219 protein-coding genes, 1 tRNA gene, 3 pseudogenes and 1 riboswitch (1 of these 224 only partly in view) are annotated in these 230,686 nt (G+C 69.1%); of the genes and pseudogenes, 145 read left to right on the top strand and 78 right to left on the bottom strand.

Going from position 1 to position 230,686, the window contains the following annotated elements; genetic code table 11:
- Positions 1-67: 67 nt before the first annotated feature.
- The 6 genes from M3330_RS20925 to M3330_RS20950 form a co-directional block, all read right to left on the bottom strand.
- Positions 68-1,078: a MerR family transcriptional regulator gene (locus M3330_RS20925; RefSeq protein ID WP_255026216.1), complete on the bottom strand. Its 1,011-nt coding sequence runs from the start codon at positions 1,076-1,078 to the stop codon at positions 68-70.
- Between the two features lie 4 nt (positions 1,079-1,082).
- Positions 1,083-1,766, bottom strand: a complete 684-nt coding sequence (locus M3330_RS20930) for a HEAT repeat domain-containing protein (RefSeq protein ID WP_052040080.1) — start codon at positions 1,764-1,766, stop codon at positions 1,083-1,085.
- A gap of 162 nt (positions 1,767-1,928) precedes the next feature.
- Positions 1,929-3,590: a cytochrome bc complex cytochrome b subunit gene (locus M3330_RS20935; RefSeq protein ID WP_024101297.1), complete on the bottom strand. Its 1,662-nt coding sequence runs from the start codon at positions 3,588-3,590 to the stop codon at positions 1,929-1,931.
- Positions 3,587-4,714, bottom strand: coding sequence for a ubiquinol-cytochrome c reductase iron-sulfur subunit (locus M3330_RS20940; protein WP_006550010.1), 1,128 nt, complete (start codon positions 4,712-4,714; stop codon positions 3,587-3,589). Before M3330_RS20940 ends, M3330_RS20935 begins: the two co-directional genes overlap by 4 nt.
- Positions 4,711-5,547, bottom strand: coding sequence for a c-type cytochrome (locus tag M3330_RS20945; RefSeq protein ID WP_255028968.1), 837 nt, complete (start codon positions 5,545-5,547; stop codon positions 4,711-4,713). Before M3330_RS20945 ends, M3330_RS20940 begins: the two co-directional genes overlap by 4 nt.
- 100 nt (positions 5,548-5,647) lie before the next feature.
- Positions 5,648-6,262, bottom strand: coding sequence for a heme-copper oxidase subunit III (locus M3330_RS20950; RefSeq protein WP_006550008.1), 615 nt, complete (start codon positions 6,260-6,262; stop codon positions 5,648-5,650).
- Between the two features lie 174 nt (positions 6,263-6,436).
- On the opposite strand from M3330_RS20950, the gene M3330_RS20955 reads away from it, so the two are divergent.
- Both M3330_RS20955 and trpD read left to right on the top strand, forming a co-directional pair.
- On the top strand, positions 6,437-6,892 hold the full coding sequence (locus M3330_RS20955; RefSeq protein WP_006550007.1) for a hypothetical protein: 456 nt from the start codon (positions 6,437-6,439) through the stop codon (positions 6,890-6,892).
- Positions 6,893-6,955: 63 nt separating this feature from the next.
- Positions 6,956-8,035, top strand: coding sequence for an anthranilate phosphoribosyltransferase (gene trpD / locus M3330_RS20960; RefSeq protein ID WP_019289774.1), 1,080 nt, complete (start codon positions 6,956-6,958; stop codon positions 8,033-8,035).
- Positions 8,036-8,118: 83 nt separating this feature from the next.
- Here the strand turns inward: trpD and M3330_RS20965 are convergent, their stop codons facing one another.
- Positions 8,119-8,394 carry an Lrp/AsnC family transcriptional regulator gene (locus M3330_RS20965; RefSeq protein WP_006550005.1) on the bottom strand — a complete coding sequence of 92 codons (276 nt, stop codon included), beginning with the start codon at positions 8,392-8,394 and terminating at the stop codon, positions 8,119-8,121.
- Between the two features lie 32 nt (positions 8,395-8,426).
- On the bottom strand, positions 8,427-10,175 hold the full coding sequence (locus M3330_RS20970; RefSeq protein ID WP_033097588.1) for a DEDD exonuclease domain-containing protein: 1,749 nt from the start codon (positions 10,173-10,175) through the stop codon (positions 8,427-8,429).
- A 449-nt stretch (positions 10,176-10,624) separates the two neighbouring features.
- A riboswitch (cyclic di-AMP (ydaO/yuaA leader) is annotated at positions 10,625-10,789 on the top strand.
- A 15-nt stretch (positions 10,790-10,804) separates the two neighbouring features.
- Between M3330_RS20970 and M3330_RS20975 the strand changes: the two genes are divergently transcribed.
- The 12 genes from M3330_RS20975 (at position 10,805) to M3330_RS21030 (ending at position 21,898) form a co-directional block, all read left to right on the top strand.
- A complete protein-coding gene (locus M3330_RS20975) occupies positions 10,805-11,386 on the top strand; it encodes a C40 family peptidase (RefSeq protein ID WP_255026218.1) in 582 nt (193 codons plus the stop codon).
- 297 nt (positions 11,387-11,683) lie between these two features.
- Entirely contained in the window at positions 11,684-12,727 is a 1,044-nt protein-coding gene (locus tag M3330_RS20980; RefSeq protein WP_006554173.1) for an NlpC/P60 family protein, read from the top strand.
- Between the two features lie 76 nt (positions 12,728-12,803).
- Positions 12,804-14,144 (top strand): hypothetical protein, encoded by a 1,341-nt coding sequence (locus tag M3330_RS20985; protein ID WP_064851996.1) that lies wholly within the window; start codon positions 12,804-12,806, stop codon positions 14,142-14,144.
- A gap of 89 nt (positions 14,145-14,233) precedes the next feature.
- A complete protein-coding gene (locus M3330_RS20990) occupies positions 14,234-15,403 on the top strand; it encodes a glycosyltransferase family 4 protein (RefSeq protein ID WP_248690299.1) in 1,170 nt (389 codons plus the stop codon).
- Between the two features lie 39 nt (positions 15,404-15,442).
- A complete protein-coding gene (locus M3330_RS20995) occupies positions 15,443-15,832 on the top strand; it encodes a hypothetical protein (RefSeq protein ID WP_024101289.1) in 390 nt (129 codons plus the stop codon).
- A 113-nt stretch (positions 15,833-15,945) separates the two neighbouring features.
- On the top strand, positions 15,946-16,383 hold the full coding sequence (locus tag M3330_RS21000) for an SRPBCC family protein (RefSeq protein ID WP_006554169.1): 438 nt from the start codon (positions 15,946-15,948) through the stop codon (positions 16,381-16,383).
- A 23-nt stretch (positions 16,384-16,406) separates the two neighbouring features.
- Entirely contained in the window at positions 16,407-17,615 is a 1,209-nt protein-coding gene (locus tag M3330_RS21005) for an ArsA family ATPase (RefSeq protein ID WP_255026219.1), read from the top strand.
- Positions 17,603-18,025, top strand: a complete 423-nt coding sequence (locus M3330_RS21010) for a hypothetical protein (protein ID WP_255026220.1) — start codon at positions 17,603-17,605, stop codon at positions 18,023-18,025. Before M3330_RS21005 ends, M3330_RS21010 begins: the two co-directional genes overlap by 13 nt.
- Positions 18,022-18,999 (top strand): ROK family glucokinase, encoded by a 978-nt coding sequence (locus M3330_RS21015; RefSeq protein ID WP_255026221.1) that lies wholly within the window; start codon positions 18,022-18,024, stop codon positions 18,997-18,999. Before M3330_RS21010 ends, M3330_RS21015 begins: the two co-directional genes overlap by 4 nt.
- Positions 19,000-19,176: 177 nt before the next feature.
- On the top strand, positions 19,177-19,962 hold the full coding sequence (locus M3330_RS21020; protein ID WP_006554165.1) for a 1-acyl-sn-glycerol-3-phosphate acyltransferase: 786 nt from the start codon (positions 19,177-19,179) through the stop codon (positions 19,960-19,962).
- 4 nt (positions 19,963-19,966) lie between these two features.
- The gene (locus M3330_RS21025; RefSeq protein ID WP_006554164.1) at positions 19,967-20,458 is read left to right on the top strand and encodes a polyadenylate-specific 3'-exoribonuclease AS; all 492 of its coding nucleotides are present in this window, start codon (positions 19,967-19,969) and stop codon (positions 20,456-20,458) included.
- 54 nt (positions 20,459-20,512) lie between these two features.
- The gene (locus tag M3330_RS21030; protein ID WP_006554163.1) at positions 20,513-21,898 is read left to right on the top strand and encodes a class II 3-deoxy-7-phosphoheptulonate synthase; all 1,386 of its coding nucleotides are present in this window, start codon (positions 20,513-20,515) and stop codon (positions 21,896-21,898) included.
- A 94-nt stretch (positions 21,899-21,992) separates the two neighbouring features.
- Here the strand turns inward: M3330_RS21030 and pknB are convergent, their stop codons facing one another.
- The gene (gene pknB / locus M3330_RS21035) at positions 21,993-24,035 is read right to left on the bottom strand and encodes a Stk1 family PASTA domain-containing Ser/Thr kinase (protein WP_019289767.1); all 2,043 of its coding nucleotides are present in this window, start codon (positions 24,033-24,035) and stop codon (positions 21,993-21,995) included.
- Between the two features lie 182 nt (positions 24,036-24,217).
- Here pknB and M3330_RS21040 point away from each other — a divergent pair, with 182 nt between their 5' ends.
- A complete protein-coding gene (locus M3330_RS21040; protein WP_024101284.1) occupies positions 24,218-24,589 on the top strand; it encodes an Rv2175c family DNA-binding protein in 372 nt (123 codons plus the stop codon).
- Positions 24,590-24,604: 15 nt separating this feature from the next.
- Here the strand turns inward: M3330_RS21040 and M3330_RS21045 are convergent, their stop codons facing one another.
- The 4 genes from M3330_RS21045 to M3330_RS21060 form a co-directional block, all read right to left on the bottom strand.
- On the bottom strand, positions 24,605-25,543 hold the full coding sequence (locus tag M3330_RS21045; RefSeq protein WP_255026224.1) for a phytoene/squalene synthase family protein: 939 nt from the start codon (positions 25,541-25,543) through the stop codon (positions 24,605-24,607).
- Complete coding sequence (locus tag M3330_RS21050) at positions 25,536-27,122, bottom strand: alpha-(1->6)-mannopyranosyltransferase A (protein ID WP_019289764.1); 1,587 nt, start codon at positions 27,120-27,122, stop codon at positions 25,536-25,538. Before M3330_RS21050 ends, M3330_RS21045 begins: the two co-directional genes overlap by 8 nt.
- A gap of 100 nt (positions 27,123-27,222) precedes the next feature.
- Positions 27,223-28,755 (bottom strand): phytoene desaturase family protein, encoded by a 1,533-nt coding sequence (gene crtI, locus M3330_RS21055; protein WP_064852001.1) that lies wholly within the window; start codon positions 28,753-28,755, stop codon positions 27,223-27,225.
- A 5-nt stretch (positions 28,756-28,760) separates the two neighbouring features.
- A complete protein-coding gene (locus M3330_RS21060; RefSeq protein ID WP_255026225.1) occupies positions 28,761-29,807 on the bottom strand; it encodes a polyprenyl synthetase family protein in 1,047 nt (348 codons plus the stop codon).
- A 219-nt stretch (positions 29,808-30,026) separates the two neighbouring features.
- On the opposite strand from M3330_RS21060, the gene metF reads away from it, so the two are divergent.
- Complete coding sequence (metF, locus tag M3330_RS21065; protein WP_170318569.1) at positions 30,027-30,971, top strand: methylenetetrahydrofolate reductase [NAD(P)H]; 945 nt, start codon at positions 30,027-30,029, stop codon at positions 30,969-30,971.
- A 24-nt stretch (positions 30,972-30,995) separates the two neighbouring features.
- Here the strand turns inward: metF and M3330_RS21070 are convergent, their stop codons facing one another.
- The 5 genes from M3330_RS21070 to M3330_RS21090 are packed head-to-tail and all read right to left on the bottom strand — an operon-like array spanning position 30,996 to position 36,016.
- Positions 30,996-32,213: a glycosyltransferase family 2 protein gene (locus M3330_RS21070; protein WP_019289761.1), complete on the bottom strand. Its 1,218-nt coding sequence runs from the start codon at positions 32,211-32,213 to the stop codon at positions 30,996-30,998.
- The gene (locus tag M3330_RS21075) at positions 32,183-32,905 is read right to left on the bottom strand and encodes a DUF3153 domain-containing protein (protein ID WP_006554154.1); all 723 of its coding nucleotides are present in this window, start codon (positions 32,903-32,905) and stop codon (positions 32,183-32,185) included. The genes M3330_RS21070 and M3330_RS21075 overlap by 31 nt, the downstream gene beginning before the upstream one ends.
- The gene (locus M3330_RS21080; RefSeq protein ID WP_255026226.1) at positions 32,902-33,780 is read right to left on the bottom strand and encodes a carotenoid biosynthesis protein; all 879 of its coding nucleotides are present in this window, start codon (positions 33,778-33,780) and stop codon (positions 32,902-32,904) included. Before M3330_RS21080 ends, M3330_RS21075 begins: the two co-directional genes overlap by 4 nt.
- Positions 33,777-35,372 carry an NAD(P)/FAD-dependent oxidoreductase gene (locus M3330_RS21085; protein WP_255026228.1) on the bottom strand — a complete coding sequence of 532 codons (1,596 nt, stop codon included), beginning with the start codon at positions 35,370-35,372 and terminating at the stop codon, positions 33,777-33,779. The genes M3330_RS21080 and M3330_RS21085 overlap by 4 nt, the downstream gene beginning before the upstream one ends.
- Positions 35,369-36,016: a GNAT family N-acetyltransferase gene (locus M3330_RS21090; protein WP_024101276.1), complete on the bottom strand. Its 648-nt coding sequence runs from the start codon at positions 36,014-36,016 to the stop codon at positions 35,369-35,371. Before M3330_RS21090 ends, M3330_RS21085 begins: the two co-directional genes overlap by 4 nt.
- A 323-nt stretch (positions 36,017-36,339) precedes the next feature.
- On the opposite strand from M3330_RS21090, the gene M3330_RS21095 reads away from it, so the two are divergent.
- The 24 genes from M3330_RS21095 (at position 36,340) to M3330_RS21210 (ending at position 64,304) form a co-directional block, all read left to right on the top strand.
- A complete protein-coding gene (locus tag M3330_RS21095) occupies positions 36,340-36,825 on the top strand; it encodes an SAV_6107 family HEPN domain-containing protein (RefSeq protein ID WP_071935188.1) in 486 nt (161 codons plus the stop codon).
- 173 nt (positions 36,826-36,998) lie between these two features.
- Positions 36,999-37,418, top strand: coding sequence for a DUF3040 domain-containing protein (locus M3330_RS21100; RefSeq protein WP_024101274.1), 420 nt, complete (start codon positions 36,999-37,001; stop codon positions 37,416-37,418).
- Between the two features lie 448 nt (positions 37,419-37,866).
- Positions 37,867-38,298 carry a division/cell wall cluster transcriptional repressor MraZ gene (gene mraZ, locus M3330_RS21105; protein ID WP_006554148.1) on the top strand — a complete coding sequence of 144 codons (432 nt, stop codon included), beginning with the start codon at positions 37,867-37,869 and terminating at the stop codon, positions 38,296-38,298.
- A gap of 384 nt (positions 38,299-38,682) precedes the next feature.
- Entirely contained in the window at positions 38,683-39,630 is a 948-nt protein-coding gene (gene rsmH / locus M3330_RS21110; RefSeq protein WP_232238118.1) for a 16S rRNA (cytosine(1402)-N(4))-methyltransferase RsmH, read from the top strand.
- 3 nt (positions 39,631-39,633) lie between these two features.
- Positions 39,634-40,482 carry a hypothetical protein gene (locus M3330_RS21115; protein WP_255026230.1) on the top strand — a complete coding sequence of 283 codons (849 nt, stop codon included), beginning with the start codon at positions 39,634-39,636 and terminating at the stop codon, positions 40,480-40,482.
- Between the two features lie 71 nt (positions 40,483-40,553).
- Positions 40,554-42,386 carry a penicillin-binding protein 2 gene (locus M3330_RS21120; protein ID WP_006554145.1) on the top strand — a complete coding sequence of 611 codons (1,833 nt, stop codon included), beginning with the start codon at positions 40,554-40,556 and terminating at the stop codon, positions 42,384-42,386.
- A 206-nt stretch (positions 42,387-42,592) separates the two neighbouring features.
- Positions 42,593-44,218, top strand: coding sequence for a UDP-N-acetylmuramoyl-L-alanyl-D-glutamate--2,6-diaminopimelate ligase (locus M3330_RS21125; protein ID WP_006554144.1), 1,626 nt, complete (start codon positions 42,593-42,595; stop codon positions 44,216-44,218).
- Complete coding sequence (murF, locus tag M3330_RS21130; protein WP_006554143.1) at positions 44,215-45,756, top strand: UDP-N-acetylmuramoyl-tripeptide--D-alanyl-D-alanine ligase; 1,542 nt, start codon at positions 44,215-44,217, stop codon at positions 45,754-45,756. The genes M3330_RS21125 and murF overlap by 4 nt, the downstream gene beginning before the upstream one ends.
- The gene (mraY, locus tag M3330_RS21135) at positions 45,753-46,832 is read left to right on the top strand and encodes a phospho-N-acetylmuramoyl-pentapeptide-transferase (RefSeq protein ID WP_006554142.1); all 1,080 of its coding nucleotides are present in this window, start codon (positions 45,753-45,755) and stop codon (positions 46,830-46,832) included. The genes murF and mraY overlap by 4 nt, the downstream gene beginning before the upstream one ends.
- A 2-nt stretch (positions 46,833-46,834) precedes the next feature.
- Positions 46,835-48,325: a UDP-N-acetylmuramoyl-L-alanine--D-glutamate ligase gene (gene murD, locus M3330_RS21140; protein WP_024101270.1), complete on the top strand. Its 1,491-nt coding sequence runs from the start codon at positions 46,835-46,837 to the stop codon at positions 48,323-48,325.
- An 80-nt stretch (positions 48,326-48,405) separates the two neighbouring features.
- Positions 48,406-49,902, top strand: a complete 1,497-nt coding sequence (ftsW, locus tag M3330_RS21145; RefSeq protein WP_255028970.1) for a putative lipid II flippase FtsW — start codon at positions 48,406-48,408, stop codon at positions 49,900-49,902.
- The gene (murG, locus tag M3330_RS21150) at positions 49,899-51,053 is read left to right on the top strand and encodes an undecaprenyldiphospho-muramoylpentapeptide beta-N-acetylglucosaminyltransferase (RefSeq protein ID WP_033097602.1); all 1,155 of its coding nucleotides are present in this window, start codon (positions 49,899-49,901) and stop codon (positions 51,051-51,053) included. The genes ftsW and murG overlap by 4 nt, the downstream gene beginning before the upstream one ends.
- Positions 51,050-52,618: a UDP-N-acetylmuramate--L-alanine ligase gene (murC, locus tag M3330_RS21155; RefSeq protein ID WP_255026233.1), complete on the top strand. Its 1,569-nt coding sequence runs from the start codon at positions 51,050-51,052 to the stop codon at positions 52,616-52,618. The genes murG and murC overlap by 4 nt, the downstream gene beginning before the upstream one ends.
- Positions 52,619-52,728: 110 nt before the next feature.
- Positions 52,729-53,388, top strand: coding sequence for a cell division protein FtsQ/DivIB (locus M3330_RS21160; RefSeq protein ID WP_033097684.1), 660 nt, complete (start codon positions 52,729-52,731; stop codon positions 53,386-53,388).
- A gap of 245 nt (positions 53,389-53,633) precedes the next feature.
- Complete coding sequence (gene ftsZ, locus M3330_RS21165) at positions 53,634-54,866, top strand: cell division protein FtsZ (protein WP_006554136.1); 1,233 nt, start codon at positions 53,634-53,636, stop codon at positions 54,864-54,866.
- Positions 54,863-55,609, top strand: a complete 747-nt coding sequence (pgeF, locus tag M3330_RS21170; RefSeq protein WP_016691805.1) for a peptidoglycan editing factor PgeF — start codon at positions 54,863-54,865, stop codon at positions 55,607-55,609. The genes ftsZ and pgeF overlap by 4 nt, the downstream gene beginning before the upstream one ends.
- Entirely contained in the window at positions 55,606-56,337 is a 732-nt protein-coding gene (locus M3330_RS21175; RefSeq protein ID WP_024101264.1) for a YggS family pyridoxal phosphate-dependent enzyme, read from the top strand. The genes pgeF and M3330_RS21175 overlap by 4 nt, the downstream gene beginning before the upstream one ends.
- A gap of 32 nt (positions 56,338-56,369) precedes the next feature.
- A complete protein-coding gene (locus M3330_RS21180) occupies positions 56,370-57,032 on the top strand; it encodes a cell division protein SepF (RefSeq protein WP_006554133.1) in 663 nt (220 codons plus the stop codon).
- A 156-nt stretch (positions 57,033-57,188) separates the two neighbouring features.
- Positions 57,189-57,479, top strand: a complete 291-nt coding sequence (locus M3330_RS21185; protein WP_006554132.1) for a YggT family protein — start codon at positions 57,189-57,191, stop codon at positions 57,477-57,479.
- Positions 57,480-57,630: 151 nt separating this feature from the next.
- Entirely contained in the window at positions 57,631-58,485 is an 855-nt protein-coding gene (locus M3330_RS21190; RefSeq protein ID WP_006554131.1) for a DivIVA domain-containing protein, read from the top strand.
- Positions 58,486-58,548: 63 nt separating this feature from the next.
- On the top strand, positions 58,549-58,821 hold the full coding sequence (locus tag M3330_RS21195) for a hypothetical protein (RefSeq protein ID WP_006554130.1): 273 nt from the start codon (positions 58,549-58,551) through the stop codon (positions 58,819-58,821).
- Between the two features lie 260 nt (positions 58,822-59,081).
- Positions 59,082-62,240, top strand: coding sequence for an isoleucine--tRNA ligase (gene ileS / locus M3330_RS21200; protein WP_255026235.1), 3,159 nt, complete (start codon positions 59,082-59,084; stop codon positions 62,238-62,240).
- Positions 62,241-62,364: 124 nt separating this feature from the next.
- The gene (locus M3330_RS21205) at positions 62,365-63,675 is read left to right on the top strand and encodes a DNA polymerase IV (RefSeq protein WP_255028971.1); all 1,311 of its coding nucleotides are present in this window, start codon (positions 62,365-62,367) and stop codon (positions 63,673-63,675) included.
- 122 nt (positions 63,676-63,797) lie between these two features.
- The gene (locus M3330_RS21210; RefSeq protein WP_024101260.1) at positions 63,798-64,304 is read left to right on the top strand and encodes a hypothetical protein; all 507 of its coding nucleotides are present in this window, start codon (positions 63,798-63,800) and stop codon (positions 64,302-64,304) included.
- A gap of 78 nt (positions 64,305-64,382) precedes the next feature.
- Here M3330_RS21210 and M3330_RS21215 read toward each other — a convergent pair whose 3' ends face one another.
- Entirely contained in the window at positions 64,383-65,339 is a 957-nt protein-coding gene (locus M3330_RS21215; protein WP_255026237.1) for a hypothetical protein, read from the bottom strand.
- A 66-nt stretch (positions 65,340-65,405) separates the two neighbouring features.
- Here M3330_RS21215 and lspA point away from each other — a divergent pair, with 66 nt between their 5' ends.
- The 5 genes from lspA to dnaE all read left to right on the top strand — a co-directional run bounded on the left by lspA (position 65,406) and on the right by dnaE (position 72,234).
- Positions 65,406-66,020: a signal peptidase II gene (gene lspA / locus M3330_RS21220; protein ID WP_033097611.1), complete on the top strand. Its 615-nt coding sequence runs from the start codon at positions 65,406-65,408 to the stop codon at positions 66,018-66,020.
- A 14-nt stretch (positions 66,021-66,034) separates the two neighbouring features.
- Positions 66,035-66,943: an RluA family pseudouridine synthase gene (locus tag M3330_RS21225; protein ID WP_170318568.1), complete on the top strand. Its 909-nt coding sequence runs from the start codon at positions 66,035-66,037 to the stop codon at positions 66,941-66,943.
- A gap of 3 nt (positions 66,944-66,946) precedes the next feature.
- Complete coding sequence (locus M3330_RS21230) at positions 66,947-67,594, top strand: hypothetical protein (RefSeq protein ID WP_255026238.1); 648 nt, start codon at positions 66,947-66,949, stop codon at positions 67,592-67,594.
- A gap of 165 nt (positions 67,595-67,759) precedes the next feature.
- Positions 67,760-68,659 (top strand): EamA family transporter RarD, encoded by a 900-nt coding sequence (rarD, locus tag M3330_RS21235; RefSeq protein WP_255028972.1) that lies wholly within the window; start codon positions 67,760-67,762, stop codon positions 68,657-68,659.
- Between the two features lie 38 nt (positions 68,660-68,697).
- A complete protein-coding gene (dnaE, locus tag M3330_RS21240) occupies positions 68,698-72,234 on the top strand; it encodes a DNA polymerase III subunit alpha (protein ID WP_071935181.1) in 3,537 nt (1,178 codons plus the stop codon).
- Positions 72,235-72,300: 66 nt separating this feature from the next.
- Here the strand turns inward: dnaE and M3330_RS21245 are convergent, their stop codons facing one another.
- Positions 72,301-72,528 carry a hypothetical protein gene (locus M3330_RS21245; RefSeq protein ID WP_254582996.1) on the bottom strand — a complete coding sequence of 76 codons (228 nt, stop codon included), beginning with the start codon at positions 72,526-72,528 and terminating at the stop codon, positions 72,301-72,303.
- Positions 72,529-72,666: 138 nt separating this feature from the next.
- Here M3330_RS21245 and M3330_RS21250 point away from each other — a divergent pair, with 138 nt between their 5' ends.
- Together M3330_RS21250 and ilvA are read left to right on the top strand one after the other, a co-directional pair.
- Positions 72,667-73,110 carry a nitroreductase family deazaflavin-dependent oxidoreductase gene (locus M3330_RS21250; RefSeq protein WP_024101255.1) on the top strand — a complete coding sequence of 148 codons (444 nt, stop codon included), beginning with the start codon at positions 72,667-72,669 and terminating at the stop codon, positions 73,108-73,110.
- Between the two features lie 119 nt (positions 73,111-73,229).
- Positions 73,230-74,555 carry a threonine ammonia-lyase IlvA gene (ilvA, locus tag M3330_RS21255; RefSeq protein ID WP_255026239.1) on the top strand — a complete coding sequence of 442 codons (1,326 nt, stop codon included), beginning with the start codon at positions 73,230-73,232 and terminating at the stop codon, positions 74,553-74,555.
- A gap of 35 nt (positions 74,556-74,590) precedes the next feature.
- On the opposite strand, the gene M3330_RS21260 is transcribed toward ilvA, so the two are convergent.
- Positions 74,591-74,866 carry a hypothetical protein gene (locus M3330_RS21260; RefSeq protein ID WP_019289739.1) on the bottom strand — a complete coding sequence of 92 codons (276 nt, stop codon included), beginning with the start codon at positions 74,864-74,866 and terminating at the stop codon, positions 74,591-74,593.
- Positions 74,867-74,953: 87 nt separating this feature from the next.
- Positions 74,954-76,702 (bottom strand): malto-oligosyltrehalose trehalohydrolase, encoded by a 1,749-nt coding sequence (treZ, locus tag M3330_RS21265; protein WP_255026241.1) that lies wholly within the window; start codon positions 76,700-76,702, stop codon positions 74,954-74,956.
- Between the two features lie 110 nt (positions 76,703-76,812).
- On the opposite strand from treZ, the gene M3330_RS21270 reads away from it, so the two are divergent.
- The gene (locus M3330_RS21270; RefSeq protein WP_024101252.1) at positions 76,813-77,484 is read left to right on the top strand and encodes a TetR/AcrR family transcriptional regulator; all 672 of its coding nucleotides are present in this window, start codon (positions 76,813-76,815) and stop codon (positions 77,482-77,484) included.
- A 10-nt stretch (positions 77,485-77,494) separates the two neighbouring features.
- Here M3330_RS21270 and M3330_RS21275 read toward each other — a convergent pair whose 3' ends face one another.
- A complete protein-coding gene (locus tag M3330_RS21275) occupies positions 77,495-77,908 on the bottom strand; it encodes a YchJ family protein (protein WP_033097615.1) in 414 nt (137 codons plus the stop codon).
- A 122-nt stretch (positions 77,909-78,030) separates the two neighbouring features.
- On the opposite strand from M3330_RS21275, the gene M3330_RS21280 reads away from it, so the two are divergent.
- Complete coding sequence (locus tag M3330_RS21280) at positions 78,031-78,516, top strand: TIGR00725 family protein (protein ID WP_006554113.1); 486 nt, start codon at positions 78,031-78,033, stop codon at positions 78,514-78,516.
- 117 nt (positions 78,517-78,633) lie between these two features.
- Here M3330_RS21280 and M3330_RS21285 read toward each other — a convergent pair whose 3' ends face one another.
- Positions 78,634-79,098 carry a hypothetical protein gene (locus tag M3330_RS21285; protein ID WP_255026243.1) on the bottom strand — a complete coding sequence of 155 codons (465 nt, stop codon included), beginning with the start codon at positions 79,096-79,098 and terminating at the stop codon, positions 78,634-78,636.
- Positions 79,099-79,463: 365 nt separating this feature from the next.
- On the opposite strand from M3330_RS21285, the gene M3330_RS21290 reads away from it, so the two are divergent.
- Positions 79,464-79,673, top strand: a complete 210-nt coding sequence (locus tag M3330_RS21290; RefSeq protein ID WP_071935177.1) for a helix-turn-helix transcriptional regulator — start codon at positions 79,464-79,466, stop codon at positions 79,671-79,673.
- Between the two features lie 8 nt (positions 79,674-79,681).
- Complete coding sequence (locus M3330_RS21295) at positions 79,682-80,194, top strand: DUF2029 domain-containing protein (RefSeq protein WP_006554110.1); 513 nt, start codon at positions 79,682-79,684, stop codon at positions 80,192-80,194.
- Here the strand turns inward: M3330_RS21295 and treY are convergent.
- The 3 genes from treY to M3330_RS21310 all read right to left on the bottom strand — a co-directional run bounded on the left by treY (position 80,191) and on the right by M3330_RS21310 (position 87,025).
- Positions 80,191-82,497 (bottom strand): malto-oligosyltrehalose synthase, encoded by a 2,307-nt coding sequence (gene treY, locus M3330_RS21300; RefSeq protein WP_255028973.1) that lies wholly within the window; start codon positions 82,495-82,497, stop codon positions 80,191-80,193. The genes M3330_RS21295 and treY overlap by 4 nt on opposite strands.
- Positions 82,498-82,580: 83 nt before the next feature.
- Entirely contained in the window at positions 82,581-84,887 is a 2,307-nt protein-coding gene (gene glgX / locus M3330_RS21305; protein WP_255026244.1) for a glycogen debranching protein GlgX, read from the bottom strand.
- A gap of 47 nt (positions 84,888-84,934) precedes the next feature.
- Complete coding sequence (locus M3330_RS21310) at positions 84,935-87,025, bottom strand: acyltransferase family protein (protein WP_255026245.1); 2,091 nt, start codon at positions 87,023-87,025, stop codon at positions 84,935-84,937.
- Between the two features lie 149 nt (positions 87,026-87,174).
- Between M3330_RS21310 and M3330_RS21315 the strand changes: the two genes are divergently transcribed.
- Complete coding sequence (locus M3330_RS21315; RefSeq protein ID WP_071935173.1) at positions 87,175-88,464, top strand: adenosylmethionine--8-amino-7-oxononanoate transaminase; 1,290 nt, start codon at positions 87,175-87,177, stop codon at positions 88,462-88,464.
- A 9-nt stretch (positions 88,465-88,473) separates the two neighbouring features.
- On the opposite strand, the gene M3330_RS21320 is transcribed toward M3330_RS21315, so the two are convergent.
- Entirely contained in the window at positions 88,474-88,983 is a 510-nt protein-coding gene (locus M3330_RS21320) for an alpha/beta fold hydrolase (RefSeq protein WP_071935172.1), read from the bottom strand.
- A 99-nt stretch (positions 88,984-89,082) separates the two neighbouring features.
- Here M3330_RS21320 and M3330_RS21325 point away from each other — a divergent pair, with 99 nt between their 5' ends.
- From M3330_RS21325 to M3330_RS21350, 6 genes and pseudogenes are all read left to right on the top strand, one after another.
- Entirely contained in the window at positions 89,083-90,222 is a 1,140-nt protein-coding gene (locus tag M3330_RS21325) for an 8-amino-7-oxononanoate synthase (protein WP_071935171.1), read from the top strand.
- Positions 90,219-90,932 carry a dethiobiotin synthase gene (bioD, locus tag M3330_RS21330; RefSeq protein WP_255026246.1) on the top strand — a complete coding sequence of 238 codons (714 nt, stop codon included), beginning with the start codon at positions 90,219-90,221 and terminating at the stop codon, positions 90,930-90,932. Before M3330_RS21325 ends, bioD begins: the two co-directional genes overlap by 4 nt.
- Positions 90,933-91,036: 104 nt before the next feature.
- On the top strand, positions 91,037-91,324 hold the full coding sequence (locus M3330_RS21335; RefSeq protein WP_024101240.1) for a hypothetical protein: 288 nt from the start codon (positions 91,037-91,039) through the stop codon (positions 91,322-91,324).
- Positions 91,321-92,157 (top strand): hypothetical protein, encoded by an 837-nt coding sequence (locus tag M3330_RS21340; RefSeq protein WP_071935169.1) that lies wholly within the window; start codon positions 91,321-91,323, stop codon positions 92,155-92,157. Before M3330_RS21335 ends, M3330_RS21340 begins: the two co-directional genes overlap by 4 nt.
- A gap of 45 nt (positions 92,158-92,202) precedes the next feature.
- Positions 92,203-94,119: a fumarate reductase/succinate dehydrogenase flavoprotein subunit gene (locus M3330_RS21345; protein WP_071935168.1), complete on the top strand. Its 1,917-nt coding sequence runs from the start codon at positions 92,203-92,205 to the stop codon at positions 94,117-94,119.
- A gap of 1 nt (position 94,120) precedes the next feature.
- Positions 94,121-94,868 (top strand): annotated as a pseudogene (locus tag M3330_RS21350) (succinate dehydrogenase/fumarate reductase iron-sulfur subunit).
- A 37-nt stretch (positions 94,869-94,905) separates the two neighbouring features.
- Here M3330_RS21350 and M3330_RS21355 read toward each other — a convergent pair.
- The gene (locus M3330_RS21355; RefSeq protein ID WP_071935166.1) at positions 94,906-95,901 is read right to left on the bottom strand and encodes an iron-siderophore ABC transporter substrate-binding protein; all 996 of its coding nucleotides are present in this window, start codon (positions 95,899-95,901) and stop codon (positions 94,906-94,908) included.
- A 112-nt stretch (positions 95,902-96,013) separates the two neighbouring features.
- On the opposite strand from M3330_RS21355, the gene M3330_RS21360 reads away from it, so the two are divergent.
- On the top strand, positions 96,014-97,618 hold the full coding sequence (locus tag M3330_RS21360) for an MFS transporter (protein WP_198040658.1): 1,605 nt from the start codon (positions 96,014-96,016) through the stop codon (positions 97,616-97,618).
- Positions 97,619-97,654: 36 nt separating this feature from the next.
- Here M3330_RS21360 and M3330_RS21365 read toward each other — a convergent pair whose 3' ends face one another.
- Genes M3330_RS21365 through M3330_RS21390 form a run of 6 tightly spaced genes read right to left on the bottom strand, consistent with a single transcriptional unit; the run spans position 97,655 to position 105,528 of the window.
- Positions 97,655-98,812 (bottom strand): VWA domain-containing protein, encoded by a 1,158-nt coding sequence (locus M3330_RS21365; protein ID WP_071935165.1) that lies wholly within the window; start codon positions 98,810-98,812, stop codon positions 97,655-97,657.
- On the bottom strand, positions 98,809-101,010 hold the full coding sequence (locus M3330_RS21370; protein ID WP_033097628.1) for a DUF5682 family protein: 2,202 nt from the start codon (positions 101,008-101,010) through the stop codon (positions 98,809-98,811). The genes M3330_RS21365 and M3330_RS21370 overlap by 4 nt, the downstream gene beginning before the upstream one ends.
- Positions 101,007-102,125 carry an AAA family ATPase gene (locus M3330_RS21375; protein ID WP_255028976.1) on the bottom strand — a complete coding sequence of 373 codons (1,119 nt, stop codon included), beginning with the start codon at positions 102,123-102,125 and terminating at the stop codon, positions 101,007-101,009. The genes M3330_RS21370 and M3330_RS21375 overlap by 4 nt, the downstream gene beginning before the upstream one ends.
- Positions 102,126-102,172: 47 nt before the next feature.
- Entirely contained in the window at positions 102,173-103,573 is a 1,401-nt protein-coding gene (locus tag M3330_RS21380; protein WP_071935164.1) for a DUF5691 domain-containing protein, read from the bottom strand.
- Entirely contained in the window at positions 103,570-104,859 is a 1,290-nt protein-coding gene (locus M3330_RS21385) for an SWIM zinc finger family protein (protein ID WP_255026248.1), read from the bottom strand. The genes M3330_RS21380 and M3330_RS21385 overlap by 4 nt, the downstream gene beginning before the upstream one ends.
- A gap of 42 nt (positions 104,860-104,901) precedes the next feature.
- A complete protein-coding gene (locus M3330_RS21390) occupies positions 104,902-105,528 on the bottom strand; it encodes a TetR/AcrR family transcriptional regulator C-terminal domain-containing protein (protein ID WP_006554093.1) in 627 nt (208 codons plus the stop codon).
- A gap of 161 nt (positions 105,529-105,689) precedes the next feature.
- Between M3330_RS21390 and bioB the strand changes: the two genes are divergently transcribed.
- From bioB to M3330_RS21405, 3 genes are all read left to right on the top strand, one after another.
- Complete coding sequence (bioB, locus tag M3330_RS21395; protein WP_019289721.1) at positions 105,690-106,703, top strand: biotin synthase BioB; 1,014 nt, start codon at positions 105,690-105,692, stop codon at positions 106,701-106,703.
- A complete protein-coding gene (locus M3330_RS21400) occupies positions 106,703-106,903 on the top strand; it encodes a hypothetical protein (RefSeq protein WP_024101231.1) in 201 nt (66 codons plus the stop codon). Before bioB ends, M3330_RS21400 begins: the two co-directional genes overlap by 1 nt.
- 89 nt (positions 106,904-106,992) lie before the next feature.
- Positions 106,993-107,526, top strand: a complete 534-nt coding sequence (locus M3330_RS21405) for a GNAT family N-acetyltransferase (protein WP_255026251.1) — start codon at positions 106,993-106,995, stop codon at positions 107,524-107,526.
- A gap of 61 nt (positions 107,527-107,587) precedes the next feature.
- Here M3330_RS21405 and M3330_RS21410 read toward each other — a convergent pair whose 3' ends face one another.
- From M3330_RS21410 to M3330_RS21420, 3 genes are read right to left on the bottom strand one after another with little or no spacing between them, the layout of a single operon-like run.
- Positions 107,588-108,154: a DUF488 family protein gene (locus tag M3330_RS21410; protein WP_217579697.1), complete on the bottom strand. Its 567-nt coding sequence runs from the start codon at positions 108,152-108,154 to the stop codon at positions 107,588-107,590.
- Positions 108,155-108,170: 16 nt separating this feature from the next.
- The gene (locus M3330_RS21415) at positions 108,171-108,818 is read right to left on the bottom strand and encodes a maleylpyruvate isomerase family mycothiol-dependent enzyme (protein ID WP_255026252.1); all 648 of its coding nucleotides are present in this window, start codon (positions 108,816-108,818) and stop codon (positions 108,171-108,173) included.
- 45 nt (positions 108,819-108,863) lie between these two features.
- On the bottom strand, positions 108,864-109,763 hold the full coding sequence (locus M3330_RS21420) for an SDR family NAD(P)-dependent oxidoreductase (RefSeq protein WP_255026253.1): 900 nt from the start codon (positions 109,761-109,763) through the stop codon (positions 108,864-108,866).
- 111 nt (positions 109,764-109,874) lie between these two features.
- On the opposite strand from M3330_RS21420, the gene M3330_RS21425 reads away from it, so the two are divergent.
- A complete protein-coding gene (locus M3330_RS21425) occupies positions 109,875-110,504 on the top strand; it encodes a TetR/AcrR family transcriptional regulator (RefSeq protein WP_255026254.1) in 630 nt (209 codons plus the stop codon).
- Between the two features lie 62 nt (positions 110,505-110,566).
- A complete protein-coding gene (locus M3330_RS21430) occupies positions 110,567-110,707 on the top strand; it encodes a hypothetical protein (RefSeq protein ID WP_006554085.1) in 141 nt (46 codons plus the stop codon).
- Between the two features lie 15 nt (positions 110,708-110,722).
- Here M3330_RS21430 and M3330_RS21435 read toward each other — a convergent pair whose 3' ends face one another.
- Complete coding sequence (locus tag M3330_RS21435; RefSeq protein ID WP_071935159.1) at positions 110,723-111,433, bottom strand: NUDIX domain-containing protein; 711 nt, start codon at positions 111,431-111,433, stop codon at positions 110,723-110,725.
- Between the two features lie 82 nt (positions 111,434-111,515).
- On the opposite strand from M3330_RS21435, the gene nadA reads away from it, so the two are divergent.
- From nadA to M3330_RS21455, 4 genes are all read left to right on the top strand, one after another.
- Positions 111,516-112,547, top strand: a complete 1,032-nt coding sequence (gene nadA / locus M3330_RS21440; protein WP_255026259.1) for a quinolinate synthase NadA — start codon at positions 111,516-111,518, stop codon at positions 112,545-112,547.
- Positions 112,544-114,115, top strand: coding sequence for an L-aspartate oxidase (locus M3330_RS21445; RefSeq protein ID WP_255026261.1), 1,572 nt, complete (start codon positions 112,544-112,546; stop codon positions 114,113-114,115). The genes nadA and M3330_RS21445 overlap by 4 nt, the downstream gene beginning before the upstream one ends.
- Before the next feature lies 1 nt (position 114,116).
- Complete coding sequence (gene nadC / locus M3330_RS21450) at positions 114,117-114,983, top strand: carboxylating nicotinate-nucleotide diphosphorylase (protein ID WP_033097634.1); 867 nt, start codon at positions 114,117-114,119, stop codon at positions 114,981-114,983.
- 199 nt (positions 114,984-115,182) lie between these two features.
- Positions 115,183-116,625, top strand: a complete 1,443-nt coding sequence (locus M3330_RS21455; RefSeq protein WP_033097635.1) for a wax ester/triacylglycerol synthase family O-acyltransferase — start codon at positions 115,183-115,185, stop codon at positions 116,623-116,625.
- A gap of 52 nt (positions 116,626-116,677) precedes the next feature.
- On the opposite strand, the gene M3330_RS21460 is transcribed toward M3330_RS21455, so the two are convergent.
- The 4 genes from M3330_RS21460 to M3330_RS21475 all read right to left on the bottom strand — a co-directional run bounded on the left by M3330_RS21460 (position 116,678) and on the right by M3330_RS21475 (position 120,641).
- Positions 116,678-117,796 carry an alpha/beta fold hydrolase gene (locus M3330_RS21460; protein WP_255026265.1) on the bottom strand — a complete coding sequence of 373 codons (1,119 nt, stop codon included), beginning with the start codon at positions 117,794-117,796 and terminating at the stop codon, positions 116,678-116,680.
- A 65-nt stretch (positions 117,797-117,861) separates the two neighbouring features.
- Positions 117,862-118,281, bottom strand: a complete 420-nt coding sequence (locus M3330_RS21465) for a hypothetical protein (RefSeq protein ID WP_006554079.1) — start codon at positions 118,279-118,281, stop codon at positions 117,862-117,864.
- 110 nt (positions 118,282-118,391) lie between these two features.
- The gene (locus tag M3330_RS21470) at positions 118,392-120,146 is read right to left on the bottom strand and encodes an alpha/beta hydrolase (RefSeq protein WP_230826261.1); all 1,755 of its coding nucleotides are present in this window, start codon (positions 120,144-120,146) and stop codon (positions 118,392-118,394) included.
- 111 nt (positions 120,147-120,257) lie between these two features.
- Entirely contained in the window at positions 120,258-120,641 is a 384-nt protein-coding gene (locus M3330_RS21475) for a helix-turn-helix domain-containing protein (protein WP_006554077.1), read from the bottom strand.
- Between the two features lie 121 nt (positions 120,642-120,762).
- Here M3330_RS21475 and hisD point away from each other — a divergent pair, with 121 nt between their 5' ends.
- The 7 genes from hisD to M3330_RS21510 are packed head-to-tail and all read left to right on the top strand — an operon-like array spanning position 120,763 to position 126,035.
- Complete coding sequence (gene hisD, locus M3330_RS21480; protein WP_006554076.1) at positions 120,763-122,085, top strand: histidinol dehydrogenase; 1,323 nt, start codon at positions 120,763-120,765, stop codon at positions 122,083-122,085.
- Positions 122,082-123,209: a histidinol-phosphate transaminase gene (locus M3330_RS21485; RefSeq protein WP_006554075.1), complete on the top strand. Its 1,128-nt coding sequence runs from the start codon at positions 122,082-122,084 to the stop codon at positions 123,207-123,209. The genes hisD and M3330_RS21485 overlap by 4 nt, the downstream gene beginning before the upstream one ends.
- The gene (hisB, locus tag M3330_RS21490; RefSeq protein WP_006554074.1) at positions 123,206-123,820 is read left to right on the top strand and encodes an imidazoleglycerol-phosphate dehydratase HisB; all 615 of its coding nucleotides are present in this window, start codon (positions 123,206-123,208) and stop codon (positions 123,818-123,820) included. The genes M3330_RS21485 and hisB overlap by 4 nt, the downstream gene beginning before the upstream one ends.
- A 3-nt stretch (positions 123,821-123,823) precedes the next feature.
- Positions 123,824-123,979: a hypothetical protein gene (locus M3330_RS21495; protein ID WP_016696019.1), complete on the top strand. Its 156-nt coding sequence runs from the start codon at positions 123,824-123,826 to the stop codon at positions 123,977-123,979.
- A 1-nt stretch (position 123,980) separates the two neighbouring features.
- Positions 123,981-125,138: an MFS transporter gene (locus M3330_RS21500; RefSeq protein WP_255026267.1), complete on the top strand. Its 1,158-nt coding sequence runs from the start codon at positions 123,981-123,983 to the stop codon at positions 125,136-125,138.
- A gap of 10 nt (positions 125,139-125,148) precedes the next feature.
- A complete protein-coding gene (gene hisH / locus M3330_RS21505) occupies positions 125,149-125,784 on the top strand; it encodes an imidazole glycerol phosphate synthase subunit HisH (protein ID WP_006554072.1) in 636 nt (211 codons plus the stop codon).
- A 56-nt stretch (positions 125,785-125,840) separates the two neighbouring features.
- The gene (locus M3330_RS21510; protein WP_019289707.1) at positions 125,841-126,035 is read left to right on the top strand and encodes a hypothetical protein; all 195 of its coding nucleotides are present in this window, start codon (positions 125,841-125,843) and stop codon (positions 126,033-126,035) included.
- Positions 126,036-126,147: 112 nt separating this feature from the next.
- Here M3330_RS21510 and M3330_RS21515 read toward each other — a convergent pair whose 3' ends face one another.
- Positions 126,148-127,134, bottom strand: a complete 987-nt coding sequence (locus M3330_RS21515; RefSeq protein ID WP_064852370.1) for a YafY family protein — start codon at positions 127,132-127,134, stop codon at positions 126,148-126,150.
- Positions 127,135-127,196: 62 nt separating this feature from the next.
- Here M3330_RS21515 and M3330_RS21520 point away from each other — a divergent pair, with 62 nt between their 5' ends.
- The 7 genes from M3330_RS21520 (at position 127,197) to M3330_RS21550 (ending at position 132,962) form a co-directional block, all read left to right on the top strand.
- Positions 127,197-129,476 (top strand): excinuclease ABC subunit UvrA, encoded by a 2,280-nt coding sequence (locus M3330_RS21520; RefSeq protein WP_255026272.1) that lies wholly within the window; start codon positions 127,197-127,199, stop codon positions 129,474-129,476.
- 72 nt (positions 129,477-129,548) lie between these two features.
- Positions 129,549-130,283 (top strand): bifunctional 1-(5-phosphoribosyl)-5-((5-phosphoribosylamino)methylideneamino)imidazole-4-carboxamide isomerase/phosphoribosylanthranilate isomerase PriA, encoded by a 735-nt coding sequence (priA, locus tag M3330_RS21525; RefSeq protein ID WP_006554069.1) that lies wholly within the window; start codon positions 129,549-129,551, stop codon positions 130,281-130,283.
- 3 nt (positions 130,284-130,286) lie between these two features.
- Complete coding sequence (locus M3330_RS21530) at positions 130,287-131,129, top strand: inositol monophosphatase (protein ID WP_033097643.1); 843 nt, start codon at positions 130,287-130,289, stop codon at positions 131,127-131,129.
- Positions 131,126-131,899: an imidazole glycerol phosphate synthase subunit HisF gene (hisF, locus tag M3330_RS21535; protein WP_006554068.1), complete on the top strand. Its 774-nt coding sequence runs from the start codon at positions 131,126-131,128 to the stop codon at positions 131,897-131,899. The genes M3330_RS21530 and hisF overlap by 4 nt, the downstream gene beginning before the upstream one ends.
- Entirely contained in the window at positions 131,896-132,261 is a 366-nt protein-coding gene (hisI, locus tag M3330_RS21540) for a phosphoribosyl-AMP cyclohydrolase (protein WP_006554067.1), read from the top strand. Before hisF ends, hisI begins: the two co-directional genes overlap by 4 nt.
- Positions 132,262-132,288: 27 nt before the next feature.
- Complete coding sequence (locus M3330_RS21545; protein WP_255026274.1) at positions 132,289-132,726, top strand: cutinase family protein; 438 nt, start codon at positions 132,289-132,291, stop codon at positions 132,724-132,726.
- A gap of 56 nt (positions 132,727-132,782) precedes the next feature.
- Positions 132,783-132,962: a 4-oxalocrotonate tautomerase family protein gene (locus M3330_RS21550; RefSeq protein ID WP_016935788.1), complete on the top strand. Its 180-nt coding sequence runs from the start codon at positions 132,783-132,785 to the stop codon at positions 132,960-132,962.
- A 267-nt stretch (positions 132,963-133,229) separates the two neighbouring features.
- Here the strand turns inward: M3330_RS21550 and M3330_RS21555 are convergent, their stop codons facing one another.
- Positions 133,230-133,715, bottom strand: a complete 486-nt coding sequence (locus tag M3330_RS21555) for a MarR family winged helix-turn-helix transcriptional regulator (RefSeq protein WP_255026275.1) — start codon at positions 133,713-133,715, stop codon at positions 133,230-133,232.
- 110 nt (positions 133,716-133,825) lie between these two features.
- On the opposite strand from M3330_RS21555, the gene M3330_RS21560 reads away from it, so the two are divergent.
- The 10 genes from M3330_RS21560 (at position 133,826) to M3330_RS21605 (ending at position 144,381) form a co-directional block, all read left to right on the top strand.
- Complete coding sequence (locus tag M3330_RS21560) at positions 133,826-134,614, top strand: dioxygenase (protein ID WP_006554064.1); 789 nt, start codon at positions 133,826-133,828, stop codon at positions 134,612-134,614.
- A gap of 44 nt (positions 134,615-134,658) precedes the next feature.
- Complete coding sequence (locus M3330_RS21565) at positions 134,659-136,242, top strand: anthranilate synthase component I (RefSeq protein ID WP_255026277.1); 1,584 nt, start codon at positions 134,659-134,661, stop codon at positions 136,240-136,242.
- Complete coding sequence (locus M3330_RS21570; RefSeq protein WP_006554062.1) at positions 136,239-136,904, top strand: TIGR02234 family membrane protein; 666 nt, start codon at positions 136,239-136,241, stop codon at positions 136,902-136,904. Before M3330_RS21565 ends, M3330_RS21570 begins: the two co-directional genes overlap by 4 nt.
- A gap of 91 nt (positions 136,905-136,995) precedes the next feature.
- Complete coding sequence (gene trpC / locus M3330_RS21575) at positions 136,996-137,805, top strand: indole-3-glycerol phosphate synthase TrpC (RefSeq protein ID WP_016696041.1); 810 nt, start codon at positions 136,996-136,998, stop codon at positions 137,803-137,805.
- A gap of 112 nt (positions 137,806-137,917) precedes the next feature.
- Positions 137,918-139,180 carry a tryptophan synthase subunit beta gene (trpB, locus tag M3330_RS21580; protein WP_255026280.1) on the top strand — a complete coding sequence of 421 codons (1,263 nt, stop codon included), beginning with the start codon at positions 137,918-137,920 and terminating at the stop codon, positions 139,178-139,180.
- Positions 139,177-139,980, top strand: coding sequence for a tryptophan synthase subunit alpha (trpA, locus tag M3330_RS21585; RefSeq protein WP_006554059.1), 804 nt, complete (start codon positions 139,177-139,179; stop codon positions 139,978-139,980). The genes trpB and trpA overlap by 4 nt, the downstream gene beginning before the upstream one ends.
- Complete coding sequence (gene lgt / locus M3330_RS21590) at positions 139,977-141,014, top strand: prolipoprotein diacylglyceryl transferase (RefSeq protein ID WP_039585217.1); 1,038 nt, start codon at positions 139,977-139,979, stop codon at positions 141,012-141,014. Before trpA ends, lgt begins: the two co-directional genes overlap by 4 nt.
- Positions 141,011-141,961, top strand: a complete 951-nt coding sequence (locus tag M3330_RS21595) for a TM2 domain-containing protein (protein ID WP_255026284.1) — start codon at positions 141,011-141,013, stop codon at positions 141,959-141,961. Before lgt ends, M3330_RS21595 begins: the two co-directional genes overlap by 4 nt.
- Before the next feature lie 117 nt (positions 141,962-142,078).
- Positions 142,079-143,500, top strand: a complete 1,422-nt coding sequence (gene pyk / locus M3330_RS21600; RefSeq protein ID WP_006554056.1) for a pyruvate kinase — start codon at positions 142,079-142,081, stop codon at positions 143,498-143,500.
- Entirely contained in the window at positions 143,497-144,381 is an 885-nt protein-coding gene (locus tag M3330_RS21605; protein WP_006554055.1) for an acyl-CoA thioesterase II, read from the top strand. The genes pyk and M3330_RS21605 overlap by 4 nt, the downstream gene beginning before the upstream one ends.
- Here the strand turns inward: M3330_RS21605 and M3330_RS21610 are convergent.
- Both M3330_RS21610 and M3330_RS21615 read right to left on the bottom strand, forming a co-directional pair.
- Entirely contained in the window at positions 144,348-144,845 is a 498-nt protein-coding gene (locus tag M3330_RS21610) for a MarR family winged helix-turn-helix transcriptional regulator (RefSeq protein WP_006554054.1), read from the bottom strand. The genes M3330_RS21605 and M3330_RS21610 overlap by 34 nt on opposite strands.
- Positions 144,842-145,459 (bottom strand): DJ-1/PfpI family protein, encoded by a 618-nt coding sequence (locus tag M3330_RS21615; protein WP_019289699.1) that lies wholly within the window; start codon positions 145,457-145,459, stop codon positions 144,842-144,844. The genes M3330_RS21610 and M3330_RS21615 overlap by 4 nt, the downstream gene beginning before the upstream one ends.
- A 351-nt stretch (positions 145,460-145,810) precedes the next feature.
- Between M3330_RS21615 and M3330_RS21620 the strand changes: the two genes are divergently transcribed.
- The 4 genes from M3330_RS21620 to M3330_RS21635 all read left to right on the top strand — a co-directional run bounded on the left by M3330_RS21620 (position 145,811) and on the right by M3330_RS21635 (position 149,438).
- Positions 145,811-146,839: an isopenicillin N synthase family oxygenase gene (locus M3330_RS21620; RefSeq protein ID WP_039585253.1), complete on the top strand. Its 1,029-nt coding sequence runs from the start codon at positions 145,811-145,813 to the stop codon at positions 146,837-146,839.
- 61 nt (positions 146,840-146,900) lie between these two features.
- Positions 146,901-147,737, top strand: coding sequence for a MetQ/NlpA family ABC transporter substrate-binding protein (locus M3330_RS21625; protein ID WP_039585220.1), 837 nt, complete (start codon positions 146,901-146,903; stop codon positions 147,735-147,737).
- A complete protein-coding gene (locus M3330_RS21630) occupies positions 147,737-148,756 on the top strand; it encodes a methionine ABC transporter ATP-binding protein (protein WP_006554050.1) in 1,020 nt (339 codons plus the stop codon). The genes M3330_RS21625 and M3330_RS21630 overlap by 1 nt, the downstream gene beginning before the upstream one ends.
- Positions 148,757-148,769: 13 nt before the next feature.
- Entirely contained in the window at positions 148,770-149,438 is a 669-nt protein-coding gene (locus M3330_RS21635) for a methionine ABC transporter permease (RefSeq protein ID WP_006554049.1), read from the top strand.
- A gap of 36 nt (positions 149,439-149,474) precedes the next feature.
- On the opposite strand, the gene M3330_RS21640 is transcribed toward M3330_RS21635, so the two are convergent.
- Positions 149,475-150,506 carry an iron-siderophore ABC transporter substrate-binding protein gene (locus tag M3330_RS21640; protein ID WP_006554048.1) on the bottom strand — a complete coding sequence of 344 codons (1,032 nt, stop codon included), beginning with the start codon at positions 150,504-150,506 and terminating at the stop codon, positions 149,475-149,477.
- Between the two features lie 334 nt (positions 150,507-150,840).
- Between M3330_RS21640 and M3330_RS21645 the strand changes: the two genes are divergently transcribed.
- From M3330_RS21645 to M3330_RS21725, 17 genes are all read left to right on the top strand, one after another.
- On the top strand, positions 150,841-151,089 hold the full coding sequence (locus M3330_RS21645) for a hypothetical protein (protein WP_230810512.1): 249 nt from the start codon (positions 150,841-150,843) through the stop codon (positions 151,087-151,089).
- Between the two features lie 80 nt (positions 151,090-151,169).
- The gene (locus tag M3330_RS21650) at positions 151,170-151,574 is read left to right on the top strand and encodes a response regulator transcription factor (protein ID WP_082937676.1); all 405 of its coding nucleotides are present in this window, start codon (positions 151,170-151,172) and stop codon (positions 151,572-151,574) included.
- Between the two features lie 259 nt (positions 151,575-151,833).
- Positions 151,834-152,193, top strand: coding sequence for an NADH-quinone oxidoreductase subunit A (locus M3330_RS21655; RefSeq protein ID WP_016935086.1), 360 nt, complete (start codon positions 151,834-151,836; stop codon positions 152,191-152,193).
- A gap of 101 nt (positions 152,194-152,294) precedes the next feature.
- Positions 152,295-152,849 (top strand): NADH-quinone oxidoreductase subunit B family protein, encoded by a 555-nt coding sequence (locus M3330_RS21660; protein ID WP_006554043.1) that lies wholly within the window; start codon positions 152,295-152,297, stop codon positions 152,847-152,849.
- Entirely contained in the window at positions 152,846-153,562 is a 717-nt protein-coding gene (locus tag M3330_RS21665; RefSeq protein WP_006554042.1) for an NADH-quinone oxidoreductase subunit C, read from the top strand. The genes M3330_RS21660 and M3330_RS21665 overlap by 4 nt, the downstream gene beginning before the upstream one ends.
- On the top strand, positions 153,559-154,863 hold the full coding sequence (locus M3330_RS21670; protein ID WP_006554041.1) for an NADH-quinone oxidoreductase subunit D: 1,305 nt from the start codon (positions 153,559-153,561) through the stop codon (positions 154,861-154,863). The genes M3330_RS21665 and M3330_RS21670 overlap by 4 nt, the downstream gene beginning before the upstream one ends.
- The gene (nuoF, locus tag M3330_RS21675; RefSeq protein ID WP_255026300.1) at positions 154,860-157,046 is read left to right on the top strand and encodes an NADH-quinone oxidoreductase subunit NuoF; all 2,187 of its coding nucleotides are present in this window, start codon (positions 154,860-154,862) and stop codon (positions 157,044-157,046) included. The genes M3330_RS21670 and nuoF overlap by 4 nt, the downstream gene beginning before the upstream one ends.
- Positions 157,043-159,514: an NADH-quinone oxidoreductase subunit G gene (locus tag M3330_RS21680; RefSeq protein ID WP_064852366.1), complete on the top strand. Its 2,472-nt coding sequence runs from the start codon at positions 157,043-157,045 to the stop codon at positions 159,512-159,514. Before nuoF ends, M3330_RS21680 begins: the two co-directional genes overlap by 4 nt.
- A complete protein-coding gene (gene nuoH / locus M3330_RS21685; RefSeq protein WP_006554038.1) occupies positions 159,511-160,812 on the top strand; it encodes an NADH-quinone oxidoreductase subunit NuoH in 1,302 nt (433 codons plus the stop codon). The genes M3330_RS21680 and nuoH overlap by 4 nt, the downstream gene beginning before the upstream one ends.
- A complete protein-coding gene (gene nuoI, locus M3330_RS21690) occupies positions 160,812-161,357 on the top strand; it encodes an NADH-quinone oxidoreductase subunit NuoI (RefSeq protein WP_006554037.1) in 546 nt (181 codons plus the stop codon). The genes nuoH and nuoI overlap by 1 nt, the downstream gene beginning before the upstream one ends.
- Entirely contained in the window at positions 161,354-162,145 is a 792-nt protein-coding gene (locus tag M3330_RS21695) for an NADH-quinone oxidoreductase subunit J (protein ID WP_006554036.1), read from the top strand. Before nuoI ends, M3330_RS21695 begins: the two co-directional genes overlap by 4 nt.
- A complete protein-coding gene (nuoK, locus tag M3330_RS21700; RefSeq protein ID WP_006554035.1) occupies positions 162,142-162,441 on the top strand; it encodes an NADH-quinone oxidoreductase subunit NuoK in 300 nt (99 codons plus the stop codon). Before M3330_RS21695 ends, nuoK begins: the two co-directional genes overlap by 4 nt.
- Before the next feature lie 57 nt (positions 162,442-162,498).
- The gene (nuoL, locus tag M3330_RS21705; protein ID WP_255026304.1) at positions 162,499-164,391 is read left to right on the top strand and encodes an NADH-quinone oxidoreductase subunit L; all 1,893 of its coding nucleotides are present in this window, start codon (positions 162,499-162,501) and stop codon (positions 164,389-164,391) included.
- 13 nt (positions 164,392-164,404) lie between these two features.
- Positions 164,405-166,096: an NADH-quinone oxidoreductase subunit M gene (locus tag M3330_RS21710; protein WP_255026305.1), complete on the top strand. Its 1,692-nt coding sequence runs from the start codon at positions 164,405-164,407 to the stop codon at positions 166,094-166,096.
- Positions 166,093-167,697: an NADH-quinone oxidoreductase subunit NuoN gene (nuoN, locus tag M3330_RS21715; protein WP_255026306.1), complete on the top strand. Its 1,605-nt coding sequence runs from the start codon at positions 166,093-166,095 to the stop codon at positions 167,695-167,697. The genes M3330_RS21710 and nuoN overlap by 4 nt, the downstream gene beginning before the upstream one ends.
- A gap of 66 nt (positions 167,698-167,763) precedes the next feature.
- Positions 167,764-168,285, top strand: coding sequence for a peptide-methionine (S)-S-oxide reductase MsrA (msrA, locus tag M3330_RS21720; protein ID WP_006554031.1), 522 nt, complete (start codon positions 167,764-167,766; stop codon positions 168,283-168,285).
- 85 nt (positions 168,286-168,370) lie between these two features.
- A complete protein-coding gene (locus M3330_RS21725) occupies positions 168,371-168,511 on the top strand; it encodes a hypothetical protein (protein WP_255026307.1) in 141 nt (46 codons plus the stop codon).
- A gap of 93 nt (positions 168,512-168,604) precedes the next feature.
- Here the strand turns inward: M3330_RS21725 and M3330_RS21730 are convergent, their stop codons facing one another.
- The 3 genes from M3330_RS21730 to M3330_RS21740 form a co-directional block, all read right to left on the bottom strand.
- Positions 168,605-169,480, bottom strand: coding sequence for a cyclopropane mycolic acid synthase family methyltransferase (locus tag M3330_RS21730; protein ID WP_255026308.1), 876 nt, complete (start codon positions 169,478-169,480; stop codon positions 168,605-168,607).
- 179 nt (positions 169,481-169,659) lie between these two features.
- Positions 169,660-171,072, bottom strand: coding sequence for a wax ester/triacylglycerol synthase family O-acyltransferase (locus tag M3330_RS21735; RefSeq protein ID WP_255026309.1), 1,413 nt, complete (start codon positions 171,070-171,072; stop codon positions 169,660-169,662).
- 363 nt (positions 171,073-171,435) lie between these two features.
- Entirely contained in the window at positions 171,436-171,975 is a 540-nt protein-coding gene (locus M3330_RS21740) for a potassium channel family protein (protein WP_006554027.1), read from the bottom strand.
- Positions 171,976-172,104: 129 nt separating this feature from the next.
- On the opposite strand from M3330_RS21740, the gene ppsA reads away from it, so the two are divergent.
- Positions 172,105-174,390: a phosphoenolpyruvate synthase gene (gene ppsA, locus M3330_RS21745; protein WP_255026311.1), complete on the top strand. Its 2,286-nt coding sequence runs from the start codon at positions 172,105-172,107 to the stop codon at positions 174,388-174,390.
- A 37-nt stretch (positions 174,391-174,427) separates the two neighbouring features.
- Here the strand turns inward: ppsA and M3330_RS21750 are convergent.
- Positions 174,428-175,235: pseudogene (locus M3330_RS21750) on the bottom strand (universal stress protein).
- 237 nt (positions 175,236-175,472) lie between these two features.
- Between M3330_RS21750 and M3330_RS21755 the strand changes: the two are divergent.
- Positions 175,473-176,012, top strand: coding sequence for a flavodoxin domain-containing protein (locus tag M3330_RS21755; protein ID WP_255026313.1), 540 nt, complete (start codon positions 175,473-175,475; stop codon positions 176,010-176,012).
- Positions 176,013-176,204: 192 nt separating this feature from the next.
- On the top strand, positions 176,205-176,555 hold the full coding sequence (locus M3330_RS21760) for a hypothetical protein (RefSeq protein ID WP_051121666.1): 351 nt from the start codon (positions 176,205-176,207) through the stop codon (positions 176,553-176,555).
- 466 nt (positions 176,556-177,021) lie between these two features.
- Here M3330_RS21760 and M3330_RS21765 read toward each other — a convergent pair whose 3' ends face one another.
- The gene (locus tag M3330_RS21765) at positions 177,022-177,594 is read right to left on the bottom strand and encodes a hypothetical protein (protein WP_064852356.1); all 573 of its coding nucleotides are present in this window, start codon (positions 177,592-177,594) and stop codon (positions 177,022-177,024) included.
- A 137-nt stretch (positions 177,595-177,731) separates the two neighbouring features.
- Between M3330_RS21765 and M3330_RS21770 the strand changes: the two genes are divergently transcribed.
- On the top strand, positions 177,732-178,604 hold the full coding sequence (locus tag M3330_RS21770) for a hypothetical protein (protein ID WP_255026318.1): 873 nt from the start codon (positions 177,732-177,734) through the stop codon (positions 178,602-178,604).
- Positions 178,605-178,616: 12 nt separating this feature from the next.
- Here the strand turns inward: M3330_RS21770 and lexA are convergent, their stop codons facing one another.
- The 3 genes from lexA to M3330_RS21785 form a co-directional block, all read right to left on the bottom strand.
- Complete coding sequence (gene lexA, locus M3330_RS21775) at positions 178,617-179,279, bottom strand: transcriptional repressor LexA (protein WP_255026320.1); 663 nt, start codon at positions 179,277-179,279, stop codon at positions 178,617-178,619.
- 14 nt (positions 179,280-179,293) lie between these two features.
- Positions 179,294-179,827: a hypothetical protein gene (locus M3330_RS21780; RefSeq protein ID WP_019289675.1), complete on the bottom strand. Its 534-nt coding sequence runs from the start codon at positions 179,825-179,827 to the stop codon at positions 179,294-179,296.
- A gap of 79 nt (positions 179,828-179,906) precedes the next feature.
- Positions 179,907-179,983 (bottom strand) — tRNA-Leu (locus tag M3330_RS21785).
- Between the two features lie 107 nt (positions 179,984-180,090).
- On the opposite strand from M3330_RS21785, the gene M3330_RS21790 reads away from it, so the two are divergent.
- Both M3330_RS21790 and M3330_RS21795 read left to right on the top strand, forming a co-directional pair.
- Positions 180,091-180,705 (top strand): ANTAR domain-containing response regulator, encoded by a 615-nt coding sequence (locus M3330_RS21790; RefSeq protein ID WP_006554018.1) that lies wholly within the window; start codon positions 180,091-180,093, stop codon positions 180,703-180,705.
- Positions 180,706-180,890: 185 nt separating this feature from the next.
- Positions 180,891-182,222, top strand: coding sequence for an ABC transporter substrate-binding protein (locus tag M3330_RS21795; protein ID WP_019289674.1), 1,332 nt, complete (start codon positions 180,891-180,893; stop codon positions 182,220-182,222).
- A gap of 40 nt (positions 182,223-182,262) precedes the next feature.
- Here the strand turns inward: M3330_RS21795 and M3330_RS21800 are convergent, their stop codons facing one another.
- From M3330_RS21800 to M3330_RS21815, 4 genes are read right to left on the bottom strand one after another with little or no spacing between them, the layout of a single operon-like run.
- Positions 182,263-183,087 carry an ABC transporter ATP-binding protein gene (locus tag M3330_RS21800; protein WP_006554016.1) on the bottom strand — a complete coding sequence of 275 codons (825 nt, stop codon included), beginning with the start codon at positions 183,085-183,087 and terminating at the stop codon, positions 182,263-182,265.
- Positions 183,084-184,118, bottom strand: a complete 1,035-nt coding sequence (locus M3330_RS21805; protein WP_255026322.1) for an ABC transporter ATP-binding protein — start codon at positions 184,116-184,118, stop codon at positions 183,084-183,086. Before M3330_RS21805 ends, M3330_RS21800 begins: the two co-directional genes overlap by 4 nt.
- Positions 184,111-185,100: a branched-chain amino acid ABC transporter permease gene (locus tag M3330_RS21810; RefSeq protein ID WP_006554014.1), complete on the bottom strand. Its 990-nt coding sequence runs from the start codon at positions 185,098-185,100 to the stop codon at positions 184,111-184,113. The genes M3330_RS21805 and M3330_RS21810 overlap by 8 nt, the downstream gene beginning before the upstream one ends.
- Positions 185,101-185,103: 3 nt before the next feature.
- Complete coding sequence (locus tag M3330_RS21815) at positions 185,104-186,474, bottom strand: branched-chain amino acid ABC transporter permease (RefSeq protein ID WP_019289672.1); 1,371 nt, start codon at positions 186,472-186,474, stop codon at positions 185,104-185,106.
- Between the two features lie 255 nt (positions 186,475-186,729).
- Between M3330_RS21815 and polA the strand changes: the two genes are divergently transcribed.
- A complete protein-coding gene (gene polA, locus M3330_RS21820) occupies positions 186,730-189,453 on the top strand; it encodes a DNA polymerase I (RefSeq protein ID WP_255026326.1) in 2,724 nt (907 codons plus the stop codon).
- A 112-nt stretch (positions 189,454-189,565) separates the two neighbouring features.
- On the opposite strand, the gene trxA is transcribed toward polA, so the two are convergent.
- The 3 genes from trxA to M3330_RS21835 all read right to left on the bottom strand — a co-directional run bounded on the left by trxA (position 189,566) and on the right by M3330_RS21835 (position 191,860).
- Positions 189,566-189,937: a thioredoxin gene (trxA, locus tag M3330_RS21825; protein ID WP_006554011.1), complete on the bottom strand. Its 372-nt coding sequence runs from the start codon at positions 189,935-189,937 to the stop codon at positions 189,566-189,568.
- Between the two features lie 163 nt (positions 189,938-190,100).
- Positions 190,101-191,108, bottom strand: coding sequence for a GlxA family transcriptional regulator (locus tag M3330_RS21830; RefSeq protein ID WP_170318564.1), 1,008 nt, complete (start codon positions 191,106-191,108; stop codon positions 190,101-190,103).
- Positions 191,109-191,341: 233 nt separating this feature from the next.
- Positions 191,342-191,860 carry a 2'-5' RNA ligase family protein gene (locus M3330_RS21835; RefSeq protein ID WP_033097659.1) on the bottom strand — a complete coding sequence of 173 codons (519 nt, stop codon included), beginning with the start codon at positions 191,858-191,860 and terminating at the stop codon, positions 191,342-191,344.
- Between the two features lie 19 nt (positions 191,861-191,879).
- Between M3330_RS21835 and M3330_RS21840 the strand changes: the two genes are divergently transcribed.
- From M3330_RS21840 to M3330_RS21855, 4 genes are all read left to right on the top strand, one after another.
- Positions 191,880-192,965: an isocitrate/isopropylmalate dehydrogenase family protein gene (locus tag M3330_RS21840; protein ID WP_255026330.1), complete on the top strand. Its 1,086-nt coding sequence runs from the start codon at positions 191,880-191,882 to the stop codon at positions 192,963-192,965.
- Between the two features lie 108 nt (positions 192,966-193,073).
- On the top strand, positions 193,074-193,946 hold the full coding sequence (locus tag M3330_RS21845) for an ABC transporter substrate-binding protein (protein ID WP_170318567.1): 873 nt from the start codon (positions 193,074-193,076) through the stop codon (positions 193,944-193,946).
- An 11-nt stretch (positions 193,947-193,957) separates the two neighbouring features.
- Positions 193,958-194,944 (top strand): amino acid ABC transporter permease, encoded by a 987-nt coding sequence (locus M3330_RS21850; RefSeq protein WP_019289664.1) that lies wholly within the window; start codon positions 193,958-193,960, stop codon positions 194,942-194,944.
- Positions 194,941-195,714, top strand: a complete 774-nt coding sequence (locus tag M3330_RS21855; RefSeq protein ID WP_019289663.1) for an amino acid ABC transporter ATP-binding protein — start codon at positions 194,941-194,943, stop codon at positions 195,712-195,714. The genes M3330_RS21850 and M3330_RS21855 overlap by 4 nt, the downstream gene beginning before the upstream one ends.
- 7 nt (positions 195,715-195,721) lie before the next feature.
- On the opposite strand, the gene M3330_RS21860 is transcribed toward M3330_RS21855, so the two are convergent.
- Positions 195,722-196,630 (bottom strand): class I SAM-dependent methyltransferase, encoded by a 909-nt coding sequence (locus M3330_RS21860; RefSeq protein WP_112320049.1) that lies wholly within the window; start codon positions 196,628-196,630, stop codon positions 195,722-195,724.
- A 219-nt stretch (positions 196,631-196,849) separates the two neighbouring features.
- On the opposite strand from M3330_RS21860, the gene rpsA reads away from it, so the two are divergent.
- Complete coding sequence (gene rpsA, locus M3330_RS21865; protein WP_006554003.1) at positions 196,850-198,310, top strand: 30S ribosomal protein S1; 1,461 nt, start codon at positions 196,850-196,852, stop codon at positions 198,308-198,310.
- A gap of 174 nt (positions 198,311-198,484) precedes the next feature.
- On the opposite strand, the gene M3330_RS21870 is transcribed toward rpsA, so the two are convergent.
- Positions 198,485-198,697 (bottom strand): hypothetical protein, encoded by a 213-nt coding sequence (locus M3330_RS21870; RefSeq protein WP_016934979.1) that lies wholly within the window; start codon positions 198,695-198,697, stop codon positions 198,485-198,487.
- 294 nt (positions 198,698-198,991) lie between these two features.
- On the opposite strand from M3330_RS21870, the gene M3330_RS21875 reads away from it, so the two are divergent.
- The 7 genes and pseudogenes from M3330_RS21875 (at position 198,992) to M3330_RS21905 (ending at position 204,991) form a co-directional block, all read left to right on the top strand.
- Complete coding sequence (locus M3330_RS21875; protein ID WP_255026337.1) at positions 198,992-199,897, top strand: MFS transporter; 906 nt, start codon at positions 198,992-198,994, stop codon at positions 199,895-199,897.
- Entirely contained in the window at positions 199,855-200,304 is a 450-nt protein-coding gene (locus tag M3330_RS21880) for a hypothetical protein (RefSeq protein ID WP_255026339.1), read from the top strand. Before M3330_RS21875 ends, M3330_RS21880 begins: the two co-directional genes overlap by 43 nt.
- A gap of 81 nt (positions 200,305-200,385) precedes the next feature.
- Positions 200,386-200,820: pseudogene (locus tag M3330_RS21885) on the top strand (winged helix-turn-helix domain-containing protein); the annotation flags it as partial.
- Between the two features lie 161 nt (positions 200,821-200,981).
- Positions 200,982-202,199, top strand: a complete 1,218-nt coding sequence (gene coaE, locus M3330_RS21890; protein ID WP_255026341.1) for a dephospho-CoA kinase — start codon at positions 200,982-200,984, stop codon at positions 202,197-202,199.
- A 97-nt stretch (positions 202,200-202,296) separates the two neighbouring features.
- The gene (locus M3330_RS21895; protein WP_019289657.1) at positions 202,297-203,439 is read left to right on the top strand and encodes an LLM class flavin-dependent oxidoreductase; all 1,143 of its coding nucleotides are present in this window, start codon (positions 202,297-202,299) and stop codon (positions 203,437-203,439) included.
- Complete coding sequence (locus tag M3330_RS21900; protein ID WP_024101166.1) at positions 203,436-204,098, top strand: FMN reductase; 663 nt, start codon at positions 203,436-203,438, stop codon at positions 204,096-204,098. Before M3330_RS21895 ends, M3330_RS21900 begins: the two co-directional genes overlap by 4 nt.
- 239 nt (positions 204,099-204,337) lie before the next feature.
- Entirely contained in the window at positions 204,338-204,991 is a 654-nt protein-coding gene (locus tag M3330_RS21905) for a TetR/AcrR family transcriptional regulator (protein ID WP_255026342.1), read from the top strand.
- Between the two features lie 26 nt (positions 204,992-205,017).
- Here the strand turns inward: M3330_RS21905 and M3330_RS21910 are convergent, their stop codons facing one another.
- The 3 genes from M3330_RS21910 to M3330_RS21920 are packed head-to-tail and all read right to left on the bottom strand — an operon-like array spanning position 205,018 to position 205,704.
- Complete coding sequence (locus M3330_RS21910; protein WP_019289654.1) at positions 205,018-205,194, bottom strand: hypothetical protein; 177 nt, start codon at positions 205,192-205,194, stop codon at positions 205,018-205,020.
- Entirely contained in the window at positions 205,184-205,408 is a 225-nt protein-coding gene (locus tag M3330_RS21915; protein WP_255026343.1) for a sigma factor-like helix-turn-helix DNA-binding protein, read from the bottom strand. The genes M3330_RS21910 and M3330_RS21915 overlap by 11 nt, the downstream gene beginning before the upstream one ends.
- On the bottom strand, positions 205,336-205,704 hold the full coding sequence (locus M3330_RS21920) for an RNA polymerase sigma factor (protein ID WP_255026344.1): 369 nt from the start codon (positions 205,702-205,704) through the stop codon (positions 205,336-205,338). Before M3330_RS21920 ends, M3330_RS21915 begins: the two co-directional genes overlap by 73 nt.
- A 424-nt stretch (positions 205,705-206,128) precedes the next feature.
- Here M3330_RS21920 and M3330_RS21925 point away from each other — a divergent pair, with 424 nt between their 5' ends.
- On the top strand, positions 206,129-206,539 hold the full coding sequence (locus M3330_RS21925; RefSeq protein WP_255026346.1) for a response regulator transcription factor: 411 nt from the start codon (positions 206,129-206,131) through the stop codon (positions 206,537-206,539).
- Between the two features lie 3 nt (positions 206,540-206,542).
- Here M3330_RS21925 and M3330_RS21930 read toward each other — a convergent pair whose 3' ends face one another.
- From M3330_RS21930 to M3330_RS21940, 3 genes are all read right to left on the bottom strand, one after another.
- Positions 206,543-206,674, bottom strand: coding sequence for a putative transporter small subunit (locus M3330_RS21930; RefSeq protein WP_006553992.1), 132 nt, complete (start codon positions 206,672-206,674; stop codon positions 206,543-206,545).
- Positions 206,671-208,443, bottom strand: coding sequence for a sodium:solute symporter family protein (locus tag M3330_RS21935; RefSeq protein ID WP_033097703.1), 1,773 nt, complete (start codon positions 208,441-208,443; stop codon positions 206,671-206,673). Before M3330_RS21935 ends, M3330_RS21930 begins: the two co-directional genes overlap by 4 nt.
- Before the next feature lie 462 nt (positions 208,444-208,905).
- Positions 208,906-209,424, bottom strand: coding sequence for a DUF402 domain-containing protein (locus M3330_RS21940; RefSeq protein WP_033097704.1), 519 nt, complete (start codon positions 209,422-209,424; stop codon positions 208,906-208,908).
- A 69-nt stretch (positions 209,425-209,493) separates the two neighbouring features.
- Between M3330_RS21940 and uvrB the strand changes: the two genes are divergently transcribed.
- From uvrB to M3330_RS21955, 3 genes are all read left to right on the top strand, one after another.
- Positions 209,494-211,653, top strand: coding sequence for an excinuclease ABC subunit UvrB (gene uvrB, locus M3330_RS21945; RefSeq protein ID WP_019289647.1), 2,160 nt, complete (start codon positions 209,494-209,496; stop codon positions 211,651-211,653).
- A gap of 46 nt (positions 211,654-211,699) precedes the next feature.
- On the top strand, positions 211,700-212,572 hold the full coding sequence (locus M3330_RS21950; protein WP_039584007.1) for a hypothetical protein: 873 nt from the start codon (positions 211,700-211,702) through the stop codon (positions 212,570-212,572).
- 156 nt (positions 212,573-212,728) lie between these two features.
- A complete protein-coding gene (locus M3330_RS21955) occupies positions 212,729-213,181 on the top strand; it encodes a universal stress protein (protein ID WP_006553987.1) in 453 nt (150 codons plus the stop codon).
- Positions 213,182-213,185: 4 nt separating this feature from the next.
- Here the strand turns inward: M3330_RS21955 and M3330_RS21960 are convergent, their stop codons facing one another.
- From M3330_RS21960 to M3330_RS21975, 4 genes are all read right to left on the bottom strand, one after another.
- Positions 213,186-213,638 (bottom strand): DUF732 domain-containing protein, encoded by a 453-nt coding sequence (locus M3330_RS21960; protein ID WP_255026348.1) that lies wholly within the window; start codon positions 213,636-213,638, stop codon positions 213,186-213,188.
- Positions 213,639-213,716: 78 nt separating this feature from the next.
- A complete protein-coding gene (locus tag M3330_RS21965; protein ID WP_255028979.1) occupies positions 213,717-215,978 on the bottom strand; it encodes an ATP-binding domain-containing protein in 2,262 nt (753 codons plus the stop codon).
- Positions 215,979-216,212: 234 nt separating this feature from the next.
- On the bottom strand, positions 216,213-217,244 hold the full coding sequence (locus tag M3330_RS21970) for a DoxX family protein (RefSeq protein WP_039584012.1): 1,032 nt from the start codon (positions 217,242-217,244) through the stop codon (positions 216,213-216,215).
- Between the two features lie 162 nt (positions 217,245-217,406).
- Positions 217,407-219,101: an alkaline phosphatase D family protein gene (locus M3330_RS21975; protein WP_255026349.1), complete on the bottom strand. Its 1,695-nt coding sequence runs from the start codon at positions 219,099-219,101 to the stop codon at positions 217,407-217,409.
- A gap of 193 nt (positions 219,102-219,294) precedes the next feature.
- Between M3330_RS21975 and M3330_RS21980 the strand changes: the two genes are divergently transcribed.
- The gene (locus tag M3330_RS21980) at positions 219,295-219,546 is read left to right on the top strand and encodes a hypothetical protein (RefSeq protein WP_024101154.1); all 252 of its coding nucleotides are present in this window, start codon (positions 219,295-219,297) and stop codon (positions 219,544-219,546) included.
- A gap of 97 nt (positions 219,547-219,643) precedes the next feature.
- Here M3330_RS21980 and M3330_RS21985 read toward each other — a convergent pair whose 3' ends face one another.
- A complete protein-coding gene (locus M3330_RS21985; RefSeq protein WP_255026350.1) occupies positions 219,644-220,333 on the bottom strand; it encodes an MBL fold metallo-hydrolase in 690 nt (229 codons plus the stop codon).
- Positions 220,334-220,464: 131 nt separating this feature from the next.
- Between M3330_RS21985 and uvrA the strand changes: the two genes are divergently transcribed.
- On the top strand, positions 220,465-223,458 hold the full coding sequence (gene uvrA, locus M3330_RS21990) for an excinuclease ABC subunit UvrA (protein ID WP_006553981.1): 2,994 nt from the start codon (positions 220,465-220,467) through the stop codon (positions 223,456-223,458).
- A gap of 96 nt (positions 223,459-223,554) precedes the next feature.
- Here uvrA and M3330_RS21995 read toward each other — a convergent pair whose 3' ends face one another.
- Positions 223,555-223,920 (bottom strand): DUF1844 domain-containing protein, encoded by a 366-nt coding sequence (locus M3330_RS21995; protein WP_016692782.1) that lies wholly within the window; start codon positions 223,918-223,920, stop codon positions 223,555-223,557.
- A gap of 386 nt (positions 223,921-224,306) precedes the next feature.
- Between M3330_RS21995 and infC the strand changes: the two genes are divergently transcribed.
- From infC to pheT, 6 genes are all read left to right on the top strand, one after another.
- A complete protein-coding gene (gene infC, locus M3330_RS22000) occupies positions 224,307-224,975 on the top strand; it encodes a translation initiation factor IF-3 (protein WP_255028989.1) in 669 nt (222 codons plus the stop codon).
- A 71-nt stretch (positions 224,976-225,046) separates the two neighbouring features.
- Positions 225,047-225,241 (top strand): 50S ribosomal protein L35, encoded by a 195-nt coding sequence (gene rpmI, locus M3330_RS22005; RefSeq protein WP_006553978.1) that lies wholly within the window; start codon positions 225,047-225,049, stop codon positions 225,239-225,241.
- Positions 225,242-225,308: 67 nt separating this feature from the next.
- Entirely contained in the window at positions 225,309-225,689 is a 381-nt protein-coding gene (gene rplT, locus M3330_RS22010; RefSeq protein ID WP_006553977.1) for a 50S ribosomal protein L20, read from the top strand.
- A 38-nt stretch (positions 225,690-225,727) separates the two neighbouring features.
- Positions 225,728-226,540 carry an RNA methyltransferase gene (locus M3330_RS22015; RefSeq protein ID WP_006553976.1) on the top strand — a complete coding sequence of 271 codons (813 nt, stop codon included), beginning with the start codon at positions 225,728-225,730 and terminating at the stop codon, positions 226,538-226,540.
- Between the two features lie 84 nt (positions 226,541-226,624).
- A complete protein-coding gene (pheS, locus tag M3330_RS22020; protein WP_024101130.1) occupies positions 226,625-227,695 on the top strand; it encodes a phenylalanine--tRNA ligase subunit alpha in 1,071 nt (356 codons plus the stop codon).
- 59 nt (positions 227,696-227,754) lie between these two features.
- Positions 227,755-230,241 carry a phenylalanine--tRNA ligase subunit beta gene (gene pheT / locus M3330_RS22025; protein WP_094980406.1) on the top strand — a complete coding sequence of 829 codons (2,487 nt, stop codon included), beginning with the start codon at positions 227,755-227,757 and terminating at the stop codon, positions 230,239-230,241.
- On the opposite strand, the gene M3330_RS22030 is transcribed toward pheT, so the two are convergent.
- Entirely contained in the window at positions 230,230-230,637 is a 408-nt protein-coding gene (locus M3330_RS22030) for an AsnC family protein (protein WP_175427974.1), read from the bottom strand. The two genes, pheT and M3330_RS22030, sit on opposite strands and share 12 nt — an antisense overlap.
- On the opposite strand from M3330_RS22030, the gene M3330_RS22035 reads away from it, so the two are divergent.
- Positions 230,615-230,686: the beginning of a hypothetical protein gene (locus tag M3330_RS22035; RefSeq protein WP_200886467.1), read on the top strand. Its footprint extends 189 nt past the window's final position; 72 of the gene's 261 nt are visible here — the first part of the coding sequence; its start codon is at positions 230,615-230,617; its stop codon lies beyond the right edge, outside the window. The genes M3330_RS22030 and M3330_RS22035 overlap by 23 nt on opposite strands.

Raw genomic sequence — 230,686 nt, forward strand, 5'->3', positions numbered from 1 at the left:
GGCGCCTGCGTCGTTTCCGTCGTCGTTTCCGTCGTCGTTTCCGTCGTCGTTCTCGAGGTTCAGTTCTTCAGGGAGCCCGACGCGTGGTGAGGACGACCCTCGCGGTCGCTGCAACCGTACGATTCGGATCGTCGGTCAGAGCCTCGAGCGCGTCGTCGGCGGCCGACCCGGGGATCTCCGCGAGTGCCTGCGTGAGACGTAGCCGGACACCGGCATCGTCCGAGCCGCCGAGCGCGTGCTGCAGCAACCGCACGATCTCGGCGGACGACAGCGGCCGATCTGCGAGCAGGCCGAGTACCTCGGCGGCCTCGACGTCCGACCGGCCCTCCACGATCATCTCTACGAGCACGGGGACGGCCACGTCCACCCCTCGCGCCCCGAGCGTCAGAGCCGCCGTGGAACGTGCTTTGGGATCGGTGTCGTCGAGGGCCCCCTCCAGGAGCCTCGTCGATTCGGGCACACGGAGTTCCGTGAGTGTCGCGATCGCCCGTCGCCGCACCGGCACCTCGTCGGAGTGAAGGCCCTCCGCGAGTGCCGGCAGCGCAGCGTCGAATGCCTCCGCTGCTCGGGCGAGCGACCAGCGCAGCGCGCCGGCGACGAACGGATCCTCCTCTGACAGCGCCGCCCGGACCAGCGCTGCGACCGGCAGCGTCGTGTCCTCGTCCTGGGACAGGATCGCCTGCTGGCGGCGGGAGCCGGAATCGGATTCGAACGCGCGCAACAGCGCGACGAGGCGCAGGACGTCGTCCCAGCCGCTGGGGGAGGCCGAGTCGACGCCTTCGAGACGAGCGAGGAGTTCGGTCTCGGCGGCGATCCGTTCGCGCGTGTGCCGGATCAGCTCCTGCACCAGATCCGCCGGAGCGAAATCCGGTTCCCCCAGCGCACGTCCGACCTCGTTCAGAGACAGGCCGAGACTCCGGAGACTCTCCACGTGGAAGAGCCTCCTGAGGTCGTCCTCGGTGTACTCGCGGTAGCCGCCCGAGGTACGGCCAGTCGGCGTGACCAGCCCCAGGCGGTCGTAGTGCCGCAGCATGCGGCTGCTGACACCGGAGCGCCGCGAGACCTCACCGATCAGCACCGGCTCACTCCCGGATACCGTCCGCGCCGAGTGCGGCGACGCGTTTCGCCGACTCCACAGAGAGGACGAACGCGCTGTCGGGGTCGACGCGGATCCGTTCGGTGGCCTCCGCGTGAGCGCGGACGCGCGGGTCGGGGCTGTTCATCGCCGTGTCCAGGACCGGCGCCGCGGCCTCGTCGAGTGCCGCGAGAGCGCGACCGAGGCTCAGTTGTAGGTCGCGGTCGCCGCGGCCCAGTTCGGCGCCGAGAGCCGCAGCGAGGCCGCTTTCCGAGCCCGGTGGCACGAGAGCGACCGCCGCGCGCCACGCGCTGCGTGCCACCTCGTCGTGCTCGTCGTGGAGCATCCCCGAAACCTTCGGCCATGCGACGGGATCGCCGATCTTCGACAACGTGTGCAGGGCCTGACTGCGTGCCTGTGAGACATCCGAACCGAGCTCGGCGAGCAGACGCGGCACGGTCACCCCGGCCGGCAGACGGCACAGCGCCCAGGTCAGCATGTCGCGGACGAAGAAGTCCGGCTCCACCGCGCACCGGTCGACGAGAGCGGTCACCGTTTCGGGATCGGGTGCGGTACCCGACTCGAGTGCGGCGCGCAGACGCACGGAGGCGTCGTCGGCGGACAGGGCCTCGACGAGGCGGGTGGACAGGGCCTCGACGAGGCGGGTGGACGGGTCCTGATGTGTGCGCATGGGAGGCACCTCCTTCACGACCCATTCGAGCGCTTGTCACAGTGTCAAGGTCAAGACGTACGCTCCGGACGATATCCGGTGGGGGATGGGAGAACCCCCGAACGACGAACGGGGCCCCGGACCGTGATGGTCCGGGGCCCCGTTACGAGCCGCTGATGCGGATCAGTGCTGCGACTTGTCGGGCAGCTGGGCTGCGCCGTCTCCGTTGCCGTGGACGCGCTCCTGGTACTCGCGGAGCGTGTTCCGCAGCTCGAGCTCGGCCTCGTGGTGGGCGGCCTCGAGAGCGGCGGCCTCGTCGGCCGGGTCCGGGCTCCACCAGCTGCCGGAGCCGGGCTTGCCGGCGGTGCCGAGCTTGTTCATCCGCTTCGGAACCGGGGCGGCCTGGTACTCCAGCGGAATCGGGTGGCCGTGCTCGTCCACCGGGCCGAGCGGCTGGTGGATCTCGATGTACTCGCCGGTCGGCAGGCGACGGACGATGCCCGTCTCGATGCCGTGCTCGAGCACCTGACGGTCGCTGCGCTGCAGACCCAGGCAGAACCGGTACGCGATGTAGTAGGCGAGCGGCGGGAGCAGGACGAGACCGATGCGGCCCATCCAGGTCGTCGCGTTGATCGAGATGTCGAACTTGTACGCGATGATGTCGTTGACACACATGATCGTGGCGACGGCGTAGAACGCCAGGGCCATGAACCCGATGCCGGTGCGGACCGGCACGTCGCGCGGACGCTGCAGCAGGTTGTGGTGTGCGTCGTCCTTCGTGAACTTCTTCTCGATCCACGGGTAGACCGTGAGCACGACGAACACCAGGCCCATGATCAGCGCGATCCAGAACGGCTGCGGGATCGTGTACCGGCCGAACAGGTACAGCTCCCAGGCGGGCCAGATACGGGCCATGCCGTCCGTCCACATCATGTAGATGTCGGGCTGCGAGCCGGCGGACACCTGCGACGGGTTGTACGGGCCGATGTTCCAGACCGGGTTGATCTGCAGCAGGCCGGACATCAGGGCGAGCACCGCGAAGGTCATCGCGAAGAACGCACCCGACTTGACGGCGAAGACCGGGAGGATACGAACGCCGACGACGTTCTGCTCCGTGCGGCCGGGGCCGGGGAACTGCGTGTGCTTCTGGTACCAGACCAGCGCGAGGTGCGCGGCGATCAGGGCCAGGATGATGCCCGGGACGAGCAGCACGTGCAGGACGTAGAAGCGCGGGATGATCAGCTCACCCGGGAAGTCGCCACCGAAGATCGCCCAGTGCATCCACGAACCGATGATCGGGATCGAGAGCGTGATGCCCGAGAACGCGGCGCGGAGGCCGGTGCCCGAGAGCAGGTCGTCGGGGAGGGAGTAACCGAAGAAGCCTTCGAACATCGCCAGGATGAGCAGCAGCGAGCCGATCACCCAGTTGGCCTCACGCGGACGCCGGAACGCACCGGTGAAGAACACGCGCAGCAGGTGGACGACGATCGACGCTGCGAACATCAGTGCTGCCCAGTGGTGGATCTGTCGCACGAACAGACCACCGCGGACCTCGAAGGAGAGGTTCAGGGTCGTCTCGTAGGCGCGGGACATACCCACACCGCGCAGCGGCGTGTAGACGCCCTCGTAGATGACGTGCGCCATCGAGGGGTCGAAGAACAGGGTGAGGAAGATACCCGAGATCAACAGGATGACGAAGCTGTAGAGCGCGATCTCACCCAGGAGGAAGGACCAGTGGGTGGGGAACACCTTGTTGATCTGGCGGCGGATGCCCGCGGACAGGTGGTAGCGAGAATCGAGATTCTCGCCGATCTGTGCGGCGCGGGACGGGGTTGCAGTACTCACGGGCGACGCTCCCAGAATGCCGGGCCGAGTGCCTCGATAAAGTCACCGTTGGCGACCAGGAAGCCCTCTTCGTTCACTGTAATCGGAAGCTGCGGCAGTGCGCGAGCAGCGGGACCGAAAATCGGCTTGCCGTACTCCAGCGCATCGAACTGCGACTGGTGGCACGGGCACAGGATGCGGTGCGTCTGCTGCTCGTAGAGCGAGGTCGGGCAGCCGAGGTGCGTGCAGATCTTCGAGTACGCGAAGTAGTCGCCGTAGTTGAAGCTCTCCTGGCCCTTGCGCTTGACGACACGCTCGGTGTCCTCGGTGCGCAGGCGGATGAGCATGACGGCGTTGCGGATGCCGCGCAGGCTCTGCAGCAGAGCGTGGTCGTCACCGCGATCGGACTCGCGGAACGGGAACACCGTCTCCATACCGCCGGCGTCGAGGTCCTCCGGGCGCACCAGGACGATGTCCTGGGGGCGGCCGGTGTCGCGACGCAGGTAGATGGTCTCGCCGGGGTAGCGCGGAGTCCAGCCCGACACCCACAGCGACGACTGGTCACCCTCGGCCCACGGATTCTTGATCAGGCCGCCGAGCGGCATGATCAGACCGAGGCCGAGCGCGCCACCACCGAAGATCGCGGTGCGCTTGATCAGCTTACGGCGCGGCAGGGTGGACGTCTCGAGCGAGTCGGAGAGCTCGGCGACGATCGTCTTGCGATCGACCTCGGGCGAGCCGCCGTCGTGCCGATCCTGGATCGACACCTCCTCGGGGATGAACTTCTTGGTGAACTGCACCGCGCCCACGCCGATGCCGAGGATGGACAGACCCAGGGTCAGTCCGAGCATCGGGGTGTAGAGGCTGTACCAGCCGTAGTTCTCGTCGCCGATGCCCTGGTACTCCCATGGCCAGAACAGGTAGATCGCGATGAACGCGACACCCGCGATGCCCGCGAGGGCGAACCAGAAAGCGACGTTGCGCTCGGCCCGCTTCTCGGCACGCGTGCCTTCGACGGGCCAGCGATCCTTGCGGAACGCGACGTCGACGCCGTCGAGGTTCGTGCCGAGCGTGACGAGATCGTCCCGGCTCATCCGGTCGAGATCTTCGACCGTGTGCTTGTTCGGCGTTTCGCCGCCACTCATGACCTTGCTCCGATCCACAGTGCAGCGCCGACGACGGCGACCATGCCGACGACCCACATGGTCGGCCCTTCGGCACCGGGGCCGAAGCCGCCGAGCCCGTAGCCACCCGGGTCTCTCGTCTCACTGGCGGACTTGATGTACGCGATGATGTCCTTCTTCTCCTCGACCGTCAGCTGACGATCGGAGAACTTCGGCATGTTCTGGGGGCCGGTGAGCATCGCGGTGTAGATCTGCTGCTCGTTGGCCGGATCCAGGTTCGGTGCGAACTTGCCGGACGAGAGCGCGCCGCCGCGTCCGGTGAAGTTGTGGCAGGACGCGCAGTTCTGGCGGAAGAGCTCCGAACCGCGTCCGATGTCGTTGCCGCGCAGTGACGACTGGGCGATCTCGCCGTTCTCGTCGCGGATGACCGTCGGGCCTCCACCGTTGGCCTGGATGTACGCGCCGAGCGCGTCGGTCTGCGCAGCGTCGAACTTCGGGTCCTTGCGGAGGGCCTGGGCCTCGTTGCGCATCATCGGCATGCGGCCCGAGGAGACCTGGAAGTAGACGGCGGCCTCGCCGACACCGATGAGGCTGGGACCGCGGTCCTGGACGCCCTGAAGATTGACACCGTGGCAGGTCACGCAGGAGGTCTCGTAGAGCTGCTGACCCTCGCGGATCAGAGCGCTCTGGTCGTCCTGCGCTGTAGCCACCTGCGGGGAAGGTGTCAGTGCGGAGGCGATGAAGCCTGCGCTGAGGAGACCGAGCGCAAGGACCAACGCTCCGGTGACGCGCCGGCGCATCTTGCGCTGGCGGCGGGACTTCGCAGCATCGGCTGCAGAGGATCGACCGGGCATGTCACCCTCGGAGGCGAGAGGTGGGGATGAACTCATCTGTATCCCTTTTTTTATGTCGGGACGGACTGGACGTCAGGGGGCTGCCTGGGCGTTCAGCTGGCTAACGGATGAAATAAATCGTGGCAAACAGCGCGATCCAAACGATGTCGACGAAGTGCCAGTAATACGAAACGACGATGGCCGCAGTGGCCTGCGCAGGCGTGAACTTGCTGACCTTCGTGCGGAACAGCAGGAAAACGAATGCGATGAGGCCGCCGATGACGTGCAGGCCGTGGAAACCGGTGGTCATGTAGAACACCGAGCCGTACACGCTGCCGGGGATGGTCGTGCCGTCCTTCACCAGGGTGATGTACTCGTAGCCCTGACCGAGCACGAAGAAGGTGCCCATGCCGAGGGTGATGATGTACCACCGTCGCAGGCCGAAGACGTCGCCGCGCTCGGCGGCGAAGACGCCCAGCTGGCAGGTGAAGGAAGAAGCGATCAGCACCATGGTGATCGGTACCGCCAACCACAGGTTCAAGTGGGTGGGCGGGGGCGGCCACATGCCCTCCGGGGCCTGTGCCCGTGCCACGAAGTACATGGCGAAGAGCCCTGCGAAAAACATGAGCTCACTGGACAACCACACGATGGTGCCGACGCTGACCAGGTTGGGCCGGTTCAACGAGTGCACGCGCTGTGTGATTGCAGATCCTGAAGTCCCTACTGCGCTCGTCACGCTGGCTAGTATGACCCGTCGTAGTACGTCTTGGGCAATCGGGGCCGAAATCGGCGCGTCCGTGCAGGTCCCGGACCTGTATTTCTCCAGGTGGGCACTCGGTGGCGGGTGCTCGGAGGGGTGTCACACGGGACATTTCGGAGGGTCGCGGAGGTCACGTGCGATCGTGGTGACATGAGTACCGGAAAGGGTGTTCGGGGGTGGCTGCGGTCCCTGATCGGTCGGCGCAGCGAACCGCTCGACGCGAACCGGCCCGACCTGGTCGTGGTCGTCTCGTCCTTCGACGACGCGGAGGCGTGTTCGACGGCGCTCGAGCGTGCCGCCGAGGCGACACCTGTGTGGCAGGCCGAGGACGAGGCGGTTCTGCGGCACCACCTCGCCCTGCCCGCCGACAGGGTGGACCGGGCGGCGGAACTGGCCGGGCAGGACGGCTACGTCGTGGCCGGGACCGGCGACGGGAACGTCCCAGCCGCGGCCGTCGCGGGCGCCTCGGTGATCCTGCAGCGCGTGCAGGTCCTCGATGCACTGCACTGTGCGCAGGAGAAGTCGCGCATGGCCTCGCTTGCCCAGCGGCTCGGTGGAACGGCCCTGGGATGGGACGCTCTGCAACCGCAGGATTCCGCTGGCTAAGCTGACCGGTCGGAGGGCACGCCGGTGCCCGGTGAGGAGCGAGATGCGGCGAGGGCAGGTGCGATGAACGCGACGCGAGACGCGGACGAGGTGACGCAGAACTGGCCCTCCGTCCTGGGAGTGCTCACGGCCGGGCAGAACCTGTCCGCCGCGGAGGCGCGATGGGCGATGAGCGAGATCTTCTCCGACAACGCCACTCCCGCTCAGATCGCGGCCTTCGGTGTCGCTCTGAAGATGAAGGGCGAGACACCCGAGGAGGTGCGGGCACTCGCCGACACGATGCTCGACTACGCCCGGTTGGTCCCGGTCGACGGTGACGTGGTCGACGTCGTGGGCACCGGTGGCGACCGGGCGAACACCGTCAACATCTCCACGATGGCCTCGCTGGTCGTCGCCGCAGCGGGTATTCGCGTGGTCAAACACGGCAACCGCGCCGCCTCGTCCAAGAGCGGCGGCGCCGACGTGCTCGAAGCGCTCGGAGTGCACATCGATCTCGGACCCGACGAGGTGGCCCGCTCGGTCGCCGAGGCCGGGATCGGATTCTGCTTCGCGCCGGTCTACCACCCGGCGCTGCGTTTCGCGGCCGCACCGCGCAAGCAGATCGGCATCCCGACGGTCTTCAACGTCCTCGGCCCGCTCACCAATCCGGCCCGCCCGAGCGCCGGCCTGATCGGGTGCGCCTTCGAACCGCTCGTCCCGACCGTCGCCGGTGTGCTCGCGCAGCGCGGCAATTCGGCGCTCGTCGTCCGAGGCGACGACGGTCTCGACGAACTGACCACCTCCACGACCTCGCGCGTGCACGTCGTCCACGGCGGCGAGGTCCGGGTCGTGACGCTCGATCCGCGCGATCTCGGTATCGAACGGGTTCCGCTCGAGGCACTCCGCGGAGGCGACGCCACGGAGAACGCGGCGATCGCGCGGGCGATGCTGGCGGGGGAGACAGGGCCGGTGCGCGATGCCGTGCTCCTCAACGCCGCCGGGGCAATCGCGGCTTTCCGGGGCGTCGACGGCGTTCTCGAGGATGCCCTCACGGCCGGGCTCGAGACGGCGGCAGAGGCGATCGACAGCGGCCGGGCCACGGCCGTCCTGGAGCAGTGGGCCGAGGTCACCACGCGGCTGGGTGCCGGTTCCGGACACAAATGACCGGAGAAGAATAAGGACACACGAACGACGGGCCCGCACTGCATCGGTGCGGGCCCGGCGGTCGTCGGTGGTGCTGCGGGGTGTCAGTTCCCGATCGAGAAACCGGCCTCGACGTCGGCGCTCGAGTACGACTGGAATGCGATGTGGGTGACGGTCTTCGTCACGCCGTCGATCTTGTTGATGCCCCGGGTGACGACCTCCGCGATCTTCTCGTGGTCGCGGACCCGGACCACGGCCACGAGGTCGACGTCGCCCGCGCAGGAGTACACCGTGTCGACACCGTCGAGGTCGGCCACCGCTTGCGCGGTCTCGGGGATACGGTTCGCCTCGGCATCGATCAGGACGATCGCGTTGATCATGGGGTCTCCTTCAACCTTCCTCGGGGATTGCATCAGCCTAAGCGGTGCGGGTCGTCGGCGGAGAGGAGCCTGCGGACCGCGCGGGCGTCGCGGGCGAGCTCGGCCCACGTGCTCCACCGGCCGGCACCCCGTGTCGGTTCGCACCAGCCCTCGCTCGCCCGGACGATGCGGATGCCCTCGCCGTCGAGCCAACGTGCGACCAGACCGATCTCCTCCGGGGACGCGCCCCGGAGCGGGCCGGGTGACGGCCGCACCGTCTCGGCCGCGGCGACGATCGCCTCGACGACGGGCATCGGGCGCACACCGCGCGGTGCCACTCCGGCGGACGCGAGACGACCGGCGCGCACGACGGCGAACTCCCACCCGCCCTCGGCCCGCGGTCGCGCGGCGACGAGTTCGTCGACGGCCGCCAGCGCCGCGAGGCGTTGCGTGCGCCGCAGCGCGACGAGGGCGGCGGCGAGGCGGTCGCGGAGGCGGGCGGCGTTCTCGAACAGCTGGTCGCGCACGAGGGCGTCGAGTCGCTGCTGCGCCGATTCGACGGCGTCGTCGGCGGTTCCGCGGACGACCGCGCGCGCACGCTCGACCTGGGCTGCGTAGGCGGAGGCGTCCTGGACCCCGAAGGCGGCTGCGGCGCAGCCCCCGACCGCGACGGGCGGGCAGCGGTCGCCGTGGCGGGCCGTACGGCCGATCCTGCGCGTGCACGTGCGCAGACCGCACATCTCCGCGAGCAGTGCCGCGACATCCGCGGCGTCGGCGCGCACCGAGAACGGGCCGACCGAGTCGGGTCCGGGGGTGCGGCTCACGGCGAGGCGCGGGAACGCCTCGTCGGTGAGGATGATCCACCAACCGCGCATCGGATATTTCGACCGGCGGTTGTAGGGAGGGGTGTGGGCCGCGATCAACCGGAGTTCGCGGACGCCGGCCTCGAGCCCGTGGGCGCATTCGACGTGATCGATGCGTGTGGTGAGCGCGACCATCTCGCGCAACCGCGGTCGCGTCTCGGAGCCCGTGAAATAGGTACGGACACGCCGGTGCAGGTCGACCGCCGTGCCGACGTACAGCACCTCGTCCGACGGGCCGCGGAACATGTAGACACCCGGTTTGCGCGGCAGATGCGCGGCGAGTGCGCGTTTGGCCCTCTGCTCGGCGGTGACCACCGGCATATAGTCGCGCAGTTCGGTGAGGCTGTGGACGCCCTGGTTGCCGACCCGTTCGATGAGGGCGTGCAGGACGTCCACGGTGGCGCGTGCGTCGTCCAGGGCGCGGTGGGTGGGCACGGTGGAGACCCGGAACAGTTCGGCCAGCGCGGACAGCTTCACCGACGGCGCTTCGTCGCGTCCGAGGACGCGGCGGGCCAGCTTGACGGTGCACAGCACCTGGAAGCGGGGCCACGCGAGTTCGCACTGCGCCGTGGCCGCCTCGAGGAAGCCGACGTCGAATCCGGCGTTGTGTGCGACGAGCACCGCTCCGGACGCGAATTCCAGGAAGGCGGGCAGCACCTCCTCGACCTTGGGCGCCGCATAGACCATCGCGGTGGTGATGCCGGTGAGCTGCACGATGTACGGGGGGATGGGTCGCCCCGGATCGACGAGGGTCGCGAACTCGCCGAGCACCTCGCCCCCGCGGATCTTCACCGCGCCGATCTCTGTGATGGCGTCCTCGGCTGCCTTCCCGCCGGTCGTCTCGAGGTCGACGACGACGAAGGTGGTCTCGCGCAGCGGAGTGTCGAGCTCGTCGAAACCGAGTTGCACGCCGAGGGCGGATGGTTGCGGCGAGGTCATGCGGCAGAGCCTAGGAAGCGTCACCGACACGCCGTCGAGCGGGCTTCGGAGCGGGGTTCGGAGCACGGGGAGACGAGGATCACACTGCGTTCTTTTCGGCTCGATGAAGGGTAAACGGAGGCCGGAGAACAGACCGATCGGCCTCCGGGAACGACAATCCGGCGAATCGGGCGCATCGCCTCGTCGACGGTCGATGAGTCAGCGTGCCCTGACCTGGTTCTTCCGGAAGGAACTCGGGTGAAACGGGCGCCGGGCCTCTCCCGAGCGGAGGCGCGCCGGACAGTGGCCGTTACCGCGCCGTTATCGGACCGTTGCCCCGCGACGGCATTCCTCCAGGGGTGGGCCGAGAAGGTCGGGTCGCACGGCAAGGCGGTCGACTTCACCGATGCCGTTTCGTAATCTTTTCGAGACCGAGCGGAGAGTTTCCGCCCCACCCCCGGGTCGGAGCCGCACGGTTACCGCCTAATCGCTTCTCCCGTCTGCGGGAGCGGTGAGCCGGGGACCCACACGTAGTACTCGGGGTGAATCCCCTCCGCTGCTCGCGGGGAGGGGTAGGGCTGATCTTCCGGCCCGAACCCGTCAGCTAACTCGGTCGGCGGGTGAACGGAAGAAACGGAGAACGTCCCCTCGTGGTTTCGAACAACAGCACGCGCACCGTCCGGCGCGCACTCGTCGCCGGTGCCATTGCTCTCGGAGCAGTCACCGTCTCGGCCGGCCCGGCGATGGCCGAGCCGATCAACATTCCCGGTGTCGGAACGTTCGACCTCCCGGCCGGTGTGACCGTGCCGCCGGAGATCGCCAACATCGTTCCGCCGGCCCCCGAGGCCGCCCCCGCGCCTCAGTCCGGTTCCTTCACCGCCCCCTTCAGCTCTGTCGGCCAGCGCGCTGCCGACGCCGCGCAGTCGAAGATCGGTGCCCCCTACGTCTACGGCGCTGCCGGCCCGAGCTCCTTCGACTGCTCGGGTCTCGTGCAGTGGGCCTACAGGCAGGCCGGTCTGAGCGTCCCGCGCACCAGCTACGAGCAGGCCTCCGCCGGTGCCCCGGTGGACGTCGCGGCTCTGCAGCCCGGGGACGTCGTGTCGTTCTACGGCGGCAGCCACACCGGCATCTACATCGGCGGCGGCAACATCGTGCACGCCTCCACCTCGAGCCAGCCGGTCAAGATCGCACCGCTGAACTCGATGCCCGTCGACGGCGCCCGTCGCTTCTGATCGACGGCGCCCGTCGCTTCTGATCGGTCGGCGCCCGTCGCTTCCGATCGGGCTGAGCACCCCCGCTCCAGCGCCGACGCACTGCCCGAGGAGGGTGGGTCCGGTACGTACCGGACCCACCCTCCTCGTGTGTCTGCACGTCCTTTCCGATGCAGGAACTGCTTGCACAAACGGCCGCTGCGTGGGAGGGCTACTCGCAGGTAGACACAAACCTATGCAATTCCGTAACCTGATCGAGACCTTTGGGAAAGGATGCGAGCCCACGTGGTTTCCGACAGGACGAAGCACCTCGTACGAGTGCAGGACAGGCGACGGACCGGCCGTCCGGCGCTCGTCGTAGCCCTCGTGATGATGGTCCTCGGTTTCACCCTGGCGCCGGCGACGGCGCAACCCGCAGGGGAGAGCCCGGCAGCACGCCTCGAGCACCTCGCGGATCTGTCGCGTCGCAGCGAACAGGCCACCGAGGCGTTGCACGCCGCCGGGGCGGATCTCGAAGCGAAGGTCGCTGCGCAGCACGAGGCCGAGGTGCGTGCCGGCCAGGCCGACGACGCGCTCGGCGCCGCTCGCGCCGAGATCGCCCGCTTCAAGCCCACCGTCGACAAGCTCGCGCGGGCCAACTACCGCGGTGCGCGCACCAACCGGCTGTTCGCCGTCATGGTGAGCGACTCGCCCCAGCAGATGCTCGACCAGATGGTCCTGCTCGACGTCCTGGGCGAGCAGACCTCGCGTGAGGTCGAGGGCTTCCGGGCGGCCACCGCCGCTGCGGCCGAGGCGGCCGTCGCCGCGCAGCATGCCGCCGACGAGGCGCGTGCCGCCGCCGAGCAGGCCCAGACCCTCCGCGACGAACTCCAGCGGCGACAGGCCGAACTCGAGGAGCAGATCGAAGGGGTCCTGAACGCCTTCGAGGCGCTGAGCGACGCGGAAAAGGCCGAACTCGCCGGCACTCCCTTCCCTCCGGGCCTCGACGCCGAGAAGATCCTGCAGCACCTCGTCCCCGGCAGCAACGGCGCCGCGCTCCGCGCCGCCCTGTCGCGGATCGGCTCGCCGTACGTGTGGGGCGCGACCGGCCCCGACCAGTTCGACTGCTCGGGACTCATGGTGTGGGCGTACAACCAGGTCGGCAAATCACTGCCCCGGTCGAGTCAGGCCCAGGCGCAGGGCGGCATCCCCGTCTCCCGCGACAATCTGCAGCCCGGCGACCTCGTGATCTTCTACGACGACGCCTCCCACGTCGGCATGTACGTCGGCGATGGCAACATGGTGCACGCGTCGACCTTCGGTGTGCCGGTGAAGGTGCAGTCGATCGATCGCTTCCCGTTCCACAGCGCCCGGCGGTACTGACCGGGTAGAGGCGGGATCGCAGCCGGTGGGCGAGGGCGTACGGGACCACCCTCGGACACCGACCTAGACTGACGCGGTGCCCGCGCGATCGTCCTTCACCGCCGGTACCCGCAAGTGGGAACGTCTCGGCCTGGCCGGACTCGTGGTCGCGCTGGTCACGGCAGGACTGCTGCTGGCCGTCGACCCGGTGGACACCGACGACGCCGACAGCCGGGTACGGGCCGAACTGCAGGTCGTGCTCGACGACTGGGCGCACGCCGTCCGGACCGGCGACGACGGGTCCCTCGCGGAGTTGATCGACGACGCGTCTCCGGAACTCCTCGACGCCGAACGGGGGCGGATCGCGGCGATATCCGCCGTTCCCCTCGCCGATCTCGGCTACGAACTCGCCTCCGAACCCGCGCTGCCCCTGCCGCCCGAGACGATCGCCCGGTTCGCGGCCGACGAGGTACGGGCGCACCGCGTCCACCTGCGGTACGCCGTGGACGGAATCGACGACATACCCACCCGGCGACCGGTGACCGTGCTGTTCGTCCACCGGCCGCAGGGCTGGCGGATCGCCGACGACGCACCCGATCTCGCCGGGGCGCAGACCGTCACCTGGCGAGGGCCCTGGGACCACGGCAGCCTCCACCTCGCGACCGCGCAGACCGAGGGTGGTCGCTCGCTCGTGATCGGACACCCGGACAACGCCGCCTTCGTCGACGGCCTGGCAGGCGACCTGCCGTCGGTGGTCGAGGCTGTCGACGACCTTTGGGGCGATTCCTGGCCGCGACGCGCACTGGTGGTCGTGACGTCCTCACACGAAGAGTTCTCGCACCTCGTCGGGCCACGACACGACGGCGACGACATCGCGGCCGTCGCGGTCTCCGACGATGTCGACCACGAGCGCGGGATCGCCACCGGGCAGCGCATCGTCTTCAACCCGGCCGCGAGCGACCGGCTGGACGACACCTCCCGCCGGATCGTGCTCGCGCACGAGACGGTGCACGTCGCCGCACGCGCCGGCACCGTGGACGGCTCCCCGATGTGGGTCCTCGAGGGCTTCGCCGACTACGTCGGCCACCGCACGGCCGCGGAGGGCCTCGCCACCGGGCCGGTCGACGTGCAGCGGATCGCGCCGACGCTGACCCGGCAGGTACGGGCGTCGGGTGCACCGACGTCGCTGCCCGCCGACGGCGACTTCATCGGCGACCGGTCGACGCTCGCCTACGAGAGCTCCTGGTCGATCGCCGCGTACACCGCGGACCAGTTCGGACACGACACGCTCGTCTCCCTCTACCGCGCTCTCGCCGCGGGTCCCGTCACCGACGAACACCTCGACGACGTGCTCACAGACCTGCTCGGCGTCGACACCGCCGGCTTCGTGGGCGGTTGGGGTCGCTGGCTCGGAGAGCGCATCCGCGACATCCGCTGACCGGGACGGTCCGGGCCGGGCCCATCGGCACCGTCCGGAGCTCGGGACCCGTCGGCGCCTTCCCGTCGCGCTGCTTCTACGGTGGTCCCATGTCGCGGACCCTGCTGGTGACGAACGATTTCCCGCCCCGACCGGGGGGCATCCAGTCCTATCTGCACGCCTTCGCGAACCAGCTGCCGTCCGACGACCTGGTCGTCTACGCGCCGCGGTGGCGCGGCGACAGCCATGTGAAGTTCGACGCACGAGTCCCCTTCGAGGTCGTCCGTCATCCCACGACACTGATGCTGCCGACACCCGACGTCGCGCGACGGGCCACGCGGCTGCTCACCGAACACGACTGCGACACCGTCTGGTTCGGAGCGGCTGCACCGTTGGCGCTGCTGGCGCCCGTGCTGCGCCGCGCCGGCGCTCATCGCATCGTCGCCAGCACCCACGGCCACGAGGTGGGATGGTCGATGCTTCCCGCCGCCCGGCAGGCGCTGCGGCAGATCGGCGAGCACACCGACACCGTCACCTACGTCAGTCGTTACACGAGGGGGCGGTTCGCCTCGGCATTCGGCCCCGAAGCGGGTCTCGAACACCTGCCGTCCGGGGTGGACACCGACGTCTTCCGGCCGGATCCGGCGGCCCGCGCCGAACTGCGGGCACGTTACGGTCTCGGCGACCGGCCCACCGTGCTGTGTCTGTCGCGCCTGGTGCCGCGCAAGGGACAGGACATGCTCATCCGTGCGCTGCCCGCGATCCGGAAGCGGATCGACGGTGCCGTCCTCGTCATCGTCGGCGGCGGACCGTACGAGTCGCGCCTGCGGGAGCTCGCGCGCCGCACGGATGTCGAGGAGCACGTCGTATTCACCGGCACCGTGCCGTCGGCCGAGCTCGCCGCGCACCACACCATCGCTGACGTGTTCGCGATGCCGTGCCGGACCCGCGGCGGCGGTCTCGACGTCGAGGGCCTGGGCATCGTGTACCTCGAGGCGTCCGCGACCGGGGTGCCCGTCGTGGCAGGCCGGTCGGGTGGTGCCCCGGAAACGGTGCGCGACGGTCGCACCGGCTACGTCGTCGACGGCACCTCCGTCACAGCCGTCGCGACCGCGGTGTCCGGTGTCCTCGCCGATCCCGATCGTGCCGCCGCGATGGGCGCGGCCGGTCGAGAGTGGGTCTCCAGCGATTGGAGATGGGACGTCCTGGGCGCAAGATTGCGCGGTTATCTCGACGCCTCGGCGCCCCCGAACGAGACGGTGACGCCGTCGGCGGGGTGACCGGACGGGTCGCCGACGCGATATGTGAAGCTGTTCTGCGTGAGCAGCATTCAGGTGGCGGACCAGACCTTCGTAGCGGCGCCTCCGGAGCGCATCGCCGAGGAGGTCGCGGCCCTCGATCGGTGGCGTGCATGGTGGCCCGATCTCGTACTGACCGTGCGGGAGGACCGAGCCGAGAAGGGCATCCGGTGGACGGTGTCGGGTCCGCTCGACGGAACGATGGAGGTGTGGATCGAGCCGGTTCTCGACGGCGCGGTGATCCACTACTTCCTGCACTGCGAGCCGGCCGGTGTCGCGCCCGAGCGGGTGGCGGGTCTCGACCTCGCGGGAATGAACCGTACGCGCCGGGTCCAAGGGAAGGTGATGACCTTCGAGGTCAAGCAGCGTCTCGAGGCCGGTCGTCCGGCAGGTGAACCGCCGCGACACTGAAGCCACCGAAGGAGCGTCGTCCCGATACCGTTGTTCCCACGGTGTGTGATAGACCCTCGGGGCGGGACTGATCGGTGCACACCCGAGGGACCGAGAAAGGGAGCCGTCACCACATGGCCGAGAAGACGAAGAGGTCGATCACCATCGACGCGCCGGCCGAGCGTGTCATGGAGGTCATCGCAGATTTCGATGCCTATCCGACGTGGGTGTCGGCGGCGAAGACCGTGGAGGTCGTGGAACATCGTCCCGACGGCCGCGCCGAACGCGTGCGCTTCGTCCTCGACGCCGGCATCGTGAAGGACACCTACGTCCTGCGGTACAAGTGGGCGTCCGACAACCGTGCCGTGAGCTGGGAGCTCGAGAGCGGTGAGATCCAGAAGGCCCAGTCCGGTTCGTACGTGCTGACCGAGGCTCCCGGCGGCACCACGGTCGTCGACTACCAGCTCACCGTGGATCTCACGATCCCGATGATCGGTCTGTTCAAGCGCAAGGCGGAGAAGGTCATCACCGACACCGCGTTGAAGGAACTCAAGAAGCAGGTGGAGGGCTGAACGTCCGGCACGCCCCGGCCCGCGTGCGATGGTTCCTCGGAAAGGGCGGCGCCGGGAAGACGACCCTTGCCGCGGCCGAGGCGCTCGCGACCGCCCGTGCGGGAGAACCCGTGCTCGTCGTGTCCATCGACCGGGCGCACTCTCTCGGCGACGTGCTCGACCTGCCTCCGGCCTCGAACCGGGACGCCGGCGCGACGGACATCCGCACCGTCGAGGACAACCTCGGCATGGTCGAGATCGACTCGCTGCAGCTGCTCCGCACGCGCTACGCGGTCCTCGCCTCGATGGCGGCGCTCGCCGGGACGCACGAGCACGCAGACCAGTTCGACCTGCCCGAGCCCGACGAACTGACTGGGCTTCCCGGCGTCGAGGAACTGCTCGTGCTCGCCGAGGTCGCGCGACTCGCGGACAGCGGACGGTGGGCTCTCGTCGTCGTCGACGCCCCGGCCTCCGCCGACGCCGTGCGCACCCTCACCGCGCCGCGCACGGTCTCCGATTCGCTGGAACGGATCTGGCCTCAGCACAGCCGGGTCGCGGCGGGCACCGGTCCGGACCCCCGCGCGGGTGTCTTCGTCGCGCTGTTCGATCGGTTGCTGTCGGGGATCACCGCGGTACGCGACCTGCTCGACGATCGCGGACGCAGCGCCGCGGTGATCGTGGCGACGCCCGACCGCGCCGGTCGTGCCGAGCTCGCACGGGTGCGATCGTGGCTCGCCCTGTCCGGCATTCGCGTCGACGCGGTCGTCGTCAACGGCGTCGTCCCCGCGGTGGGCGGTTCGGGTGCGGCTGCACGGCTGCTGGCCGATCAACGGGCCGCGCACGAGGCGATCGTCGCCGAGATCGGGGCGGCCGTCACCGACGTTCCCGTGATCGTGTGCGAGCGCCGTGCTGCGGAGCCGGTAGGGTTGGCAGCTCTGGAGGAGCTCGCCACGGCGCTCCGCCGCGATGCACTCGTTCCCTCGTCGGAGACCGGCGAGCCGGTCCGGGTGCAGCAAGAATCGGGAACGGGGGTGGAGTCGGTGTACGCGATGCGCATGTACCTGCCGCTCGCCGATCCCGCGTCCCTGACACTCGGACGGATCGGCGACGACCTCGTCGTCGGCGCCGACGGCATGCGACGCCGGGTGCGACTCGCCTCGGGGCTGCGGCGGTGCACCGTCTCCGATGCCGAGTTCGACGGAACCGATCTGGTGGTGCGATTCGTACCGGATCCGGCGGTGTGGCCGCTGTGAGGGACGACCACGAAGCCCTGATCTCCGAGTTGTTGTTGCTCGCCGACGCCGTGCTCGACCGCGTCGAGGGCACGGTGCAGCAGTTCGTCGCCGCGACCGGCGACGTGTCGGCTCATACCGCCCCCGATACCGCGACCGGTTCGACGGCACCGGGTGACGCCGAGGCCGCGACCACCCCGAACGGGTGCGCGTGGTGCCCGCTCTGTGCCGCCGCAGCCCTGGTTCGCGGCGAGAACCACGAACTGGTCAGCAGGCTGGCGTCGAAACTGGCGGCGTTGATCGCGTTGCTGCGGAAGTTCCTCGCGCAGTTCCTGCCCTCGACCGGTGGCGTCCCGCCCGAGCCGACCCCCGATCCGCCGACACGGGATCGTCCGGCCTTCGAGCCGATCTCCGTCAACCTCCGCACGTGAACACGCACGACCCCGGGCTCACGGTCGGGATCGACATCGGGGGCACGAGCATCCGCGCGGCAGCCGTCGACCGTAACGGCGACGTCGTCGACAGTGTGCGCACGCAGACGCCGTCCTCCGCGGTCGCCCTCGAGAACGCGCTGCACCGGCTCGTCGGGCATCTGCGTGAGCGCAACGACATCGGCGCGGTCGGGCTGGGGGTCGCGGGTTTCCTCACCGAGGACCGCACCACCGTGCGGTTCGCACCGCATCTGCCCTGGCGCGATACGCCGCTCGCCGAGACGCTCACCGAACGCTTCGGGTTGCCGGTCGTCCTCGAACACGACGCCAATGCCGCGGCCTGGGCCGAGTACCGCTTCGGCGCCGCCGCGGGCAGCACGATCGCGGTGATGGTCGCGCTCGGAACGGGCATCGGCGCGGCCCTGCTGCTCGACGGCAGGATCTATCGCGGTGCCTACGGTGTGGCGCCCGAACTCGGTCACCTGCAGGTCGTGCCCGACGGGCGGCCCTGCCCGTGCGGCAAGCAGGGATGTTGGGAGAGGTATTGCAGCGGAACGGGTCTCGTGGACACGATCGTCGAGATGCTCGCGGCCGAACCCGGACGGTCCGTTCTCGCGGGCGAGATCGCCTCGGATCCCGGATCGCTCACCGGCCGGCGGGTCGCCGGTGCGGCCCACGACGGCGACCCCGTCGCTCTCGCGGCCTTCGACGATTTCGCCCGCAGGCTCGCGCTCGGACTGGCGCTCGTCGCCGACGTCTACGACCCCGAGCTCGTCGTCATCGGGGGAGGAGTCTCCGGTTCCGCGCCGTTGTTCCTCGACGCCGCGCGCGAGCACTACGCGGCCGTGACCACCGGCGCCGGCCATCGTCCTCTCGCGCGCGTCCGGGTCGCGCAGCTCGGCGACGCCGCCGGGCTCATCGGTGCCGCCGATCTCGCCCGATCCGCGATCGAAACCTCACGACCGCCGCTGTAGTCGAATTCCACTGGGGGTGAGATTCGCCGGAGGTGAGATTATCGTCACGTCGACGTTGAAAGGGTGGGGTCGAGCACTGGGGCGATGTGCGAGGGGCAGTCGCGTCGTCGTAGAGTCGACCGGCGGGCGGTGCTGCACCGATCCGTGTGGGGGATGATCGGATTCGGGAAGGATGCCATGTGGTACTGGCTGTTCAAGTACGCCCTCCTGGGGCCGCTGCTGTGGCTCATAGGACGTCCGAAGTTCGAAGGCGGCGAGAACATTCCGGCGCACGGACCGGCGATCCTGGCCAGTAACCACCGGGCCGTCCTCGACTCGTTCTACCTTCCCCTCCTCGTACGTCGGCGCATCACCTTCCTCGCGAAGAGTGAGTACTTCACCGGCACCGGACTCAAGGGCGCCTTCCAGCGCTGGTTCTTCTCGTCCGTCGGGCAGGTCCCCATCGACCGCACCGGCGCCGACGCCGCGCAGGATGCGCTCAACGCCGGGGTCCGGGTGCTCGGCCAGGGCAAGCTGCTCGGCATCTATCCCGAGGGCACCCGCTCACCCGACGGACGCCTCTACAAGGGCAAGACCGGCCTCGCGCGACTGGCGCTGGAGACCGGCGTCCCCGTGATCCCCGTCGCCATGATCGGCACCGACCGGATGAACCCCATCGGGTCGAAGATGTGGCGACCGGCGAAGATCACCGTCCGGATCGGTGAGCCCATCGACTTCTCCCGGTTCGAGGGCATGGGCGGAAACAGGTTCGTGGAGCGCACCGTCACCGACGAGGTCATGTACTCGCTCATGCAGCTGTCGGGCCAGGAGTACGTCGACATCTACGCCGCCTCCCTCAAGAACAAGGGCTCGGCGGACGAGTCGGGGGTCGGGGACACGGGCGCGTCGACGAACGGCAGTGCCGCGACCCCGCCGCAGGACGGTCCCGTCGCGGACCGCGTTCCCGACACGCGCGCCGGGTGAGCAGGTGCGCTACTTCTACGACTGCGAGTTCATCGAGGACGGACGCACGATCGAACTCGTCTCGATCGGTGTCGCCTGCGAGGACGGCCGCGAGTTCTACGCGGTGTCGACCGAGTTCGACCCGACCCGGGCCGGAGCCTGGGTGCGCCGCAACGTCCTCCCGAAGCTCCCGCCCCCGGCGCACCCCGCCTGGAAGTCGCGATCGAGGATCCGCGACGACTTGCTGAAGTTCCTCGTGCCACGACCGGGCATCCGGCCCGAACTGTGGGCGTGGATCGGAGCCTACGACCACGTCGTGCTCGTCCAGCTGTGGGGCACCATGCCCGAACTCCCGGACGTCCTGCCCCGCTTCACCCGCGAGCTCCGGCAGTATTGGGAGGACTCGGGCTCACCGCCCCTGCCCCCGGCGCCGGACGACAACCACGACGCCCTCGCCGACGCCCGCCACAACCTCGCAAAGTTCGAAGCGATCGAGGTTGCTCGCCGGTCGCGGTGACGCGGGTAACGGGGTGCTGCGCCGCTTCCGGCCGTCACGCCATATCCTGGACGGGTGAACTGGACTGTCGACGTGCCGATCGACCGCTTGCCCGAACTTCCCCCGTTGCCCGAGGAGCTGCGTGCCAACCTCGACGCGGCGCTTGCAAAGCCGGCGCTGCAGCAGCCCAGCTGGCCCGAGGAACAGGCCGCGGCGATGCGCACCGTGCTCGAGAGCGTGCCTCCCATCACCGTGCCCCGCGAGGTCGAGGAGCTGCAGAACCAGCTCGCCGCCGTCGCTCGGGGTGAGGCCTTCCTCCTCCAGGGTGGCGACTGCGCCGAGACGTTCGCGGACAACACCGAGCCGCACATCAAGGGCAACATCCGCACGCTGCTGCAGATGGCGGTGGTGCTGACCTACGGTGCGTCGACGCCGGTCGTGAAGGTCGCGCGGATCGCCGGCCAGTACGCCAAGCCGCGTTCGTCCGACACCGACGCGCTCGGTCTGCCGTCCTACCGCGGCGACATGGTCAACTCGCTGGTCGCCGATGCCGAGGTGCGCAGGCACGATCCGTCGCGCCTCGTGCGCGCCTACGCGAACGCGAGCGCCGCGATGAACCTCGTGCGTGCCGTCACCGCCGCCGGTGAGGCCGACCTGCACCGCGTGCACGACTGGAACCGGGCCTTCGTCTCGGCCTCGCCCGCCGGTGCCCGCTACGAGGCGCTCGCCTCCGAGATCGATCGTGGTCTGCGGTTCATGGACGCTTGCGGTGTCATCGACCCGAATCTGCGCGCGGCGACGATCTATGCCAGCCACGAGGCTCTCGTCCTCGACTACGAGCGCGCGATGCTGCGCCTCGACAACTCGGGCGACAAGCCGCGCCTGTACGACCTGTCGGCCCACTTCCTGTGGATCGGTGATCGCACCCGCCAGCTCGACGGCGCGCACATCGCGTTCGCGGAACTGCTGTCGAACCCGATCGGTCTGAAGATCGGTCCGTCGACCACCCCGGAGATGGCCGTCGAGTACGTCGAGCGCCTGGATCCGCACAACACGCCGGGCCGACTGACCCTGATCTCCCGGATGGGTCACTCGAAGGTCCGCGATCTGCTGCCCGGCATCATCGAGCGCGTCGAGGCCTCCGGTCACAAGGTGATCTGGCAGTGCGACCCGATGCACGGCAACACCCACGAGGCGTCCACCGGCTACAAGACCCGTCACTTCGACCGCATCGTCGACGAGGTGCAGGGCTTCTTCGAGGTGCATCGCGCGCTGGGCACGCATCCGGGTGGCATCCACGTCGAGCTCACCGGTGAGGACGTCACCGAGTGCCTCGGCGGTGCCCAGGACATCTCCGATCTCGACCTGCACGGTCGCTACGAGACGGCGTGCGATCCGCGGCTGAACACGCAGCAGTCGATCGAACTCGCGTTCCTGGTCGCGGAGATGCTCCGCGGTTGATCGCAGCGGAGATGCTCCGCGGTTGATCGCAGTGGAGATGCTCCGCGGTTGATCGCAGCGGAGATGCTCCGCGGGTAGGGGACAGGCGGTCGGATCAGGGCAGTGCGGTCAGCGTGACCGTGCTGCCCTGTTCTGCTCTCCGCCCCGCCCCGGGATTCTGGCCGATCACGACCGAGCGGTCGGAGTCGCCGAGTTGCCGCACCTCGACCTCGAATCCGAGGCGGGTGAGTTCGTCGCGGGCCGAGCCCACCGAGCGTCCCAACATCGACGGCACCTTCACTGCATTGGATACAAGGAGGGTGACGGTTCCGCCGGCGCTGACGTCTTCGCCCTCCTCCGGGTCGGTGCCGATGACCCGCCCCTCGTCGACATCGGCGTCGAAGACCTCACGGATGTCCCCGACGGTCAGGCCTGCCTCGTCGAGGATGCGACGCGCCTCGTCGACGGGGCGCCCGGTCAGATCGGGCAGGGTCACGGGCGGCGATCCCTTGCTGATCACAAGCGCGACCTCGGACCCCACGGGCAGGACGGTGCCGGGCGCGGGGTCGAGCGCGGCCACTCCGCCCTCGGGCACCGTGGTGCTGAACGCGGTACCGCCCTCGACCGGTTCGAAGGTGCGGCTCCGCAGTTCGTCCTCGACGACGGATCTCTCACCGGCGCCGGGAATGGACGGGACGGTCGGTCTGCCGAGCGACACGAGCAACGCGATCGTGTCGCCGTCGGGCACGCGTGAGCCCGCGGTGGGGTCGGTGCCGAGGACGGTGTCGACGGGAACGTCGTCGGAGTATTCGCCCCGGATCTCGCTGGACAATCCGGCCGTCTCGATCGCGGACACGGCCGCCGCCTTGTCGAGTCCCAGCACGGTCGGGACGTCGCTGAGCCGGCCGGCGCCGAGCCACCACCCGGCGATCCCCATGAACAACGCGAGCACGATGATCGCGGCGATCCAACCGGCGGCGGACCGGCGCTGACGGCGGCGGTCGACGGCGTAGTCGGGCCGGGGCGCCACCGGTTCGGTATCGGGACGCGGATGGGTGCGGGTCGCGACCCGGGTCGGGTGCGGGCGCGTGGCCGGTGCATTCGGGCCGGGCGTGGCCGGCACGGCGGTCTGCACGGTCGTCGGAGCATGCGAGTTCGCGGCCGAGCCGGTAAGCACCGTCGTCGGCGGAGCAGGATCGGCAGGCCCGGAAGCGGCGCCGTCGATGGTGCGGGTCGGTGCCGCGGCATCGGGATCCACCACGGGTGGCGTCCGCACCGCGGATCGTCTCGGAGCCGGAACCCGGTAGCGGGGGAGATCGAGCGTGTCGCATATCTCGCCGAGCGCGACGGCCATCACCTGCGCGTCGGCGTAGCGTTCCGTCGGTTCGCGTTCGGTGGCCCGGCGGACGAAGGCGTCCAGTTCGGGAGGAACCCCGTCGATGGCCGAACTCGGATCCGGCACGTCCTTCTCCACGCGCTGGTATGCCACCGACAGGGACGTGTCGCCGGTGAAGGGAGTGCGGCCGGTGAGCATCTCGTACACGAGCACACCGGCGGAGTAGACGTCGCTACGCGCGTCGGCGCTGCCGACGGTCACCTGCTCCGGAGACAGGTACGCCGCGGTGCCGAGGATCACGCTGCGCGAGGTGGTGGTCGCGGCGGCGACCGCCCGGACGAGCCCGAAGTCGGCGATCTTCACCTCACCGTTGCCGGAGATGAGGATGTTCTCGGGCTTGATGTCGCGGTGCACGAGACCCGCCCGGTGGGCGACGGCCAGGGCTCCGAGGACCGGTGCGGCCACGGCGGCCGCGGCGTGCGGCGGCATCGGCCCGCGTTCGCGCAGCAGCTCGCGCAGGGTGCCGCCCTCGACGAGCTCCATCACGAGGAAGACGTGATCGCCGTCCTGGCCCTGGTCGTAGACCGCGACGAGCCCGGGATGCGTCAATCGCGCGACGGATCTGGCCTCGAACTCGAACCGTGCCAGGAATTGGGGATCGGCCGCGAACTGCGGATCCATGATCTTCACGGCGACGGGACGGTCGAGACGCATGTCGGTGCCGCGGTAGACGGTCGACATGCCGCCCCGCGCGATCTGCGATTCGATGCGATAACGCCGGTCGAGCACGACGCCGACCAGTCGGTCGCCTCCAGCGGTCACCCGGTGTACCCCCGTGTCTCGTGCGTGATGGTGGGACGCCGGTACCCGGGCCTTCGAGGTATCGACGTGACGAAGCTCCGGCTCCGCGTGTGCGGAGCGATTTCGTCCCCGTCGATCGTAGCCAGCTCCCGTGGACGGTAGCCGCGTAGCTGCCTGCGCGGCCGCAGCGATAACGTGGTGGGGTGAGTGCAATCCCTTACTGCGACGACGTTCTCGACCGCTCCGTGCCCGTGGTGCAGCTCGTCGACGTGGCCAAGAGCCTCGGCGTCGCCACCTCCCGCGTACACCAGATGGTGCGCGACCGGCAGCTGCTGGCGTTCAAGCGCGACCGCGTGCCGGTCCTGCCCGAGGCCTTTCTCGACGAGGAAGGAAACGTTCTCAAGGGTCTTCCGGGCCTGATCGCGGTGCTGCACGACGGCGGTTACGAGGACGACGAGATCCTGCGGTGGCTCTTCGCCGAGGACGATTCTCTTCCCGGCGGATGCCCTGTGGCCGCGATGCACACGCAGTCCGCGCGCGAGGTCGTGCGGCGGGCGCAGGCGCTCGCCTTCTGAGTCTCCGGGGCGTCGCTACCGCTTCCGGAGCAGTGAGCCGGCGACGTACTCGGTGATCATGACCGCGGCGCGCGTGCGGCGCGGAACCGTCGCGCGCCGGTCGAGCACCCGGAACCCGCTGCGTTCGACCTCGTCGAGAATCCGCCCGTAGAGCGTGAAGGCTGCGCGGATACCCGGCCGGATCCGGTCGGGGAGTACCTCCAGCCCAGGTTCGGCTTTGCGATATTCGGCGCGGGTCAGCGCGACCGCGTGGGCGAGTGCCCGCCGGACCCTCGGGTCCATCGCGTCGGTGCGCCGGCATTCCTGCAGCAGGTCGATGTCGACCCCGAAGGCCGACCACAGTTCGAGCGGGATGTAGAGACGTCCGCGTTCGAGGTCCTCGCCCACGTCGCGGATGAAGTTGGTGAGCTGGAACGCCGACCCGAGCGCGGCTGCGGCGGGCGGGGCGGCCGGATCGTCGACGTCGAGGATCGGCAGCAGTTCGAGACCGATCACCGCCGCCGAGCCGTACATGTACTCGCGCAGTTCCTCCATGGTCCCGTAGCGGGGCCGGAACTCGGGCGTGCCGGGCACGTCCATGCGCATGGATCGGATGAACGCCTCGAAATAGTCGATCGGGATGCGGTACTGCCCGATCGTGTCGGCAAGCGCGCGGACCACGAGACCGGTGTGGTCGAGCGGGCCGGGAGCGCCCGCGAGTGCGGCGTGCAGACGGCTGTGCGCGTCGTCGACACCACGGATCGCGGCCTCCGGGTCGTCCACGGCGGTGACGTCGACGATGTCGTCGACGTGTCGGGCGAAGCCGTAGAGCGCGTGCACGGCGTGTCGTCGCGAGGCGGGCAGCAGCCGGGTCGCGAGGTTGTAGGTGCGTCCGTGTTCGGCGGTGAGCTCGGCGCAGTAGGCGTAGGCCCGGGTGAGATCGTCGGCCGCGATCCCCGTGGGGCGCTCAGGCACGGTCGTCCAGGGCAGCGCCGGCGGGTGATGCCGGTCGAGGTCGTAACCGCAGGCGCAGCGGGTCGTAGGTGACCAGCGAACGGGCCGCGACGATCGAGGCGAACACCGCGAGCGCGACGTGCGCGATGTTGTACATCCCGATCGACCCGTCGGGGTTGAAGATCAACATCAGCCATGTCGACAGTGCGACGAGCACCATGAGCACCCGGGGCGACATCGCGAAGGCGGCGGCGACGGCGAGCGGCCAGGAGTAGTACCAGGGCAGCGCGGCGGGCGACAGCAGGGTCACCGCAGTCAGCGCCACGACGATCCCGAAGATCGCGTCGCGCTCGGTGCGGCGGAAGCGCCACCACGCCCACACGAGGATCACCACCAGCGCGATCGCGCAGAGCATGCGTGTGATGTCGAGGACCGATCCGAGCCGCCACGGAGTGACCCAGGTGACGGCGTGCGCCATCATCGTCGGCAGCGACAGCCAGTTGATGATCTTCGACGAGCCGGACAGGGCGGTGAGCCAGCCGATGCCGACACCGGCGAGCAACGAGGTGCCACCGAAGACCGCGGCGAAGACCCCCAGTCCCAGGCCGACGGCCTTGGCGAACAGGCGCACGGGCGCTGCCGGTTCGCGTCCCTCGGCAAGCGCACGATCGCGTTCGTGGATCATCCACACCCACACCAGGAAGGGCAGTGCCAATCCTGCGGTGGCCTTGATCGCGGCGCCGAGGGAGACCAGGGCGATGCCGCCGAGGTGCCGGCCCTCGAGCACGAACACGATGCCGGCGATCATGAGACCGACCATCAGCAGCTCGTTGTGCACACCGCCGACGAGGTGGATCAGTACGAGCGGGTTCAGCACTGCGAGCCACAGGGCAATCGCGGGATTTCCGCCCATGCGACGGGCGAGTTTCGGCACGGCCCACGCCATGAGTGCCAGGCCGGGAAGCATGGTCAGGCGCCACAGCCAGGTGCCCGTCACCACGTTGTCGTCGGTGATGGACGTGATGCCCGCACCGAGCAGCAGGTGGACGGGCCCGTAGGGCGTGGTCGTCGTTGTCCACACATTGCTGACGTTGTCGAGCAGGACGCCCGGATTGACGACCGGGCCCACCTCGTACGGGTCGAAACCGTCGCGCAGCAGTGCGCCCTGCGCGAGGTAGGAGTAGGCGTCGCGGCTGAACATCGGTGTCGCGACCAACAGGGGAGCGGTCCACGCGGGCAGCACCGTCCACAGATCGCGCACCGTGACGTGGCCGGCGAGGGTCGCCCGGCCGACGCGCACCCACGCTGCGATCATGAGGAGCACACCGACCCACAGGATGATCCGCGAGAGCAACTGGCCGTGGCCGAACCGCAGCCACGACAGATAGATGTCCTCGAGCAGCGGGTCGATCCGCCGGACACTGCCCGATCCGAAACTGCCGAAGGTCATGAGTACCGCGCCCCACGCGCCGAGCAGCGCGGCATGGCCGGCGGGACTCCTCAGGAATGCGTGCTTCGGACGCTCACCCTTCGGTGCGGCCGTCCCCTCCGGCGCGGGCGAGGTCTGCGGCTCGGCGTCGGGCGAGGCAGGGGACGACATCGGTACGGTTCCTCCCCCGTGGACGTGTGGATGCGCGGCGCGCAGATAGCTGGCGAACGAGGACAGTTTAGTGGAGACGCGGAGCGTGGTGCGCCCGGTGTCACCGCCTTCGCGGAACACCGAGCCGTTCGGCGGCGAGCCTTCCGGACAACAGCACGGTGGGGACACCGACGCCCGGCACCGTCGCCGACCCCGCGAGCACCACGCCGGGAACGGCCGGATCGAGGTTGCGGCGCCGGAACGGTCCCGTCTGCCGGAAGACGTGAGCGCTCGAGAACGGGCTGCCCGCCTGCATGCCACGAGCGTGCCAGGTGGCCGGCGTGTCGATGTGGTCGACGCGGAAACCGTCCGTGATGCCGCCGTATCCGCGGCGGTCGAGGACGTCGAGCAGTTCGTTGCGATAGGGCACCGCGAGCTCGGCCCAGGCGAGCGGAGCGCTGTCGAGGTTCGGGCATGGCGCCAGCACCGACAACGGTTCGTGCTCGACGCCCTCACGGGTGAATCGCAGGCCGGGATCGGACAGTGCCGGTCGCGTGATGAGCAGCGAGGGGTCCGACATCGGCCGGCCGCGTCCGCGGCTGCGGGTGATCTCCGCGAAGGTGCGGTCCCACTCCCCGCCGAAATCGATCACGTGGTGGTGTTGCGCCGCCCAGCCACGGGTCACCCCGGTGGGGACCGACCCGTGCAGCACGACGGCCGACGGCGCGGCCAGCGTGCGGCGGCACCGTCGGCGCGGCAGCAATCCGTCGACCACCGGGGTGTCGGGGGTCAGGACGGCCGCGTCGCACGGGAAGCGCTGTCCGTCGCGGGTGCGGACACCGTCGACCCGACCGGCGGAGAGGTCGAGCGAGGTCACCTCCCGGCCGAGTTCGAGCCGTCCGCCGGCCTCGACGAACGCCGCGGCCATCGCGCGGGCGACCGACCGCATGCCGCCGTCCACCGCGTACACGCCCAGCGACGTGTCCATGTGGGCGATGGCCCCGTAGACGGCGAGGGCCCGTGCCGGAGCGACCCCCGCGTACAGCGCCTGGAAGGTGAAGACGCGGCGCAGGCGCGGGTCGGTGACCCTGCGGTTCACCTGCGCGCCGAGCCTGCCGAACCCGCCCAGTCGGAGCAGACGCGCCAGATCGCGCAGCGCCGCCGGGGACGAGACCAGGTCGAGCGGCGAGTCGAAACTCGCGTCCATGAAGCGGTCGAACTCGGCGTCGAAGATGTCGGCGAGCCACGCGCGCAACCCCAGATAGCGGCGTGCCTCGTCGGGACCGCACACCCGTGAGATCTCCGCGACCATGGCGTCGGGGTCGGAGTGCACGTCGATCGAGGTGCCGTCGGCGAACCGCGCGTGATAGGCGGGGGACAGTCGCCGGGTGCGCAGGGCCGGCCGGACGGAGTTGCGGTCGGTGCCCACCGCGGCGAGCGCGTCGTCGATCAACTCGGGCATCGTCAGCACGGTGGCGCCGTTGTCGATCTCGTAGCCCGGGCCGTGATAGCTGCCGACCCGGCCGCCGACGTCGTCGGCGCGTTCGAGCACCGTGACGTCCTTACCGGCGCCGCGCAGGTACAGTGCCGCCGACAGACCGGCGAGACCGGCACCGACCACGACGACCCGGTCGGCGCCGGGAACGGTCCGCACCGCCGTCACGCCACCCGTCGCGTCGCCGCGACCGCCGACTCGCGCAGAAGGGCCTTGCCCTCCTCGGTGGCGCCGGACGCCTCGAGCGCCTCGAACGCGCTGTCGGTCAGTTCCGAGATGCGGTCCTCGATTCGGGCGACCGCGCCGAGATCGACGAGCAGCGAGCGGAGGTGCTCGACCTGCGCGTCGGACAGATCGGTCCCGATCGAGGTGCGCAGCAGCTCGGCCGCGGCCGGATCGGAGGCATCGGCCGTCTCCAGTGCCAGCGCGTACAGGACGGTCCTCTTGCCCGAGCGCAGGTCGTCGCCCGAAGGCTTGCCGGTGACCTCGGGGTCGCCGAAGACACCGAGCAGGTCGTCGCGCAGCTGGAACGCCAGGCCGATGTCGGTGCCGAAGCGGCGGTATGCGGCGATGAGGTCGTCGTCGGCGCCGGCGAGGGCAGCGCCGATGTGCAGGGGGCGTTCGATCGTGTACGCCGCGGTCTTGAACCGGTTGACCCGCGTAGCGGCCTCCACCGATTCGTCCGCCGCCACTTCGTTGGCGATGTCGAGGTACTGCCCGCCGAGCACTTCGGTGCGCATCGCGGTCCAGGCCGGGACCACGCGCGCGACGGTCGCGGGGTCGAGCCCCGCCGAGTGCAGCATGTCGTCGGCCCAGACCAGGGCGAGGTCGCCGAGCAGGATCGCGACCGACTCGCCGAACTGCTCCGGCCTGCCGTGCCAGCCGGCCTTCCGGTGCTGCTCGGTGAACTCGACGTGCACGGTGGGGAATCCGCGGCGCATGGTGGAGGCATCGATGATGTCGTCGTGGACGAGCGCCGCGGCCTGCACGAGCTCGAGCGCGGAGCACGCCTGCAGGACGGCCTCGGCGTCCGGCCCGGTCGGGTCACCACCGGCGCCGAGCCAGCCCGTCCAGGCGAAACGCGGACGCACCCGCTTGCCGCCGCGCAGCACGAATGCCTCGAGCGTGTCGACGGCCTGCCGGTATCCATTGCCCACCGAGTCGATCAGGTCGGAGCGTGAGGTGAAGAACTGCCGGAGGGAGTCCTCCACCCGATGGGGGAGCTGCTCGGCAGACAGGTGAACGGCGCCGGTAGACAGGACGAAACCTCCAGGTCGATGGGTGACGGCACCTCGGAGGCGGGTGAGCCGGAGGTGCCGCGACCAGCCTATCCGCACAGTCGGGTCGTCGCCGGTAGCGACCGCCCCGGGGGCGCCACCTATGCTGGACCGGTGACAAGCGACTTCGTCAGGGCAACCGAGGACGGCGGGATTTCTCGGACCCCGTCGATCGTGGACCGTCTCGGGTCCGCGCGTTCGGGCCGCATTCCGTTCTCCGTCGAGTTCTCCCCGCCTCGCGACGCCGAGGCCGAGGGACGACTGTGGCGCGCCGTGCGGACGTTCGAACGTCTCGGCCCGGCCTTCGTATCGATGACCTACGGCGCCGGGGGCTCCACCCGCGACCGTACGGTCCGGGTCACCGGACGCCTCGCCGAGGAGACCACCCTCCTGCCGGTCGCGCACCTCACGGCCGTCGGGCACAGCATCGACGAACTGCGCGCGATGGTCGGCGCCTACGCCGACCGCGGCATCACCAACATCCTCGCGCTGCGCGGTGACCCGCCGGGCAACCCGCTCGGCGAGTGGGAAAAGCACCCCGAAGGTCTCGAATACGCCGACGAGCTCGTGCGTCTGGTGCGCGAGCTCGGCGACTTCCACGTGGGCGTCGCGTCGTTCCCCGAAGGACACCACCGGTCCCCGGACCTCGATCACGACACCCGCTATCTCGTGCAGAAGCTCCGTGCGGGTGCCGAGTACTCGATCACCCAGATGTTCTTCGACGTCGAGCACTACCTGAGGCTGCGCGACCGGGTCGTGGCCTGCGACGCCGAGCAGGGGCTCAAGCCGATCATCCCCGAGATCATGCCCATCACGTCGCTGCGCTCGGCGCGGCGCAGCCTCGAACTGTCGGGTTCGCATCTGCCGCCCGTTCTCGAGGAGCGGCTGCGGCGCGCGGCAGGCGACGGTCCGGAGGAGAACCGCGCCGCGGTGCGCGAGGTGGGCATCGAGGTGGCGACGGAGATGTGCGAGCGGCTGATCTCCGAGGGTGCGCCGTGCCTGCACTTCATCACGCTCAACTTCGCCCGCGCGACCGGCGAGGTGCTCGACCGCCTCGGCTACGAACTCGAAGCTCCCGCCGCGGTGCAGCCGGCCTGACATCCGGCCCGCGCCGGTTCGGGGTCAGGGCAGGACGCGGGCCTTCCACGCCGCGCGTCCGCTGCGCCGTGCCCGGATCGACGACGCCGTGAGCGCACCGACCGCCAGGACCGATGCCGGGTGCGCCGCGGCGTCCAGCAGATCGTCGACGGGACGGTCCGGAGCGTCCGGGTGTCGGCGTCCTCCCCGCTCGGTGACGCGCGCGAGAAGGCGTGACGTCACGCCCGCGGTGGCACCGGCCACGCCCCAGCGTCGCGTCCGTCCCCCGCCGAGAAGCGCCGCGGCCGGGGGCACGAAGTAGGCGAGGAGATACAGCGCGACCACCGCGGCCGCCCCCACCGGGGATCCGAACGCCGACCACAACCAGCGGGTGTAACCGCCGATCAGCGGGCGGGCTCCGTCGTACATCCGGCACGACGCCAGTCCGCCCGCGGCCGCGACCGTCGTAGGCAGTCCGGCGCGACGCAGCGTCCGGGCCAGATCCAGATCCTCCGTGGGACTCGCCGCGACCGCGGCGTGCCCGCCGATCGCCGCGTAGGCGCGCGCGTCGAAGACGAGGAACTGTCCGCACGCGACCGCCATCGACGGCCGGTGGGTGCGGTGCGAGACCGCGACGGGGAGCAACGAGAACCACGACCAGAACAGCAGGGGCTGCACGAGCCGTTCGAGCGCCGATCCGGTGAGCTGGTACGGGAACGGTGAGACGAGCGCGGCGTCCTGGTGGCGCAGCAGAGCGACGGCGGCGGCGAGCGCGTCGGGTGCGAGCCGGACGTCCGCGTCGACGAACACGACGATGCCGCTGTCGGTAGTCGATCCGGCGTGGGCGACGGCTGCGGCGCACGCGGCCGCCTTCCCGGTCCATCCTTCGGGCGGTGGCTGTGTCGATCGGACGACGGTGATGCGCTCGTCGCCCTCGGCCGCGGCCGTGGCCAGGTCGGCGGTGCCGTCGGACGAGTCGTCGTCGAGGATCACCACGCGCAGGGCGTGCAGTCCTGTCTGTGCCCGCAGGTCGGACACGATCGCGGCGATGCGGGGCGCCTCGTCGCGGGCGGGGACGACGACGGTGACCTGCTCGTCGACCACCGGTCCCGGCACGAGACGAGGGAGCGAGACCCGGTTCGCGACGGCAACGGCCGCGCCGTAGGAGGCGACGAGAGCGCCACCGGCGACGAGTCGCGTGAGACCGGGGGACGGGTCGCGCGGAAGGCGGGTCAGGACCGCGTCCCGTTCGCCGACGACCACTGCGGCGCGGGATTGCGGGTGAACCAGGCCGCGCCGGCGATGATCAGCGTGACACCGAAGGCGCCGCCGGCCATGATTCCGGCCCAGCCCGCGAAACCGCGCGTGTTGGGATCGGCGTAGCGCACCTCCGCGCGGAGGGTGCTCACCTCGCCGGCCGGAATCTTCCAGGTCACGACCGAATCCGACTCGCGGGTGCCGTTGGTGGTCGCCACCCGGGCGGGGAACGCGATGGTGAACTGCACGTCGGTGCCCTGGGTGGGAGCGGACTCGAGATCCACACGTCCGTTCAGTGCCACCAGATCGCCCGAGCGCTGCAGGTTGAGCTGGAACATGCCGGCGCTCTGATCGGACATCGTGGCGAGCTGCTGGACGTCGCCGAAGGTGAGGTCGTTGAAGAAGACCTGGCTCCCGACGTAGCCGTCCTGCGAGTACTCCTGCACCCGCACCTTCCCGGCCAGGGCCGAGGGAGCGGTGAGTTCGGGGCCGGGATCGTTCTCGTCGGCGGGGATGGTCGCGGCGACGATCTGCCCCGACACACGGTCGTCGGAGGAGATCCCCATCGTCGCCTGCACGCGCAGGCAGCCGGTGAGGAGCGGGAGGCCGAGGAGCACGAGCCCCACGACCGCGACGACACGACGGCGGACGGACAGGATGGACGACTGCACGGAGAACATGGTGCCAGGCACGGTCATCCTCGTCGGTTCTTCGGGTCGCTCGCGGCGAGTCGTGCCTCGTCCCGCCCGGGAGCGGACACGCTTGCGCGCCACGACCGGACGAGTGAGACCAGCAGGGGAAGACCCAGTACCCCCATGACGACCAGCCCGTAGACCGCGGAGTAGCCGAGTTCGGGAGCGTCGAGGAATACGCTGTGGGCGAGGGCCGAACCGAGCCACGTCCACAGGAACAGCGCAATCGGCACGGCGTCGTGCCGGGGCGCGTCGGCACGGTCCGAGCGGGAGTCGACGAGCACGAGTACGGTCGCCATGATCGCGGCGACGAGGAGCCAGCCCGCGTAGTTGGTGAGCGGGATGTGCTCGATCCCGGGCAGGCCGCCGGCGTTGCACCACGACCAGTGCCCGTCCGCCACCATCTGGGGGTCGAGATAGAGATCCCAGCCCAGCATGCCGACGGTGACCGCCGCGACCCTGCCGGGACCGTTGCGGACGAGGCGGGAGGCCACGCACCAGACGGGGTACAGGCCCGCCGACCACGCCAGCGGCACCACCAGCGGGACGTCGAGTGCGGCCGGCCCGAGCCTGTCGGTGACGTAGCTGTAGCAGCCATAGGGATAGCCGGTCATCGTGCCGACCACCTCGGACAGATACCCGATGCCCGCCGAGCTGACGAACAGGACGACGGCGAAGGTGATGCCGCGGTTCAACGCGGCGTGGACGAGGCAGGCGGCGGTGAGCAGCGTGACGACCGCGACGGTCGCGGCGTCCCGGGCGCCGCCCTCGGTGAGGGGATAGGCGATCTGGGCGAGGACCGCGGCGACGGCCGGGACGATCGGAAGGACCGTCCGCCACCGGGCCGGTCGGGGCGGTGCGGGGACGCGGGTGTCGGTCACCGCGACACCCAGCCCTTCACGCGGTCCACGAGACTGCCCTTGGCGTCGGCGAGGGCGACCCGGGCGGCGTTGCGGCCGCTCGCACCGGAGACTCCACCACCGGGATGGGTCGAGGCGCCGGTGAGATAGAGGCCGGGCGCGTCGGGCACCCGGTAGCCGGACAGCTCCGGCAGCGGACGCCACAGGAACATCTGGTCCAGCGACATCTCCACGTGCATGACGTTCCCGCCGAGCAGGCCGAGTTCGCTCTCGATGTCCGCGGGGGTCTGCACGTGGCAGTGCTCCACGCTCGCGGTGAAGCCGGGAGAGCGCGTCTCCATCTCGGCGAGGATGCGGTCGGTCTCGGCGCCGGCGATGTCCGCCCAGCGACGTCCGCCGCGCAGCGCGTACGGATGCCACTGGGACCACAGCGTGATCTGGTGCTTGCCGTCGGGTGCGATCGTCGGGTCGAGGGCGGAGAAGCTCATCGCGAGGACGGTGGGTCGCGGGGGCAGGTCTCCCGCCATCGCGGCACCGTGCGCGGCGCGCAGGTGGGCGCGGTCGTCGACGAGCAGTTGCAGACCGGAGGTCGTCGATTCGGGCTCGTCGCAGCCGCGGTAGCGGGGCAGCGAGTCGGTGCCGAGGCGCAGGACCATGCCGATGCCCGGACCGACCCGCATGCTGCGACGCCAGCCCTCGAGCCGGTCGCGGTCGTATCCGCCGCGGTCGAGCAGATCCAGCGTGGTCAGCACGTGGCATCCGGCGACGACCCTGCGGGCTTGCACCGAGCGTCCCGATTCGGTGCGCACGGTCCACAGATCGCCGGTCCAGCGGATCTCGGTGGCGGCGTCGCCGCAGGTCACCGTGCCGCCATCGGACCGCAGCCGCGACAGCAGGGCCTGGGTGAGCGCACCGCTTCCGCCGATCGCGCGACCCGGGGGAAGGGTGTGCATGAGGGCGGCGAAGCCCACCATCGCCGCGGTGCCGGGTTCGGACATGGGCGGGCCGGACTGCGCGCCGAACCAGGCGAGGGCCGCCTTGAGGGGTTCGTCGTCGAAGTACTCGTCGAGCAGGCTGTCGCCGGTGGTGAGGAACCGGCGGGACAGGGCGCTGCCCCCCTCACCCGCGTCGAGTCCCCAGAACGAGGACAGCAGGTGCCGGCCGGTCGGGGGACGGGTGAACGACGTCATCACCGCCGCGCTGCGCGGGCCCCAGTCCTGCACGAAGCGGCGGTACGCGTCGGCCTCGCGGCGTCCGCAGGCGGCCTCGACGGAGGCGCAGGTCCGGTCGAGATCGCGGTGGAAGACGATGCCGGGACGGTCGGAGTCCGCCGGGGGCGGCGCGTACGCCCACGGGTCGCAGTCGATGTAGCGCAGGCCGTGGGCGGCGAGATCGAGTTCCTCGACGATCCCGGAGTGGCGCACCATGATGTGCGCCGAGGAGCCGCGGTCGACGGCATATCCGGGGAAACGTTCGACGGTGGAGACGGCGCCGCCCGGCACGGTGTCGCGTTCGAGAACCTCCACCGACCATCCGTCGCGGGCGAGATAACACGCGGAGACCAGGGCGTTGTGGCCCGAGCCGACGACGACGACGTCGAGTGTGGCGTTCATGGGGTACCGCTTCCGTCCGGATCGCCGATCGTGTGATGGTGGTGCGGAACGAGGTCCGGCTCGAGGGGCAGGCTCCTGCCGAGGACCGCGAACGGGCGGGCGTCGCCGGTGAAGACGAACCGGCGGACGACGTCCTGGAATCCGAACCGACGGTACAGCCGCCACGCCCGGTTGTCCTCGCCCGGCACCTCGGGTGTCGACAGCAGTACGGCCGCTTCCGTGCGTTCCCGCAGCAGCGCCGACAGGAGCAGTTCACCGATGCGGCGTCCCTGCATGTCGGGTCGGACGTGCAGTTCGGTGAGCTCGAAGTAGTCGGAGAGAACGCGATCGATCTCCTCGGGGGACCGTCCGGAATGGCGCATGCCGGCGCGCACCTGCTGGTGCCACCACTGGCGGGTGTCGCCCCGGTAGCCGTACGCGATCCCGACGACGGTGTCCGGATCCTCGGGGAGGCTCGCGGCGAACGCCTGCCAACCCGCGCGGGCCGAATGCTCGGACCACATGGGCGCGCGGTGGTACTCCGTGCCTCGGGGATATCGCATCGCCGCGACGTAGACGGTCAGCAGCGAGGGCAGGTGCGCACGGAAGTCCGCGGGGGAGAGCTCGGTGAGGATCGGGGCGTCCTGGCAGGGATCGGTGGTCATGCGTGACTCGTTCGGGTGGCTCGCGGTGCGTCGGAGGTGCTCGGGTCTCGCTGATCGTTCGGGATGACGTGGCCGCTTTCTCTTGACGGGTTGTCGGTGGGTCCAGCTATATTGAATACGTCGAACGCATGTTCGACATCGGTGATCCGGGGATGTTCGAGGGAAGCGAACATCCCCGGATCACCCTGGGGTCTCCCGCTCGGCGTCCGTGTCGGGCCTCACTCGAGGACAGTGATCTCCGTTCCTCGGCGTTTCGGCGGGAATGCCACCGGATACCGCTCGTTGTAGCGAGTGGTGAGACCACGCCGAGGAGGTGCGTGAACATGGCCAACGGTCAGGTCGCGAGTCGAGGCCCGCGCCGAACGTCTCCCACGCTCGGGCCGTCCGCATGCATCGACCATGCCACCTCGGCGCGCGCGGCGACGCTGCTGCGCAAGGCCGACGATCTGCTTTCCGGTGCCGCCGGTGCCGGCGATCCGGGCGAGCGGTTCCGCCTCGCCTACCTGGCGGCGCTGCGCGGTGCCGGTGCGGTGGTCGCGGCCGCGGAGCTGCGCTCCGGGATCCGGTCCCGCCGACCCGCGACGCGCAACGCATGGGCACTCATGGCGCGCGCCGACGAGTCCTTCGCCGTCTGGGCCGACTACTTCGCCGATCGCTCCGCCACCCGCACCGCGGTCGAGGCGGGGGTCGCGCAGGCGGTGGGAGCCGACGAATCCGGTGCCTTCTACGACGAGGTGGGCCACTTCCTGCACGATGTGGAGGGCTATCTCGACGCCGAAGCAGAGCCGGAGGTCGGTGTCGGTGGGTGACTTTCGCCCCTTCACGAGGGCCTTCGCCGACGACGGGATCGAACTCACGTGTGGAGTTTGTGGTCCACAGCGACATCTGCTCGTATTATTGACTCAGGCGGCCGTACGGACGGCCCCCCACCGGATTCGCCCCACGGATCCGGTGGCCACCGTTTAGTGCCGGGGGAGGTACCGTGCCACTCTCCGAGCACGAGCAGCGCATGCTCGATCAGATCGAGAGCGCGCTCTATGCTGAGGATCCCAAGTTCGCCTCGACCGTGCGTGGCAGCCGGTTGGGGATGGCGTCGAACCGGCGGCGGCTACAGGCCGGCGCTTTGTTCGTGTTGGGCCTGACGCTGCTGATCGCCGGCGTTGCCCTGCCGCTCAAGCCGGGCGGCTTCCCGATCATCAGTCTGCTCGGGTTCCTCGTGATGTTCGCCGCCGGAGTCTTGTTGCTCCTCGGCGGTCGTCGGCCGTCGACTCCCGGGGCGACGGGCGGTAGTTCCGGTTCCGGAAAGTCCGGTCGAAGTTCCCGCGGCGGCAAGAAGTCCTCGGGTGGTGGCTTCACCAACCGCATGGAAGAGCGGTTCCGGAGGCGTTTCGAGCAGGACTGACCTCCTCGACCATCAGGTGTACCGACGACGGCGCGACCCACGGGTCGTGCCGTCGTCGTTCGTCTGCAGACCTTTCACCGACCCGGCGTCGTCCGCCTCTCCGCCCCTCTGTCCCTCCACCACCGCGCCCCACTCGCGCAATCTCCGTCTCCCCACCGCCTCCCACCTCGGCTCCGGCCGCAGTGTTTTCCCTGGTCGCCGATTGCTCGGCCCTCGCTCCGCCGGTGGGGCGGATCGTCGGGGCGCCGACAGCGGTGGATCCGTCGTCGTCACGCGAGCGCGTGTCCCCATTTTCCGCCACCTGCTCTGAGCTGGGAATGTGACGACAACACGCGCGGCCGGGCGGCAGTAATCCGTTTCCGGTGGGGCAAAGTGGGGTAATGTGGGGCGCGGCGGGACAAGGTGTCCTGTCGCGCGAAGCATCCGTCCGGCAGCGGGGAGGCGCCGAGTGTTCCTCGGTACCTACACCCCGAAGTTGGACGACAAGGGCCGGCTGACACTGCCGGCGAAGTACCGAGACGAGCTGGCGGGAGGGTTGATGATCACGAAGGGGCAGGATCACAGCCTCACCGTGTTCCCTCGCGACGAGTTCGCCGCTCTGGCAGAACGCGCTGCGAGTGCCTCACGGAGCAACCCTCAGGCACGTGCGTTCCTGCGGAGTCTCGCGTCGGGAACGGAGGAGCAGCGACCCGACTCACAAGGCCGGATCACGCTGTCGTCAGCCCACCGCAAGTACGCCGGTCTCACCAAGGACTGCGTGGTGATCGGTTCGGTCAGGTACCTCGAGATCTGGGACGCGACGGCATGGGAGACCTACCTCGCCGAGCACGAAGAAGACTTCTCGGAAGCGAGAGACGAAGCACTACGCGACATCTTGTAACCACGGCTCGGGTTGCGCGGCGAGTGCCGCGAGGCCTCTGCCCGATGTGCCGGCCCTGACGCACTTCCCCAGCGCCAGGTACGGACCGGAGGGCCCTGACGCACTTCCCCGGCGTCAGGTCTCTTCGGACTCGGACAGAGACCTCGAGGCATTCGCCGTCTTCCGTATCCACCCCCCATGGCGGCGAGCACGGTATCGAGACGAGCGACAGGCAGGCACGAGGCATACCACCGTCCACCCGACGAGTACCCGACAGACCGTAAGCGGCCCGAGCAGGATTCCGGAGGACACATGGTGGACGGCGAGCACGAATCCGTCGATGGTACGGATGAGGCCACCGGTGCCGATGTGACATCTGCGGCGGAATTCGGCCACGTGCCCGTCATGCTCCAGCGCGCCGTCGACCTTCTCGGTCCGGCCATCGAGAGCGTCGGTCCCGACGGCGAGGGCGCGGTCTACGTCGACGCGACACTCGGTCTCGGGGGGCACTCCGAACACTTCCTGACGATCTACCCGAGGCTGCGGCTCGTCGGCCTCGACCGTGATACCGACGCACTGGCGATCGCCCGCGAGCGACTCGCACGGTTCTCCGACCGCACAGACTTCGTCCACACCCGCTACGACGGGATCGCCGACGCGCTCGAGAGCGTCGGCCTCGACCGGTACGGCTCGGTCCACGCCGCCCTGTTCGATCTCGGCGTGTCCTCGATGCAGCTCGACGAGGCGGAGCGCGGTTTCGCCTATTCCAAGGACGCCCCGCTCGACATGCGGATGGATGCCACCACCGGCATCACCGCGGCCGATGTCCTCAACACCTACAGTCACGGCGACCTCGCTCGCATCCTGAGCACCTACGGCGAGGAGCGCTTCGCCGGCAGGATCGCCTCCGAGATCGTGCGGACCCGGGCCAAGACTCCCTTCCGGACGAGTGGCGAACTCGTCGAACTGCTGTACCGCACGATCCCGGCGGCGACCCGCCGTACCGGTGGTCACCCGGCCAAGCGCACCTTCCAGGCGTTGCGGGTCGAGGTCAACGCGGAGCTCGACTCGTTGCGCACCGCGATCCCCGACGCTCTCGACGCTCTCGCGGTGGGCGGCCGGATCGTCTTCATGTCCTACCAGTCGCTCGAGGACAAGGTCGTCAAGCAGGAACTGACACCGCGTGCGAAGTCCCGCAGTCCCGAAGGGCTTCCGGTCGAACTGCCCGGGATGGGACCGGAACTGCGCATCCTCACCCGCGGTGCGGAGCGGGCAACGGACGACGAGATCGAGGCCAACCCACGTTCGGCGCCCGTCCGCCTGCGTGCTGCAGAACGAATCGCCAGGAGGTAACCGATGACCGTACAGGTGGCACCCCCGCAGCGCCGGAACCCGGGGCGATCGACCGCAGCGCAGCGTGCCTATCAGCGACGGTCGCAGCGCGCAGCGCAGCTCGGGGTCGAACAGGTGCAGACCCGCGGGCGCACGACGGGTGCCGGACGTGTCCGCACCCGGATCCCGTTCGTCGCCACCATCATCGGGCTCCTGGGCGTGGGCATGGCCGTGACGCTGTTGCTGACCACCCGGGCGACCGAAGACTCCTACGAGCTCAGCGCGGCGCGGTCCCTCAACGAGGAGCTCGCCCAGAAGCGGGCGGTGCTCCAGCGCGACGTCGCCACGGCCGAGTCGGCTCCCGCGCTCGCGGTCGCCGCGGCGGAACTGGGGATGATCCCCACCGGGCAGATCGCGCGGATCGTCGTCGCTCCGGACGGTTCGGTGCAGGTGGTGGGCGATCCGGTTCCGGCCCAGGGTGCCCCGCCGGTCCCGCTGGATCCGCCCGCCCGAGAGGACGCCCGCGTCCAGACCCCGCTGGCCGGCAGCGCTGGGGCGGAGACCCCGCGGCCGCTCGGTGACGTGAGCGAGGAACCCCGGCCGCGCACCGACACCGAGGGCACGCGTCGGGCCGCGCCATCGGCCGACGGCCGCCCGGTGGGCGAGGAACCGGCACCGGCTCCCGTGCCGGTACCCGCGGCGGAAGCTCCCGCGGCCGCCACGCCGGATGTCGAGGGTGCCGCACCTGTACCGCCCGCGGCAGGACAATCGGTACCCGTGAGCGAACTGCCGCAATCCGAAGCGCCCCGTGAGGCGACGCCCGAAGCACCAGTCCAGGCCGTGCCGACGGAACCCGAGGGCGGGCCTCGGTGAACAACCGCTCCACCCCTCGGCGTGCACCGCAGCGACGTTCCACCCCGGCGACGCGCGGCGGCCGCGCTCGAATGCCCGCGCCGCGCGATCGCAAGCAGCGCGACCGGACGAGTTTCGCGTTCCGCAACAAGTGGGGCCGGATCGGCATGTTCGGCATTCTGGGCGTAGCCGTCGCCCAGTTGTTGTCCGTGCAGCTCGTCCAGGCCCCCACACTGTCCGCCGAAGCCGCCAGTCAGCGCACCACCCGACTCGTCGAACCCGCGACCCGCGGCACCATCGCCGATCGCAACGGGGAACCGCTCGCGTACACCATGGAAGCGAAGGCACTGACCTTCCAACCCGTGCGGGTGCGCAAGGAACTCGAGGAGGAACGCGCGAAGGACCCGTCCCGGCCCGAGGTCTCCGAGTATCTCGAGGGCGTCGCGTCGGCGGTCCACGAGGCGCTCGGCGCTGCGGCGCCGGAGAAGGACGTGCTCGAGATGCTCGAGAGCGACGAGACCTTCGTCTACCTCGCCCGCGGCGTCGATCCGGGGGTCGCGGCGGAGATCGTCGACGAGTACGACAAGGTCGGCACCGAGCGTCAGGACATCCGTCTGTATCCGGGCGGATCGCTCGCCGCCAATCTCGTCGGGGCGACCGGCTGGGACGGACACGGCCTGATCGGGCTCGAAGCGTCGATGGACGCCGTGCTGGCGGGTACCGACGGTTCGTCCACCTACGACCGTGGATCCGACGGCGCCGTCATCCCGGGCAGCTGGCGCGACCGTCAGCCCGCCGTCGACGGTTCCTCCGTCGAGCTCACGATCGACAACGACCTGCAGTACCACGTGCAGCAGGAGGTCCAGCGCGCGAAGGACCTGTCCGGGGCGAAGAACGCCTCCGCTGTGGTGCTCGACGCGCACACCGGCGAAGTGCTCGCCATGTCGAACGACAGCACCTTCGACCCGTCGATCGGTGTCGCGAACAACCCGCCCGACGCCGAACAGGGCAACCTCGCGGTCAGTTCGCCGTTCGAACCCGGGTCCGTGAACAAGATCATCACCGCGGCCGCGGCGATCGAGGACGGTCTGACCCGCCCCGACGAGGTCCTGCAGGTCCCCGGCACGATCACCATGGCCGGCGCGACCGTCAAGGACGCCTGGGATCACGGGGTCGTGCCGTACACCACGACGGGTGTGTTCGGGAAGTCGTCGAACGTCGGCACGCTCATGCTCGCCGAGCGGATCGGTGAGGACCGCTTCGCCGAGATGCTGCGACTGTTCGGTCTCGGCCAGCGCACCGATGTCGGCCTGCCCGGCGAATCCGCGGGTCTGCTGCCTAGCCGTGAGCAGTGGTCGGGTGGCACCTTCGCGAACCTGCCCATCGGCCAGGGTCTGTCGATGACCCTGCTGCAGATGACCGCGATCTACCAGACCATCGCGAACGACGGGGAACGTGTCCCGCCGCGGGTCGTGCGCGCGACCATCGCGCCGGACGGCACGCGCACCGAGACGCCCCGTCCCGATCCGGTGCGGGTGGTGAGCCCGCAGACCGCCGCGACGGTGCGCGACATGTTCCGTTCCGTCGTCCAGTCCGATACCGGCAACCAGCAGGGCACCGGTGCGGGCGCCGCCATCGAGGGCTATCAGATCTCGGGCAAGACGGGTACCGCCCAGCAGATCGACCAGAACTGCAAGTGTTACTCGAACTCCGACTACTGGATCACCTTCGCCGGCATCGCTCCGTCCGACGATCCGCGCTATGTCGTGGGCATCATGCTCGACGCCCCGACCCGCAGCTCCGACGGCAGCGGGGGCCAATCGGCCGCGCCGCTGTTCCGCAACATCGCGTCGTGGTTGCTGCAGCGCGACGGCGTGCCGCTGTCGGCCGAACCGGAGAGCAAGTTGATCCTCCAGGTCGACTGACGAGGTGACCGTGGCGCCTCGGTAGGCTGACAGGTCGGTAACGTGACACGACGGTCGTCGCCGAGAGCGGATCGGGAACGAACCCGGAAACATCCGTCGGAGTGCCTGCAGACGAGCTGCAGCGAAGCGAGAGGAAACTGGTGCCTGTGCCATCGAGTCCGGATCCGGCTCCTCCGGAGGAGGGGCGGAGACCCGAGCACCCACCGATGACGCAGATCTCGGTTCTCGCCGACGCCATCGGGGCGCGCGTCGAGATCGTCAATGCAGCCGCCGGAGAGGATGCGGCCCGCGCGGCCGCGATCACCGGCATCGACCTGCGCGCCCAGGGCATCCGCCCCGGCGACGTCTTCGCCGCGCTGCCCGGCGCGCGCGCCCACGGCGCCTCCTACGCGGGCACCGCGCTCGAACGCGGAGCGGTCGCCGTGCTGACCGACGAGGCCGGTCGCGACCTCGTCGCCGAGGCCACCTCCGATTCGGTCGCGGTCCTCGTCCATCCCGAACCGCGTGTCGCGCTGGGGGCGGCGTCGGCCACCGTCTACGGACACCCCTCCCGGAGCATGCAGGTCATCGGCATCACGGGCACGTCCGGTAAGACCACGACGTCCTATCTCGTCGAGGCAGGCCTCGTCGCGGCCGGACGCGTCGTCGGCCTCGTCGGGACCGTGGAGACCCGGATCGAAGGCATTCGCGTGCCGAGCACCCTCACGACACCCGAGGCGCCGCAGCTGCACGCCCTGTTCGCCGTCATGCGCGAACGCGGTGTCGACACGGTCGTGATGGAGGTTTCCAGCCATGCCCTCGCACTCGGTCGCGTGGACGCCACCGAGTTCGCCGTCGGCGGGTTCACCAACCTGTCCCAGGACCATCTCGACTTCCACAAGGACCTCGACGACTACTTCGGCGCGAAGGCCCGGCTGTTCGCCGAGGACTCGCCGGTCCGGGCCCGCCGCGCGGTGGTGTGCACCGACGACGTGTGGGGACGTCGCATGGCCGAGGTCGCGCGCGCGGGCCGCGACGACGCGACCGCAGTCCGCACGGTCACCACAGGTGGCGACGGTGACGCTGCCGGCGCCGCGGCCGATTGGACGGTCACCGACGAGGTCCCCGAAGAGACGGGAGTGCAGCAGTTCACCCTGACCGGTCCGGACGGGATCGCCCGCCGCGCCACCGTCGGCCTGCCGGGCCGCTACAACGTCACCAACGCCGCTCTCGCTGTAGCGCTTTGCGCCGAGGTGGGCGCCGACATCGACGCCGCGATCCGCGGTATCGCCGATGTCGCGGTGCCCGGCCGGGTCGAACGGGTCGAGCGCGGTCAGGACTTCCTCGCCGTCGTCGACTACGCCCACAAGCCCGCGGCGCTCGAAGCGGTCATCGGAACCCTGCGCGCCGCGACCGAGGGACGCATCGCCGTCGTCGTCGGTGCGGGCGGCGACCGCGACCGGACGAAGCGGCCGATCATGGGCGAGGTCGCGGCGCGGGCCGCCGATCTGGTGGTCGTGACCGACGACAACCCACGAACCGAGAGCCCCGCCGCCATCCGCGCGGCCGTCCTCGACGGTGCACACTCCGTCCCGGCGGCCGAACGCGGCGAGATCCTCGAGATCGGCGATCGCGCCGCGGCGATCGACGCCGCGGTCGCGTGGGCCCGCCCGGGCGACGTCGTCCTCGTCGCCGGCAAGGGCCACGAGACGGGGCAGGAGATCGACGGAGTGAAGCACCCCTTCGACGACCGCGAGGTTCTCGGCGCAGCTCTCGACAAGTACCGGACCGCAGGACCCGACGGTGACCATCCGCCTGCTGCGGGCGGTTCGCATCACGGAGGCAAGGCATGATCCCGATGACACTGGCTCGGATCGCGGAGGTCGTCGGGGGCACCCTGCACGACGTCGACGATCCGTCCGCCGAGGTGACCGGTTCCGTCGAGTTCGACTCGCGACGGATCGGTCCCGGTGGCCTGTTCCTGGCGTTGCCCGGTGCGCGCTCGGACGGCCACGATCACGCCGCGGCCGCCGTCGCCGCCGGTGCGGTGGCGGTCCTGGCCGCACGGCCGGTGGGTGTGCCCGCGATCGTCGTGCCGCCGATTCCGCCGACCGAGACCAACGCCCTCGCGCTCGAACACGACAGCGACGGATCCGGCGCGGCCGTGCTCGCCGGCCTCGCGAAGCTCGCCCGCACCGTGGTGGACACGCTCACCGGCGCCGGCCTCACCGTTGTCGGTGTCACCGGTTCGGCGGGCAAGACGTCCACGAAGGACATGATCGCCGCCGTGCTCGCACCGCTCGGTGAGGTCGTCGCCCCGCCCGGCTCGTTCAACAACGAACTCGGCCACCCCTGGACCGCGCTGCGCGCCACCGAATCCACCCGGTTCCTCGTCCTCGAGAAGTCGGCGCGGGGCCCCGGGCACATCGCGACCCTGACCCGCATCGCCCCGCCGCGGATCGGTGTCGTGCTCAACGTCGGTACCGCACACCTCGGCGAGTTCGGCTCGCAGGAGGTCATCGCCGAGACGAAGGGCGAACTCGTCGAGGCGCTGCCCAGCGCCGCCGAGGGGGGAGTGGCGATCCTCAACGCCGACGACACCCTCGTGTCGAAGATGGCGACCCGCACCACCGGTCGTGTGGTGACCGTCGGGACCGGGTCCGGTGCCGCCTATCGCGCCGAGGACATCCACCTCGACGACCAGGCGCGTGCCTCCTTCACCGCCGTCGTCCCCGGCGCCGACGGACAGGAGCGGCGCGTGCCCGTGCGGCTCGCCGTGCACGGCGAACACCAGATCGGCAACGCCCTGTCGGCGATCGCCGTCGCCGTGGAGTGCGGTGCGACGGTCGAGCAGGCCGCCGAGGCGCTCGCGACGGCGGGTCCCGTCTCGGCGCACCGCATGGCGGTGCAGACCCGATCCGACGGGGTGACCGTCATCGACGACGCCTACAACGCCAATCCCGATTCCATGCGCGCAGCCGTGAAGGCCCTGGTCACCATGGCGCGGTCCGGTCCGGATCGCCGGCGCACCTTCGCGGTGCTGGGGGAGATGGCCGAGCTCGGGGACGACGCCGTCGTCGCCCACGACGCCATCGGACGCCTCGCCGTGCGCCTCGACGTCACCCGCATCATCGCCGTCGGTGCCACGCGGCCGGTCCGGGGTCTGTTCCAGGGCGCCGTGATGGAAGGATCGTGGGGTGAGGAAGCGAGCCACGTACCCGATGCCGACGCCGCGATCGCGTTGTTGCGCGACGAACTGCAACCGGGCGACATCGTGCTCGTGAAGGCATCGCAGTCCGTGGGACTGTGGACCGTCGCCGAGGCCGTCCTCGCGGACGACCCCGGTGCCGGAGACAACGACGCTGCTGTGGGGACGGAGGACGCCCGGTGAGACAGATCCTGTTCGCGGCGGGCATCGCGCTCGCAGTCTCGATCCTGCTCACCCCCCTCCTGATCAAGATGTTCTCCCGGCAGGGCTTCGGGCAGGAGATCCGGGTCGAGGGCCCGCAGAGCCACCAGTCCAAGCGCGGCACCCCCACCATGGGCGGCGTCGCGATCCTCGCCGGTCTGTGGGCCGGTTACTGGGGGTCGCATCTCATCGGTACGGGATACGACGCGGAAGGTCCCACGGCCTCGGGTCTGCTCGTGCTCGGCCTGACGACGGCGCTCGGCGGCGTCGGCTTCCTCGACGACTTCATCAAGATCCGCAAGCAGCGCAATCTCGGTCTGAACAAGACGGCCAAGCTCGTCGGCCAGCTGGTCGTCGCGGTGGGCTTCGGCATCCTCGCGCTGCAGTTCCGCAATGCGGACGGTCTCACCCCGGCCAGCACCGATCTGTCCTACGTGCGCGACATCGCCACGGTCTCGATGGGCTCGATCGTGTTCATCCTGTTCGTCTATCTGCTGGTCAGCGCGTGGTCGAACGCGGTGAACCTCACCGACGGCCTCGACGGTCTCGCTGCGGGTTCGATGGCGCTGGTGCTCGGCGCCTACGTCATCATCACCTTCTGGCAGTACCGCAACGCGTGCGCCGTGGAGCCGACCGCCGGGTGCTACGACGTCCGTGATCCGCTCGATCTCGCGTTGCTGTGCGCCGCCGGCGCCGCCGCCTGCATCGGCTTCCTGTGGTGGAACGCCGCACCGGCCAAGATCTTCATGGGCGACACGGGCTCGCTCGCCCTCGGCGGCATGCTGGCCGGTCTGTCCATCACGACCCGCACCGAGCTGCTCATGGTGGTCATCGGCGCGCTGTTCGTCGCGGAGGCCGCCTCGGTGGTCATCCAGGTCGCGGTCTTCCGGTCCAGCCGCAGGCGGGTGTTCCGGATGGCACCCTTCCACCATCACTTCGAACTCGGCGGATGGGCCGAGACCACGGTGATCATCCGGTTCTGGTTGCTCGCCGCCATCGCCTCGGCGATCGGTCTGGCCCTCTTCTACAGCGAATACCTCGCGGCGATCGGGGACTGACCGTGAACGACGAACTCGAACGGCTCAGAGGACGGGCGGTGCTCGTCGCCGGGGCAGGGGTGTCCGGCCGCGCGACGATCGAACCCCTTACCGATCTCGGCGCCCACGTCACCGTCACCGACCGCAACGAGCGGGCACTGGCCGAGTGCGCGGCGCTCGGTGCCCGGACGGTCGACCTCGACAGTCTCGTCGACGACCCCGCTGCGCTGCGCGAGTTCGCCCTGGTGGTCACGAGTCCCGGATTCCCGCCCGACGCCCCGCTGCTCTCGCGCGCGGCCGGCGCGGCGATCCCCATCTGGGGCGACATCGAACTGTCCTGGCGCATCGACCGCGCCGAGGTCTACGGACCGGCCCGTCGGTGGCTGGCCGTCACCGGGACGAACGGCAAGACCACTACGACCATGATGCTGCACGCGATCCTCGAGGCCTCCGGCCTCGGCAGCGTCGCGTGCGGCAACATCGGTCTTCCCGTGCTCGACGCCCTGCGCCGCGACGAACCGCGGGCCGACGTACTCGCCGTCGAGTTGTCGTCCTTCCAGCTGCACTGGGCGCCCTCGGTTCGGCCCGAGGCCGGCGTCGTGCTCAACATCGCCGAGGACCATCTCGACTGGCACGGCGGCATCGAGAACTACATCGAGGCCAAACTCGGTGCGCTCACCGGCGCCGTCGGGGTCATCGGTCTCGACGACCCGATCGCCGGTGGTCTCGGCGACCGGTCCCGTGCCGTGGTCACCGTGGGCTTCACCCTGGGCTATCCCCAGGAAGGCGAACTCGGGATCAGCGGCGAACTGCTCGTCGACCGGGCGTTCGCCGATTCCGCCGTGCTCGCCCGGGTGGACGACGTGACGCCGCCCGGCCCTGCCGGACTGTCCGACGCACTCGCGGCCGCAGCCCTCGCCCGGGCCATCGACGTGCCCGCCTCGGCGGTGCACGACGGCCTGCGACGGCACCGCGTCGGTCCGCACCGCGCCGCGCCGGTCGGGCAGGTCGACGGCGTCGAGTACATCGACGATTCGAAGGCGACCAATCCGCACGCGGCCCGTAGTTCGCTGCTCGCCCGCGACCGCGTGGTGTGGATCGCCGGTGGTCTGCTCAAGGGCGCCCGCGTGGACGACCTGGTCGCCGAGGTTGCGCCGCGACTGTCCGGAGCCGTGCTGCTCGGCCGCGACGCCGGCGACATCGCCGACGCGCTGGCGCGACACGCCCCGCAGGTCCCGGTCGTCGTCGTGGACACGGGCGACGATGAAGCGATGACCGATGCGACGAGCGAGACCGACACGTCTTCGGTGAGGAGGGCCGTGGCACCGGGCGCCGACGGTCCTGCCGCGATGCGCGTGGTGGTCCGGGAAGCGGCCGCACTCGCCTCGCCGGGGGAGACGGTGCTGCTCGCGCCGGCCGCGGCATCGCTCGACATGTTCGCCGATTACGCCGAACGCGGCCGTAGCTTCGCGTCCGCGGTCGAGGAACTCCGCGGGGGCGGGACGCAACCGTGACCCCTCGGGCAGGAGCGACCCGAACAGGGGCGACCACCGACGAACCGGTGGTCGGAGTACGCGGTCGGTTCGGGGCCTGGATGGCGCGACCGCTCGCGTCCTTCCATCTCGTGGTGACGATCGCCGTCCTGCTCACCGTGCTCGGCCTCGTCATGGTGCTGTCGTCGTCGAGCGTCGGCGCGGTGGCCGCGGCGGGATCGGCCTACGGACTGTTCACCTCCCAGGCGATCTTCGCCGTCCTGGGCATGGTGATCTTCTACATCGCGCTGCAGATCCCGGTCCGGGTGATGCGACGCTTCGCCTTCCCGGCGTTCGCGTTCTCGGTCGTGCTGCTCGTGCTCGTGCTCATACCGGGCATCGGTACGGTCTCGCAGGGCACCCGGGGGTGGTTCGTCATCGCCGGTATCTCGTTGCAGCCGGCGGAGATCGCCAAGATCACCCTTGCCGTGTGGGGTGCGCACCTGCTCGCCTCCCGGCGCGGGGAGAACTCGACGCTGCGCGAGATGCTCGTCCCGCTCGTCCCGGCCGCCCTGCTCGTGACCGGCCTGATCGTGCTCCAGCCCGACCTCGGCACCACCGTCTCGATCGTGATCATCGTGATCGCCCTGTTGTGGTTCGCGGGACTGCCGCTCAAGGTGTTCCTCGGGATCGTCGGCACGGCCGCCACACTCGCGGTGATCCTGGCCTTGACGGCCGGCTATCGCTCGCAGCGTGTGCGGGCCTTCTTCAACCCCGGCGACGACCCGCAGGGTGCCGGTTACCAGGCGCGACAGGCGAAGTTCTCGCTCGCGGACGGCGGCCTGTGGGGTCGCGGGCTCGGTCAGAGCCGCGCGAAGTGGAGTTATCTGCCCAACGCCCACAACGACTTCATCTTCGCGATCATCGGTGAGGAACTGGGCTTCCTCGGTGGAGTGGCCGTCATCGGCCTGTTCGGTCTGTTCGCCTATGTCGGACTGCGGATCGCGATGCGTTCGGCCGACCCCTTCCTGCGCCTGTTCACTGCGACGGCGACGACGTGGATCATCGGCCAGGCCTTCATCAACATCGGCTACGTCGTGGGACTGCTGCCCGTGACCGGCCTGCAGTTGCCGCTCGTGTCGGCCGGTGGTACCTCGACGGCCACCACCCTGCTGATGTTCGGCCTGATCGCCAACGCAGCCAGACACGAACCCGAGGCCATCGCCGCGCTGCACGCGGGTCAGGACGGCCGGTTCGCGCGGCTGCTGCGCCTGCGCAAGCCGGAGGCCTACCGGGCCGGTCGCTCCTCGGCGGCGCGTACGGTCGCAGCACGACAGCCGCGAGCGCGGGCCGCGGCGCCCGAGCGCAGTGCCCGCCCCGCGTCGAAAGGTGGGGGATCGCGCAAGCGTCTGCCCCCCGCACCGAACGAGCGGCAACGGGGAGCCGCGACGGACCGCCGGACATCGGCGGGCCGGCCGGAACCCCGGGAGGGGACCGGCCGGGCCCGGCGTGCACAACCTGCACAACCTGCACGCGAACCGGCTCGCGGCCGGCAGCAGACGAACCGCACGACACGCGGATCGAACGGACGAAGCGGAGAGAGAGGGAACCGTAGGTGAGTGGGGAGAGGCCGGCACTGTCGGTGGTGGTGGCCGGAGGCGGCACGGCCGGTCATATCGAACCGGCACTCGCGGTGGCCGACGCCGTTCGCGCACTCGTGCCCGACGCGCGGATCACCGCGATCGGCACCGAACGGGGACTCGAGACGACGCTGGTGCCGCGCCGCGGATATCCCCTCGAACTCATCCCACCGGTGCCGCTGCCCCGCAAGCCGACGGTGGACCTGCTGAGACTTCCCGGCCGGGTCGTCTCGTCGGTGCGCCGTACCAGGCAGATCCTCGACGAGGTCGGCGCCGACGTCGTCGTCGGTTTCGGCGGGTACGTGGCGTTGCCCGCCTATCTCGCGGCCGGAGCCGGTCCGCTGCGTCGACGCCGGCGCATCCCGGTCGTCGTCCACGAGGCCAATGCCAGTGCGGGCATCGCCAATCGCATCGGTGCCCTGCGGGCCGAGCGCGTGCTCGCCGCCGTCCCGCGCTCGGGAATCGTCCGGCGCGGTGACGCGCAGATCGTGGGGATCCCGGTCCGCTCGTCGATCACCGGTCTCGACCGCGCCGGGCTGCGCGCGGAGGCACGCCGGCACTTCGGTCTGCCCGACGACGTACCCGTGCTGCTCGTCTTCGGTGGGTCGCAGGGTGCACGCTCGCTGAACGAGGCCGTGTCCGGCGCGTCCTCGGCACTCGCGGAGGCCGGCATCGCGGTGCTGCACGCGCACGGACCGAAGAACACCGTGGACATCCCCGCCCATGTCGGTCACGCCCGCGCCCCGTACGTCACCGTGCCCTATCTCGAACGGATGGACCTCGCGTACTCCGCCGCCGATGCGGTGGTCTGCCGGTCCGGGGCCATGACGGTCGCGGAGGTCTCGGCGGTGGGTCTGCCCGCCGTGTACGTGCCGCTCCCGCACGGGAATGGTGAGCAGGAACTCAACGCCCGCCCCGTCGTCGAGGCCGGCGGTGGCAGGATCGTCGCCGACGGCGACCTGACTTCGGACTATGTCGCCACGGAAGTGGTGTCGCTGCTCGGCGACGAGCGGAGACTCGTGGAGATGGGGCGCAGCGCCGCGGCCGCTGGTCACCGCAGCGCCGCAGACGAGATGGCGCGCATAGTGCTCGAGGTTGCCGGAGTGGAACCGAACAGGAGTGAACGATGAGTGCGCAGTTACCCGCCGAACTCGAGCGGGTGCACATGGTCGGTATCGGCGGTGCCGGGATGTCGGGCATCGCCCGGATCCTGCTCGCCCGTGGGGGACAGGTATCGGGTTCCGACGCGAAGGAGAGCCGCGGTGTGCTCGCGCTGCGGGCCCGCGGCGCGCAGGTCCGCATCGGCCACGCCGCCGAGGCTCTCGACCTGCTGGAGGGTGGTCCTACCGCCCTGGTCACAACGTTCGCGGCTATCCCGAAGGACAATCCCGAACTGGTCGCCGCCCGCGAGCGGGGCATCCCGATCCTGTTGCGACCCGCGGTCCTCGCCTCGCTGATGCGAGGGAACCGCACCTTCCTGGTCTCCGGCACCCACGGCAAGACCTCCACGACGTCGATGCTCGTCGTCGCGCTGCAGCACTGCGGCCTCGATCCGTCCTTCGCGGTGGGCGGTGAACTCAACGAATCCGGGACCAACGCCCACCACGGCAGCGGGGACGTCTTCGTCGCCGAAGCCGACGAGAGCGACGGCTCGCTGCTGCAGTACGACCCGAACACCGTGATCGTCACGAACATCGAGGCCGATCACCTCGACTACTTCGGCACGCCGGAGGCGTACACGGCGGTCTTCGACGAGTTCGTCGCCCGCATCGCCCCCGGCGGCCTGCTCGTCGTCTGCCTCGACGACCCCGGCTCGGCGGCCCTCGCCGAGCGCGTCGTCGCCCTCGGCCGCGACGACCTGCGGGTGCAGGGTTACGGCACCGCCGACGTCATCGGCACCGGGGGCGACCACCGCGGCGTTCCCGTCGGGGTGCGGCTGCTCGGCTGGGAGGCCAAGGATGTCGGCGGCGTCGCCGAGTTCCACCTCGCGGGTGAGGATTCGACGCGCACCGTGCGACTGTCCGTCCCCGGCCGGCACATGGCGCTCAATGCTCTCGCCGCGCTGCTCGCCGCGCTCGAAGCCGGAGCGCAGGTCGACGAGGCGCTGGAAGGCCTCGCCGGTTTCGGTGGTGTGCACCGGCGGTTCCAGTACACCGGCCGCGAACACGGTGTGCGGGTGTTCGACGACTACGCCCACCATCCCACCGAGGTCCGCGCGGTCCTTGCGGCCGCGGCCGAACTCGTGGCGGGAGAGCCGCTGCGCTACACCGAGACGGGCACCGAACGGCCCCGCGTGATCGTCGTCTTCCAGCCGCATCTCTACTCGCGCACCGAGGCGTTCGCCACCGAGTTCGGGCAGGCTCTCGACCTCGCCGACGAGGTTGTGGTGCTCGACGTCTACGGCGCCCGGGAGGAACCGATCCCGGGTGTGAGCGGTGCGCTGGTCGCGCGGGCGGTGAGCAAGCCTGTGCACTACCAGCCGAATCTGTCCGCGGTGCCGCGGCAGGTCGCGCGTCTGACCCGGCCGGGTGATGTCGTGATCACGATGGGTGCCGGTGACGTCACGATGCTGGGCCGGCAGATCCTCGACGCGCTCCACAGCAAACCGGGTCGCTTCCGTCCGGCCGGGGCGGCTGCCGAGCCCGGCGGATTCCGCGCACCCGGCGGTTCCGGACCGGGACCGATCAGCTCGTGACGCCCGCCGCCGTTTCGTCGCGCCGCCGTCGCGGACGACCGTCACGCGAACCGCGTGAGCCCGATGAAGCCCGCGAACGCAGCACTGCCCGCCGCCCGTCCGGGCGGTCGGTGCGCCTGCGGACGGTACTGCTAGGGGCGGCTGTCGTCGCGGTGTTCCTCGGCGCCATCGCGGTGGCGTGGCTGTCGCCGTTGCTGTCCGTGCGGGTGATCGAGGTGGACGGGATCGAGGTCGTCACCTACGACGAGGTGGTCGACGCGCTCGCGGTCGCCGAGGGCACGCCGCTGCTCCGGGTCGACACGGCCGCGGCGGCCCAGCGGGTCGCGACGATTCCGCGTGCGGCGTCGGCCCGGGTCCAGCGGGTCTATCCCTCCACCGTCCGGGTGACAGTGACCGAGCGCGAGGCGATGGTCTTCTTCGACGCCCCCGACGGCACCCACTCTGTCGACATCGAGGGAGTGGACTTCGCGGTCGAGCCGCCTCCGATGTTCACTCCCCGTCTCGTCACTCCGACGCCGGGCACCGGCGATCCCGCGACCCGCGCCGCCGTTGAGGTGCTCGACAAGTTACCGCCCGACCTGCGCGTGCAGGTGGAGACGGTCGAAGCGCCCTCCCCGTCCGACATCTCGATCGTCCTCACCGACGGGCGTGTCGTGGTGTGGGGTGGAACCGATCGTTCCGAGCGGAAGGCGGCGGTCGTCGGCCCGCTGCTGACACAGCCGGGGGAGCGATTCGACGTGGCGAGTCCCGACCTGCCGACGGTGAGGTGAGGGATCGACGAAATTCGTCCGGCGTGTCCGGCGCGTCTACTGGCTAATCTCGGTACCCGTGCCATAGCGTTTCGGACAGTCGCGTTACTTGACATAACCTTCAAGCTGTGGTTGAGGGTTTGTCGGGGCAGCGCGCTGCGGAGCCGTCCGCCCGACCGGCGGACGTGACCGACATCGAGTCAGACCCAGACCCAGCACCACCCGGACACCATGCACCACCCGGAACTTCAGGAAGGCGAGAGCACATGACGCCCCCGCACAACTACCTCGCCGTAATCAAGGTCGTCGGTATCGGCGGTGGCGGCGTGAACGCGGTCAACCGCATGATCGAGCAGGGACTCAAGGGAGTCGAGTTCATTGCCGTCAACACCGACGCGCAAGCCCTGCTCATGTCGGATGCCGACGTCAAGCTCGACGTCGGCCGCGAACTGACCCGCGGACTCGGCGCCGGCGCAGACCCGGAGGTCGGCCGCAAGGCCGCCGAGGATCACAAGGACGAGATCGAAGAAGTACTCAAGGGCGCCGACATGGTCTTCGTGACCGCAGGCGAGGGTGGTGGAACCGGTACCGGCGGCGCTCCCGTCGTCGCGAGCATCGCCCGCAAGCTCGGCGCGCTCACCGTCGGTGTCGTCACGCGTCCGTTCTCGTTCGAGGGCAAGCGCCGCGGCAGTCAGGCCGACACCGGCATCCAGACGCTGCGCGAGTCCTGCGACACGCTCATCGTCATCCCCAACGACCGGCTCCTCCAGCTCGGCGACGCCGCCGTCAGTCTCATGGACGCCTTCCGCTCCGCCGACGAGGTGCTCCTCAACGGTGTCCAGGGCATCACCGACCTCATCACCACACCGGGTCTGATCAACGTCGACTTCGCCGACGTGAAGGGCGTCATGTCGGGTGCCGGCTCCGCGTTGATGGGCATCGGCTCGTCGCGCGGCGAGGGGCGTGCGATCAAGGCCGCGGAGGCCGCGATCAACTCGCCGCTGCTCGAGGCGTCGATGGAAGGCGCGCGCGGCGTGCTGCTGTCGATCGCCGGCGGATCCGATCTCGGCCTGTTCGAGATCAACGAGGCTGCCTCGCTCGTGCAGGAGGCCGCGCACATCGACGCCAACATCATCTTCGGCACGGTCATCGACGACTCGCTCGGCGACGAGGTCCGCGTGACCGTCATCGCCGCGGGCTTCGAGGGCGGAACGCCTGCCCGCCGTCCCGTCGAGGTCGGCCAGCAGCAGGGGCAGGCGCAACAGCAGCCTCCGCAGCAGCAGCAGCAGCAGCCGGCCGGTCGGCCCGGTGCGATCGGCGTCGCGCGCGCCGGCGAACTCGGCCGTCCCGAGCGCGAGACCGTCGAAACCACCCCCGTGCGCGAGCAGCCCCCCGTCGGCAGCCAGCCGCCGGCCGGAGGCGGCAACGCACCCCGCAGCGTGGACATCGACGACGACGGTGACGACGACGTCGACGTGCCGATCTTCATGCGCCGTTGACGGCTCCGCACCGCCTGCTGCGCGCCCGCCGGGTCGTGACCACACGAGCCGGCGGGGTGTCCGCAGCTCCGTACGACAGTTTCAACCTCGCCGATCACGTCGGTGACGACCCGGCCGCAGTCGCTGCCAACCGGCGGCGGCTCGCGTCCGTCATCGGGTTGCCGCCCGAGCGGTTCGTCTGGATGGAACAGATCCACAGCCGCAACGTCACCGTGGTCGACGGGCCGGTGTCCGAACCCGTTCCCGCCACCGATGCGCTCGTCACCCGCGAGACCGGGCTCGCGCTCGTGACCCTCAGCGCCGACTGCGTGTCGATCCTGCTGTCCGACGAGGTGGCCGGGGTGATCGCCGCGGTGCACGCCGGCCGGGTGGGGGCGCGCATCGGGATCCTCCCGCGCGTGCTCGACGTCATGGTCGATCTCGGCGCCCGCCCCGATCGCATCGGTGCGCTGCTCGGACCGGCCGCGAGTGGCCGGCAGTACGAGGTGCCCGCGGCGATGAGGGCCGATGTCGAGGCACACCTGCCCGGTAGCGCGACCCGCACGAACCGCGGTACTCCCGGACTCGACCTGCGTGCCGGACTGCGCCGCCAGCTCGCCGATCACGGCGTGACCGCCGTGGTGGAGGATCCGCGCTGCACGATCGAGGACACCTCGCTGTTCAGCCACCGGCGTTCGGCACCCACGGGGCGGTTCGCCTCGGTCGTCTGGCTCGAGGAGGCCGGCGAGGAGGGAACGGCGTGAGCCCCACCTCCGAGGAGCGGCGCGACGAACTCGCCGGACGTCTCGCCACCGTACGCGAGCGGCTCGACGCCGCGGCGCGCGCCGCCGGACGCGATCCGTCGGACGTCGCGTTGCTGACGGTCACCAAGTTCTTTCCCGCCTCCGACGCCGTGCTCCTCCACGAGCTGGGATGCGAACGCTTCGGCGAGTCCCGCGAGCAGGAGGCGAGCGCGAAGATCGCCGTGTTCCGGGAGAGCGTCGACGCGCCGGTCGAGTGGCACATGATCGGTCGGGTGCAGCGCAACAAGGCCCGTGCCGTCGCCCGTTGGGCGCACACGGTGCACTCGGTCGACAGTCTCCGTCTCGTGCAGGCCTTCGAGAAGGGGGCGCGGGCCGCCCTCGACACCGGCGAACGCACCGGACCGCTGCGGGCACTGCTGCAGGTCAGCCTCGATGGCGACCGGGAGCGCGGCGGCGTGGTCGCCGAGGATCTTCCCGCCCTCGCCGAGGCGGTCGCCGCGTCCGAGGTCCTCGAACTCGGAGGCCTGATGGGAGTGCCGCCGCTCGGGTGGGAGCCCGAACGGGCATTCGAGCAGCTTCACGCCATGCATGCACGGTTGCTGCAGGACCACCCGGCGGCGGTGGAGCTGTCCGCGGGCATGTCGGGTGACCTCGAGCACGCGGTTCGATGGGGTTCGACGTGCGTGCGTGTCGGAACGGCGGTCTTGGGGTATCGACCGTTAGCCTGAATGACATCCGCCGCGCGAGGGAAAGGCGATCGATGAGCACACTCCACAAGTTCAAGGCGTACTTCGGGATGGTGCCGCTCGAGGATTACGAGGACGAGTACCTCGACGATCCGGCGAGTGGCCGCCGCGACCGTGATCGCGACTACGGCGAGGCCACTTATGGCGGCTACGCGCCGTCGCATCGCGACGAGTACGCCCCGTCGCACCGCGAGGAACCGGTTCGCGAGTTCGAGCACGACGAGTTCGACCGGTACGAGCCGGCACCGCGTCCGCGGGTCGAACCCATCACCGCTCGCAGTCCCCGTCCGGCGCCCACCCCGGCCCGCGCGGTTCCCAGCCGTGCACCACTGACGGCGGAGAGCCGGCTCGAGCGCGCCGAGCCCCGGCGTGGTGCGCTCTTCGACGAGGGAGGTCCGTTGTCCAAGATCACCACGTTGCGCCCCCGCGACTACAGCGAGGCGCGCACGATCGGTGAGCGTTTCCGCGACGGAACGCCGGTCATCATGGACCTCGTCGAGATGAGCAACGCCGACGCCAAGCGACTCGTCGACTTCGCGGCCGGGCTCGCCTTCGCGCTGCGCGGTTCGTTCGACAAGGTGGCCACGAAGGTCTTCCTGCTCTCGCCCGCCGACATCGACGTCTCCGCCGAGGAACGGCGGCGTATCGCCGAGACCGGCTTCTACAACCAGCAGTAGTCGACGCGCGCTGCGCGGGCGTGCACACGGCACGTCCGTCGTGGCATGCCCGTCGCCGTCCCTCGAGTGTTCCGACACGCCCGGCCATGATGCAGATCACTGCAGGCCGGGCGTTTCGGTTTTGATCGACCCGTCATCGTCGGGCATTGTGGGCAGGTGGCCGTTTTCGAGGTGCTGTGGTTCCTGCTGTTCATCTTCTGGCTTCTGCTGATCGGGCGGATCATCGTCGAGTTCATCAGAACCTTCGCGCGGGAGTGGAAGCCGTCCGGCTTCGTGGTCGTCGTTCTCGAGGCGATCTTCACGGTCACGGATCCGCCGGTGAAGCTGCTGCGGAGACTGATTCCGCCGCTCAATCTCGGTGGTGTACGGCTCGATCTGTCCATCATGGTCTTGCTGTTCATCGTGTATTTCCTCATGGCATTCCTGCCCAGGGGCGGCGCAGCATGATGCCTGCGTCGGACGTCGGGTCGAGCCGTCCCGGAGCTGCCGTGTGCCACAATGGAGTGCCATATACAGTGGGTTTTGATACGCGTAACGCACTGTCGATTACTCAGAACGCCTGCTTGACCGCTTACTCGACGCGTGAAGGGATCCTTCCATGCCGCTGACACCAGCTGATGTGCACAATGTCGCGTTCAGCAAGCCTCCGATCGGGAAGCGTGGTTACAACGAGGACGAGGTCGACGCCTTCCTCGATCTCGTCGAGCAGGAGTTGACGAACCTCATCGAGGAGAACGCCGACCTGCGTCAGCGGGTCGCCGAACTCGACCAGGAGCTTGCCGAAGCCAAGAAGGCGCCGCGCAGCGCGTCGTCGTCCGCGCCGGCGGCCCCGTCCAAACCCGAACCCGCGCGTGTCGTCGAGACACCCAAGCCGGAACCCGCCCCGGCGCCGGCTCCGGCACCCGTCCCGGTCGCCGCTGCGCCGTCGAGCGGCGACGCGAGCATGCAGGCCGCCAAGGTCCTCGGGCTCGCGCAGGAGATGGCCGACCGCCTCACCGGCGACGCCAAGGCCGAGGCCGAGGAGCTCGTGCGCAACGCTCGGACCAACTCCGAGCAGCTCGTCTCCGACGCCCGCACCCGCAGCGAGGCGATGATCGCCGACGCGCGGCAGAAGTCCGACGCGATGCTCGCCGATGCCCGCACCCGTTCGGAGACCCAGCTGCGTCAGGCCAAGGAGAAGGCCGACGCGCTGCAGGCGGACGCGGAGAAGAAGCACACCGAGATCATGGCCACGATCAACCAGCAGCGTTCGGTGCTGGAGGAGCGCATCGAGCGGCTCAAGACGTTCGAGCGTGAATACCGGGTGCGCCTGAAGTCCTATCTGGAGTCGCAGCTCGAAGAGCTCGAGCAGCGCGGTTCCGCCGTTCCGGTGGACGGTGGACAGGAAGTGTTCAACCAGTCCAACTCGTCGTCGTCGTTCGGATCGTCGTCCTTCGCGAAGGGCAACAGCTGACCGACGGTCTCTCCGGCTGGTGCTGTACGGCCTGGTGCTGTACCTCGGTAGAGGAGGAGCGTCGTGCTCGTCGTCACGCTGGTACTCGCAGCTGTCGGATTCGGTCTTCTCGTCATCGCGTTGATGACCGGTTCGGTGCTCTGGGCATGGGGTTGTATCGCGGTGTGCGTCGTGGGAGCGGTGCTCCTGCTGGCGAGCACGCTCGGCGGACGGAGTTCGGCCGAAGGTGAGTGGGCCGATCCCCGTTCCGTCGGGCAGGCCGGAGCCTCGGGCGGACGTCCCGGTCGGCGTGCATCGCGCCGGCGTCGCGGCGACCGGAATTCTTCGGATCGCTGAAGCGTCCTACAATATGCATCACCGAGCGTGAAGCTCGATCCCGCGATCGCGGGCGGCGTCGATCCGGCCATCACCGGGGAGCCTCCGGAAGAACGGCGACCTTGCCGGTCGCCCAGTAGAACCGGACGGGTGGGCCCGTCACAGCCCGAACGAGTGGCCGTCCCCCGGGACGAGCAAGCGGGGTGGTACCGCGGTGGCCGTGCACGCGCACGGCGATCGTCCCCGTGCCGAGACGTATCCAGGCACGGAGGAGCCACGCTGTGACCGAGAACCACGCTGCACCGGATCCCACCGCAGCAACCGCCGGCAGTACTGCCGGATATCCGCGCGTCGACTACGACCTGCCGCGCGATTCGGGTGTCGACTTCCCGGCGCTCGAAGAGCGTGTGCTCGCGCAGTGGGCCTCCAACGGCACCTTCGAGGCCTCGCTGCGCAACCGCGACGGCGCCGACGAGTTCGTCTTCTACGACGGCCCGCCCTTCGCGAACGGACTCCCGCACTACGGGCACCTGCTCACCGGCTACGTCAAGGACGTCGTCCCGCGTTTCCAGACCATGCTCGGCAAGAAGGTCGACCGTCGCTTCGGCTGGGACTGCCACGGCCTGCCCGCCGAGCTCGAGGCGGAGAAGCAGCTCGGCATCAAGGACAAGTCCGAGATCGACTCGATGGGCGTGGCCGAGTTCAACGCCTACTGCAAGCAGTCGGTGCTGCGCTATACCGGTGAGTGGCGCGACTACGTCACCCGCCAGGCACGCTGGGTCGACTTCGACAACGACTACAAGACCCTCGACCTCGACTTCATGGAGTCGGTCATGTGGGCGTTCAAGTCGCTGTACGAGAAGGGCCTGATCTACCAGGGCTTCCGCGTGCTGCCCTACAGTTGGTACGAGCAGACGCCGCTGTCGAACCAGGAGACCCGTCTCGACGACGCCTACAAGATGCGTCAGGATCCGGCGGTCACCGTCGACATGGTGCTGCGCGCCCCCGGCTCCGAACTCGACGGCGCGTGCGCGCTCATCTGGACCACCACGCCGTGGACCCTGCCGTCCAACCTCGCGATCGCGGTGCACCCCGAGATCGAGTATGTCGCCGTGCGCGGGGCCGACGACAAGACCTACCTGCTCGCGCAGGATCGTCTCGGCCACTACGCCCGCGAACTCGGCGAGGAGCCCGAGGTGCTCGGCCGTTACCGCGGCACCGACCTCGTCGGTCTCGCCTACGAGCCGCCCTTCGACTTCTTCACCGGCCGCGAGAACGCCCACCGGGTGATCGCCGCCGACTACGTCACCACCGAGTCCGGCACCGGAATCGTCCACCTCGCACCGGCTTTCGGTGAAGAGGACATGGAGTACTGCCAGCGCAACGGCATCGAGCTCGTACAGCCGCTCGATCCGGGCGGCAAGTTCACCTCGATGGTGCCGCCGTACGAGGGTCTGCAGGTCTTCGACGCCAACCCGGCCATCATCAAGGACCTCAAGGCCGCCGGAAAGCTTGTGCGGCACGAGACCATCGAGCACTCCTACCCGCACTCGTGGCGGTCGGGTCAGCCGTTGATCTACATGGCGGTGCCGTCGTGGTTCGTCGCCGTCACCCGTTTCCGCGACCGCATGGTCGAGCTCAACCAGCAGATCACGTGGGTGCCCGAGCACATCCGCGACGGTCAGTTCGGCAAGTGGCTCGAAGGTGCCCGCGACTGGAACATCAGCCGTAACCGCTACTGGGGCAGCCCGATCCCGGTGTGGATCTCGGACGACCCGGAGTACCCGCGTGTCGACGTCTACGGTTCGCTCGACGAACTCGAACGCGACTTCGGCGTGCGGCCCACCGACCTGCACCGGCCGATGATCGACGAACTCACCCGGCCGAATCCCGACGACCCGACCGGGAAGTCGACCATGCGTCGCGTCCCCGAGGTCCTCGACTGCTGGTTCGAGTCCGGCTCGATGCCGTTCGCCCAGGTGCACTATCCCTTCGAGAACCGCGACTGGTTCGACACGCACTACCCGGGCGACTTCATCGTCGAGTACAACGGCCAGACCCGCGGCTGGTTCTACACGCTTCACGTCCTGGCCACCGCGTTGTTCGACCGTCCCGCCTTCAAATGCGTTGCCGCCCACGGCATCGTTCTCGGCGACGACGGCCTGAAGATGAGCAAGTCGAAGGGCAACTATCCCGACGTCAACGAGGTCTTCGCCCGCGACGGTTCCGACGCGATGCGCTGGTTCCTCATGTCCTCGCCGATCCTGCGCGGCGGCAACCTCGTCGTCACCGAACAGGGTATTCGCGAGGGCGTGCGGCAGGCGCTGCTGCCGCTGTGGAACGCGTGGAGCTTCCTCCAGCTGTACGCGTCGAAGCCGGGCACCTGGCGGACCGATTCGACGAACGTGCTCGACCGGTACATCCTCGCCAAGCTCGCGCAGACCCGCGACGTCATCACCGAGGCACTCGAGACCGTCGACATCGCCGGGGCGTGCGACGAACTGCGCACCTTCTGCGACGCGCTGACCAACTGGTACGTGCGCCGCTCGCGGAACCGGTTCTGGGACGAGGACACCGACGCGATCGACACCCTCCACACGGTGCTCGAGGTCGTCACGCGCCTGGCCGCGCCGCTGCTGCCGATGGCGTCCGAGGTGATCTGGCGGGGTCTGACCGGTGGTCGGTCGGTGCACCTGGCGGACTGGCCGGCGGCCGGCGACCTGCCCTCGGATCCCGCGCTCGTCGCGGCGATGGACGAGGTGCGCGGGGTGTGCTCGACCGTGCTGTCGCTGCGCAAGGCCCAGAAGCTGCGCGTGCGACTCCCGCTGCCCGAGGTGACGGTCGCGACGCCGGGTTCGTCGCATCTCGATCCGTTCGTCGACCTCATCAAGGACGAGGTCAACGTCAAGCGGGTCGTGACCACCGACGACGTCGAGGCCCACGGCCGGTTCGAGGTGGTCGTCAACGCGCGTGCCGCCGGTCCCCGTCTCGGCAAGGACGTGCAGACGGTCATCAAGGCCGTCAAGGCGGGAGACTGGACGCAGGCGGAGGACGGCACGGTCACCGCGGCCGGCATCGCCCTGCTGCCCGAGGAGTACACCAGCCGTCTCGTCGCGGCCGAGCCGGAATCCACCGCCGCGCTGCCGGGTGGCAACGGCCTGGTGGTCCTCGACACGACCGTCACCGAGGAACTCGAGGCCGAGGGCTGGGCCAAGGACCGCATCCGCGAATTCCAGGACGCGCGCCGCAACCTCGGCCTGGAGGTCTCCGACCGCATCTCGGTGCGGTTCGAGGTTCCCGCCGAACGCGCCGAATGGGCCGACCGCCACCGGGATCTGATCGCCGGCGAGATCCTCGCCACGACCTTCGAGCTCGGCGCCCCCGAAGGCGAGGCGATCGAACTCGGCGAAGGAACCCGCGCGTCCATCGTCAGGGCGTGACCGGGCCGGTGCTTCCGGAAGGACCGAGCGTCCTTCCGGAAGCACCGACCTGCGGCCTCCCACCGGACGTGTGGGTGCGGCGCACTAGTCTCGACACGTGCCCGCTTCCGTGAGTCGGCGCTGGGTGTTGCACCTGGATCTCGACGCGTTCTTCGCGTCCGCCGAGCAGTTGACCCGGCCGACCCTGCGGGGCCGGCCGGTCCTCGTCGGTGGGCTCGGTGCCCGCGGGGTGGTGGCCGGCGCGAGCTACGAGGCCCGCGTCTACGGTGCGCGCTCTGCCATGCCGATGAGCCGGGCACGGCGCCTCGTCGGACCGGCGGCGGTCGTGCTGCCTCCGCGCGGAATCCTCTACCGCGAACTGAGCGGACTCGTCTTCGACACCCTGCGCGCCCGGATCCCGATCCTCGAGACCCTCTCTCTCGACGAGGCGTTCGCCGAACCTCTCGAACTCGCCGGCGCCGACGCCGACGAGGTCGAACGCTTCTGTTCCGAGTTACGCGAACACGTCAGGGAGAAAACAGGTCTCGTCGCCTCCATCGGGGCCGGATCGGGTAAGCAGATCGCGAAGATCGGGTCCGGTCTCGCGAAACCGGACGGGCTGCTCGTCGTCCGGCCCGAAGGCGAACTCCCGTTGCTGCACAGCCTGCCGGTGCGCAAGCTGTGGGGGATCGGTCCGGTGGCCGAGGACCGGTTGCGGCGACTCGGCATCGAGACCATCGGAGATCTCGCGGCGCTGCCCGTCGCCGAGGCGGCGTCGATCCTCGGCGGCACCATCGGGCCGGGACTGCACCGGCTCGCCAACGGATTCGACGACCGGCCCGTCGCGGAGCGCGCCGAGGCGAAACAGGTCAGCGCCGAGACCACCTTTCCCACGGACATCGTCGCGATGCCCGGACTGCGGCGGGCGATCGCCGCGTCGGCGACCGCCGCGCACACACGCCTGCGCAAGGACGGGCGTGCCGCCCGCACGGTGGTGCTCAAGCTGCGCAAGGCCGACATGTCGGTGCTCACCCGGTCGTCGACCCTGCCCTACGCCACCGAGGACGTGCAGGTGCTCACCGCCGCCGCCCAGCGCCTCGCGCTCGATCCCCTCGAGATCGGCCCCGTCCGGCTCGTCGGGGTGGGTTATGCGGGTCTGTCCGCGATCGCGCAGGACACCCTGTTCCCCGAACTCGACCGGACGACGACCGAGGAGATCGGACCGGCCGAGGAGGGCGACGAGGAGCGCGTCGTGGCGAGCGGGCCGACCACCCGGTGGACGCCGGGCGCCGACGTCTGCCATCCCGAATTCGGGCACGGATGGGTGCAGGGCGCGGGCCACGGCGTGGTCACCGTCCGCTTCGAGACACGCAGCACGGGTCCGGGACCAGCGCGGACGCTCGACGAGAACGATCCCGACCTCACCGTCGCCGACCCGCTCGCGAGCCTGAACTGAAACATGTTCCCGGCGCCCTCATGGTCTTCTTACTACCGCCGGGTACTCTTGCGGGCGATCCGCTGCCGGATGACCGAGCACGACGAACACATCGTGCACGACCGAACGAGAAGGACGAGAAGTTGAAGCTTCGCAAGATCACCGTCGCCACCGTGGCGCTCGCCGCCGCCCTCACGATGTCCGCCTGCAGCTCGGACGACGGCGGTAGCTCCTCCGAGACGACCGCGAAGACCAGCACGACCACGACCGCCGCGGCTCCGGCCGTCGACTACCCGCCGGTGCCCACCGTCGAGGAGCTCAACGCCGACCTCGCGCGCGCCTTCGACCTGAGCGTCCCGGCCGCCGAGAAGACCGACCTGGTCCAGGGCGCCGAGGAGGATCCGGAGCTGATCAACATGGTCGCCCAGGCGGCCAACGACGCCGGCGTGCAGGTCAACGTCGTCGACGTGACCGACAACGAGAACGGCACGATCACCGCCGGTGTCGAGATGGCGCTCGCGGGCAGCGACCAGCCGTCCTTCGGAACGGTCGACTTCGTCGCCGAGGACGACACCTGGAAGGTGTCGAAGGACTATGCGTGCTCCATCGTCATCAACATGGCGCAGCTGCAGTCCCCGGCCTGCGCATGATGTAGTACTCGTCCCGAACGAACCGACGGCCGGCGCGGATCATCCGCGCCGGCCGTCGGCGTTCGTCCATCTTCCGGACTACCGATCCGGGGTGTTCCAGCCCACGCGGTCGACCTGCGACTGCGACAGGCGTGTTCCGCCGTCCGGCTCGACGTAGGTCTGATCGCCCCGCACCGTCAGTTCTCCGCCGACGGGCAGGGGGAGCGACGCGTCGATCGTCATCGACCCCTCACCGGCCATCGTGTACTGCTCGATGTCGAGACGGCCCTGTCCGTTCGGCAGCACCCAGGTGGACTCGCGCGGTGTCTGTTCGACCCTCACGTCGACCGTGATGCGGTCGTCCTCCCGCTCGACGAGCGTCGCCGTCCCGACCTGGTCGAGGGTGATGCCCGCGCTCATCACCTGCTGGTGGATCTCCCACACCGCGCCCACCCCGACGGCTTCCTCCGGGAACGAGACGATGCGATAGACGGCCTGGTAGAAGGCCTGCTCGATCGCCGACCGTGCGATATTCGCCGCATCGGGAGTGGGCTCGAGGCGCAGCGCACTGATCGCGCCGGTGGGGCCGATCGTCAGTCCGGCTCCGGAACCCTCGGCATCGGACAGTGCCGATCCGAGCGTCTCGTCCGGCGACGTCGCCGATCCGACGGTGATGTCGACCACGGTGCTCGGGTCCTCGTCGGAGACCGCCCGCTCGACCGTCGCCGAGAGCGGAAGGGTCAGCTCGGGAGTGGAGAAGTCCTGCTGCGGGTCGTCGCCGACGCGCTGGAAGACCTCGGACCGGGTGGTGAGGACGACGCCCTGCTGCACCCCGGCCTCCGGTACGAGCCGCACCACCGATCGGGGTTCGGCACCGGGGTCGAGCACTGTCGTGGTCACCGCCGACACCGGCACCGTCACCTCCGTCGATGTCGCCGCCGTGACGGCGGGCGCGCCGTCCGAAGGACTACCGCAACCGGCGACGAGAGCGGAGAGGGACAGCACAGCCGCGAGGGCACACGGCCCCGAGCGGGGGAATCTGGACAGCGCAGGCACGCCACCCAGGGTAGCCACGACGGGAGGGGGAACCGCCGCGGTCGTCCGGTAGGGGATGATGGAGCGGTGACGAACGAAGCTTCCCGACCCGACCGCGACGCGGAGACGCCGGTTCCCGGTCGTGCCGACGAGCCGTCCCCCTCCGTCGGCCGGCGCATGCTGCGGCCGCTGCTGCTCGTGGCGCTCGTCGTCTACGTCGCGGATCTGGTGACGAAGGTGCTCGCCGTCCACTACATCGACCCAGCCGATCCGATCTCGATCGTCGGCGACACGGTCACCCTGACACTCGTCCGCAATCCCGGTGCCGCGTTCTCCATGGCCACGGGCATGACCTGGTTGCTCACGCTGGTCGCGATCGCCGTCGTCGTCGGCGTCGTGAAGATCGGCCGGACCCTGAGATCGAGGTGGTGGGCGCTCGGCCTCGCCCTCGTCCTCGGGGGAGCGCTCGGCAATCTCACCGACCGTCTGTTCCGCTCGCCCGGACCGCTGCAGGGCCACGTCGTCGACTTCGTGTCGGTCGGATGGTGGCCGGTGTTCAACGTCGCCGACTCGGCCATCGTGTGCGGAGCGATCCTGCTCGTGGCCTTGACCGTCTTCGGCGTCGAACCCGACGGTGGTGCCTCGAAGGGCCGGGACGCAGCGCCGGGTGCGGACGAAACGAGAAAGGAATCACACCAGTGAGGGAAACCCGCGCGATGCCCGTACCCGACGGGCTCGACGGGATGCGTGTCGATGCAGGCCTCGCGCGCCTGCTCGGTCTGTCCCGGACCGTGGTCGCCATGCTCACCGAGGAGGGCGCCGTCGTGGTCGACGGCGCGGCGGTGGGCAAGTCCGACCGACTGTCCGCAGGCTCCTGGCTCGAGGTGGAACTGCCCGAGCCGCCCCGCCCCCTGACCATCGAGGCCCAGCCCGTCGAGGGCATGGAGATTCTCTACGCCGACGACGACATCGTCGCGGTCGACAAGCCCGTGGGTGTCGCCGCCCACGCGAGCGTCGGCTGGACCGGACCGACTGTGATCGGCGGCCTCGCCGCCGCCGGCTACCGGATCTCCACGTCCGGCGCCCACGAACGCCAGGGCATCGTGCACCGGCTCGACGTGGGCACCTCCGGCGTCATGGTGGTCGCGACGTCCGAACGCGCCTACACCGTCCTCAAGCGCGCCTTCAAGGAACGCACGGTCGACAAGCGGTACCACGCGCTCGTCCAGGGGCATCCCGACCCGAGCAGCGGCACCATCGACGCACCGATCGGCCGCCACCGCAGCAGCGACTGGAAGTTCACGGTCACCGCCGACGGCAAACCCAGCGTGACGCACTACGACACGATCGAGGCGTTCCAGGCCGCGAGCCTGCTCGACATCCATCTCGAGACCGGTCGGACCCATCAGATCCGGGTGCACTTCTCGGCACTGCGTCACCCCTGCTGCGGCGACCTCACCTACGGAGCCGACCCACGTCTCGCGGCGCGTCTCGGTCTCGAACGGCAGTGGCTGCACGCGTGCACCCTCGGGTTCTCGCACCCGACGCGCGGGCACTGGGTCGAGATCACCAGCAAGTACCCTCCGGATCTCGAACACGCGCTCGCCGTGTTGCGCAACGCCTGACCGATGGGACGTGTCCTGCCCTGGGCGTCGGTCGTCGTTCTCGTCGTCGCGGTGCTCGTCGCCGGGTGGACCTCACCGCCGCGGACGGCCCCCGTGGGGAGCGACACCCTCGGCCCCGACAACGGGGAAGCGGTCGCCGACTATCTGGCACGGGCCGCGGACAGTTTGAGCGAGGCGGCAACGGACGGAGACCTCGAGCACTGGGGACTGGTGTCCTTCACCGACGCCGTCGGCATCGACCGGGTAGTCGAACGCACCGACGAGGTGCGCGTGGCGCAGGTGCTGTTCCGCGTCCCGATCGACCGCGTCCAGACACCACTGGTGCCGGTCGCGGTGCCGGAGAACCCGGAGGCGGTGCGTCGTGCCCCCTCGGTCGCCGCGGGCCGGCTGAGCCTGGTGGAGTTCGGGACCGAACGCGCCGCGCGGGTCGGGGCGGTCTCCGCGCAGCGGCTCGCCGACGGCTGCGACTGCGTCGTCGCGGCGGTGCTCCGGGGTACTCCCTCACAGTTCCGGGCCGTCGCCGACGCCCCGGACGTGCGGGCCGTGGAGGCCCTGCCCGCAGACGCGATCGCGGGACGCTTCGCGGTGACCCCGCTGCTGCCCACCCACGTCGAGACGGTCGTGCCCGGCCCGGACGACGGGGAAGTGTGACGGTGCGGTGGATCCCGTCTCGGAACGACAGTGTCTCGGAACGACAGTGTCTCGGAACGACAGTGTCTCGGAACGACAGTGTCTCGGAACGACAGCGCACCGGCGGCGCCGTAGGGTGAGCCGGTGAGCGACTCGGAGGGTCGGAACGACTCGGAGCAGCGGAACATCGTGCGCACCGGGGTGCTGTGCGGTCTGGGTGCCTACGGATTGTCGGGACTGTTCCCCGTCTACTTCGGTCTGCTCGAACCCGCCGGCGCCGTCGAGATCCTCGCGCACCGCGTGCTGTGGACCCTCGTGCTCATGCTGATCGTGCTGGGCGTCATGGGACGCCTCGGCACCCTGCGCGGCCTGTCGGCCCGCACCTGGGGCCTGGTCGCCGCGGCGTCCACCGCGATCGCGGTCAACTGGGGCGTCTACATCTACGGCGTCGTCTCGGGCCGGGTCGTGGAGACCGCACTCGGCTACTTCATCAACCCGCTCGTCAGCGTGGTATTCGGTGTCCTGTTCTTCCGGGAACGATTGCGGCCGGCGCAGATCGCGGCGCTGGTGCTCGCGGTGTGCGCGGTGGTGGTCATCACCGTCGACTACGGCAGACCACCGATCATCGCCTTGACCCTGGCGCTGTCCTTCGCGTCCTACGGGGTGATCAAGAAGATCGTGCCGCTCGATCCGCGCACGTCCCTGACAGGGGAGGGGATCGTCGCGGCCCCGTTCGCGCTCGGGTACGTGATCTTCCTCGCGGTGACCGGCACCGGCACCTTCCTCGGGCACGGCGTGGATCACACGGCTCTGCTCGTATCGGCGGGGCTGGTGACCGCAGTGCCGCTGCTGCTCTTCGGCGCGGCCGCACAACGGGTCCCGCTCGCGACACTCGGCATGCTGCAGTACCTCACGCCGAGCCTGCAGATGACGTGGGGTGTGGTGGTGCTCGGGGAGGACATGCCTGCCTCGCGGTGGATCGGTTTCGTCCTGATCTGGATCGCCCTGGCGGTGTACAGCACGGACGCGCTCGTGCGGGCCCGTCGTCAGCGTGCCGTGGTCACTGCGGAGCCTCGCGCGGCTTAGACTCGTCTCTGCCCACAGACATCCCGGGAGAGGCACGCGTGGCTGACTCGTTCGTTCATCTGCACACCCACACCGAGTACTCGATGCTCGACGGTGCCGCGAAGGTCGGACCGTTGTTCAAGGAGGCCGAACGGCTGGGGATGCCGGCCGTGGGCATGACCGACCACGGAAACATGTACGGCGCCAGCGAGTTCTACAACGTCGCCAAGAAGTTCGGCATCAAGCCGATCATCGGCATCGAGGCGTACGTCGCGCCGGAGTCGCGCTTCTCCACCAAGCGTGTGCAGTGGGGTGATCCCGGCCAGAAGTCCGACGACGTCTCCGGCTCGGGTGCCTACACCCACATGACGATGGTCGCCGAGAACTCGACGGGCCTGCGGAACCTGTTCAAGCTGTCCTCCCTCGCATCGATCGAGGGTCAGCTCGGCAAGTGGGCCCGTATGGACGAAGAGCTCATCGCCCACCATCACGAGGGCATCATCGCCACGACCGGCTGCCCGTCGGGCGAGATCCAGACGCGCCTGCGCCTCGGCCACGAGCGCGAAGCGCTCGAAGCCGCCGCGAAGTGGCAGGAGATCTGGGGCAAGGACAACTTCTTCCTCGAGCTGATGGACCACGGCCTGTCCATCGAGCGCCGTGTGCGCGAGGGTCTGATCGAGATCGGCCGCAAGCTCGACATCCCGCCGCTGGTGACCAACGACTGCCACTACGTCACCAAGGATGCGGCCGCGAACCACGAGGCGCTGCTGTGCATCCAGACCGGTAAGACCCTCTCCGATCCCACCCGGTTCAAGTTCGACGGCGACGGCTATTACCTCAAGTCGGCGCAGGAGATGCGCGAGCAGTGGGACCGCGAGGTGCCGGGTGCGTGCGACAACACGCTGCTCATCGCCGAGCGCGTGCAGTCCTACGAGGACGTGTGGACCCACCGCGACCGGATGCCGATCTTCCCGGTGCCGGAAGGGGAGACGCAGGCGAGCTGGTTGCACAAGGAGGTCATGCGCGGCCTCGACCGTCGCTTCCCCGCCGGCCCGCCCCGCGAGTACGTCGAGCGCGCCGAGTACGAGATCAGCGTCATCAACCAGATGGGCTTCCCCGCCTACTTCCTCGTCGTCGGCGACCTCATCAACCACGCCCGCGAGGTCGGCATCCGCGTCGGCCCCGGCCGTGGTTCGGCCGCCGGTTCGCTCGTCGCCTACGCGATGGGCATCACCAACATCGACCCGATCCCGCACGGTCTGCTGTTCGAGCGGTTCCTCAACCCCGAGCGCGTGTCGATGCCCGATATCGATATCGACTTCGACGATCGTCGCCGCGGTGAGATGGTGCGCTACGCCACCGAGCGGTGGGGCAACGACAAGGTCGCCCAGGTCATCACGTTCGGCACCATCAAGACGAAGGCCGCGATCAAGGACTCCGCGCGAGTGCAATTCGGCCAGCCCGGATTCGCGATCGCCGACCAGATCACCAAGGCACTTCCGCCGCCGATCATGGCGAAGGACATCCCGGTCTCGGGTATCACCGATCCGAGTCACGAGCGGTACAAGGAAGCCGCCGAGGTTCGTCAGCTGATCGAGTCCAACCCGGACATCAAGAAGATCTACGACACTGCGCTCGGGCTCGAGGGCCTGATCCGCAACGCCGGCGTCCACGCCTGCGCGGTGATCATGTCGTCCGAGCCGCTCATGGACGCGATCCCGCTGTGGAAGCGCGCGCAGGACGGCGCGATCATCACCGGCTGGGATTATCCGTCCTGCGAGGCCATCGGCCTGCTGAAGATGGACTTCCTCGGTCTGCGCAACCTCACCGTCATCGGCGACGCGATCGAGAACATCAAGGTCAACCGCGGGATCGATCTCGACCTCGACACCCTCCCGCTGGAGGATCCGGCGACCTACGAACTGCTCGCGCGTGGCGACACGCTCGGCGTGTTCCAGCTCGACGGCAGCGCCATGCGCGACCTGCTGCGCCGCATGCAGCCCACCGGCTTCGAGGACATCGTCGCGGTGCTCGCGCTGTACCGCCCCGGCCCGATGGGCATGAACGCGCACAACGACTACGCCGACCGCAAGAACGGGCGGCAAGAGGTCAAGCCGATCCACCCCGAGCTCGAGGAACCGCTGAAGGAGATCCTCGCCGATACCTACGGCCTGATCGTCTACCAGGAGCAGATCATGCAGATCGCTCAGAAGGTGGCCGGTTACTCGCTCGGACAGGCAGACCTGCTGCGTCGCGCGATGGGTAAGAAGAAGAAGGAGATCCTCGACGAGGCCTACGACGGCTTCGCGCAGGGCATGAAGGACAACGGCTTCTCGCAGGCGGCGATCACCGCGCTGTGGGACACCGTTCTGCCCTTCGCCGGTTACGCGTTCAACAAGTCGCACGCCGCCGGCTACGGCCTGGTCTCGTTCTGGACCGCCTACCTCAAGGCGAACTACCCGGCCGAGTACATGGCCGGTCTGCTCACCTCCGTCGGCGACGACAAGGACAAGGCCGCGGTCTATCTGTCCGACTGCCGCAAGATGGGCATCACGGTGCTGCCGCCGGACGTCAACGAGTCGCACACCAACTTCATGTCGGTGGGTGAGGACATCCGGTTCGGCCTCGGCGCCGTCCGCAACGTCGGCACGAACGTGGTCGCCTCGATCATCAAGGGGCGGGAGGAGAAGGGCCGCTACACCGACTTCTCCGACTATCTCAACAAGATCGACACCGTCGCGTGTTCGAAGAAGGTCACCGAATCCCTCATCAAGGCAGGTGCATTCGATTCGCTCGGACACCCGCGCAAGGGATTGATGCTCGTCCACGCCGACGCGATCGACGCGGTGATGAGCACGAAGAAGGCCGAGGCCATCGGCCAGTTCGACCTGTTCGGCGGCGACGACGCCGACGAGTCCGTCGCCGCGGTGTTCAACATCCGCATCCCCGAGGAGGAATGGGACACCAAGCACCGCCTCGCCCTCGAACGGGAGATGCTCGGCCTGTACGTCTCCGGGCACCCGCTCAACGGCGTCGAGCACGTCCTCGCGTCCCAGGCCGACACCCAGATCCCCGCGATCCTCGAAGGCGCGCTCAAGGACGGCAGCCAGGTCACCGTCGGCGGCATCCTCGCCTCGGTGAACCGGCGCATCAACAAGAACGGTCTCGCCTGGGCGTCCGCGCAGCTCGAGGACCTCACCGGTGGCATCGAGGTGCTGTTCTTCCCGCAGTCCTACGCCGTCTACGGCATGGACGTCGTGGAGGACTCGGTGGTGCTGGTCAAGGCCCGGGTGTCGATCCGTGACGACCGGATCTCCCTGATCGCCAACGATCTCGCCGTCCCCGACCTGTCGCAGATCGGGGTCGCGAAGCCGGTCTCGGTGTCGATGCCCACCCGGTTGTGCACCCCCGACAAGGTCGGTGCCCTCAAGAATGTGCTCACGCGCCATCCCGGTTCGTCCGACGTGCACGTGCGGCTCGTCACCGGCAGCAAGGTCACCGTCCTCAAGCTCGACGACAGCCTGCGGGTCGAAGCGTCGTCGGCGCTCATGGGCGACCTCAAGGCCCTGCTCGGGCCGGGCTGCCTGGCCACCTAGCGGTCCGCCGCGCGGCGCAAGCCCTTCGGTGAGCGTCGCGCGGGAAGCCGGGGTCGGCCGGTGCGTCTAGGAACGGAGTGCGTGCTGCTGGGCCTTGCGGACCCACCACACGACGACGGTGACCGCAGCGGCACCGATGACGGCGCTCTGGGCGCTGGTGGTGACGACGAGGACCACGAGCAGGGTCAGGAGACCGGCCGCGAGTGCTTCGAGCTTGTACAGGGGCCAGATCGTGCCGGCGATGTCCACACCGTCGGTGCGCTCACGGTGTATCCGGGGGTCGAGCACGGACATCGCGGTGCACCTCCTGTAGACCGAGCGACTGTAGGCCGGGCGGAATTCTTTCTTCAGGATAGGCGCAGGGAAGAGTTCGGGCCACCGAACTCGACGATCGGGCGGCGACTGCTACAACGATTGTGTTGACTGGTCGGTATGCCACTGCACGGAGAATACGAACCGAGTCCCGTCGAATGGAGCGCCAAGCAGGTCGAGGAGTACGAGTCGTCGGGCGGAACCCGCGGCACCACCCTCCAGGGTCGACCGGTCATCATCCTGACCACGGTCGGCGCCAAGTCCGGCAAGCTCCGCAAGATCCCTCTCATGCGGGTCGAGCACGAGGGTAGGTACGCCGCTGTCGCCTCGCTCGGCGGTGCACCGAAGCATCCCGTTTGGTACCACAACATCGTCGCGAACCCGCACGTCGAGGTCAGGGACCGCACCGAGGTGTGGGACATGACCGCCCGCGAGGTCCACGGCGAGGAGAAGGCGCAGTGGTGGGAACGTGCCGTCGAGGCGTTCCCGCCCTACGCGGAGTACCAAGAGAAGACCGACCGCGAGATCCCCGTCTTCGTTCTCGAACCGGTCGAAGGCTCGTAGACCGAGCACGCTCGGACGGACTGTGCTGCTACCCCCTCGATGCGGATCCCGCCGTGGTGGTCGAATCGGGGGAGTGGCAGCATTGACGGGTGACCTCCACTTCGCGAACAGCAGAACCGATGACCGTGACCGCCGTGCCCTGCGCGGCCGACATCGATGCGGCTGCCGAGCGAATTTCGGAGGCGGTCGACCCAACGCCACTCGAGCGCAGCCCTCGACTCTCGGCGCTCGTAGGCGCCAACGTCTACCTCAAGCGGGAGGACCTCACCCGGGTGCGGTCCTTCAAGCTCCGTGGGGCGTACAACGCCATGGCGCAGCTCGACGCGGCCGAGCGCGCCGCGGGCGTCGTCACGGCCAGCGCCGGTAATCACGCGCAGGGTGTCGCCTACGCGTGCCGGGTGATGGGAATCCAGGGCCGGATCTACGTGCCCACCCGCACTCCCAAGCAGAAGCGCGATCGGATCCGTGTCCACGGCGGCGACAGCGTCGAACTCATCGGTGTCGGCGACACCTTCGACGCCGCGGCCGCAGCGGCAGCCGACGATGCGATCCGCACCGGTGCGACGATGATCCCGCCCTTCGACGACGCCCGCACCGCTGCCGGGCAGGGCACCATCGCGCGCGAGGTCCTCGAACAGCTCGACGGCGATCTCGACGTCGTGCTCGTCCCCGTGGGCGGGGGCGGCCTCATCGCCGGTGTCGCCGCCTATCTGCGCGAGCGGTCCCCACGCACGTCGATCGTCGGCGTCGAGCCGGCGGGTGCAGCGTCGATGACCGCCGCGCTGGTCGCGGGCGGTCCCGTCACGCTGCCGGAGGTCGAGCCGTTCGTCGACGGCGCTGCGGTCAAGCGGATCGGCGACGTCCCCTACGCCGTGGTCTCCGAACTCGGTGCCGAGGTCGTGTCCCATTCGAGCCTGCCGCTCGTGGCTACGCTGCGCCGGGAGGGGCTCGGCCGGGCCCCGTTCGGGATGACCCAGATCGACGAGGGCGCGCTGTGCACCACGATGCTCGATCTGTACCAGAACGAGGGCATCATCGCCGAGCCCGCCGGCGCCCTGTCGGTCGCTGCCCTCGAGTCGATCTCGGTGCAGCCCGGAGCGAACGTGGTGTGCCTGGTGTCGGGCGGCAACAATGACGTCTCACGCTACGGCGAGATCATCGAGCGGTCGCTCGTCCACCGCGGGCTCAAACACTATTTCCTCGTGGACTTCCCCCAGGAGCCCGGCGCACTGCGGCGGTTCCTGGACGAAGTCCTCGGACCGGACGACGACATCACCCTGTTCGAGTACGTCAAGCGCAACAACCGGGAGACCGGCGCTGCCCTCGTCGGTATCGAACTGGGTGCCGCGGAAGACCTTTCGGCTCTGCTCAATCGCATGGACGCGTCGCCGATCGACGCGCAGCGACTCGAGCCGGGGTCGCCGGCCTACCGTTATCTGACGTAACCGGGTGGCCCGGTCACGTCACGGTTGGTGTGCGGTCACCAGCGATTGCACACCAGCCATGGGCCCCACCAATAGCAGTCGGGCCGCCAGTAGTGGTTCCGGTGATGGTCGCGGTCGTACTTCTTGTCGTGATGGTTGTAGTTCTTGTCGTGATCGTGGTGGTCGTACTTTCCGTGGTCGTCGTGTCCTCCGCTGACATTCACGATCCCGGGTGCTGTGTCGACGGTGGGGGTCGCCGATGCGACTCCGGCGGGAGCGAGGACGAGGGCGGTGCTGAGGAATACACTCGCCAGAATCTTCTTGGGTTGCATGGTGATTCACCTCGAGAATTCGACGGTACTTGAGACGGTACTCGCCCACTCGTGGCATAATCAACGACTTTTTTCGCCTGACGAACGTTATCGGCGGGGCATCTCGGGAGCCTCCAGGATCGCGAAGGACCAGCCCGGGATCAACACTGCGGACTCGGTGCGGTTGACCACCGGTTCGTCCCACCAGAGCAGTGGTTTCCCGCCGACCGGCACGGTGACGGGGTCGGGTCCGAGATTGCACGCCACGCGCAGCGCCCCGCGGTGCACGACGAGCCATTTCTCGTCCTCGTCGTACGTCACGTGCACGTGCTCGAGCCAGGGATCGGTGAGCTCGGCACGGTCCCGCCGGAGCGCGATGAGCGCGCGGTAGCACTCCAGCAACCGGGCGTGCCCGCCCTCGTCGCGTTCGTCCCAGCGCAGCTTCGAGCCGATGAAGGTCTCCGGAGCCTGCGGGTCGGGTACGTCGGCGGCGTCCCAGCCGTGTTCGGCGAACTCGCGCCGGCGACCCTCGACCACGGCCGCGGCGAGTTCCGGTTCGGGATGCGACGTGAAGTACCGGAAGGGTGTGCTCGCACCCCACTCCTCGCCCATGAACAACATCGGCGTGAACGGGGACGTGAGCACGAGCGCCGCCTTGAGGGCGAGCTGACCGGGCTCGAGATAGGCACCCGGCCGGTCGCCGAGCGCCCGGTTGCCGACCTGATCGTGCGTGCAGGTGTAGGCGACCAGACCGCTCGCCGGCGTGCGCCGGGTGTCGAGCGGGCGCCCGTGGACCCGGCCGCGGAAGCTCGAATACGTCCCGGCGTGGAAGAAGCCGTGCCCGAGCGTGTACGCGAGGCAGTCCAGCGAACCGAAGTCGCCGTAGTAGCCCTGCCGTTCACCGGACACCGCCGCGTGGATCGCGTGGTGGACGTCGTCGGCCCACTGCGCGTGCAGTCCGTATCCACCGCCGGGCCGGGGAGTGATCAGCTTCGGATCGTTGAGGTCCGATTCGGCGATCAACGACAGGGGGCGGCCGAGATGGGCGGACAGGCGGAACGTCTCGACCGACAGTTCCTCGAGGAGGTGTGTGGCGGTGTGGTCGATCAGCGCGTGCACGGCGTCGAGCCGGAGGGCGTCGACGTGGAAGTCGCGGAACCAGCGCAGCGCATTGTCGAGGATGTACCGGCGCACCTCCCCGGATCCGGGACCGTCGAGGTTGATGTTGTCGCCCCAGATTCCCGGGGCCGCGGAGAGATAGGGACCGAAGCGGCCCAGATAGTTCCCCGACGGACCGAGATGGTTGTAGACGACGTCGAGTGCCACCGCCAGTCCGCGCGCGTGGGCGGCGTCGACGAAACGCTGCAGGGCATCGGGGCCACCGTAGGGTTCGTGCACCGCGTACCAGAGCACGCCGTCGTAGCCCCATCCGTGGGTGCCGTTGAACGCGTTGAGCGGCATGAGTTCGACGAACTCGACACCGAGGTCCACGAGTTCGTCGAGACGGTCGATCGCCGAGTCGAGTGTGCCCTCGGGGGTGAAGGTCCCCACGTGCATCTCGTAGACGATGCTTCCTGTCAGTTGCCGGCCGGTCCAGCCGTGGTCGGTCCACTTCGTCTCGTCGAGCACGTGGAGCTGCGACGGCTCGTGCACGCCCTCCGGCTGCCGCGGAGATCGCGGGTCGGGAAGGACCGTCCCGGTGTCGTCGTCGAGCACGAAACCGTATCGGGTGTCGGGAGCGACGTCGACGGTGGTGCGCCACCAGCCGTCGTCGCCGCGTTGCATGTCGTGGAACCGTCCGTCGGCGAACAGTCGGACGGACGACGGGATCGGAGCCCAGACCTCGAAGGTGTGCACTCGACCAGCATGCCGTGTCGGAGGCGTCGGTGCAGGGGATGGCGCCACCGGCGTCCCACCCTGCCGCGCGTCAATTTTGTTGCAGCTGCAATGCACTCGATACTGGGGGAGTGAACCCGAATCCCGAGCGAGCCCGCCGACGGTACACCTCACCGTTGCGGGAGGAAGCGGCCCGCCGAACCCGCGAGACGATCCGCGACGCCGCGGCGCGGCTGTTCGTTCGCGACGGCTACGTCAGCACCACCGTCAAGAACATCGCGGACGAAGCGGGTGTGGCGGTGCGGACGGTGTTCACCGCCTTCCCCGGCGGCAAGGCGGAGATCTTCCGCGAGGCGCTCGATCACGCGGTGGCCGGCGACGGCGATCCGCGCGCGGTCGCGGCGGCGGATCCGGAATCGTCCCACGGCAGCGGCGCGGTCTCGCACGTCGACCTCGTGGTCGAGCAGGTGGTCCGCTACGGCACCGCGATGCTCGAACGCGCGGGCGGGCTGCTCATGACCTCCGTGGAATCATCGGGGGCGGACCCCGACATGCGTCGTTTCGCCGCGGACGACGCGAAGGCGACGGCCGAGAACGCCCGCACCCTCGCGGAAGGACTCGAACACGCCGGCTGGCTGCGCGAGGACGTCACCGTCGAGCACGCGGCCGATGTCCTGTTCACCCTGAGTTCCCCGCAGGTGCACGCGCTGCTGAGACGGGATCGCGGATGGGACGTCGACCAGTACCGTCAGTGGCTCTCGGGGACGCTGCGCGCGACGCTGTTGCGACGAACGGCGCCGTGACGGAGTCGGTTCAGTCGTCGCCGCAGTCGTCGAGGTAGAGCCACTCGCCGTCCTCCCGCACGAACCGGCTGTGCTCGCGCATCGAGTCGGGCACCCCGTCCGCCGTCCAGTGCGCGCGGAAGTCCACCGTGCCGGTCGTATGCAGGAATCCGCCTCCGGTGATGTGCAGGACCTCGAGCCCGGTCCAGCGCTGACCGGGGTCGAACTCGATCGAGCGCGGACGTGTGGACGGGTGCCAGGTGCGCAGCAGGTGCGCCGCATCGCGCGTCGCGAATGCCGTGTACCGCGAACGCATCAGCCGTTCGGCGGTGGGCGCGCTCGCACCGGCCAGCAGCGGCCCGCAGCATTCGGACAGGGGAACGCCGCGACCGCACGGGCACGGGGAATCCGGGCGGGTGTCGGTGCTGCGGTCGGCTCTGCTCATGGCCACAGTCTCCCCCGATGGGCTCGATCGCCCGGCCTCGGGGCGGTCAGAGCGGGAGCGGACGATGCCGGGCGTGAATGATGTTCTCGGACCGCGCGCTCCGGAGCGCTCCGTGATGCAGAATGCCGGACATGAATGCGCAGCGCTATGTCGGGGTCGTGGGGCCGGGTGAAGCCACGCCCGAACAGCGACGCCTCGCCCGCCAGGTCGGGGGACTCCTCGCCGGACGCCGGGCCGTCGTGGTCACCGGCGGTCTCGGTGGGGTGATGGCGGCAGCCTGCCGTGGCGCTGTGGAAGCCGGTGGGACGACCCTCGGCCTGCTGCCCGGAGACGACCGTGCCGAGGGCAATCCCTATCTGACGGTGGCCGTTCCCACGGGCCTCGGAGAGATGCGCAACGCGCTGCTCGTGCGCAGCAGCGACGCGTTGATCGCGGTGGGTGGAAGCTGGGGCACCATGAGCGAGATCGCGCTCGCGGTCCGCATCGGTGTTCCGGTCATCGCGATCGGCGGTTGGCGGATGCCCGCCGCCGGAGTGCTCGATGTCGAATCGCCCGCCGAGGCCGTCGAGTGCCTGCACGCACTGTTGTGGCGCAAGGACCCGATGTGAGCCGACCGTGACGACGCAGTGGGCACGACGCAGTAGGCACGACACCGTAGACGCGACGATGCCCGCCGATCCGGATCGGCGGGCATCGTCTGTTGTGGGCTCCTGTGGAGCAGGAATCTACGAGCCGGAGTTGGTGAGCTCGTAACGGCGGCGGTACTCCTCCTTGGACGTCTCGCTGATGTCGACGTCGGTGGCGCGGGCGCGCAGGGCGCCGACGGTGGCCTCCTCACGCGGGATGTGCTCGAAGGGATCCCAGTCGAAGAACTTCGCGGCGTTGGCGAAGGTGATCTTGTCGATCTCCTCGTCGGTGCACTCGCACGCGTCGAGTTCCTCCTCGAGCATCTCGGGGGAGTTCGGCCACGTCGAGTCGGAGTGCGGGTAGTCGCATTCCCACGCGATGGTGTCGACGCTGAGCCGGCGACGGTTGTTCAGTCCGCTCGGTTCAGTGATGTAGCAGGCGAGGAAGTTCTTGCGCCACACGTCCGTCGGGCTCATGCCGGCCGGCAGGAAGCTGGTGCCGGTCCGGGACTGGTTGACGACGTGGTCGTCGATGCTGATCATCACCATGTCTTCGGTCTTCATCGAATCCTCTCCCTGACTGCGCAAAGTCCTGTCGGCGACGGCGCTCGCGATGAGAACTAGATTTCCGTATTAGAGAACATAAATCAAGGACTGCTGCGTATCGGGTGGATTCCGTAAGTGACGATCCCGAATCCACCCCTCGTCGGGATCGGATCCTGCTCGGAAATCCCGGCATTGTGGCATGATTCGCCGAAGGCCGGAGCGGTGTCGGAACCTTCGACCGCGAGAATGTAATTCTCTATTTCCTGATCGACTACGTCGAGGGGTGATCGCATGTCCAGCTCGACGGGTGTGCCGGAGCGGTTCGACGATCGAGAATGACAAGAATGCTTGACATGAAATGACAAGCAGAGTTTACTTTTGGTGTGACCGACACACCGAGGAGCAACCGGGTCCGCGAATTCCGCAAGAAAGCGGGACTCACCCAGGCCGCGCTCGGCGACGCGGTCGGCGTCAGCAGACAGAGCATCGTCTCGACGGAGAAGGGTGACTACGCGCCCAGCGTGTACCTCGCCCTGCGTCTCGCCCTCAGACTCGACAGCACGGTCGAGGAACTGTTCCCGCTCACCATCTAGGAGCCCTCATGACGGTCTTCGTGAAAACCGCGCGCTTCATCGGCGATCTGGACGACGAATTCTACCGCGACGAACGTCAGCGAGACGTCTGGAACGAAGCATCGGCGGTGGGATTCCAGTTGTCCCTGTGGATCGCGCTGGTGGCGGCGGCGCTGCTCCCGTGGCTCGCCGGCCGGCCCGGGGCGTGGACGGCACTGGGCATCCTCGTGGCCTGGTTCGTCGTGTCGATCGTGACCCAGTTGTACGCGCGCCAACGCGACGTCGACCTGTACGCCACCGCGAAACTGTGGCGACCCCGCAGTGCCGCCGCCGCCGCGCTCTATCTCGTCGGCGTCGCCGGCATCTTCCTCCGCCTGCGTTACGAGAGCCATCCTTTCGAGAACGACGCCGCGACCTGGGCGGGGCGGGTCGTCGGCGCGGCGGTCGTCATCGTCCTCGCAGGACTGGTTCTCGCCTGGAGTCGGCGACGCACCCAGCGCCGGCTCGACGCGGAGGAAGCGCTCGACGCGCTCGAGGACTAACGCGCGCGGACGAGTGCTGCGACCGGCTGGGAGTCGAGCAGACCGGCGACCCGCACCCGACCGGTGAAGGAGCGTCCGGTCAGGGCATCCGACCAGTCGCCGTCCGGCAGGTCGACGGTCGTGTCCTTCCACCCCGAACGCGACAGCGCCACGGTGCGGCGGGAGGCCACCGCGAGGACATCGAGGTCGTCCGGCGCCGGACCGCGGCCGAACGCGAGCAGGTGCTCGGCGGCCGGGCCGGTGGCGAGGACCGGAACGTACGCCCCGCCGACGAAGCTCGCGGGTCGTTCGCGGCGCAACCGGAGCGCGGTGCGCACGATCGTGAACTTCGCCGGCGCCGAATCAGGGGCGTCGAGCAGCCGCCGTCGGACGTCGAACTCCACCGGCCGCCGGTTGTCCGGATCGACGAGCGAGTCGTCCCACAGTTCGGTGCCCTGATAGACGTCGGGGACGCCGGGGCCGAGCAGTTGCAACAGTTTCTGGCCGCACGAGACGGCCGCGACGTGCGGTTCGATCTCGGTCACGAAAGCGGTGAGCTCACCCGCGACCGGTCCGTCGATCACCGCGTCCAGCCAGTTGCCCACCGCGGTCTCGAATTCCTCGTCGACCTCGGTCCACGTGGTGCGGGTTCCGTTCTCGCGCAGCGCCTTCTGCGCGTACGCATGTACCCGTTCGCGCAGCTCGTCGGTCACCACTCCGTCGAGCGGCCAGACTCCGAACAGGGTCTGCCACAGGAACAGTCCGATCGCCGGATCCGGTGCGGGCGCCGACTCGTTCCACTGCCCGAGCCGACGGGACCACACGTCGGCGACCTGCGAGAGCACACCGATCCGCGCCCGGACGTCCTCGCTGCGTTTGGTGTCGTGGGTCGACAGGGTGGTCATCGCCCGCGGCCAGTGCCGTGCCCGCTGGGTCCACGCGAGGTGGAACTCGGCCGGGGTGGCCGAGAAACGGCCGGGTTGCCCGCCCACCTCCTGCAGCGAGATCAGCCGCGCCGCCCGATAGAACAGGCAGTCCTCGACCGCCTTGGCCGTCGCGGCACCGCACACCTGGCCGAAGCGGGACGCGGCCTCACCGCCGAGGGCCATCGCCCGGGCGAACACCGCGAGCGCAGGATCGAGCGCGGGTTGCGTCCGCGCGAGGTCGCCGACGATACGCGGCACCAGGGTCGCGAGCGGCGCGTAGTCGGCGCGGTAGACGGGAAGCTGTGCGGCGACGGCCATCACGGCCTCGCGCAGGGACGCGTCATCGCAGCCGGTGTCGCCGGTCTCGCGTCGGATCGCCCGCACGAGGCGGCGCACCTCCGGGGCGAGCCCGCTGCCGAGCACCGATCGTTTGAGGTCGTGTTCGCGGGCGTGCAGCCACGGCGCGTCGCCTTCGGCGCCGGTGAACCTGCGCGACAGGGCGTTCAGCTCCGACTCGCCGGACGGATCGACGAACACCGTCGACAGTTCGCCGAGTGCGTCGTAGCCGGTGGTGCCGTCCACCGGCAGCGTCGCATCCAGCGGTTCGGCATCGCCGAGGATCTTCTCGATCACGAGCCACCGCTCGGGGCCGATCACCTCGCGCAAGCGCGCGAGATAACCGGACGGATCGGCGAGACCGTCCGGATGGTCGACGCGGATCCCGTCGACCAGATCGTCGGCGATCCACGAGGCGACCTGCTCGTGCGTCGCGTCGAACACCGCGGGATCCTCCACCCGCACCGCGGCGAGATCGTCGACGGTGAAGAAGCGGCGGTATCCGATCAACCCCGAGTTCCACGCCACGAGCCGGTAGGCCTGCCGCGCGTGGACCTCCTCACCGGTGCCCTCGTCGGTCCCGGGAGCGATCGGGAATCGCTTGTCGTAGTAGGCGAGCATCGGCTCGTCGCCGGAGCGGTCGACGGTCAGCTCCTGCACCGCGTCGTCCGATCCGAGCACCGGCAGAGCGATCCGACCGTCCACACCGTTGTCACCAGCGAGGTCGAGATCGAAGAACGACGCGTAGCGCGATCCGGAGCCGTGCTTCAGGACGTCCCACCACCACGCGTTCTGACGTGGGTCGGCCACCCCGACATGGTTGGGGACGATGTCGACGACCAGCCCCATGCCCCGTGCGCGTGCCTCCCGCGACAACCGTTCCAGACCCTCGCGTCCCCCGAGCGACTCGGAGACCGTGCCGGGATCGACCACGTCGTATCCGTGGGTGGACCCGATCGTCGCGCTGAGGACGGGGGAGAGGTAGACGTGCGAGACACCCAGGGCGTCGAGGTAGTCGAGCAGGGCGACGGCGTCGGCGAAGGTGCACTCGTCGCCGCGCATCTGGAGTCGGTAGGTGGACAACACCGGCGCAGTATTCCCCGCGCCGGCGCCGTTCACACCTGCCGACTCCGTATCGCCGGGGGTCACCGGGTCTTCCGGAGCACCAGAACCGAGCGTGCCTGCACCCGGACCGGCTTACCGGCGACGACCGTCTCCTCGCGCAGACCGTCGGGAACGTCGGTGTCGAGCGCGACCGTCCATTCCTCGGCGTGCGGGCCGTCGGGGGTGACGAACTCGATCGGTTCGTGATGGGCGTTGAAGCACATCAGGAACGAGTCGTCGACGACGCGCTGCCCCCGCTGATCGGGTTCGGGGATGCCCTCGCCGTTGAGGAAGACCGCGAGCGACTTGCCGAAACCGCTGTCCCAGTCCTCTGGCATCATCTCGTCGCCGGCCGGTGTGAGCCACGCGATGTCGCGGGACTGATCACCGCTGCGGATGGGTCGGCCCTCGAAGAACCTGCGACGCCGGAAGACAGGGTGGTCGGTGCGCAGCGCGATCACGTTGCGGGTGAACGCGACCAGGTCGGCGTTGGACTCGGCGAGCGACCAGTCCACCCACGAGAGTTCGTTGTCCTGGCAGTACACGTTGTTGTTGCCCTGCTGGGTGCGACCGAACTCGTCGCCGTGGGCGAGCATCGGCGTGCCCTGCGACAGGATCAGCGTCGCGAGCATGTTGCGCTGCTGGCGCCCGCGCAGCGCGAGGACCTCGGGATCGTCCGTGGGGCCTTCCACACCGCAGTTCCACGACCGGTTGTGCGACTCACCGTCGCGATTGCCCTCGCCGTTGGCATCATTGTGTTTCTCGTTGTACGACACCAGATCCGCGAGGGTGAACCCGTCGTGGGCGGTGACGAAGTTGACCGACGCGCCGGGACGGCGGCCGGTGTCCTCGTACAGATCCGACGAGCCGGTCAGGCGCGACGCGAACTCGCCGAGGGTGGCCGGTTCGCCGCGCCAGTAGTCGCGGACCGTGTCGCGGTACTTGCCGTTCCACTCCGTCCACTGACCGGGGAAGTTGCCCACCTGGTAACCGCCCTCACCGATATCCCACGGCTCGGCGATGAGCTTGACCTGCGAGACCACCGGATCCTGCTGGACGAGATCGAAGAAGGCCGACAGCCGGTCGACGTCGTGCAGCTCGCGCGCCAGGGTCGACGCGAGATCGAACCGGAAGCCGTCGACGTGCATCTCGGTCACCCAGTAGCGCAGCGAGTCCATGATCAGCTGCAGGGTGTGCGGGTGACGGGCGTTGAGGCTGTTGCCCGTTCCCGTGTAGTCCATGTAGTAGGCCTTGTCGTCGTCGACGAGGCGGTAGTAGGCGGCGTTGTCGATGCCGCGGAAGCAGATGGTGGGACCGAGATGGTTCCCCTCGGCGGTGTGGTTGTAGACCACGTCGAGGATCACCTCGATGCCCGCCTCGTGGAAGGCCCGCACCATCGCCTTGAACTCGGCGACCACGGCGCTCGGCTTGGTCGACGACGAGTACTCGGCGTGCGGCGCGAAGAACCCGAAGGTGTTGTACCCCCAGTAGTTCCGCAGCCCCTGGTCGAGCAGCACCTGGTCGTGCATGAACTGGTGCACGGGCATCAGTTCGATCGCGGTGACGCCGAGATCGAGGAGATGGTCGATGATCGCCGGGTGCGCGAGACCGGCGTAGGTGCCCCGCATGTGTTCGGGGACGTCCGGATGCGTGGCCGTCATGCCTTTGACGTGGGCCTCGTAGATGACCGTCTCGTTGTAGGGGCGGCGGGGATGACGATCCGTCGCCCAATCGAAGAACGGGTTGATCACCACGGTCGTCATGGTGTGGCCCAGCGAATCCAGGCCGGGAAGCTCCGCGGCGGCGTCCGAGGTCTGCCCCGTCGCGATCGCCTCGGGCTCGGCGTCGTCGGTGGACACGGCGTCGCCGGTGTCGGTGTCCTCGGCGTCGCCGGTGTCGGTGTCCTCGGTGTCGTCCGTGCTCTCGTCCGAGGCGCTGTCGGCCACGGGCTCGGCACCGGGCAGCGGGTACGAGAACAGCGACGGGTCGCCGTCGAACGACCCGTCGAACGCCTTCCCGTACGGGTCGAGGAGCAGCTTGCTCGGATCGCACCGGTGACCGTTCTCCGGATCGAACGGACCGTGCACGCGGTAGCCGTAACGCTGGCCGGGGGAGACCGTCGGAAGGTAGGCGTGCCAGACGTAACCGTCCACCTCCTCGAGCGGGATGCGGGTCTCGGTCCCGTCACGGGAGATCAGGCACAGCTCGACCTTCTCGGCGATCTCGGAGAACAGTGCAAAGTTCGTGCCCGCCCCGTCGTAGGTCGCGCCGAGGGGATAGGGGGATCCCGGCCACACTTCCAGGGGCTCGGGCATCTCGTCGCGGGCGCTCGCTTCGGTGGTCTCCATGCCCGCCAACAGTAGTCTTCCGGCGGTCCCGGCACCGGGTGAGCGCGTCACCACCAGCCGGTGGCGGGACCGAGTTGTCGGCCGAGCTCGGGCGTCAGCGTCCGGACGTAGGTCGTGGTGAGGTGGTTCTCGTCACGATAGATGAGGATATTTCCCTCCACCGCCCGGCACAGATCCTGCCGGCAGAACTTGTCGGACAGGTCGAGCAGCGACACGGTGGGCAGGTGCGCGGATGCGGCGACGGCTGGGTCGATCGGGTCCAGCGCCTCCTCGCGCGGCACCCCGCACGTCTCCGCGGTGCCGCCCCCCGCAAGGCAGTCGGCGGCCCGATAGGCGAGATCGCCGCGGAACAGCCACGGGTTGTCGCGGATCGCCACCACCGGGATGCCGTAGTCGGCGAGCGTCTCCCACAGATCGACGTACCAGAACGGAACGAAGTCGCCCGGCCCTTCGCCTTGGTCCTTGGTGCGCGTCGACGTGGTGAACACGTAGTCGGGCGGATCCGCGCGCAGTTCGGCGAGCACGGCGGTCGACCATGTGTCGCACTCGACCGTCGGGGACTCCTCGACGAGCGGGGCGAGGGGATCGGAGAGCGGGCACCCGACCTTGAGATAGGTGTCGAGGCGGAAACCGTGTTCGATGCCGAGCGCGTCGAGCGCGGCGAGCCAATGCTCTGAGTGCGACCCCCCGACGATCACCATGCGGCGGGTCGCGAGCGGGTCGCCGTAGGTACAGGTCAACGGTGCGCGATTGGTGTGCTGGGCGATGCAGTTGTCGAGCGTCGCGGGAGGCAGGTCGCGATGGGCGACGAGCAGCGGCGGTTGCACCGGTTGCGGCTCGGTGGAGACGGCGGGATCGAACACCGCAGCGCCGGGGTACAGCTCCGTCGGCAGGGCGGCGACGCCCTCGAGGGCCTCCGTCGAACGGTCGACGTGGGTGTGCCAGAGGTTCGCGGCCCCGACGAGGGTGACGGCCAGGACCGTCACGAGACCCACGAGCGCGGTGCGGGACGGCCGAGGGGGTTCGACGCGGCGGATGGGGTCCTCGAACCACCGGGTCGACGCCTCGGCGAGCAGCAGCGACAGGGCGATCACGACGAGCCCGCCCACCAGGCCGACCGACGGGTGCCCGAGCACGATCAGGTAACCGATGAGGATCGGCCAGTGCCACAGGTACAGCGCGTAGGCGATCGCCCCGAGGCGCACCATGGGCGCGGATGCCAGCAGTCGCGCCGACGGCGTGTCGTGCTCGGAGCCGGAGCCGGAGCCGGAGCGGATACCCGCGACGACGAGCGCCATGGCCGCACCGACGGGGACGAGCGCCCACAGCCCGGGGAAGAGGGAGTTGCCGTCGAGGACGAAGCCGCACGCGAGCAGCACCGCGAGTCCGAGCGCACCGAGCACGATCCGCAGCGCGCGCGGAACCCGCAGCCACGGCGACAGGCACATCAGCAGTCCGCCGAGAGTCAGCTCCCAGGCACGGGCGGCGCTGTCGTAGTACAGCCACGACTGCGGCCGGTCGGCGAGCACCGCGTACGCCAGCGACGCCGCGGTGAGGGCGGCCAGCAGCACCGTCAGGGGCAGGCGGACCGGCACCGACATCCGCCGCAACAGCCACGCGAAGCCGAACACCACCACGAGCGCCGCGATGTAGAACTGGCCCTGCACGGCGATCGACCACAGATGCTGGAGCGGGCTGACCATCGGATCCGCGGCCAGATAGTCGCTCGCCGTGCGGGCGAGATACCAGTTCTGGAAGAACAGCAGCGACGCCCCGGTCTGGTCGGCCACCTCGAGCCACTGCGTGAACGGCCGCAGCACCACCGTGGCGGCCGCGACAGCGGTGAGCACGACGACGAGCGGAGGCAGCAGACGCCGGCCGATCCGCCGCAGGACGGGACGCGGATCGAGCGGGGCCGAGGAGTCGGCGGTCCTCAGGAGCGTGCCCACGAAGAAGAAGCCGGAGAGCGCCAGGAAGACGTCGACACCACCGGAGACGCGACCGAACCAGACGTGGAAGATCACCACGAGCGCGATCGCGAGACCGCGCAATCCGTCGATGTCGGCACGACGCGCGGGGCGCCTGCCTGCTGTCCGCGCGCCACTCTCGAGTTCCGGTCCCGAGGTGTGGACGGACATGTGACGGATACCCCCGGTGTCTTACGTGTTCGGCTGTGCTGCGAACCGGGCGACGAACGCACCGGCCGATTGCCGTGAGCGTCGTTCACGGCAACTCGGGCAGACTACGCGGCTGCGGGCGGCGACCTCCAACCGCCTACAGTCTGGGCGTGGGCAACTCTCCTCTCCCGGTCGAGCGGATCCGCACCCTCGACGCTCGGCACCTCTGGCACCCCTACGGCGCGTTTCCGGCGACCACCGAATCGTTGGTGGTCGACCGTGCCCACGGTACCCGGATCGTCCTCGCCGACGGTCGTGAGCTGGTCGACGGCATGAGTTCGTGGTGGGCCGCGGTGCACGGATACGGGCATCCCGTCCTCGACGCGGCCGTCCGCGATCAGCTCGACCGGATGAGCCACGTGATGTTCGGCGGCCTCACCCACGAGCCCGCCGCGCGGCTCGCGGAACTGCTCGTCGACATCACCCCCGCCGGTCTCGACACCGTCTTCCTCGCCGACTCGGGCTCGGTGTCGGTGGAGGTGGCCGTGAAGATGGCGGTGCAGTACCAGCGTGCCGTCGGCAGACCGGGACGGCGTCGCCTGCTCACCTGGCGCGGCGGCTACCACGGCGACACCTTCGCCCCGATGAGCGTGTGCGATCCGGAGGGCGGCATGCACGCACTGTGGACCGACATGCTCGCGCGGCAGGTCTTCGCCCCCGCCCCGCCGGCCCGTTTCGATCCCGACTACGTCGCGCACTTCGAGGCGGTCCTGCTCGAGCACGTCGACGAGCTCGCCGCGATCGTGGTCGAGCCGGTCGTCCAGGGCGCCGGCGGCATGCGCTTCCACGACCCGCGGTATCTGCGCGAGCTGCGCAGGATGTGCGACGAGCACGGACTGGTACTGATCTTCGACGAGATCGCGACCGGTTTCGGGCGCACAGGCGAACTCTTCGCCGCCGACCACGCGCAAGTGAGCCCGGACGTGATGTGCGTGGGCAAGGCACTCACCGGCGGATACATGACCCTCGCAGCGACATTGTGCACGCGGGCCGTCGCCGAAGCGATCAGCGCGGGGGAGGGTGGCGGTGTGATGCACGGCCCGACCTTCATGGGCAACCCGCTCGCGTGCGCCGTCGCCGTCGCGGCGGTCGAACTGCTGCTCTCCCGCGACTGGCGGGCCGAGGTGGCGGCGGTGAACGCGGGACTGACGGAGGGACTCGCGCCGGCACGCGAGTTGCCGGGGGTCGCGGACGTCCGCGTCCTCGGAGGCATCGGCGTGATCGAACTCACCGATCCGGTGGACATGCGCGCGACGACCGACGCCGCCGTGGCGGCCGGGGTGTGGCTGCGGCCGTTCCGCAATCTCGTCTACGCGATGCCGCCCTACATCTGCTCGGCCGACGATCTCGCGGCGATCACCTCGGGGATGATCGCCGCCGTCAGCGCGAATGCTCGGTGACCGAAGGGGTCAGCGGACGGCGGTGAGGAACCCCGCGATCGCGTCGGCCACCGGCGTCGGGGTGGTGACCTGCGCGAAGTACTCGTGCCCCGCGAACTCGACCAGCCGGGTGTCGGGCATGACGCGCAGGGCTTCGGTGGCCACGAGGTGGTGCTGTGCGGTCCGCGAGCCCTGCAGGAAGAGGGTCGGGGTCGTGACCGAGGCGTACCTCGTGACGTCCGGCCCGTGACCGTCGATGTAGGAGTGCCCGACGAGCGAGGCGTCCGGTCCGGCGGCGTCGAGGACCGCGGCGATGTCGGCGATCTCGGTGTCGATCGAGTACGCGTCGGCGTCGCCGCTGAGGCCGCGCCCGCGCCGGTCCACGAGATGGACGGTGAAGCGGTCCGCCAGGGCGGATGCCATACGCGACCATTCGTCCCCGGTCGCGATGCTGCTGTGCACGACGACGAGACCCGGACCCTGCCCGAGCTTGCGGAATCCGATCGTCGTTCCGTCCCGGGATTCGATGTGGACGACCACCTCCCATGCCGTTCGTCGGGGTCTGCCGAACCGTCCGAGCCTACGACCCGAGCCGACCGACGTGACGACTTGAACGGTGTTCAAGTATGGTCACCGCTCATGACCGCACATCCCGCCCTGGCGTGGCTCGACGACACCGCAGCGGCGCGACGCGCAGCGGGCCTGCACCGCGACCCCGTCGTCCGAACCCCCGGCTCGACCGTCGTCGACCTCGCCTCCAACGACTATCTCGGCCTGACCCGCCATCCCGAGGTCCTCGCGGGAGCGACCGCTGCCCTGCGGCGGTGGGGAGCCGGCGCCACCGGATCGCGGCTGGTCACCGGCACCACCGCCGAACACGAACTCCTCGAACGCGAACTCGCCGACTTCGTCGGGGCCGACAGCGGCCTGGTGTTCTCGAGCGGATACGCCGCGAACCTCGGTGCCGTCGCCGCCCTCGGTGGCAAGGACGCACTGATCGTCTCCGACGCCGGCGGTCACGCCTCGCTCGTCGATGCGTGCCGGCTGTCCCGCTCGAGGATCGTCGTCACCCCGCACAACGACGTCGATGCAGTCGTGCACGCCCTCGCGACCCGCACCGAGGCCCGCGCGCTCGTCCTGACCGACTCGGTGTTCAGCACCGACGGCGACCTTGCGCCGCTGCGGGCACTGCATCGCGTCTGCCGAGCGCACGGCGCGTTGCTCCTCGTCGACGAGGCCCACGGAGTGGGAGTCCGCGGCGCGGGGGGCCGCGGACTCGTCCACGAAGTGGGCCTCGCCGGCGAGCCCGATGTGGTCGTCACCGCGACGCTGTCGAAATCCCTTGCCTCCCAGGGCGGAGCCGTCCTCGCCGACGGGCGTGTGCGGGAACATCTCGTGGACACCGCGCGCACCTTCATCTTCGACACCGGACTCGCCCCGGCCGCCGTCGGTGCCGCCCGGGGTGCGCTGAAGGTGCTGCGCACCGAACCCGCCCGTGCCGCTGCCGTGCTCGAGCAGGCCGCGCACCTGGCTCGTCTCACGGGCGTCGAGGCGCCGCTGTCCGCCGTGGTGTCGGTGATCCTCGGCGACCCGCACGTTGCCGCCGACGCCGCGGCGCGGTGCCGCGACCGCGGCGTGCACGTCGGCTGCTTCCGGCCACCCTCGGTTCCGGCCGGTACCTCGCGGCTGCGCCTGACGGCACGCGCGAACCTCACCGACGACGAACGCGCCCTCGTCGACGAGGTGCTCACCGACGTCCTCGCGGGCGCCCGGGCGTGAGCATCCTCGTCGTCACCGGCACGTCGACCGATGTGGGCAAGACCGTCGCGACCGCGGCACTCGCCGCGAACGCCGTGGCCGCGGGACTGCGGGTCGCGGTGTGCAAACCCGCCCAGACGGGCGTGACGGACGACGGGCCGGGCGACCTGCAGGAGATCCGGCGACTGGCCGGGGACCGTGTCCGGCTCGTCGAACTCGCGCGGTATCCCGATCCGCTCGCACCGGATACCGCCGCGCGGCGCAGCGGACGCCCGATGCTCACCCTCGAGGAGATCGTCGACACCGTCCGGATTCTCGACACCGAGTACGACCTCACCCTGGTCGAGGGGGCGGGAGGTCTGCTCGTACGGCTCGGCGCGGGCGGTTTCACCCTCGCTGACGTCGCGGCCGCGCTCGGAGCGCCGGCGGTGATCGTCGCCGCCGCGGGACTGGGCACGCTCAACCACACCGCGCTCACCGTGGCCGCGCTCCGCTCTTCAGGGGTGGAGTGTCCGGGAGTGATCATCGGATCCTGGCCTACTGCACCGGATCTGGCGGAGCGGTGCAACCTCGACGACCTCCCCGACGTCACAGGCGTCCCCGTCGTGGGCAGGATCCCGGCCGGCAGCGGCGCCCTCGACGCCCGCGTCTTCGCCACCCGTGCCTCTCGGTGGTCGGATCTGCCGCTCCCGACGAAACGGCGTGCGGGCGGATCTTCCGCTTTACTGTGATGGATGCCACATTGCAACTGGCCTGTTCCCATCGTGTCGGCCGGCGCGACATGCCGATACCCGCTACGGAAGGGACATGTCGACCGCTCGGCCCGGAGGTACGGATGTCCATCAGCGAATTGCAGGAACTTCAGCGCACCGCCGCCCACCTGCGCCAATGCCTCGGATCCCTACGATCGCGCTACGGGGACGCAGCCCCGGTGAAGAGGCTGTCGAACGACGTCGAACGTCTCGACATCGACATACGCGACTTCGCCGAACATCCTCCGCGCGAGGTCGTCAACAGCCTCGGTCAACGCATCCCGATTCCCGATACGCCGTACGACGACTCGTTGTTCCGCGGAACGGATACGGACGACGAAGGTCTCGGCGGGCTGCACGGCTCGCGGTGAGCACCTCCGAGGCGACGCCGGCGGCGCGCGGTGAGCCGGCCACCGGCGTCCGATCCGAGGGCCGCGCACGGATCACCGCGCGGACGCTGCGGACCGACCGCTGGTGGCAGACACCCGCACTCACCGTCCTCGGTCTCGGTGTGTTCGTGGTGTATGCGACGATCCGTTCGTTCGTGCGCAGCGCCTACTACGTCGAGGACTACCACTACCTCACGCCGTTCTACTCGCCGTGCGTGAGCGCGTCCTGCGTGGACGGCGCCCGCCATTTCGGCACGTGGGTCGGCGAACTCCCGATGTGGATCCCGCTCGCCTTCCTGTCGTTGCCGTTCCTCCTCGGCTTCCGGCTGACCTGCTACTACTACCGCAAGGCCTACTACCGATCGTTCTGGTTGTCGCCGCCCGCGTGTGCGGTCGCCGAACCGCACCGGCACTACACCGGGGAGACGCGGTTCCCGCTGATCCTGCAGAACTCGCACCGCTACTTCTTCTACGCCGGCTTCGTGGTGTCGCTGATCAACACCTACGACGTCGTCCTGTCCTTCCGCGGTCCGAGCGGGTTCGGTATCGGACTCGGCAACCTGATCCTGCTGATCAACGTCGTGCTGCTCTGGGGCTACACGTTGTCATGCCACTCTTGCCGGCACGTCACCGGAGGCCGGCTGCGGCACTTCTCGAAACACCCCGTGCGCTACCGGATCTGGACGTTCGTCACGAAACTCAACACCAGGCACATGCAGTTCGCGTGGATCACGCTGGCAACCCTGATCCTCACGGACTTCTACATCATGCTCGTGGCGAGCGACACCATCGCCGATCTGCGGTTCATCGGCTGACGCGCACGGCACGACACCGGCCGCACCGGAGGAGGGGGAACACGGATGGTGGATGTCGAACGGCACAAGGTCGACGTCGTCGTGATCGGAGCAGGCGGCGCCGGGCTACGCGCGGTGATCGAGACGCGGCAACGCGGCTTCTCCGTCGCCGTGGTGTGCAAGTCGCTGTTCGGCAAGGCCCACACCGTGATGGCCGAGGGCGGATGTGCCGCCGCGATGGGCAATGCCAACCCCCGCGACTCCTGGCAGGTGCACTTCCAGGACACGATGCGCGGCGGCAAGTTCCTCAACAACTGGCGGATGGCCGAACTGCACGCCCGCGAGGCCCCCGACCGCGTGTGGGAGCTGGAGACCTACGGAGCGCTGTTCGACCGCACCCCCGACGGACGGATCAGCCAGCGCAACTTCGGCGGCCACACCTATCCGCGACTCGCCCACGTCGGCGACCGCACCGGACTCGAACTCATCCGCACGATGCAGCAGAAGATCGTGTCGCTGCAGCAGGAGGACCACGCCGAGCACGGCGACTACGAGGCCCGGGTGCGGGTCCTCGCCGAATGCACCATCACCGAATTGCTGAAGGACGACGAGGGACGCATCGCCGGTGCGTTCGGATACTGGCGCGAGACCGGGCGTTTCGTGTTGTTCGAGGCGCCCGCGGTCGTCATCGCCACCGGTGGTATCGGCAAGTCGTGGAAGGTCACGTCGAACTCGTGGGAGTACACGGGCGACGGTCACGCCCTCGCCCTGCGTGCCGGCGCCACCCTGATCAACATGGAGTTCGTCCAGTTCCACCCGACAGGGATGATCTGGCCGCCGAGCGTGAAGGGCATCCTCGTCACCGAGGGTGTGCGAGGCGACGGCGGAGTGCTGAAGAACTCCGAGGGGGAGCGGTTCATGTTCTCCTATATCCCGCCGGTGTTCAAAGGCCAGTACGCGGAGACCGAGGAAGAGGCCGACCGCTGGTACGAGGACCAGGAGAACAATCGCCGCACGCCCGACCTGCTCCCGCGCGACGAGGTCGCCCGCGCCATCAACTCCGAGGTCAAGGACGGCCGGGGGACTCCGCACGGCGGAGTCTTCCTCGACATCGCCTCGCGGATGCCGGCCGACGAGATCATGCGCCGCCTGCCGTCGATGCATCACCAGTTCAAGGAACTCGCCGACGTCGACATCACCGCCGAGGCCATGGAGGTCGGCCCGACCTGCCACTACGTGATGGGCGGCATCGAGGTCGACCCCGACACCGCCGCTGCGGCAGTCCCGGGGCTGTTCGCCGCCGGGGAATGTTCCGGTGGCATGCACGGATCGAACCGGCTGGGCGGGAATTCGCTGTCCGATCTGCTGGTCTTCGGTCGCCGGGCAGGTCTCGGCGCCGCCGACTACGTGCAGAGCCTCACCTCGCGGCCGATCGTCGGCGACGCCGACATCGACGCCGCCGCCCGTGCGGCGCTCTCGCCCTTCGATCCGGCCGACACCGATCGCGCCGAGAACCCGTACACCCTGCACACCGACCTGCAGCAGGTCATGCAGGATCTCGTGGGCATCATCCGGCGCGCGGACGAGATCGAACGTGCCCTGCGCGAACTCGACACCCTGCGCACACGGATCCGCAACGTCGCGGTGGAGGGCCACCGCCAGTTCAACCCGGGCTGGCATCTCGCCCTGGACCTGCGGAACATGCTCCTCGTGTGCGAGTGCGTCGCGCGGGCCGCGTTGCAGCGCACCGAGAGCCGCGGGGGACATACCCGCGACGACCACCCGTCGATGGACTCCGAATGGCGTCGCACTCTGCTCGCCTGTCGCCTGGACGGCGGCGACCCGTTCGTCCCCGACGTGACGGTCACCGCCGAACGGCAGCAACCGATGCGTCCCGACCTGCTGGAGCTGTTCGACATCGACGAACTCGGGAAGTACTACACCGACGAGGAACTCGCGGATCATCCCGGACGGAGGGGTTGAGATGGGATACCAGGCGGCGTTCAGGATCTGGCGGGGCGACGCCGACGGCGGGGAACTGCGGGACTACACCGTCGAGGTCAACGAAGGGGAGGTCGTCCTCGACATCCTGCACCGTCTGCAGGCCACCCAGGCACCGGATCTCGCCGTGCGCTGGAACTGCAAGGCGGGCAAGTGCGGATCGTGTTCGGCGGAAGTCGACGGTCGCCCGCGCCTGACGTGCATGACCCGCATGTCGCTGTTCGATCCCGACGCGACGATCACCGTGACCCCGATGCGCACCTTCCCGATCATCCGAGATCTCGTCACCGATGTCTCGTTCAACTACCGCAAGGCACGCGAGATACCGGCTTTCGCGCCGCCTCCTGATCTGGCGCCGGGGGGGGTACCGGATGCAGCAGGTCGACGTGCAGCGCTCCCAGGAGTTCCGCAAGTGCATCGAATGCTATCTGTGCCAGAACGTCTGCCATGTGGTGCGCGACCACGAGGAGAACAAGGAGGTCTTCGCCGGTCCCCGCTATCTCATGCGCATCGCGGAACTCGAGATGCACCCGCTCGACGTCGCCGACCGGCGCGACGTCGCGCAGGACGAGCACGGCCTGGGTATGTGCAACATCACCAAGTGCTGCACCGAGGTGTGCCCGGAGAACATCCACATCACCGACAACGCGCTGATCCCGATGAAGGAACGCGTCGCCGGCCGCCGCTACGACCCGATCGTGTGGCTCGGCAACAAGCTGTTCCGGCGCTGAGCAGGGAGCAGGGACCGGGCCGGACGCAGGGACCGGCTCAGTTCACGCGTTCGGCGACCAGCGGAACCAGCTCGTCGAGCGCGAACGGCACCGACAGCACCGAGTTCGTCGAGAACGCCGCGGAGATGTCGGAATCGCTGTCGAGCACGAGGAACCGGCCGTCGCGCACCGCCGGGATCTGCTGGAAGACCGGATTGTCGGTCACCTCGGCGGCCGGCACGTAGATCGGCAGCACGATCAGCAGGTCGGAGTCGAGCATGTCCAGGTTCTCGTCGGAGACGGTGATGAAGAAATCGTCCGTCGCCGCGGCCTGCACCTGCGGATTGTTCACGAAGCCGAGCTCGGTCATGAAGTCGACGCGCGAGTCGCCGACGACGTAGGCGCCCCACCCCTCCGACGTGTAGGAGGCGACGGTGACGGTCTTGCCCGCGAACTCGGGATTGTCGGCGGCGGCCTGTTCGAAGTCCGCATCGATCTGCGACAGCAGTTCGGCACCCTTGTCCGGGACACCGAGCGCCGCTGCCACGGTGGTCACCTGGTCGTCGAGCGACGTGAGGTAGGCGTCGCTGCCTTCCGGGCCGGCGACGGTCGGGGCGATCCCCGACAGCGTCTCGTAGCGGGCCGGTTCACCGGAACTCTTGGTGTCGAGGATCAGATCGGGCTCCTGCGCCGCGAGCATCTCGAAGGACGGCTCGATCGTGCCGATGAGCTCCGGCGGCGAGTCGTACAGCCCCTGCGCCCACGGCCCCACGCCGTCGCCGCCGAAGGCGAGCCAGTCGCTCGCCGCCACCGGCTGAACGCCGAGTGCCAGTGCAGTTTCGGCGTCGCCCCAGCCCAGAGCCGCGACGCGTTCGGGGGCGGACTCGATGGTGACCTCCCCGAACTTCGTGTCGACCGTGACGGGGAAGGCGCCGTCGGCCGGTGCCGAACCGGAGTCGGACTCCGTGTCGGACGATCCACACGCGGTCAGCGCGATCGCGGTGGCCGTGAACAGAGCGGCGGAACGGAGCAACGCAGCGGATCGGCGTGTCATGACGGGCCTCGAGTCTGTCGAACAACAAGTGAGGCGATCCTAACCCGGCGGGGTGACCGAAGGTGAAAACCCGCCGGAAACCGCGCAGGGCAGCCGCTCGAGCGCGCACTATGTGTCCGTGACCCCACCTGACGACGGTCGGCCGGCACGGGCGAAACCGGTGCTGGCCTCCTTGATCCTCGTCGCCGCCGTGGCGAACTTGAACCTCGCCGTCGCGAACGTGGCACTGCCCGACATCGGGAAGGCGTTCGACGCGAGCCAGACCCAGCTCAACCTCGTCGCAGTCGGCTATTCCGTCGGTCTCGCCGCGTCCGTGCTCTACCTCGGTGCCGTCGGCGACCGTTACGGACGCAAGACGATGCTGCTGCTCGGCATGGCGTTGTCGGTTCCCGCATCGGCGGTCGCCGGGTTCGCGCCGAACACCGAGGTGCTGTTCGCGGCGCGGGTGCTCGGCGGTGTCTCCGCCGGTCTGGCGTTCCCCACCACCTTGGCCCTGATCACTGCACTGTGGTCGGGCGCAGCCCGCACGCGCGCGATCGCGTTGTGGTCGTCGATCGGTGGTGGCCTGACCGCGCTCGGCCCGCTCGTCGCCGGCACCCTGCTCGAACAGTTCTTCTGGGGTTCGGTCTTCCTGGTGACGATTCCGCTCGCGCTGATCGCTTTCGCCCTGACCTGGATGTTCGTGCCCAGCCACGTCAATGAGTCGACCGATCCGGTCGATCATCTCGGCGGTGTGGTCTCGATCGTCTTGGTCGGCTCGCTCGTCCTCGGCATCAACTTCGTGCCCGTCGACGGGATGGAGACCATCGCGGTGTCCGCTCTCGTGATCGCTCTCGTCGCGGTGATCCTCTTCGTCATGCGCCAGCTGCGCGCGGCGAATCCTCTGTTCGACCTGCGGGTCGCCCGGCGTCGCGTGTTCTGGGTCGCGGCCGTCGCGGGCATCATCGTGTTCGGCACCCTGATGGGCACGATGTACATCAGTCAGCAGTACCTGCAGAACGTGCTCGGCTACTCGACTCTCGCAGCTGGATCGGCGGCGCTGCCCGCCGCTTTCGTGATGGTGCTGGTGGCGCCGCAGTCGGCGAAACTCGTCGGGTCGCGCGGCTCCCGCTTCACGCTGCTGTCCGGTTACGTGGCGATCGTGGCCGGACTCGTCGTCGCACTGATGCTCTGGGACGAGGACGCGCACTACTGGGTGATCGCCCTCGGATACATGTGCCTCGGAGCCGGTGTCGGTCTCGCCGGTACCCCGGCCTCGCATTCGCTCACCGGCTCGGTGCCGGTCGCCCGTGCCGGGATGGCCTCCGGCACGGCCGATCTGCAACGCGATCTCGGTGGCGCGATCGTCCAGTCGATCCTCGGCGCCCTGCTCACCGCCGGATACTCGGCCTCCCTCGCCGCGACGATCGCGGCGAGTCCTCAGGCCACGGCCGTCGACGAGCAGACCGAGACCGCACTGGAGAAGTCGTTCGCGGGTGCCGTCGGGATCGCCGAGCACTATCCGCAGTACGCGCAGCAGATCATCGAGGCCGCGCGGTCGGCCTTCCTCGACGGCGACACCCGCGCCTACACGGCCGCGATCGCGATCGTGCTGGTCGGAGCGGCGCTGGTGGCCCTTGCGTTCCCCTCACGCTCGGCCGAGATCGCGCTGCTCGAACGGTACGCCGAGGAGGACGGTGACGCGGCGGTCGACTCGTCGGAAAAACCGGCCCACTGAACCCGGATCCTCACGCAGTCCGGGTCGGTCAGGCGGTCAGAACGACTGCGACCAGCGTCCGACGTCACCCCGCTCGAGCGCGACGGCGAGCAGTTCCGGGAAACGGTCGGGCGTGCACGCGAAGGCAGGAACTCCGAGTTCGGCGAGTGCCGCCGCGTTGTCGCGGTCGAAGGACGGCGCCCCGTCGTCGGACAGAGCCAGCAACACCACGACCTGCACACCCGCGGCGAGCATCTCCCGGATGCGCGAGAGCATCTCGGCGCGGATGCCGCCCTCGTACAGATCCGAGATGAGCACGAACAGCGAATCGGCCGGGCGCGTGATCAGCGACCTGCCGTAGGCGATCGCCCGATTGATGTCGGTGCCGCCGCCGAGCTGGGTGCCGAACAGCACGTCCACCGGGTCGGCGAGCTTGTCGGTCAGGTCCACCACCGCGGTGTCGAAGACGACCAACGAGGTGCGCAGTGCCCGCATCGACGCCAGGACCGCCGCGAACACCGACGCGTACACCACGCTCGACGCCATCGACCCGGACTGGTCCACCGCGAGCACCACGTCGCGTTTCACCGCCTGGGAGCGGCGCCCGTAGCCCACCAGCTTCTCGGGCACCACCGTGCGATGCTCCGGCAGGTAGTGGGCCAGGTTCGCGCGGATCGTGCGATCCCAGTCGATGTCGCGGAGTTTCGGGTTCGACGTCCGCGACGACCGGTCGAGCGCACCCGTGACGGCGGCACGGGTGTGCTGCGCGATGCGAGCCTCGATCTCGCGCACGACCTTCTCGACGACCGTCCGTGCCGTCGCCTTGGTGGTCTCCGGCATCACGCGGTTCAGGCTCAGCAACGTGCCCACGAGATGCACGTCCGGTTCGACGGCCTCGAGCATCTCGGGTTCGAGGAGCAGCCGGGTCAACCCGAGCCGATCCACCGCGTCGCGCTGCATCACCTGGACGACGGATGTCGGGAAGTAGGTGCGGATGTCGCCGAGCCAGCGCGCCACCCGGGGCGCGGACGCGCCGAGACCTGCGGTGCGCGGTGCGGTGCCGTCGCCGGGCGCGGTGTCGTACAGCGCGGCGAGCGCGGCGTCCATGGCGTTGTCGTCGGCCGAGGACAGGGAGCCCGTCGAGTCCTCGGCGGCCTCGCCGAGTGCGAGCCGCCAGCGGCGCAGACGTTCGGTGTCTCCGGATTCGGTTGTCATGCCGACACTCCCAGGATCGACGCGGTGGCGGTCAAAGCGATCCGGCCGCGATCCACGGCGGGCGGTGCCTCCGTGCGGCGGGTGCGTTCGCCCCGCACCGTCTGCCCGAGCAGGCGTCGCTCACCGAAGGCGAACGACCCGAAGGTGCGCCGGAGGACGGGCAGGACGTCGACGAAATCGTCGTCGGTGAGACCGCTGATCCACTCGTCGACGAGATCGAACAGTGCGCTGTCGTGGACGAGCAGGAGTCCGCCCCCGCCGAGGAACCCGTCGATCCAGCGCGCCTTCGCGGGTGCCGATGACCCCACCGACAACGCTCGCGCGACCCGCACGGACGCCTCGTACTCGCCGAGTCGGCCGGTGTCGCGCAGCATCCGGGTGGTGCGGCCGACGAGCAGACCGTCGATGTCGTCACGCTCGCTCACCGACGTCAGTGTGTCGAGCCATCGGACGGTCGCGGTCGGGTCCTCACGCAGCGCGAGAGCGAGATGCACGTCGTCGATCGCGGTGCGCAGTGCATCGGCGGCGTCGTGGTCGAGACCGGTGACCGCCGCCGGGAGACCGGCGCACACACGCGCGAGCAGGGCGTCGCAGACATGTTCCAGGGAGGACAGATCGGTGCCCCGCACATCGCCGTAACGGACGGTGCGCACGAGGGTCGGCAGGGCGCTCATCAGATGCAGCACATCGTGATCGAGTGCAGCCGCCGCGTCGATCGCCGTCACCAGCGACGGGATCGTGGTCCGCAGGTCGGCGAGCAACGCCCGTTCGAGCAGTTCGGTGAGGTCGGCGAGCGCGATCCCGGAACGAGTGGCACGGTCGGCCACCGTGGCGCCCGCTGCGGATTCCACCGTCGTGCCCCACCGCGACGCCTCGACGATCGCCACCGACAACTCCGGTTCCCACCGCAGCGTCCAGGTCTCGCGGAAGGTGCCGGTCGAGCGCACCTCGCTCTCCGCCGGTCTACCCCAGTCGATACCGAGCAGCGCCAGGCGGTGCAGCAGTCGCGACCGGGCGACGTCGATCTCTCGGCGCAGGTCCAGATCGAGATGCCTGGCTTCGGCGGACCGCTTGAGACGCAACGACTTCGCATTCCGCTGCAGGTCGGTGTCGAGCGGGACGGTGGGGGTGTCCTCGGAGACGGAACCGAGTGCCTCACCGACGACGAGCCGGCGGGAGACGAGACCGAGCAGGACGTCGTCGCCGTCGCACAGCACCGACCGCGTCGCCTCGACGACCTCGTCGAGTCCGGCCACCGCGCGACCGCGCAACGCCGCGAGCGTGTCAGCGAGACGTGTCGCCTCGATGATGTGGGCGCTCGAGACGGGTAGATCCTCCTCGCGCAGGACACGGGCCACGCGGGTGAACCAGCGTGCGGTCGTGTCCGCGGGCTGTGTGAACAGGTGGTGGTACCAGCCGGGTGAGGTGATGCCGGCGCCGTAGCCCGACGACAGCGACAACCGGGAGTGGCTCCACGGCACCCACGTGAGGGTGGTCTTGACCTTGGGCATGCCCTTGAGCAGGCGCGCGTCGGGCGCTGCCGGTCCGAGCCGGCCGGTCAGCGCGGGTGCGTGCATCGCTCCGCACACCACGGCGATCGCGCGGGCCCCGGCCTTGACCGTCGCGCGCAGCACCTGCCGCATGTGCGCCTCGCGTCGCGCGGTGTGGTCGTCGATCCCGACGTCCTCGCGCAGCGCGCGCATCGCGTCCGTGATCTCGTCGAAGGCCTGTGCGGTGCCGTGCTCTACCACCGCGTCCCACCACTGCTCGAAGTCGGAGTATCCGCCGGCGCGGGCGAGTATGCCGAGCAGGTTGTCGGTGGCGCGGTCGCCGACCTCGCGCTCCGCGCCGAGCGACATCGACGCCGGAAGGTCGCAGAACCGCACGTCGGCATCGTGCAGGTACGCCCAGCGCAGGGCCTGCCATTCGGGGGAGAAGGCCGCGAACGGCCAGAACGCCGCCCGCGCCGGTTCGTCGCGTGCGTAGGCCAGCAATGCCACCGGCGGCACCATGTCGTCGGCCACGGTGAGCGGGAGCACCGGATCGGCGTCCGACGGACCCTCGATGAGGACGGTGTCGGGTTCGAACTCCGCGAGTGCCTGCAGGACCGCACGCGCCGAACCCGGCCCGTGGTGCCGGATCCCGAAGACCCGGATCTCCGCGGGCGCATCCGCGCGGTCGAAGAGAGCGTCGGTCACCCGGTGATCTCCCGGCACGCCCGGTAGAAGTCGGTCCAGTCGCCGCGTTCTCGGACGACGGCCTCGAGATATTCGTTCCAGACCACCCGATCGGAGACAGGGTCCTTGACCACCGACCCCAGGATTCCGGCCGCAACGTCGGAGGGCCGAAGCACCCCGTCACCGAAGTGCGCCGACAACGCCAGGCCGCCCGTGACTACCGAGATCGCCTCGGCGGTGGACAGCGTGCCCGACGGGGACTTCAGCTTGGTCCGGCCGTCGGTGGTGACGCCGCTGCGCAACTCCCGGAATACCGTGACGACGCGGCGGATCTCCTCCGCGGCCGCAGGCACGGTGGGCAGTTCGAGTGCGGCGCCGAGTTGTTCGACGCGGCGGGTGACGATCGCGACCTCGTCCTCCTCGCTCGCCGGCAACGGCAACACGACGGTGTTGAACCGTCGACGCAGCGCGGACGACAGGTCGTTGACCCCGCGGTCGCGATCGTTGGCGGTGGCGATGACGTTGAACCCCTTCGTCGCCTGTACCTCGATGCCGAGTTCGGGGACGGGAAGCGTCTTCTCCGACAGGACGGTGATCAGCGCGTCCTGCACGTCAGCGGGGATGCGGGTGAGTTCCTCGATCCGTGCCACGGCGCCGTCGCGCATCGCGGTCATGACCGGGGAGGCGACCAGCGCGTCGGCGCTCGGCCCTTCGGCGAGCAACCGCGCGTAGTTCCAGCCGTACCGCACCGACTCCTCGGTCGTACCCGCCGTTCCCTGCACGAGCCGGGTCGACGAACCGCTGATCGCGGCGGCGAGATGCTCCGACACCCAGGTCTTCGCGGTACCCGGCACACCGAGCAGCAACAGTGCCCGGTCGGTCGCCAGGGTCGCCACGGCAACCTCGATCAACCGGCGCGGACCGACGTACTTCGGGGTGATCACGGTGCCGTCGGGCAGTTCGCCGCCGAGCAGATAGGTCACCACCGCCCACGGGGACAGTTGCCACGACGGCGGTCGCGGCCGGTCGTCGAGTCGCGCGAGCGCCGCGAGTTCGTGCGCGTACTGCTGCTCGGCGTGTGGGCGCAGCAGGTCGGTGCCGGACCCGGCGGTCTCGGACGTGCCCGTCTCGGGCATCGCGGCCTCGTCGGTGCCGACAACTGCAGGGGTCGACTCGAAGTCGGTCAACTCAGCTCCTCGTGGATCGTTTTGCGGAGGGTCAGGGTGTCGGCTGCGCTCGCGAACAGGTGCAGGCGACCGAGATCGTCGGTGCGGTTCGCGGCGTCGGCCAGCAGATCGGCCAGCTCGAACGGTGCCCGGTGGGCGAGCAGCGTCAGGACGTCGCGCACCAGACGGGTGGTCGTCAGCTTCGTGTACAGCGCGGTGAGCACCTTCTCGGCGACATCGCGCGGCCACGGCGCCGGGAGCGCGGCGAGCAACGCGTCGTCGAGAACCGCGGGCGGCGACGCCTCGCGCAGGTGCGTGAGCAGGATGTCGCGAGGTACGACCCGGGCGACCGATGTGTCGGCGGTGCCGTCGCGTCGCAGCAACGCCGCGGCCCATCCGCTGTCGCGTTGCCGGACCGCCGCGCGGCCCCACGCGTCCGTCAGTGCCGTGCGGAGGGCGTCGTCGACGTCGAACTCCGGCAGCACCCCGTCTCCGACGTGCTCGCGCCACACCGACAGCGGAGCGGCCGCGACTGCCGCCACCAGCAGATCGCGGGCCGGACCGTCGGAGAGACCGTCGCGGAGTGCGCTCTCGTCCGGCCGTTCGGGGACGGCGAGGGTGACGGTCGAGCCGTCGACGAGCAGCCATTGCCGCACTCGTTCGGCCATGCGTCGCGCGAACGCGGAGTCGGGGAGGCGGGGAAGAAGGTCGAGCGCGACGGCGCGAACCTTGCGGCTACGGTCGTCGAGGGCGCGCTCGAGCAGGTCTTCGTCGTGCGGGCCGAGACCGACCGCGAGCAGGGCGACGAGCTCGGCCCGCTGGGCGGCGGTCTGCGCACCCCATGACGCCGCGAGTGTGGCTGTCGCCGCGGCCGGATCGTGCGCGCGGAGCACCTCGAACCATCGGCGTCGCCGGGCGGGCGGACCGACGTGCCAGGGCGTGTCGTCGAGCGGGTCGGGTGGCAGCAGATCGGCCCATTCCGGGTGGCGCGCGGCCACCCAGCGCCCGCGGGCGCCGGTGAGAGCGATCAGCCGGTCGCGGTGCACCGCGTCGGTGGTCGCGACGATCAACAGGTCGACCACGATGTCGTGCGACGCGCGGAGCCGGGCCGCCACCTCGAACCATTCGTCGAGTAGCGGGGAGCGGACGGCGAGCAGCGCGCGCAGGCGTTCGGCAGCCGCGCCGGGCAGGACGGGACGGTCGTCGTCCGGGGCCGGTGACGGCAGCTCGCGGATCACCGGCACGGTCGCGGCGGTGAGGAAGGTCGCCTCCAGGGCGGCAGCGGCGAGCAGTGTCGCGGCGGGGTCTCCGGCGAGTTCGCCCGCGGCACCGGCCGTGTGCAGCGCGCCGAACTCCGGAGCGGAGCGTGCCGTTCCGAGAAGTGCTGCGGCCGTCAGCGATTCGGGCAAGGCGGTCACCAGGTCATCACCTGTCCTCCGGTGAACAGTGAGACGGGAGTGAGAGCGGTTCCGTCCCAGTCGCCGCAGACCGTCACGGGACGGCCTCCCGCGACGGCGTGCAGCCGCCAGCGGCTGTCGTCGTCACCGGCCAGCGGCAGTGCCCGTCCGGACGGGTCGACGACGTACCAGCCGTCCTCGCTGTCGGTGGGAGTGACCGCGTCGAGCAGGACGGGCCAGGTGCGCAACCACGGATCTGCTCCGCGCATGCGGGCGTACTCGCCCAGCGCAGCGTCGAGTCCGGTGGCGGGCAGGGTCGTGAACGGCTCCGTCTCCCCGTGCTGCCGGCCGAGTACGGCTCGCAGTGGGGCCGCGCCGGGGTAGAAGTGCAGATCGGCGTCGACCAGCGAACCGGGGAAGGGGAGGGGCGTGGCGAAACGCGCTGTGCCGTGAGCGAAGTCGAGCAGGATCGCCCAGCGTCCGCTCGACCTCCCCCGAAGCCACGTCTTGCGGGCGAACATCCGGCTCTCCTCGGTGACGCGCACGGCGAGGACCTGCCAGCGGTCGCGCACAGCCGGTTCGGCGCGGACCTCCTCGCTGCGGGTGCCGAAACCGAGATGGGTCTGCAGCGCACGCAGGAGCGGCCTCGGCAGCTCGTCGCGCTGCCGGTACGCCACGGCCATGAGGTGCAGGCGCGCATACTCTTCGAGCAGCCTGGCGGGCCAATCGGTTTCGTCGTTCACGACGGCGGCCAGAGCGCGCAGTGCCGACGCCGCGCCGGGAGCCTGGGCATCCACCATGCGGGCAGCGATCGCCTCGTAGATGTCGTAGCCGTGATCCACCGCCCCGAGGCCGTGCCGGATGCGGTCGGTGAGCCAGCGGTCGAGGTCGTCGAGTCCTGCCGCGACCCGCTCGGCGCGACGCCGGGCGGTCGCAGGGTCGGGCGCCTTGACCGGCTCGTCCGCCGGTGCGGGAAGTGTGGTGGACGCGATGCGGGCGGCGCGCCATCCGGTCACGAAGTCGGGCGCCTGCGCGGCCGGCACGGCACCCTCGGACCAGCGCACGAGCAGTGACAGGGCGTGCTTGCAGGGCAGCTTCCGGCTCGGGCACGTGCACGTGTAGGCGGGAGCGCTCGGGTCGATCGCCGTGCGGTACGGCGTGGTGCCGCGTCCGCGGCACAGTCCCCACAGGGCGGTGGTGTCGTGACCGGTCTCGAGCCATGCGGAGGCGACGCCGCGCGCAGCCGTCATCGAGGACGGATCGGGCGCGACGGCGTTGATCTGCTGGAGGGTCCAGGGGGCGGTCACGAGCGTCGAAGGTAGGAGACGGGTCCGACAGGAACGGCGGGATCAGGATGTCGCACGGGTCTCCAGACGTGCGCGGATGCCGTCGACGAACAACCGCAGACCGAATTCGAACCGGACGGCGGGGTCGCCGTCGAGCAGGTCGTCGTCGGCCTCGGCCGGCTGTTCGGTGGCGACATCGGGGGAGAGAGGTGCGCGCGTGAGCGCACCGAGTTGCTCGAGTTGCGCGCGGGACTGCTCGTCGACGGTGTGGCCGAGCACGTAGTGCAGCAGCGCGTAGCCGGTCAGTTCTGCGTACGCCCGGGACAGACCCGCGCGTTCGGCGGTGGCCACGAAGGCGTCGCGGGCCCGGGAAGTGGTCAGCCGGGAGGCGTAGCTCGAGGCGACGAGTTCGGCGCCGTCGCGATGGGCGAGCAGCGCGGCGCGGAAACGGTGCGCCAGCTCGGAGAGGGCGTCGTCCCAGGCATCGCTCGCGGGCGGCTCGTCGACACCATCGAGGATGCGGTCCGCCATGGCGCCGAGCAGGGTCTGCTTGTTCGGGAAGTGCCAGTACAACGCACCGGGCTGGACGCCGAGCGACGACGCGAGCTTGCGCATCGTCAGGTCGCCGAGCCCGTACTCGTCGAGGATCGCCATGGCGCCGTCGAGGACGTCGCCGCGTCGCAACTGCACTGCTCTTCTGCTCCCGCTTCTCCCACTGCCCGCGGCGGTACCGCGCCACCGGGGATCCGAACCGAACGATTCGTGCCTTTGACACTATCGGACGCTTCGCCCTAACCTGAACGCTGTTCAATTGAACGATGTTCAAGTTCTCGCCACCCCAGGAGACGGCAGTGACCCAGGCGCCCGCCCGCACCGACATCCTCGACATCGCTCGCGACCAGGTGCTCCGTCGCGGCATCGGTTTCGACCGCGACCAGACCCTCGAGGTCCTGCAGCTGCCGGACGATCGCATCGACGACCTGCTGGCGGTCGCCCACGACGTGCGCATGGCGTGGTGCGGACCGGAGGTCGAGGTCGAGGGGATCATCAGCCTCAAGACCGGTGGCTGCCCCGAGGACTGCCATTTCTGCTCGCAGTCCGGCCTGTTCGCCTCCCCGGTGCGGGCCGCCCGGCTCGACATCCCGTCGCTCGTCGAGGCCGCGAAGCAGACCGCCAAGACCGGAGCGACCGAGTTCTGCATCGTCGCGGCCGTGCGCGGACCCGACGAACGCCTCCTCGCGCAGGTCGCGGCCGGTATCGAGGCGATCCGCAACGAGGTCGACATCCAGATCGCGTGCTCGCTCGGCATGCTCACCCAGGAACAGGTCGACCGACTCGTCGCGATGGGTGTGCACCGCTACAACCACAACCTCGAGACCGCCCGCTCGCACTTCCCGAATGTCGTCACCACCCACACCTGGGAGGAGCGCTTCGAGACGCTGCGCATGGTCCGCGAGGCGGGTATGGAGGTGTGCTGCGGAGGCATCCTCGGAATGGGTGAAACCGTCGAGCAGCGAGCCGAATTCGCAGCCGACCTCGCGGCGCTCGAACCCGACGAGGTGCCGCTGAACTTCCTCAATCCGCGCCCCGGCACCCCTTTCGGCGATCTCGAGGTGCTGCCCGCCACCGAGGCGCTCAAGGCGGTGGCGGCCTTCCGATTGGCGTTGCCGCGCACCATCCTCCGGTTCGCCGGTGGCCGCGAGATCACGCTCGGCGACCTCGGCGCGCAGAAGGGGATCCTCGGCGGGATCAACGCCGTCATCGTCGGCAACTACCTCACCACGCTCGGCCGACCGGCAGAGACCGACCTCGATCTGCTCGGCGAACTCAAGATGCCGATCAAGGCCCTCGGCGAGACGATCTGATGTTCGATCCGTTCACCGGCGAAGCGATCGTCGACGGGACGGTCCGAACCCATTCCGCAGCAGTGCAACTCGGACTCGAACCGCCACGCTTCTGCGCGCAGTGCGGTCGGCGGATGATCGTCCAGATCGCGCCGGACGGGTGGTGGGCACGGTGCTCGCGCCACGGGACCGTCGACTCGGTGATGAGCGAACAACGCTGACCTACCGTGGCGCGTCTCGGATCGTGCCGGGCCGACTGCGCGACCGATTCGCGAAAGTTACGGCGACCGAACGATGTAACTTCGTGTGCATGCTGAATACTCGACTGCTGCCGTTACGCAACGACCGAGCACAGCTGCGGGCGATGATCGGCGACGACGCGGCCGCCTACGCCGCCGGGACGGCAGATCCACTCGTGCGCCGGTACGCGCACCTGCCCGAACCGGCGTATACGGAAGCGTCCGTCGCAGCGTTGATAGACGGCGAGATTCGGCACGGGCTGGAGCGCGGAGATCCGGCCGTACTGACGATCGCCGATCCGGAGACCGATCGCTTTGCCGGCAGCCTGGTGTTGTTCGACATCGTCGACGAGGAGGCAGAAGTCGGATTCTGGTTGCATCCGCACGGTCGTGGGAAAGGGCTCGCTGCCGATGCACTCGAACTTGCGGCCGAGCTCGCGCGGCGCAGCGGATTACTTCGCCTGACCGCGCGCACCCTCCCCGAGAACGAAGCATCACAGCGCGTGCTCGAGCGGTGTGGTTACATCCGCGGTGACCGAACCCGGACCGTCACTCCGTCGGGGGCGGAAGCCCTCGCCGTGCACTACTCACGGGATCTCGGATGATGCGTGTTGTCGCTGTCTCCCGGGCGGGGCGAGCACGCGGGCCTCTGCGAGGCTCGGAACGCTACGGGAGCTCACGTTCTTCGGCAGGATAGGTCACGATCCCGTCGGAACCCACCGACGGCGTCGCGCCCCACTGTCCCAGTTCGTGCTGTCGCGGCTTCGCGTTGTTGACGAGATGCACGACGGTCCATCCCCGTGCGGCGAGGGTGTTCGCGATCAACAGTCGGTGACAGCGCCACGGCATCGGCTCGCCGCACATGATCGCGACGTGCCGATGCTCGGCCAGTTCGGTAAGGCGCTCCAATCCGGCCTCGAAGTCGTCGGTGAGGGTGTAATCGGCGTAGTTCTTGAAACTCGCGTTCTTCCAGCCCGCGTTGACGGCCGGATCGATGCCCTTCTGCTTGGGGCGCCTGCCACCGAGTTCGGTGAGGTGCAGATAGCCGATCCCGGCGCTGTCGAGCCAGGACGGCATCTCGTCGGCGTCGAACTGCGGGCTGCGGCGCGAACCGGGCATCTTCCGCACGTCGACGACGAGTTCGATGTCGGCCGAGGTCAGCGTGTCGAGCAGGACGGACTGCGGACACGTCCAGTGGCCGATGGTCCACAGGACGCGGGAGTCGGCACTCATGGCACCCATCGTCCCATCACGCGTGCGCGACCCGCCGGCGTAGTTCCTCGGCGCCGTCGCCCTCCAATCGGGACAACCCAGCGCGACGGCCGGCGAGCAGCAGCAGGATCGCGGAGATCGGTCCCCGCACCTCGGGTCCGGAACCGGAGGACCACTCGGTATCGGTTGCGCTGAAACGGAATCCGTCGAGCGGGACGTCGGCGAAGACCCGGGCTTTCCCGGTGCCGCGGGTGGACCACAACCGACTGGCCCCCGCCGCCGCGGCATCCGGTGGCATCGGCAGGTCGCGCTGCAGGGGTATCGCGATGTCCTGGCCGTGGACGAGCAGATCGATCATCGTCTCGAGCGGGGTGATGCCCACATTGTGCCGGCGGGAGCCGATCATTCCCCGGAGATCGGCGATCAACTCGGCCGTCGGCTGTCGGGCGCGGTGCCGGGAGGACTCACGGATGATCGTGTTCACGCCACCGGGATGACGCAGCGCCATCCGAACGAGGTCGACCACGGTGAGCTGCTGTAGCGTGAGGTGGGCCGCGACGTCGCGCACGGTCCAGCCCTCGCACAGCGACGGCCGGCTCCACTCGTCCTCGGTCAGTTGTTCCAGCAGGTCGGAGGTGCGTGCGCGCTGCTCGTCGATGGTGTTCCAGATGTCGTCGACGTTCATGGGATCACCCGACCTGTGCTCCGCCCGACACACGATCCACCTATTCTAGATTGCGGATCGTGCCCCACCCGAGGATTCCGGTGCCGGTACGGCGTCTTCCGCGGCACGGCTCACCGACTCCCACTCGAGCCAGGTGTCGACCTTCTCCCTGGTGGCGGCAACGGCCGCATCCAGGACGGCATTGCCCAGGACGATGCGTCGAGGCGGTCGGTCGGCATCGACGACCTCGAGCAGTGCCCGCGCGGCCAGGGCGGGGTGGCTGTCGATGCTCGTGGACGCGCTCTGCTCCTCGATCTCGGCTCGCAGCGAATCGTAGTCCGATCGCGGAGTGCTCACCGTCATGGTGGTATAGAGGTCGGTCCAGTAGCCGCCCGGCTCGACGATCGTCACGTCGATGCCGAAATGCGCGGCCTCGACGGCCAGGGCTTCACTGAGTCCTTCGAGGGCGAACTTGCTCGCGCTGTACAGCCCTGTGCCGGGCCCGCTCAGTACGCCCCCGATGCTCGAGATCTGCACGAGATGCCCGCGTCCTCGGCTCCGGAAGGCCGCCATGGCGGCCTGGCTGACCCACATCGCTCCGAAGAAGTTCGTCTCGAACTGTGCACGCGCCTGCTCCTCGGTGAACTCCTCGACGAATCCGTAGGCCATGGTGCCCGCGTTGTCGACGACGATGTCGAGGCCTCCGAAATGCTCGCGGGCGGTGTCGAAAGCGGCGAACACCGCCGTGCGGTCGGTGACGTCGGCCGGGAGTCGGAGGAGACGTTCCGGATCCCGGGGGAGATCGGCCGATTCGATCGATCGGGAGACGGCCACGACGTTGTCGCCTCTCGACAGCGCCGCACGGGCGAACTCCCTGCCCAGACCGCGGCTCGCGCCGGTGATCAACCAGGTGCGGGGACGGACGCCGGGAGTGGCGGGGGACGCGGTCGTCGATTGGGTCTTCAATGCATACCTCCCGGGTGAGACGAGACGGTCCGTCTCTTTCATTCGAGGATGACCCTGCGGAGGGCGCCTGTCAAGACGTAACGTCTCGTCTCGATGAGATATCGTCGTCCCATGCCTCCACGCCCCGAAACCGGACACTCCCGGCGGAACCCCGCCTCGCGGAAAGCGATCCTCGATGCCGCTTTCGGCCTGGTCGCCGAGGTCGGCTACTCGAAACTCGGTATCGAGGCGATCGCCGCCCGGGCCGGCGTGGGGAAGCAGACGATCTATCGCTGGTGGCCGTCGAAAGGAGCCGTCCTCCTCGACGCGTATCTGGCACACACGCAGGGCGATGCCGGAGACGAGGCCGCGCTGCCCGACACCGGCGACCTCCGCGCGGACCTCGTCGCGGTGCTGCAGGCCACCGTGGCGGAGCTGCGTGATCCGACGTTCGCCATCCCGCTGCGAGCGTTGACCGTGGCGGTACTCGAAGACCCCGAACTCGCAGCGGAATACGAACACCGCCTCGACGCGCCGATGCGGGAGATGAAGAAGGCCAGGCTCCGGGCCGCGCAGAGTGCGGGGCAACTGCCGGACGACCTCGATCTCGATGTCGCCGTGGACATGTTGTTCGCGCCTGTCGCTCAGAAGTGGTCGACCGCCGGCGAGCCCCCGTCGGACGACTATGTCCGCACACTGGTCGAGACCGTTCTCTCCGGCCTGACGCGTCCGTCCGAGGGCGACCGGTCCGCCGATCTGTAACGTACGACTCCTCCTGCCCGACACACACGTCGGAATCACATGACGATCAGGGGAGGGGCAGCATGGGTTCGGTCGATGTTCTGGAATGGATCCGCGAAGGTTATCTGGCGGGCGACCCGCTGCGCTCGGCGCTGTTCGTCGGGTCGGCCTTCCTGACGATGCCGCTGCAGTTGCTCGAGGTCATCATGGGACGGCCTTTCTGATCTCCGCCGGGAGGTTCACACCGGCGGTCGCAGGGCGGCGAATTCGTCCGTCACGCGCAGCCTGGAATCGGTGAAGCGGTAGAGCGCCGGGGGGCGACCTCCCGCTTTGCCGGACGGTGCGGTGTTGCCGGTGCGGGTGAGCACGTTCCGGCGCGCCAGCACCCGTTGGAGATTGGTGGCATCCACCTCGTAACCCAATGCAGCGCAATAGATGTCGCGCAGCGTGGACATCGAGAACTCCGCAGGTGCGAGGCCGAATGCGATGTTCGTGTACGACAGCTTCGCGGCAAGGCGCGCATGGGCGTTCGCCACCATCACCCCGTGGTCGAAGGACATCGCGGGAAGGTCCGAGACCGGATGCCAGGCCGTATCGGACGGCAGCTGGGGATCCGAGGTGAGGGGGATCAGACCGAGATAGGTCGACGCGATCGTGCGCGGTCCCGGCACCCGATCCGGGTCGGAGAAGACCGACAGCTGTTCGAGGTGCGCGACCTCGCGGACGTCGACCTTCTCCGCCAGTTGCCGCCTCGCCGACGTCGTGAGGTCCTCGTCGTTGCGTAGTTGGCCGCCGGGGAGCGACCACGTGCCGACCTGCGGATCGAGGGCCCGCTGCCACAGCAGCACCCCGAGTTCGGGCTCCTCGCGGAGGGCTCCCGAGGCGTCCGGGAAGCGGCGAACCTGGAACACGGCGATGAGCACTTCGTGACGGGTGTTACCATGTGTCATGTTTTCGATCCTAAGTCGAAAACCTCGAATACGGCAATTCCGGTAGAACCCGCCGGGATGACACCCTCGAAGGAGCTAGGCCATGACCACGACCGAGTGGGCGGGAACCGCCACCATCGTCGACGGCCCCGGCGGATACACGGGCGTCGAGGCGACGCCGGAGTGGGCCGAGGAGGTCCGCCGGTTGGCCCGTGAGCGCAACGCCACGCTGCTCGCGCACAACTACCAGCTTCCCGCGATCCAGGACGTCGCCGACCACGTCGGCGACTCGCTCGCGCTCTCGCGTATCGCCGCCGAGGCCGAGGAGGACACCATCGTCTTCTGCGGCGTGCACTTCATGGCCGAGACCGCGAAGATCCTCAGCCCGAACAAGACGGTGCTCATCCCCGACGAGCGCGCCGGCTGCTCGCTCGCCGACTCGATCACCGCCGACCAGCTGCGCGAGTGGAAGGCCGACCACCCCGACGCCGTGGTCGTCTCGTACGTCAACACCACCGCCGAGGTCAAAGGCCTGACCGACATCTGCTGCACGTCCTCGAACGCCGTCGACGTCGTCGCGTCCATCGACCCCGACCGCGAGGTGCTGTTCCTGCCCGACCAGTTCCTCGGCGCCCACGTCAAGCGCGTCACCGGCCGCGAGAACATGCACATCTGGGCCGGGGAGTGCCACGTGCACGCGGGCATCAACGGCGACGAGCTCGCCGCGCAGGCCAAGGCGCACCCCGACGCCGACCTGTTCGTCCACCCCGAGTGCGGCTGCGCCACCTCGGCGCTCTACCTCGCCGGGGAGGGCTTCGTGCCCGACGACAAGGTCAGGATCCTGTCCACCGGCGGCATGATCGACGCCGCGCGGGAGACCGGCGCGAAGCAGGTCCTCGTCGCCACCGAGGTCGGCATGCTGCACCAGCTCCGCAAGGCCGCGCCCGGCATCGACTTCCAGGCGGTCAACGACCGCGCGTCGTGCCCCTACATGAAGATGATCACCCCCGCCGCGCTGCTGCGCTGCCTGCAGGAGGGACGCGACGAGGTCCACGTCGCAGCCGACGTCGCCGAGCGGGCCCGCCTGTCGGTGCAGCGCATGATCGCCATCGGTAACCCGGGCAGCGGCGAGTGACCACCGCCATCACGGTCGCGTGGGAGGACTACGCCGACCTGGTGGTCGTCGGGGGTGGCGTCGCCGGTCTCACGGCCGCGCGCGCCGCCTCGCGGCGCGGCGCGCGGGTGCTCACGGTGAGCAAGGGCGGTCCCACCGACACGGCTACCCAGTACGCCCAGGGCGGTATCGCCGTGGTGGCGCCGGTGGGCGACAGCGTCGACGCCCACGTCGCCGACACCCTCGCCGCAGGCGGGGGACTGTGCGACGAGGACGCGGTGCGCTCGATCGTCACCGCCGGCCCCGATGCCGTCACCGCTCTGCGCGATCTCGGCGCGGTGTTCGACACCGCCGGAGACGGCGACATCGCCCGCACCCGCGAGGGTGGGCACAGCACCCGCCGCATCATTCACGCCGGTGGCGACGCGACCGGCGCCGAAGTTCAGCGCGCCCTCGGCGAGGCGGGCTTGCCCGTCCTGTTCGGCGCCGCTGCCGCCCGGGTCCTCACCGACGCGCGGGGTGTCACCGGACTGCTCGTCCTCGACGAGCGCGGGTACGGCGTCGTCCACGCCCCGGCCGTGTTGCTCGCGACCGGTGGCCTCGGGCAGCTGTACGCGTGCAGCACGAATCCGCCCGGCGCCACGGCCGACGGCATCGCGCTGGCCCTGGCCGCCGGCGCCGGTGTCGCCGACCTCGAATTCGTCCAGTTCCACCCGACCGTGCTGTTCGCGGAAGGCGGCACCGGACGTCGGCCGCTCATCAGCGAAGCAGTGCGCGGGGAGGGAGCACGATTGGTCGACTCCCGCGGCCGATCGATCACCGAGGGTGTGCATCCGCTCGGCGACCTCGCACCCCGCGACGTCGTCTCGCGGGCCATCGCCGAGCGACTCACTACACTCGGTGAGGATCACGTGTACCTCGACGCCCGTCACCTCGACGGCTTTGCCACGCGTTTTCCGACCATCACGGCGATGTGCGCCGACGCCGGTCTCGATCCGGCCCGTGATCTGCTTCCGGTCGCTCCCGCCGCGCACTATTCGTGCGGCGGTGTCGTCACCGATGTGCACGGCCGCACCCGCATTCCCGGTCTGTACGCGGCCGGTGAGGTGGCACGTACCGGCCTGCACGGCGCGAACCGGCTCGCCTCCAACAGCCTTCTCGAAGGGCTCGTCCTCGGCGAGCGCGCGGGGATGGCCGCGGCGATCGAACGGGCCGGAACGCGTGTCGAGACCGACGGCATTCCCGCCGTCGCCTCGGCCGTCTGTGATCGGACGGTGCTGCAGCAGCTCATGACCCGGCACGCGCTGGTCGTGCGCGACGCGAACGGACTGGCCGCTGCCGCAGTCGAACTCGACAGGATGAGCGTCGCTGCAAGCTGTACCGACGCCGATCGGCTCGAGGACTCGGCCCTCACCGTCACCGCTCGGGCCCTGCTGCTCGCGGCGCAGCGCCGCACCGAATCGCGGGGATGCCACACCCGCAGCGACCGTCCGGACACCGACCCGGCGCAGGCTCGCAGCCTCGAACTGCGTATCGACGATGACGGCGAGTTGTCCTTCACCACACCGGAACTGACAGGAGTCAACTGAGATGACCACCGCCCTGCCCGACGGACTCGACCTCGCCGAGACCCGCGAGCTGGTCCGGAAGGCGCTCGACGAGGATCTACGCTACGGACCGGACGTCACCACCGACGCCACCGTGCCCGCCGACGCTGTCGCCACCGCCTCGGTGGTCGCGCGGCAGGCCGGCACCCTCGCCGGTCTGGACGTCGGTCTGCTCGTCCTCGACGAGGTCATCGGTGCCGATCATTACGGCGTGCTCGATCGCAGGTCCGACGGGGAGCGGGTGCTGCCCGGCGATTCGGTCCTGACCGTCGAGGCGCCGACCCGCGGCCTGCTCACCGCCGAGCGCACGATGCTCAATCTCCTGTGTCACCTGTCGGGCATCGCGACGGCGACCTCGCACTGGGTCGATGCGGTGACGGGCACCGAGGCGAAGATCCGCGACAGCCGCAAGACACTGCCGGGAATGCGCGCGCTGCAGAAGTACGCGGTGCGGAGGGGTGGCGGCGTCAACCACCGCATGGGGCTCGGCGACGAGGCGCTGATCAAGGACAACCATGTCGCGGCGGCCGGTTCGGTGGTCGCGGCGCTGCGAGCCGTCCGCGAGCATGCCCCCGACATCGCGTGCGAGGTGGAGGTCGACACCCTCGAACAGTTCGACGAGGTGCTCGCCGAGAACGTCGAGTTGATCCTGCTCGACAACTTCCCGCTGTGGCAGACGCAGATCGCGGTGCAGCGGCGCAACACCCACGCGCCGCAGACACGACTCGAATCCTCCGGCGGCCTGTCCCTCGACGTCGCCGCGGACTACGCGCGCACGGGCGTCGACTTCCTCGCGGTGGGTGCGCTCACCCACTCTGTGACCGTCCTGGACTTCGGCCTCGACATGTGAGCGTGTAGGTCGCAGGTCGCGGCACGGATGAATCGGATGCGCCACCGGAACATCCGTCGGTGAGACGGTCCCCGCACGTGCGCTTTCTGGGGTAGAACTGACAGCACATCGACGTGCCGGTACCGGTCACGTAGGGGCGGTGCTCCGGTTGTCGCCGGTGCCGGGTGGGGGAGGAAGACAGAACACGATGCGGTTACCGATGTCACCGACCGACTCGATGTTCCTGCTCGGCGAGTCGCGCGACCACCCGATGCATGTCGGCGGTCTCCTGCTGTTCCAGCCGCCGGAGGGCAAGGACGCGAGTGACCTGAAGTCGATGTTCGCCGAGGCGCTCGCCCGGGAGGAACCCGCCGGGCCGCTGTGGCGCAAGCGGCCCACCCGCTCGCTGTTCACCCTCGGGCAATGGGCCTGGGAGGACGATCCGCGTTTCTCGATCGACTACCACGTCCGGTTCAACGCGCTGCCGTCCCCGGGCACGATGGACGATCTGTGGGAACTCGTCTCCCGTCTGCACGCCTCGCTGCTCGACCGCACGCGCCCACTGTGGGAGATGCATCTGATCGAAGGGTTGGCAGACGGTCGCTACGCCCTGTACGTGAAGATCCACCACGCGCTCGCCGACGGGGTGGGGGCCATGCGTCTGATGCGCCGCGCGCTCAGCACCGACCCGGAACGCACCGACATGCCGGCGCCGTGGGCGGTCGACGACGCCCGGTCGCCGAGCCGCTCGGCGATGGGCACCGCGATCGGGTTCCCCGGTGCGGTCGTCCGTGCGGCGACCGGCGTGGTGAACGACGCGGTGAACATGGTGTCCGAGGCGATGGCGCTGGTCCCGGCCCTCGTCGGCACCGTCGACCGGGCACTGCACAATCGCGGGGGTTCGTTGTCGCTGGGCGCTCCGAACACCATCCTCAACCGTCAGATCTCCGGATCGCGCAGGTTCGCGGCCCGGTCGTGGCCGATCGAACGCCTGCGCATGGTGGCCAAGGCGGCCGACGCGACACTCAACGACGTCGTCCTGGAACTGTCGGGTGGGGCTCTACGGGCGTTCCTCACCGAACACGATGCGCTGCCGGACGATTCGCTGGTTGCCATGGTTCCGGTGTCGTTGCGCCAGAGCACGAACTCGTCGGGCAACGAGATCGGCATCCTCATGTGCACGCTCGGCACGCAGTGCGCCGACCCGGTGGAACGGCTTGCGCGCGTGCGGGGTTCGATGATCGAGGGCAAGCATGCGATGAATTCGATGTCGAAGCTCGGTCGTCTCGCGACGAGCGCGGTGGGCGTGGCACCCCTTGCGGTGGGGGTGCTCACCGGTAACCGGGCGCTCCCACGGCCGCCGTTCAACGTGATCGTCTCGAACGTGCCGGGACCCGATTCGCCGCTGTACTGGAACGGTGCGCGCGTCGACGCGTTGTATCCGCTGTCGGTGCCCGTCGACGGACAGGCGCTGAACATCACGTGCACGAGTACCGACGACGAGATCGCCTTCGGGCTGACGGCGTGCGGCCGCACGGTGCCGGACCTTGCCCGGCTGCTCGATCACCTCGACGACGAACTCGGCGCCCTGGAATCCGCTCTCGGAGTCCGGGTGGAGGTCGACGACGAGGGGAGCGGGGAGGGAGACGCCGGGAACGACTGACCGTGCCGTTTCGAGAATCGGCGCGCCGCATCGCCGAACGGCCCGGGATGAGTCAGGACGTCGCCGCCACACGGCGGGCGTGCGGCGTCCACACTTCGGTGAGGGTGCGGCGGCCGATGAACAGCCCGATGTGACCGGCGTCGGCGACGGTGCTGGTGATCCTCTGCGGCGGGGTCGATACGTACTCCGCGAGCGTGGTGACCTGCCGGGGAGTCGCGATCGGGTCGGCGGAGCCGGCGATCAGATGGACCGGGCAGTCGACGGCCGCGAGATCGACGACGCGTCCTTCGGCCTTCAGGCTGCCGGCGACGAGTTCGTTGCCCACGAACAGGTGGCGCATTATCCACGCGCGGAAGGCCGAAGGGATCTTCTGCTTCCACGTGAACCAGTGCCGTTCGGCCTCCCAGCGCGCCACTTCGTCGGGATCGTGGAGCAGGGCGAGCAGCGTCATCGCTCGTTCGATCTCACCGATCGGATCGGTGGTCGGCACTCCGACGGTCCGAGCCGCCCCGTACCAGAAGTCGATCGTTGTGGCCGCGGCACCGTGGGGCGCGCGGGCCAGCACCGACAACGCCGGCTGGTCGACGTGGAAGTCGATGGGTGCTCCCGCCACGGTCAGCGAGTGCACGCGCTCGGGATGCAATGCCGCGTAGACCGTGCCGAGCCACCCGCCCTGACTGTCGCCGATCAGGTTCACCCGGTCACCGAGATGGTCGACGGCCTCGGCGACGACCGCCAGGTGCTCGTCGATCGAGCAGCCGTCCGTCGCGAGGGTCGCGGGCGCCCAGTCGAGACAGTGCAGGCGGGTCAGGCCACCGGCTCGGAGGGCTTCGACCTGACTGCGGTCGGCGGAATGGTCGACGATGCACGAATGGGTGCCCGCCTGCGGCGGCAACAGCAGCGTCGGGATCTCGTCGCGTGCGGGGTCGGAGGTGCTGCAATCACGCAGGCCTCCGAGGGGCCACCGGCGCACGACCGGCCAGTCCGTGGTCCAGCGCGGCGGCGTGGCCGATGTCAGGGCGCGGCTGTACCGGTTCGCGTCGGAGATCAGCGTGCACGGCGTGGCGCCGCGTCGTACGAGGCCGGCGAGATAGCCGCTCCAGCCGGCGATCGCCGCGGTCCCGAGACGAAACGGGGCCGCGGCGATCCGGGCGGGTGTCAGTGTCAGCATGCACTGCACCGGAGAACGTCCGCTGATGCGGTGTTCGGTATCGACTGCATCGAGTGAGTCGACGATTACTTCAGCAGGTCGCGAGCAGTGCTCGTGACGGTGGTGGTGAGCTCGCGAGCGAAGGAGACCTGCGCCTTGGCGAGATCGGCGACCCACTCGACGGGGGTGGCGTCGGCGACCTTCTCCTGCAGATCCAGGAGGCTCGAGACGGCCTTCTCGTAGGTGTCGACACCGAGGTTTCCGCTCTGCTTCGCGGCGTCGACGAACTTCGCGTTGAACTCCTGGAAGCGCTCGGTGGCCTCGTCGACGGTCTTGGTGAACTCGGTCGCGGCCTTGTCGGCAACCGCAGCGGCCGTCGAGGTCAGCTTCTCGGCCGACTGCTGGGCCGTTGCGGTGGCCTCGGCGGCGGCCTTCGTGGCGGCTTCGGTCGCCTTGGCCGTGGCATCGGTGGCCTTGGCGGCGGTGGTCTTGGTCGGTGCGGTCATGGTGTGTACCTTCCGTGGGCGCTCGTGACAGGAGCGGGGCTTCCCCTGTGGGGGGTGCGCTCGGATCAGCGCTGTTAGCAGGTTAGCAATATGATAGCTAACGCGCAACGTCACTCGAAGACATAGGTTCCCGGGGCATCGCACCGCGGCGGATGCTGCGCGCTGCCCATCGCCGGGGGAGCGACCAGCTCACCGGCGCGCTTCGTCGACCATGCGGTCCAGTCCTCCCACCACGACCCGGCGGTGCGAGTGGCCTTCTCCGACCACGCCTTCGGGTCCTCGGGCAGCGTCGGCAGCTTCTCGCCGTCGGGCGCGCCGACGGCCTCGAACCAGGCCTTCGGGTTGGGGGGATTGACCGCGCCGGCCACATGGCCGCCGCTGGTCAGGACGTACCGGACCGACCCGCCGAGCAGGCCCGTGGCCTTATACGATGACGTCCACGGCACGATGTGGTCGTTGATCGCGCCCACCACATAGGTGTCGCACGTGATGTCCGACAGGTCGAGGACCTCGCCGTCGAGCTCGTACACGCCGCGCGCGAGCTCGTTGCGGCCGTACAGCGACCGCAGGTAGTGCGAGTGCATCTTCGCCGGCATGCGGGTGCTGTCCTCGTTCCACGCGAGGATGTCGAAGGCGGCGGGCTTCTCGCCCTTCATCCACCGCGACACCCAGTAGTTGAAGATCAGATCGCGCGCGCGGATCATGTCGAAGCTGCCGGCCATCTCGTTGCCGGAGAGGAAGCCCTGCTTGCTCATCCGGAACTCGACGCGGTCGAGTGTGGCCGGGTCGGTCAGCAGTGCCAGCTCGCCGACCTCGCTGTAGTCCAGGAGTGTGTTGAGCATCGTGAACGCGCTGATCCGCTTGTCGCCCAGCCTGCCCATGCGGGCCGCGGCCATCGCCGCCATCGCGCCGCCCAGGCAGATCGACAGCACCTCGATACGCGAGGATCCGGTGATCTCCTCGACGGCGTCGAGAGCCGCCGCGACACCCTGCCGGTAGTAGTCGTCCATCGTGATCTCGTGCATCGACTCGTCCGGGTTGCGGTACGAGATCGCGAACACGGTGCGGTTGTGCTGCACGGCCCACTCGATGAGGCTGCGCTGCGGCGCGAGATCGAGGATGTAGTACTTGTTGATCCACGGTGGCGCCGCCAGGATCGGGATCTCGTGCACCTCACCGGTCTGGGGGGCGTACTGGATGACCTCGATGAGGTCGTTGCGGAAGACGACCTTGCCGGGGGTCGCGGCCATGTTCTCGCCGAGGGTGAACGCCTCGCGGTCGACCTTGAGCGGCAGGCCCTTCCGGTGCACGACATCCTCGATGGCGTACTTCGCGCCGCGGAACAGGCTTGCGCCACCGGTGTCGAGCGCGCGCACGAGCACACCCGGGTTGATGAGGAAGTTCGAGGGGGCGAGTGCGTCGAACATCAAGTTCGCGAACTGGCGGGCCTTGCCGTCCTGCACGGGATCGCCCGAGCCGGCGTCGGCGAGATCCTCGACGTACTCGCGGGTGGCGAGATAGCTCTGCAGCAGCGAGAAGTAGGCCGGGTTCTCCTTCCAGGCGGCATCGGAGAACCGGCGGTCCTTCGAATCCAGCGGCATCGGGGGCTGCGGATCGGCGGCGTTCCACACGCGTGTCGCCGCTGCCGGGATGTTCGCCAGGCGGGTGGCGTACTCCGTGGTCGCGCCGGCCACGGCCCGCGGATTCTTCACTGCACGGCCGGCGACGGATGCGACGGCCGGTCCCCACCCGATCGGGTCGAGGGAGGAGGTGAGCTTCTTCTGCAGATGGTTGAGCACCGAGCAACTCCAGAACTGGGTGAATGGTCCGGAGCCGATGGTGACGTCGCCGAGAAAGGTGCGCATCTTACCCCCAGGTACGTGCTACCTGCATGTTCGTCGATGAGGCGACGAAATCGGGCTGACCTCGGACGCTGGGTGGCGCACGAACGCACTCGGTACCGATTGTGAGAATGCTCACTTCTCGTCGGGTTCGCGTCCTCCACCACGCCGACGGCGCGCGACGGTGACCTCGCGGAACGCCTCGTACATCTCCTCGAGCGAACGCCGTTGGGGATTGGTCAGGTCGGGATCCTCGCGGATCGCCCGCAGGACCGCGGACTCCGCTCCGTCGTCGGCCTGCGCGTGGGTCGCGAGGGTGTCCGCTGACAGGTGCAACTGTTCGGCGATCGCTTGCAGCACACGCTCGCTCGGCGCCCGCAGGTTCCGCTCGATCTGCGACAGGTACGGATTCGAAATGCCCACCATCGCCGCGAGTTGACGCATGGGCAGTTCTGCGAGCTCACGCTGGCGGCGGATCAATTCGCCCAACGTGCTCGGGCGCGACTCGTCCTCGTCCATGCCGTCAGCATAAGCACGGTGATCCGTGTCGAGAGCATCCTCACGCGGGCGCGACTTCGAACGTCACCACTCGATGCGAGATAGTAGAAGGTGACCCCTGTTCGACGAGAGAGGACACCTCATGCTTGCCCGCACCGACCTGCGCGGTCGTACTCCCACCACTGCGGAGCTCAGGGGCGCACTGCCCCGCGGCGGAGTGGATGTGGACGCGGTGCTCCATCAGGTCCGTCCCGTCGTCGACGACATACGCGATCGCGGCGCCGAGGCCGCGCTCGACTACTGCGAGAAGTTCGACGGGGTCCGCCCCGCCTCGGTACGTGTTCCCGCCGCGGAACTCGGCCGCGCGCTGGCCGAACTCGCCCCCGCCGTCCGTGCCGCTCTCGAGGAGGCCATCGCGCGCACGCGCGTCGTGCACGCGGCCCAGCGCCGCACCGACGTCACCACCGAGGTCGTCCCCGGCGGTACCGTCACCGAACGCTGGGTGCCGGTCGAACGCGTCGGCCTCTACGTGCCGGGTGGCAACGCGGTCTACCCGTCGTCGGTCGTGATGAACGTCGTGCCGGCGCAGGCCGCCGGCGTCGAATCGCTCGTCATCGCCTCGCCGCCGCAGAAGAACTTCGGCGGACTGCCGCACCCGACGATCCTCGCCGCCGCGGCCCTGCTCGGCGTCGAGGAGGTGTGGGCCGTCGGCGGCGCACAGGGTGTCGCACTACTGTCCTACGGCGGCACCGACACCGACGGCGCCGAACTCGCCCCGGTCGACATGATCACCGGCCCCGGCAACATCTACGTCACCGCCGCCAAGCGGCTGTGCCGCGCGGTCGTCGGCATCGACGCCGAGGCCGGTCCCACCGAGATCGCGATCCTCGCCGACCACACCGCCGACGCGGTGCACGTCGCCGCCGACCTGATCAGTCAGGCCGAGCACGACGTCATGGCCGCCTCGGTGCTCGTCACCACCAGCACCGACCTCGCCGACGCCGTCGATACCGCGCTCGCCGCGCAGCTCGAGCTCACCGAGCACCGCGAGCGCGTCACCACCGCGCTGTCCGGCAGCCAGTCCGGCATCGTCCTCGTCGACGACATCGAGCAGGGCCTGAAGGTCGTCAACGCCTACGCCGCCGAGCACCTCGAGATCCAGACCGAGAACGCCTCCGAGGTCGCCGCGCGTGTCCGGTCGGCGGGCGCGATCTTCGTCGGGCCGTGGGCGCCGGTCTCCCTCGGCGACTACTGCGCCGGATCGAACCACGTGCTGCCCACCGCCGGCTGCGCCCGGCACTCGTCGGGCCTGAGCGTGCAGACCTTCCTGCGCGGCATCCACGTCGTCGAGTACACCGAGGCGGCCCTGAAGGACGTCTCCGGTCACGTCATCACCCTCGCGAACGCCGAGGACCTGCCCGCCCACGGTGAAGCCGTCCGTCTGCGATTCGAGGCGCTGAAGTGACCCAGATCCCCGGCTCCCGCATCACCCTCGCCGACCTGCCGTTGCGCGAGAATCTGCGCGGCAAGTCGCCCTACGGTGCACCGCAGCTGACGGTGCCCGTCCAGCTCAACACCAACGAGAACCCGCACCCGCCCACGCAGGCGCTCGTCGACGACGTCGCCGAGGCCGTGCGTGAGGCGGCGACGCAGCTGCACCGCTATCCCGACCGCGACGCGGTCGCGCTGCGCACCGACCTCGCCGCTTATCTGACGAAGGCGTCCGGTGTTCCCCTCGGCGTCGAGAACGTCTGGGCCGCGAACGGTTCCAACGAGATCCTGCAGCAGCTCCTGCAGGCCTTCGGTGGCCCCGGGCGCACGTCGATGGGCTTCGTGCCGTCGTACTCGATGCACCCGATCATCGCCGACGGCACCCAGACCGAGTGGCTGGCCACCTACCGGCGCGACGACTTCACCCTCGACGTCGACGCATCCGCCGCCGCCGTGCGCGAGCGGCGGCCCGACGTCGTCTTCGTCACCAGCCCCAACAACCCGACGGGACACAGCATCCCGCTCGACCAGTTGCGGGTGATCCTCGACGCCGCCCCCGGCATCGTGATCGTCGACGAGGCGTACGTCGAGTTCTCCTCGCAGCCGAGCGCTCTGTCGCTGATCGACGAGTACCCGACGAAGATCGTCGTCTCGCGGACGATGAGCAAGGCGTTCGCCTTCGCCGGTGGACGGCTCGGCTATCTCGCCGCAGCCCCCGCGATGATCGACGCGCTGCTGCTCGTGCGCCTGCCCTACCACCTGTCGGTCATCACCCAGGCCGCCGCGCGTGCGGCCCTGCGGCACGCCGCCGAAACTCTCGCGTCGGTTGCGGAACTGGCCGCCCAGCGCGACCGCGTCGCCGCCGAACTCGCCCGGTTCGGCTACGACGTGATCCCCTCCGACGCCAACTTCATCCTGTTCGGCCGCTTCGCGGACGCCCCTGCCACCTGGCAGCGGTATCTCGACGAGGGTGTACTCATCCGCGACGTCGGGATCCCCGGCTACCTGCGCACCACGATCGGCCTGACCCACGAGAACGACGAGTTGCTGCGAGTGAGCGAGAAGCTCGCGGCCACGGAAATCGAGGAAACCCGATGAGCGACCGCATCGCGCGCGTCGAACGCACCACCAAGGAATCGAGCATCACCGTCGAGATCGACCTCGACGGGACCGGCCGCACCGAGATCTCCACGGGGATCCCGTTCTACGACCACATGCTCACCGCGCTCGGCCAGCACGGTTCGTTCGATCTCACCGTGCAGGCGCAGGGCGACATCGAGATCGAGGCCCACCACACCGTCGAGGACACCGCCATCGTCCTCGGCCAGGCCTTCGGTCAGGCCCTCGGCGACAAGCGCGGCATCCGGCGCTTCGGCGACTGCTTCATCCCGATGGACGAGACCCTCGCGCACGCGTCGGTCGACGTCTCCGGCCGTCCCTACTGCGTGTTCACCGGTGAACCCGACTACATGGTGCACTCGGTGATCGGGGGGTATCCCGGCGTGCCCTACTCGACGGTGATCAACCGGCACGTGTTCGAGTCGTTCGCCTTCCACGCCCGCATCGCCCTGCACGTGCGGGTGCTCTACGGCCGCGACCCGCACCACATCACCGAGGCCGAGTTCAAAGCGGTCGCCCGCGCGCTGCGCGAGGCCGTCGAACCCGACCCGCGTGTGACCGGCATCCCGTCGACGAAGGGCAGTCTCTGACATATGGATGTCGTCCTCACCTACCTGTGCTTCATCGTGGCCGGATTCGCGGCAGGCGGAACGTGGTCGATGTGGAAGGCGCGCAACACGTTGTTCGCGGGTGTGCTGCTGGCTCTGACCGTGCTGGCCGCCGCCGCGGGCGTCTTCCGGCTGCTCTGACGTGGCGGAACAACAAGGACTGTTCACCGTTCGTGGTCTGATCCCGGCGTGGTCGACGTCCGCTGCGGCCTTCGGCGGCTTCTCGCTGCTGCTGCCGGTCGTGCCGTGGGCGATCGCCGAGGCCGGCGGCAGCGACATGCTCGCCGGGTCGGTGACGGCGGTGTTCATGTTCACCACCGTCTTCACCCAGCTCGCGATGCCGCGACTGTTGCGCGCGTTCGGTCACCGCGCGACGCTCGTGGCCGGCTGCCTGTTCCTCGGGCCGCCGTCGCTGCTGTTCCTCGTGTCGATGGCCCCGGCGGCCGTGCTCGGGATCTCCGCGCTGCGCGGTATCGGCTTCGGCATGATCACCGTGGCGGCGGCCGCCCTCGTCGGCGAACTCGCGCCGCCGCGATTGCTCGGCCGGGCCACCGGCATGCTCGGCATCGCCATCGCCGCGTCCCAGACGATCGGTCTGCCCGCCGGGCTGGCGATCGCCGAGCGGTTCTCCACCACGCCGGTGTTCGTGCTCGGCGCGATCATCTCGTCCACCGGTCTGTTCGCCGCGAGCCGTCTGCCACGGCTGGCCGCGAAACAGTCGCGGACGGCACGACGGGTGCCGCCGGTCGTGCTCCTGTTCCCGCTGGTCGCGGTGGGTGCGGGTGCGATCGCCTACGGCGGTCTCACCTCGCTGTTGCGCATCGCGGTCGCTGGCCTGCCCGTCGCGGCAGCGTTGGCCGTACTCAGCGCGTCCTCGCTGATCGGGCGGTACGCGGCAGGTTCCGTCGCGGACCGGGTCGGCGCCGGCAAGTTGCTGCCCGTCGGTCTCGGCCTGGCGGGCCTGGCGATGATTCCCTTCGCGCTCGTCGCCGACGACCGCGGGGGAGCGGTGCTGCTGATCGTCGCCGCGATCGCCTTCGGATTCGGCTTCGGTGTCGTGCAGAACGAGGCGCTGCTCGTCGCGTTCCGTCGCGCCGGGGCCGGTAACACCGGCTCGGCGAGCGCCGCCTGGAACATCGGCTTCGACGCCGGCACCGGCGCCGGTTCGTTCGCCCTCGGCGCGGTGGCAGCCGCGGCCGGATATCCCGCGGCGTTCGCCGCGGCCGCGGTCCTGGTCCCGGCCCTGCCGCTGCTGGCCCGACTGGCCGGGCCGTCGGAACGTCCCCGTCCCACCACCTAGAATCGACATCATGAGCGCAACCACGGTCGCCGTCCTCGACTACGGCTCGGGCAATCTCCACTCCGCCACGCGGGCAGTCGCCCGTACCGGCGTGCATGTGGAGGTCACCGCCGACCCGAAGATCGCGCTCGCCGCCGACGGCCTCGTCGTCCCCGGCGTCGGTGCCTTCGACGCGTGCATGAAGGGCCTGCGCAGCGTCGGTGGAGACAAGATCATCGGCACCCGCCTCGCCGGCGGACGCCCCGTGCTCGGCATCTGCGTCGGCATGCAGATCCTGTTCGAACGCGGCGTCGAGCACGGCATCGAGACCGAGGGCTGCGGCGAGTGGCCCGGTACGGTCGAGCGCTTGGACGCACCGGTGCTGCCGCACATGGGCTGGAACACCGTCGAGGCTCCCGCCGATTCGGTGCTCTTCGCCGGCATGGACGCCGACACCCGCTTCTACTTCGTCCACACCTACGCCGCCCGCAAGTGGGAACTCGACACTCCCGAGCGTCTCGCCCCGCCGAAGGTGACCTGGGCCGAGCACGGCAGCCGGTTCGTCGCCGCCGTCGAGAACGGTCCGCTCTCGGCCACCCAGTTCCACCCGGAGAAGTCCGGCGACGCCGGCGCACAGTTGCTGCAGAACTGGGTCAGCTCGTTGTGACCGGGCCGCGGCGCGGTCGGCCGGGCGGAGAGTTCTCCTTCGGCCGTCACGCCCTGATGTCCGTCGGCACGGCGACCGTCGTGCTGCTCGTCACCGCGATCGTCGTCGTGGCGGTCCGTCCCACGCCGGTCGTCGGGCTGGTCGTCGCACTCGTCGGCATCGTGGCGGCCGTCGTGGCGATGGGTGTCGTGTCGACGCGGTCGGCCCGCCGCGCCTTCGGTCCCGCCGAGGACGACCGCCCCGGAAGCTGACGCGCCGAACCGGATTTCGCCCGGCGTGTTGCGGTAGCGAAGCCCGGTTGGGCGCGCGAGGGGCTTCGTAACGCAGCTGTGCGGACTCGAAATCGATCTGCCGCGCCCTGATTCACCTCGCGCGCTCCTCGGAGGGGACGACGGCGCCCTGCGTCGCCGCGCGCAGACGATCGGCGAACACCGCGCAGGACCGCACGATCTCCGGGTCCGCGCGCATCCGGACGTCGGCGTCGAGGGTGGCGAGCGCGAGGACGAGCCACTGCCACGACTCGACGGCGAGGTGCACCTCGGTCCGGTCGTCACCCGTCGGCCGGATCTCGGCGTCCTGGTACTTCAGCGCGTCGGCGACGTGCGTGGCCGAGGCCGCCACGTCCAGGTGCACTGGTGTCCGCCCCTGCCGGAGTCCTTGCCGCAGGTATTCCGTGGCGGACCCGGCGGGAAGCGGGCGGGGTGCGAACCGGCGGCCGGTTCGGAGCAGGTCGCGCACACGATCGAGGCGGAAGACCCGCCAGTCCTCGCGGTCGACGTCCCATCCGAGGAGGTACCACCGCAGCAGGTGGTGGACCTGCCGGTACGGCTCGACCCGGCGCGAGGTCGGCGAGCCCTGCGCGTCGACGTAGTCGAAGGTGAGCGTGTCGCACCGCGCGACCGCCTCCGCCACGGTGCCGAGCAGCTCCGCCGACACGCTGGGCGCCTGCAGCGCACTCGTCTCCACCGTGCTGCGGACGGCCGCGACCCGCGGGCGCAACCGCGCGGGCAGGAACTGGTCGAGCTTGCCGTAGGCGCGGGTGGCAGCGTCGTCCAGTCCACCTTCGGCCGGCCCGGTCGCGGCGAGAGCGCCGAGCCCCAGCAGCACCGCGACGGCCTCGTCGTCGTCGAGTACCAGCGGCGGCATCGAGCGTCCCGACGCAAGACGGTAGAAACCGCCGGGCCCGGAACGGGTTTCGACGGGATATCCGTAGCCGCGCAGCCGGTCGACGTCGCGGCGGAGCGTCCGGCGGCTCACCTGCAGCCGCCGGGCCAGCTCGTCCCCGCCGATCGCGCGTCCGGTCTGCAGGATCGACAACAACGCGAGCATCCGCTCGGTGACGTCCGCCATGCCGTCATCCTCCCACCGGTCGCGGTCAGGATCCGGCCGCGACCGGCCGTAGCGTCGAACCCATGACCACCACCGTCACGACCACCGAGGCGGCAGTGCGAGGCCGCGCCATCACGATCCGCCGCGCCCGCACCCACAACCTGGCCGACGTCGATCTGACCGTTCCGCGCAACCGGTTCGTGGTGATCGTCGGGGTGTCCGGCTCCGGCAAGTCGTCGCTCGTCTTCGACACGATCGCCGCGGAGGCCGGCTACCAGCTCAACGAGACGTACCCGCCGTTCACGCGCAATCGGTTGCCGAAGTGGACGCGCCCCGACGTCGACCACATCGACGGTCTGACGCCGGTGATCGTCGTCGACCAGCGCCGCCTCGGCGGCAACGCCCGCTCGACGGTCGGCACCATCACCGACACCTGGACCTATCTGCGGCTGCTGTACTCCCGGGCGGGCACGCCCGTGCTCGGCGAGTCGAACCGCTTCTCGTTCAACGACCCCACCGGGATGTGCCCGACCTGCTCCGGGCTCGGTGAGATCGTCGTCAGTGCCGTCGAACGGTTCCTCGATCTCGACAGGTCCCTCGCCGAGGGCGCGATCCTGGTGCCCGGCTTCGGCCACGGTGGGTACTGGTACTCCCAGTACGCCGACATCGGTTCCTTCGACGCGGACACACCCCTGCGCGAGTGGAAGCCCGCCGAGCGGGAAGCACTGCTCTACGGCGGCGAGGCCGCAGCGGCGCTGGGCCACAAACCGCCGGACGGTTACGAGGGCGTCGTCGAGAGGTTCGAGCGTATCCACCTGCACACCTCCGACAACCTCTCCGAACGCAAACAGGACGTCATCCGGCGTTTCACCCGCGCCGAGACGTGCCCGGACTGCGGTGGGGAACGGCTGAACGCAGCCGCGCGGGCGGTCACCGTGCGCGGTCGCACGATCGGGGAGCTGTCCCGGCTCGAGATCACCGAGTTGCTCGAGTTCGTGCGCACGATCGACGACGAGCGCGCCGCGCCAGTGGTCTCCGCACTGGTGGACCGGCTCGGGGCGATGGTGACGATCGGCCTCGGCTATCTCGCGCTCGCCCGGACGACCACCACGCTCTCGGGCGGCGAATCGCAACGGATCAAGATGGTCCGTCACCTCGGGTCGAGCCTGACGGAGATGACCTATGTCGTCGACGAACCGACGGTCGGTCTGCATCCCGCCGACGTGGAGACGATGATCGAGCTTCTCGAACGGCTCCGCGACAGCGGCAACACCGTCCTCGTCGTCGAACACGACCCGAGCGTGATGGCCCGTGCCGATCAGGTGATCGAGATCGGTCCCGGTGCGGGCTCGTCCGGTGGTCGCCTGGTCTTCCAGGGCACCTTCGACCGGTTGCGGACGGCCGACACCCCCACCGGCCGATCGCTGCGCCGCGACACCGGCCGCGGTCGCCCCGCCCGCGAGGCGACCGGCCGCCTCAAGATCGCCGATGCGCGTCGCAACAACCTCCGCGACCTGACGGTGCGGATCCCCACCGGGGTGCTCACCGTGTTCACCGGCGTCGCCGGATCGGGAAAGTCCAGTCTCGCGGCCGAACTCGTCGACCGGCACGACGCCACGGTGATCGATCAGCGGTCGGTGAGCACGAATCGCCGCTCCACCCCGATCACCTACACCGGCATCGCACCCGCCCTGCGGCGGATGTTCGCCGAACACAACGGTGTGCCGGCGAGCCTGTTCAGCGCGAACTCGGCGGGTGCGTGCCCGACCTGCAAGGGGGCCGGTGTCATATACATCGACCTCGCCTTCATGGACGGACACGAGGTCGTCTGCGACACCTGCCACGGCCGCCGATTCACCGCAGAGGTGCTCGGGCATACCGTGAACGGCCTGTCGATCGCCGACGTCGACGACCTCACCGTCGGTCGTGCCCTCGAGGAACTGCCGCACCCGGAGATCGCACGCCGACTGGACGCACTCGCCGGGGTGGGCCTCGACTACCTCCGCCTCGGACAGTCACTCGACACGCTCTCGGGCGGGGAGTGCCAACGGGTCAAGATCGCCAGGGAACTCGGACGAGCGAAGACGCCGACCCTCTACGTCCTCGACGAACCGACCACCGGCCTGCACGCCGAGGACGTCGGCACCCTCCTGCGCGTCTTCGACGACCTCGTCGACCGGGGGCACACGGTCGTCGTCATCGAGCACCACCTCGACGTGGTCCGGCACGCCGACCACATCGTCGACCTCGGACCGGGACCGGGACGGCACGGGGGAACCGTGCTGTACGAGGGGCCCGTCGACGAGTACACCGGCCGCCCGACCCCGACCTGCCGGGCCCTCGACGCGGCACGGTCGGCATGACGCACGGCGCTTTCCTGACGCCCCGGCCACGCGTTTGGCGATGTCACAGGTACAGGCACTAATGTGTACGCAGTGAGCCTGGTCCTTTTGCCCGCAGTCGACGTCGTCAACGGTGAAGCAGTTCGCCTCGTTCAGGGAGAGGCGGGCAGCGAGACCGGCTACGGTTCGCCCCGCGACGCCGCCCTCGAATGGCAGAACGCCGGCGCCGAATGGGTGCACATGGTCGACCTCGACGCGGCGTTCGGTCGCGGCGACAACCGCGCCCTCCTCGCCGAGGTCATCGGCGAACTCGACGTGAAGGTCGAGCTGTCGGGCGGCATCCGCGACGACGAGACCCTCGCCGCCGCCCTCGCGACCGGCTGCGCCCGCGTCAACCTCGGCACCGCCGCGATCGAGAATCCCGAGTGGTGCTCGCGCGTCATCGGCGAGTTCGGCGACCGCATCGCCGTGGGCCTCGACGTCAAGCTCCTCGACGGCCAGTGGCGGCTGCGCGGCCGCGGCTGGGTCTCCGACGGCGGCGACCTGTGGGAGGTGCTCGAGCGCCTCGAACGCGACGGCTGCTCGCGCTACGTCGTCACCGACGTCACCAAGGACGGCACCCTCTCCGGCCCCAATCTCGACCTGCTCCGCGAGGTGTGCGCGGCCACCGAATCGCCGGTCGTCGCCTCCGGTGGCGTCTCGACCGTCGACGACCTGCGTGCCATCGCGACGCTCGTCGACGAGGGTGTCGAAGGTGCCATCATCGGAAAGGCGCTGTACGCGGGCCGATTCACGCTGACCGAGGCGCTCGACGCCGTCTCGCGCTGACCCATGGCCGATCCCGCAGACCTGAACCGGCTGCTCGCCGTCGCGAGCGGTGTACTCGACGAGGTCGCGGAACGATTCGTCGCCGGGCACGGTGCGCCGCGTTCCGTCGACAAGGGGCCGAACGACTTCGCGACCGACCTCGATCTCGAACTCGAGCGGCGGATCTCCGGTGCCCTCGCCGAGCGCACCGGTATCCCCGTGCACGGTGAGGAGTTCGGCGGCCCGTCCGCGGGGGAGGGCACCGTCTGGTTGCTCGACCCGATCGACGGCACCATCAACTACTCCGCCGGGCTGCCGATGGCCGGGATCCTCCTCGCTCTCGTCGAGGACGGCGAACCGGTCCTCGGCCTCACGTGGCTGCCGCTGACGAATCAGCGCTTCGCGGGAATCGCCGACGGGCCGCTGCTCGTGAACGGCGAGCCCACCGAACCGCTGCAACCGGCGCGGCTCGAGGACGTGATGATCGCGGTCGGCAGTTTCGACATCGACAGTCGCGGTCGGGTGCCCGGCACCCGGCGTCTCGCCGTCATCACCGAGCTGAGCCGGCGCGTCGCCCGGCTGCGGATGCACGGCTCCACCGGTGCCGACCTCGCGTTCACCGCGGGAGGCGCGATCGGCGGTGCCGTCGTGTTCGGCCACCACCCCTGGGACAACGCCGCTGGTGTCGCACTCGTGCGGGCCGCCGGTGGCATCGCCACCGACTTCGCGGGCCGGCCCTGGCGGATCGGGTCCGGATCGGTGGTCGCTGCAGCGCCCGGAGTGCACGGCGAGATACTGAAGATTGTGCAGTCGGCGACGGAACGGTCCGTGGCCGAGCAGTCGGGTTCCGAAGGAGATCGAACATGACACTGGCCGTGCGGGTCATCCCGTGCCTCGACGTGGACGCGGGGCGGGTGGTCAAGGGTGTCAACTTCGAGAACCTGCGCGATGCGGGTGACCCGGTCGAACTCGCCGCGCTCTACAACGAGCAGGGTGCCGACGAACTGACCTTCCTCGACGTCACCGCGTCGAGCGGCGACCGCGGCACCATGCTCGACGTCGTCACGCGCACCGCCGAGCAGGTGTTCATCCCGCTCACGGTCGGAGGCGGCGTCCGCACCGTCGAGGACGTCGACCGGCTGCTGCGTGCCGGCGCCGACAAGGTCTCGGTCAACACCGCGGCCATCGCCCGGCCCGAGGTGCTGCGCGAGATGTCCGAGCGCTTCGGCTCGCAGTGCATCGTGCTGTCGGTCGACGCGCGCACCGTGCCCGCCGGTCAGGAACCGACGCCGAGCGGCTGGGAGGTCACCACGCACGGCGGCCGCCGCGGTACGGGGATCGACGCGGTCGAGTGGGCCCGGCGCGGCGAGGAACTCGGCGTCGGCGAGATCCTGCTCAACTCGATGGACGCCGACGGCACGAAGAACGGATTCGACCTGAAGATGATCGAGGCCGTGCGCGGGGCCGTGCACGTGCCCGTCATAGCCTCCGGGGGCGCCGGAGCCGTCGAGCATTTCGCGCCCGCCGTGCAGGCCGGTGCCGACGCGGTGCTCGCCGCGAGCGTCTTCCACTTCCGGGAGCTGACGATCGGCGAGGTCAAGGACGCGATGCGTGCGGAAGGGATCACGGTTCGATGAGCAGCGACATCCTGAATCCGGCGATCGCCGCCCGGCTGAAGCGCAACGACGACGGTCTGTTCGCCGCCGTCGTGCAGGAGCGGGCCACCGGCGCCGTGCTGATGATGGCGTGGATGGACGACGAGGCGCTCGCCCGCACCCTCGCGACCCGCAAGGCCACCTACTACTCGCGGTCGCGGCAGCAGTACTGGGTCAAGGGCGAGACGTCCGGGCACACCCAGTACGTGCACGAGGTGCGTCTCGACTGCGACGGCGACACGGTGCTGCTCGTCGTCGACCAGGTCGGCGCCGCCTGCCACACCGGCACGCACACCTGCTTCGATACCGACGTCCTACTCGAGGCACCGCAGATCGCCGAGTAGCCGGTTGCCGAACTCCACCGGCAGGTCGTGCGGGCGCAGACGGAGTGCCCTGAGGCCGCGGTGCGCATCGTCGGTTTCTCGCAGGGCGCCGCTGTGGCCGGTGACGTCCTCGCGCACGCCTCCGACCGACCGGCCGATCTCTCCGGTCTGCTCATCGCCGATCCGCGGACGTCCGGGACCGGCGCGGAGGTCGTGGTGCCCGCCGCCCTGCCCGGTATCTCGCCGAGCGGGGCGCGAGCGGGCTTCGGGGACGTTCCGGTGGCCACCGTGTGCGCCGCCGGCGACGCCGTGTGCGACATGGTCGATCCGCTGTCGGATCCCACGGGCGCCGCGGGCCGCATCGAGGGCTATTGCGCTCTGCGCCAGCACTATTCGACGCCGTTGGTCGACGGTGTCCCGTTCGTCGATGCGATGGTTGCGCTCGTCGAGCATCCGCGGACGACGGAGGTCCGGATCGTACCGTGACGGACACGGCGCAGGACCGATCAGCGGGTCGTGCGACGGGCTGCAACAATGCCCGCATGCCTCTCATCCAGATCAGCCAGACGCCGGGCCTGTCCGACGAGCAGAAGGCCGAGGTGATCTCCGCAGTGACCCGCGCGTACGCCGAGGCCTCGGGCAAGAATCCGTCGTCGGTGTGGGTGACGATCACCGAGGTGCCCCGCGAGAACTGGGGCGTGGGCGGAACTCCGCTCGGCTGAACCGACTCGGTCCACCCGAGTCCGTCCTCGCGTACCCGTTTCTTATCCGATGAGACTAGTGTTCTCTGTATTGAGAGTGCTGTCTTCTGACGACGGGGTGAAGCGGCGTGCGGTCGCGACATCGAGCCCCGATGCGGACGAACTCTTCTGTGCCGCAAAGGCCTACATCGGGCAGTACGGCAGCGAGTTGGTGCAGGACTGCATCCGGATCCACGACGGGATCGGCGTGACCTACGAACACGCGCGGGAGGGTCGTCGAGCGGCGGCTCAGGCCTTGCCGATACCGCCGGCGATACCTTCGTCGATCTGCTCGACCAGGGCGGAGCCCAGGCGCGCGAGCGCGCGGACCTGGTTGTCGTCGAGGCCGTCGAACACGAGCCTGCGCACCGCCTTCACGTGGCTCGGTGCCGCTTCGACTACTGTGTCGTAGCCGGCATCGGTGAGCACTGCGTGCGAACCGCGACTGCCCGGAACCGGTTCGCGTCGCACCCAGCCGCGCTTCTCGAGGCGGGTGACGACGTGCGAGAGCCGCGACAGCGACGCGTTGGCCTCGGCGGCGAGGGCGTTGAGACGGAGCCTGCGCTCGGGGTGCTCGGAGAGCAGCGCGAGGACGAAGTACTCGAAGTGCGTCATGTCGGAGTCGCGCTGCATCTGGGTGTCGAGCGCGGCCGGCAGTCGCGTGACGACGGAGACGAGCGCCCGCCAGGCGTTCTGCTGCGCCGGATCGAGCCACTGCGGGTCCTCGTTGCTCATGCCTGCTCCTCGCTCGTTCGGTTTCGCTGTCGCACCCGGTCGGGGAATGGGAATGGCCGCGCGACGGGTTCTCCTCTATGATACTTGAAGCTTCAACTTGAGGGGATGTCATGACCATCGATTCCGCGACCACGCCCGCCCTGTTCCTCAGTCACGGCGCCCCGCCGCTCGTCGACAGCGAACTGTGGGTCTCGCAGCTGCAGCGTTGGGCGGCCGACCTGCCGCGACCCACAGCGATCCTCGTGGTCTCGGCGCACTGGGAATCCGCTCCGCTGACCATCGGGTCGACGATCACCGGCACCCCGCTCGTGTACGACTTCGGCGGCTTCCCGCGCCGCTTCTACGAGGTGACCTACACCAGCCCCGGCGCGCCCGAACTGGCTCGGCAGGTCGCGGCACTGATGCCCGACGACGAACCGGTGGTGCAGCAGCCGAACCGAGGACTCGACCACGGTGCCTACGTACCGCTGACCGTCATGTACCCGGACGCCGACATCCCGGTGCTGCAGATCTCCCTGCCCACCCTCGACCCGGAACGGCTGTTGCACCTCGGCGCCCGGCTGCGTCCGCTGCGTGAGCAGGGCGTACTCATCATCGGGTCCGGGTTCACCACGCACGGTCTGCCCTTCCTGCGCGACCCGCGGCCCGAGGCCGCCGCGCCGGGCTGGTCGTCGGAGTTCGACCACTGGACCGCCGAGCAACTCGCGCGCGGCGACGTCGACGCTCTGCTGGACTTCCGGCACCGCGCACCGGGCATGCCCTACGCGCATCCGTCGGTCGAGCACTTCGCTCCGCTGTTCGTCACCCTCGGTGCCTCCGACGCCCCCGGCCACGGCATCGACCAGGTCGTCGACGGCTTCTGGATGGGCCTGGCCAAGCGCTCGTTCCAGGTCGCCTGACGGCGGCTGCAGAGCCGGACGAGGTCCCTGGGATGATGGGGCGCATGTCCGGCGAGCCCACCACCATTCCCGCAGCCACCACCGACTCCTCGGGTGGCGGCCGTTCCGATTCGACGACCACCCGCGAGCAGTTCCGCCAGCTGGCCGCCGAGCACCGCGTGGTCCCGGTGACCCGCAAGGTGCTCGCGGACGCGGAGACCCCGCTGTCGGCCTACCGCAAGCTCGCGGCCGACCGCCCCGGAACCTTCCTGCTCGAGTCGGCGGAGAACGGCCGGTCGTGGTCGCGGTGGTCGTTCATCGGCGCCGGGAGCCCGGCCGCGCTGACCGTCGTCGATGGCGACGCTGCCTGGTACGGCAACGTCCCGGCCGGCGCGCCCACGGGTGGCAACCCCGTCGACGTCCTCGGCGAGACCCTCCAGTTGCTCCACACCGACCGCATCCACGGACTGCCGCCCCTGACCAGCGGTATGGTCGGTTATCTCGGCTACGACGTCGTCCGCCATCTCGAGAAGCTGCCGACGCTCGCCGAGGACGATCTGCAGATCCCTGAAATGGTGATGCTGCTGGCCACCGACCTCGCGGCCGTCGACCACCACGAGGGCATGATCTGGCTCATCGCCAACGCCGTGAACTGGGACGGCTCCGACGAGCGCGTCGACGAAGCCTACGACGACGCCGTCGCCCGCCTCGACCGGATGACCGCGGCCCTCGCCGCGCCCGCACCGGCCACCGTCGCGATCTACTCGCGGCCCGAACCCGACTACCGCCGCCAGCGCACCACCGAGTCGTTCTGCACGGACGTCCGCAAACTGATCGGCGACATCGAGGCCGGTGAGGCCTTCCAGGTGGTGCTCTCGCAGCGCTTCGAGATCGACTGCGACGCAGAGCCGATCGACGTCTACCGGATGCTCCGCGCGTCCAACCCCAGCCCGTACATGTTTCTGCTCCACATCCCCGGCCCGGACGGTGAGACGGCCTTCTCGATCGTCGGATCGAGCCCGGAGGCGCTCGTGACGGTTTCGGACGGGGTGGCCACCACCCATCCCATCGCAGGGACCCGGTGGCGCGGCGCGAACGAGGAGGAGGACATCCTGCTCGAGAAGGACCTCGTCCACGACGAGAAGGAGAACGCCGAGCACCTCATGCTCGTCGATCTCGGCCGCAACGACCTCGGCCGGGTGTGCACGCCGGGCACCGTCGAGGTGCACGACTACCGCCACATCGAGCGGTACAGCCACGTGATGCACCTCGTCTCCACGGTCACCGGGCGACTCGCGGAGGGCAAGCACGCCCTCGACGCCGTCACGGCGTGTTTCCCCGCCGGGACCCTGTCGGGGGCGCCGAAGGTGCGCGCGATGGAACTGATCGAGGAACTCGAACCCACCCGCCGCGGCATCTACGGCGGCATCGTCGGCTATCTCGATTTCGCGGGCGACGCCGACACCGCCATCGCGATCCGCTCCGCGCTCGTCAAGGACGGCGTCGCCTACGTGCAGGCGGGTGCCGGCATCGTCGCCGACTCCGATCCGGAGGCCGAGGACACCGAGGCCCGCAACAAGGCCATGTCCGCCCTCGCCGCAGTGGCCGCCGCGTCCACCCTCACCACCTACGGCGGTGACGCACGGTGACCGCGGAGACGCCGGACGCCGGCCCCACCACCGGACGCCGGCGCCGGCCGACCGTGATCGCCGCCCTGCTGCTCGGGGTCGGTGCGGCCCTGTTGTGGGCATCGAGCCGGATGACGTGGGTCACCGCGGTCTCGTCCGACGGACTCGGGATCGACCGCGTCGACGACCTCGAGGGTGGCCGCTGGGCGGCGGCACTGACCCCGCTCGCTCTCGTGCTGCTCGCGGCGGTCGCCGCCGTCTTCGCGGTGCGCGGACTCGCGCTGCGTCTCGTCTCGCTCGTGGTCGCGGCCGTCGCCGTCGCCGCCGCGATCCCCGCCGTCCGGTTGCTCACCGGCGACGCAGACCCCGAGACCGCGGCCGGTGTGGCCGCGCTGCCCGACCGCGCGACCGTGACCGCCGTCGAGACCTATCCGTTGCCCGCCGTCCTTGCGATCGTCGGCGCCGTCGCGGCCCTCGCCGCGGCGGTGACGCTGTGGCGCACCCCGCGCGAGGCGGCCGGACTGTCGTCGAAGTACGACGCCCCGGCAGCACGTCGCGAGGCGGCCGCCCGGCGCGCCGAGAACGATGAACCCCTGTCCGAACGCGGTCTGTGGGACGCACTGGACGCAGGTGAGGATCCCACCGACGACGGTGGCGAGGGTGATACGGGCACCCGCCGGTGACCGCTGTAAACCACTTCACTACTCTTCTAGACAGATCCGATGAGCTTGATCACATCGGGATTGAGCAGGGTGGGAAAGGACTCGAGCCACGATGACAGTTCTCGATTCGATTCTCGAAGGAGTGCGAGCAGACGTCGCCGCCCGTGAGGCGGCCCTCGATCTCGCGTCCGTCAAGGCTGCCGCCGCAGCCGCGCCCCCACCGATCGACGCCAAGGCCGCGCTGCGCGAACCGGGCATCGCGGTCATCGCCGAAGTGAAGCGTGCCAGCCCCTCGAAGGGTGCTCTCGCCGACATCGCCGATCCCGCCGAACTCGCAGCAGCGTACGAGTCCGGAGGCGCTCGCGCCATCAGCGTTCTCACCGAGGAACGCCGATTCCACGGCAGCCTCGCCGACCTCGACGCCGTCCGTCGCGCTGTCCGTATTCCCGTACTGCGCAAGGATTTCGTGGTCGGTCCCTACCAGATCCACGAGGCGCGGGCACACGGCGCCGACATCGTGCTCCTCATCGTCGCGGCCCTCGAGCAGACCGTCCTGACGGCGCTGATCGACCGCGTCGAGTCGCTCGGCATGACCGCGCTGGTCGAGGCGCACACCGAGGAGGAGGCCGACCGTGCCCTCGAGGCCGGCGCCACCGTCATCGGCATCAACGCCCGCAACCTCAAGACCCTCGAGGTCGACAAGACGACCTTCTCGCGCATCGCGCCGGGCCTGCCCAGCAACGTGCTCAAGATCGCCGAATCCGGTGTCCGCGGCCCGGCCGATCTGCTCGCGTACGCGGGTGCCGGCGCCGACGCGGTGCTCGTCGGAGAGGGACTGGTCACCAGTGGGGATCCGCGCCAGGCAGTCGCCGAACTGGTGACGGTGGGCACGCATCCGTCGTGCCCCAAGCCCGCACGCTGACTGTCCCGGCCGGTCCGGACCCCCACGTGATCCGCATCGCGTGGTGGGGCAGACTGGACGCGTGACTGCAGACGATTCCGCACTTTCCGCCAAAGGCCGAGGGCTTCCCTCGATGAGCGAAGCCCTCGCCACTCCGACCGCGCACGAACCCGACGTCCGCGGCCATTTCGGAGTCTTCGGTGGCCGCTATGTGCCCGAGGCGCTCATGGCGGTGATCGAGGAGGTCACCGCTGCCTACGAGAAGGAACGCGTCGATCCGGACTTCCTCGCGGAACTCGACCGCCTGCAGCGCGACTACACCGGCCGCCCGTCCCCGGTCTACGAGGCCACCCGCCTGAGCGAACACGCCGGCGGAGCGCGCATCTTCCTCAAGCGCGAGGATCTCAACCACACCGGCTCGCACAAGATCAACAACGTGCTCGGGCAGGTGCTGCTCGCCAAGCGCATGGGCAAGACCCGCGTGATCGCCGAGACCGGCGCCGGCCAGCACGGCGTCGCCACCGCCACCGCATGCGCGCTGCTCGGTCTCGAATGCCGCGTCTACATGGGCGAGGTCGACACCGAACGGCAGGCCCTCAACGTCGCGCGCATGCGTCTGCTCGGCTCCGAGGTCATCGCCGCCAAGACCGGCTCGCGCACCCTCAAGGACGCGATCAACGAGGCGATGCGCGACTGGGTCACCAACGCCGACAACACCTACTACTGCTTCGGCACCGCCGCCGGCCCGCACCCCTTCCCGGCGATGGTCCGCGACTTCCAGCGCATCATCGGCCTCGAGGCCCGCGCACAGATCCGCGAACTCACCGGTCGCCTGCCCGACGCCGTCGTCGCCTGCGTCGGCGGCGGATCGAACGCGATCGGCATCTTCCACCCGTTCATCGACGACCCGTCCGTCAAGCTCGTCGGCTGCGAGGCCGGGGGGGACGGGGTGGAGACCGGACGGCACGCCGCCACCATCGGCGGCGGCACTCACGGTGCCCTGCACGGCGCGTTCTCGTACCTGTTGCAGAACGAGGACGGCCAGACCATCGAATCGCATTCGATCTCCGCCGGGCTCGACTATCCCGGCGTCGGCCCCGAACACGCCTGGCTCGCCGACACCGGCCGGGCCGAGTACCGCGCCGTCACCGACAGTGAGGCCATGGAGGCCTTCGCGTTGTTGTGCCGCACCGAGGGCATCATCCCCGCTATCGAGTCGGCCCACGCCGTCGCCGGTGCCGTCGAGCTCGGCCCCGAACTCGGCAAGGGCGCCATCGTCCTGGTCAACCTCTCCGGCCGCGGGGACAAGGACGTCGACACCGCCGCCAAGTGGTTCGGTTACCTGCCGACCGACGAGTCCGCCGACCGGACCGGCCCCGAAGGAGCAGCCCAGTGAGCGCCCCGCACGAACGCCTGACCGAGATCTTCGCGACCTGCCGCGCCGAGAACCGCGCCGCACTGGTCGGTTACCTGCCGGTCGGCTATCCCACCGTCGAGCGCTCCGTCGAGGCGATGAAGACGCTCGTCGAGGGCGGCTGCGATCTCATCGAGGTCGGCATCCCGTACAGCGACCCGGTCATGGACGGCACCACCATCCAGAACGCGGCGTTCGAAGCGATCGCCAACGGCGTCCGGGTCCGCGACGTCTTCCCGGCCGTCGAGGCGATCACCGCCGCCGGCGGCGCCGCGGTCGTGATGACCTACTGGAACCTCGTGCTCAAGTACGGCGTCGAGAACTTCGCGCGCGACCTCGCGGCCGCGGGTGGACTCGGCATCATCACGCCCGACCTCGTCCCGGACGAGGCGGAAGAATGGATCGCCGCGGCCGACAAGTACGGACTCGGCAGGATCTTCCTGGTCGCACCGTCGTCGACCAACGAGCGCCTCGCGACCACCCTCGACAAGTGCCGCGGCTTCGTCTACGCCACCTCGACCATGGGTGTCACCGGCGCCCGCGACAGCGTCGACAACCGCGCGCCGGAGATCGTCGCCCGGGTGCGCACGCACTCCGACATCCCGGTCGGTGTCGGTCTCGGTGTGCGCAACGGTGCCCAGGCCGCGGAGATCGCGGGCTACGCCGACGGCGTGATCGTCGGTTCGGCGCTGGTCTCCGCCGTCGCCGAAGGGCCCGACGCGTTGCTCGCACTGACTCGGGATCTCGCGAAGGGCGTTCGCTCCGCTAACGTGCACTCGTGACATCCACTGCGTCTGTTCTGGCCTATCTGCCGAGTCCGCCGCAGGGCGTCTGGTATCTCGGACCGTTCGCCCTCCGCGCCTACGCCCTGTGCATCATCGTCGGGATCGTCGTGGCGATCTGGTGGGGCGACCGCCGCTGGGTCGCGCGCGGCGGACAGGCCGGCACCGTCCTCGACATCGCCGTGTGGGCGGTGCCCTTCGGTCTGATCGGTGGGCGGCTCTACCACGTGGCCACCGACTGGCAGAAGTACTTCGGAGACGGCAACGACCCGGTCGACGCCCTGAAGATCTGGGAGGGCGGCCTCGGCATCTGGGGTGCGGTCGCTTTCGGTGCGCTCGGTGCGTGGATCGGGTGCCGTCGGCGGGGGATCCCGCTGCCGGCCTTCGGGGACGCCCTCGCCCCGGCGATCCTGCTGGCGCAGGCCATCGGACGCCTCGGCAACTGGTTCAACCAGGAACTCTACGGTCGCGAGACCACGGTGGCGTGGGGACTCGAGATCTACGAACGGCGCAACGACGCAGGGCAGGTCGCGCCCGGGCTGGTCGACGGCGTGTCCACCGGCGAGGTGGCCTTCGTCGTGCACCCGACCTTCCTCTACGAGCTGCTGTGGAACCTCGCCGTCGTGCTGCTGTTGGTGTTCGTCGACCGAAAGTTCACGATCGGTCACGGACGCCTGTTCGCCCTCTACGTCGCCGGGTACTGCGCGGGCCGGTTCTGGATCGAGCTGATGCGCACCGATGCGGCGACCCAGATCGCCGGTATCCGGATCAACTCGTTCACCTCGGGCATCGTATTCGTGCTCGCGGTCGCCTACTTCGTCCTCGCACGTAAGGGCCGCGAGGACCCTGCGACGCTGAATCCGGTCGCCGGGAACGCGGACGCAGAGCCGGCCGCACAGGACGAGGGCGGGGCGGCCGCAGACGAGGCCGCGCCCACTTCGGAGTCGGCGGATGCGGAGTCGGACAGCTCGTCGTCCGCCGCCGGTAGAGTCGACGAAGCGACGTCCGGAGACAGCAAAGGGGATCACTCGTGACCAGACAGGACCCGGAAGCTTCGGGAGCATCCGATTCGGAGCCTGCCAAGCCGGAGCCCGACACGACGGAGCCTGCCAAGCCCGACCTGACCAAGCGGAGCGAGTCCGCCTCCGGCGCCGACACGCCGGAGCGGTCCTCGGAGAGCGAGCACACCCCGCCGCCCGATCTCGGACGCGCGTTCGACTACGACGCCACCGCGCAGGCCTCGTTGTCCGCTCAACCGCCCACACTCGACTCCCTCGGTGGCGCCACCGGCACTCCGGGACCGGGATGGGACACCTACTCGGGTGTCGGCAACGGACCGGGCTGGGGGACCACGCCCAGCTACCCGCCGCCGGCCGAGCACGAGTCCGACTATCCGTCCCCGGGCGACTACCCCTACGGCGAGCATCAGGGCCGGCCCGAGACCGGCACCGGACCGGTCTACGGGACACCCGACCCGCACTACCCGATCGGGTCCCCGCAGCAGGACCCGTCGCAGGGCCGGTACACCGGTCCGCAGGGAACGCAGCAGCCGGGTTACGGTCCGCCTCCGCAGGGCGGGCAGGGTTACGGTCCGTCTCCGCAGGGCGGGCAGGGTTACGGTCCGCCTCCGCAGAGCGGACAGGGATACGGTCCGCCGCCCGGCTACGGGGTGATGCCCGCCTACGGCTACCCCGACCCGTCGAACCCGTACGGTCACGACGCCGCAGCGCCCTTCGGACGCGATCCCTACACCGGCGAGCCGTACTCCGACAAGAGCAAGGTCACCGCAGGTGTGCTGGGGATCCTGCTCGGCGCCTTCGGTGCCGGACGCTTCTACCTCGACCAGCCGGGCACGGCGGTCGCGCAGATCGCCGTCACCTGGCTCACCTGCGGTATCGGGGGCATCTGGCCGCTGATCGACGGCATCCTCATGCTCACCGGCAAGGTCCGCGACAAGAACGGACGCCAGCTCCGTCCGTGACATCCCGACGACTCCGTCGCCTGTGACATCCCGACGTCTCCGTCCCATCGGCACCCCGGCGACACGCACCGGGGTGCTGGGATGGAGGGTCGCAGGCTCGGAGGCTAGGCTCGAAGCGTGACCCGACGCACCAAGATCGTTTGCACTATGGGGCCGGCCACCGCCGACCCCGATGTCCTGCGGAATCTCGTCGACGCCGGAATGGACGTCGCCCGCCTGAATTTCAGCCACGGTGAACACGCCGACCACGAGGGCCACTACAACCGGGTCCGCGCTGCGTCGGAGGCCTCCGGGCACGCCGTCGGTATCCTCGCCGATCTCCAGGGGCCGAAGATCCGGCTCGGACGATTCGCCGAGGACCGCACCGTGTGGGAACACGGTGAAGTGGTCCGCATCACCGTCGACGACGTGGTCGGAGACCACGACCGCGTCTCGACCACCTACAAGGAACTCGCTCAGGACGCCGTCGCCGGCGACCGGTTGCTCGTCGACGACGGCAAGGTCGGTCTCGTCGTCGAGGCGGTCGAGGGCAACGACGTCGTCTGCCGCGTCATCGAGGGCGGACCCGTCAGCAACAACAAGGGTGTCTCCCTGCCGGGGATGAACGTCTCCGTTCCGGCCATGTCGGAGAAGGACATCGAGGATCTCGAGTTCGCACTGCGCCTCGGTGTCGACTTCATCGCCCTGTCGTTCGTGCGGTCGCCGGCCGACGTCGAACTCGTTCACGAGGTCATGGACCGCGTCGGGCGGCACGTGCCGGTGATCGCCAAGCTCGAGAAGCCCGAGGCCGTCGAGAATCTCGAGGCCGTGGTCCTCGCCTTCGACGCGGTCATGGTGGCGCGCGGCGACCTCGGCGTCGAACTTCCGCTCGAGCAAGTACCGCTCGTGCAGAAGCGCGCGATCCAGATAGCACGTGAGAACGCCAAGCCCGTCATCGTCGCGACGCAGATGCTCGAATCGATGATCGAGAACTCGCGTCCCACTCGCGCCGAGGCCTCCGACGTGGCCAACGCCGTGCTCGACGGCACCGACGCCGTGATGCTCTCGGGTGAGACCTCCGTCGGCAAGTTCCCCGTCGAAACGGTCCGCACGATGGCGCGCATTATTGCCGCCGTCGAGTCGGATTCGACGGAAGTGCCTGCGCTGACGCACGTTCCGCGCACCAAGCGCGGTGTCATCTCGTACGCCGCCCGCGACATCGGCGAGCGTCTCGACGCCAAGGCGCTCGTCGCGTTCACCCAGTCGGGCGACACCGTGCGACGACTCGCGCGGTTGCACACCCCGCTGCCGCTGCTCGCGTTCACGCCCGTCCCGCACATCCGCAACCAGCTGGCGCTGACGTGGGGCACCGAGACCTTCTCGGTCGAGCCGGTCGACACCACCGACCAGATGGTCGAACAGGTCGACGCGGCGTTGCTGTCGCTGGGCCGGTACCAGCGCGGCGACCTCGTGGTGATCGTCGCCGGAGCGCCTCCGGGACGCTCGGGTTCGACCAACCTCATCCACGTGCACCGGTTGGGTGAGAAAGACACCCGGTGACACTGTCGGACACAACGGATCTCGACGTTCTCCTCGGCCTCCTCGATCTGGAGCAGGTCGAGGAGAACGTCTTCCGTGGTGGTCATCCCGAGCAGGTCGGCAGCCGCACCTTCGGCGGTCAGCTCGTCGCGCAGGCGCTCATTGCGGCCGGACGCACCGTGGGTGATCGTCCTGTGCACGCGATCAACGCCCATTTCATCCGGGGCGGCGACGTCAAGCGGCCCATCGACTACCACGTCGTCACCCACCGGGACGGCCGCGACTTCGCGAACCGGATGGTCACCGCCTACCAGGACGACCAGGAACTGTTCGTCATGCTCGCCGCCTTCCAGCGGTGGGGCAAAGGCCTCGAACACTCGGTGACCGTTCCCGATGTTCCCCTGCCCGAAGCGCTTCCGCCGATCGGCGAACGCCTGCGCGGCTTCGAGGAGCAGTTGCCGCATTTCGTCGGCGCGCTCAAGCCGATCGACATGCGGTACGCCAACGACCCCGCCTGGGTGTTGCGGGGAACGGGGGAGAAGCTCGGCCACAACCGCGTGTGGATGCGCGCCGACGGGCAACTGCCCGACGATCCGCTGCTCCACGTCGCCACGCTGGCCTACGCGTCCGACACGACCGTCCTCGATTCGATCCTCACCACGCACGGCCTGTCGTGGGGACTCGACCGGATCGTGGCGGCGACGGTCAACCATTCGATCTGGTTCCACCGTCCGCTCCGCTTCGACGAATGGCACCTGTACGCCACGGAATCCCCGGTAGCGGCCGGTTCCCGTGGTATGGCGACGGGACGCTACTTCACCATCGAGGGCGAACTCGTCGCGACCGTCGTGCAGGAAGGGCTCATCCGTCACTTCCCGCCGCGTCGTCCGTCGGGGAGCTGATCGGCCGATCGGTCGAGGGCGGCCGACAGCGCGCGCATGCCCTCCACGATCCGCGCCAGGTTCTCGGATCCGGTCTCCTCGCACAGTGCCCGCGCGGCGTCGGCGTGAGCGGGGCCGATGGCACGGATCGCGTCGTGACCGGCCGGTGTCATCGCGACGAGCTTGGCGCGACGGTGCGCCGGATTGGGCCGGTACTCCGCCAGGCCCTTGTCGACGAGGAGATCGGCGATGCGCTGCACGCTCTGCCGGGTGATGCCCATCTCGCGGGCGATCGCGGACACCGGCAGCGGAGCGGAGGAGACCGCGCCGAGGACCTGCCACCAGGCCGCGGTCAGGCCCACCGGACGCGCCAGGGTCTCGGCCAGCGCGAAAAACTGGCCGTTGAGCCGGAAGGCCGTCAGTGCGGCCGCGCTGAGCAGTTCGGCCTCCGCCGGGTGCTGCTCGGCCGCGTTCTGCTCCGTCACGAGCCGGAGGACATGAGCTCGTAGTAGCCGCGCGGGTCGCGCTCGCCGTAGAGGGCGTACCAAGCGTCGAGGACGCGCGGTTCGTACATGTCGAGCCGGGTGAAGATCGCGCGGGCGAAGTCGACCGGGGCGATGCCGCTCGCGGTGATGAGATCGCCGTCCGTGACCGCGGGTTCGTCCCGGTACAGATCGGCGCCACCGTATCCGACGCTCTGCAGGAATTCTGGAGCGTTGCTCGTGTGCGGCCGCTCGTCGAGCAGGCCGGCAGCCGCGAGCGCTCCGGTCGCGCCACAGATCGCGGCCACCGGAACGCCGGCGTCGAGGAATTGCCGGGTCTTGTCGACGAACGGGGCGTAGGCGTCGGTCGGCCAGATGTCGTTGCCCGCGAGGATCAGCATCGCGCTGTCCTCCGGCGTGATGTCTGCGAGCACGGCGTCGGGAAGGATGCGGAGTCCGCCCTTGGTCGTGACCGGTTCCGTCGTGGCTCCGACGGTACGGACGCGGTACCGGCCGGGGCTGCGCTGCCATTCGGGATCTGCGATATGTGGCGTGACGTATCCGATCTCCCAGTCAGCCAGGGTGTCGTACACGGCGACGTGAACTGTTTCGGTCATGACAGTATGCTGACAAAACGACAGCCTACTGTCAATGGTGTCGCACTGCCGGTCGAGGATGATTTGCCGGGTGGTCCAGGCGGCGATTAGCCTTGATCAGGACCACGTCGTGGCGCCACTGTCGTCGAAGGTCGCACGCGACCTCATCGGAGGAGAACATGGGCAACACTCACGCGCAGACTGTGAGCACACGCGCTCGAAGCGCCGTGGCTCCTGCGTGTTGTCGTTGCCGCTGATCACCCCTGTCGGGGCTGCTCGCACTGCTCTCACGATTCCCCTGGGTCCGCTGTGACCGACGATCCGGCGGTGACCGGGAATTCCTCGCATCCGATGCGGTTCGAAAGGCACATCATGTCCGATTCGACAGTATTGCCCGTCATCGATCTGTCCGATCTCGACGGCGACGACACCACACGCAACGCCCTGCTCGATCGCCTCCGGGAGGCCACCCACGAGATCGGGTTCTTCCATCTCGCCGGTCACGGGATAGAGCCCGCGCTCGCCGACGGGCTCGTTGCGGCAGCACGCGAATTCTTCGCCCTCCCCGAGGCGGGCAAGCTCGCGATCGAGAACATCCGCTCGCCCCACTTCCGCGGCTACACCCGTGTCGGTGGCGAACGCACCCAGGGCTATGTCGACTGGCGCGAACAACTCGACATTGGCCCGGAACGCGATGCCGTCGCCGAGGTCGACCCCGACCGCCCCTGGGAGGTGCTGCACGGCCCCGATCTGTGGCCCGAGCAGGTCCCCCGACTACGCGAACTGGCCCTGCGGTGGATCGACGAGGCCGGCAACGTCGGACGCCGACTGCTCGGTGCATGGGCCGAATCCCTCGGTGCCCCCGCCGATCACTTCGAGGACGCCTTCGCCGATCCCGACCCGCTGCTGAAGATCGCGCGGTATCCCGGGCACGACCGCTCGGTCACCGATCAAGGGGTCGGCAGCCACAAGGACGTCGGCGCGCTGACGTTGCTGTATCCCGAACCCGGCAGCACCGGCTTCCAGGTCGAACGCGACGGACGTTGGGTCGACATCGACCCGCTCCCAGGGCATTTCATCGTCAACATCGGAGAACTCCTCGAGGTCGCCACCGGCGGTTACCTCCAGGCGACCGTCCATCGTGTGCTGCCGCCCCCGGCGGGTACCGACCGCGTGTCGCTGCCCTTCTTCCTCAATCCCGGTCTCGACCGCGAACTCCCGGCGGTGGAGTTGCCCGCAGATCTGGCCGCGGCCGCCCGCGGCGTCGGCCCCGACGCACACGGCGGCACGCTGCACGCCGTCTACGGCCTCAACGCACTCAAGTCCCGCCTGCGGGCACATCCGAACGTGGCGGAGCGTTTTCACGCGGATCTCCTCGCCCGCTTCGCCGCACCCCGATAATCGATCTGTCCGTCCCCGTATTTCCAACGTCCCCGCATTCCCAACGGAAGGTATCCACCCGATGTCACTGCGTCGTATCGTCGTCGCGTCCGCCGCGCTCACCCTCGCTGCGGGTCTCGCGGCCTGCTCGTCGTCCGAAGGTGACGACACCACCCTCCGGATCTCGGCGTCGTCCACCCCGCACGTCGAGATCCTCGACCAGATCGTGAGCACCGGGGCGCTGGGCGACTACAAGCTCGACATCGTCGAGATCACCGGGGAGGTCGATCCCAACGAACTGCTCGAGGCCGGTGACGTCGACGCGAACTTCTTCCAGCACGAGCCCTACCTGGCGGACTGGCAGAAGCAGAAGGGTATCGACGACCTCGTCGCCGTCGCCGACGTGCACCTCGAGCCCATCGGCCTCTACTCGAACAAGATCGCCTCGCTCGACGAGCTGAAGGACGGCGACACTGTCGCCGTGCCGCGCGACACCACCAACTACGCCCGCGCGCTGTACCTGCTCGAATCGGCCGGTCTGCTCGAGATGGACGTGCCCTTCGAGGAGGCCGACCTGTCGGTGGTCACCGAATCGAACATCACCGCCAACCCGAAGAACCTGAACCTCGTCGGCATCGAGCGTCCGCAGCTCGCCCGTCAGCTCGACGACGCGCAGATCACCGCCGCCGTGATCAACTCCAATTACGCGCTCGAAGCCGGCCTGAACCCGGCCGAGGACGCCATCGTCACCGAAGAGGTCGAGAACAACCCCTTCTCCAACCTGCTCGTCGTGCGGGCCGAGAACGAGAACGACCCGGCAGTGACCGCGCTGGCCGAGGCCCTCGAGTCGCCCGAGACGGCTGCCTGGATCGAGGAGACCTACTCCGGCGCCGTGCTGCCGGTCCACTCGACGAACTGATGATCGTCGTCGAGAACCTCGTCAAGACCTTCCCCGGAGCCGGGCGCTCCGGGGAGGTCGCGGCGTTGCGAGGGGTGTCGCTCGAGATCCCCGACGGCGAGATCTACGGCATCGTCGGCCCGTCCGGATCCGGCAAGTCCACCCTTCTGCGCTGTCTGAACCTGCTCGAGCGGCCTACCTCGGGACGGATCCTGCTCGGCGGGGACGACCTGTCGACCCTGTCCGGCGCGGAACTGCGAGCGGCGCGTCGCCGGATCGGGACGGTCTTCCAGCAGTTCAACCTACTGCACTCGCGCACCGTGATCCGGAACGTCGAATTCCCGCTCGAAGTGGCGGGGATCGACAAGGAACAGCGCCGCAAGCGGGCGCTCGAGCTGCTCGATCTCGTCGGCCTGGCCGGCAAGGGGGAGAGCTATCCCTCGCAGCTGTCCGGTGGACAGCAGCAGCGCGTGGGCATCGCCCGCGCACTCGCCGTCGAACCCGAGGTACTGCTGTGCGACGAGGCCACGAGCGCCCTGGACCCGGACACCACCGATCAGGTCCTCGATCTCGTCGCCGAGGTGAACAGACGACTGGGCGTCACGGTCGTGGTGATCACCCACGAACTCGGGGTGCTGCGCCGGATCTGCAGCTCGGCAGCTCGGCTCGCCGCCGGGCAGGTGGTCGAGACGGGCCGGATCGTCGATCTCGTCGCCGATCCCGAGTCGGCGCTCGGGCATGCGCTCGTCCCGGTCGGCACCGACCCGTCGACGGGTTCGGGTGCCGACACGGCTCTGGTCACCGCGATCGGTGATGCCGCGCACGGACCGTGGCTCGCGGAGATGATCCGCGCGATCGACGCCGACATCGCTGTGGTCGGCGGCCGGGTCGAACAGGTCGGCAGCGTCACCGTGGGCCGGATGCGCCTTCGGTTCACGGCGGGTACCGATCGGGCACTCATCGAGGGGTTCGTGGCCGAACGCCCGTATCTGAGCCTGGCGTGGGGGACGGAAGCCGAATTGGAGGGACTCACGGAATGACGGTGCAGGCGCGATGAACAAACTGCAGTGGTACGACGCCTTCCCGGAGGTGTGGGAAGCCACCCTCGAGACGCTCTACATGGTTGCGGTGTCCTTCGTGCTCACCGTCGTCGGTGGTGTGCTGGTCGGAATCGTGTTGCAGTTGACGTCCCCGTCCGGACTGTGGCCGCGCAGGACGCTCAACACCGTCCTCGGCGTGATCGTCAACCTCTTCCGGTCGCTGCCCTTCCTCATCCTGCTGATCGCGCTGATCGGGTTCACCCGCTTCATCGTGGGTACCGCGATCGGGCCGACCGCGGCGATCGTGCCGTTGACCATCGGTGCCATCCCGTTCTTCGGCCGGATCGTCGAATCCGCTCTGCGGGAGGTGCCCCGGGGCCGGGTCGAGGCGGCCCAGGCGATGGGGGCCACCAACGGGCAGATCGTGCGCAAGGTGCTGCTGCCCGAAGCACTGTCCCCGCTGATCGCCGGTGCCACCCTCACCCTCGTGCTGCTGGTGGGATATTCGGCCATGGCCGGTGTCATCGGTGGTGGCGGTCTCGGCGACTTCGCGATCGTCTACGGCTACCAGCGGTTCAACACGCCGGTGCTGTTGCTCGCGGTGGTCGTCCTCATCGTGATGGTGCAGATCATGCAGTCGATCGGTGATCTCATGGTCCGCAGGCTCGCGCACCGGCGGTGACGCCCGAGAGCCGGGCGCACCACCGGTGCGTCCGGCTCAGCGGTCGAGCTTCGCGATCGCCTCGTCGACGAGCGGGACGTAGCGGTCGATCGACCACGGCACGGTGAGCGGATTGATCATCGACGATCCCGTGACGAACGGCTGTTCCTCCGGCGCGACGAGCGAGCCGCGCGCGATCGCCGGAATTTGCTGGTAGACGGCCTGCGATTCGATCTCCGCGCGGTTCGCCGGGTCGGAATAGAACGTGAAGATCAGATCCGAGTCCTTCAGCAGTCCTGCGTTCTCGAGCCCGATGACCGCCGAGTCGGTGCCCTCGGTCTCCTCGAGCGTCTCCGCGACCGGGTCGACCGTCAGCCCGAGTCCGCGGACCATCGCCACGCGCTGCTCGTCGGGCATGAACACGCCCAGCGTGCTGGGGCCGGTGTTGTAGATATACGAGAACGTCACCCCGGCGTATTCGGGATGCTCCGCCGCGGTGCGTTCGAAGGTGTCATCGATCCCCGTGATCAGATCCAGCGACTCGTCGTGCCTGCCGAGTGCGGTGCCGATGGTCTCGATCTGGTCCTGCCAGGTGATCGTCCAGGGCAGTTCGGGGTAGGCGACGGTCGGGGCGATCGCCGACAGCAGGTCGTACTGCTCCTGCGTGATGCCCGACCACGGCGCGAGGATGACGTCCGGGGCGAGTCGGGCGATCGCCTCGACGTCCACCTCGGCGCCACCGGTGAACTGCTCGGGCAGCGGCTCGCCGCGTTCGGTCAGTTCCTCGTGGATCCAGGGCAGATATCCGGTTTCGTCGCTGCCCCAGGGATATTCCTCCATCCCCACTGGGGTGACACCCAGTGCGATCGCCGTCTCGGCCGAACCCATCCCGAGCGTGACGACCCTTTCGGGCTGCGCGTCGATCTCGGCGGTGCCCAGTGCGTGCTCGATCGCGACGGGTTCGAAGTCGCCCGTCGGAGAACCGTTCGAGTTGTCGCCACTGCCGGACGAGCAGGCGGTGAGTGCGACGGCGGCGGCGAGCGCGACTACCGCGCGTGACCCGAGGCGGCGCGGGGACAGAAATTTCATGGATACCTCTCACTGATCGGACCGGTTCGAGAGGTGAGCCTAACCTTCTGAAGGGGATGACGGTTATCGGCAGATTTCCGGGCCGTCCGCAACTTCGTGATGTCCCACAAACAGATCACGAGACGGATGTCACATTTGATAGTATTCTGTTATCGAAACCGCTCACGTCCCGGGCGGGAAAGGGGACGGCCGCACTCGGCCACCGCGGGGGTTCGCTCATCACCGACGATTCGTCGACCGGGAACGATGAGTGGATGCGGGGGTACCGGATGCGTCGTTCCGGGGAGGAACGGAGATGCTCATGGTTGCATCCACGGATAAGAGGTCCGATTCGATGCCACGCTCGAACCGGCGGATTCTCGCGATCATCGCGCTCACGGGAATGCTCACGATCGGATTCCTGGCTGCGGTGTTCACCGCGTCGTATCTGATCGGTGCCGCATTCGCCATGCTCACCGGCGCATGCATCGTGCTGGCGCACCTGATGATCGCGCCCGCCTCGATCATCCACGACGACGAGACGGAGACGGCCATCCGTCCCGAGATCCGCGAGCGGTGGCATCCGCTCGGTAGCGAATCCTGAGCTCGTCCCGGCCCGCCGACGTCGCGGCGCCGCCGCGACACGCGGGTTCCCCGGACGGGCGGGTGTGCTCGGTTAGCATCTTGCCCGTGACCGACTCGCTGCGCATCCTCGTCTACAGCGACGATGCGACCGTGCGGCAACAGGTTCGTGATGCCCTCGGTGCCCGGCTGCACCCGGATCTGCCTCCACTCGACTACGTCGAGGTCGCGACACCGCCGGTCGTCGTCGAACGCATGCACGCCGGCGACATCGCCCTCGCCGTGCTCGACGGTGAGGCCGCCCCCGCGGGCGGCATGGGCCTCGCGAAACAACTCGAGGACGAACTCGACTCGTGCCCGCCGATCATCGTGTTGATCGCCCGGGCCGACGACGAATGGCTCGCCCGCTGGTCGGGCGCCGAGGTGGCGCTGCGTCATCCCGTCGACCCGATTCGGCTCGGCCGGCAGGTCCTCGCGCTGCTCACCCCTCGCTCCCGCCCCTCCTGACCCTTCCGACGCGCGACCGCCCGGCCGCGAACTCGTATGTGGGGCCGGAAAATCTACCCTCCTTCCCGTTGTCGAGCAGCCCGACACGCCGCCCCGAATCGAGGGCGTGAAATCGCGACAAGTCCGACGCGAACAGCACTAGTGTGTGCCGTGACTCACAACCCTGGGCCGGGACGGAACCGCCCGGTGCACGGCGGGGGTGGGTTCGCGGGCGACGAGCAGACCCGCGGCCGGATTCGCGCAAGCAACCGGAGGTCGCATGAACGCTTACGTACCGATCCTGGTACTCGGTGGCATCGCGCTTGCCTTCGCGGTCTTCTCCGTCGCGGTGGCGAGCCTCGCGGGCCCGAGCCGATACAACCGCGCCAAGCTCGATGCGTACGAGTGCGGCATCGACCCCACACCCCAGCCGGTGGGAGGTGGCCGCTTCCCGGTGAAGTACTACCTCACCGCGATGCTGTTCATCATCTTCGACATCGAGATCGTCTTCCTGTACCCGTGGGCGGTCCATTTCGACGCGCTCGGCGTCTTCGGTCTGGCGGCGATGGCGCTGTTCATGTTCAACGTCTTCGTCGCCTACGCCTACGAGTGGAAACGAGGAGGCCTGACATGGGACTGACGACCCGCGTGTACGACGGGATGTCCTGCCAGCGAAGGGGTTACGAGAGCGGACGACAAACGACCGGGCGTCCGGTCCGATTCCGGGGAAGGTGACGGGCGATGGGCATCGAGGAGAAGGTCCCCAGCGGTTTTCTGCTCAGCACCGTCGAGACCCTGGCCGGTTTCGCGCGCAAGGGCTCCTTGTGGCCGGCGTCCTTCGGGCTCGCGTGCTGCGCCATCGAGATGATGGCCACCGCCGGTGGCCGCTACGACATCGCCCGCTTCGGTATGGAGGCCTTCCGGGCCTCCCCGCGACAGGCCGACGTCATGATCGTCGCCGGCCGAGTCAGCCAGAAGATGGCTCCCGCCCTGCGCCGCGTCTACGACCAGATGGTCGAACCGAAGTGGGTGCTCGCGATGGGCGTGTGCGCCTCGTCGGGCGGCATGTTCAACAACTACGCGATCGTTCAGGGGGTCGACCACGTCGTCCCCGTCGACATCTACCTTCCGGGCTGCCCGCCCCGGCCCGAGATGCTCCTGCACGCCATCCTCATGCTGCACGAGAAGATCGCGCAGATGCCACTGGGTGTGAACCGGGCCGAGGCGATCCGCGCCGCCGAGGAAGCGGCCCTGGCCCAACGTCCCCTCATCGAACTGACGGTGCCGCCGCGATGACCGATCTCGAACGGACAGGATCCGACCACGACGACCGCGCCGACGAGGTGATCGCCGTCCGACGCGGCATGTTCGGGGTGCGTGGATCCGGTGACACCAGCGGCTACGGCCGCCTCGTGCGCCGGGTGACGCTGCCCGGCAGCACCGAGCGACCCTACGGCGGGTACCTCGACGACCTCGTCGACACGCTCGAGGACGTCCTCGACGAGCGATCCGGCGACACCGGCGTCGGCTATGCCCAGGCGGTCGAGAAGGTCGTCGCGCACCGCCACCAGCTGACCGTCTTCGTCCGCCGCGAACATCTGCCGCTCGTGGCCCGCACCCTGCGCGACCATGCGGACCTCCGCTTCGAGCTGTGCCTCGGGGTCAGCGGGGTGCATTACCCGCAGGAGACGGGCCGCGAACTGCACGCGGTGTATCCGCTCGTCTCGATCACCCACAACCGTCGGATACGGCTCGAGGTCGCGATCCCCGACAGCGACCCGTACGTCCCCTCGCTCTACCGCACCTACCCGACGAACGACTGGCACGAGCGCGAGACCTACGACTTCTTCGGAATCGTCTTCGACGGGCACCCCGCGCTCACCCGCATCGAGATGCCCGACGACTGGCACGGACATCCCCAACGCAAGGACTACCCTCTCGGCGGCATCCCGGTGGAATACAAGGGCGCCCGGATCCCGCCACCCGACGAACGGAGGGCGTACACGTGACGAGCGAACCCGCGACCGAGACCGTCTTCGACGCCGTCGGACGCGACTGGGACGGCATCACCGCTGCCGTACGCGACAGCGGCGAGGACCACATCGTCGTCAACATGGGCCCCCAGCACCCATCCACCCACGGAGTGTTGCGCCTGATCCTCGAGATCGACGGCGAGACCGTCACGGAGGCCCGATGTGGAATCGGCTATCTGCACACCGGAATCGAGAAAAACCTCGAATTCCGCAACTGGACGCAGGGCGTCACCTTCGTCACTCGCATGGACTACCTCGCCCCGTTCCACAACGAGACGGCCTACTGCCTCGGCGTCGAGAAGCTGCTCGGCATCGAGGATCTCGTCCCCGAACGCGCGCAGGTCGTGCGAGTGATGCTCATGGAACTCAACCGCATCTCCTCGCACCTGGTGGCGCTGGCCACCGGTGGCATGGAACTCGGCGCGACCACCCCGATGCTGTTCGGTTTCCGCGAACGCGAACTGATCCTCGACGTCTTCGAGACGATCACCGGACTGCGGATGAACCACTCCTACATCCGGCCCGGCGGACTGTCCCAGGACTTGCCCGACGAAGCCGTGCCGATGATCCGCGACCTGCTCGCCCTCCTACCCGGCCGGCTCGCCGATCTCGAAGCCCTGTTCACCGACAACCCCATCTTCATCTCCCGCACCCGCGACATCGGCTGCCTCGACCTCACCGGCTGCATGGCCCTCGGGATCACCGGACCGATCCTACGGTCCACCGGACTGCCCTACGACCTGCGCCGCGCCGAACCCTACTGCGGCTACGAGACCTACGAGTTCGACGTCGTCACCGCAGAGGGATCCGACTGCTACGCGCGCTATCTCGTCCGGATCGGGGAGATGCACGAATCGTTGAAGATCGTCGAACAGTGCCTCGACCGGCTCCGCCCCGGACCGGTGATGGTCCAGGACGGCAAGATCGCCTGGCCGTCGGAACTGCAGCTCGGACCGGACGGACTCGGCAACTCGCCCGACCACATCCGGCACATCATGGGCGAGTCGATGGAGGGTCTGATCCACCACTTCAAGCTCGTCACCGAAGGCATACGTGTCCCCGCGGGACAGGTCTACATCGGCGTCGAATCGCCACGCGGCGAACTCGGCGTCCACATGGTCAGCGACGGCGGCACACGCCCGTACCGCGTGCATTACCGCGACCCGTCGTTCACGAATCTGCAGGCCGTCGCGGCGATGTGCGAGGGCGGCATGGTCTCCGACGTGATCGCTGCCGTCGCCAGCATCGACCCGGTGATGGGGGGAGTGGACCGATGAACACCGAATTCGTGCGGGCTGCGGGCGCGGAGACCACCGGCACCGCGGCCACGAGCGAGACCACCGCCGCCGTGCCGATGACCGAACCGGCCGGACGCGAACCCGTCCTCGTGCCGCTCGGGCCGCGACCCGACGAGGACACCTATCTCACCCCACCTGACGCACCGCGCCGCTATCCCGACGACGCGCGCGCCCGCCTCGACGCCGACGCCGACCGGATCATCGCGCGCTACCCGCAGCCACGATCAGCGCTGCTGCCGCTGCTGCACCTCGTGCAGGCGGAGGACGGTTACATCACGCCGGCCGGCATCGAGTTCTGCGCCCGGCGGCTCGGACTCACCGGCGCCGAGGTCGCCGCCGTCTCCACCTTCTACACCATGTACCGCCGCTCGCCGACCGGCCGCCACCACGTCGGAGTGTGCACGAACGCGTTGTGCGCGACGATGGGCGGCGACGAGATCTTCTCCGCGCTGTGCACCCGGCTCGGCATCGGACACGACGAGACCACCGCCGACGGCGCGATCACCCTCGAGCACATCGCATGCAACGCGGCGTGCGACTACGCCCCGGTGATGACCGTCGACTGGGAACTGTTCGACAACCGCACTATCGACTCCGCGATCGAACTCGTCGACGACCTGCTCGCCGGCGGCACCCCCGCACCGACGCGCGGCGCCCCGCTGCGCAGCTTCCGCGACACCGCACGCCTGCTCGCGGGGATCCCCGACGACCGGCCCGGTGCGCTCGAGGCCGCCGGTACCGCCGGGCCGGCCTCCCTCGCCGGGCTCGAGGTCGCCCGCAAGCACGACATGCGGGCACCCGAACCGCCGGAGAATGACGAGGCCGTCGTCGCCGTCGCGAAATCACCGACAGGTCTGACCCCCGTACTCACCCGTTATTGGGCCGAGGAACAGGCGTGGACCCTCGACGCCTACCGGCGGCACGGTGGATACGAAGCCCTGCCCATCGCGCTCGGCATGGACCCGGATGCGGTCATCGCCGCAGTCAAGGATTCCGGGATCCGCGGTCGCGGCGGCGCCGGATTCTCCACGGGCACCAAGTGGTCGTTCATCCCGCAGGGCGACGACAAGCCGCACTATCTCGTCGTCAACGCCGACGAATCCGAACCGGGCACCTGCAAGGACATCCCGTTCATGCTGGCCACCCCGCATGCCCTCGTCGAAGGCGTGATCATCGCCGCCTACGCGATCCGCGCCCGGCACGCGTTCGTCTATCTCCGCGGCGAAGCCGTCCCGGTGCTGCGGCGCCTGCACGCGGCGGTCGCCGAGGCCTACGAGGCCGGTTATCTCGGACGCGACATCCTCGGCTCCGGATACGACCTCGAACTCGTCGTCCACGCCGGTGCGGGCGCATACATCTGCGGTGAGGAGACGGCGCTGCTCGACTCCCTCGAGGGCCGCCGCGGCCAACCACGCCTGCGCCCGCCCTTTCCCGCCGTCGCCGGCCTGTACGCATGCCCGACCGTCGTCAACAACGTCGAATCCATCGCGAACGTCCCGCTCGTCATCCGCAACGGTGTGGACTGGTACCGCTCGATGGGCACCGAGAAATCACCGGGATTCGCGATGTTCTCGCTGTCCGGGCACGTCACCACCCCCGGCCAGTACGAGGCCCCGCTCGGCATCACCCTGCGCGAGCTGCTCGGCTACGCCGGAGGTGTGCGCGCCGGCCACCGGCTCAAGTTCTGGACACCCGGCGGTTCGTCGACCCCGATCTTCACCGACGAACACCTCGACGTCCCCCTGGACTACGAGAACGTCGCCGCCGCCGGGTCGATGCTCGGGACCCGGGCCCTGCAGATCTTCGACGAGACCACCTGCGTCGTCCGCACGGTGCTGCGCTGGACCGAGTTCTACGCGCACGAATCGTGCGGCAAGTGCACCCCCTGCCGCGAGGGCACCTGGTGGCTCGTGCAGATCCTCGAGCGGCTCGAACACGGCCGGGGCGCCGAAGCCGACCTGGAGAAGCTGCTCGACATCTCCGACAACATCCTCGGCCGGGCGTTCTGCGCGCTCGGGGACGGCGCGACCAGCCCGATCACGTCGTCGCTGAAGTACTTCCGCGACGAATACGTCGCCCACTTCGAGCACGGCGGCTGCCCGTTCGACCCGCACCTGTCGACGCTCGCCGCCGACGCCCCCGCGGAAGGAGGCGAGCGATGACCGCAGTGTCCGGTGCCGGTGCGGAGAAGTCCGAGACCACCGACCTCGTGAACGTCACCATCGACGACACCGAGATCGCCGTGCCCAAGGGCACTCTCGTGATCCGCGCCGCCGAACTGATCGGGGTCCAGATCCCGCGGTTCTGCGACCACCCGCTGCTCGAACCGGTCGGTGCGTGCCGCCAGTGCCTCGTCGAGGTCGAGGGCCAGCGCAAACCGCTCGCCTCGTGCACCTCCGTGGTCACCGACGGGATGGTCGTGCGCACCCAGTTCACCTCACCGGTGGCCGACAAGGCCCAGCGCGGCGTGATGGAACTGCTGCTCATCAACCATCCGCTCGACTGTCCGGTATGCGACAAGGGCGGCGAGTGCCCGCTGCAGAACCAGGCGATGTCCAACGGACGCGCCGAGTCCCGCTTCGAGGACACCAAACGCACCTACCCGAAACCCATCGCGATCTCCTCGCAGGTGCTCCTCGACCGCGAACGGTGCGTGCTGTGCGCGCGGTGCACCCGCTTCGCCGACCAGATCGCGGGCGACCGGTTCGTCGACATGCTCGACCGCGGGGCGCTGCAGCAGGTCGGTATCTACACCGAGGAACCGTTCGAGTCGTACTTCTCCGGCAACACTGTCCAGATCTGTCCGGTCGGCGCGCTCACCGGCGCCGCCTACCGGTTTCGCGCCCGCCCGTTCGATCTGGTCTCCACGCCGAGTGTGTGCGAACACTGCGCGAGCGGCTGCGCCCAGCGCACCGACCATCGTCGCGGTGCCGTGCTGCGCCGACTCGCCGGGGACGACCCCGAGGTCAACGAGGAATGGAACTGCGACAAGGGACGCTGGGCGTTCACCTACGCTACCGCCGACGATTGCCTCACGACACCGCTCGTCCGCGACGATACCGGAGCGCTCGTCCCCGCCTCGTGGATCGAGGCGCTCGGCGTCGCCGCCCGCGGGCTCGCGGCGGCGCGCGGTAGGGCCGGGGTGCTCACCGGTGGCCGGCTCACCGTCGAGGACGCCTACGCGTACGCGAAGTTCGCGCGAACGGCGCTCGGCACCAACGACATCGACTTCCGCAGTCGAGCCCTGTCGGGGGAGGAGACGGACTTCCTCGCCTCGCGGGTCGCCGGGCGGCGCCTCGACGTCACCTACCGCGACCTCGACCGCGCGCCGGCGGTGCTCCTCGTCGGATTCGAGCCGGAGGAGGAGTCGCCGATCGTCTTCCTGCGGCTGCGCAAGGCGGTCCGGCGGAACAGGCTGCAGGTCTTCACGATCGCACCGTTCGCCTCGCGCGGTGTCCACAAGCTGTCGGGCCGGGTCGAACAGTGCGTCCCGGGCGACGAGGCACGCGCGCTCGACGCGATCCGCACCGGCGCATCCGCCGATGCCGCGGCGGCGCTCGGGACTCCCGGTGCGATCGTGCTGGTGGGGGAGCGGGCCGCAGCATCGCCCGGCACGCTGTCCGCCGCTGCGGCCCTCGCCGACGAGACCGGAGCCCGCCTCGCGTGGATCCCGCGCCGCGCCGGTGATCGCGGAGCACTCGAAGCCGGCGCCTTCCCGACACTTCTCCCCGGCGGTCGCCCGATCGGCGACCCGCAGGCCCGGCGCGACATCGAGTCGGCGTGGGGTCTACCGGCCGACACCCTGCCGTCGGAGCCGGGCCGCGACACCGACGCCATCCTCGCCGCGGCCGCCGAAGGTGATGTGGCTGCGCTCGTGGTCGCCGGCGTCGACCCCGCCGACCTGCCCGACCCCGATGCCGCACTCGCGGGTCTCGACGGTGCCGGCTTCGTCGTGAGTCTGGAAGTGCGACGCAGCGCGGTGACCGACCGCGCCCACGTCGTCTTCCCCGTCGCGCCGGTGGTCGAGAAGGCCGGGAGCTTCCTCGACTGGGAGGGACGCGAACGTGCCTTCCCGATCGCCCTCCGCGACACCGGAGCACTGCCCGACCACCGGGTGCTCGCGGCGATCACCGACGCGATGGACCTCGATGGAGGCCTCGACGATCCCGGCCCCCACGACGTCGAGACCCTCCGCCACGAACTCGCGGAGCTCGGACGATGGACGGGCACCGTTCCCGAATCGCCGGGAGTGTCCCCGCGACCCCCGCGACGTCCCGTTCTCGGGGAAGCGGTCCTCGCCACCTGGCGGATGCTCCTCGACGCGGGCCGGTTGCAGGACGACGAACCGCACCTCGCCGGAACGGCGCACGAACCCGTCGCCCGTCTGTCGGCCGCGACAGCCGCGGAGATCGGCGCCGCCGACCATCATTCGATCACCGTCTCCACCGAGCGCGGCTCGATCACGCTGCCGCTGGTGGTCGACGACCTGCCCGACCGTGTCGTCTGGCTGCCCACCGCCTCACCAGGATCGATGGTGCACGCCGATCTCGGTGTCACCGCCGGTGACGTGGTGCGGATCCGGGCCACCGCCACGACGGGCTCCGGATCGGACGAGGAGGATCCGCGATGAGCGTCACCGCCCAGCCCGTGGACCTGTCGATGTTCGGCATCGACCCCTGGTGGCTCGTCGTCGTCAAGGCCGTGGCGATCTTCGCGTTCCTCGTCCTGACGACCCTCGTGATGATCCTCGCCGAACGCAAGATCATGGCCTGGATGCAGATGCGGGTCGGACCCGACCGGGTGGGGCCGAAGGGACTGTTCCAGACCGTCGCCGACGGTCTGAAACTCGCGCTCAAGGAAGGCATCATCCCTACCGGGGTGGACAAGCCGATCTACATGCTCGCCCCGATCATCGCGACGGCCCCGGCGTTCATGGCGTTCGCGGTCATTCCCTTCGGGCCCGAGGTGTCGATCCTCGGGAACCGGACGCCGCTGCAGCTGACCGATCTTCCCGTCGCGGTGCTCTACGTCCTGGCGATCACCTCCGTCGGCGTCTACGGGATCGTGCTCGCCGGTTGGGCCTCGGGTTCGACCTATCCGCTGCTCGGTGGTCTCCGCTCGACCGCGCAGGTCATCTCCTACGAGATTGCGATGGGACTCGCGTTCGCCGCGGTCTTCCTGCAGGCGGGCACGATGTCGACCTCGGGCATCGTCGCCGCGCAGAACGACCTGTGGTTCGTCGTGCTGCTGCTGCCGTCCTTCCTGGTGTACTCGGTGTCGATGGTGGGGGAGACCAACCGCGCCCCCTTCGACCTGCCCGAGGCCGAGGGCGAACTCGTGGGCGGTTTCCACACGGAGTACTCGTCGCTGCGGTTCGCGATGTTCATGCTCGCGGAGTACGTCAACATGGTCACCGTCTCCGCGCTCGCGACCACCCTGTTCCTCGGTGGCTGGCACGCGCCGTGGCCGCTGACACTGTGGAGCGGCGCGAACTCGGGCTGGTGGCCGCTGCTGTGGTTCGTGATCAAGGTGTGGGTCGTGCTGTTCGTCTTCGTGTGGCTGCGCAGCACCCTGCCGCGACTGCGCTACGACCAGTTCATGGCCCTGGGCTGGAAACTGCTCATCCCCGTCTCGGTGGTGTGGGTGATGATCGTGGCCGCGCTGCGCATCCTCGACACCGACGACGTCCTGCCCGGCACCGCGAGCCTCATCGTCGCCGGGGTGCTGTCCACCGCCCTGCTGTTCGCCTACCTCACCCTGCAGGGGCGGCGGAGCCGGCGCATCGCACAGGCGACGGAACCACCCGCCGGCGTCGACGAGGAGTTCGACGCCATGGCCGGAGGTTTCCCCGTGCCGCCACTACCTGCTCGGTCGAGCACCCGATCGAGTCCGCCCGCCCCGGCGGGTCGTCTCCCAGGAGGATCGTGATGGTCGAATTCCGCGGCCCGCTCGCCGGTTTCGGTGTGACGCTCACGACGATGTTCAAGAAGCCCAACACCGAGCAGTATCCGGAACAGAAGAGACCCACCGCCCCCCGCTATCACGGACGCCACCAGCTCAACCGGTATCCGGACGGACTCGAGAAGTGCATCGGCTGCGAACTGTGCGCGTGGGCCTGCCCCGCCGACGCCATCCACGTCGAGGGTGCCGACAACACCGACGAGGAGCGGTACTCGCCCGGCGAACGGTACGGGCGCGTCTACCAGATCAACTACCTGCGGTGCATCGGCTGCGGATTGTGCATCGAGGCGTGCCCGACCCGCGCGCTGACGATGACGAACGAGTACGAGATGGCCGCCGACAACCGAACCGACATGATCTACGAGAAGGACCGCCTGCTCGCGCCGCTCGAACCCGGGATGCAGCCACCCCCGCATCCCATGGCACCCGGCGCCACCGACGAGGACTACTACCGGGGCACGATCCCCGTCCCGGAACATGCGTCCGCCGCCGACGGGGAGGAACACCGGTGACCACCGCGCTGCTCGCCGCCGAACTCACCACGACCTCCACCGGGGAGGCCGTGCAGTTCTGGATCCTCGGTGCCGTCGCGGTACTCGGGGCGCTCGGTGTCGTCGTCGCCCCGAAGGCCGTGTACTCGGCGCTGTTCCTCGCCATGACGATGATCGTGCTCGCCGTCTTCTACATCGCGCAGGATGCGTTGTTCCTCGGTGTGGTGCAGATCGTCGTCTACACCGGCGCCGTGATGATGCTGTTCCTGTTCGTGCTCATGCTCGTCGGTATCGACTCCGCCGACTCCCTCGTCGAAACCATCAAGGGACAGCGCGTTCTCGCGATCGTCGTGGCGGTCGGCTTCGCGGCGATGCTCATCGGTGGCATCGGGAACACCGCGGTCTCCGGCTTCGCGGGACTCGACGCGGCCAACGCCGGCGGCAACGTCGAGGGCCTGGCGGTGCTGCTGTTCATCGACTACGTCTGGGCGTTCGAACTCACCGGAGCGCTGCTCATCACCGCCACCGTCGGTGCGATGGTGCTCGCCCACCGGGAACGTCTGCAGCCGAGGCAGACCCAACGCGAACTCGCCGCACGCCGGTTCCGCGAAGGGGAGCGCGTCACACCGCTGCCGGCCGCGGGTGTCTATGCCCGCCACAACGCCGCCGACGTCCCGGCCCTGCTCCCGGACGGATCGTTCTCCGAACTGTCTGTCGGTGAGCTGCTCGGCCGCATCGGGCGCGACTGGGACCACACCGAACTCGGCCTGCGCGAACCCGGCGACGACGCGAGGAAGGATCGGCGATGAACCCCGAGAACTACCTCTACCTGTCGGCGCTGCTGTTCACCATCGGCGCGGTAGGAGTTCTCCTCCGCCGCAACGCGATCGTCGTATTCATGTGCGTCGAGTTGATGCTCAACGCCGCGAACCTGGCCTTCGTCACCTTCGCGCGGATGCACGGCAACCTCCACGGACAGGTGTTCGCCTTCTTCACGATGGTCGTCGCGGCCGCCGAGGTCGTCGTCGGCCTCGCGATCATCGTGACCATCTTCCGGACGAGGCGATCGGCCTCCGTCGACAACGCCGACCTGCTCAAGTACTGACGACCCCACGAGGACGGTGAGTGTGAGAGCCCACGACGAACCGAGAGGACACGCGGCATGACTTCGTTCCTGAACTCGGCGCTGTGGACGATACCGGCACTGCCCCTGGCCGGCGCGTTCGTTCTGCTGCTCCTCGGGCGTCGCAGCGACCGCTGGGGACATCTGCTCGGGTGCGCCACGGCAATCGCCTCGTTCGTCGTCGGCGCCGTTATGTTCGCCGGACTGCTCGGACTCGACGCGAGCGAGAGGCTCGCGCAGCAGACCGTGTTCACCTGGGTGCCGGTCGGAGAACTGCAGGTCGATCTCGGACTGCGGCTCGACGCGCTGTCGATCTGCTTCGTACTGCTCATCACCGGCGTGGGCTCGCTGATCCACCTCTACTCGATCGGCTACATGGCGCACGATCCGGAGCGCCGGAAGTTCTTCGCCTATCTCAACCTGTTCCTCGCGGCGATGCTGGTGCTCGTCCTCGCCGACAACTTCCTCGTCCTGTACCTCGGGTGGGAGGGCGTCGGTCTCGCCTCCTACCTGCTCATCGGCTTCTGGCAGTACAAGCCCACCGCCGCGACCGCCGCGAAGAAGGCGTTCGTCGTCAACCGCGTCGGCGACATGGGGTTGCTCATCGCTCTCATGATCATGTTCGCGACCTTCGGCAGCCTCGACTACGACACGGTCTTCGCCTCGGTCCCCGCCGCGACCGAAGGCACGGTGACGGCGATCGGCCTGTGCCTGCTCCTGGCCGCGTGCGCGAAATCCGCTCAGCTGCCGCTGCAGTCGTGGCTCGGCGACGCCATGGAGGGCCCCACCCCCGTCTCCGCACTCATCCACGCCGCGACCATGGTCACCGCCGGTGTCTACCTCGTGGTCCGCGCGAACGCGATCTTCGACGCCGCACCGTCCGCACGACTCGCGGTGGTGATCGTCGGCGCCGCGACGCTGCTCTTCGGCGCGATCATCGGCTGCGCCAAGGACGACATCAAGAAGGCGCTCGCGGCATCGACGATGAGCCAGATCGGCTATATGGTGCTCGCCGCCGGTCTCGGCCCCGCCGGGTACGCCTTCGCGATCCTGCACCTGCTCACCCACGGCTTCTTCAAGGCCGGACTGTTCCTCGGCGCCGGCTCGGTGATGCACGCGATGAACGACGAGACCGACATGCGCCGCTACGGCGGACTGCGCGCGGTCATGCCGATCACCTTCGCCACCTTCGGGCTGGGCTACCTCGCGATCATCGGCATCCCGCCGTTCGCCGGGTTCTTCTCCAAGGACAAGATCATCGAGGTGGCCTTCGCCGCCGGCGGTGTCGAAGGCCTCGTGCTCGGTGTCGTCGCGCTGCTCGGTGCGGGACTGACCGCCTTCTACATGACCCGCGTGATGATCCTGACCTTCTTCGGCGACCGGCGATGGGCGCCCGACGCCGTCCCGCACGAGTCGCCGGCCTCGATGACCTGGCCGATGATCGCCCTCGCCGTGGGCTCGGTCGGTGCCGGCGGTCTGCTGGTGTTCGGTGGCGCGTTGCAGCACTGGCTCGAACCCGTCGTCGGCTACGACCATCACGAAGGTGGTCTGCCCGTCTGGCTCGTCACCACCGTCACGCTGGCGGTCGTGCTCGCCGGTGTCGCCGTCGCCTACCGGCAGTACGTGCGCGCACCGGTCCCGGCGACGGCACCCGAAGCGGTGTCGGCGCTGACCGTCGCCGCGCGTCGCGACCTCTACGGCGACGCCGTGAACGAAGCGGTGTTCATGCGTCCCGGTCAGGGTCTGGTGCGCGCCCTGGACGGCGTGGAATCCACCGGCATCGACGGCTCCGTCACCGGTGCCGCCACCGGGATCGGTGCGCTCTCGCGCGGACTGCGCCGGCTGCAGACCGGCTTCGTCCGTTCGTACGCGTTGTACATGTTCGCCGGCGCGACCGTCGTGGTCGGCGCGCTCGTCCTGGTGACGCTGTGATGGGGGTGTACTGGTGACCACCGTTCCCTGGTTGACGATCCTGTGGGTGCTCCCGCTGCTCGGCGCCGCCGTGATCGCGGCCCTGCCCGCACGCCTCGGTTCCGCCACCCGGTCGATCGCCCTGACGGTGTCGATCGCCGTTCTGGTGGTCGCGGTGATCGTTGCCGTCGGATTCGACCGCGCGGGAGAGCGTTTCCAGTTCGTCGAATCGCACGACTGGATCCCCTCGTTCGGCGCCGGCTACCGGCTCGGCGTCGACGGCATCGCCCTGGTGCTGGTCCTGTTGACCGCCGCGCTCGTGCCGTTGCTCCTGGCCGCCGGATGGCACGATCACCGCGCCGCCGACGAGGACGCCGGCGCGGCCCGCCCACGCTCCGCGCACACCTATGTGGCGCTGATCCTGCTCGTCGAGTCGATGGTGCTCGTGTCGTTCACCGCCCTCGACATCCTGCTGTTCTACGTCTTCTTCGAGGCGATGCTCGTCCCGATGTACTTCCTCATAGGCGGGTTCGGGTCGCCGGGGACACCGCGTGCCGACCGGGCACGAGCCGCCGTGAAGTTCCTGCTGTACAATCTGCTCGGCGGACTGGTGATGCTCGCCGCGTTGATCGGCCTGTACGTGGTCACCGCCCGATCCGGGCTGGGGGAGACCGCGGGAGTGGGCACCTTCGACGTCCGGACCGTCACCGCCGCCGCCGTCGCCGGTGATCTCGACGCAACCCCCGCCGTGCTCGCCGCACTGTGTTTCGGTTTCCTCGTCGCCTTCGCGGTGAAGGCTCCACTGTGGCCGCTGCACGGGTGGCTACCCGACGCGGCGGTGCGGACCACGCCGGTCGCGGCGGTGCTCATGATGGCAGTGGTCGACAAAGTCGGCACCTTCGGCATGCTGCGCTACTGCCTGCAGCTCTTCCCCGACGCCTCGGTGACCTTCGCGCCGGTCGTGGTGACTCTCGCCGTCATCGGCATCGTCTACGGCGCGGTGCTCGCGATCGGTCAGACCGACGTGATGCGCCTGATCGCCTACACCTCCATCTCGCACTTCGGGTTCATCGTCCTCGGCATCTTCGCGCTGACCTCGCAGGGGCAGGCCGGCTCGACGCTGTACATGGTCAACCACGGGATCTCCACGGCCGCACTGTTCCTCATTGCCGGTTTCCTCGTCTCGCGGCGCGGAGACCGCACCATCGCCGCCTATGGCGGGGTGCAGAAGGTCGCTCCGGTCCTCGCCGGAACCTTCCTCGTCGCCGGACTGGCGACCCTGTCCCTGCCCGGGCTCGCGCCGTTCGTCAGCGAGTTCCTCGTCTTCGTCGGCACCTATCCGCGCTACCAGGTGGCTGCGGTGATCGCGACACTCGCGCTCGTGCTGTCCGCGCTCTACGTGCTGTGGCTCTACCAGCGCATGATGGGCGGACCCGTGCGCCTGCCCGGTGGGGACGACGGTGACGACGGGAACGGCGGTGCCGAACACGCCCGCAGGCTCTCCGATCTCGTGCCTCGTGAGGTCGCGGTGGTCGCGCCGCTGATCGCGTTGCTGCTCGTTCTGGGGATCTATCCGAAACCCGCGCTCGATGTCATCACCCCGGCGGTCGACGACACGCTCGTCTCGATCGACATCTCCCGGCCCGAACCGGTGGTGCCCGCCGAGCGACCCGTCGCCGAGAGTGGTGTTCCCGCGCACGGTTCCGAGGAAGGTGAAGCCGAATGAACCCCTCCGAGGGCATCGTCGTTCTTGCCGCGTCGATTCCCGCCCCGGCGATCGACTACGGACTGATCGCACCGATCCTCATCGTCTTCGCCGCCGCCGTCGTCGGTGTGCTGATCGAGTCGTTCGCGCCGACCTCGGCACGCTACCTCGCCCACGTGCTCCTGACGACGGGTGCGCTCGTGGCGGCGTTCGTCGCCGTGGTGATGCTCGCGGGAACCCGTGCGACCACCCTGTCGGGGGCGGTCGTGATCGACGGACCGGCGCTGTTCCTGCAGGGATCGGTCCTGATCGTGGCGGTGCTGTCGGTTGCGCTCGTCGCGGAACGGAGTATCGAACAGGTTCGCGCGCAATCGGTTTCCCGCGCCGCGGTCGGTGCGCATCTCGACGCATTCGCGCCCCAGGCGTCGGCGATTCCGGGTACCGCGGCCGAACGGCAGGCGTTCGCGGCGGGCGGCGCACGGACCGAGGTCTTCCCGCTCCTGCTGTTCGCGGTGGGCGGGATGCTCGTGTTCCCGGCCTCGAACGACCTGCTGACGATGTTCGTCGCGCTCGAAGTGCTGTCGCTGCCGCTGTACCTGCTGTGCGGCCTGGCGCGGCGCCGGCGGTTGCTCTCCCAGGAAGCAGCACTGAAGTACTTCCTGCTGGGCGCGTTCTCGTCGGCGTTCTTCCTGTACGGCGTGGCGATGCTCTACGGCTACGCCGGGACCGTCCACCTCGGCGGGATCGCCCTGGCCATCGACACCGGCGCGGGCAGCGAGAGCACCGCGCTCGTCGGGGTGGGTCTGCTGGCCGTCGGGTTGCTCTTCAAGATCGGAGCGGTGCCCTTCCATTCGTGGACGCCGGACGTCTATCAGGGCGCGCCGACGCCCGTGACGGCGTTCATGGCCGCCGCGACGAAGATCGCCGCATTCGGCGCACTGCTGCGAGTGCTCTACGTCGCGGTTCCCGGTTCCGCCGACCAGTGGCGTCCGATCCTGTGGGCCGTCGCGATCGCGACGATGATCGTCGGTGCGGTTCTGGCGGTGACGCAGAACGACATCAAGCGCATGCTCGCGTACTCGGCGATCAGCCATACCGGATTCGTGCTCACCGGTGTCGTGGCCGGCACCGCGTCCGGGGTGTCGTCGACGCTGTTCTATCTGCTCGTCTACGGGATCGGGACGGTCGGTGTGTTCGCCGTGGTGACGCTGGTGCGCGACCCGGACGGCGAGACGTGGGAGCTGTCGCGCTGGGCCGGTGCCGGGCGGCGCTCACCGTTGCTCGGCGGGGCGTTCGCGCTGTTCCTGCTGTCGCTGGCGGGCATTCCGCTCACCAGCGGGTTCATCGCGAAGTTCGCGGTCTTCGGTGCGGCGATCGAGGGCGGTGCGGCTCCGCTCGTGATCGTCGGTGTGCTGGTCAGTGCGGTCGCCGCCTACTTCTACGTGCGGGTGATCGTGCTGATGTTCTTCACCGACCCGACCGACGACGCCCCGCGGCTCGCGACCTCGACCGTGGCGACGAGCGCGGCGATCGCGTTCGCGGCGGTGGCGACGGTGCTGCTCGGCATCCTGCCGCAACCCGTCCTCGACCTCGCCGAACGGGCGGCGGTGTTCGTGCTCTGACCACGAGCGGGCGCGGGCAGGGAATGTCGCGACCGTCGTATCGGTTCCACCTCCCGAGGAGGCGTAATGACCGATACACGCAACGCGATTCTGGCAGGCGGATGCTTCTGGGGTATGGAGGAGCTGATCCGGAGACAGCCCGGGGTGGTGTCGACGCGGGTCGGCTACACCGGTGGGCAGAACGATCACCCTACCTACCGCAACCATCCGGGGCACGCGGAGTCCGTCGAGATCGTCTACGACCCCGCACGGACCGACTACCGGGCGCTGCTCGAGTTCTTCTTCCAGATCCACGATCCGACCACCCTGAACCGGCAGGGCAACGACGTCGGGGCGTCCTACCGTTCTGCGATCTTCTACCTCGACGACGAGCAGAAGCAGGTCGCGGTGGACACCATCGCCGACGTCGAGGCGTCGGGTCTGTGGCCCGGCACGGTGGTCACCGAGGTGACTCCCGCGAGCACCTTCTGGGAGGCCGAACCCGAGCACCAGGACTATCTTCAGCACTACCCGAACGGGTACACCTGCCACTTCCCGCGGCCGGACTGGAGGCTGCCGAACAGTCGCATCGCCGACGCGGCGAACTGAATCACGCGCACGGGTGGTTCCTTCCGCGGATCCGTATCGTGGAGGTACAGGTTGTGACGCCACTGCGGAGGAGTGCTCGATGGGAATGTTCGGCAAGGCTATGAAGAGCGCCGCCGTGGTCAAGGCGATCCAGGTCGCCCGACGCGAAGCGGCCAAGCCCGAGAATCAGCGCAAGGCCAAGGAGATGCTCGCCAAGCTGCAGCAGAAGCGCCGCGGCCCGCACTGATCTGCCCCTCGCTGATCCGTTGTCCACCCGGGCAGCGGATCGGCGTGCAGGCTCACCGGTTTCGTTGTGCCGCCGGTCCCTCGGGACCGAGCCTCAGCGGTGCTGCTGCTTCACGAGGGTGAACTGCTGGACGTCGATGAGGCGACGTCGGAAGTTCGCGGCGCACCCGGTGAGGTACCTGATGTATCGCTGGTAGACCTCCTCGGAGGCCATCCGCACCGCGTCGTTGCGCCGCGCCTCGAGGGCTCGCGCCCACAGGTCGAGCGTGCGAGCGTAATGAGGTTGCAGGGACTCGCTGTTCTGCACCCAGAAGCTGTTGCGTTGTGCGCCGGTGATGACCAGATCCCGGTCGGGGAGCTGTCCTCCGGGGAAGATTTCCCTCATGATGAACCGCAGGAACAGTGCGTCCTCGCGGGTGACCGGCACCTTCATCGCCTCGAACTGGGCGCGGGAATGGCCCACGATGGTGTGCAGCAGCATCCTGCCGTCGTCGGGCAGGATGCGAGAGGCGCGGTCGAAGAAGGTGTCGTACCGCTGTCGGCGGAAATGCTCGAACGCTCCGATGCTGACGATGCGGTCCACCGGCTCGTCGAACTCCTCCCAGCCTTGTAGACGCACTTCCGCGGTACGGCCTCCGGAGGCCATGCCCGAGAGCAGACCGGACACGTGTTCGTACTGGTTGCGGCTCAACGTCAGACCGATGACGTGCACGTCGTATCGCTCCGCCGCCCGCATCATCGTCGAGCCCCAACCGCAACCGATATCCAGCAGCGTCATCCCGGGCCGGAGATCGCACTTACGGAGAGCAAGATCGACTTTCGCGATCTGAGCTTCCTCGAGGTTCATGTCGTCGCATTCGAAGTAGGCGCAACTGTACGTGCGCGTGGGGTCGAGGAACAGTTCGAAGAAGTCGTCGGACAGGTCGTAGTGGGTCTGGACCTTCTCGTAGAACGGCGTCAGTTGCTGCATTCGGACCTACTCTCCGCGAGGAGTGGGACACGAGTTCCGGTGCGGGGCGTCGGTGCGTCCCGGCGATACACCGCTATCGGTCGATAGTGCTCCGGCAGAGCGCCTTCTCCCACGGGAACGGCGATTCCTGGGGCAGATGTCCGACTCGGGCACCGGCGTGCTGCCGTTATTCCGTGGTGTCAGCCCGCACGGACGGATGTCTCGTCGGCGACCGGCACGATGTCGAACGCGTCCTCCAGCTCTCCGAGGGCGGTATCGAAGTGATCGAGCAGAGGCTGCAGCTGCGGCAGGCTGCGACTGCACGAGGTCAGGCCGAAAGCGATCGCGTCGTCGGTGCTCGTGCACGTGATGTTCAGTGCCTGACCGTCGACCGGCACGGACAGTGGATACACCGCATCCACGCGAGCGCCGTTCCAGTACAACGGATCCGGAGCTCCCGGCACGTTCGAGACGATGACGTTGAAGGGCGGTCGCGGGAGTGCACGATTGCGGGTGAGGATCCCCACCGCCAGAGGCGCGACGCCGAGTGCACTGGCCGCCAACCGGGACAGGGAGGACATCCCCTGCATGGAGGCCTTGCCCTGCGTCGTCGATGCCGACACCCGGGCCAGCCGGTCGGCCGGATCGGCGAGATCCGTACCCATATCAGCCATCAGGACACCGAGTTCGTTTCCGGCGCAATCTTTCTCGGGTCGCAGGCACATCGGGACCATGGCCACGAGCGACTTGTCGGGCAACGCCCCCTGCTCGCTCAGGAAGGCGCGCAGTGCTCCCGACGACATGGCCAGCACGACATCGTTGACGGTCGCGTCGGCCGCTCTCGACACAGCACGCAGGCGGGTCAGCGTCCACGAGCGCGCGGCAAACCGGCGCGTCCCCGAGATCGGCACGTTGATCATGGTGTTCGGCGCGGCGAGCGACAGCGATCCGCCACCGCCGCGCAGCGCCCTGTTCACGGTGCCGGCCAGCGCGGGCACGAAACCGGTGACCTCGGACGTCGCCGTCCGCACCGCCTGCATCGCGGCTTCGGGAGGATCTGGCGCGGTCCCGGACGAGTGGGAGCGGCTCGGCGCGTCGAAGAGCGACCACGGTGCCGGCATGTCGGTCTGCTCGGAGTCCGGACTCAGGGCGCGGCGCAGCAACTTCATCGCGCCCACGCCGTCGGCGAGGGCATGGTGGATCTTCGTGTAAACGGCGAGCCGGCCGTCCGCGAGACCCTCGATGACATGCATCTGCCACAACGGCCGGCTCCGGTCGAGCAGCGTGCTGTGCAGCCGGGAGACGAGATCCCACAGTTCGTCGAGCCCGCCGGGCTGCGGCAACGCGTTGCGTCGTACGTGGTAGCTCAGGTCCAATTCCGAGTCCTCTTCCCACGCCCACTGGCCGAAGGTGCCCAGGGAGCGGACCGCGCGCTTACGCCACAGCGGGGCGACCTCACCGTTCTGTGTGGCGGCGGTGAACAGTGCCCCGAGATCCGCGGCGCTCGTACCGTCCTGGGGACTCAGAAGGATCAGTCCGCCCACATGCATCGGATGATCACGGGACTCCCCGAGAAGGAACATCGAATCGGCGGGCGACATGGGTGGACGCATCAGCACGTTTCCTCCGCCCGGTACCCCGGGCAGTTCGTGACGAGGCCCCCTGCCGCCCCGTCGACATGTGCGTCAAACCATGACCCCCATCACAGATTTATGACGCGACACAACTAATACGCGACACCGGGCCATATCGCCAAGTCCGGACGCCCGATTGCCCACCGAAGTGAGAATTGTTGTCCGATTTGCGAACTCCGAGGCGCTTTCGCGGTCCACATGACGCTGTCGACGACGGTTCCCCATTCAGCATCTCGGACCTCGGACATCTGCCAGTGGACGTCGAATCCTTTCAAGGATCACCCCGCGCGGCGGTTGGGGAATACCCGGACGCCGAATCGCGTAGGTCGATCCCGTGATCGGTCACTCCTCGTCCCCGCGATTGCGACGACGCCACTGCACGGCGGCCGTGAGCAATCGGATCCCGAGAGCCAGGAAGATCAGATTTGCGATCATCTGCACCGACACGACGGCTCGCGCGGTCTCGGTTACAGCGGAGATGTCCCCGAATCCCACCGTGGAGAAGACCGTCAGACAGAAGTACAGGGCATCGACGCGGGACAGTGGTTCGGTGAAGTTGTCCGGATGCGCCACGGACATGCGGAGATAAAGGGTTGCGAAGACCACGAGATAGGCGGACACGATCGTGGTGAGTGCCTCGACGGCCTGGACCGCCGGGTACTCGGACGCGAGAATCCTGCGGATCTGCCACCAGCCGACCATCAGGACCGCAGTGCCACCACCGACGAGGGTCAGGACCTCGGACGTGCTGCGGACATGCTCGACCGGAATCACGAAGTAAACGCTGACCAGCACGAAGGCGGTGAGCGTCGGACGCGCTATCGCGGTCAGGATCAACCGTTTCCGCTCCCGCGGATCAGGTGTGCGCGGAGGATCGGCCACGGTCGTCCCCGTCCCGGAATGATGACCTTTGCCCCTACGGTATCGATCGGGCCGGGGCGACGATGGGAAGACCGAGTATCCGATCCGGCCCGGAAGGTCGACGCGGGCGGGGAGTGTGGGGAGTCGTCGATGACCGAACACGAACTGTGGGTCCGACCGATCGCGGAGGTGGGCGCCGCCGACGCGCCGACCGTCGGTGGCAAGTCCGCGAACCTCGGAGAGCTCACCCGCGCAGGCTTTCCGGTACCGCCGGCGTTCGCCGTCACCACCGCCGCCTATCTCGACGCGATGGACGCAGCCGGCATCCGATCCCGGCTGGCCGCCGAGGCCGTGCCCGACCCCGATATCGACGACGCCACCCTCATCCGTACCTCCGCGGAACTCGCCGCCCTGGTGACGGGTTCGAGCGTCCCGGCCGGGATGCGCGCGGCGATCGTCTCCGCCTACGAGAGCCTCGGTCCCGACGCGCCGGTTGCAGTGCGGTCGTCGGCTCCCGCGGAGGACGCCTCCGACACATCGTTCGCCGGGATCCACGAGTCGTACACGAACGTCATCGGTCCGGACGCGGTGATCCGCGCGGTGCAGGCGTGCTGGGCCTCGTTGTGGTCCGAACGCGCCCGCACCTACCGAGGGTTGCGCGGGGTGACCGACGAGCCGTCCATCGCGGTGGTGGTCCAGGTGATGGTGAAGTCCGAATTGTCGGGCGTGGCCTTCACGGCCGACCCGCGCACGGGCGAACTCGATCGCATCGTCATCGAGGCAGCTCTCGGTCTCGGAGAGGTCGTCGTCGGCGGGCAGGTCGAACCCGACACCTATGTCGTCGCGAAGGACGGCCTCGAGGTGCTCGACGTGCGTCTCGGTCATCAGGAGTTCCGCATCACCTCCACCGACAGCGGGGACAGTCGCGTCGCCGTCGATCCCACGCGCCGCACCCGAGTGCTCGACGACGATCAGCTCGTGCGCGTCGCGCGCCTGGCCGCCGGAGTCGAAGAGCACTACGGGCGCCCCCAGGACCTCGAGTTCGCGTTCGCGGACGACGAATTGTGGATCGTGCAGACCCGCCCGATCACCACGCTCGATCAACCGGCGGCGCCCGCCCCGTCCGGAAACGGCGAGGCACGAGCGTTGCTGGCCGGTCTCGGTGCCGGCCCCGGGACGGCGACCGGCCGAGTGCGGGTGCTCCACGAACTGGTCGACGGGAAGAAGCTGAACGACGGCGAGATCATCGTGGCGCCGATGACCAGACCCGACTGGTTGCCGATTCTGCGCCGCGCCGGCGGCATCGTCACCGACGGTGGTGGTATCACCTGCCACGCGGCCATCGTCGGACGCGAACTCGGCAAGCCCGTCGTGGTCGGTGCACGTACCGCCACCAAGGATCTGAAGGACGGGCAACTGATCACCGTCGACGGCAACGCCGGTGTGGTGTTCGACGGCGCAGTCCACACGGCGGAACGGCCCGTCGCGACGGTATCCGCGCCTGCGGCGTCGGCCGTCGCCGCCGAAACCGTTACGGCCACAGCGGTCTACGTCAATCTCGCGACTCCGGATGCCGCGGAGTCGGTCGCCGCGACCGATGTCGACGGCGTCGGTCTGCTCCGTGCCGAGTTCATGATCACCGAAGCACTCGCGGGCGAACACCCTTCGCACATGATCGCGCAGGGACGCCGCGACGAGTACGTGGAGAAGATGGCGGGTGGCCTGGCGCGGATCGCGGCGGCCTTCGCCCCGCGTTCGGTCGTATACCGTGCGATCGACCTGCGCAGCAACGAATTCGCCGATCTCGAGGGTGGGGAGGTCGAACCTCACGAAGAGAACCCGATGATCGGTTACCGCGGGTGCTTCCGGTACATCCGGGATCCGGAACTGTTCTCCTTGGATCTCGATGTGCTGCACCGGGTTCGGCGCACACACCCGAACGTGCATCTGATGATCCCGTTCGTGCGCACCCGCTGGGAGCTGCGGGACTGCCTCGCCCAACTCGACCGGCATCCGCTCGGTTCCGACCAGCGCATGCAGCGCTGGATCATGGCCGAGGTCCCGTCGGTCGTCTACTGGTTGCCGGAATACGCGAAGCTCGGCATCCACGGCGTGTCCATCGGAACCAACGACCTCACGCAGTTGATGCTCGGCGTGGACCGGGACTCGGAGGTGTGCAAGGACCTGTTCGACACCCTCGACCCCGCGGTGCTCGACGCGATCGACCACATCATCGAACGGGCCTCGGCCGCGGGACTGACGACGTCGTTGTGCGGTCAGGCCGTGTCGACGAGCACCGACCTCGCCGAGCATCTCGTGCGGCGCGGCATCACCTCCGTGTCGGTCGCGCCCGACGCCGCGGCGCAGACGAGACGGACGGTGGCGCGAGCGGAACAACGCATCCTGCTCGACCGCGCCCGGCGCGCCGGGGCATGACCGGCGGGGAACCGTCCTTCGTCAGGGGCGCCGCGCACTACGGGACGACCATCACGGGCCAGGTCACCGTGTACAGCAGCGCCCATGTGGTGGATCCCAGCATCAGGTTCGGGAACCCGCCTCGACCACGACGGCCGAGAACGAGCAACTGCGCATCGGCAGCGTGCGATGCCAGATAGTGGGAGGGCTGGTCCAGCACCACCACCGGGTGCACCCGCACGTCGGGGAACTCCTCGCCGTGCCCGGCGAGACTCTCGGACAACAGTGCCCGCTCCTTGTTCTCCACGCTGTCCCACTCGATCCGGAATCGGAACGGACCGCGCACATCGAGGTCGGACCACGCGTGGGCTGCCACCACGTCGGTGCCGCGCAGCGAGGCCTCCTCGAACGCGGCGGACACCGCGCACACTGTGCTCCGAACCGTCGACGCCGACGACCACCGGACGCGTGACCACCGCTCGGCTGACCGAACCGAATCGCTCCCAGCCGAACCGGTTGTCCCCGGCCCCGACCACGACCATCGACGCCGACTTCGATCGGTCCACCAGTTCGAGCGACGGAGAATCGGTGCACAGGTGGGTCTCGATGTCGAGCTCATCCTCGGGCACCGCGCGGCGCGCGTATCCGGCGGCATCGAGGAGCATGTCGCGTCCCTCGGATCCCTCCTGCTCGAAGAATCCGGCGGGCATGCCGATCGGGACACCGAACGTGTTGCGGACCGACACGATGGTGACCAGCGACAACGGGAGCCGGCACCGTTCCGCCTCGCGAGCTGCCCAGACCACGGCCTGCAGGGACGCTCTCGATCCGTCCACTCCGGCGACGATGGGGTGGTGTGCTGTCATCACGATCACCTCGGTGCCTGTCCGAGCTGCGGGCACGGCCGTTTCGGGCCCTGCTTTTTCCGGGATCCTGCGGTTTCGGGACCCTGCCAGCACACACTCGGACCGGTCGGTCGCACAAGAGTCGACGGTCCCGACCTGCCCGCAGGAAGTGACCGAAGACCCTCACGTGCCGTGCACGCCGCTTCTCACACTGGAGACTGCATCCGGCGCAATCACCCACTACCGAAAGGCCCCGCCATGTCCGTCCTGATCGGCTACGCGACCGCTCGAGGGTCGACGCGGGGAATCGCCGAACGCATCGCTGCGGGACTGGAAAGCCGCGGTGCCGTGGAACTGCGCGCGCTCGGCGATGTCGCGTCGGTACGAACGTACGAGGCGCTGATCGTCGGAAGTGCGATCCACAACGGGCAGTGGCTCCCCGAGGCTTCCGATGCGATCTATCGGCTGGGCACCGAATCGGAAGGGCGACCGGTGTGGGCGTTCTCCGTCTCGTCGATCGGAGCGACCAACACGATTCTCTCGCCCCGGGTGGCGGCATATCTGCGACGGGTCACGCCGGAACCTCGGGCGGTGCAGAACCTCCGTTCGATCACCGATGTGCGTGATCACCGTTTCTTCGCCGGTGCCATCGCTTCGGGCGACTGGGCCGGAATCGGGCGGATCGTCTTCCGGCTGATGGGCGGACACTACGGCGATGCCCGGGACTGGGTCGACGTCGACGCGTGGACGGAGAGGATCCGGGAAGGCCTCATCGATATACCGCGTGATCAGGGCTGACCGGTGCCGGTCGGGCCGGCCGGGGGAGTGACGGAGACCTAGCCATTTCACCAGCCACAGCCACCGCGACAACGGTTCGTCGAGATCGCCGCGCAGATGCACCGGATAGGGCACCGCCGCCGGGTGCGAAGGTGCGGTGACCGGAGTGGCGCCGGTAGCGGGAGCGGACACCGGACCGGGCGGCGGAGGCCCGTGCCGACCGAGTCCGACCGCGCCGGCGAGCAGCAGAGGGACACCGACGGCGAGAAGAACCAGACCGAGGATCAGCAGGGCGAGCACGGCCGGTCCGAGCAGGTCGATGTGGATCCCGGCGCGCACGTCCACGCCGATCCCTGCGGATGCGTCGGCGTTCATCACCACCACGGTCCATGTGCCGTCGCGCAGATCCCATTCCACTTGCTGGGTGCCGGTCCCGTCCGCCGATGCGACCCAGAACTGTTGCGCGTAAGGAGCAGCCGGGGTGTCGCCCCCGGGAACGTCACGGTAGGTGACCTCGAACGGCTCGAACCGCAGATCGGTCACGACGGTGTGGGCGACCCCTGAGAGATAGGCCTCGACCTCCCCGACGGGAGCGATCCCGACGAACACCGCCGATGCGGGATCGAGTGCGGTGGCCTGCACCAGAAGCCGGCCGATGTCCTCACTGCGCAGACCCGTGGGGCTCTGATCGTCGGTGACGAGGTCGAGACGTTCGGAGACCAACGCGTGCGTCTGCGTCCGGAGGGTCCCCTCGGGACCGGTGATGAAACCGTCGGCGCGCTGGACGACGAAGAACCACCCCAGAATGAGCGCTCCGACCGCGGCAGCGCCTCGGAGGAGCACGAGGAGAATACCGACGACCAGCATGACCACTTTGCCGACGTTCATCGATCCGTCCTCCGCGCACCGTGACGATCACCGAGTCGCTACGGGAGGGTGTTCGTAGAACGATTGTGGCAGCTCGATCGGTCTTTGTCGGCGTCAATCGAGCATTACGGGGTATCGAGAACTTCCTCGGCCGATCGAGCGATCAGCGAAGGCCGAAGGACGGACTCTCCTCGCGCCGCCGCGCGACGATGTCGTCGAACGCGTCGATCAGCCCCTCGGGATACCAGCGGGGATTCGTGTCGGCGGTGGTGGCGACGAGCAGCAACTGGTGTTCGCGTGCGTCCACGGCTACCCGGGCGAGCCGGGTGCGCCCCTCGTCGTCGAGCGCCGCGACCGTCGCGGCGAGATCGGCGACGAGCAACACGCGCGGGGGGTCGACGACCGGCGAATCGAGTTCGGCGACCACGTCGGTGATCTGATCGGTGGTGGTGGCCCAGCAACACGGCCCCGTGGGGAGCGAGGCGGAGCCACCGAGCCAGCGATGACGACGGTGCGGATCGATGACCACCAGGTTGTGGGTGCCGCCGGTCAGTGTCGTCATCGCGATCAGGTCGAGCGACACGCTGGGCGACGAGCGGCGCTCGTCGCGTCGGATCAGCAGGTGCCGTCCGGCGGACAGATCCCACGAGACGGGCGTGCCGTCGTTGTCGCGCCCGAACGGGATCGTCGTCCGGCACGCGATCACCCGGGAGCCCGGTCCGCGAGCGGGGCGCACCGGGACAGACGATCGGCACGGTCGACGAGTGGGCGGAGTGGCGGGCATCGACATGGTGGATCCGTTTCGTGTCGCTGGTTCCGGAGCGATCCTCGGACGACCGAACTGTAGAGGCGGGCACCGACAGGAACGGTCGCGTGCAGGTCGCGGCCGTCACTGCTCGTCCGCTTCGGGGTAACCGCCCGATTGCGACAGCCCTCGCCGTAGCCGCCCTCACCGCCCTCGGCGGTCACATCGCCTCCGCAGCGCCCGTGCCGATCGTGGACGACACCGGCGCGATCGCTGCTCCGAGCAGTACCCAGATCTCGTTCGCGCACACCCCGACCGGTCTGCGCGCCGGCACTGCGAACGAGCACGAGTCCCGCGCCGACGTATCGATCGTCAAGATGTATCCGGCCGAGTACGTTCTCACCTACGTCGATCCTGCGGATCACGCCGACGCGACGGAGATGATCCGGTCGTCGAACGACGCGATCGCGGACCGCCTGCACGCGGAATACCCCCAGGCGATCTCGTCGACCGCGGCGGAGTTCGGGCTCACCGACACCCACGTGCCCGGCTACTGGGGTGTGGGCACCACGTCGACGCACGACATGGTCACCTATCGCGAGACGAAGAAGCGCACTGATCCCGGTTCGCCGGTGCTCGCCGCGATGGCCTCGGCCTACGACACCGCGGTCGACGGATATCCGCAGGACTACGGCACGGCGCTGATCGCCGGAGTGATCGGCACGAAGCGGGGTTGGAGCGACGACCGCTCGTTCCACGCCTCCGACTCGTTCGGTCCCGATTTCTCGGTCGCGGCGTCGACCTACGGATCGGCAGGGACGCTCTCGGAGCACGTCCTCGGCGCGTTCACCGAAAGGGTCCCACCCGGACCGGAGACCGGTCCTTCTCTGCAGGATTGCCCGCCGCTGTGCCGGCTCGCCGGCGATCCGCTTCTCGGGCCGCCCGCGCAGGATCTCCTCGACGGGTTGCCGCCGGTCGTCACCGATCCGATCTGCGGCTGATCCCGGTAGGCATCAGATGCGGCGCATAACGGACACGACGATGCCCAGCACCACCGCCTCGTCGCCGTCGAGGACGGGATAGGCGGAATTCCGGGGTTCGAGGTGGACATGGCCGCCTCGGCGCCGGTACACCTTGACCGTCGCCTCGCCGTCGATCATCGCCGCGACGATCTGACCGGAGTGGGCCTCGTGCTGCCGCCGAACCACCACTGTGTCGCCGTCGCAGATCGCCGCGTCGACCATCGAGTCGCCTCGCACGCGAAGCGCGAAGACCGTGCCGGAGCCGACCAGATCGCGGGGGAGGGTGAGCAGGTCGTCGGTGTGCTCCTCGGCGAGAATCGGTGCGCCCGCGGCGATGTCGCCGACGACCGGCACGGTCACGGTGTCGTCGGATGCGCGTTCACCGCCGGACGAGCCGAGGAAGGGGCGCACGTCGAGCTGGCGTGCCACAGCGGTGCCGCGGCGGAGGAAACCCTTGTCCGCGAGGCTCTTCAGATGCTTCGAGACCGTCGACGTCGACCGCAGACCCACCGAATCGGCGATCTGCCGGGTGCTCGGCGACGATCCCTGCGCAACGATCCAGTCGCGGATCGCGGCCAGGATCTGCTGCTGGCGCAGCGGCAGGGACGCGGGGTCGAGGCCCCCGAACATGTCGAACTCGTCGAAACCGGTCACCCGGAGAATCGTAGCTACGCGGTCTCCGCCAGGTCCGGGGGAGTACCTGCGGAGGAGCTCTGCCCGTTCTGCAGCTGTTCCATGGCCCGTCGCTCCCGCAGCGCCCGGATGAGCTGCCGCTCCTGCAACTCCGCCGGATCGGCGGACAGGCCGGGAATCGAGAATCCGACCAGGGCACCTGCCAGCAGCGCGAGCGCCACCCGCGCCGAGTCGCCCTCCCGGATGCCCAGGACGAGTTCCACGAACACGAGCGCTCCGACGGCGACGAACACCACTGCGATCAGGGCCAGGATCCGGCGGATCCTGGGCTTCGGACGCGATCCCGGCGCCAACGGCATCGACTGGGCCGCGAGCTGCCACAACCGGGCATCGACGCTCTCCCGCAGGGGGCGCTTCCGGAACTCGTCGCCGAGTCCGTTGTAGATGGCCAGATCGGCTGCGATCCGGGTCCGGAGGTTTCGACGGGACAGCTCGCGCGACAGACGTGCGGCCGCCCACGACACCACCCCGGTGACGAGTGCAACGACGACGGGAACCCAGATACTCACGCCGGAACATTACGACAGCGGAGCCGGAATCGGCGGGATGCGGAAGGCGTGCTCCGGCCGTGTGGCGCGAACCGAAAAGTGGTGCCCCCGGTGAGACTCGAACTCACACTGGACGGGTTTTGAATCCGTTTCCTCTGCCAATTGGGATACGGGGGCGTTGCGGACACCACTGTAGAGGATCGGGCGAAGCGGGCGCGCACCGGTACCCTTCTTACGTTCCACCCTGCACCGGGGACCGCCAGTACCGAGGGGAAGGCCCGACCATGACCTCCGCGCCGCACGACAGCACACCAACTCCTCGTCGGGTCGTCGTAGCGGAAGACGAGGCCCTGATCAGGCTCGATCTCGTCGAAATGCTGCGCGAGGAGGGCTACGAGGTGGTCGGTGAGGCCGGCGACGGACAGCGTGCCGTCGAACTCGCCGAGGAACTCCGGCCCGACCTGGTGATCATGGACGTCAAGATGCCGCGCCGCGACGGCATCGACGCCGCCTCGGAGATCGCACAGCGGCGCATCGCCCCTGTGGTCATTCTCACAGCCTTCAGTCAGCGCGAACTCGTCGAACGCGCCCGCGACGCTGGCGCCATGGCGTATCTCGTCAAGCCGTTCTCGAAGAGCGATCTCGTGCCCGCCATCGAGGTGGCCGTCAGCCGCTTCTCCGAGCTGCGCGAGCTCGAGCGCGAGGTGCAAGGGCTCAACGAGCGATTCGAGACCCGCAAGCTCGTCGACCGGGCCAAGGGACTGCTCATGGAGAAGCATGCGATGACCGAACCGGAGGCGTTCCGCTGGATCCAGCGCGCCGCGATGGACCGCCGCACCACCATGAAGCAGGTCGCGGTGGTCGTCCTCGAGACCCTCGGAAGCGACACCGCCGGCTAGCCGCGCGAACCGGTTTCGAGTGCTCACGGCGCCCGACGCGTTACCGCCACATCAAATCTCCGCCCCGCAGATAACGGTCGTATCACAAGGATTTCGGCCGGGTTCGCGGGGTGCTTCCGACCGCTATGTTTCGACCACATCCGGAATCCGCCGGATGCGGTGTCAGGCGTTCGAAGGAGAGTTGAATGGCAAGACGGACTCTGGTCCGCGCCGTAGCGGTACTCGGTGCTGCGACGCTCGCCCTCACCGGGTGTGGTTCGGACAGCGACGATTCGGCATCCGGTACGTCGGCCGGTGACGAGGGGTCGGCGGCCGCGACGACCGTCGAGACCGACTGCGAACCACAGCAGGCCACAGCAGGGGCGACTCCCGCCACGGGACCGCTGAAGATCGGCACGATTCTCCCCGAGACCGGCAGTCTCGCCTTCCTCGGACCGCCCGAGGTCGCTGCCGTCCGGCTCGCCGTCGACGACATCAACGCCGCGGGCGGTGTTCTCGACCAGCCGGTCGAACTGTTCCCGGGCGATTCCGGGGACACGACGACCGACACCGCGAACACCACCGTCGATCGGCATCTCGCCAACGGCACCCAGGTGATCGTCGGCGCCGCCTCGTCGTCGGTCTCGCTCAAGGTGATCGACAAGATCGTCAGTGCCGGCGTGGTGCAGTTCTCGCCGGCGAACACCTCCGACCAGTTCGTCTGCTACGCCGACCGCGGGTTGTACTTCCGCACCGCCCCGACCGACGTGCTCCAGGCGCAGGCGCTCGCGCAGCTGATCGCCGAGGACGGGGCGCAGCGCGTGTCGATCCTGGCGCTGAACGATCCGTACGGCACCGGCCTCGCCGAGAACACCGTGACCAATCTCGTCGACGCCGGTATCCCGGAGGACCAGATCCAGAAGATCATCTACGATCCCAACGCGCAGTCGTTCAACGCGGAGGTCGACCAGGTGGCCAACTTCGCACCGGATGCTGTGGCACTCATCGGCTTCGAGGAGTCGGCGAAGATCATCACTCGCATGCACGAGGTGGGCATCGGCCCGTCCGACGGCATGGCGGTCTTCGGTGTCGACGGCAACATGGGGAACGCGCTGGGCGAGAACGTCGCCGAAGGACTGCTCGACGGCATGGCCGGCACCACGCCGCTGACCGACACCGGCGAGGAGTTCCAGCAGCGACTGCTCGGCGTCGATCCGGGTCTGATCGACTTCAACTATGCCGGAGAGTCCTACGACGCCGTGATCGTCTCGGCGCTGGCCGCGGAACAGGCAGGGTCGACCGCCGGGGTGGACATCGCCGCGAACATCAACTCGGTGACCCGCGACGGGGAGAAGTGCACCAGCTACCAGCAGTGCCTCGACCTGCTCCGTGCGGATCAGGACATCGACTACGACGGTGCCACCGGCGAACTCACCTTCGTGGATGCGGGCGAACCCGGCGTGGGCTCGTACGGCCGACTCGTGTTCGGTCCCGACAACACCCTGACCACCGAGGACTACATCGTGGTGGGTGAGTGACCCGCCGGTCGTGAGCGAAGGGGTGATCGCCGGTAGGCGGTCACCCCTTCCGCTTCTCCCGGCTGCCGGCGAGAGTGCCGAGATACAGTTCGACGACCTTCGGGTCGTGCATGAGATTGCTGCCGGTGTCGGTGTACGCGTTGCGGCCCTGGTCGAGAACGTATCCGCGATCGCAGATCTGCAGGCAGCGACGCGCGTTCTGCTCGACCATGATGATCGACACCCCCGCCGCGTTGATCTTCTTGCAGCGGATGAAGACCTCGTCCTGGAACATCGGTGACAGTCCCGCCGACGGCTCGTCGAGGAGCAGCACCGACGGCTCCATCATCAGCGCGCGGCCCATCGCGACCATCTGCCGCTCACCACCGGAGAGCGCTCCCGCCTTGACCTTCCGGCGCTCGGACAGCAACGGGAACAACGACGCCACCCGCTCGAACTGTTTCTCGAAGTCCTTCGGACGCAGATAGATCCCCATCTCGAGGTTCTCTTCGATGGTCAGTGAGGGAAACACGTTCTGCGTCTGCGGCACGTAGCCGATCCCCTTGCGCACCAGAATGTGTGCGGGCGCCGAGGTGATCTCGTCCCCGCCGAGCGTGACGGTGCCGCTGCGGATGGGGATGAGGCCGAACAACGCCTTGAGCAGGGTCGACTTGCCGGCTCCGTTCGGGCCGATGATGCCCACGATCTCACCGTCGCGCAGGTAGAAGTTGCAACCGCGCAGAATGTCGACCCCGGGGAAGTAACCGGCCACGAGATCGTCGGCGCGCAGGAGAGCTCCGGTCGCCAGGCGGGCATGTTCCTCCGGGGTCGCGGCACGTTCCGCTGGCGTCGTCCCGGTGAGTGCAGGAGTGATGTTGTCGCTCACGGCTTCTCCAGGGTCGTGGCCGTCGCGTCGGTCGACGCCGAATCGGGATCGGACAGGTCGCCTCCGGCCTCGAGGGTCTGCGCTTCCGCGTCAGCGAGGGCGTCGGCGAGTTCGGCGGTCGCGCCCACGGGATTGCCCTCGTCGTCGAATTCGAGTGCCTGGTCGTGGTGACTGCCGAGATAGGCGTCGACCACGGCCGGATCGGACGACAGGGCGTCCGGCGGTGCCTCCGCGATCACCGAACCCTGCGCCATCACCACGACCCAGTCGGAGATGTCGCGGATGACGTCCATGTCGTGCTCGACGAATACCACGGTCGTCCCGTCGTCGCGCAGGGTCTTGATGTGTCCCAGCAGATTCTGCGTGAGCGCCGGATTGACGCCGGCCATCGGCTCGTCGAGCATGACGACGGTCGGTTCGGTCATCAGCGCACGGGCCATCTCGAGCAGTTTGCGTTGACCGCCGGACAGTGAACCGGCGAAGTCGTCGGCCTTCGCGGCCAGACCGAAACGGTCGAGCAGTTCGTATGCGCGCGCGGTGATCTCGCGTTCCTGGCGGTGCCACGTCCACGGCAGCAGTGCACCGGCCATGCGCTCGCCGGTCTGGTGCCGGGCGCCGAGGCGGACGTTGTCGAGGACCGTCATCTTCGACAGCGCCTTGGTGAGCTGGAAGGTGCGTACGATCCCGCGCCGCGCCACCTGATGGGGATGGAGCCGGCCGAGCGCGTCGCCGTTCATCGCCCAGGTTCCGGTGTCGGGCCGGTCGAAGCCCGTGAGGAGATTGAACAGGGTGGTCTTGCCGGCGCCGTTCGGGCCGATCAGGCCGGTGATGCACGAGCGCTGGATCTCGAGGTGGGCCACGTCCACGGCCTTGAGGCCTCCGAATGTGCGGCACAGATCGTCGACGACGAGGATCGGGTCGGGTTTGGCGGCGCCGGGGGCGCGGTCGACGCCGGCGAACAGTGCGGCGCGTTCGTCCGCGCCGAGGACCGTGCGCGGTGGTGTCGGGTCGGGTCGGATCGTGTCAGGCATCGAGTTGCACCTTCCGCTTGCTTCCCAGGATGCCTTGTGGCCTGAAGACCATCATCACTGCGATGAGGATGCCGAGCAGCACGTACCGCATTGCGCCGACCTGCTGTTCGGTGAGCGGGAGCAGCGGGTCGGGTCCGGCGATCGCCTGACGCAGGAAGGCATCCGGGAGGGTGAGCAGGAACCAGAACACCATGGCGCCGAGCACCGGTCCGAAGACCGTTCCCGCACCCCCGAGGATCAGCGCGCCGAACGCGAAGAAGGTCTGCGCGGTCGAGTAGAAGTCGGGGTTGATCGACTTGGTCTGCAGAGCGTTGAAGACGCCGCCGAGACCGCCGATCATGCCGCCGAGTACCAGGGCCTGCATCTTGTAGGCGAAGACGTTCTTGCCGAGCGCGCGGGCAGCGTCCTCGTCCTCACGCACCGCCTCGAGGACCCGCCCCCACGGACTGTGGGAGAGGAGGTAGACCAGCCCGCACAGCAACAGCACGAGGGTCCAGCCGACGACCATCGCCCACAGGTCGTCGCCGTAGAACCGCATACCGAGCAGGTTGTACTGGCGACTCGAATCGAACGGGCTCAGGGACGTGAACGGGTCGGCGAAACCCCACAGGCCGCGGGTCGATCCGGTCACCGAGTCGGACGCGGTCGAGCGGAACATCAGCCGCAGGATCTCCGCCGCGGCGATCGTCGCGATGGCGAGATAGTCGGCCCGCAACCGCAGGGTGGGGATGCCGAGTACGAGCGCGAGCAGACCTGCCAGTGCGAGACCGACGAGGATGCCCACCCACAACGGCTGGTCGTAGGTGACGGTCATGATGCCCACGCCGTAACCGCCCAGGAGGGCGAAACCGATCTGCCCGAAGTTCAGCAGCCCTGCATAGCCGTAGTGCAGGTTCAGGCCGATCGCGAGCAGTGCGTAGAAGATCGCCGACGGGCCGATGAGCTGGGCGAAGGAAACCTGGAGTACCGACACGATATCCATGGGTCAACCGATCCTTGTCCGACTGCCGAGGATGCCCTGGGGGCGGATGACCAGGATGACGATGAGTACGAGCAGACCGCCGATGTACTTCAGGTCCGGGTTGATCACGAGGGTGGACAACTGGACCAGCAGTCCCACCACGACGCAGCCGACCAGTGCACCGTAGGCGGTGCCGAGGCCGCCGAGGATGATGCCGGCGAACATCAGCAGGAGCAGCTTGAAGCCCATCTCCCACTGCACGCGCCCGCCGAGTTCCGACAGGCCGAACAGCACCCCGCCGAGCGCGGCGAGCCCGCCACCGAGACCCCACACGAAGCGGATGACGTGTTCGACGTCGATCCCCGACGATGCCGCGAGGTCGCGGTTGTCGGCCACCGCGCGCATCGCCTTGCCGATCCGGGTGCGCTGCAGCAGCAGGGCGACCCCGACGAGCACCACCAGGCTGATCACGATGCACGCGAGGTTGACCGGGGTGATCGCGATCGGCCCCCACACCAGTTGCTGCTGTGCCTGGTAGTCGTCGAACGGCTGGGTGCGGTCGGAGTAGAAGGCCAGGATGAGATAGCGCAACGAGATCGCGAGGCCGATCGACACCACCAGCTGGGCGATCAGGCCCGTGTGGCGGCGCCGGAGCGGAGCCCAGATGAGTGCGTTGTTGAGCAGGCCGATGATGACGCCGACGATCACCGCCAGGATCGTGGCCGGTATCAGCTGGACACCGAGGGTGACATTGAAGATCCACGCCGCGACCGCCCCGAGGGTGACCAGCTCGCCGTGGGCGAAGTTCGTCAGGCCGGTCGTGCCGAAGATCAGACTCAGGCCCACTCCGGCGATCGCGATGACCAAACCGAAACGCAGACCGTCGACGATCGTGCGCACCAGCGTCTCGCCCCACGCGACCGTCGAACCGCTACGCGCCTCCCCGAACGAGAAAATCACCGTGTTCGCCCGTCCCGGAGCGACATCGCGGGTCACCGAGGTCTGGACGGTGACGTCGTCGGGCAGGCTCTCGGTGTCGACCTCGAAGACGTACGTGCCCGGCGGAACGGTGAGTTCCCAGCGCCCACCGTCGGCGGACTCCGTCTCGGTGACCACCTCGCCGCTCTCGGTGGTCGCACGGACGACGACACCGTCGAGTCGTTCGCCGGCATTGTTGAGCGTTCCGCGGACGGTCACCCCCTCCGCGGATTCCTCGTCGGGTGCGGCCGGTGCCGTGTTCGCGGGCGGTGAGGGTGGGTCCGGCGGATCCTGGGCGGAGGAGAGGCCGGCGCCGACGAGGACGAACAGGACACTCGCGAGCGTGACGAGTGCGGCGCGGACCGATCGGTGGAGGGTCGAGGTCGGTCGTCGCCGACATCCCGAGGTAGGGGCCACGCAGGTCCTCCCGGTGGGTGCGCTGTCATCGAGCGCGGCACTGCGCCCGGGGCATCATCGTCAACCTCGATGACGCCGGACTACGGTGTCGTGACAGGGGACTCTAGCGGCTGGATCGCACGTCCACGGGAAAAATTGGATCACCCGGACGTTTCGGTCTCGTTTCTTCGGACAACGAGTGTTCGCACATACCGGAGAGGTGCTGGTCGGGCGGTGTGGCCGACGCTGTCGTCCTCGGTCCCTAGACTGGCACGCGTGACCCGTGCATCCACTTCCGCGACGTCCACCGCGGCCACCGACGACCGCCCGACCCTGCTGCTCCTCGACGGCCATTCCCTCGCGTTCCGCGCGTTCTACGCGCTGCCCGCCGAGAACTTCAAGACCCACAGCGGGCAGACCACGAACGCGGTCTACGGGTTCACCTCCATGCTCATCAACCTGCTGCGCGACGAGCAGCCCACGCACGTCGCGGCGGCATTCGACGTCAGCCGCAAGACCTTCCGTGCCGAACTGTTCGCCGCCTACAAGGCCCAGCGCAGGGCCGCACCCGACGACTTCAAGGGGCAGATCGACCTCACCAAGGACGTCCTCGGCGCGATGGGGATCCCGGTGATGGCGATCGAGGGCTACGAGGCCGACGACATCATCGCCACGCTCGCGACGCAGGCGCACGCCCAGGGCTTCCGGGTGCTCGTGGTGACCGGCGACCGCGACGCGCTCCAACTCGTCAACGGCGACATCACGGTGCTGTATCCGCGGCGCGGCGTCTCCGACCTGACGCGCTTCACCCCCGACGCGGTGGAGGAGAAGTACGGACTCACCCCCCAGCAGTATCCGGACTTCGCGGCGCTGCGCGGCGACCCGAGCGACAACCTGCCCGGCATCCCCGGCGTAGGCGAGAAGACCGCCGCGAAATGGATCCGCGAGTACGGAAGCCTGAGCGGACTCGTCGACCGCGTCGACGAGGTGCGCGGCAAGACCGGCGACGCGCTGCGCGAGAACCTGTCCAACGTGTTGCTCAACCGCCAGCTCACCGAGATGGTGCGCGACGTGGCCGTGCCGTGCACCCCCGAACAACTCGCCCTCGCCCCGTGGGACCGCGACCGCATCCACCGCCTGTTCGACGACCTCGAGTTCAAGGTGCTGCGCGACCGGCTGTTCGAGACGCTCTCGTCGGCCGAGCCCGAGGCCGAGGAGGGCTTCGAGGTGCGCGGCGGGATCGTCGAGCCGGGTGCCCTCGGCGACTGGCTCGCCGAGCACGCCCCGGCGGGTCGACGTCATGGCCTCGCCGTGGTGGGCACCGGCACTCCTTACGGGGGCGACGCGACCGCGATCGCCGTCGCCGGGGCCGACGGTGAGGGCGCCTATGTGAGCACGGTGGCGCTCACGCCTGAGGACGAGAACGCCCTCGCCGCATGGCTCGCGAACCCCGCCGTGGAGAAGGCCGTGCACGAGGCGAAGTTCGCCATCCACGCGCTGCGCGGACGCGGCTGGACGCTCGCCGGCATCACCAGCGACACCGCGCTCGCCGCCTATCTGGTGCGGCCCGGGCAGCGCTCGTTCAAGCTCGACGACCTGTCGCTGCGCTACCTCAAGCGTGAGCTGCGGGTGGAAGACACCGGCGCGCAACAACTCTCGCTGCTCGACGACGAGGACGCCGCCGACGCGCAGGCGGCCGAGGCGCAGATCCTCGCGGCGCGCGCCGTCGTCGACCTCGCCGCGGCCCTCGACACCGAACTCGGCGAGATCGAGTCGGTGCGTCTGCTCACCGAAATGGAACTGCCGCTGCTCGAGGTCCTCGCCGATCTCGAAGCCACCGGCATCGCCGTCGACTCGACGCACCTGCACGACCTGCAGTCCGAGTTCGCGGCCCAGGTCGCCGCCGCCGCGAACGCCGCCTACGAGGTGATCGGCAAGCAGATCAACCTCGGTTCGCCGAAGCAGCTTCAGGTGGTGCTGTTCGACGAGCTCGAGATGCCGAAGACGAAGAAGACCAAGACCGGTTACACCACCGACGCCGACGCGCTGCAGAACCTGTTCGACAAGACGGGCCATCCCTTCCTCGAACACCTCCTCGCACACCGCGAGCACACCAAGATGAAGACCACCGTCGACGGGCTCATCAAGTCCATCGCCGACGACGGTCGCATCCACACCACCTTCAACCAGACCGTCGCGGCGACGGGCCGGCTCTCGTCGACCGAGCCGAATCTGCAGAACATCCCGGTGCGGACGGAGGCCGGTCGCCGGATCCGCGACGGGTTCGTGGTGGGCGACGGTTTCGACGTGCTGCTCACCGCCGACTACAGCCAGATCGAGATGCGCATCATGGCGCACCTGTCGGCCGACGAGGGGCTCATCGAGGCATTCCGTACGGGCGAGGACCTGCACACCTTCGTGGCGTCGCGGGCGTTCGGGCTGCCGCTCGAGGAGGTCACCCCGGAGCTGCGTCGCCGCGTCAAGGCGATGTCCTACGGTCTCGCCTACGGGTTGAGCGCCTACGGTCTCGCCCAGCAGCTGAAGATCTCCACCGACGAGGCCCGCGAGCAGATGGAGGCCTACTTCACCCGCTTCGGCGGCGTGCGCGACTACCTCTACAACGTGGTCGAGGAGGCCCGCAAGGTCGGCTACACCTCCACCCTCTACGGGCGCCGCCGGTACCTGCCCGACCTCAACAGCGACAACCGGCAGCGCCGGGAGATCGCCGAGCGCGCCGCGCTCAACGCCCCCATCCAGGGCACGGCCGCCGACATCATCAAGGTCGCGATGATCGACGTGCAGAAGGCGCTCGGCGAGGCCGGACTGCGGTCGCGGATGCTGCTGCAGGTGCACGACGAACTCGTGCTCGAAGTGGTCGAGGCCGAGCGCGAACAGGTCGAGGCGCTCGTGCGCGACAAGATGGACTCCGTCATCGAGCTGTCGGTGCCGCTCGAGGTCTCGGTCGGTTACGGCCGCAGCTGGGACGCCGCGGCGCACTGAGTCGCGGGGACACCGAGGCGCAGGGACACCGGCCGCAGGTACACACACCGTACGTACGACGGCGCCCGCCCCCGGATCACCGGGGACGGGCGCCGTCGACGCGACGAGTGGGTCAGCTCTGCTCGGCGCGAGCCTCCGCGATCTGCTTGCGCACATCGTCCATGTCGAGGTTCTTGACCTGCGAGACGAGATCCTCGAGAGCGGCGGGCGGAAGAGCACCGGCCTGGTTGTAGACGAGGATGCCTTCGCGGAACGCCATGATCGTGGGGATCGAGCGGATGTTCGCCGCCGCCGCGATGGCCTGCTCGGCCTCGGTGTCGACCTTCGCGTGCACGACGTCGGGATGCTTGTCCGACGATGCCTCGAAGGTGGGCGCGAACTGCTTGCAGGGGCCGCACCAGTCGGCCCAGAAGTCCACGAGCACGATGTCATTGCTCGTGACGACCTCGTCGAAGTCCTGCTGGGTGAGAGCCTTGGTTGCCACGGAAATCCTTTCGGTCGGGCGTGTCGACGGGTCCAACATCCGGCCGCCGCTGTTTCTTCCCGTTCGTTCCCGCCGTCACGCGTCGTGACGGGGTTCCTTCCGCCACGCTACGTGACGTGTCCGATCCGGGGGTGTCGTCGGGAGGTGCCGATCGAGGGACGCGTCACACGCCGACCGGTTCGACGGACCGCCGGAAGGTCCGTCGGTAGGCCTGCGGAGTGGTCTGGCGCAGGCGCAGGAAATGCTGGCGCAGCACCGCAGCGGTGCCGAAACCGACGCGGTCGGCCACCACGTCGATCGGAAGGTCGGTCTCCTCGAGCAGGCGCTGCGCGGCCAGGACCCGCTGATCGCGGAGCCAGCGCGCGGGCGTGACCCCAACCTCGGCGACGAACCGCCGCGCGAAGGTCCGCGCCGACATGTGCGCCTTCTGCGCCAGTGCGGCCACCGGGAGTTCCCGGTCGAGGTGCTCGCTCATCCAGTCGAGCAACGGCGCGAGCGACTCGTCCTTGCATTCGGGCAGTGGCATCGCGACGTACTGGGCCTGCCCACCGTCGCGGTGCGGTGGCACCACCATGCGCCGGGCGATCGTGTTGGCGACCTGGGCTCCCTGGGCGGAGCGGACGATGTGCAGGCACAGGTCGATGCCGGCCGCGGTGCCTGCGGCGGTGAGGACCGGATGGTCGTCGACGTAGAGCACGTCCCGGTCGACCTGCGCCGTCGGATAGGTCCGGGCGAGACGGTCGGCGTGCATCCAGTGGGTCGTGCAGCGACGCCTGTCGAGCAACCCGGCCGCACCGAGGATGAACGCCCCGGTGCACATGCTCGCCACGCGCGCGCCGCGGTCGACGGCGGCCCGCAGTTTCGCGAACAACGGTTCGAGGCGCCCGTCGTCGAGCGCGATGCCGTCGCTGTTCACCGCTGGCAGGAGAATCAGGTCGGCGTCGTCGAGGAGATCGAGCCTGTGAGGCACCTCGATGGTGTAGCCGAAGCGGGTGCGCACCGGATCGGAGGTCGCGGCGACGAGGTGGAAGTCGTAGGTCGGCAGGCCGTCGTCGGAGCGGTCGAAGCCGAACACCTCGCACGCCACGCCGAGTTCGAAGGTCTCGACGTAGGGGAGGACGGGGACGACCACCTTCTCGAGCCGGCCGGTGGTTCCAGGTGTTCCGGACACGCAACCCAGTGTGACACCGTGGTGGCAGAAAAACGATGTTCTCCGACGGCTCTGCCACTGTCGGGTGGGACCCCGGCGCGGCAGGCTCGAAGCATGATCCTGCTGGTCCTCGTACTTCTGGCGGTCTTTCTCCTCCTCGACGTGCTGGCCCTCACCGGACGCACGCCCGACACCCATATGGAAGTGACGCAGTTCGGCGACTACCGTTTCTGAACGGCGCACCGTCCCGCTGCTCAGGTGAGCAGCCACTCCCGCTTGGCCTCGCCGTCCCAGCGCCGCACTCCTGCACTCGATCCGGTCAGCTGCCGCTCCGGCGTCTGCGCCGCCAGGACCGCGGTACCGATGCGCGCGGCCGGCACCCGCCGTGCGAGGGTGACGTGCGGCGTCCACTCGCCCGGCCGGATGTGTGCGGGGATGCCGGGGCATTCCGAGAGCACCTCGAACACCCGCGCCTGGAGTTCGAGCAGTTCGATCGACGGCACGACCGTGCGGGCGAGCGTCGCGTACCGGCCACCGAAGATCACCACGCCACCGAGCCGGAGGGTGATCCGCCGGACCGTGATGGTGGCCCGCAGCGCGTCCTCGAGTTCGTCCGGCAGGGCATGGGCGACGAACAGCGTCACGTGCGGACGGTTGGATTCGGAACGGACGCGTCCCTGACTGTGCAGGCCGGCGTCGAGCAGCCGGGTCCACTCGTCGCGCACCGCCGTGTCGAGCGGGGCGTCGAGGAGGAGTTCCACCGACTGGACCACGGTAGGCAATGATGACCGGGTGACCGACGACACCGCAACGCTTCAGACCCATCGCATCGGACTTCTCGAGGGGGACGGCATCGGTCCCGAGATCGTGCCGGCGACCCGCAGGATCGTCGACACCGCCGTCGCGGCAGCCGGGGTCGCGGTCGACTGGGTGCCGCTGCCCGTCGGTGCCTCCGCGATCGAGACGCACGGCAGCCCGCTGCCGCAGGTCACCCTCGACACCCTCGCCGAGCTCGACGCGTGGATCCTCGGCCCGCACGACAGCGCCTCGTACCCACCCGAGTTCCGGGGTCAGCTCACTCCGGGCGGTCGGATCCGCAAGCACTTCGACCTGTACGCGAACATCCGGCCGGCGTGCGCACTGCCGGGAGCGACGTCGGTGTCACCGAAGATGGATCTCGTCGTCGTCCGGGAGAACACCGAGGGTTTCTACGCCGACCGGAACATGGCCGTCGGCAGCGGCGAGTTCATGCCCACACCCGACATCGCACTCGCGGTCGGAGTGATCACCCGCGCCGCCTGTGAACGCATCGCGCACACCGCCTTCGACCTCGCGTCGCGTCGCCGCAAGCGCGTGACCATCGTGCACAAGGCCAACGTGCTCGCCAGCACGACCGGCCTGTTCCGGGACGTGTGCCAGGAAGTGGGTCGTCTCTACCCGAGCGTCACTGTCGACGACCAGCACGTCGACGCGATGGCCGCGCTGCTCGTCCGCCGCGGCGCCGAGTTCGACGTGATCGTGACGGAGAACATGTTCGGCGACATCCTGTCCGACCTCGCCGCCGAACTGTCCGGCTCGCTCGGTACCGCGGCGTCGATCAACGCGTCGCGCACCAAGGCCATGGCCCAGGCCGCGCACGGCGCCGCACCCGACATCGCCGGGCAGGGCCGCGCCAACCCGATCGCGCTGATCCTCTCCGCCGCCATGCTTCTCGACCGTGTCGGTGCACGCGCGGACATCGAATTCTCCGCGGCCGCCCGCGCCATCGAGGACACAGTGCGCGCGACCGTCGCGGCGGGTGTCGCGACCGCCGACCTCGGTGGCACCGCGTCGACGGACGAGTTCACCGCCGCCGTCATCGCCCGCCTCGAAGCCTGAGCTTCGGGTTTGCATTCGGACCCCTCCCTGGTTGGATACTGTGCGACTGTGAATCGAGCAGTGCACACCCGACGCGTGACCTCGTGGGGGCGTCGTCATGTCCGGACCCTGAGCAGGCTGGCGGCGGGAGCGGCGGTGCTTGCCTTCGCGACGGGGTGCGTGGTGAACAGCGAATCGACCGTGCCGCCCGGCGACCGAGTCACCGTCGAGAAGGTCGACGCCATCGCGAGGCAGTTGCCGCCCGACATCGCCGACGGCGGCACCCTCGAGGTCGGGGTGAACGTCCCGTACGCCCCCAACGAGTTCAAGGACGACGACGGCACCATCGTCGGCTTCGGCGTCGAACTCGTCCACGCCCTCGGCGACGTCCTCGGACTCGAGGCGGTGCTCAACGAAGCCGACTTCGACCGGATCATCCCGGCCGTCCAGGCGGGCACCTTCGAGATGGGCTCGTCGTCGTTCACCGACACGAAGGAACGCGAGGAATCGGTCGACTTCGTCACCTACTACAGCGCCGGAGTGCAGTGGGCGCAGCGCACCGGCGAATCCGTCGACCCCGACAACGCGTGCGGACTGCGGGTGGCGGTACAGACCACCACCATCGAGGACCTCGAGGAGGTCCCCGCGAAGAGCGAGGAATGCGTCGCCCGCGGGCTGCCGCCCATCGACAAGGTCAAGTACGACAGCCAGGACGAGGCTGCCAATGCCCTCATCCTCGGCCGGGTGGACGCACTGTCCGCCGACTCGCCGGTCACGGCGTACGTCATCGCCCGCAGCGAGGAACGACTCGAACCGGCCGGTGAGGTCTTCGACGCCGCGCCCTACGGATTCGTCGTCGCGAAGGGGTCGCCGTTCGGTCCCGTACTGCAGCAGGCAGTGCAGTACCTCATCGATTCCGGTGCGTACGACGAGATCACCGCGCGCTGGGGCATGGAGGACGGCGCGATCACCGCCTCGCAGATCAACGGCGCGACGAGCTGAGAAAGGGAACCATGAGCGAGTCCACGTCCGCGAGCTCCGCGGAACCGCGACCGGACGACCCGGAGCCGATACGCGCAGTACCCCTGCGACATCCCGGACGATGGATCTCCGGCGCGATCGTCCTGATCGCACTCGGGTTGTTCGCCTGGGGAGCGGCCACCAACGAGGCCTACCGCTGGGACATCTACGCCCGGTACCTGTTCGACGCCCGCATCACCGCAGCCGCGTGGAAGACCGTGCAGCTGACGGTGCTCGCCATGGCCATCGCCGTCGTCCTCGGCGTGGTGCTCGCGGTGATGCGTCTGTCCCCGAATCCCGTGCTGCGTTCCGTCGCGTGGCTGTACCTGTGGGTCTTCCGCGGTACCCCGGTGTACGTCCAACTCGTGCTGTGGGGACTGTTCCCGTCGATCTACAAGCAGATCGACCTCGGGATCCCGTTCGTCCACCAGTTCGTCCACATCGACGTGCAGGGTCTGAACGCGGCGTTCCTGTTCGCCGTCATCGGCCTGGCACTCAACGAGGCGGCCTACATGGCGGAGATCGTGCGCGCCGGCATCACCTCCGTGCCCGAGGGGCAGCTGGAGGCGTCCACGGCGCTCGGCATGTCGTGGTCGCAGACCATCCGCCGCACCGTCCTGCCGCAGGCGATGCGGGTCATCATCCCGCCGACCGGCAACGAGCTGATCAGCATGCTCAAGACCACCTCGCTGGTCGCCGCCGTGCCCTACAGCCTCGAGCTGTACGGCCGTGCCCGCGACATCTCGGGTGCGAACTTCCAGCCGATCCCGCTGCTGCTCGTCGCCGCGACCTGGTACCTGGCGATCACCAGCCTGCTCATGATCGGCCAGTACTACCTCGAGCGGCACTACTCGAAGGGCCTGAGCCGGCAGCTCACGGCCCGTCAGCTGCAGGCACTCGCCGACGCACAGAACGTACCGGTCGCCGAGGCCGGCAAGCCGACGCCGAAGCCCGGCGCACCGGGGGAGGAACACATATGACGTCCGTCGAGACGCCGATGGTGCGGGCCGACCGGGTCTGCAAGAGTTTCGGCGCCGTCAAGGTGCTCAAGGGCATCTCGCTCGAGGTGGGGCGCGGCCAGGTGACCTGCCTGATCGGTCCGTCCGGATCCGGCAAGTCGACCTTCCTGCGGTGCATCAACCACCTCGAACGCGTCGACGCCGGTCGCCTGTACGTCGACGGCGATCTCGTCGGTTACGCCGAACGGGGTTCGAAACTGTACGAACTGCACCCGCGGGCCGCCGCGAAGCAGCGCCGCGACATCGGCATGGTGTTCCAGCACTTCAACCTGTTCCCGCACCGCACCGTGCTCGAGAACATCATCGAGGCGCCGATCCTCGTGAAGAAGCTCAAGCGTGACGAGGCGGTGGAGAAGGCCCGGGACCTGCTCGCGCGGGTCGGGCTGGCCGACAAGGTCGACGCCTATCCCGCGCAGCTCTCGGGCGGCCAGCAGCAGCGCGTCGCGATCGCCCGCGCGCTCGCCATGGATCCCAAGCTCATGCTGTTCGACGAGCCCACCTCGGCCCTCGACCCCGAACTCGTCGGCGAGGTGCTCGCGGTGATGCGCGATCTCGCCGACGGCGGCATGACGATGGTCGTCGTCACGCACGAGATGGGCTTCGCGCGGGAGGTCGCCGATCAGCTCGTGTTCATGGACAGCGGCGTGGTCGTCGAGGCCGGTGATCCCCGCCAGGTGCTGGCCGACCCGAAGGAGAGCCGGACCCGGGAGTTCCTGTCCCGGCTGCTGTGAGTCGGGATCAGGTGGGTTTGCGGCTGCAGAAGATGGCGGTGCCCGGGAAGATCGAACCGCGCAGCGGGCTCCACTGTCCCCACTCGCGGTCGAGATGCTCGGGCCACTCGGGTTCGACGATGTCGTAGACCTCGAGGCCGGCGGCGACGAGTTCGCGCACCCGGTCGCCCACGGTGCGGTGGTGCTCGGCGTAGGTCGCCCGGCCCGTCGCGTCCACCTCGACGTAGGGGGTCCGGTCGAAATACGGGAACATCGCGACCAGGCCCTGTTCGCCCGGATCGTCGGGGAAGATCCACCGCATCGGGTGGTTCACGGAGAACACCCACCGTCCGCCGGGTCGCAGCACCCGCGCCACTTCGTGCATCACCCGGGCGGAATCGGCGACGAAGGGCACCGCGCCGAACGCCGAGCACACGATGTCGAAGCTTCCGTCGGCGAACGGCAGGTTCTCGGCGCCGGCCTGTACGAGCGGAACCGTCGGGCCGGAACCGGTCATCGCCGCGCGTCCGCGCTGCAGCATCCCCATGGAGATGTCCAGCCCGACCGCCCGGGCACCCTGCCCGGCGATCCAGCGGGCGCACGGCGCCGAACCGCACCCGAGTTCGAGGACGTCGCGTCCGGCAACCGGGCCGAGCAACTGCACATCGCCCTCGTGCAGGCCCTCCGGGCACCACACGAACTCCCCGGCGGCCGAGTCCACGCCCAGGAACTCGCCGTGCGTGCGGTGGTAGTCGTCGGTGTCGGCGTCCCACCAGACCCGGTTCGCGCGTTCGCTCTCGAGGGAGCCGAGGCGGGTCCGGGTGGGTCGGGTCTCGCCGAGGATCGTCTCGGCGTCCGCGTGCCGCGCGGCCTCGTCGTCGGTTCCCTCCGGGACGCCCGAAAGGTCTGGAAAAGGGGGGTTCGCGGAGCCCGGCATGGGTGTGAGCCTATCGGGTGCGGGGGAGCGGTCCCGATATCGGTTTGCCCGGGTCCCCTCGAAGCGCGTAGCCTGGTGATCGCGAGTGTCCGCAGTTCGGCCCCAGGCTCGAACGAGGAACTCGCCGTGACTCGCACATCGCCGTATCGCAGTGGGTGTTTCACGTGCCCGACCGAATTTGACCAACCGACTATCAACCCGTCCGGAGCAACTCAACACATGGCCTCCACCACCGTCACCTCGCCGCAGGTAGCCGTCAACGACATCGGCTCCGCCGAGGATTTCCTCGCCGCCATCGACGCCACGATCAAGTACTTCAACGATGGCGACATCGTCGAGGGCACCATCGTCAAGGTCGACCGCGACGAGGTGCTGCTCGACATCGGTTACAAGACCGAAGGCGTCATCCCGTCCCGCGAGCTCTCCATCAAGCACGATGTCGACCCCAACGAGGTCGTGTCGGTGGGCGATGAGGTCGAGGCTCTTGTTCTCACCAAGGAGGACAAGGAAGGCCGTCTGATCCTGTCCAAGAAGCGTGCTCAGTACGAGCGCGCCTGGGGCACGATCGAGGAGCTCAAGGAGAAGGACGAGGCCGTCAAGGGCACCGTCATCGAGGTCGTCAAGGGCGGCCTGATCCTCGACATCGGCCTGCGTGGCTTCCTGCCCGCGTCGCTCGTCGAGATGCGACGCGTCCGCGACCTCCAGCCTTACGTCGGCAAGGAGATCGAGGCCAAGATCATCGAGCTCGACAAGAACCGCAACAACGTGGTCCTGTCGCGCCGCGCATGGCTCGAGCAGACCCAGTCCGAGGTTCGCAGCGAGTTCCTGCACCAGCTCCAGAAGGGCCAGGTCCGCAAGGGCGTCGTGTCCTCCATCGTCAATTTCGGCGCCTTCGTCGATCTCGGCGGTGTCGACGGCCTCGTGCACGTCTCCGAGCTGTCCTGGAAGCACATCGATCACCCGTCCGAGGTCGTCGAGGTCGGCACCGAGGTCACCGTCGAGGTTCTCGACGTCGATCTCGACCGCGAGCGCGTCTCCCTGTCGCTCAAGGCGACGCAGGAAGATCCGTGGCGTCAGTTCGCCCGCACCCACGCGATCGGTCAGATCGTGCCGGGTAAGGTCACCAAGCTCGTTCCGTTCGGCGCGTTCGTCCGCGTCGAGGAGGGCATCGAGGGCCTCGTCCACATTTCCGAGCTGGCCGAGCGCCACGTCGAGGTCCCGGACCAGGTCGTCGCTGTCGGCGACGACGCGATGGTCAAGGTCATCGACATCGACCTCGAGCGTCGTCGTATCTCGCTGTCGCTGAAGCAGGCGAACGAGGACTACACGGCCGAGTTCGACCCGTCGAAGTACGGCATGGCCGACAGCTACGACGAGCAGGGCAACTACATCTTCCCCGAGGGCTTCGATCCCGAGACCAACGAATGGCTCGAGGGCTACGAGAAGCAGCGTGAGGAGTGGGAGTCCCGCTACGCGGAGGCCGAGCGTCGCCACAAGATGCACACCGCTCAGATCGAGAAGATGGCTGCCGACGAGGCCGCCGAGGCTGCGGCCGGCGTGTCCGGTAGCAACTACTCCTCCGAGTCGGGTGCCGAGGCGGCTCCGGAGACCACCGGTGGATCGCTCGCGAGCGACGCCCAGCTCGCCGCTCTGCGCGAGAAGCTGTCGGGTAACGCCTGATACAGCGCTTCGACGGACGACCCCGCACTGTTCGGTGCGGGGTCGTCCGCGTTCCGGGGGTCATTGTTGCTGTGGCACAAGGGCTCCCGGGCCACAACGGGACCGGCCCCCTCCGAATCGGAGGGGGCCGGTCTTCGTGTGTCGTCGATAGCAGGTGCTCAACTCACGGCGAGCTCATCCCACGGCGGGAGTGGCCCACTGCGCGGGTAGGGCCGTCGCTCGCTTGCGCATCGCGGCGTGGCTGTGGCGCGCGTTCGTCAGCAGCGCGGTGAACCAGTTCCGCCGGTGCTCGGCGAGGGCGGCAGCGACCTCGGGGATGAGGATGCAGTGAACACCGTTTTCCATGCCGAGGCGATGCCGACCTGTGGTTGAGGTGGAGGATCGCATGGCCTGCCTTCTCGAATGCTCCGGACGAGCCGGGACGGATGCTTCGCAACGACGATATCGGACAGTCGGTCGAATTCTCCGCATTTACCCCAGGTAGAAGGGGGTGTGTCCAGTTTCCGAGCGGCGTTGCGACCGCCTCGTGACCCCGCCGTGATCGATGTGTGATCCCCGGCGCCCCTCCGAGGGGAGACGTCGACGGTTCTCTCGGCCGTCCAAGAAGTACACCCGGTTCGTCCCAAGCGACGCGGCGCACCGTGTCCGAGGTCCACACACCTCGACACGGAAGGATTCTCGATGACCACACCGACCCCCGCGAGAAGTACCGCGACGAAACGGATCACGCTGCTGGTGGTGTGCGTGACGACGGCGATGCTCATGCTCGACATCGCCGTCGTCAACACCGCACTGCCGTCGATCGCCGTCGACCTCGACGCGGGCGTCAGTTCACTGCAGTGGGTGATCGACGCCTACACCCTCGCCCTGGCCACAGCCGTCCTCGGCGCCGGGTCGTGGGCCGATCGTCGCGGCCGCCGAGTGTTCGTCGTCGGCCTCGTCTGGTTCACGGGCGCCTCGCTCCTGTGCGCCCTCGCACCGACGATCCGGGTCCTCGATCTCGCCCGGGCAGTGCAAGGCATCGGTGGGGCGGTCCTGTTCGCCTGCTCGCTCGCCCTCCTCGCCGACGTCTTCGACCGAGGGCGGGCGCGGGCGTCGGCCCTGACCGCCTACGGCGCGACCATCGGCGGCGCCTTCGCGGTCGGTCCGCTCGTCGGAGGTCTGCTCACCGAACTGCTGGACTGGCGCGCGATCTTCTTCGTCAACGTGCCGATCGGTCTCGTGACCCTGCTCCTGACCCTGCGCTGGGTGTCCGAATCGCGAGATCTCCGTCCGCGCGCCGCCGACGTGCCGGGGCAGCTCCTGGCCGCGGTGGGGCTGGCGGCGTTCGTGTTCGCCGTGCTGCGTGGCCACGAGATCGGGTGGTCCGATGCGCAGGCCGTCATCGCCTTCGTGCTCGCTGTCGGTGCCCTCGTCGCCTTCGTCGCGCACGAGATGCGCACCGCCGAACCGATGCTGCCCCGTACCTGCCCGCGACCGTCGCCATGTTCGTCGTCGCCGGTGCGACGGCGAAACACGATCGTGTCGTCCCTGCGTGGGTCTCGTTGTCGTGCTCACTGGCGCTCGTCGCCGTCGGGTTGCTCATGATGACGGTCGCCGAGGCGGACAGTTCGAAGTACGTACTGCTGCCGGGACTCGTCGTGGCCTGCGCGGCCGCCGGCGCGTTCAACCCGGCGATGAGCGGGATCGTCCTCGGGGAGAGCACCGCGGCGCATTCCGGTCTCGCGGCCGGTATCAACGACGCTTTCCGTCAGACCGGCATCGCCGTCGGCGTCGCGGTGCTCGGGATGTTCCTGCCGGCCGAGTCGCTGTTGCCCGGCGGATCACCGCAGGACTTCGTGTCGGGCCTGCAGGGGGCGCTCGTGGCGGCGGCGTTCGTTGCGGCTCTCGGAACCGTGGTGTGTGCAGTCTGCCTGCGTCCCCGGCCGCAGACCGCACCGGTGTTCGGGGACGCCGAGAGCGACACGGTCGAACTCCCGGCCGTGACGGGATGAGAAGTCGCCGCGCACCCGGCGAAAACGGTCCTTACACTGCAACGATCGCGTAGTTCGGCCGGGGTCGAGGGGGCTCACCACATGATGTACCGACTGCTCGGACCGCTGGAGGTGGTCCGGGTCGCGTCGACGGCCGATCCGGCGGTGCCCCCGTCGGAGTCACAGGTCGATCTCGGGCCGCGCAAGCAGCGAGCGGTCCTCGCCGTCCTGCTGCTCAACCGGGGGCGGGTGATCTCCACCGACCGGCTGATCGATGCCCTGTGGCAGGACGAGGCGCCTGCCAGTGCGATGGCGAGCATCCAGGCGTACATCTCCAATCTGCGCAGGGTGCTGAGAGGGGAGAGCGGTGCGGCCTCCCCGATCGTGCGCCAGCCGCCCGGCTACGTCCTCGATATCCCGGCCGAGTCGGTCGACCTGGCCCGCTTCCTCGACGACGCCGAGACTGCCCGTCGGCATGCCGAGAACGGGGAATGGGAGTTCGCACTCGACACCGCCGACCGTGCCCTCGACTCCGTGTCGTCCTACCGGCGGACCGGCTACTACCCGACGGTGTACACCGTCGACTTCGACGAACAGGCGGGCGAGTATGTCGTCGCGCTGTCGGGGCTGACGATGCGCGAGGCCTCGTAGGGACCGCGAAGGTGCCTCGGTGACGTGGTGATGCGAGACTGGGCAACGTGCTGCGAATGGGGTTGACCGGAGGAATCGGCGCGGGCAAGTCGACCGTCGCCAAGGAGCTCGTCGAACTCGGGGCGGTGATCGTCGACTCCGATGTCGTCGCCCGGGAGATCGTCGCTCCCGGCTCCGAGGGCCTCGCCGAGCTCGTGGACGCCTTCGGTGAGGACATCCTGCAGCCCGACGGCACCCTCGACCGTCCTGCCCTCGCCGCGAAGGCGTTCGCCAGCGAGGACGCGCGCGCGGTTCTCAACGCCATCACCCATCCCCGGGTCGGACGCCGCACCGCCGAGCTGGTCGCCGCTGCGCCCGACGACGCGGTGGTCGTGCAGGACATCCCGTTGCTCGTCGAGGGCGGGATGGCGCCGGCCTTCCACCTCGTCGCCGTCGTGCACGCCGACGAGGCGGAGCGGATCCGGCGTCTCGTCGAACTGCGCGGCATGCCCGAGGCGGACGCCCGCGCGCGGATCGCGGCGCAGGCGACGGAGGAACAGCGACGCGAGGTCGCCGACGTGTGGCTCGACAACACCGGTGATCAGCAGGTGCTGGTCGAGCAGGTCCGGACGCTGTGGAACGATCGCCTGGTGCCGTTCGAGAAAAATCTGCGCACCGGTGTGGTGGTCGAGGCGGATCCGGTTCTCGTGCCCGCGCGCGAGGAATGGCATCGGCAGGCGCAGCGGCTCGTCGCCCGGCTGGCCCTCGCAGCCGGGGGCGCGGCGAAGCGTATCGACCACGTGGGCTCCACCGCGGTGCCCGGTCTGGCCGCCGTCGACGTCATCGACCTGCAGATCACCGTCGGCGATCTCGCGGCAGCCGATGCGCTCGCACCCGCCTTGGCTGCTGCGGGCTTCCCGCGCATCGACCATGTGGTGACCGACGATCCGAAACCGTCCTACGGGGCCGGGGGAGAGACCGACCCGGCGGTGTGGGAGATGCGGTTGCACGGCAGCGCCGATCCCGGCCGTCCGGCGCGGGTGGCGGTCCGGGTGGACGGCTGGCCCGCCCAGCAGTTCGCGTTGCTACTGCGCGACTGGCTGTCCGCGGTCGACACCGCGAAGCGCGAGTACGCCGACCTCAAGACCGATGCCGCAGTCGGGGCGTCGCAGAAGACGGATCGTGCCGAGGCGGCGGCCACCTACGCAGCGCTCAAGGCGCCGTGGTTCGACCGGGCGCATCACCGCGCGTGGGAGTGGGCCGAGAGCACCGGCTGGTCGGCCTAGGGGGTCCGGATCCCGGGCGGAGACCCGCCCGGGAATCTTCCGGGCGACCCGCCCGTTAGAATAGTTGACAGTTCAACTACTTGACGGAGGTTCGACCGTGCAGTTCGGCATCTTCACCATCGGCGACGTCACGCGCGACCCCACGACGGGCCGGGTCCCCACCGAACATGAGCGCATCGTCGCGATGACGAAGATCGCGCTGAAGGCCGAGGAGGTGGGCCTGGACGTCTTCGCGTCCGGCGAGCACCACAATCCCCCCTTCGTCCCGTCCTCGCCGACGACGATGCTCGGCTGGATCGCCGCGAGGACCGAGAAGCTCATCCTCTCGACCGCGACCACCCTCATCACCACCAACGACCCGGTGAAGATCGCCGAGGACTTCGCGATGCTCCAGCACCTGTCCGGCGGCCGCGTCGACCTCATGATGGGACGCGGGAACACCGGACCGGTCTACCCGTGGTTCGGCAAGGACATCCGGCAGGGCATCCCGCTCGCCATCGAGAACTACCACCTGCTGCGACGGCTCTGGCGCGAACGCGTCGTCGACTGGGAGGGCAAGTTCCGCACACCGCTGCACGGCTACACCTCCACCCCGTGGCCGCTCGACGACACCCCGCCCTTCGTCTGGCACGGTTCCATCCGTTCGTCCGAGATCGCGGAACAGGCCGCCTTCTACGGCGACGGCTTCTTCCACAACAACATCTTCTGGAACAAGGAACACATCCAGCAGATGATCGCTCTCTACCGGCAGCGGTTCGAGCAGTACGGTCACGGTGCCGCAGACCAGGCCGTCGTCGGGCTCGGTGGCCAGGTGTTCATGGCGGAGACCGAGGCCGAGGCGAAACGGATCTTCCGTCCCTATTTCGACAACGCCCCCGTCTACGGCCACGGCCCGTCGCTCGAGGATTTCTCGACGATGACACCGCTGACCGTCGGCACACCCGAGCAGGTCGTCGAACGCACGCTCGGTTTCGCCGACTACGCCGGCGACTATCAGCGTCAGCTGTTCCTCATGGACCACGCCGGCCTGCCGCTCGACGTCGTGCTCGAGCAGATCGAGATCCTCGGCCGGGAGGTCGTGCCGGTACTGCGAGCGGAATTCGAACGCCGCCGCCCCGCGCACGTGCCGTCCGACCCGCCCACACACAGCACGCTCGCCGCGCAGGGAGCCGACTCGGCGCACCGTCAGGTGATCCCGGCCCGCGTCGACCTCGTGCCGGAAGAGGTGGACGCCCGATGACCCGCCGTATCGTCGTCGTCAGCGGTGGCCTGGCCGAGCCGTCCACCACCCGTCTGCTCGCCGACCGCATCGCCGAGGCCACTCGTGTCGCGGTCGGCACGCGCGGAGACGACGCGGAAACCGAGGTCATCGAATTACGCAGCCTCGCGATGGATCTGGCCACCACCTTCACCGCCGGTGTCCCTACCGCAGCGGTCGCACGAGCCCGTGAACAACTCGCGACCGCCGACGGTCTGATCGCGGTGAGCCCGGTTTTCGCCGCCGGTTACTCGGGTCTGTTCAAGATGTTCTTCGACGCGCTCGATCCGGACACGCTCACCGGTGTGCCCACGTTGCTCGCCGCGACCGCGGGTAGCGCCCGACACTCACTGGTCCTCGACCATGCGATGCGCCCGCTGCTGAGCTATCTGCGTGCGCTCGTCGTGCCCACCGGCGTCTTCGCCACCACCGACGACTTCGGAACAGGCGAGGCGGCCACGGCACTGAAGGGGCGGATCGGCAGGGCGGCGGACGAACTCGCCGAGCAGATCACCCGCAGCACGGGATCACCCCGCGGGTTCTCGGACGCCGTGCCCGCCGGACGGCCGCGCGTGTCGGGAAACGCGGTCCGCACGGACGGGCCGTCCTTCCGGGAACTGCTCGGACGTCACCTGGGGTGAGCCCCGACGTCGCGGACCGGTTCGGTCGTCCGCCGGCGGATGCGCGCTGAGCAGGTTCGCGGCGAGAGCGAAGCTCGGCCGCCGGGCCGTTCGCCCGGTGCAGCCCGCCGAGAACGAATCGGCGACTTGTCGTTCCCTGAAGCGACACCTATAGTTCCTTAAGTTATGGGGTCTAACTCAAGGTGACCGGAGGAACGAGCGGGGTGGCCGGCGTCCGCAGACGTGTACGCAAGATCGACATGGAGGACATCATCCGTGTCGGTCGAGCGATCGGGCTGCGACAGTTGAGCCTCAACGCTGTCGCCGCGGAACTCGGCGTCTCCACAACGGCGCTGTACCGCCACGTGGACGGTCGCTGGGGACTCGAACTCGTCGTGGGGGAGAGTCTGCTCGGCGATCTCGTTCTGCATGACGATCCGGAGCACGACATCGAACGGCACCTGCTGTCGTTCGGTCTGCAGCTACGCGCGTTCGTCCTTGCCCATGCGGGCCTGGGAACCTACATGCAGACCCTCTTCCCGCGTGGGGAAGCGGGGCAGCGGCTGATGGTGAGCGAGGTCGAGGCTCTCGTGCGCCGCGGGTACACACCCGACGTCGCGGTCGCACTGGCGAGTGCGGTGGCGAGCGCCGCGATCAACTTCGCGGTCGCCGAGGAAGCACAGCTCGAGCGTATCTCGGGGCTCCGGCAGCAACGCGACGACGTCGCCGAACGGCTGAGCACCGACGAACGCTTGGGTGAGGCCCATCGCGAGCTTCCGGAATTCGACCACGAAGGATTCTCGACGATGGTCCTCACGGCGACGATCCGAGGTCTACTGGCGGTCGGTCCGGTCGGGCGACCACTGCACGAGGTGGTCGCCGATCTCGGATCGACCGGGATGGGACTGCGATGATGCGGGCCGGATCTCTGCAGGGCAGGCTACCTCGAGTCGGGATCGGTTGCGTCGACGACGAATTCCGGCTTCGGCAGCTCGTCGTTGCCGTGATCATCGAGTTGTTCGATCGGCAGGTCGTCGATGGCGGGGTGCTCGATATCGTTCTCATCGATTCCCTCGACGGGGGCAACGAAATCGGTTCGCTCTGCGTCATTGCTCATCCTTCCGGGTTGTCCTCGGCGGTTCGGTGCCCTCCGTGTCGGCGTACCCGACCGTCGGTCGGAGGGCAACCTCTTCGGCGCCGAGCAGTGCCGGACTCAGTAGATCGGCGAGTTGCATACGGGCACGCCTGATCCGGCTCTTCACCGTCTGCACACCCACGCCCTGGTGCGTTGCGATCTCGGCGTAACCGAGCTGCGCATACTCACGCAACACGATGACAACCCGAAACTGTTCGGGGAGAAGGAGAAAAGCTCGCCGGACCACATCACCGTCGACCACGCTCTCGGCGAGAGGCGTTTCCCCGGAGACGTATTCGCCCCGAGCCGTTCGTCGAGGACCTCACCACGTCGCGTCCGCACGACAGCGAGCGCCGCATTGCTCGCGATGCGATACAACCACGTTCCGGATGCTGCTGTGCCACGGAATCTGCCGAGATTCTGCCACGCCGCGATCAGCGCATCCTCGGCGTCGTGCCGGTTTCCTGTGATCCGGACGCAGACCGCCCACACGCCTTCCCGTGACGGTGCGACGAGCTCGGCGAACGCTGCCCGATCGCCTGCCCGTCACCGCTCGATCAACTCGGCTTCGTCCATCGAGCCCCCTCGCCATCCCGAGCAGTCACATTGCCCCACATGCGCATTCGAGACTCGGCTCGACGGGCGGCGGAGTTACGAACGTTTCGCGGCCCGAAGTGGTCGACGCCGTCGGGGGCAGCGTCGACCACCCGTCGACAATACCGCGAGATCAGTTCTCGCCCAAGCCTATCTCCTCGGAGCGGACGAACTTCACGTACTGGGTGGCCAAGCGCTGTGACATCGTACGAAGCGAGTCGTTCTCGGGAGCCTCGTTCCCCACCGGCCGCAGCCCGAGAGTTCGGCCACGTACCGCTCGTGGACCATCGACCGTCTCCGCGAGCGCAGCCTCGAAGTCCCGGTGCTCGTGCTCACGACCTTCGGCGACGACGAACTCGTGCTCGCGGCCCTACGTGCCGGAGCCCGGGGATATCTCCTCGAGGACGTCACGCTCGAGCAACTCGCCCGTGCGGTACGGACCCTCGAGGAGGGTGGCACGCTCGTCGCCCCCTCGATCACCGACCGGTTGCTGCGCGCGATCCGCTCCGCTCCACAGCCCGACGACACCCCGGTCGTGCAGGAGTTGACCGAACGTGAACTCGAGGTGCTGCGGTTGATGGCCGAGGGCTTCGGCAACCGCATGATCGCCGACGTGCTGTTCCTGGCCGAGGGCACCGTGAAGAACCACGTGTCGTCGATCCTGCTCGAGCTCGGCGGCCGGGACCGCACGAATGCGGTCCTCCGAGCCGTGCGGGAGGGAATCCTGCGGTGACGGTCAGATCAGATCCTCGCCGTCCCGTCGGGCCTGCAGCCACTCCTTGAAGAACCCGCGGCAGAGCGCCGCCAGCACACCGGCGACGAGTACGGGCCAGATCAGGACGTAGACGGTCAGTGCGAGCGTGCTCATCGGTTCTCCTTCTCCGGAGTGGTCGCCGCGGCGTCCGTCTCGGACCCAGGGGTTTTCGCCGAGGCAGGGACGTTCGCCGAGGCAGGGGCGTTCGGGGAGTCAGGGTCGGTTTCGGGTGTCACGTCGTCCGCAGCCACGTCGAAGTCACCGACACGCTGCGCGATGACCTCGAAGTCGAAGTTCTCGTCGGAGTTCACGGACATCGCCCAGCACACGACCGTGCTGACCGCGTAGGCGACGAGCGAGGCGCTGAGCACGGCGTAGTCGTGGACCGAGCCGAGCGCGAAGGGCGCCACGACCCCCGCGGCGACGACACCGATGACGCGTGCGGCCCGGAGTCCGAAGAAGCCGAATGCCATCAGACCCGCGATCACGCCGACACCGACGACCGATGCGATGTCCACCGTCCAGGCGAGCACCCCGTCCATCGGGAACCACCCGAAACGCACCGGCAGGAACGCTGCCAGGGCGACGAGCACCGACGTCGTGAACGCCTTGTTGGTGACCTTGTGCCAGTAGAAGCTCGCGATGACGGGGAAGACCAGCGCACCCCAGAGCGCGCCGACGAACACGAGCAGGTCGAGGATGCTCAATCTCATGCTCGCGAACGCCACGGCGGCTGCGGTCGCGACGACCATCGTGGCGCGCCCGATGAAGAGCATCCGCTTGGGATCGGCATTGCGGGTGCCGCCGGCGATGTTCTGGCCGTAGATGTCGGCCATGACGATCGACGACAGCGCCGACAGGTCGGAATCGGCCGTGGACGACAGCGCACCGATGATCATGACGAAGAACACGACGACCAGAGCCGTGGGCAGGAAGGACGCCACCATCTGCGGCACGATGTTGTTGACGTCGCCGTCCATCGGGTCGATGCCCAGGTACAGCGCGAGCACACCGAACATGCCGACGCCGATGACGGTGGCGCCGTAGCCGATCGTCGCGGTGACGAAGGTGGGCTTGATGAGATCCTCCCGCACCGCGAACAGGCGCTGCGCGATCGTCTGGTTGCCGATGGCGTACGCGAGCACGGCGGCGATGTACGGTGCGCCCTGGTTCAGGAAGGCATCGCTGGAGAAGAAGTCGCTCTGCTGGTCGGTGAGGTTCCCGGAACCACCGTCGAACGCGTCGGGGAAGCCGGTGATGAAGAAGACCGCCGGGATGATGACAACGACCGCACCGAGCATCGCCACGACCTGCATGAAGTCGGTGAGCACGGACGCTCGGAAGCCGGACCACAGGGTGTAGAGCAGCACACCGGCGGCGATGAAGACGACACCCTGGACGAAGCCGAACGGCGAGATCAGCGAGATGAGCACACCGCCGGCGATGAAGTTGGACATCAGGCTGATGAGGCTGCCGACGAGATTCGAACCGGCCAGCATGAGCTGGCTCGACCGCCCGTGCCGGGCGAACATGACCTCGGCGAGGGTGTGTGCTTTCGGGGCGACCGCGCGGATGCGCTTCCCGAAGGGGTAGATGAACAGGATCATCAACGCGCCCCACAGCCCGTAGTGGATCGGGCCGGAGATGCCGTAGGTGTATCCGGAGGTCGCCGACGCGTACAGCGAGGACGCCCAGATCCAGGTGGCGGTCATGCTGGCCGCCGACACCCCGAAACCGACCTTGTTGCCGGCGGTCATGTAGCCGTCGGCGTTCTCGTCCTTCTTCCCGATTCGGGCGGAGACGAGAAGCGTTCCGCCGTAGAAGATTACGAGCAGGGCAACGATCGTCGCGGCGCTGAACTGAACGAGCTCGGTGCCGTTCACTGCGACCTCCTTCGTGTTCGCGTCACGTCCGCGGTCGTCGGAGCGCAGTGGAAGGCAGGGCGCGCTGCACGCGTCCTGTCTGTCGGTTCCGCTGCGGCGTCGGTCCGATCCACCGCCGGACGGTGGGCATGCGTCGGGCGCCCGATCGGCCACGGGCCGGCGGGCGCGGCATACCGCTCCAGCAGGGCACGCCCGGATCCGGGCGTGTGCCGACGAAGTGATCGGCGGCGTTCTCGTCGGCGCTCGTGGGCTGCACGGGCGCGCGCCGCCGGCGCGAGGGGTGTCCTCGGTCGGGTGATGTGCACGCGGAGGGGCGATCCGGGCCGGCCCCGATGGTCGCCTTCTCGATGCACTGCTTCGCCGGCCGGGGCAGATTACCATGTCCTTTGCGGCAGTAACTTTTTCGCTTCTGCGCCCCCGCTGTCTGCGCAGGTGACGGCACCTGCGCAGCGGTGGTGCGCGTCAGCGCCAGGAGACGGGCGCGCCCCGCTCCCGCAGCCACGCGTCGAGGTCGTGGCCGTGCGCGGCGATGCCGTCCACCGCCCGCAGTGCCGTGTCGATCGCCGTCTCGGCCGCCGCCGCGTCGATCATCCCGGCGGTGACCGCGACCACCAGTTCGTCGATGTCCTCGACCGTCGTGTCGCGGCCCGTGCGGACGATCAGGTCGAGATAGTGGTCGCGGGAGTACCAGACGTCGCCCTCGCGCCGAAACTCACCGACGTCGACGTAGCGGTCCTGGTCGCGTTCGTTGCCCGGCGTGAAATGGAAGATCGAGGCCCGCAGACGCAGGTCCGGCAGCAACCACGATTCGAGATAGTGGAACTGCGGGTGGTCGGACGATCGCGCCATGTACAGCCCCCACTCCTCGACGCGGTACTCGTCGACCGCCCGCGCGAAGCCCTTGGGGTCGATGTTGGTCTTCGTGGCGACGTCGAAGATCTCGGTCTTCACGGGATGCGGGGTCGCGGACACGGGATGCACGCTAGCGTGCGAACCGCGCCGCACGCAGGACCGCGATGCGTGTCGGTGGGAGCGCTTACTCTGGATTCCATGGCGTTCGCAAGTGAGCATCCCGTCGTCGCACACTCCGAGTTCCGGCCGGTGGGTGAGATCGAGCGCACCGAGGCCCGTTTCGAGGTCGTCAGCGAGTACGAACCGGCCGGCGATCAGCCGGCCGCCATCGACGAGCTCGAGCGCCGGCTGAGGGCGGGGGAGAAGGACGTCGTCCTGCTCGGTGCCACCGGTACCGGCAAGTCCGCCACCACCGCGTGGCTCATCGAACGCGTCCAGCGACCCACCCTCGTGATGGCGCCCAACAAGACTCTGGCCGCGCAGCTCGCCAACGAGCTGCGAGACATGTTGCCCAACAACGCAGTCGAGTACTTCGTCTCGTACTACGATTACTACCAGCCCGAGGCGTACATCGCGCAGACCGACACCTACATCGAGAAGGACTCGTCGATCAACGACGACGTCGAGCGGCTGCGGCACTCCGCCACCTCGTCGCTGCTGTCCCGCCGCGACGTCGTGGTGGTCGCGTCCGTCTCGTGCATCTACGGTCTCGGTACCCCGCAGTCCTATCTCGACCGGTCCATCCAGCTCGAGGTCGGTGTGGAGGTGCCGCGCGACGCGCTGCTGCGCCTGCTCGTCGACGTCCAGTACGCCCGCAACGACATGGCGTTCACCCGCGGATCGTTCCGCGTCAAGGGCGACACCGTCGACATCATCCCCGCCTACGAGGAACTCGCCGTGCGGATCGAGTTCTTCGGCGACGAGATCGACGCGCTGTACTACCTGCACCCGCTCACCGGCGACGTCGTGCGCAAGGTCGACTCCCTGCGCATCTTCCCGGCCACCCACTACGTCGCCGGTCCCGAGCGCATGGAACGCGCCGTCGCGAGTATCGAGGCCGAGCTCGAGGAGCGCCTGGCCGATCTGGAGAACCGCGGCAAGCTGCTCGAGGCGCAGCGTCTGCGCATGCGCACCCAGTACGACATCGAGATGATCCGGCAGGTCGGCTTCTGCTCCGGCATCGAGAACTACTCCCGCCACATCGACGGACGACCCGCCGGATCCGCGCCGGCGACGCTCATCGACTACTTCCCGGAGGACTTCCTCCTGGTCATCGACGAGTCGCACGTCACCGTGCCGCAGATCGGCGCGATGTACGAGGGCGACATGTCGCGCAAGCGCAACCTCGTCGACTTCGGTTTCCGTCTCCCGTCGGCGGTCGACAACCGGCCACTGACCTGGGAGGAGTTCGCCGCCCGCATCGGACAGACGGTCTACCTGTCGGCCACCCCCGGCCCGTACGAGCTCGGACAGACAGGTGGCGAGTTCGTCGAGCAGGTCATCCGGCCCACCGGCCTCGTCGACCCGCAGGTCGTCGTCAAGCCCACCAAGGGGCAGATCGACGATCTCGTGCACGAGATCCGCGAACGTGCCGAGCGCGACGAACGCGTCCTCGTCACCACCCTCACCAAGAAGATGGCCGAGGACCTCACCGACTACCTGCTCGAACTCGGTATCCGGGTGCGCTATCTGCACTCCGACATCGACACCCTGCGCCGCGTCGAACTGCTGCGACAACTGCGCCTGGGCGAATACGACGTGCTCGTCGGCATCAACCTGCTCCGCGAGGGTCTCGACCTCCCCGAGGTGTCGTTGGTGGCGATCCTCGACGCCGACAAGGAAGGCTTCCTACGGTCGACGACCTCGCTGATCCAGACCATCGGCCGTGCGGCCCGCAACGTCTCGGGTGAAGTGCACATGTACGCCGACAAGATCACCGACTCGATGGCGCGGGCCATTGAGGAGACCGAACGGCGGCGCGAGAAGCAGATCGCCTACAACACCGAACACGGTCTCGATCCGAAGCCGCTGCGCAAGAAGATCGCCGACATCCTCGACCAGGTCTATCAGGAGGCCGAGGACACCGAGGCCGTCGAGGTGGGCGGCTCCGGCCGCAACGCTTCGCGTGGTCGCCGAGCCCAGGGCGAGTCCGGACGGGCCGTCAGCTCCGGTGTCGTGGAAGGTCGCGACACCTCGACGATGCCGCGCGCCGAGCTCGCCGATCTCGTGCAGCAGCTCACCGACCAGATGATGCAGGCCGCCCGCGACCTGCAGTTCGAGCTGGCCGCACGGCTTCGCGACGAGATCTCCGATCTGAAGAAGGAACTGCGCGGGATGGACGCCGCGGGTCTGAAGTAGTCGCCCGGCCCGATCGGCGCCGGCGACTCGGGTAGGGTCCACTCCCATGGATCCCTCTTCCGCCGGGCGTGCTGCCCGCGCACTCGAGCTGCTGCACTTGGTCGTCTACTTCGCGCCGGACATCGCGGGTGAACTCGCCGCGCTCGGTGTCGACGGACCGGCTGCGCAGTACTTCGGTGGACGCGCGGCACCCCTGGGTGCCGTCGGCCCCGGGGTCGTGACCGCGACGTTCTGCAGCTTCTCGCCCCGCCTGGTGGCATCGGCCGTCCCGGCAGTGTGGGAGACGGCCGAGCCGGCCACGATCATCGCGGCGCGGTTGCGGGCTTTGGACGCACTCCATCGACGGGTCCTCGGGCAGGACGTACTCGGCTCCGCGGAGATGAACGAGGCGGCGGACCTCGCGGCCACCGCGGCGCGGGCGATTCCCGGCCCGGACGGTCGCCCGCTCTACGCCGCCTACGCCGATCTGCCCTGGCCCGAGGAGGCGCACCTGCGCCTGTGGCACGCCCTGACCCTGCTGCGCGAGTATCGCGGCGACGGTCATATCGCGGCCCTGCAGACGGCAGGGCTTTCGGGGCTCGATGCGCTCGTCACCCACACGGCGACCGGTATCGGGTTCGCCACTGATCCGGCCCGGAAGCTGCGGGGCTGGTCGCGGGACGAGTGGGCGGACGCCGAGAAGGGATTGCGCGGGCGCGGCCTGCTCGACAAGCGCGGCGAGCTCACCGGTGAGGGCTTCGAGGTCCGCGAACTCGTCGAGGATCTCACCGACGACCTGGCGGTCGCGCCGTGGACTGCGCTCGGTGAGGAGGGGGTGGAACGTTTGCTCGACCTCGCGTTGCCGTGGCGCGACGCCTTCGTCGACGCCGAGGTATTCCCTGCCGGCCTGTTCGGCCCGCGTTACGGTGACGCGCGGTAACATCAAACCTGATTGTGGGATGAGACCCAAACCTCCCACCCGGGCCGCCCATCTCGCTACTGTCGACGCAGCGTATGGCGGGGGAGCGTGCGTGTCCTCCGTCGACGACGGCATCGGCGGCCCGCGTCGATGGACCACACACTCGATGGAGGATGAATGAGCGCCTACCGGACCATAGTCGTCGGAACCGATGGTTCCGAATCGTCGTATCGGGCCGTGGAGAAGGCAGCTGCTCTGGCCGGCGACGCGGGCGCCCAACTGGTGATCGCCTGCGCCTACTACCCGGCCGACCCCAAGGACACCGCACAGGCCGCCGACGCGCTGCGCGACGAGGCGTACCAGGTCACCGGCTCGGCACCGACCTACGAGATCCTGCGCACCGCACGGGAGAAGGCAACCGTCGCCGGCGCCCGCAAGATCACCGAGCGGCCCATCGTCGGTGCACCTGTCGAATCGCTCCTCACGCTCGTCGAGGAGGTCGAAGCCGATCTCATCGTCATCGGCAATCGCGGCCTCAACACGCTGACCGGGCGGCTGCTCGGCTCCGTCCCCTCGGACGTCGCCCGCAAGGCCCTGTGCGACGTGCTGGTAGTGCACACGGTCCGCTGACGGATCAGCAGTACTCCTCGCGGGCGGTTTCGAGATAGCGCGCGGCGGCGTCGTCCGCCGACATGCGCGAACCCGAGGCGCCCGCGGCGTAGGCGGCGATCGGCCGGAGCGTGACGAGGACGTCGTGCTCCGGCACGCCCGCGCGCAACTGGTCGCACACCCCTCGCACCACCGCAAGCACCGTGTCGTCCGTGACGTCGGCGACCAGACCGGATGTCTCCAGTGCCTCCTTCACCCGCAGGAAACGCGCGTCGGGCGGCGTCGACGAGGTAGGGGATACCGACGTCGTGGACGTCGCGGCCTGCGCCTCGTCCTGGGTCGGCGTGACCGATCCGCACGCGGCGGAGACGAAGAACCCGCTCAGCGCCGCGATCGCAGCGCACCCCGCTCGACGTATCCGGTGGTGCGCTGCCCGATAGGCCACGTGTTCGTTCCCTCCGCGGATGATCCGTCCCATCTCCTTGCCCCGAAGGACGGTACCGTCCGGTGGCCCGTCCCGGGGTCCGCTCGGCGGTGTCGGCCGAACCGTGTCGGTTCAGCAGCGTGTCGGTCCGGCGATACCGGCCAGCACCTCCGGCAACGCCTCCGAGTGCACCACCCCGAGACGCTGGGTGGCGCGGGTCAATGCCACGTACAGGTCGTTCATCCCGCGTGAGGAATCGGTGAGAATCTCCGCAGGTTCGACGAGCAGCACCGCGTCGAACTCGAGTCCCTTGACCTCCTTGACGGTCGCGACCGTGACCGACTCGGACGCGAGGTGCTCCCACGCACCCACGAGTCGCGCCGGGGCGAGCACGGCAGTCGTACCCGGGCCGGTCTCCGCCTCGAGAGCTGCCTGCACGGTGGCGAGCACCGCGTCCGCCTCGACGTGCTGCGACCACGGCTCGAAACCGGACTCGCGCACCGACTGCGGCGGCACCTGGTCGGGATCGATCTCCGCGAGCACCGCGTGCGCGATCCGCATGATCTCCGCCGGCGTGCGGTAGTTGACCGTCAGTTCGGTCTTCTTCCACCGGTTCGCGACATACGGTTCGAGAATCTGCTGCCACGACTCGGTTCCCGCCGGATCCCCGGTCTGCGCGGTGTCGCCCACCAGGGTCATCCAGCGATTCGGGATGCGGCGCATGATCGTTCGCCACGCCATCGCCGACAACTCCTGCGCCTCGTCGACGATCACATGACCGTACGTCCAGGTGCGATCGCCGGCCGCCCGCTCCGCCGTGGTCTCGTGACGACGGTGGTTCTGCCGTTCGGCGAGCTGGGTGGCGTCGATCAGGTCGTACGCCATGAGCAGTTCGGGATCGAGGTCGTCCTCGAGATCCTGCGGTGCCGAACCGGTGAGGATGTCGAGTGCGCCCTGCGCGTCGGCGATCTGCTTGCGCCAGCGCCGCTTCGCGCGTTCGCGTTCGGCGGCGTCGTCCACCCCGAGCAGTTCGGCGAGCTCGTCGAGCAGTGGAGCGTCGGCGGCGCTGAAGTGTCCCGATGCATCGGGACGGTGCAGCGCATCGATCTGCTCGTCGGTCAGGGCCGGAGCCGCCGACGCGATCCGGTCGCGGGAGGCCAGCAGATCCGAGAGCACCTGCTGCGGGGACAGTTCCGGCCACAGCGCGTCGATCGCACCGACGATGTCGGGATCCGAACGCATCTCGGACCGGATGTCGTGGATGTCCTCCCGGCTCAACAGGTTCGCGCCACCGAGCGGGTTCGATCCGATGATCCCGGCCAACTGGTCGGCGAGGGCATCGATCACACCGTTCACGAAGATCGGCCGGGCCAGGTTGTGCGGCCGGCGGGACGACCGGGCGCGACCCCGCGCACGGGTCACGATCGTGCGGTCGAGGGTGAGCGCGTAGGTGTCGAAACTCAGCTGCACGGGGGAGCGGGGCACCTCCTGCCGGTCGCGGACCGCCTTCTCGAGCACCTTCACCATGTCCAGGGAGCCCTTCAGTTCGCCGGCCATCGGATCGTCCTCGATCGTCGGCGTGACCCCCGGATACAGATCCCCCACCGTCGACAGCAGCACGCCGGTCTCACCGAGCGAGGGCAGCACCTGACCGATGTAGTCGAGGAAGCGGCTGTTCGGGCCCACGATCAGCACGCCGCTCTTGGCCAGTTGCTTGCGGTAGGTGTAGAGCAGGTAGGCCGCGCGGTGCAGCGCGACCGCGGTCTTGCCGGTGCCCGGACCACCCTGGACGACGAGCACACTGCGATGCTCGGACCGGATGACCGCGTCCTGCTCGGCCTGGATCGTCGCCACGATGTCGTGCATCTGCCCGGTACGCGCGGCGTTCAGAGCGGCGAGCAGCGCCGATTCTCCGGCCACGCCACCGGCCGGTGGGGTGTCGGCGTGCTCGAGCGCGGCGTCGAGGTCGAGGTACTCGTCGTGCAGTGCGGTGACGGAGCGGCCGCGGCTGCGGATGTGGCGGCGCAGCACGACACCGTCCGGAGCGGCGGGGGTCGCGAGGTAGAACGGGCGGGCCTGGGGTGCGCGCCAGTCGAGCAGCAGCGACTCGTAGTCGTTGTCCTCGTCGAGGATGCCGAGGCGGCCGATGTAGCGGGTCTCCGCGCCGTCCTCCGTCACGGGGCCGGAGGTGTCCGTCCCGTCGTCCCGCACATCGATGCGGCCGAAGCACAAGCCGTGCTCGGCGGCGTCGTACTTCGCGATGTCCTCGGTGTACATGTGGGTGTACGACTCGCGTTCGCTGCGCGCCTGCGGGGTGCCTCCGGTCTCGCGCAGCACGCGGGCCAGCCGGGTCTTCGCGTAGGCGCGCAAACCGTCGAGATGCGTGTAGAGCATCGCCACGTAGGCCTGCTCGCGGTCGAGCTCCGGATGGGACGCGCCATCAACCGGCACAGGGACTCCTCGGGGATAGACAGGACGAGATCGCTCGCCGCCGCAGGGGTGGCGCGTCGACGAAAGTGCCCGAGAAGTCTAGTCGCCGCAGGAGGAAAACGGGCAGAAAGCCTGATCACAGCAGTGCGGGCGTGCGATTTCCACGCACGCCCGCACCCTTGTGCCGTAACCGGACTACTACTTCTTCTTCTCGAGCGCCTTCAGGTTCTTCGCGAGCTTCTTCTCCGCCTTCGTGCCCTGCTTGCGCGCGGCCTCGGCACGCAGACGGGCCTTCTCCGCGGCGACGTGAGCCCGAGCGTTCAGGATCGCGGACTGCTCCTCGGCGAGCTTGGCCCATTCCGAGCTGCGATCGACCGTGGTGTCCCACAGCTTCGAGCCACGCTTGCGGGCGACGTCGGCGAGCTCAGGGGTGCGCTCGCGCGCCAAACCGAGCAGTTCGGTGCCGCGTTCACGGGCGCCCTCGGCGAGTTCGGGGGCGCGCTCACGCGCGACACCGAGGATCTCGGCGCTGCGATCGCGCGCCCGTTCGGTCAGCACCGGGCCGCGGTCGCGGGCGACCTCGAGCAGTCCGCTGCTCCGCTCGCGTGCGGCCTCTGCGAGTTCGGGTGCACGTTCCTTGGCGATCTCGAGGATGTGTCCACCCTGCTCGCCGGCTTCCTCCGTCAGCGTCTTGACCCGCTCGGCGACGGTGTGCAGCGTTTCGGCCGTGTGACCGTCCGAGGAGTGGCCCGGCAGTGCAGCGGCCACCGACTTCTGCGCGGCACGCGCGGCGCGACGGCTCCGCCAGCCCAGCGACGGCTTGCCCTCGGTGTCCACGGCGGCGATGAGCAGACCGCCGATCAGGCTCACGTTCTTGATGAGCTGGGTGCGCTGCTGGGCGCGGGCCTCGGGGTCCTCGACGTTCCAGAAGTCATGGCCCGCGACGGTCGTCGGCACGAGGCTGCCGATCAGCGCGAGAGCGGACAGACGAGGTGCTTTCCCGAGTGCGAACAGGGTCCCGGCGCCGATCTGCACTGCGGCGTTGATCTGGACGAGAGTCTCGGGATTGCTGGGAAGCCGGTCGGTGATCGACGCCGGCAAGGCGTTCACAGCCTGATCGAGCCCGGGCTGCGCGGCACCTGCTTTCGGCTCGGGCTTCCGCAGGGCGTCGATACCCCCGGCGATGAAGATGGACGCGAGCATGGGCCGCGCAATTCTCCGGACGAGCATGTGGTTCCTCCCGTGGTCGGCTGTGTTTCCAAACCCTGACACAGGTACCCCAAGCGTCACGGGAATATGCACGAAGCAGGGCCGAAGGGCACGAAACGATATTTCGGACCATACGGAAGCTCGAAAAAAACCGAATTTGGTCGTCGACGAGCGCCCCCGTCATCACCTCGACGGCCGACTCGCCGCGCGGGACGTCGGAATCTCGGGCGGCCGCTCCCCAGTAGTGAGCGGCAGATCCGTGACGGTCTCGAACAGGTGCGGACCCGAGGCGGTGTCGACGCTGCGCTCGATGGTCAGGTGCGCGACGCGTCCTCGCGTCCGCAGGGTGGCGATCTGGTTCCCGAAGCTCGGACCTGCCATCTTCGACCACGAGAACGACGTCTCGGGAACGGCCGTCACCGGACCGAGCAGCAACCGCACGACGCGCTCCGCCTTGCGTCCCCATGCGGCGCGGAAGGCGACCCGGACAGCTGCGGGGACGTGGTTGTGCAGGGGCGAACAAGTCAGTTGGTACACCGTGCCGGCGGTCGGCGTCGCGAATCGGACGCGGGCGGCGTAGGCATGGTGCACGTCGCCCGAAAGGACACAGATTGTCGCGGGCGCGCAGCCGGACGTTTCGGCGCGACGCCCGGCAGCGACATCCAGCAACAAACGGGCGAGTCGCTCGAACGAATCGCGGAAGGCCGCCCAGTGTTCGAGATCGGCGGCGCGCCGGAGCTTCTCGGCCCACCGCGCCCATCGGTCACCGCGCGCACCGGACGCGAGCTTCTCGTCCCACGCCTCGAGGTCGTGCATCGTGCGGGGGAGGAGCCACGGCAGCGACGTGCCGATCAGGAGGTGGTCGTAGTCGCCGTCGGTCTGCTCCTCGATCCAGTCGAACTCCGGATCGGACACCATGTCGCGCCGGTCGGGCGCGAGCACCCGCCCGCACCGCGAATCGATCACCAGCAGACGCACCGGTCCGAAATCGCGGCGATACGACCATCGCACTCCCGGACTGCCGTCGGCTTCCTCGTCGGCGCCGGACGCGAACGCACGCAAGATCGGTTCGGCGTCCCCGGCACAGTTCCGCACCCGGTCGTAGAGCGGGTCCTCGTCCAGCTCCGAGGGAGCGAGGTTACCGAGATGCTGATAGATCCAGTACGACGCCAACGCCCCGACGATGCGTTCCTCCCACCACGCGGAGGCCTCCATCTCCCTGCGCCACGAATAGGAGGTGTTCCAGTCGTCGTGCACGTCGTGATCGTCGAAGATCATCGAGGTCGGCACGTTCGACAACAGCCATCGGACGTTGTCCTCGGACCACGACCGGCTGTACAGCCAGGTGTACTCCTCGAAGTCGCGTACCTGGGCTCCGGGCGGTTCCGACAGATCGTGACGCTCACCGACCCGTCGCTTCATCTCCTCCGACAGCTCGTCGGCGTAGACCTGATCTCCCAGCAGCAACAGCGCGTCGGGCCATTCGTCGACCGGTAGGGAACGCATGCGCTGCGCGTAGGCGACGAGAGCGTCCTTTCCGAGGACGGCTGTCGGTTCCGCGCTCTCCGAGGCCACCCGGCACGACCCGAAGGCGAGCACTAAATCCTCGGGGTCGTCTTCCGCGGTCCTGATCAGCGGCGATGCAACACCGACGGGTGGCCACACGACCCGGCCGTCGAGATCCACCTCGTAGGGCGTCACCGATCCGGGTTCGAGGTCTCGGACGGTGACGAGCGCGTAATGGTGCCCCGCGACGGTCCACGTGTGTTCGGAACTGCCGAGCACATGCACCGTGCACGGCTCGGACGTCTCCACCCAGATCGCGGCGTCCGTATCGCCGATGTGCCTGAGCACCGGCCCCAGTACGAGATCCGCCACAGTGTCAGGCCTCCGTGCTCGTGCGAGCTCGTCCGGTTTTCGAGCGTACTCGCGGCAGTGGAGCACAGGAGGATTCCGGCGAACTCCGATCCTCGTTCGGCCTCCGCGCCTCTGCGACGGGGCGCACGCTGGAACGGACGCAGCACAAGCGGCCCGCTCGGGTCGTTGCCGCGTGCTGGAAGGGGGCCCGGACATGACCGACGCGGAGAATCCGACCCGCTGGGATCGGCTCGACGACGAAGAGAAACGGCAGGCGAGGGAGAAGGCCGAGGAGATCGACCGCATGTACGAACCGGGAGCGCGGCCGACCACGGTCGTGCCGGGCACGAACGGGATGGTCTCGGGAACGGCCTTCGCAGATATGGCGGGCGAGCGCTCGAGGGACGAGCCCGCCGGAGCGGGCAAGGGCGAAGGGTCGGCCGACAGGGACGGTGCCCCCGACTAGACGTCGTGCGAGCACGCTCGGGTGTCACAGATCCGGCCGTCGCAGGCTAGGCCTCGTACCGAGTGCCGTCCGGCCCGAGGCGGACCGAGACGGACCGTCACCAGCCCCGCTCGCGCCACTCGCCGAGATGCGGACGTTCGGCTCCGAGGGTCGAGTCCTTGCCGTGTCCGGGGTAGAAGATCGTCTCGTCGTCGAAGCGGTCGAAGATCTTGGACTCGACGTCGCCGAGGAGCGATCGGAAGGCGTCGTCGTTCGGGGTCTTGCCGACGCCGCCGGGGAACAGTGAATCACCGGTGAAGATGTGCGTACGACCCGTGCCCCGTTCCGTGAGGACCAACGCAACCGACCCCGGAGTGTGTCCTGAGAGGTGGATCACCTCGAGATTCAGCTCACCGATATGCACGGTGTCGCCCTCGGCCAGGATCCGGTCGGGCGTCACCGGCAGGGGATCGGCGTCGAGCTCGTGTGCGGCGGTAGGCACACCGGTCTCCGCGGCGACCCGCTCGAGACCCTGCCAGTGATCCCAGTGCTGATGGGTGGTGACGATGAGCTCGAGCTCCGGCGCGTTGTCGCGGAGGAACTGCACGAGACGGTCGGGTTCGTTTGCGGCGTCGATGAAGACGGACTTGCCGGTGGCGTCGTCGGTGACGAGATAGGTGTTGTTGTTCATCTCGCCGACGGCAAGTTTGACGATGCTCGCTCCGGGAATCCTTCGGCGTTGCGCGGGTCCGCCGGGAGTGACGTCGCCGGTGTAGGTGTCTTCGATGATCACGGGCTGCTGCGTCATGCAGCCAAACCTACCTTCGGGTGCGCGCGTGAGCCTGAGGCGCGCGGTTGTTCGTCACGGAAACGTGTCGGTACCCGCGCCTACCATGGCTGAGGGCCGAATTCCGGCCTTGTCTACAGGAAGGATGTGGCGTGGCAGACCGCCTGATCGTGCGTGGAGCCCGGGAACACAACCTGCGTGGTGTCGACCTGGACCTGCCGCGCGACAGTCTGATCGTGTTCACCGGGCTGTCGGGTTCGGGCAAGTCGAGCCTCGCGTTCGACACCATCTTCGCCGAGGGGCAGCGGCGCTACGTCGAGTCGTTGTCGGCCTACGCCCGCCAGTTCCTCGGTCAGATGGACAAGCCGGACGTCGACTTCATCGAGGGCCTGTCGCCTGCGGTGTCGATCGACCAGAAATCCACCAACCGCAACCCGCGGTCCACCGTGGGCACCATCACCGAGGTCTACGACTACCTGCGTCTGCTGTACGCCCGGGCCGGCACTCCGCACTGCCCGGTCTGTGGCGAGCAGATCTCCCGGCAGACGCCGCAGCAGATCGTCGACCAGGTGCTGGAGATGGAGGCCGGGGCCCGTTTCCAGGTCCTCGCGCCCGTCGTGCGCACCCGCAAGGGCGAGTTCGTCGACCTCTTCGAGCAGCTGACCGTCCAGGGCTACTCCCGCGTGCGTGTCGACGGGGTCGTCCACCCGCTGTCCGATCCGCCGAAGCTGAAGAAACAGGAGAAGCACGACATCGAGGTCGTCGTCGACCGCCTCGCCGTCAAGCCCAGCGCGCAGCAGCGACTCACCGACTCCATCGAGACCGCGCTGCGGCTCGCCGAGGGTGTCGTCGTGCTCGACTTCGTCGATCGTGAGGAGGATGCCCCCGATCGCGAGCGTCGGTTCTCCGAGAACCTGGCGTGCCCGAACGCGCACCCGCTGTCGATCGACGAACTCGAGCCGCGGTCGTTCTCCTTCAACTCGCCCTACGGTGCGTGCCCCGAGTGTGCGGGTCTCGGTGTGCGCAAGGAGGTCGATCCCGATCTCGTCGTGCCCGACCCGGATCTGAGCCTGGCCGACGGCGCGATCGCGCCCTGGTCGATGGGCCAGAGCGCCGAATACTTCGGCCGACTGCTGTCCGGCCTGGCCGACGCCCTCGAATTCGACATCGACACCCCGTGGCGGAAACTGCCCGTCAAGGTGCGCAAGGCCGTGCTGGAGGGCAGCACCGAGCAGGTGCACGTGCGCTACAAGAACCGCTACGGCCGCGTCCGTTCGTACTACGCCGAGTTCGAGGGCGTCATGCCGTTCCTGCACCGCCGTCTCGAGCAGTCCGAGTCCGAGCAGGCGAAGGAACGTTACGAGGGCTACATGCGGGAGATCCCGTGCCCGGCCTGCGCCGGTGCCCGCCTTCGTCCCGAGATTCTGGCCGTGACGGTCAGCGCGGGCGACTTCGGTGCGATGTCCATTGCCGAGGTGAGCGACCTGTCGATCGCCGAGTGCGCACGCTTCCTCGACGGTCTCGTCCTCGGCGCCCGCGAGGCCGCCATCGCTGGGCAGGTCCTCAAGGAGATCCAGGCCCGGCTAGGCTTCCTGCTCGACGTCGGACTCGACTACCTCACCCTCTCGCGCGCCGCGGGCACCCTCTCCGGTGGTGAGGCACAGCGCATCCGTCTCGCCACGCAGATCGGATCCGGTCTCGTCGGCGTTCTGTACGTGCTCGACGAGCCGTCGATCGGTCTGCATCAGCGCGACAACCGTCGTCTCATCGACACCCTCACGCGACTGCGCGATCTGGGCAACACGCTCATCGTCGTCGAGCACGACGAGGACACCGTCCGTGCCTCCGACTGGGTCGTCGACATCGGACCGCGCGCGGGCGAGCACGGCGGGACGGTCGTCCACAGCGGCACTTACAAGGAGCTGCTCGACAACCCGGAATCGCTCACCGGCGCCTATCTGTCCGGACGCGAGGAGATCGAGATCCCCGCGCTCCGGCGGCCGATCGACAAGGGCCGGCAGGTCACGGTCGTCGGCGCCCGCGAGAACAATCTGCGCGAGATCGACGTGGCGTTCCCACTCGGCGTCCTCACCTGCGTCACCGGTGTCTCCGGCTCCGGGAAGTCGACACTCGTCAACGACATTCTCGCGACGGTGATGGCCAACAAGCTCAACGGCGCGCGGCAGGTTCCCGGACGGCACACCCGCATCAACGGACTCGACCAGCTCGACAAGCTCGTGCAGGTCGACCAGTCGCCGATCGGCCGCACCCCGCGCTCGAACCCCGCGACCTACACGGGTGTATTCGACAAGATCCGCAGCCTGTTCGCCTCCACCACCGAGGCGAAGGTGCGCGGCTACCAGCCGGGTCGGTTCTCGTTCAACGTCAAGGGCGGGCGGTGCGAGGCGTGCTCGGGCGACGGCACGTTGAAGATCGAGATGAACTTCCTGCCCGACGTGTACGTGCCGTGCGAGGTGTGCCACGGCGCCCGCTACAACCGCGAAACGCTCGAGGTGCATTACAAGGGCAAGACCATCGCCGAGGTGCTCGACATGTCGATCGAGGAGGCGGCGGAGTTCTTCCGGCCGGTCACCTCCATCCACCGCTACCTCAACACGCTGGCGGAGGTCGGTCTCGGTTACGTGCGCCTGGGCCAGCCGGCGACGACCCTGTCCGGCGGTGAGGCGCAGCGCGTCAAGCTCGCCGCCGAACTGCAGAAGCGTTCCAACGGGCGCACCGCGTACATCCTCGACGAGCCCACCACGGGCCTCCACTTCGAGGACATCCGCAAGCTGCTCGGGGTCATCAACGGTCTGGTCGACAAGGGCAACACCGTGATCGTCATCGAGCACAACCTCGATGTCATCAAGACCGCCGACTGGATCATCGACATGGGTCCCGAGGGCGGTTCCGGTGGCGGCACGGTGGTCGCGGAGGGCACTCCGGAAGAGGTGGTCACGGTGGAGGAGAGCTACACCGGACGCTTCCTTGCGGAGATCCTCGACGGGCGGATCACTGCACCTGCTTCCGCGCCGGTACGCAAGCGCGCGACGAAGGCGACCAAGGCGACCGCGACCAAGACTGCCGCTACGAAGTCGGCCACGAAGGCGAAGACCGCCAAGAAGAAGGTGGCGGCCGCGAGCTGACGAATCGAGCCGCCCGCCTCGGAAGAGGCGGGCGGCTCGATCTCGTGGCTCGTGAAGCAGCCGGGGAGCGTGAAGTGGGCGGGACTCCGGTTCGGCTCAGTAGACCGGGCCGGTGTACTTCTCGCCCGGGCCCTTGCCGGGCTCGTCGGGCACCGCCGACGCCTCGCGGAAGGCGCGCTGCAGTGCCTGCAGTCCTTCGCGCAGCGGGCCGGCGTGCGGACCGAGATATTCCACCGACGAGGTGATCAGGCCGGCGAGTGCGGTAATCACGCGGCGGGCCTCGTCGAGGTCACGTCGCGCGCTGCTGTCGGGATCCTCGTCGGCGAGACCGAGCTTCTCGGCAGCCGAACTCATGAGCATCACGGCTGCGCGGCTGATCACCTCGACGGCCGGGATGTCGGCGAGTTCGCGCACATCCTCCGCCGCAGCGTCCTGATCGGGGGTCTCGGGAGCATCCGTCATAGCGTCGAGCATAGGGTCGCGCCGCTCGGCGCCGACCGTGCGGGTGCGGCGCCGACGCGCCGATTCGTCGTCGACGTGGCTTTTTGTTAGACTTGATCCCACGACCGCCCGCGGTGATCCTCCGTGGGCAGCAAAGTGGAGTCCGACTCCCACCTCTGGCGGCACATCGATGCAGCTGAGAGGTCCGGTTCTCCGGGCGTAGAAGCCCGGATGTCCGCCCTGCATCGGGCGGTGCGGATCACGCAGCGTGAGCTGGGTGCCGTCGACCGGTCGGTATCGGACCCCGCGTGGAGCCTCGGCACCACAGCGGGGTCTTCTTGTCGAGGAGTAGGGCCACGTGCTGCGGTGCGGTCAAACCGACCACACCGCTCTACCTAGGAGGCCCCATCAGCGCTGAGACCCGCATCAACGAACGCATCCGAGTTCCCGAAGTCCGGCTCGTCGGACCCGGCGGTGAACAGGTCGGAATCGTGCGTGTTGAAGATGCCCTCCGCCTGGCAATCGAAGCCGACCTCGACCTTGTCGAGGTGGCGCCCGACGCCCGGCCGCCGGTCTGCAAAATCATGGACTACGGCAAGTTCAAGTACGAAGCCGCGCAGAAGGCGCGCGAATCGCGCAAGAACCAGCAGCAGACCGTGATCAAGGAGCAGAAGCTCCGTCCGAAGATCGACGACCACGATTACGAGACCAAGAAGCGCAACGTCGTGCGCTTCCTCGAGGCCGGTTCGAAGGTCAAGGTCACGATCATGTTCCGCGGCCGCGAGCAGTCGCGCCCCGAACTCGGATACCGGTTGCTGCAGCGCCTCGGCGCCGATGTCGCCGACCTCGGCTTCATCGAGACCAGTCCGAAGCAGGACGGCCGGAACATGACCATGGTGCTGGCCCCGCACAAGGGTGCGAAGACCCGCGCGAAGGCTCAGGAAGCCGCGCAGGCCGCACCGGCGCAGGCCGCACCGGCGCAGGCCGCACCGCGCCCGGCAGCCTCCGCTGCCCCGACCACGGAGTCCGCGCCGTCCGCGCCGGCTCCCGGGACGGGCGACGCCCCGAGCAACTAGCCCGCTCAGGCAGCACATCCGGTGCTGTCCGTGAGCACCGATGTACGCACACGACAAGAACTGAGGACTCCATGCCCAAGTCGAAGACCCACAGCGGCACCGCGAAGCGATTCAAGGTGTCCGGTAGCGGAAAGGTCCTGCGCCAGAAGGCGGGTCGCCGCCACCTGCTCGAGCACAAGTCCTCGCGGGTGACGCGTCGCCTCGACGGCAAGGCCGTCGTCGCCGATGCCGACGCTCCGCGCGTCAAGCGCATGCTCGGGCTCTGAGCCTCTCCGACCGATCCATCCGGGGACACCTCGTTCGTCCCCCGAACTCTGACAGGACACATAACCAGTGGCACGCGTGAAGAGGGCCGTCAACGCCCAGAAGAAGCGTCGTTCGATTCTCGAGGCCTCGAAGGGCTACCGCGGACAGCGCTCGCGTCTGTACCGCAAGGCCAAGGAGCAGCAGCTTCACTCGCTGACCTACGCCTACCGCGACCGTCGCGCCCGCAAGGGTGATTTCCGCAAGCTGTGGATCAGCCGCATCAACGCTGCTGCCCGCGCCAACGACATCACCTACAACCGCTTCATCCAGGGCCTTAAGGCCGCCGGTGTCGAGGTGGACCGCAAGATCCTCGCCGAGCTCGCCGTCTCCGACGCCGAAGCCTTCGCCGGCCTCGTGGCCGTCGCCAAGGCTGCCCTTCCGGCCGACGTCAACGCTCCGGCTGCCTGAGTGCTGCCCTGAGCTACGACAACATCCAGGAACGACCCGTGGACACGCTCACCGAGCGCACACCACGGGTCGTTTCTGCTGTGAAACTGCTCCGGACCGCCGAGCGTCGCAAGACCGGGCGGTTCCTCGCCGAGGGTGAGAACTCCGTCACCGAGGCGCTCGCCGCTGCACGCGTGCACGAACTATTCGTCACCGAGGCGGCCGCCGGCCGGTACGCGACGGTCGTCGACGAAGCACGCCACAAGGGTGTGCGCGTGGGGATCGTCACCGAGCGGGCCGCCGCCCGGCTGTCCGACACCGTCACCCCGCCCGGCCTCGTCGCCGTGTGCGACACCCTCGACGTGCCGCTCGCCGAAGCGGTGACCCCGCGGTCGCGGCTGCTCGCCGTGCCCGTCGCGGTCGCCGAACCCGGCAACGCCGGCACCCTCATCCGCGTCTCCGACGCCGTCGGCGCCGACGCCGTGGTCCTCGCCGGCGACAGCGTCGACCCGCACAACGGCAAGTGCGTGCGCTCCTCGGCCGGCAGCATCTTCCACCTGCCGGTCGCGCGCGAACGCGACACCGACCGGGTACTGGCCACGCTCGCCGAGGCCGGCGTGCAGATCCTCGCGACGGCCGCCGACGGGGAGATCGACCTCGACGACGCCGACGAGTTGCTCGCCGCGCCCACCGCGTGGCTGTTCGGCAACGAGGCCCACGGACTCGATCCGCAGGTCGCCGCCCGCGCCGACCACCGCGTCCGCATCCCCATCCGCGGACGCGCCGAATCGCTCAACCTCGCCACCGCCGCCTCGATCTGCCTGTATGCGAGCGCGCGGGTGCAACATCGGGCCGCTCGGCCCATCACATAGGATTTCCCGGGTGCGCCGCGGCCTCCGGCCCGGACCGCACCCACCGAGATCACCCGTTCGTCCGAAGAAGGAGATGCACCGGTCGTGGCCAAGAAAGAGGGCGGGACCCCGCCGGCAGTCGATCCGAGCGCCCTGACCGAGGACGCGCTCACCGCCGCCGAGAAGTCCGCGATCGACGCGTTCGCCGCTGCGACCGACCTCGACGAACTCGCCCAGGCGAAGATCGACCACCTCGGCGACAAGGCGCCCATCTCCCTCGCCAAGCGCGCCCTCGGCTCGCTGCCCGGCAACGAGCGCGCCGACGCCGGCAAGCGGGTCAACGCCCACCGCACCACCGTGCAGGCCGCCTTCGACGACCGCAAGGCCGTGCTGCAGGCCGAACGCGACGCCGCGGTCCTCGTCGCCGAAGCCGTCGACGTCACCCTTCCCGCGACCCGCCGCGCGCTCGGCGCCCGCCACCCGATCTCGATCATCTCCGACGAGGTCGCCGACGTCTTCGTCGCGATGGGCTGGGAGGTCGCCGAAGGCCCCGAGGTCGAGACCGAGCATTTCAACTTCGACGCCCTGAACTTTCTGCCCGACCATCCGGCGCGCACGATGCAGGACACCTTCCACATCGCCCCGGAGGGTTCGCGGCAGGTGCTGCGCACCCACACCTCGCCCGTGCAGGTCCGCACCATGCTGCACCGCGACATCCCGATCTACGTCGTGTGCCCCGGCCGCACCTTCCGCACCGACGAACTCGACGCCACCCACACCCCGGTCTTCTCGCAGGTCGAGGGTCTCGCCGTCGACAAGGGCCTGACCATGGCGCACCTGCGCGGCACCCTCGACGCGTTCGCGCGGGCGCTGTTCGGGCCGGAGACCCGCACCCGGATGCGCCCGAACTACTTCCCGTTCACCGAACCGTCCGCCGAGGTGGACGTGTGGTTCCCGAACAAGAAGGGCGGCGCCGGCTGGGTCGAGTGGGGCGGCTGCGGCATGGTCAACCCCAATGTGCTCCGGGCCTCGGGCATCGACCCCGACGTGTACACCGGGTTCGCGTTCGGAATGGGCCTCGAACGCACCCTGCAGTTCCGCAACGGCATCCCCGACATGCGCGACATCGTCGAGGGCGACGTGCGCTTCACCCTGCCGTTCGGCGTTCAGGGCTGACAGCCCGCTCCCGACACCGACTCCACCGACCGACGACCGAACGAAAGAGCTGAGCACAAGTGCGAGTAGCGCAGTCCTGGCTGACCGAGATCCTGCAGCGCGCCACCCCGGAGTGGAACGTCACCGCCGAGGAACTCGACGCGGGATTCGTCCGGGTCGGACTCGAGGTCGAGGACATCGAGACCCTCGGCCGCATCGACAACCTCGTCGTCGGACGGGTCGTGGAGATCACCGAGCTCACCGAATTCAAGAAGCCCATCCGTTTCTGCAAGGTTGACGTCGGTGAGGAGGAACCGCGCGGCATCGTGTGCGGTGCCCGCAACTTCGCCGAGGGCGACCTCATCATCGCCGCCCTGCCCGGCGCCGTGCTTCCCGGCGACTTCGCCATCGCATCGCGCAAGACCTACGGGCACATCTCCGACGGCATGATCTGCTCGCTGTCCGAGCTGGGCATCGGCAAGGACCACTCCGGCATCCTCGTGCTCGAGCCCGGCACGGCCGAACCCGGCACCGACGCCAACGATCTGCTCGGTCTCGGCGACACCGTCGTCGAACTGAACATCACCCCCGACCGCGGATACTGCTTCTCCGTCCGCGGCCTCACCCGCGAACTCGCGTGCGGCTTCGACCTCGAATTCGCCGATCCCGCGGCCGTGCCGGCACTGCCGTCCGACGGCGGGGAGGCCTACCCGATCCGGCTCGAGTCCGAGACGAAGGCCACCCGGTTTGCCGCACGCCGCGTCACCGGCATCGACCCGAAGGCCGTCACCCCGTGGTGGATGCAGCGCCGCCTGCACACCGCCGGTGTCCGCCCGATCTCCCCGGCCGTCGACGTGACCAACTACGTCATGCTCGAACTCGGCCAGCCGCTGCACGCCTTCGACGCCGCCAGCCTGCAGGGTGAGCTGGTCGTGCGACGCGCCCGGGCAGGGGAGAAGCTCACCACCCTCGACGGTGTCGAGCGCGATCTCGATCCGGAGGACGTCGTCATCACCGACGACTCCGGGGTGATCTCCCTCGCCGGCATCATGGGCGGCGCGACCACCGAGGTCGGCGACAGCACCACCGACGTGCTGCTCGAGGCCGCCGCCTGGGATCCGCTCGCCGTCTTCCGCGGCAACCGTCGGCACAAGGTCAGCAGCGAGGCCGGCAAGCGTTTCGAGCGCACCGTCGATCCGGCCCTGGCCCGCGCCGCGCTCGACCGGGCCGCGAGCCTGCTCGTCGAGATCGCCGGCGGCCGCGTGGAGTCGACCCTCACCGACATCGTCGTGCCCACCGAGAGTCCGACGATCCGCATGGACATCGACCTGCCCGACCGCATGGCCGGGGTGAGCTACCCGAACGGCACCGCTGCCCGCCGTCTCACGCAGATCGGATGCGCGGTCGAGGTCGGTGTCGGCGAGGACGGCCACGGCCAGCTCGTCGTCACCCCGCCGACCTGGCGCCCCGACCTGCGTCAGCCTGCCGACCTGGTCGAGGAGGTGCTGCGCCTCGAAGGCCTCGAGCAGATCCCGTCGGTGCTGCCCACCGCTCCCGCCGGCCGCGGTCTCACGGCCACGCAGAAGCGCCGCCGCGCCGTCTCCCGCGCGCTCGCCCACGACGGCTATGTCGAGGTCCTGGCTCCGGTGTTCCTGCCGGCCGGCGTGTTCGATACCTGGAAGCTCGACGCCGACGACCCGCGCCGGGTGACCACCAAGGTGCTCAACCCCCTCGAAGCCGATCGTCCGGAGCTGGCCACCACGCTGCTGCCGGGCCTGCTCGAGATCCTCGGCCGCAACGTCTCGCGCGGCCAGCGCGACCTGTCGCTCTACGCAATCGCGCAGGTCGTGCATCCCACTTCCGAGACCAAGCCGGTCGACGCGCTCCCGGTCGACCGTCGTCCCACCGACGACGAGATCGCCCTGCTCGAAGGGTCGCTGCCGAAGCAGCCGGTCCACGTCGGTGGTGTGCTCGCCGGTTTGCGCGAACCGGCCGGGCCGTGGGGCACGGGACGCGCCGCCGATGCCTTCGATGCCTTCGCCGCCGCGGAGACCGTGGCACGTGCCGCCGGGGTGCGCCTCGAGCGCCGCGCCGCGCAGTACCTGCCCTGGCATCCCGGCCGCTGCGCCGAACTGCTTGTCGACGGGGTCGTCGTCGGCCACGCCGGTGAACTGCATCCCGCGGTGATCGAACGGGCCGGTCTGCCCGCACGCACGTGCGCCTTCGAACTCGACCTCGACGCGTTACCGATCGTGGAATCGCTTCCGGCGCCGGTGGTCTCGCCGTTCCCGGCGGTCCTGCAGGACGTCGCGGTCGTGGTCGACGCGAATGTGCCGGCCGCCGACGTCGAGAGCGCCCTGCGCTCGGGTGGCGGCGAGCTGCTCGAGGACATCCGTCTGTTCGACGTCTATCAGGGCGCCCAGCTGGGGGAGAACCGCAAGTCCCTCGCGTTCGCGCTGCGCTTCCGCGCCCTCGATCGCACCCTCACCGAGGACGAGGCCAGCGCCGCCCGCGAGGCAGCGGTGGCCGCCGCGGCCACCGCGGTCGGTGCCGAACTACGCGCCTGAGCCGCCCGCGTCCCCGCCCGGCAGCCACACCTCGGGCGGGACCGTGGTGACCTTGCGGACCGCCCGGTCGAGGATGTGCCCGGCGATCTCCGCGAGGGTGCGCATCGGGGTGCGGCCGTCGACCGCGAGCGCCGACAGGATCGCGCGATCGGTGGCGGAGATCGTCGTGCGTCCGCGCCGCTCACCCACCCGCCGGGAGCCCGACGTCAGTTCCCCTCGCTCTCCCGGACCGAGCGCGTTCAGCCGCCACGCCCCGCCCTCGGTGAACCATTCCGAGACCACGTGGGTGCGGATCGACGCGACGCCGGGCAGCTTCCCCAGGTCGGCGCCCGCCCACGGCACCTCGACGGTCACCGTGCCCGAGATCGCCGCGATGACGAACCGCGAGACTCTCACGGTGCCCGCCGCGGTCCTGAAGTTCGCCCTGAGGATCGGGCGCGCGTGG

The organism is Rhodococcus sp. GA1, assembly GCF_024321955.1.
Classification (GTDB): domain Bacteria; phylum Actinomycetota; class Actinomycetes; order Mycobacteriales; family Mycobacteriaceae; genus Rhodococcus; species Rhodococcus pyridinivorans.

Coding starts and splice junctions, on each gene's coding strand:
- M3330_RS20930 (WP_052040080.1), bottom strand. CDS start 1,766: ATGCGCACACATCAGGACCCGTCCACCCGCCTCGTCGAGGCCCTGTCC.
- M3330_RS20940 (WP_006550010.1), bottom strand. CDS start 4,714: ATGAGTGGCGGCGAAACGCCGAACAAGCACACGGTCGAAGATCTCGAC.
- M3330_RS20945 (WP_255028968.1), bottom strand. CDS start 5,547: ATGCCCGGTCGATCCTCTGCAGCCGATGCTGCGAAGTCCCGCCGCCAG.
- M3330_RS20955 (WP_006550007.1), top strand. CDS start 6,437: ATGAGTACCGGAAAGGGTGTTCGGGGGTGGCTGCGGTCCCTGATCGGT.
- trpD (WP_019289774.1), top strand. CDS start 6,956: ATGAACGCGACGCGAGACGCGGACGAGGTGACGCAGAACTGGCCCTCC.
- M3330_RS20965 (WP_006550005.1), bottom strand. CDS start 8,394: ATGATCAACGCGATCGTCCTGATCGATGCCGAGGCGAACCGTATCCCC.
- M3330_RS20970 (WP_033097588.1), bottom strand. CDS start 10,175: ATGACCTCGCCGCAACCATCCGCCCTCGGCGTGCAACTCGGTTTCGAC.
- M3330_RS20990 (WP_248690299.1), top strand. CDS start 14,234: ATGTCGCGGACCCTGCTGGTGACGAACGATTTCCCGCCCCGACCGGGG.
- M3330_RS21000 (WP_006554169.1), top strand. CDS start 15,946: ATGGCCGAGAAGACGAAGAGGTCGATCACCATCGACGCGCCGGCCGAG.
- M3330_RS21020 (WP_006554165.1), top strand. CDS start 19,177: ATGTGGTACTGGCTGTTCAAGTACGCCCTCCTGGGGCCGCTGCTGTGG.
- M3330_RS21050 (WP_019289764.1), bottom strand. CDS start 27,122: ATGTCGTCCCCTGCCTCGCCCGACGCCGAGCCGCAGACCTCGCCCGCG.
- M3330_RS21075 (WP_006554154.1), bottom strand. CDS start 32,905: ATGACCGTGCCTGGCACCATGTTCTCCGTGCAGTCGTCCATCCTGTCC.
- M3330_RS21085 (WP_255026228.1), bottom strand. CDS start 35,372: ATGAACGCCACACTCGACGTCGTCGTCGTCGGCTCGGGCCACAACGCC.
- M3330_RS21090 (WP_024101276.1), bottom strand. CDS start 36,016: ATGACCACCGATCCCTGCCAGGACGCCCCGATCCTCACCGAGCTCTCC.
- M3330_RS21095 (WP_071935188.1), top strand. CDS start 36,340: ATGGCCAACGGTCAGGTCGCGAGTCGAGGCCCGCGCCGAACGTCTCCC.
- rsmH (WP_232238118.1), top strand. CDS start 38,683: ATGCTCCAGCGCGCCGTCGACCTTCTCGGTCCGGCCATCGAGAGCGTC.
- M3330_RS21115 (WP_255026230.1), top strand. CDS start 39,634: ATGACCGTACAGGTGGCACCCCCGCAGCGCCGGAACCCGGGGCGATCG.
- M3330_RS21120 (WP_006554145.1), top strand. CDS start 40,554: ATGCCCGCGCCGCGCGATCGCAAGCAGCGCGACCGGACGAGTTTCGCG.
- M3330_RS21125 (WP_006554144.1), top strand. CDS start 42,593: ATGACGCAGATCTCGGTTCTCGCCGACGCCATCGGGGCGCGCGTCGAG.
- murF (WP_006554143.1), top strand. CDS start 44,215: ATGATCCCGATGACACTGGCTCGGATCGCGGAGGTCGTCGGGGGCACC.
- ftsW (WP_255028970.1), top strand. CDS start 48,406: ATGGCGCGACCGCTCGCGTCCTTCCATCTCGTGGTGACGATCGCCGTC.
- murC (WP_255026233.1), top strand. CDS start 51,050: ATGAGTGCGCAGTTACCCGCCGAACTCGAGCGGGTGCACATGGTCGGT.
- ftsZ (WP_006554136.1), top strand. CDS start 53,634: ATGACGCCCCCGCACAACTACCTCGCCGTAATCAAGGTCGTCGGTATC.
- M3330_RS21180 (WP_006554133.1), top strand. CDS start 56,370: ATGAGCACACTCCACAAGTTCAAGGCGTACTTCGGGATGGTGCCGCTC.
- M3330_RS21190 (WP_006554131.1), top strand. CDS start 57,631: ATGCCGCTGACACCAGCTGATGTGCACAATGTCGCGTTCAGCAAGCCT.
- M3330_RS21225 (WP_170318568.1), top strand. CDS start 66,035: ATGCCCGTACCCGACGGGCTCGACGGGATGCGTGTCGATGCAGGCCTC.
- M3330_RS21230 (WP_255026238.1), top strand. CDS start 66,947: ATGGGACGTGTCCTGCCCTGGGCGTCGGTCGTCGTTCTCGTCGTCGCG.
- M3330_RS21245 (WP_254582996.1), bottom strand. CDS start 72,528: ATGTCCGTGCTCGACCCCCGGATACACCGTGAGCGCACCGACGGTGTG.
- M3330_RS21250 (WP_024101255.1), top strand. CDS start 72,667: ATGCCACTGCACGGAGAATACGAACCGAGTCCCGTCGAATGGAGCGCC.
- ilvA (WP_255026239.1), top strand. CDS start 73,230: ATGACCGTGACCGCCGTGCCCTGCGCGGCCGACATCGATGCGGCTGCC.
- M3330_RS21260 (WP_019289739.1), bottom strand. CDS start 74,866: ATGCAACCCAAGAAGATTCTGGCGAGTGTATTCCTCAGCACCGCCCTC.
- M3330_RS21275 (WP_033097615.1), bottom strand. CDS start 77,908: ATGAGCAGAGCCGACCGCAGCACCGACACCCGCCCGGATTCCCCGTGC.
- M3330_RS21280 (WP_006554113.1), top strand. CDS start 78,031: ATGCCGGACATGAATGCGCAGCGCTATGTCGGGGTCGTGGGGCCGGGT.
- M3330_RS21285 (WP_255026243.1), bottom strand. CDS start 79,098: ATGAAGACCGAAGACATGGTGATGATCAGCATCGACGACCACGTCGTC.
- M3330_RS21295 (WP_006554110.1), top strand. CDS start 79,682: ATGACGGTCTTCGTGAAAACCGCGCGCTTCATCGGCGATCTGGACGAC.
- treY (WP_255028973.1), bottom strand. CDS start 82,497: ATGCGCGGCGACGAGTGCACCTTCGCCGACGCCGTCGCCCTGCTCGAC.
- glgX (WP_255026244.1), bottom strand. CDS start 84,887: ATGGAGACCACCGAAGCGAGCGCCCGCGACGAGATGCCCGAGCCCCTG.
- M3330_RS21310 (WP_255026245.1), bottom strand. CDS start 87,025: ATGTCCGTCCACACCTCGGGACCGGAACTCGAGAGTGGCGCGCGGACA.
- M3330_RS21325 (WP_071935171.1), top strand. CDS start 89,083: ATGACCGCACATCCCGCCCTGGCGTGGCTCGACGACACCGCAGCGGCG.
- M3330_RS21335 (WP_024101240.1), top strand. CDS start 91,037: ATGTCCATCAGCGAATTGCAGGAACTTCAGCGCACCGCCGCCCACCTG.
- M3330_RS21345 (WP_071935168.1), top strand. CDS start 92,203: ATGGTGGATGTCGAACGGCACAAGGTCGACGTCGTCGTGATCGGAGCA.
- M3330_RS21355 (WP_071935166.1), bottom strand. CDS start 95,901: ATGACACGCCGATCCGCTGCGTTGCTCCGTTCCGCCGCTCTGTTCACG.
- M3330_RS21365 (WP_071935165.1), bottom strand. CDS start 98,812: ATGACAACCGAATCCGGAGACACCGAACGTCTGCGCCGCTGGCGGCTC.
- M3330_RS21375 (WP_255028976.1), bottom strand. CDS start 102,125: ATGCCCGAGACGGGCACGTCCGAGACCGCCGGGTCCGGCACCGACCTG.
- M3330_RS21400 (WP_024101231.1), top strand. CDS start 106,703: ATGTTCGATCCGTTCACCGGCGAAGCGATCGTCGACGGGACGGTCCGA.
- M3330_RS21405 (WP_255026251.1), top strand. CDS start 106,993: ATGCTGAATACTCGACTGCTGCCGTTACGCAACGACCGAGCACAGCTG.
- M3330_RS21410 (WP_217579697.1), bottom strand. CDS start 108,154: ATGAGTGCCGACTCCCGCGTCCTGTGGACCATCGGCCACTGGACGTGT.
- M3330_RS21415 (WP_255026252.1), bottom strand. CDS start 108,818: ATGAACGTCGACGACATCTGGAACACCATCGACGAGCAGCGCGCACGC.
- M3330_RS21425 (WP_255026254.1), top strand. CDS start 109,875: ATGCCTCCACGCCCCGAAACCGGACACTCCCGGCGGAACCCCGCCTCG.
- M3330_RS21430 (WP_006554085.1), top strand. CDS start 110,567: ATGGGTTCGGTCGATGTTCTGGAATGGATCCGCGAAGGTTATCTGGCG.
- M3330_RS21435 (WP_071935159.1), bottom strand. CDS start 111,433: ATGACACATGGTAACACCCGTCACGAAGTGCTCATCGCCGTGTTCCAG.
- nadA (WP_255026259.1), top strand. CDS start 111,516: ATGACCACGACCGAGTGGGCGGGAACCGCCACCATCGTCGACGGCCCC.
- nadC (WP_033097634.1), top strand. CDS start 114,117: ATGACCACCGCCCTGCCCGACGGACTCGACCTCGCCGAGACCCGCGAG.
- M3330_RS21455 (WP_033097635.1), top strand. CDS start 115,183: ATGTCACCGACCGACTCGATGTTCCTGCTCGGCGAGTCGCGCGACCAC.
- M3330_RS21460 (WP_255026265.1), bottom strand. CDS start 117,796: ATGCTGACACTGACACCCGCCCGGATCGCCGCGGCCCCGTTTCGTCTC.
- M3330_RS21465 (WP_006554079.1), bottom strand. CDS start 118,281: ATGACCGCACCGACCAAGACCACCGCCGCCAAGGCCACCGATGCCACG.
- M3330_RS21470 (WP_230826261.1), bottom strand. CDS start 120,146: ATGCGCACCTTTCTCGGCGACGTCACCATCGGCTCCGGACCATTCACC.
- M3330_RS21475 (WP_006554077.1), bottom strand. CDS start 120,641: ATGGACGAGGACGAGTCGCGCCCGAGCACGTTGGGCGAATTGATCCGC.
- hisD (WP_006554076.1), top strand. CDS start 120,763: ATGCTTGCCCGCACCGACCTGCGCGGTCGTACTCCCACCACTGCGGAG.
- hisB (WP_006554074.1), top strand. CDS start 123,206: ATGAGCGACCGCATCGCGCGCGTCGAACGCACCACCAAGGAATCGAGC.
- M3330_RS21495 (WP_016696019.1), top strand. CDS start 123,824: ATGGATGTCGTCCTCACCTACCTGTGCTTCATCGTGGCCGGATTCGCG.
- hisH (WP_006554072.1), top strand. CDS start 125,149: ATGAGCGCAACCACGGTCGCCGTCCTCGACTACGGCTCGGGCAATCTC.
- M3330_RS21510 (WP_019289707.1), top strand. CDS start 125,841: ATGTCCGTCGGCACGGCGACCGTCGTGCTGCTCGTCACCGCGATCGTC.
- M3330_RS21515 (WP_064852370.1), bottom strand. CDS start 127,134: ATGGCGGACGTCACCGAGCGGATGCTCGCGTTGTTGTCGATCCTGCAG.
- M3330_RS21520 (WP_255026272.1), top strand. CDS start 127,197: ATGACCACCACCGTCACGACCACCGAGGCGGCAGTGCGAGGCCGCGCC.
- M3330_RS21530 (WP_033097643.1), top strand. CDS start 130,287: ATGGCCGATCCCGCAGACCTGAACCGGCTGCTCGCCGTCGCGAGCGGT.
- hisF (WP_006554068.1), top strand. CDS start 131,126: ATGACACTGGCCGTGCGGGTCATCCCGTGCCTCGACGTGGACGCGGGG.
- hisI (WP_006554067.1), top strand. CDS start 131,896: ATGAGCAGCGACATCCTGAATCCGGCGATCGCCGCCCGGCTGAAGCGC.
- M3330_RS21550 (WP_016935788.1), top strand. CDS start 132,783: ATGCCTCTCATCCAGATCAGCCAGACGCCGGGCCTGTCCGACGAGCAG.
- M3330_RS21555 (WP_255026275.1), bottom strand. CDS start 133,715: ATGAGCAACGAGGACCCGCAGTGGCTCGATCCGGCGCAGCAGAACGCC.
- M3330_RS21560 (WP_006554064.1), top strand. CDS start 133,826: ATGACCATCGATTCCGCGACCACGCCCGCCCTGTTCCTCAGTCACGGC.
- M3330_RS21565 (WP_255026277.1), top strand. CDS start 134,659: ATGTCCGGCGAGCCCACCACCATTCCCGCAGCCACCACCGACTCCTCG.
- trpC (WP_016696041.1), top strand. CDS start 136,996: ATGACAGTTCTCGATTCGATTCTCGAAGGAGTGCGAGCAGACGTCGCC.
- trpB (WP_255026280.1), top strand. CDS start 137,918: ATGAGCGAAGCCCTCGCCACTCCGACCGCGCACGAACCCGACGTCCGC.
- M3330_RS21615 (WP_019289699.1), bottom strand. CDS start 145,459: ATGACCGAAACAGTTCACGTCGCCGTGTACGACACCCTGGCTGACTGG.
- M3330_RS21620 (WP_039585253.1), top strand. CDS start 145,811: ATGTCCGATTCGACAGTATTGCCCGTCATCGATCTGTCCGATCTCGAC.
- M3330_RS21625 (WP_039585220.1), top strand. CDS start 146,901: ATGTCACTGCGTCGTATCGTCGTCGCGTCCGCCGCGCTCACCCTCGCT.
- M3330_RS21630 (WP_006554050.1), top strand. CDS start 147,737: ATGATCGTCGTCGAGAACCTCGTCAAGACCTTCCCCGGAGCCGGGCGC.
- M3330_RS21635 (WP_006554049.1), top strand. CDS start 148,770: ATGAACAAACTGCAGTGGTACGACGCCTTCCCGGAGGTGTGGGAAGCC.
- M3330_RS21640 (WP_006554048.1), bottom strand. CDS start 150,506: ATGAAATTTCTGTCCCCGCGCCGCCTCGGGTCACGCGCGGTAGTCGCG.
- M3330_RS21645 (WP_230810512.1), top strand. CDS start 150,841: ATGCCACGCTCGAACCGGCGGATTCTCGCGATCATCGCGCTCACGGGA.
- M3330_RS21655 (WP_016935086.1), top strand. CDS start 151,834: ATGAACGCTTACGTACCGATCCTGGTACTCGGTGGCATCGCGCTTGCC.
- M3330_RS21660 (WP_006554043.1), top strand. CDS start 152,295: ATGGGCATCGAGGAGAAGGTCCCCAGCGGTTTTCTGCTCAGCACCGTC.
- M3330_RS21665 (WP_006554042.1), top strand. CDS start 152,846: ATGACCGATCTCGAACGGACAGGATCCGACCACGACGACCGCGCCGAC.
- nuoF (WP_255026300.1), top strand. CDS start 154,860: ATGAACACCGAATTCGTGCGGGCTGCGGGCGCGGAGACCACCGGCACC.
- M3330_RS21680 (WP_064852366.1), top strand. CDS start 157,043: ATGACCGCAGTGTCCGGTGCCGGTGCGGAGAAGTCCGAGACCACCGAC.
- nuoH (WP_006554038.1), top strand. CDS start 159,511: ATGAGCGTCACCGCCCAGCCCGTGGACCTGTCGATGTTCGGCATCGAC.
- nuoI (WP_006554037.1), top strand. CDS start 160,812: ATGGTCGAATTCCGCGGCCCGCTCGCCGGTTTCGGTGTGACGCTCACG.
- nuoK (WP_006554035.1), top strand. CDS start 162,142: ATGAACCCCGAGAACTACCTCTACCTGTCGGCGCTGCTGTTCACCATC.
- nuoL (WP_255026304.1), top strand. CDS start 162,499: ATGACTTCGTTCCTGAACTCGGCGCTGTGGACGATACCGGCACTGCCC.
- nuoN (WP_255026306.1), top strand. CDS start 166,093: ATGAACCCCTCCGAGGGCATCGTCGTTCTTGCCGCGTCGATTCCCGCC.
- msrA (WP_006554031.1), top strand. CDS start 167,764: ATGACCGATACACGCAACGCGATTCTGGCAGGCGGATGCTTCTGGGGT.
- M3330_RS21725 (WP_255026307.1), top strand. CDS start 168,371: ATGTTCGGCAAGGCTATGAAGAGCGCCGCCGTGGTCAAGGCGATCCAG.
- M3330_RS21730 (WP_255026308.1), bottom strand. CDS start 169,480: ATGCAGCAACTGACGCCGTTCTACGAGAAGGTCCAGACCCACTACGAC.
- M3330_RS21735 (WP_255026309.1), bottom strand. CDS start 171,072: ATGCGTCCACCCATGTCGCCCGCCGATTCGATGTTCCTTCTCGGGGAG.
- ppsA (WP_255026311.1), top strand. CDS start 172,105: ATGACCGAACACGAACTGTGGGTCCGACCGATCGCGGAGGTGGGCGCC.
- M3330_RS21755 (WP_255026313.1), top strand. CDS start 175,473: ATGTCCGTCCTGATCGGCTACGCGACCGCTCGAGGGTCGACGCGGGGA.
- M3330_RS21790 (WP_006554018.1), top strand. CDS start 180,091: ATGACCTCCGCGCCGCACGACAGCACACCAACTCCTCGTCGGGTCGTC.
- M3330_RS21795 (WP_019289674.1), top strand. CDS start 180,891: ATGGCAAGACGGACTCTGGTCCGCGCCGTAGCGGTACTCGGTGCTGCG.
- M3330_RS21805 (WP_255026322.1), bottom strand. CDS start 184,118: ATGCCTGACACGATCCGACCCGACCCGACACCACCGCGCACGGTCCTC.
- M3330_RS21810 (WP_006554014.1), bottom strand. CDS start 185,100: ATGGATATCGTGTCGGTACTCCAGGTTTCCTTCGCCCAGCTCATCGGC.
- M3330_RS21850 (WP_019289664.1), top strand. CDS start 193,958: ATGAGCGAGTCCACGTCCGCGAGCTCCGCGGAACCGCGACCGGACGAC.
- M3330_RS21855 (WP_019289663.1), top strand. CDS start 194,941: ATGACGTCCGTCGAGACGCCGATGGTGCGGGCCGACCGGGTCTGCAAG.
- M3330_RS21860 (WP_112320049.1), bottom strand. CDS start 196,630: ATGCCGGGCTCCGCGAACCCCCCTTTTCCAGACCTTTCGGGCGTCCCG.
- rpsA (WP_006554003.1), top strand. CDS start 196,850: ATGGCCTCCACCACCGTCACCTCGCCGCAGGTAGCCGTCAACGACATC.
- M3330_RS21870 (WP_016934979.1), bottom strand. CDS start 198,697: ATGCGATCCTCCACCTCAACCACAGGTCGGCATCGCCTCGGCATGGAA.
- M3330_RS21875 (WP_255026337.1), top strand. CDS start 198,992: ATGACCACACCGACCCCCGCGAGAAGTACCGCGACGAAACGGATCACG.
- M3330_RS21900 (WP_024101166.1), top strand. CDS start 203,436: ATGACCCGCCGTATCGTCGTCGTCAGCGGTGGCCTGGCCGAGCCGTCC.
- M3330_RS21905 (WP_255026342.1), top strand. CDS start 204,338: ATGGAGGACATCATCCGTGTCGGTCGAGCGATCGGGCTGCGACAGTTG.
- M3330_RS21910 (WP_019289654.1), bottom strand. CDS start 205,194: ATGAGCAATGACGCAGAGCGAACCGATTTCGTTGCCCCCGTCGAGGGA.
- M3330_RS21930 (WP_006553992.1), bottom strand. CDS start 206,674: ATGAGCACGCTCGCACTGACCGTCTACGTCCTGATCTGGCCCGTACTC.
- uvrB (WP_019289647.1), top strand. CDS start 209,494: ATGGCGTTCGCAAGTGAGCATCCCGTCGTCGCACACTCCGAGTTCCGG.
- M3330_RS21950 (WP_039584007.1), top strand. CDS start 211,700: ATGGATCCCTCTTCCGCCGGGCGTGCTGCCCGCGCACTCGAGCTGCTG.
- M3330_RS21955 (WP_006553987.1), top strand. CDS start 212,729: ATGAGCGCCTACCGGACCATAGTCGTCGGAACCGATGGTTCCGAATCG.
- M3330_RS21960 (WP_255026348.1), bottom strand. CDS start 213,638: ATGGGACGGATCATCCGCGGAGGGAACGAACACGTGGCCTATCGGGCA.
- M3330_RS21965 (WP_255028979.1), bottom strand. CDS start 215,978: ATGCTCTACACGCATCTCGACGGTTTGCGCGCCTACGCGAAGACCCGG.
- M3330_RS21970 (WP_039584012.1), bottom strand. CDS start 217,244: ATGCTCGTCCGGAGAATTGCGCGGCCCATGCTCGCGTCCATCTTCATC.
- M3330_RS21980 (WP_024101154.1), top strand. CDS start 219,295: ATGACCGACGCGGAGAATCCGACCCGCTGGGATCGGCTCGACGACGAA.
- M3330_RS21985 (WP_255026350.1), bottom strand. CDS start 220,333: ATGACGCAGCAGCCCGTGATCATCGAAGACACCTACACCGGCGACGTC.
- M3330_RS21995 (WP_016692782.1), bottom strand. CDS start 223,920: ATGACGGATGCTCCCGAGACCCCCGATCAGGACGCTGCGGCGGAGGAT.
- rpmI (WP_006553978.1), top strand. CDS start 225,047: ATGCCCAAGTCGAAGACCCACAGCGGCACCGCGAAGCGATTCAAGGTG.